General features: G+C 44.7%; 237 protein-coding genes, 2 pseudogenes, 1 riboswitch and 1 other annotated feature (2 of these 241 running past the window's edge). Of the genes and pseudogenes, 219 read left to right on the forward strand and 20 right to left on the reverse strand.

Features of this window, described 5'->3' with window-relative positions; genetic code table 11:
• The 35 genes from mraY to pyrE all read left to right on the forward strand — a co-directional run.
• Positions 1-135: the end of a phospho-N-acetylmuramoyl-pentapeptide-transferase gene (gene mraY, locus JOJ89_RS08915; protein ID WP_203290119.1), read on the forward strand. 840 nt of this gene lie to the left of the window's left edge; the window shows 135 of its 975 coding nt (coding positions 841-975); its start codon lies beyond the left edge, outside the window; it ends in the stop codon at positions 133-135.
• A gap of 1 nt (position 136) precedes the next feature.
• A complete protein-coding gene (gene murD / locus JOJ89_RS08920) occupies positions 137-1,486 on the forward strand; it encodes a UDP-N-acetylmuramoyl-L-alanine--D-glutamate ligase (protein WP_203290120.1) in 1,350 nt (449 codons plus the stop codon).
• 47 nt (positions 1,487-1,533) lie between these two features.
• Complete coding sequence (gene spoVE / locus JOJ89_RS08925) at positions 1,534-2,634, forward strand: stage V sporulation protein E (protein ID WP_029285012.1); 1,101 nt, start codon at positions 1,534-1,536, stop codon at positions 2,632-2,634.
• 234 nt (positions 2,635-2,868) lie between these two features.
• Entirely contained in the window at positions 2,869-3,777 is a 909-nt protein-coding gene (gene murB / locus JOJ89_RS08930) for a UDP-N-acetylmuramate dehydrogenase (protein ID WP_029285010.1), read from the forward strand.
• Positions 3,778-3,922: 145 nt separating this feature from the next.
• On the forward strand, positions 3,923-4,762 hold the full coding sequence (locus JOJ89_RS08935) for a cell division protein FtsQ/DivIB (RefSeq protein WP_203290121.1): 840 nt from the start codon (positions 3,923-3,925) through the stop codon (positions 4,760-4,762).
• Complete coding sequence (locus tag JOJ89_RS08940) at positions 4,752-5,450, forward strand: DUF881 domain-containing protein (RefSeq protein ID WP_029285006.1); 699 nt, start codon at positions 4,752-4,754, stop codon at positions 5,448-5,450. The genes JOJ89_RS08935 and JOJ89_RS08940 overlap by 11 nt, the downstream gene beginning before the upstream one ends.
• A gap of 12 nt (positions 5,451-5,462) precedes the next feature.
• Complete coding sequence (locus tag JOJ89_RS08945; protein ID WP_029285004.1) at positions 5,463-6,182, forward strand: DUF881 domain-containing protein; 720 nt, start codon at positions 5,463-5,465, stop codon at positions 6,180-6,182.
• Entirely contained in the window at positions 6,182-6,544 is a 363-nt protein-coding gene (locus JOJ89_RS08950; RefSeq protein WP_029285002.1) for a small basic family protein, read from the forward strand. The genes JOJ89_RS08945 and JOJ89_RS08950 overlap by 1 nt, the downstream gene beginning before the upstream one ends.
• 217 nt (positions 6,545-6,761) lie before the next feature.
• On the forward strand, positions 6,762-8,057 hold the full coding sequence (ftsA, locus tag JOJ89_RS08955; RefSeq protein WP_029285000.1) for a cell division protein FtsA: 1,296 nt from the start codon (positions 6,762-6,764) through the stop codon (positions 8,055-8,057).
• Positions 8,058-8,101: 44 nt separating this feature from the next.
• The gene (ftsZ, locus tag JOJ89_RS08960; protein WP_029284998.1) at positions 8,102-9,259 is read left to right on the forward strand and encodes a cell division protein FtsZ; all 1,158 of its coding nucleotides are present in this window, start codon (positions 8,102-8,104) and stop codon (positions 9,257-9,259) included.
• Positions 9,260-9,773: 514 nt separating this feature from the next.
• Positions 9,774-14,075 carry a S8 family peptidase gene (locus JOJ89_RS08965; RefSeq protein WP_203290122.1) on the forward strand — a complete coding sequence of 1,434 codons (4,302 nt, stop codon included), beginning with the start codon at positions 9,774-9,776 and terminating at the stop codon, positions 14,073-14,075.
• 259 nt (positions 14,076-14,334) lie between these two features.
• A complete protein-coding gene (gene spoIIGA / locus JOJ89_RS08970) occupies positions 14,335-15,264 on the forward strand; it encodes a sigma-E processing peptidase SpoIIGA (protein ID WP_203290123.1) in 930 nt (309 codons plus the stop codon).
• A 686-nt stretch (positions 15,265-15,950) separates the two neighbouring features.
• Positions 15,951-16,670: an RNA polymerase sporulation sigma factor SigE gene (gene sigE / locus JOJ89_RS08975; RefSeq protein WP_029284992.1), complete on the forward strand. Its 720-nt coding sequence runs from the start codon at positions 15,951-15,953 to the stop codon at positions 16,668-16,670.
• Between the two features lie 72 nt (positions 16,671-16,742).
• Positions 16,743-17,591, forward strand: a complete 849-nt coding sequence (sigG, locus tag JOJ89_RS08980; RefSeq protein ID WP_203290124.1) for an RNA polymerase sporulation sigma factor SigG — start codon at positions 16,743-16,745, stop codon at positions 17,589-17,591.
• Between the two features lie 90 nt (positions 17,592-17,681).
• Complete coding sequence (locus tag JOJ89_RS08985) at positions 17,682-17,945, forward strand: YlmC/YmxH family sporulation protein (RefSeq protein WP_029284990.1); 264 nt, start codon at positions 17,682-17,684, stop codon at positions 17,943-17,945.
• A gap of 87 nt (positions 17,946-18,032) precedes the next feature.
• The gene (pgeF, locus tag JOJ89_RS08990) at positions 18,033-18,872 is read left to right on the forward strand and encodes a peptidoglycan editing factor PgeF (RefSeq protein WP_203290125.1); all 840 of its coding nucleotides are present in this window, start codon (positions 18,033-18,035) and stop codon (positions 18,870-18,872) included.
• Positions 18,869-19,537, forward strand: a complete 669-nt coding sequence (locus tag JOJ89_RS08995) for a YggS family pyridoxal phosphate-dependent enzyme (RefSeq protein ID WP_203290126.1) — start codon at positions 18,869-18,871, stop codon at positions 19,535-19,537. Before pgeF ends, JOJ89_RS08995 begins: the two co-directional genes overlap by 4 nt.
• Before the next feature lie 21 nt (positions 19,538-19,558).
• A complete protein-coding gene (locus tag JOJ89_RS09000; protein ID WP_029284987.1) occupies positions 19,559-19,999 on the forward strand; it encodes a cell division protein SepF in 441 nt (146 codons plus the stop codon).
• A 6-nt stretch (positions 20,000-20,005) separates the two neighbouring features.
• Positions 20,006-20,269: a YggT family protein gene (locus JOJ89_RS09005; RefSeq protein ID WP_029284986.1), complete on the forward strand. Its 264-nt coding sequence runs from the start codon at positions 20,006-20,008 to the stop codon at positions 20,267-20,269.
• Between the two features lie 85 nt (positions 20,270-20,354).
• The gene (locus tag JOJ89_RS09010; protein WP_203290127.1) at positions 20,355-21,125 is read left to right on the forward strand and encodes a YlmH family RNA-binding protein; all 771 of its coding nucleotides are present in this window, start codon (positions 20,355-20,357) and stop codon (positions 21,123-21,125) included.
• 96 nt (positions 21,126-21,221) lie between these two features.
• Positions 21,222-21,734 carry a DivIVA domain-containing protein gene (locus JOJ89_RS09015; RefSeq protein ID WP_029284984.1) on the forward strand — a complete coding sequence of 171 codons (513 nt, stop codon included), beginning with the start codon at positions 21,222-21,224 and terminating at the stop codon, positions 21,732-21,734.
• A 52-nt stretch (positions 21,735-21,786) separates the two neighbouring features.
• Positions 21,787-22,018, forward strand: a binding site (T-box leader).
• Positions 22,019-22,078: 60 nt separating this feature from the next.
• Positions 22,079-24,850: an isoleucine--tRNA ligase gene (gene ileS, locus JOJ89_RS09020; protein ID WP_203290128.1), complete on the forward strand. Its 2,772-nt coding sequence runs from the start codon at positions 22,079-22,081 to the stop codon at positions 24,848-24,850.
• Between the two features lie 417 nt (positions 24,851-25,267).
• Positions 25,268-25,639: a TraR/DksA family transcriptional regulator gene (locus JOJ89_RS09025; protein WP_029281480.1), complete on the forward strand. Its 372-nt coding sequence runs from the start codon at positions 25,268-25,270 to the stop codon at positions 25,637-25,639.
• Between the two features lie 80 nt (positions 25,640-25,719).
• Complete coding sequence (gene lspA, locus JOJ89_RS09030; RefSeq protein WP_203290129.1) at positions 25,720-26,202, forward strand: signal peptidase II; 483 nt, start codon at positions 25,720-25,722, stop codon at positions 26,200-26,202.
• Entirely contained in the window at positions 26,183-27,097 is a 915-nt protein-coding gene (locus JOJ89_RS09035; protein WP_203290130.1) for an RluA family pseudouridine synthase, read from the forward strand. Before lspA ends, JOJ89_RS09035 begins: the two co-directional genes overlap by 20 nt.
• 188 nt (positions 27,098-27,285) lie before the next feature.
• Positions 27,286-27,831: a bifunctional pyr operon transcriptional regulator/uracil phosphoribosyltransferase PyrR gene (gene pyrR, locus JOJ89_RS09040; protein ID WP_029281474.1), complete on the forward strand. Its 546-nt coding sequence runs from the start codon at positions 27,286-27,288 to the stop codon at positions 27,829-27,831.
• Positions 27,832-27,970: 139 nt separating this feature from the next.
• Positions 27,971-29,278: a solute carrier family 23 protein gene (locus JOJ89_RS09045; RefSeq protein WP_242524681.1), complete on the forward strand. Its 1,308-nt coding sequence runs from the start codon at positions 27,971-27,973 to the stop codon at positions 29,276-29,278.
• A gap of 146 nt (positions 29,279-29,424) precedes the next feature.
• Positions 29,425-30,342 carry an aspartate carbamoyltransferase catalytic subunit gene (locus tag JOJ89_RS09050; RefSeq protein ID WP_203290298.1) on the forward strand — a complete coding sequence of 306 codons (918 nt, stop codon included), beginning with the start codon at positions 29,425-29,427 and terminating at the stop codon, positions 30,340-30,342.
• Positions 30,326-31,612 (forward strand): dihydroorotase, encoded by a 1,287-nt coding sequence (locus tag JOJ89_RS09055; protein ID WP_203290131.1) that lies wholly within the window; start codon positions 30,326-30,328, stop codon positions 31,610-31,612. The genes JOJ89_RS09050 and JOJ89_RS09055 overlap by 17 nt, the downstream gene beginning before the upstream one ends.
• Positions 31,609-32,709, forward strand: a complete 1,101-nt coding sequence (locus tag JOJ89_RS09060; protein WP_203290132.1) for a carbamoyl phosphate synthase small subunit — start codon at positions 31,609-31,611, stop codon at positions 32,707-32,709. Before JOJ89_RS09055 ends, JOJ89_RS09060 begins: the two co-directional genes overlap by 4 nt.
• Entirely contained in the window at positions 32,694-35,906 is a 3,213-nt protein-coding gene (gene carB, locus JOJ89_RS09065; protein WP_203290133.1) for a carbamoyl-phosphate synthase large subunit, read from the forward strand. Before JOJ89_RS09060 ends, carB begins: the two co-directional genes overlap by 16 nt.
• Entirely contained in the window at positions 35,903-36,688 is a 786-nt protein-coding gene (locus JOJ89_RS09070; RefSeq protein ID WP_203290134.1) for a dihydroorotate dehydrogenase electron transfer subunit, read from the forward strand. The genes carB and JOJ89_RS09070 overlap by 4 nt, the downstream gene beginning before the upstream one ends.
• Positions 36,682-37,617: a dihydroorotate dehydrogenase gene (locus tag JOJ89_RS09075; RefSeq protein WP_203290135.1), complete on the forward strand. Its 936-nt coding sequence runs from the start codon at positions 36,682-36,684 to the stop codon at positions 37,615-37,617. Before JOJ89_RS09070 ends, JOJ89_RS09075 begins: the two co-directional genes overlap by 7 nt.
• A complete protein-coding gene (gene pyrF / locus JOJ89_RS09080) occupies positions 37,586-38,305 on the forward strand; it encodes an orotidine-5'-phosphate decarboxylase (RefSeq protein WP_203290136.1) in 720 nt (239 codons plus the stop codon). The genes JOJ89_RS09075 and pyrF overlap by 32 nt, the downstream gene beginning before the upstream one ends.
• Entirely contained in the window at positions 38,302-38,934 is a 633-nt protein-coding gene (gene pyrE, locus JOJ89_RS09085) for an orotate phosphoribosyltransferase (protein ID WP_029281461.1), read from the forward strand. The genes pyrF and pyrE overlap by 4 nt, the downstream gene beginning before the upstream one ends.
• A gap of 34 nt (positions 38,935-38,968) precedes the next feature.
• Here pyrE and JOJ89_RS09090 read toward each other — a convergent pair whose 3' ends face one another.
• On the reverse strand, positions 38,969-39,247 hold the full coding sequence (locus JOJ89_RS09090) for a hypothetical protein (protein ID WP_203290137.1): 279 nt from the start codon (positions 39,245-39,247) through the stop codon (positions 38,969-38,971).
• A gap of 153 nt (positions 39,248-39,400) precedes the next feature.
• Positions 39,401-39,506: riboswitch (SAM riboswitch) on the forward strand.
• Positions 39,507-39,570: 64 nt separating this feature from the next.
• Between JOJ89_RS09090 and JOJ89_RS09095 the strand changes: the two genes are divergently transcribed.
• The 13 genes from JOJ89_RS09095 (at position 39,571) to JOJ89_RS09155 (ending at position 48,296) form a co-directional block, all read left to right on the forward strand.
• Positions 39,571-39,714, forward strand: a complete 144-nt coding sequence (locus tag JOJ89_RS09095) for a YezD family protein (protein WP_081414071.1) — start codon at positions 39,571-39,573, stop codon at positions 39,712-39,714.
• Positions 39,715-39,817: 103 nt separating this feature from the next.
• The gene (locus tag JOJ89_RS09100; RefSeq protein WP_203290138.1) at positions 39,818-40,519 is read left to right on the forward strand and encodes a phosphoadenylyl-sulfate reductase; all 702 of its coding nucleotides are present in this window, start codon (positions 39,818-39,820) and stop codon (positions 40,517-40,519) included.
• A 54-nt stretch (positions 40,520-40,573) separates the two neighbouring features.
• Positions 40,574-41,596, forward strand: coding sequence for a sulfate permease (locus JOJ89_RS09105; protein WP_051827179.1), 1,023 nt, complete (start codon positions 40,574-40,576; stop codon positions 41,594-41,596).
• 42 nt (positions 41,597-41,638) lie between these two features.
• Positions 41,639-42,778, forward strand: coding sequence for a sulfate adenylyltransferase (gene sat / locus JOJ89_RS09110; protein WP_203290139.1), 1,140 nt, complete (start codon positions 41,639-41,641; stop codon positions 42,776-42,778).
• A 16-nt stretch (positions 42,779-42,794) separates the two neighbouring features.
• Positions 42,795-43,388 (forward strand): adenylyl-sulfate kinase, encoded by a 594-nt coding sequence (cysC, locus tag JOJ89_RS09115; RefSeq protein ID WP_203290299.1) that lies wholly within the window; start codon positions 42,795-42,797, stop codon positions 43,386-43,388.
• A gap of 113 nt (positions 43,389-43,501) precedes the next feature.
• On the forward strand, positions 43,502-44,275 hold the full coding sequence (gene cobA / locus JOJ89_RS09120; protein ID WP_203290140.1) for a uroporphyrinogen-III C-methyltransferase: 774 nt from the start codon (positions 43,502-43,504) through the stop codon (positions 44,273-44,275).
• Position 44,276: 1 nt separating this feature from the next.
• On the forward strand, positions 44,277-45,062 hold the full coding sequence (locus JOJ89_RS09125) for a sirohydrochlorin chelatase (RefSeq protein WP_203290141.1): 786 nt from the start codon (positions 44,277-44,279) through the stop codon (positions 45,060-45,062).
• A complete protein-coding gene (locus JOJ89_RS09130; protein ID WP_203290142.1) occupies positions 45,043-45,606 on the forward strand; it encodes an NAD(P)-dependent oxidoreductase in 564 nt (187 codons plus the stop codon). The genes JOJ89_RS09125 and JOJ89_RS09130 overlap by 20 nt, the downstream gene beginning before the upstream one ends.
• A gap of 226 nt (positions 45,607-45,832) precedes the next feature.
• Complete coding sequence (locus tag JOJ89_RS09135) at positions 45,833-46,108, forward strand: hypothetical protein (RefSeq protein ID WP_203290143.1); 276 nt, start codon at positions 45,833-45,835, stop codon at positions 46,106-46,108.
• Positions 46,109-46,197: 89 nt separating this feature from the next.
• A complete protein-coding gene (locus JOJ89_RS09140; protein WP_203290144.1) occupies positions 46,198-46,488 on the forward strand; it encodes a hypothetical protein in 291 nt (96 codons plus the stop codon).
• 173 nt (positions 46,489-46,661) lie between these two features.
• Positions 46,662-46,859, forward strand: a complete 198-nt coding sequence (locus JOJ89_RS09145; RefSeq protein ID WP_203290145.1) for a hypothetical protein — start codon at positions 46,662-46,664, stop codon at positions 46,857-46,859.
• A gap of 56 nt (positions 46,860-46,915) precedes the next feature.
• Positions 46,916-47,218, forward strand: coding sequence for a hypothetical protein (locus JOJ89_RS09150; protein ID WP_203290146.1), 303 nt, complete (start codon positions 46,916-46,918; stop codon positions 47,216-47,218).
• Positions 47,219-47,942: 724 nt separating this feature from the next.
• Positions 47,943-48,296 carry a VOC family protein gene (locus JOJ89_RS09155; protein WP_203290147.1) on the forward strand — a complete coding sequence of 118 codons (354 nt, stop codon included), beginning with the start codon at positions 47,943-47,945 and terminating at the stop codon, positions 48,294-48,296.
• Positions 48,297-48,341: 45 nt separating this feature from the next.
• Here JOJ89_RS09155 and JOJ89_RS09160 read toward each other — a convergent pair whose 3' ends face one another.
• A complete protein-coding gene (locus tag JOJ89_RS09160; RefSeq protein WP_203290148.1) occupies positions 48,342-50,045 on the reverse strand; it encodes an Rqc2 family fibronectin-binding protein in 1,704 nt (567 codons plus the stop codon).
• A gap of 142 nt (positions 50,046-50,187) precedes the next feature.
• Here JOJ89_RS09160 and JOJ89_RS09165 point away from each other — a divergent pair, with 142 nt between their 5' ends.
• The 17 genes from JOJ89_RS09165 to spoVM all read left to right on the forward strand — a co-directional run bounded on the left by JOJ89_RS09165 (position 50,188) and on the right by spoVM (position 67,869).
• A complete protein-coding gene (locus JOJ89_RS09165) occupies positions 50,188-52,875 on the forward strand; it encodes a calcium-translocating P-type ATPase, SERCA-type (RefSeq protein ID WP_203290149.1) in 2,688 nt (895 codons plus the stop codon).
• 97 nt (positions 52,876-52,972) lie between these two features.
• Entirely contained in the window at positions 52,973-53,848 is an 876-nt protein-coding gene (locus JOJ89_RS09170; RefSeq protein WP_203290300.1) for a YicC/YloC family endoribonuclease, read from the forward strand.
• Positions 53,849-53,921: 73 nt separating this feature from the next.
• Positions 53,922-54,185, forward strand: coding sequence for an extracellular matrix/biofilm regulator RemA (remA, locus tag JOJ89_RS09175; RefSeq protein ID WP_029281439.1), 264 nt, complete (start codon positions 53,922-53,924; stop codon positions 54,183-54,185).
• A 14-nt stretch (positions 54,186-54,199) separates the two neighbouring features.
• Positions 54,200-54,811, forward strand: a complete 612-nt coding sequence (gene gmk / locus JOJ89_RS09180; RefSeq protein ID WP_029281437.1) for a guanylate kinase — start codon at positions 54,200-54,202, stop codon at positions 54,809-54,811.
• 5 nt (positions 54,812-54,816) lie between these two features.
• Complete coding sequence (gene rpoZ, locus JOJ89_RS09185) at positions 54,817-55,014, forward strand: DNA-directed RNA polymerase subunit omega (RefSeq protein ID WP_029281435.1); 198 nt, start codon at positions 54,817-54,819, stop codon at positions 55,012-55,014.
• A gap of 101 nt (positions 55,015-55,115) precedes the next feature.
• Positions 55,116-56,318, forward strand: a complete 1,203-nt coding sequence (gene coaBC / locus JOJ89_RS09190; RefSeq protein WP_203290150.1) for a bifunctional phosphopantothenoylcysteine decarboxylase/phosphopantothenate--cysteine ligase CoaBC — start codon at positions 55,116-55,118, stop codon at positions 56,316-56,318.
• Positions 56,319-56,321: 3 nt separating this feature from the next.
• On the forward strand, positions 56,322-58,739 hold the full coding sequence (gene priA, locus JOJ89_RS09195) for a primosomal protein N' (RefSeq protein WP_203290301.1): 2,418 nt from the start codon (positions 56,322-56,324) through the stop codon (positions 58,737-58,739).
• Between the two features lie 69 nt (positions 58,740-58,808).
• Positions 58,809-59,291, forward strand: a complete 483-nt coding sequence (gene def / locus JOJ89_RS09200; protein WP_029281429.1) for a peptide deformylase — start codon at positions 58,809-58,811, stop codon at positions 59,289-59,291.
• A gap of 5 nt (positions 59,292-59,296) precedes the next feature.
• Positions 59,297-60,253, forward strand: coding sequence for a methionyl-tRNA formyltransferase (fmt, locus tag JOJ89_RS09205; protein ID WP_029281427.1), 957 nt, complete (start codon positions 59,297-59,299; stop codon positions 60,251-60,253).
• Complete coding sequence (rsmB, locus tag JOJ89_RS09210) at positions 60,240-61,583, forward strand: 16S rRNA (cytosine(967)-C(5))-methyltransferase RsmB (protein WP_029565585.1); 1,344 nt, start codon at positions 60,240-60,242, stop codon at positions 61,581-61,583. The genes fmt and rsmB overlap by 14 nt, the downstream gene beginning before the upstream one ends.
• Positions 61,584-61,585: 2 nt before the next feature.
• Positions 61,586-62,677, forward strand: a complete 1,092-nt coding sequence (rlmN, locus tag JOJ89_RS09215) for a dual-specificity RNA methyltransferase RlmN (RefSeq protein WP_029281423.1) — start codon at positions 61,586-61,588, stop codon at positions 62,675-62,677.
• A gap of 4 nt (positions 62,678-62,681) precedes the next feature.
• Entirely contained in the window at positions 62,682-63,443 is a 762-nt protein-coding gene (locus JOJ89_RS09220; protein WP_029281421.1) for a Stp1/IreP family PP2C-type Ser/Thr phosphatase, read from the forward strand.
• Positions 63,437-65,413: a Stk1 family PASTA domain-containing Ser/Thr kinase gene (gene pknB, locus JOJ89_RS09225; protein WP_029565586.1), complete on the forward strand. Its 1,977-nt coding sequence runs from the start codon at positions 63,437-63,439 to the stop codon at positions 65,411-65,413. The genes JOJ89_RS09220 and pknB overlap by 7 nt, the downstream gene beginning before the upstream one ends.
• 26 nt (positions 65,414-65,439) lie before the next feature.
• Positions 65,440-66,324: a ribosome small subunit-dependent GTPase A gene (gene rsgA, locus JOJ89_RS09230; RefSeq protein ID WP_203290151.1), complete on the forward strand. Its 885-nt coding sequence runs from the start codon at positions 65,440-65,442 to the stop codon at positions 66,322-66,324.
• A gap of 2 nt (positions 66,325-66,326) precedes the next feature.
• Positions 66,327-66,974 carry a ribulose-phosphate 3-epimerase gene (gene rpe / locus JOJ89_RS09235; protein WP_029281415.1) on the forward strand — a complete coding sequence of 216 codons (648 nt, stop codon included), beginning with the start codon at positions 66,327-66,329 and terminating at the stop codon, positions 66,972-66,974.
• 72 nt (positions 66,975-67,046) lie between these two features.
• The gene (locus tag JOJ89_RS09240) at positions 67,047-67,685 is read left to right on the forward strand and encodes a thiamine diphosphokinase (RefSeq protein WP_029281413.1); all 639 of its coding nucleotides are present in this window, start codon (positions 67,047-67,049) and stop codon (positions 67,683-67,685) included.
• A gap of 103 nt (positions 67,686-67,788) precedes the next feature.
• The gene (gene spoVM / locus JOJ89_RS09245) at positions 67,789-67,869 is read left to right on the forward strand and encodes a stage V sporulation protein SpoVM (protein WP_035206513.1); all 81 of its coding nucleotides are present in this window, start codon (positions 67,789-67,791) and stop codon (positions 67,867-67,869) included.
• Between the two features lie 100 nt (positions 67,870-67,969).
• On the opposite strand, the gene rpmB is transcribed toward spoVM, so the two are convergent.
• Complete coding sequence (gene rpmB / locus JOJ89_RS09250) at positions 67,970-68,158, reverse strand: 50S ribosomal protein L28 (protein ID WP_029281412.1); 189 nt, start codon at positions 68,156-68,158, stop codon at positions 67,970-67,972.
• A gap of 279 nt (positions 68,159-68,437) precedes the next feature.
• Between rpmB and JOJ89_RS09255 the strand changes: the two genes are divergently transcribed.
• The 124 genes and pseudogenes from JOJ89_RS09255 to mutL all read left to right on the forward strand — a co-directional run bounded on the left by JOJ89_RS09255 (position 68,438) and on the right by mutL (position 197,945).
• On the forward strand, positions 68,438-68,800 hold the full coding sequence (locus JOJ89_RS09255) for an Asp23/Gls24 family envelope stress response protein (protein ID WP_029281411.1): 363 nt from the start codon (positions 68,438-68,440) through the stop codon (positions 68,798-68,800).
• A gap of 17 nt (positions 68,801-68,817) precedes the next feature.
• The gene (locus JOJ89_RS09260) at positions 68,818-70,485 is read left to right on the forward strand and encodes a DAK2 domain-containing protein (RefSeq protein WP_029281410.1); all 1,668 of its coding nucleotides are present in this window, start codon (positions 68,818-68,820) and stop codon (positions 70,483-70,485) included.
• A 165-nt stretch (positions 70,486-70,650) separates the two neighbouring features.
• Positions 70,651-71,313: an L-serine ammonia-lyase, iron-sulfur-dependent subunit beta gene (gene sdaAB, locus JOJ89_RS09265; RefSeq protein WP_029281409.1), complete on the forward strand. Its 663-nt coding sequence runs from the start codon at positions 70,651-70,653 to the stop codon at positions 71,311-71,313.
• A 25-nt stretch (positions 71,314-71,338) separates the two neighbouring features.
• Positions 71,339-72,226: an L-serine ammonia-lyase, iron-sulfur-dependent, subunit alpha gene (gene sdaAA / locus JOJ89_RS21135; protein WP_029281407.1), complete on the forward strand. Its 888-nt coding sequence runs from the start codon at positions 71,339-71,341 to the stop codon at positions 72,224-72,226.
• Positions 72,213-74,267, forward strand: a complete 2,055-nt coding sequence (gene recG / locus JOJ89_RS09270; RefSeq protein WP_029281405.1) for an ATP-dependent DNA helicase RecG — start codon at positions 72,213-72,215, stop codon at positions 74,265-74,267. The genes sdaAA and recG overlap by 14 nt, the downstream gene beginning before the upstream one ends.
• Before the next feature lie 107 nt (positions 74,268-74,374).
• Entirely contained in the window at positions 74,375-74,974 is a 600-nt protein-coding gene (gene fapR, locus JOJ89_RS09275; protein WP_029281403.1) for a transcription factor FapR, read from the forward strand.
• Positions 74,958-75,950, forward strand: a complete 993-nt coding sequence (gene plsX / locus JOJ89_RS09280; RefSeq protein WP_029281400.1) for a phosphate acyltransferase PlsX — start codon at positions 74,958-74,960, stop codon at positions 75,948-75,950. The genes fapR and plsX overlap by 17 nt, the downstream gene beginning before the upstream one ends.
• Positions 75,951-75,970: 20 nt before the next feature.
• Positions 75,971-76,918: an ACP S-malonyltransferase gene (fabD, locus tag JOJ89_RS09285; RefSeq protein WP_203290153.1), complete on the forward strand. Its 948-nt coding sequence runs from the start codon at positions 75,971-75,973 to the stop codon at positions 76,916-76,918.
• Entirely contained in the window at positions 76,915-77,652 is a 738-nt protein-coding gene (gene fabG / locus JOJ89_RS09290) for a 3-oxoacyl-[acyl-carrier-protein] reductase (RefSeq protein ID WP_203290154.1), read from the forward strand. Before fabD ends, fabG begins: the two co-directional genes overlap by 4 nt.
• A 93-nt stretch (positions 77,653-77,745) precedes the next feature.
• Positions 77,746-77,979 carry an acyl carrier protein gene (gene acpP / locus JOJ89_RS09295; protein ID WP_029281395.1) on the forward strand — a complete coding sequence of 78 codons (234 nt, stop codon included), beginning with the start codon at positions 77,746-77,748 and terminating at the stop codon, positions 77,977-77,979.
• 89 nt (positions 77,980-78,068) lie between these two features.
• Positions 78,069-78,800 (forward strand): ribonuclease III, encoded by a 732-nt coding sequence (gene rnc / locus JOJ89_RS09300; protein ID WP_029281393.1) that lies wholly within the window; start codon positions 78,069-78,071, stop codon positions 78,798-78,800.
• 146 nt (positions 78,801-78,946) lie between these two features.
• Entirely contained in the window at positions 78,947-82,513 is a 3,567-nt protein-coding gene (gene smc / locus JOJ89_RS09305; RefSeq protein WP_203290155.1) for a chromosome segregation protein SMC, read from the forward strand.
• Between the two features lie 15 nt (positions 82,514-82,528).
• Entirely contained in the window at positions 82,529-83,518 is a 990-nt protein-coding gene (gene ftsY, locus JOJ89_RS09310) for a signal recognition particle-docking protein FtsY (protein ID WP_203290156.1), read from the forward strand.
• Positions 83,519-83,842: 324 nt separating this feature from the next.
• Positions 83,843-84,175 carry a putative DNA-binding protein gene (locus JOJ89_RS09315; RefSeq protein WP_029281388.1) on the forward strand — a complete coding sequence of 111 codons (333 nt, stop codon included), beginning with the start codon at positions 83,843-83,845 and terminating at the stop codon, positions 84,173-84,175.
• Positions 84,176-84,187: 12 nt separating this feature from the next.
• Positions 84,188-85,531, forward strand: coding sequence for a signal recognition particle protein (gene ffh / locus JOJ89_RS09320; protein WP_029281386.1), 1,344 nt, complete (start codon positions 84,188-84,190; stop codon positions 85,529-85,531).
• Between the two features lie 94 nt (positions 85,532-85,625).
• Positions 85,626-85,898, forward strand: a complete 273-nt coding sequence (gene rpsP, locus JOJ89_RS09325; protein ID WP_029281384.1) for a 30S ribosomal protein S16 — start codon at positions 85,626-85,628, stop codon at positions 85,896-85,898.
• Positions 85,899-85,909: 11 nt separating this feature from the next.
• On the forward strand, positions 85,910-86,140 hold the full coding sequence (locus tag JOJ89_RS09330) for a KH domain-containing protein (protein WP_029281383.1): 231 nt from the start codon (positions 85,910-85,912) through the stop codon (positions 86,138-86,140).
• Positions 86,141-86,223: 83 nt separating this feature from the next.
• Positions 86,224-86,604, forward strand: a complete 381-nt coding sequence (locus tag JOJ89_RS09335; RefSeq protein ID WP_029565591.1) for a YlqD family protein — start codon at positions 86,224-86,226, stop codon at positions 86,602-86,604.
• 10 nt (positions 86,605-86,614) lie between these two features.
• On the forward strand, positions 86,615-87,139 hold the full coding sequence (gene rimM / locus JOJ89_RS09340; RefSeq protein ID WP_029281379.1) for a ribosome maturation factor RimM: 525 nt from the start codon (positions 86,615-86,617) through the stop codon (positions 87,137-87,139).
• Positions 87,136-87,864: a tRNA (guanosine(37)-N1)-methyltransferase TrmD gene (gene trmD, locus JOJ89_RS09345; protein WP_029281377.1), complete on the forward strand. Its 729-nt coding sequence runs from the start codon at positions 87,136-87,138 to the stop codon at positions 87,862-87,864. Before rimM ends, trmD begins: the two co-directional genes overlap by 4 nt.
• A 156-nt stretch (positions 87,865-88,020) precedes the next feature.
• Positions 88,021-88,365: a 50S ribosomal protein L19 gene (rplS, locus tag JOJ89_RS09350; RefSeq protein ID WP_029281375.1), complete on the forward strand. Its 345-nt coding sequence runs from the start codon at positions 88,021-88,023 to the stop codon at positions 88,363-88,365.
• Positions 88,366-88,509: 144 nt separating this feature from the next.
• On the forward strand, positions 88,510-89,043 hold the full coding sequence (gene lepB / locus JOJ89_RS09355) for a signal peptidase I (protein ID WP_029281373.1): 534 nt from the start codon (positions 88,510-88,512) through the stop codon (positions 89,041-89,043).
• A 22-nt stretch (positions 89,044-89,065) separates the two neighbouring features.
• Positions 89,066-89,938, forward strand: a complete 873-nt coding sequence (gene ylqF / locus JOJ89_RS09360) for a ribosome biogenesis GTPase YlqF (RefSeq protein WP_029281371.1) — start codon at positions 89,066-89,068, stop codon at positions 89,936-89,938.
• A 214-nt stretch (positions 89,939-90,152) separates the two neighbouring features.
• Positions 90,153-90,938: a ribonuclease HII gene (locus tag JOJ89_RS09365; protein WP_029281369.1), complete on the forward strand. Its 786-nt coding sequence runs from the start codon at positions 90,153-90,155 to the stop codon at positions 90,936-90,938.
• Between the two features lie 215 nt (positions 90,939-91,153).
• The gene (gene sucC, locus JOJ89_RS09370; protein ID WP_029565593.1) at positions 91,154-92,314 is read left to right on the forward strand and encodes an ADP-forming succinate--CoA ligase subunit beta; all 1,161 of its coding nucleotides are present in this window, start codon (positions 91,154-91,156) and stop codon (positions 92,312-92,314) included.
• Between the two features lie 18 nt (positions 92,315-92,332).
• Complete coding sequence (sucD, locus tag JOJ89_RS09375; RefSeq protein ID WP_029281365.1) at positions 92,333-93,235, forward strand: succinate--CoA ligase subunit alpha; 903 nt, start codon at positions 92,333-92,335, stop codon at positions 93,233-93,235.
• A gap of 139 nt (positions 93,236-93,374) precedes the next feature.
• The gene (gene dprA, locus JOJ89_RS09380; RefSeq protein ID WP_029565594.1) at positions 93,375-94,268 is read left to right on the forward strand and encodes a DNA-processing protein DprA; all 894 of its coding nucleotides are present in this window, start codon (positions 93,375-93,377) and stop codon (positions 94,266-94,268) included.
• 218 nt (positions 94,269-94,486) lie between these two features.
• Positions 94,487-96,562: a type I DNA topoisomerase gene (gene topA / locus JOJ89_RS09385; protein WP_029565595.1), complete on the forward strand. Its 2,076-nt coding sequence runs from the start codon at positions 94,487-94,489 to the stop codon at positions 96,560-96,562.
• Positions 96,563-96,615: 53 nt separating this feature from the next.
• Positions 96,616-97,920, forward strand: coding sequence for an FADH(2)-oxidizing methylenetetrahydrofolate--tRNA-(uracil(54)-C(5))-methyltransferase TrmFO (gene trmFO, locus JOJ89_RS09390; protein ID WP_029281359.1), 1,305 nt, complete (start codon positions 96,616-96,618; stop codon positions 97,918-97,920).
• Between the two features lie 66 nt (positions 97,921-97,986).
• Entirely contained in the window at positions 97,987-98,895 is a 909-nt protein-coding gene (gene xerC, locus JOJ89_RS09395; protein WP_029281357.1) for a tyrosine recombinase XerC, read from the forward strand.
• A gap of 51 nt (positions 98,896-98,946) precedes the next feature.
• Positions 98,947-99,489, forward strand: a complete 543-nt coding sequence (gene hslV / locus JOJ89_RS09400; protein ID WP_029281348.1) for an ATP-dependent protease subunit HslV — start codon at positions 98,947-98,949, stop codon at positions 99,487-99,489.
• Positions 99,490-99,507: 18 nt separating this feature from the next.
• Entirely contained in the window at positions 99,508-100,908 is a 1,401-nt protein-coding gene (gene hslU, locus JOJ89_RS09405) for an ATP-dependent protease ATPase subunit HslU (protein WP_029281346.1), read from the forward strand.
• A 27-nt stretch (positions 100,909-100,935) separates the two neighbouring features.
• Positions 100,936-101,715, forward strand: coding sequence for a GTP-sensing pleiotropic transcriptional regulator CodY (gene codY, locus JOJ89_RS09410; RefSeq protein WP_029281344.1), 780 nt, complete (start codon positions 100,936-100,938; stop codon positions 101,713-101,715).
• A 284-nt stretch (positions 101,716-101,999) separates the two neighbouring features.
• Positions 102,000-102,392, forward strand: a complete 393-nt coding sequence (gene flgB, locus JOJ89_RS09415) for a flagellar basal body rod protein FlgB (RefSeq protein ID WP_203290157.1) — start codon at positions 102,000-102,002, stop codon at positions 102,390-102,392.
• Complete coding sequence (gene flgC, locus JOJ89_RS09420) at positions 102,392-102,841, forward strand: flagellar basal body rod protein FlgC (protein ID WP_203290158.1); 450 nt, start codon at positions 102,392-102,394, stop codon at positions 102,839-102,841. The genes flgB and flgC overlap by 1 nt, the downstream gene beginning before the upstream one ends.
• Positions 102,842-102,849: 8 nt before the next feature.
• Positions 102,850-103,143, forward strand: a complete 294-nt coding sequence (gene fliE / locus JOJ89_RS09425) for a flagellar hook-basal body complex protein FliE (RefSeq protein ID WP_029281339.1) — start codon at positions 102,850-102,852, stop codon at positions 103,141-103,143.
• Positions 103,144-103,210: 67 nt separating this feature from the next.
• Entirely contained in the window at positions 103,211-104,803 is a 1,593-nt protein-coding gene (gene fliF, locus JOJ89_RS09430; protein WP_203290159.1) for a flagellar basal-body MS-ring/collar protein FliF, read from the forward strand.
• A 14-nt stretch (positions 104,804-104,817) separates the two neighbouring features.
• The gene (gene fliG, locus JOJ89_RS09435; protein ID WP_029281335.1) at positions 104,818-105,831 is read left to right on the forward strand and encodes a flagellar motor switch protein FliG; all 1,014 of its coding nucleotides are present in this window, start codon (positions 104,818-104,820) and stop codon (positions 105,829-105,831) included.
• Positions 105,824-106,552: a flagellar assembly protein FliH gene (gene fliH, locus JOJ89_RS09440; RefSeq protein WP_203290160.1), complete on the forward strand. Its 729-nt coding sequence runs from the start codon at positions 105,824-105,826 to the stop codon at positions 106,550-106,552. The genes fliG and fliH overlap by 8 nt, the downstream gene beginning before the upstream one ends.
• Before the next feature lie 5 nt (positions 106,553-106,557).
• Positions 106,558-107,880 (forward strand): flagellar protein export ATPase FliI, encoded by a 1,323-nt coding sequence (fliI, locus tag JOJ89_RS09445; protein WP_029565602.1) that lies wholly within the window; start codon positions 106,558-106,560, stop codon positions 107,878-107,880.
• On the forward strand, positions 107,877-108,320 hold the full coding sequence (gene fliJ, locus JOJ89_RS09450) for a flagellar export protein FliJ (protein WP_203290161.1): 444 nt from the start codon (positions 107,877-107,879) through the stop codon (positions 108,318-108,320). The genes fliI and fliJ overlap by 4 nt, the downstream gene beginning before the upstream one ends.
• 13 nt (positions 108,321-108,333) lie before the next feature.
• Complete coding sequence (locus tag JOJ89_RS09455) at positions 108,334-108,903, forward strand: MotE family protein (RefSeq protein WP_029565604.1); 570 nt, start codon at positions 108,334-108,336, stop codon at positions 108,901-108,903.
• Between the two features lie 27 nt (positions 108,904-108,930).
• Positions 108,931-111,036, forward strand: coding sequence for a flagellar hook-length control protein FliK (locus JOJ89_RS09460; RefSeq protein ID WP_203290162.1), 2,106 nt, complete (start codon positions 108,931-108,933; stop codon positions 111,034-111,036).
• 13 nt (positions 111,037-111,049) lie between these two features.
• Positions 111,050-111,484, forward strand: coding sequence for a flagellar hook assembly protein FlgD (flgD, locus tag JOJ89_RS09465; RefSeq protein WP_029565606.1), 435 nt, complete (start codon positions 111,050-111,052; stop codon positions 111,482-111,484).
• A 47-nt stretch (positions 111,485-111,531) separates the two neighbouring features.
• Positions 111,532-111,842, forward strand: a pseudogene (locus JOJ89_RS21375) (flagellar hook-basal body complex protein); the annotation flags it as partial.
• Between the two features lie 65 nt (positions 111,843-111,907).
• Positions 111,908-112,456: a flagellar hook-basal body complex protein gene (locus JOJ89_RS21380; protein ID WP_481825274.1), complete on the forward strand. Its 549-nt coding sequence runs from the start codon at positions 111,908-111,910 to the stop codon at positions 112,454-112,456.
• Positions 112,457-112,488: 32 nt separating this feature from the next.
• Positions 112,489-112,710 carry a flagellar FlbD family protein gene (locus JOJ89_RS09475; RefSeq protein WP_029281320.1) on the forward strand — a complete coding sequence of 74 codons (222 nt, stop codon included), beginning with the start codon at positions 112,489-112,491 and terminating at the stop codon, positions 112,708-112,710.
• Positions 112,703-113,134: a flagellar basal body-associated protein FliL gene (fliL, locus tag JOJ89_RS09480; RefSeq protein WP_029281318.1), complete on the forward strand. Its 432-nt coding sequence runs from the start codon at positions 112,703-112,705 to the stop codon at positions 113,132-113,134. Before JOJ89_RS09475 ends, fliL begins: the two co-directional genes overlap by 8 nt.
• A 35-nt stretch (positions 113,135-113,169) precedes the next feature.
• Positions 113,170-114,168 carry a flagellar motor switch protein FliM gene (fliM, locus tag JOJ89_RS09485; RefSeq protein ID WP_029281316.1) on the forward strand — a complete coding sequence of 333 codons (999 nt, stop codon included), beginning with the start codon at positions 113,170-113,172 and terminating at the stop codon, positions 114,166-114,168.
• Positions 114,169-114,172: 4 nt separating this feature from the next.
• Positions 114,173-115,261 carry a flagellar motor switch phosphatase FliY gene (fliY, locus tag JOJ89_RS09490; protein ID WP_035206634.1) on the forward strand — a complete coding sequence of 363 codons (1,089 nt, stop codon included), beginning with the start codon at positions 114,173-114,175 and terminating at the stop codon, positions 115,259-115,261.
• A 19-nt stretch (positions 115,262-115,280) separates the two neighbouring features.
• Positions 115,281-115,643, forward strand: coding sequence for a chemotaxis protein CheY (locus JOJ89_RS09495; protein WP_029281312.1), 363 nt, complete (start codon positions 115,281-115,283; stop codon positions 115,641-115,643).
• A gap of 17 nt (positions 115,644-115,660) precedes the next feature.
• Positions 115,661-116,284, forward strand: coding sequence for a flagellar biosynthetic protein FliO (locus JOJ89_RS09500; protein WP_242524682.1), 624 nt, complete (start codon positions 115,661-115,663; stop codon positions 116,282-116,284).
• The gene (gene fliP / locus JOJ89_RS09505) at positions 116,281-116,946 is read left to right on the forward strand and encodes a flagellar type III secretion system pore protein FliP (RefSeq protein ID WP_029281308.1); all 666 of its coding nucleotides are present in this window, start codon (positions 116,281-116,283) and stop codon (positions 116,944-116,946) included. The genes JOJ89_RS09500 and fliP overlap by 4 nt, the downstream gene beginning before the upstream one ends.
• Before the next feature lie 14 nt (positions 116,947-116,960).
• Positions 116,961-117,230: a flagellar biosynthesis protein FliQ gene (fliQ, locus tag JOJ89_RS09510; RefSeq protein ID WP_029281306.1), complete on the forward strand. Its 270-nt coding sequence runs from the start codon at positions 116,961-116,963 to the stop codon at positions 117,228-117,230.
• 4 nt (positions 117,231-117,234) lie between these two features.
• On the forward strand, positions 117,235-118,008 hold the full coding sequence (gene fliR / locus JOJ89_RS09515; RefSeq protein WP_029565609.1) for a flagellar biosynthetic protein FliR: 774 nt from the start codon (positions 117,235-117,237) through the stop codon (positions 118,006-118,008).
• Between the two features lies 1 nt (position 118,009).
• Complete coding sequence (gene flhB / locus JOJ89_RS09520; RefSeq protein WP_029281302.1) at positions 118,010-119,092, forward strand: flagellar biosynthesis protein FlhB; 1,083 nt, start codon at positions 118,010-118,012, stop codon at positions 119,090-119,092.
• Positions 119,093-119,134: 42 nt separating this feature from the next.
• Positions 119,135-121,165, forward strand: a complete 2,031-nt coding sequence (gene flhA / locus JOJ89_RS09525; RefSeq protein WP_203290163.1) for a flagellar biosynthesis protein FlhA — start codon at positions 119,135-119,137, stop codon at positions 121,163-121,165.
• Positions 121,162-122,232, forward strand: a complete 1,071-nt coding sequence (gene flhF, locus JOJ89_RS09530) for a flagellar biosynthesis GTPase FlhF (protein WP_203290164.1) — start codon at positions 121,162-121,164, stop codon at positions 122,230-122,232. The genes flhA and flhF overlap by 4 nt, the downstream gene beginning before the upstream one ends.
• A 2-nt stretch (positions 122,233-122,234) precedes the next feature.
• Positions 122,235-123,098, forward strand: coding sequence for a MinD/ParA family protein (locus tag JOJ89_RS09535; RefSeq protein WP_203290165.1), 864 nt, complete (start codon positions 122,235-122,237; stop codon positions 123,096-123,098).
• The gene (locus JOJ89_RS09540; RefSeq protein WP_203290166.1) at positions 123,099-124,145 is read left to right on the forward strand and encodes a protein-glutamate methylesterase/protein-glutamine glutaminase; all 1,047 of its coding nucleotides are present in this window, start codon (positions 123,099-123,101) and stop codon (positions 124,143-124,145) included.
• A 37-nt stretch (positions 124,146-124,182) separates the two neighbouring features.
• Positions 124,183-126,147 carry a chemotaxis protein CheA gene (locus tag JOJ89_RS09545; RefSeq protein WP_203290167.1) on the forward strand — a complete coding sequence of 655 codons (1,965 nt, stop codon included), beginning with the start codon at positions 124,183-124,185 and terminating at the stop codon, positions 126,145-126,147.
• Positions 126,148-126,188: 41 nt separating this feature from the next.
• Positions 126,189-126,641, forward strand: coding sequence for a chemotaxis protein CheW (locus tag JOJ89_RS09550; RefSeq protein ID WP_203290303.1), 453 nt, complete (start codon positions 126,189-126,191; stop codon positions 126,639-126,641).
• A gap of 21 nt (positions 126,642-126,662) precedes the next feature.
• Positions 126,663-127,157, forward strand: a complete 495-nt coding sequence (locus JOJ89_RS09555) for a chemotaxis protein CheD (RefSeq protein WP_203290168.1) — start codon at positions 126,663-126,665, stop codon at positions 127,155-127,157.
• Positions 127,158-127,193: 36 nt separating this feature from the next.
• Positions 127,194-127,961 (forward strand): FliA/WhiG family RNA polymerase sigma factor, encoded by a 768-nt coding sequence (locus tag JOJ89_RS09560; protein ID WP_203290169.1) that lies wholly within the window; start codon positions 127,194-127,196, stop codon positions 127,959-127,961.
• A gap of 51 nt (positions 127,962-128,012) precedes the next feature.
• Positions 128,013-128,456 carry a DUF6115 domain-containing protein gene (locus JOJ89_RS09565; protein ID WP_203290170.1) on the forward strand — a complete coding sequence of 148 codons (444 nt, stop codon included), beginning with the start codon at positions 128,013-128,015 and terminating at the stop codon, positions 128,454-128,456.
• Positions 128,457-128,607: 151 nt separating this feature from the next.
• On the forward strand, positions 128,608-129,306 hold the full coding sequence (gene rpsB / locus JOJ89_RS09570) for a 30S ribosomal protein S2 (RefSeq protein ID WP_029281282.1): 699 nt from the start codon (positions 128,608-128,610) through the stop codon (positions 129,304-129,306).
• A 161-nt stretch (positions 129,307-129,467) separates the two neighbouring features.
• Complete coding sequence (tsf, locus tag JOJ89_RS09575; protein WP_203290171.1) at positions 129,468-130,349, forward strand: translation elongation factor Ts; 882 nt, start codon at positions 129,468-129,470, stop codon at positions 130,347-130,349.
• Between the two features lie 173 nt (positions 130,350-130,522).
• Positions 130,523-131,245 (forward strand): UMP kinase, encoded by a 723-nt coding sequence (gene pyrH, locus JOJ89_RS09580; RefSeq protein WP_203290172.1) that lies wholly within the window; start codon positions 130,523-130,525, stop codon positions 131,243-131,245.
• A 2-nt stretch (positions 131,246-131,247) separates the two neighbouring features.
• Complete coding sequence (gene frr, locus JOJ89_RS09585; RefSeq protein ID WP_029281276.1) at positions 131,248-131,805, forward strand: ribosome recycling factor; 558 nt, start codon at positions 131,248-131,250, stop codon at positions 131,803-131,805.
• 130 nt (positions 131,806-131,935) lie between these two features.
• Complete coding sequence (locus JOJ89_RS09590; RefSeq protein WP_203290173.1) at positions 131,936-132,709, forward strand: undecaprenyl pyrophosphate synthase; 774 nt, start codon at positions 131,936-131,938, stop codon at positions 132,707-132,709.
• Between the two features lie 117 nt (positions 132,710-132,826).
• Positions 132,827-133,972, forward strand: coding sequence for a 1-deoxy-D-xylulose-5-phosphate reductoisomerase (dxr, locus tag JOJ89_RS09595; RefSeq protein ID WP_203290304.1), 1,146 nt, complete (start codon positions 132,827-132,829; stop codon positions 133,970-133,972).
• 15 nt (positions 133,973-133,987) lie between these two features.
• Positions 133,988-135,250 carry an RIP metalloprotease RseP gene (rseP, locus tag JOJ89_RS09600; protein ID WP_203290174.1) on the forward strand — a complete coding sequence of 421 codons (1,263 nt, stop codon included), beginning with the start codon at positions 133,988-133,990 and terminating at the stop codon, positions 135,248-135,250.
• 58 nt (positions 135,251-135,308) lie between these two features.
• Positions 135,309-137,012, forward strand: a complete 1,704-nt coding sequence (locus JOJ89_RS09605; RefSeq protein WP_203290175.1) for a proline--tRNA ligase — start codon at positions 135,309-135,311, stop codon at positions 137,010-137,012.
• Between the two features lie 129 nt (positions 137,013-137,141).
• Entirely contained in the window at positions 137,142-141,449 is a 4,308-nt protein-coding gene (locus JOJ89_RS09610) for a PolC-type DNA polymerase III (RefSeq protein ID WP_029565623.1), read from the forward strand.
• Positions 141,450-141,761: 312 nt separating this feature from the next.
• Positions 141,762-142,235, forward strand: coding sequence for a ribosome maturation factor RimP (gene rimP / locus JOJ89_RS09615; protein ID WP_029281263.1), 474 nt, complete (start codon positions 141,762-141,764; stop codon positions 142,233-142,235).
• 69 nt (positions 142,236-142,304) lie between these two features.
• Positions 142,305-143,438 (forward strand): transcription termination factor NusA, encoded by a 1,134-nt coding sequence (nusA, locus tag JOJ89_RS09620; RefSeq protein ID WP_029281261.1) that lies wholly within the window; start codon positions 142,305-142,307, stop codon positions 143,436-143,438.
• A 13-nt stretch (positions 143,439-143,451) separates the two neighbouring features.
• The gene (gene rnpM, locus JOJ89_RS09625; protein WP_029281259.1) at positions 143,452-143,727 is read left to right on the forward strand and encodes an RNase P modulator RnpM; all 276 of its coding nucleotides are present in this window, start codon (positions 143,452-143,454) and stop codon (positions 143,725-143,727) included.
• Positions 143,727-144,029: a YlxQ family RNA-binding protein gene (locus tag JOJ89_RS09630; RefSeq protein ID WP_029281257.1), complete on the forward strand. Its 303-nt coding sequence runs from the start codon at positions 143,727-143,729 to the stop codon at positions 144,027-144,029. Before rnpM ends, JOJ89_RS09630 begins: the two co-directional genes overlap by 1 nt.
• Positions 144,030-144,047: 18 nt before the next feature.
• On the forward strand, positions 144,048-146,201 hold the full coding sequence (gene infB, locus JOJ89_RS09635) for a translation initiation factor IF-2 (RefSeq protein ID WP_203290176.1): 2,154 nt from the start codon (positions 144,048-144,050) through the stop codon (positions 146,199-146,201).
• Positions 146,198-146,476, forward strand: coding sequence for a DUF503 domain-containing protein (locus JOJ89_RS09640; protein ID WP_029281253.1), 279 nt, complete (start codon positions 146,198-146,200; stop codon positions 146,474-146,476). Before infB ends, JOJ89_RS09640 begins: the two co-directional genes overlap by 4 nt.
• Before the next feature lie 19 nt (positions 146,477-146,495).
• A complete protein-coding gene (rbfA, locus tag JOJ89_RS09645) occupies positions 146,496-146,852 on the forward strand; it encodes a 30S ribosome-binding factor RbfA (RefSeq protein WP_029281251.1) in 357 nt (118 codons plus the stop codon).
• Positions 146,853-146,918: 66 nt separating this feature from the next.
• A complete protein-coding gene (gene truB, locus JOJ89_RS09650; protein ID WP_029565625.1) occupies positions 146,919-147,830 on the forward strand; it encodes a tRNA pseudouridine(55) synthase TruB in 912 nt (303 codons plus the stop codon).
• Positions 147,831-147,866: 36 nt separating this feature from the next.
• Positions 147,867-148,817: a bifunctional riboflavin kinase/FAD synthetase gene (gene ribF, locus JOJ89_RS09655; protein WP_029565626.1), complete on the forward strand. Its 951-nt coding sequence runs from the start codon at positions 147,867-147,869 to the stop codon at positions 148,815-148,817.
• 124 nt (positions 148,818-148,941) lie between these two features.
• Positions 148,942-149,211, forward strand: a complete 270-nt coding sequence (gene rpsO, locus JOJ89_RS09660; RefSeq protein WP_029281245.1) for a 30S ribosomal protein S15 — start codon at positions 148,942-148,944, stop codon at positions 149,209-149,211.
• A 174-nt stretch (positions 149,212-149,385) separates the two neighbouring features.
• A complete protein-coding gene (pnp, locus tag JOJ89_RS09665) occupies positions 149,386-151,503 on the forward strand; it encodes a polyribonucleotide nucleotidyltransferase (RefSeq protein WP_029565627.1) in 2,118 nt (705 codons plus the stop codon).
• A 500-nt stretch (positions 151,504-152,003) separates the two neighbouring features.
• Positions 152,004-152,963 carry a polysaccharide deacetylase family protein gene (locus JOJ89_RS09670; protein WP_029565628.1) on the forward strand — a complete coding sequence of 320 codons (960 nt, stop codon included), beginning with the start codon at positions 152,004-152,006 and terminating at the stop codon, positions 152,961-152,963.
• 54 nt (positions 152,964-153,017) lie between these two features.
• Positions 153,018-154,256 (forward strand): M16 family metallopeptidase, encoded by a 1,239-nt coding sequence (locus JOJ89_RS09675; RefSeq protein WP_029281240.1) that lies wholly within the window; start codon positions 153,018-153,020, stop codon positions 154,254-154,256.
• 77 nt (positions 154,257-154,333) lie between these two features.
• Complete coding sequence (locus tag JOJ89_RS09680; protein WP_029281238.1) at positions 154,334-154,591, forward strand: YlmC/YmxH family sporulation protein; 258 nt, start codon at positions 154,334-154,336, stop codon at positions 154,589-154,591.
• A gap of 156 nt (positions 154,592-154,747) precedes the next feature.
• On the forward strand, positions 154,748-155,650 hold the full coding sequence (gene dpaA / locus JOJ89_RS09685; RefSeq protein WP_029281236.1) for a dipicolinic acid synthetase subunit A: 903 nt from the start codon (positions 154,748-154,750) through the stop codon (positions 155,648-155,650).
• Entirely contained in the window at positions 155,647-156,246 is a 600-nt protein-coding gene (gene dpaB, locus JOJ89_RS09690) for a dipicolinate synthase subunit B (protein ID WP_029281234.1), read from the forward strand. Before dpaA ends, dpaB begins: the two co-directional genes overlap by 4 nt.
• 138 nt (positions 156,247-156,384) lie before the next feature.
• Positions 156,385-157,428: an aspartate-semialdehyde dehydrogenase gene (asd, locus tag JOJ89_RS09695; RefSeq protein WP_029281232.1), complete on the forward strand. Its 1,044-nt coding sequence runs from the start codon at positions 156,385-156,387 to the stop codon at positions 157,426-157,428.
• A gap of 71 nt (positions 157,429-157,499) precedes the next feature.
• Positions 157,500-158,714 (forward strand): aspartate kinase, encoded by a 1,215-nt coding sequence (gene dapG / locus JOJ89_RS09700; RefSeq protein WP_029281231.1) that lies wholly within the window; start codon positions 157,500-157,502, stop codon positions 158,712-158,714.
• A 40-nt stretch (positions 158,715-158,754) separates the two neighbouring features.
• Positions 158,755-159,627, forward strand: coding sequence for a 4-hydroxy-tetrahydrodipicolinate synthase (dapA, locus tag JOJ89_RS09705; protein ID WP_029281228.1), 873 nt, complete (start codon positions 158,755-158,757; stop codon positions 159,625-159,627).
• A gap of 155 nt (positions 159,628-159,782) precedes the next feature.
• Positions 159,783-161,447: a ribonuclease J gene (locus JOJ89_RS09710; protein WP_029281226.1), complete on the forward strand. Its 1,665-nt coding sequence runs from the start codon at positions 159,783-159,785 to the stop codon at positions 161,445-161,447.
• Between the two features lie 769 nt (positions 161,448-162,216).
• Positions 162,217-162,960: a ClpP family protease gene (locus tag JOJ89_RS09715; RefSeq protein ID WP_029281224.1), complete on the forward strand. Its 744-nt coding sequence runs from the start codon at positions 162,217-162,219 to the stop codon at positions 162,958-162,960.
• The gene (locus JOJ89_RS09720) at positions 162,957-163,184 is read left to right on the forward strand and encodes a YlzJ-like family protein (RefSeq protein WP_203290177.1); all 228 of its coding nucleotides are present in this window, start codon (positions 162,957-162,959) and stop codon (positions 163,182-163,184) included. The genes JOJ89_RS09715 and JOJ89_RS09720 overlap by 4 nt, the downstream gene beginning before the upstream one ends.
• A 110-nt stretch (positions 163,185-163,294) precedes the next feature.
• Entirely contained in the window at positions 163,295-165,649 is a 2,355-nt protein-coding gene (locus JOJ89_RS09725) for a DNA translocase FtsK (RefSeq protein ID WP_029281220.1), read from the forward strand.
• A 330-nt stretch (positions 165,650-165,979) separates the two neighbouring features.
• Positions 165,980-166,705, forward strand: coding sequence for a GntR family transcriptional regulator (locus tag JOJ89_RS09730; protein WP_029281218.1), 726 nt, complete (start codon positions 165,980-165,982; stop codon positions 166,703-166,705).
• A 96-nt stretch (positions 166,706-166,801) separates the two neighbouring features.
• Positions 166,802-167,848 (forward strand): BMP family lipoprotein, encoded by a 1,047-nt coding sequence (locus JOJ89_RS09735; RefSeq protein WP_051827088.1) that lies wholly within the window; start codon positions 166,802-166,804, stop codon positions 167,846-167,848.
• Between the two features lie 226 nt (positions 167,849-168,074).
• Positions 168,075-169,604, forward strand: a complete 1,530-nt coding sequence (locus JOJ89_RS09740) for an ABC transporter ATP-binding protein (protein ID WP_203290305.1) — start codon at positions 168,075-168,077, stop codon at positions 169,602-169,604.
• Positions 169,601-170,647 (forward strand): ABC transporter permease, encoded by a 1,047-nt coding sequence (locus JOJ89_RS09745; protein ID WP_029281213.1) that lies wholly within the window; start codon positions 169,601-169,603, stop codon positions 170,645-170,647. Before JOJ89_RS09740 ends, JOJ89_RS09745 begins: the two co-directional genes overlap by 4 nt.
• A 15-nt stretch (positions 170,648-170,662) precedes the next feature.
• Positions 170,663-171,607 carry an ABC transporter permease gene (locus tag JOJ89_RS09750; protein WP_406817977.1) on the forward strand — a complete coding sequence of 315 codons (945 nt, stop codon included), beginning with the start codon at positions 170,663-170,665 and terminating at the stop codon, positions 171,605-171,607.
• Positions 171,608-171,804: 197 nt separating this feature from the next.
• The gene (gene yfmF / locus JOJ89_RS09755) at positions 171,805-173,085 is read left to right on the forward strand and encodes an EF-P 5-aminopentanol modification-associated protein YfmF (protein WP_203290178.1); all 1,281 of its coding nucleotides are present in this window, start codon (positions 171,805-171,807) and stop codon (positions 173,083-173,085) included.
• Positions 173,086-174,372 (forward strand): EF-P 5-aminopentanol modification-associated protein YfmH, encoded by a 1,287-nt coding sequence (gene yfmH, locus JOJ89_RS09760; RefSeq protein ID WP_203290179.1) that lies wholly within the window; start codon positions 173,086-173,088, stop codon positions 174,370-174,372.
• Between the two features lie 55 nt (positions 174,373-174,427).
• The gene (ymfI, locus tag JOJ89_RS09765) at positions 174,428-175,141 is read left to right on the forward strand and encodes an elongation factor P 5-aminopentanone reductase (RefSeq protein WP_203290180.1); all 714 of its coding nucleotides are present in this window, start codon (positions 174,428-174,430) and stop codon (positions 175,139-175,141) included.
• A gap of 80 nt (positions 175,142-175,221) precedes the next feature.
• Positions 175,222-175,479: a DUF3243 domain-containing protein gene (locus JOJ89_RS09770; protein ID WP_029281204.1), complete on the forward strand. Its 258-nt coding sequence runs from the start codon at positions 175,222-175,224 to the stop codon at positions 175,477-175,479.
• 177 nt (positions 175,480-175,656) lie between these two features.
• Entirely contained in the window at positions 175,657-176,442 is a 786-nt protein-coding gene (locus JOJ89_RS09775; protein ID WP_029281202.1) for a YmfK family protein, read from the forward strand.
• A 21-nt stretch (positions 176,443-176,463) separates the two neighbouring features.
• The gene (locus JOJ89_RS09780; protein ID WP_411335006.1) at positions 176,464-177,342 is read left to right on the forward strand and encodes a helix-turn-helix domain-containing protein; all 879 of its coding nucleotides are present in this window, start codon (positions 176,464-176,466) and stop codon (positions 177,340-177,342) included.
• A 75-nt stretch (positions 177,343-177,417) separates the two neighbouring features.
• Complete coding sequence (pgsA, locus tag JOJ89_RS09785; protein ID WP_029281198.1) at positions 177,418-177,996, forward strand: CDP-diacylglycerol--glycerol-3-phosphate 3-phosphatidyltransferase; 579 nt, start codon at positions 177,418-177,420, stop codon at positions 177,994-177,996.
• A gap of 15 nt (positions 177,997-178,011) precedes the next feature.
• The gene (locus tag JOJ89_RS09790; protein ID WP_203290182.1) at positions 178,012-179,274 is read left to right on the forward strand and encodes a competence/damage-inducible protein A; all 1,263 of its coding nucleotides are present in this window, start codon (positions 178,012-178,014) and stop codon (positions 179,272-179,274) included.
• 254 nt (positions 179,275-179,528) lie between these two features.
• Entirely contained in the window at positions 179,529-180,566 is a 1,038-nt protein-coding gene (recA, locus tag JOJ89_RS09795) for a recombinase RecA (RefSeq protein WP_029281194.1), read from the forward strand.
• 379 nt (positions 180,567-180,945) lie between these two features.
• A complete protein-coding gene (gene rny, locus JOJ89_RS09800; RefSeq protein ID WP_029281192.1) occupies positions 180,946-182,508 on the forward strand; it encodes a ribonuclease Y in 1,563 nt (520 codons plus the stop codon).
• A 119-nt stretch (positions 182,509-182,627) separates the two neighbouring features.
• Positions 182,628-183,422, forward strand: coding sequence for a TIGR00282 family metallophosphoesterase (locus JOJ89_RS09805; protein ID WP_029281190.1), 795 nt, complete (start codon positions 182,628-182,630; stop codon positions 183,420-183,422).
• Between the two features lie 197 nt (positions 183,423-183,619).
• The gene (spoVS, locus tag JOJ89_RS09810; RefSeq protein WP_029281188.1) at positions 183,620-183,880 is read left to right on the forward strand and encodes a stage V sporulation protein SpoVS; all 261 of its coding nucleotides are present in this window, start codon (positions 183,620-183,622) and stop codon (positions 183,878-183,880) included.
• Between the two features lie 88 nt (positions 183,881-183,968).
• Positions 183,969-184,886 (forward strand): dipeptidase, encoded by a 918-nt coding sequence (locus JOJ89_RS09815; protein WP_029281186.1) that lies wholly within the window; start codon positions 183,969-183,971, stop codon positions 184,884-184,886.
• Between the two features lie 190 nt (positions 184,887-185,076).
• A complete protein-coding gene (locus JOJ89_RS09820; RefSeq protein ID WP_035319118.1) occupies positions 185,077-186,813 on the forward strand; it encodes a 2-oxoacid:acceptor oxidoreductase subunit alpha in 1,737 nt (578 codons plus the stop codon).
• Complete coding sequence (locus JOJ89_RS09825; protein ID WP_029281184.1) at positions 186,814-187,680, forward strand: 2-oxoacid:ferredoxin oxidoreductase subunit beta; 867 nt, start codon at positions 186,814-186,816, stop codon at positions 187,678-187,680.
• Positions 187,681-187,897: 217 nt separating this feature from the next.
• Entirely contained in the window at positions 187,898-188,938 is a 1,041-nt protein-coding gene (gene tdh, locus JOJ89_RS09830; RefSeq protein ID WP_029281182.1) for an L-threonine 3-dehydrogenase, read from the forward strand.
• Positions 188,939-188,959: 21 nt separating this feature from the next.
• A complete protein-coding gene (locus JOJ89_RS09835; protein ID WP_203290306.1) occupies positions 188,960-190,138 on the forward strand; it encodes a glycine C-acetyltransferase in 1,179 nt (392 codons plus the stop codon).
• Positions 190,139-190,340: 202 nt separating this feature from the next.
• Entirely contained in the window at positions 190,341-191,870 is a 1,530-nt protein-coding gene (miaB, locus tag JOJ89_RS09840; protein WP_203290183.1) for a tRNA (N6-isopentenyl adenosine(37)-C2)-methylthiotransferase MiaB, read from the forward strand.
• Between the two features lie 4 nt (positions 191,871-191,874).
• Positions 191,875-192,309, forward strand: coding sequence for a YlbF/YmcA family competence regulator (locus tag JOJ89_RS09845; protein WP_029565650.1), 435 nt, complete (start codon positions 191,875-191,877; stop codon positions 192,307-192,309).
• Positions 192,310-192,784: 475 nt separating this feature from the next.
• Positions 192,785-193,330, forward strand: a complete 546-nt coding sequence (cotE, locus tag JOJ89_RS09850) for an outer spore coat protein CotE (RefSeq protein ID WP_203290184.1) — start codon at positions 192,785-192,787, stop codon at positions 193,328-193,330.
• Between the two features lie 137 nt (positions 193,331-193,467).
• Positions 193,468-196,063, forward strand: a pseudogene (gene mutS / locus JOJ89_RS09855) (DNA mismatch repair protein MutS).
• A gap of 16 nt (positions 196,064-196,079) precedes the next feature.
• Positions 196,080-197,945 carry a DNA mismatch repair endonuclease MutL gene (gene mutL / locus JOJ89_RS09860; protein ID WP_029281166.1) on the forward strand — a complete coding sequence of 622 codons (1,866 nt, stop codon included), beginning with the start codon at positions 196,080-196,082 and terminating at the stop codon, positions 197,943-197,945.
• 210 nt (positions 197,946-198,155) lie between these two features.
• On the opposite strand, the gene JOJ89_RS09865 is transcribed toward mutL, so the two are convergent.
• Both JOJ89_RS09865 and JOJ89_RS09870 read right to left on the reverse strand, forming a co-directional pair.
• Positions 198,156-199,130 carry an alpha/beta fold hydrolase gene (locus tag JOJ89_RS09865; RefSeq protein ID WP_035206531.1) on the reverse strand — a complete coding sequence of 325 codons (975 nt, stop codon included), beginning with the start codon at positions 199,128-199,130 and terminating at the stop codon, positions 198,156-198,158.
• A gap of 18 nt (positions 199,131-199,148) precedes the next feature.
• The gene (locus JOJ89_RS09870) at positions 199,149-199,481 is read right to left on the reverse strand and encodes a hypothetical protein (RefSeq protein WP_029281163.1); all 333 of its coding nucleotides are present in this window, start codon (positions 199,479-199,481) and stop codon (positions 199,149-199,151) included.
• A gap of 292 nt (positions 199,482-199,773) precedes the next feature.
• Here JOJ89_RS09870 and JOJ89_RS09875 point away from each other — a divergent pair, with 292 nt between their 5' ends.
• From JOJ89_RS09875 to JOJ89_RS21385, 3 genes are read left to right on the forward strand one after another with little or no spacing between them, the layout of a single operon-like run.
• Positions 199,774-199,962 carry a hypothetical protein gene (locus JOJ89_RS09875; protein ID WP_029281161.1) on the forward strand — a complete coding sequence of 63 codons (189 nt, stop codon included), beginning with the start codon at positions 199,774-199,776 and terminating at the stop codon, positions 199,960-199,962.
• A 1-nt stretch (position 199,963) separates the two neighbouring features.
• Positions 199,964-200,431: a spore coat protein gene (locus tag JOJ89_RS09880; protein ID WP_051827089.1), complete on the forward strand. Its 468-nt coding sequence runs from the start codon at positions 199,964-199,966 to the stop codon at positions 200,429-200,431.
• Between the two features lie 56 nt (positions 200,432-200,487).
• Positions 200,488-200,706, forward strand: coding sequence for a helix-turn-helix domain-containing protein (locus JOJ89_RS21385; protein WP_139015475.1), 219 nt, complete (start codon positions 200,488-200,490; stop codon positions 200,704-200,706).
• Between the two features lie 37 nt (positions 200,707-200,743).
• On the opposite strand, the gene JOJ89_RS09890 is transcribed toward JOJ89_RS21385, so the two are convergent.
• Positions 200,744-201,223: a hypothetical protein gene (locus JOJ89_RS09890; protein WP_029565654.1), complete on the reverse strand. Its 480-nt coding sequence runs from the start codon at positions 201,221-201,223 to the stop codon at positions 200,744-200,746.
• 134 nt (positions 201,224-201,357) lie between these two features.
• On the opposite strand from JOJ89_RS09890, the gene JOJ89_RS09895 reads away from it, so the two are divergent.
• The 4 genes from JOJ89_RS09895 (at position 201,358) to spoVK (ending at position 204,235) form a co-directional block, all read left to right on the forward strand.
• On the forward strand, positions 201,358-201,741 hold the full coding sequence (locus JOJ89_RS09895) for a YmaF family protein (protein ID WP_051827090.1): 384 nt from the start codon (positions 201,358-201,360) through the stop codon (positions 201,739-201,741).
• A gap of 114 nt (positions 201,742-201,855) precedes the next feature.
• Positions 201,856-202,797 carry a tRNA (adenosine(37)-N6)-dimethylallyltransferase MiaA gene (miaA, locus tag JOJ89_RS09900; RefSeq protein ID WP_203290185.1) on the forward strand — a complete coding sequence of 314 codons (942 nt, stop codon included), beginning with the start codon at positions 201,856-201,858 and terminating at the stop codon, positions 202,795-202,797.
• 36 nt (positions 202,798-202,833) lie between these two features.
• Positions 202,834-203,058 carry an RNA chaperone Hfq gene (gene hfq, locus JOJ89_RS09905; RefSeq protein WP_029281151.1) on the forward strand — a complete coding sequence of 75 codons (225 nt, stop codon included), beginning with the start codon at positions 202,834-202,836 and terminating at the stop codon, positions 203,056-203,058.
• Between the two features lie 226 nt (positions 203,059-203,284).
• Positions 203,285-204,235 carry a stage V sporulation protein K gene (gene spoVK / locus JOJ89_RS09910; protein WP_029281149.1) on the forward strand — a complete coding sequence of 317 codons (951 nt, stop codon included), beginning with the start codon at positions 203,285-203,287 and terminating at the stop codon, positions 204,233-204,235.
• Between the two features lie 37 nt (positions 204,236-204,272).
• Here the strand turns inward: spoVK and JOJ89_RS09915 are convergent, their stop codons facing one another.
• Positions 204,273-204,875 (reverse strand): trimeric intracellular cation channel family protein, encoded by a 603-nt coding sequence (locus JOJ89_RS09915; protein ID WP_029565657.1) that lies wholly within the window; start codon positions 204,873-204,875, stop codon positions 204,273-204,275.
• A 236-nt stretch (positions 204,876-205,111) separates the two neighbouring features.
• Between JOJ89_RS09915 and hflX the strand changes: the two genes are divergently transcribed.
• The 4 genes from hflX to glnA all read left to right on the forward strand — a co-directional run bounded on the left by hflX (position 205,112) and on the right by glnA (position 209,549).
• On the forward strand, positions 205,112-206,383 hold the full coding sequence (gene hflX / locus JOJ89_RS09920; RefSeq protein WP_029565658.1) for a GTPase HflX: 1,272 nt from the start codon (positions 205,112-205,114) through the stop codon (positions 206,381-206,383).
• On the forward strand, positions 206,376-207,644 hold the full coding sequence (locus JOJ89_RS09925) for a methionine gamma-lyase family protein (protein WP_203290186.1): 1,269 nt from the start codon (positions 206,376-206,378) through the stop codon (positions 207,642-207,644). The genes hflX and JOJ89_RS09925 overlap by 8 nt, the downstream gene beginning before the upstream one ends.
• A gap of 98 nt (positions 207,645-207,742) precedes the next feature.
• Positions 207,743-208,147, forward strand: coding sequence for a MerR family transcriptional regulator (locus JOJ89_RS09930; RefSeq protein WP_029281141.1), 405 nt, complete (start codon positions 207,743-207,745; stop codon positions 208,145-208,147).
• A 67-nt stretch (positions 208,148-208,214) separates the two neighbouring features.
• Positions 208,215-209,549: a type I glutamate--ammonia ligase gene (glnA, locus tag JOJ89_RS09935; RefSeq protein ID WP_029281139.1), complete on the forward strand. Its 1,335-nt coding sequence runs from the start codon at positions 208,215-208,217 to the stop codon at positions 209,547-209,549.
• 57 nt (positions 209,550-209,606) lie between these two features.
• On the opposite strand, the gene JOJ89_RS09940 is transcribed toward glnA, so the two are convergent.
• The gene (locus JOJ89_RS09940; RefSeq protein ID WP_203290187.1) at positions 209,607-211,049 is read right to left on the reverse strand and encodes a magnesium transporter CorA family protein; all 1,443 of its coding nucleotides are present in this window, start codon (positions 211,047-211,049) and stop codon (positions 209,607-209,609) included.
• 95 nt (positions 211,050-211,144) lie between these two features.
• Positions 211,145-211,765: a transcriptional repressor LexA gene (gene lexA / locus JOJ89_RS09945; RefSeq protein WP_029281135.1), complete on the reverse strand. Its 621-nt coding sequence runs from the start codon at positions 211,763-211,765 to the stop codon at positions 211,145-211,147.
• Positions 211,766-211,924: 159 nt separating this feature from the next.
• On the opposite strand from lexA, the gene yneA reads away from it, so the two are divergent.
• From yneA to JOJ89_RS09975, 6 genes are all read left to right on the forward strand, one after another.
• Entirely contained in the window at positions 211,925-212,236 is a 312-nt protein-coding gene (yneA, locus tag JOJ89_RS09950; protein WP_029281133.1) for a cell division suppressor protein YneA, read from the forward strand.
• 13 nt (positions 212,237-212,249) lie between these two features.
• Entirely contained in the window at positions 212,250-212,897 is a 648-nt protein-coding gene (locus JOJ89_RS09955) for a YneB family resolvase-like protein (protein WP_203290307.1), read from the forward strand.
• Positions 212,898-212,968: 71 nt separating this feature from the next.
• Positions 212,969-213,199, forward strand: a complete 231-nt coding sequence (locus JOJ89_RS09960) for a DUF896 domain-containing protein (protein ID WP_029281129.1) — start codon at positions 212,969-212,971, stop codon at positions 213,197-213,199.
• A gap of 171 nt (positions 213,200-213,370) precedes the next feature.
• Positions 213,371-215,377 carry a transketolase gene (tkt, locus tag JOJ89_RS09965; protein WP_203290188.1) on the forward strand — a complete coding sequence of 669 codons (2,007 nt, stop codon included), beginning with the start codon at positions 213,371-213,373 and terminating at the stop codon, positions 215,375-215,377.
• A 137-nt stretch (positions 215,378-215,514) separates the two neighbouring features.
• Positions 215,515-215,961, forward strand: a complete 447-nt coding sequence (gene sirA / locus JOJ89_RS09970) for a sporulation inhibitor of replication protein SirA (protein WP_203290189.1) — start codon at positions 215,515-215,517, stop codon at positions 215,959-215,961.
• 85 nt (positions 215,962-216,046) lie between these two features.
• The gene (locus tag JOJ89_RS09975) at positions 216,047-216,265 is read left to right on the forward strand and encodes a YneF family protein (protein ID WP_029281123.1); all 219 of its coding nucleotides are present in this window, start codon (positions 216,047-216,049) and stop codon (positions 216,263-216,265) included.
• A 73-nt stretch (positions 216,266-216,338) separates the two neighbouring features.
• Here JOJ89_RS09975 and JOJ89_RS09980 read toward each other — a convergent pair whose 3' ends face one another.
• Positions 216,339-216,515, reverse strand: coding sequence for an aspartyl-phosphate phosphatase Spo0E family protein (locus tag JOJ89_RS09980; protein WP_081414077.1), 177 nt, complete (start codon positions 216,513-216,515; stop codon positions 216,339-216,341).
• A 266-nt stretch (positions 216,516-216,781) separates the two neighbouring features.
• Here JOJ89_RS09980 and JOJ89_RS09985 point away from each other — a divergent pair, with 266 nt between their 5' ends.
• The 3 genes from JOJ89_RS09985 (at position 216,782) to JOJ89_RS09995 (ending at position 218,541) form a co-directional block, all read left to right on the forward strand.
• On the forward strand, positions 216,782-217,489 hold the full coding sequence (locus JOJ89_RS09985; protein ID WP_203290190.1) for a cytochrome c biogenesis CcdA family protein: 708 nt from the start codon (positions 216,782-216,784) through the stop codon (positions 217,487-217,489).
• A gap of 115 nt (positions 217,490-217,604) precedes the next feature.
• Entirely contained in the window at positions 217,605-217,964 is a 360-nt protein-coding gene (locus JOJ89_RS09990) for a response regulator (protein ID WP_029281119.1), read from the forward strand.
• A gap of 97 nt (positions 217,965-218,061) precedes the next feature.
• Entirely contained in the window at positions 218,062-218,541 is a 480-nt protein-coding gene (locus JOJ89_RS09995; RefSeq protein WP_029281117.1) for a CcdC family protein, read from the forward strand.
• A gap of 39 nt (positions 218,542-218,580) precedes the next feature.
• On the opposite strand, the gene JOJ89_RS10000 is transcribed toward JOJ89_RS09995, so the two are convergent.
• The 6 genes from JOJ89_RS10000 to JOJ89_RS10025 form a co-directional block, all read right to left on the reverse strand.
• Positions 218,581-219,006, reverse strand: coding sequence for a DUF2621 domain-containing protein (locus tag JOJ89_RS10000; RefSeq protein WP_203290191.1), 426 nt, complete (start codon positions 219,004-219,006; stop codon positions 218,581-218,583).
• Between the two features lie 71 nt (positions 219,007-219,077).
• Positions 219,078-219,272, reverse strand: coding sequence for a hypothetical protein (locus JOJ89_RS10005; RefSeq protein WP_029565667.1), 195 nt, complete (start codon positions 219,270-219,272; stop codon positions 219,078-219,080).
• A gap of 175 nt (positions 219,273-219,447) precedes the next feature.
• Complete coding sequence (locus JOJ89_RS10010) at positions 219,448-219,591, reverse strand: DUF2639 domain-containing protein (protein WP_081414110.1); 144 nt, start codon at positions 219,589-219,591, stop codon at positions 219,448-219,450.
• A gap of 246 nt (positions 219,592-219,837) precedes the next feature.
• The gene (locus JOJ89_RS10015; RefSeq protein WP_029565668.1) at positions 219,838-220,032 is read right to left on the reverse strand and encodes a hypothetical protein; all 195 of its coding nucleotides are present in this window, start codon (positions 220,030-220,032) and stop codon (positions 219,838-219,840) included.
• 118 nt (positions 220,033-220,150) lie between these two features.
• Positions 220,151-220,552 (reverse strand): Hsp20/alpha crystallin family protein, encoded by a 402-nt coding sequence (locus JOJ89_RS10020; protein WP_051827097.1) that lies wholly within the window; start codon positions 220,550-220,552, stop codon positions 220,151-220,153.
• 902 nt (positions 220,553-221,454) lie between these two features.
• Positions 221,455-221,601 (reverse strand): small acid-soluble spore protein P, encoded by a 147-nt coding sequence (locus tag JOJ89_RS10025; protein WP_081414079.1) that lies wholly within the window; start codon positions 221,599-221,601, stop codon positions 221,455-221,457.
• A gap of 128 nt (positions 221,602-221,729) precedes the next feature.
• On the opposite strand from JOJ89_RS10025, the gene JOJ89_RS10030 reads away from it, so the two are divergent.
• A complete protein-coding gene (locus JOJ89_RS10030; protein ID WP_029281106.1) occupies positions 221,730-221,993 on the forward strand; it encodes a hypothetical protein in 264 nt (87 codons plus the stop codon).
• A 33-nt stretch (positions 221,994-222,026) separates the two neighbouring features.
• Here JOJ89_RS10030 and sspO read toward each other — a convergent pair whose 3' ends face one another.
• Positions 222,027-222,176 carry a small acid-soluble spore protein SspO gene (sspO, locus tag JOJ89_RS10035; protein WP_029281104.1) on the reverse strand — a complete coding sequence of 50 codons (150 nt, stop codon included), beginning with the start codon at positions 222,174-222,176 and terminating at the stop codon, positions 222,027-222,029.
• A 243-nt stretch (positions 222,177-222,419) separates the two neighbouring features.
• Between sspO and acnA the strand changes: the two genes are divergently transcribed.
• From acnA to JOJ89_RS10070, 7 genes are all read left to right on the forward strand, one after another.
• A complete protein-coding gene (gene acnA / locus JOJ89_RS10040) occupies positions 222,420-225,146 on the forward strand; it encodes an aconitate hydratase AcnA (RefSeq protein WP_203290192.1) in 2,727 nt (908 codons plus the stop codon).
• Between the two features lie 125 nt (positions 225,147-225,271).
• A complete protein-coding gene (locus JOJ89_RS10045) occupies positions 225,272-225,799 on the forward strand; it encodes a TlpA family protein disulfide reductase (RefSeq protein ID WP_203290308.1) in 528 nt (175 codons plus the stop codon).
• A 103-nt stretch (positions 225,800-225,902) separates the two neighbouring features.
• Complete coding sequence (locus JOJ89_RS10050; RefSeq protein ID WP_081870140.1) at positions 225,903-226,034, forward strand: FbpB family small basic protein; 132 nt, start codon at positions 225,903-225,905, stop codon at positions 226,032-226,034.
• Positions 226,035-226,100: 66 nt separating this feature from the next.
• Positions 226,101-226,244, forward strand: coding sequence for an acid-soluble spore protein N (locus JOJ89_RS10055; RefSeq protein ID WP_029281098.1), 144 nt, complete (start codon positions 226,101-226,103; stop codon positions 226,242-226,244).
• A gap of 72 nt (positions 226,245-226,316) precedes the next feature.
• Entirely contained in the window at positions 226,317-226,547 is a 231-nt protein-coding gene (gene tlp, locus JOJ89_RS10060) for a small acid-soluble spore protein Tlp (RefSeq protein WP_029281096.1), read from the forward strand.
• A 99-nt stretch (positions 226,548-226,646) separates the two neighbouring features.
• Positions 226,647-227,069 (forward strand): acyl-CoA thioesterase, encoded by a 423-nt coding sequence (locus JOJ89_RS10065; protein WP_029281094.1) that lies wholly within the window; start codon positions 226,647-226,649, stop codon positions 227,067-227,069.
• 2 nt (positions 227,070-227,071) lie between these two features.
• Entirely contained in the window at positions 227,072-227,392 is a 321-nt protein-coding gene (locus JOJ89_RS10070; RefSeq protein ID WP_029565670.1) for a hypothetical protein, read from the forward strand.
• On the opposite strand, the gene JOJ89_RS10075 is transcribed toward JOJ89_RS10070, so the two are convergent.
• The 3 genes from JOJ89_RS10075 to plsY all read right to left on the reverse strand — a co-directional run bounded on the left by JOJ89_RS10075 (position 227,386) and on the right by plsY (position 229,559).
• Positions 227,386-227,688 carry a HesB/YadR/YfhF family protein gene (locus tag JOJ89_RS10075; RefSeq protein WP_029281090.1) on the reverse strand — a complete coding sequence of 101 codons (303 nt, stop codon included), beginning with the start codon at positions 227,686-227,688 and terminating at the stop codon, positions 227,386-227,388. The two genes, JOJ89_RS10070 and JOJ89_RS10075, sit on opposite strands and share 7 nt — an antisense overlap.
• A 59-nt stretch (positions 227,689-227,747) precedes the next feature.
• Positions 227,748-228,875: a CapA family protein gene (locus JOJ89_RS10080; RefSeq protein WP_203290193.1), complete on the reverse strand. Its 1,128-nt coding sequence runs from the start codon at positions 228,873-228,875 to the stop codon at positions 227,748-227,750.
• A 99-nt stretch (positions 228,876-228,974) separates the two neighbouring features.
• Positions 228,975-229,559, reverse strand: coding sequence for a glycerol-3-phosphate 1-O-acyltransferase PlsY (plsY, locus tag JOJ89_RS10085; protein ID WP_029281086.1), 585 nt, complete (start codon positions 229,557-229,559; stop codon positions 228,975-228,977).
• Positions 229,560-229,665: 106 nt separating this feature from the next.
• Between plsY and JOJ89_RS10090 the strand changes: the two genes are divergently transcribed.
• Together JOJ89_RS10090 and parE are read left to right on the forward strand one after the other, a co-directional pair.
• Complete coding sequence (locus tag JOJ89_RS10090; RefSeq protein WP_203290194.1) at positions 229,666-230,079, forward strand: CoA-binding protein; 414 nt, start codon at positions 229,666-229,668, stop codon at positions 230,077-230,079.
• 482 nt (positions 230,080-230,561) lie between these two features.
• Positions 230,562-230,686, forward strand: the start of a protein-coding gene (gene parE, locus JOJ89_RS10095; RefSeq protein WP_029565675.1) for a DNA topoisomerase IV subunit B. Its footprint extends 1,840 nt past the window's final position; 125 of the gene's 1,965 nt are visible here — the first part of the coding sequence; it begins with the start codon at positions 230,562-230,564; its stop codon lies beyond the right edge, outside the window.

Consider the following 230,686-nt stretch of genomic DNA (forward strand, 5'->3'; position numbering starts at 1 on the left):
CGCGTCTTTAAGATGAGTCCCCTTCATCACCATTATGAACTGACAGGATGGTCGGAATGGAGAGTTGTCGTGACGTTCTGGTCAGTAGGGCTGATTTTCGCCGTTCTTGGAATTTACGTAGAGGTGTGGTTATAACATGAAACAAATTAACGATTTTAAAGACAAACATGTCCTTGTGCTCGGGCTCGCAAAAAGCGGCCTGGCTGCAGCAAGGCTCTTACATAAACTGGGTGCGCACGTGACAGTCAATGATAGGCTGCCGCTGGAAGAAAACGAATCAGCGCAGGAGCTTGAGGCAATGGGGCTGAGCGTCGTGTGCGGAAGCCATCCGCCTGAACTCCTCGACGGGGCAGAATACATTGTGAAAAATCCCGGTATTCCATATTCAAACACTCTGCTTGCAAAAGCGCTGGAAATGCAAATTCCAATCGTTACAGAAGTTGAACTAGCCTATTTAATCTCAGAAGCTGACATGATCGGCATTACCGGTTCCAACGGGAAAACGACGACGACGACCCTAATCCATGAAATGCTGCTGTCTGACAGGAAAAAGTCACTCATCGCCGGCAATATCGGAACAGTCGCCTGTGAAGTGGCAGAGAAAGCAGACAAAGACAGTATCATCGTTACAGAGCTTTCTTCTTTTCAGCTGATGGGAACGGAAACATTCCGGCCTAAAATTGCCCTGATGCTGAACTTGTTTGATGCCCATCTTGATTATCACGGCACGAGAGAAGAATATGCTTCTGCAAAATCAAGAATTTATGCCAACCAGCAGAATAGTGATTTTGCTGTTGTCAACGCGGATGATGCCGAGGTTGTAAAAGCAGCTGCCGCCGGTAATGGGGAAAAGATTTTCTTTTCCGTTAAAAAAGAGCTTGAATCAGGAGCGTACATCAAAGACGGTGCCGTTTGGTTCAACGATGAAAAAATCATTGATGTAAAAGAGATCGTTCTTCCAGGCAGACACAACCTTGAAAATATTCTCGCTGCTGTTTGTGCGGTGAAACTGAGCGGTGCAAAAACAGAAGCCATCCGCCGTGTTCTGACTTCTTTCAAAGGGGTCAAACACCGTCTGCAGTTTATCCGCACGATAAATGGCGTTAAATATTACAATGACTCAAAAGCTACGAATATCCTGGCTACTTCAAAAGCTCTCCAGGCATTTGATGCACCGACGGTACTACTTGCCGGCGGCCTTGACCGCGGCAATGAATTTGATGAACTGATTCCTTTCCTCGGGAATGTCAAAACTCTGATTACGTTTGGCCAGACTGCGCCAAAGCTTGAGAGAATAGCAGCAGATGCGGGAATAGAAGAGGTTAAACGTGTCGATAATGTTGAACAGGCGGCTTATGCGGCGTTCAGCTTATCTCAGGAAGGCGACATCGTACTCTTATCCCCGGCATGTGCAAGCTGGGATCAATATAAAACATTTGAACAAAGAGGAGACATGTTTGAGAACGCCGTGCATAAGCTAAAGTAAAGGGCTCGTACACGCGCCCTAATTCCATTATATTGGGGTGTTTGGCGTTGACGGCAAAAAGATCTGCACCGGACTTTATACTAGTCATTATCACGCTGCTCCTTCTGACAATTGGACTGATTATGGTTTACAGTGCAAGCGCAGTATGGGCAACGTATAAATTCGAAGATTCGTTTTTCTTTGCCAAGAGGCAGCTTTTGTTCGCAGGCGTCGGAGTCGTAGCCATGTTCTTCATTATGAATGTGGATTACTGGACGTGGAGAACATGGGCGAAAATGCTTGTCATCGTCTGTTTTATCCTGCTTCTCGCTGTCCTTGTTCCCGGTATCGGGATGGAGAGAAACGGATCAAGAAGCTGGATTGGAGTAGGGGCTTTTTCCATACAGCCTTCTGAATTTATGAAGCTTGCAATGATTGCCTTTTTAGCTAAATTTCTATCGGAAAATCAAAAGAAAATAACCTCCTTTAAAAGAGGGCTTTTGCCGTCGCTGGCATTTGTTTTTACCGCATTCGCGCTGATCATGCTGCAGCCGGATCTCGGAACGGGAACGGTTATGGTCGGGACGTGCATTGTCATGATTTTTGTGGCAGGTGCAAGAATCAGTCATTTCGGTTTACTGGGCCTTCTTGGTGTGGCAGGGTTTGCAGCTCTGGTGCTTTCCGCACCTTACCGGATCAAACGGATTACGTCTTTTTTAAATCCGTGGGAAGATCCTCTCGGAAGCGGCTTTCAAATTATCCAGTCATTATATGCAATCGGGCCGGGCGGTCTGTTTGGACTAGGTCTCGGGCAAAGCAGGCAGAAGTTTTTTTATCTGCCGGAGCCGCAGACAGATTTTATTTTCGCCATTCTTGCCGAGGAACTCGGGTTTATTGGCGGATCGCTGATCATTCTTCTGTTTGGCCTCCTGTTATGGCGCGGAGTGAGGATTGCGCTCGGGGCACCCGATCAGTATGGTTCTTACCTTGCAATCGGCATTATAACAATGGTTGCCATACAGGTAATGATCAATATTGGAGTTGTAACAGGTCTAATGCCGGTAACAGGGATCACTCTGCCGTTTTTAAGCTACGGGGGCTCTTCGCTTACGCTGATGCTCATGGCAGTAGGTGTGCTGCTGAACATAAGCAGATATGCCAGGTATTGACGCTATACGTAACGGGGCCCTGTTGAAAAACAGGGTTCCTCGCGTTTTGCGGGAAAGTGGCTGATTTTTAAGTCTATAAGAATCTAAAATTGATTGGGCATTGTGCTCATAGAATATAAAAACATACAAAAGGGTTTTAACTGCGGTTCAAGAGGGAAAGGAAGATATTGTGCTTTTACAGGCTCCTTCTGACACAGCAGGGAAAATGACAAACAATTTTTACAGGAGGCTGTCATGGAAAACATACTTAATAAGCTTCAAGAGGCACAGGTAGGAAAGGTTGTTCATAACGAACCTTTAGCGAAACACACAACCATTAAAATCGGGGGACCTGCAGAGATTTTCGTGGAACCAGGCTCCATCAGTGATTTGAAAAAGACAATGGACATTGTGAATGAGAGCGGACTGCCGTGGAGAGCAATCGGACGCGGCTCAAATTTGCTTGTCAGTGACGCAGGAATCAAAGGCGTTGTCATTAAACTCGGCAAGGGCCTCGACCATATGGAGATTGACGGAGAGACGGTGACAGCCGGAGGCGGATACTCTCTGATTAAGCTGACAACACTGCTCACCAAGCAGGGACTGTCAGGTCTTCAATTCGCAGGGGGAATTCCGGGCTCAGTCGGCGGCGCTGTCTATATGAACGCCGGAGCTCACGGATCAGATATGTCTAAAATTCTCATAAAAGCACACATTCTGTTTGAAGACGGAAAAATGGAGTGGCTGACTGCTGATGAACTCGAGTTTTCATACCGCACATCGCTGCTTCAGAAAAAGCGTCCGGGCATCTGCCTTGAAGCCGTCCTGAAGCTTCAAAAAGGGAACAGAGAAGAGATTACGGCACAGCTCCAAAAGAATAAGGATTACCGCAGAGAAACACAGCCGTGGGATTTGCCTAACTGCGGAAGTGTATTCCGCAATCCCCTTCCTTACTATGCAGGACAGCTCATTCAGGAATCAGGACTTAAAGGCCACCAGATCGGCGGCGCGAAAATTTCCGATCTCCACGGAAATTTCATCGTGAACACGGGCACTGCCACTGCAAAAGACGTTCTTGACCTGATTGATTATGTCAAAAAGACGATTTATGACAAGCACGGAGTGAAAATGGAGACGGAGGTTGAAATTGCCGGTCAAATGTGATGATTGCTTATCTCTTTTTCCTTATATTGTGGTATACTATCTTTATTAAAAGCACAGTTGCTAAACGGCATCCAGCATGCCGTTTGTTTCTCTTTTTAAGAAGATTTTACGGCCCCGAAAGTCATTCGGGATGAGGGGTGAATACATGGAAAAAGGCAAAGTCGTTTCGCTTGAAGACAGGGTGCCCAAGTTAAAAGAGCACCGGAGGCAAAAATCAAACCGCAGATTAATAGGTTTTCTATCCGTCTTTTTCATCCTCATACTGCTTGTCATCTACTTTCAGTCTCCGCTGAGCAAAGTGTCTTCCATAGAGGTAAAAGGCAACAGAACTGTTTCTGACGAAGAGATCATTTCTTTGAGCGGAATTACCAAAAAAACAGGTTTTTTCAGCATCGAGGTAAGTGAAGTTCGGGAGGCGCTGTCTGACTTTGACCAAATTCAGGATGTCCGGATTGAAAAAGAGCTGCCAAATAAGGTAACGATTGCAGTCAATGAGTTTCAGAAAGTGGCATACGTCGTAAATGGGGACAAGTTTTCGCCGATTCTTGAGAACGGAAGAACACTTGATCCTGTAACCGGTGCATTTCCAGATGACGCACCGCTTCTGATGAACTGGAAAAACGCTGAAGAAATAGAAGAAATGGCTCTTGAATTAATGAGCCTGCCTGACAGCATTTCAAATGCCATTTCGGAAATTTATCATACACCTGAAGAAATGGACCGGTGGCATATCACGCTGTACATGAATGACGGCTATGAAGTACAGGCATCTGTCAGAGGTTTTTCAGAAAAGATGAAAAATTATCCTTCCATTGTCAGTCAGCTTGAGCCTGGTGCAAAGGGCATTATCCATATGGAAGTCGGCACATACTTTGAATCATTTGACAAGAGCGGGGAAACTGACCTCACCACTCCTGCTGAAGGAGCTGCAGACGAAACAGAGGCGGAGGCGACGGAACAAAATGAAAATGAAAATGAGGGGTAGGTATGTCATCCTCTCCTTAATCATGCTTGTGCTTGGCTTTCTTGTAGCTTTTTCTTATCAGCTAACGAAAGAAAAACAGCCTGAAAGCGGCATTTCTTCTGAACAATGGGACAAAGAATATGAGACAAGGCAGCTTTTGATCAAGCAGGAGGAACGAAATGCCGAGCTTCAAAAGCAATTGTCTGATACACAGGAAAAGGTCAGGAAAATTGAAGAAGATCTGAAAAATGAAAAGCAGCTTTATTTTAACCTGGTTGAAGATGCCGAGAAATACCGGATGTATGTAGGAGAGCTCGGTGTAAAAGGAGAGGGCATTGAAGTCACTCTTGAAGATTCTTCCTACATACCTGAAGGTGAAAATGTCAATAATTACATTGTGCATGAAGGCCATATTTTTAAAGTGATCAACGAACTTCTCATATCCGGTGCAAGTGCAGTTGCGATCAATGGACAGAGATTATCGCATGATTCGTATATATATTGTAATGGACCTGTTGTAACTGTGGATGGAAATCAATTTCCCGCACCGTTTGTCATTTCAGCCATCGGCGATCCTGCTGTGCTCGACCAGGCTCTGAATATTGCAGGCGGAGTTGTGGAACAAGTAGCATATGACAACATTGTCATTACCCTTGAGAAAAAAGATGAGATTAAAATGAATCCATTGTTGCAAGAAAAGAAATCTTGACGGGTGGTTGCCTTGAAGAAAAATTTGAAGGGTGTCAGCTTTTCCATACTGACAATGATATTCGGCCTTATGCTTGCTGTTCAGTTTCAGTCCATTCAGGAACCTCAGGTCAGAGATACTAGAGACATGTGGCAGCTGCGGGAGGCACTCAAAACAGAGCAGATGATGCAGTCTGAGCTTCTGCTTGAGATCCGCAAGTATGAAGAGCTGATCGATACATATGAGAATGATGAGAGCCAAAGTGCTGAAAAAACCCTGAAGGAAACTGTAGAAGAGCTAAAGAAAGAAGCAGGGCTGACCGAAGTAACAGGGGAGGGGATTACGATTACGATTTCCCCGCTGTTTGAGGAGTCATTGACACAGACGGAAACAAACAGTGTTGCACCGGATTTGCTGAAGCGTCTTTTAAATGAACTTAATTCCTACGGTGCAGAAAGTATCTCAATAGATGGCCGGAGAGTCGTCAATACGACCGTCATCCGGGACATCAACGGCAAAACGAAGATAGACGGCTACAGCCTGCATTCTTTTCCTCTTGAGATTAAGGTGATTGGCGAGGATGCAGAAAAGCTTTTCAGCCGGTTAAATGGATCAACGGTTATGGATACGTTTGCTGTTGATAATCTCAGACTTTCCATCTCGGAGCCAAAAGGGAACATGACGATCCCCCCGTATGATGATGTGATCAGGGTTCAGAATATGAAACCGTTTGAAAAAGGAGAGAATTCATAATGTGGCTTCCCATTTTAGGGTTGATTCTTGGCATCTCATTGGGACTGCTGACTGATTTCCGGATTCCCGGCGAATATTCGAATTACCTTTCCATAGCCATCCTTGCGGCACTTGATACACTGCTTGGGGGGATTCGCGCGCACTTGCAGAATATGTACGATGAAATGGTGTTTGTATCAGGTTTTTTCTTTAACATCATTTTGGCAGCAAGTTTAGCTTTTCTGGGTGTTCATCTTGGTGTAGACTTGTATTTGGTAGCAATATTTGCTTTTGGAGTCAGACTGTTCCAGAATATTGCCGTCATCAGACGAATCATTATTGCCAATTGGACTGAATCGCGCCAAAAACTTAAAAAAAGTTGATTTTTTAAGAGGGAAAATCAAGGATTTGACGAATACTCACTTTAAGTATCTATTTCATGTTAGAACCTGCACGAAGCAGGCTGGAATTTGTGTGACATGCATGTTTCAAATGTCACAGCATTTTTCAGCATTGTTACAAATATGTAAAACTAGATTCATTGTATTGTTGTTCCTCTAATAATAGAATGGAAATGATAAGTTAAGGAGGTGCCATAGAATGAACAACAATGAAATCTTTGTAAGTCTAGACATCGGTACATCCAGTGTTAAGGTTATCATCGGCGAAATGGCAGATGATAATTTGAACATTATTGGTGTAGGCAATGTTAAATCAGAAGGACTCAGAAAAGGGTCGATCGTCGACATTGACGAGACCGTTCATTCTATTAGAAAAGCGGTAGAACAGGCAGAGAGAATGGTAGGCATCCCGCTTAGAAGAGTTGTAGTGGGAGTGACCGGCAATCATGTTCAGCTTCAGGACTGCCACGGTGTTGTGGCTGTCTCAAGCGAAAACCGCGAAATAGCAAACGAGGACATCAGACGCGTCATTGATGCTGCTCAAGTTATGTCAATACCTCCGGAACGGGAGATCATAGATGTGATTCCTCAGCAGTTTATTGTTGACGGACTGGATGAAATCAGCGATCCGCGCGGAATGATCGGTGTGCGTCTTGAAATGGAAGGCACGATTATTACCGGATCAAGAACGATTTTACATAATCTTCTTCGGTGCGTAGAGAAAGCAGGGCTCGAAATTACAGACATATGCCTGCAGCCGCTTGCATCAGGAGCTGTTGCCCTTTCTAAGGATGAGAAAAACCTTGGCGTAGCCCTAGTTGATATCGGGGGCGGTTCAACAACAATTGCCGTCTTTGACCAAGGTCATCTGCAGACGACAAGCGTCCTGCCGATCGGCGGAGAAAACATAACGAAGGATCTGTCCATCGGTCTTCGCACAACGACGGATGAGGCTGAGCGGATCAAAGTAAAGCATGGACATGCCTACTATGATTACGCCTCTGAAGAAGAAGTGTTTGAAGCGGCCATTATCGGCACAGATCAAAAACAGCAATTTAATCAGCTTGAAATTTCTGATATTATAGAAGCCAGACTGGAAGAAATGTTTGAGCTCGTCCAGCACGAGATTAAGAGACTCGGTGTCAGGGACCTGCCAGGAGGATTTGTTCTCACCGGAGGAACGGTAAGCATGCCAGGAGTGCTTGAAATTGCACAGGATGTGCTTCAGAGCAATGTCCGCATTGCAAGCCCGGATTATATCGGGGTCAGAGAACCGCAGTACATGACTGGAGTAGGCCTGATACAGTTTGCCTTTAAAAATGCGAAAATTCAGGGCCGGAGCATCAGTTCAAATGCTGTTCCGGACAAGGCTGAAATGACAGCGCAAAGAGAGCCTCAGCCGCAGCAGAATCAGCAGCAGCGCGCTAAGGCGAAAGAAAAAGAAGAGAAAAAAGAAAGCAAAGTGAAAAAATTCTTTGGTTACTTCTTTGAATAACATGCATCAAGAGGAAGTCATTCGATGGATTAGGAGGATTTTGTATGTTGGAGTTTGAAAGCAATATTGACGGCATGGCAACGATAAAAGTAATTGGGGTTGGCGGCGGTGGAAACAACGCTGTTAACCGTATGATAGAACATGGTGTTCAGGGTGTAGATTTTATCGCTGTAAACACTGATGCACAGGCTTTGAATCTTTCTAAAGCAGAAACTAGAATGCAGATCGGCTCAAAGCTTACAAGAGGCCTTGGCGCAGGCGCAAACCCTGAAGTCGGCAAAAAAGCAGCTGAAGAAAGCAAAGAGCAGATTGAAGAGGCTTTAAGAGGAGCAGACATGGTCTTCGTTACTGCTGGAATGGGCGGCGGTACAGGTACCGGTGCAGCTCCTGTCATCGCCCAGATCGCTAAAGACCTTGGCGCCCTGACTGTTGGGGTTGTAACACGTCCGTTTACGTTTGAAGGGCGCAAGCGTGCGATGCAGGCTGCCGGCGGTATCTCTTCAATGAAAGAATCAGTTGATACGCTGATTGTTATCCCGAACGACCGTCTTCTTGAAATCGTAGACAAAAACACACCGATGCTTGAAGCTTTCCGCGAAGCGGATAACGTTCTTCGCCAAGGTGTACAAGGTATCTCAGATCTGATTGCTGTCCCTGGACTAATCAACCTTGATTTTGCCGATGTTAAGACAATTATGTCAAATAAAGGTTCATCCCTTATGGGTATCGGGGTTGCAACTGGAGAAAGCAGAGCAGCAGAAGCAGCTAAAAAAGCTATTTCAAGTCCGCTTCTTGAGACATCAATTGACGGCGCACAAGGTGTTCTGATGAACATTACCGGCGGTTCAAACCTGAGTCTTTATGAAGTTCAGGAAGCAGCCGACATCGTTGCTACTGCTTCAGATCAGGACGTAAACATGATCTTCGGTTCTGTTATTAACGAAAACCTGAAGGATGAGATTGTGGTAACTGTTATTGCTACAGGCTTTAACGAAGTTGAAATCAATCACAGCAAACCGCAGTCAAGACCATTTGGAAACACGGCTCCTAAACCATCACCTAAACCTCGTGATGTAAGAGAAATGAAACGTGAACGCGAACGCGAGGAGCCTGCTCAGGACATGTCAAGCCGTTCTATGCAGCAAGGCGATGATACACTTGATATCCCGACATTCCTGCGAAACCGCAATAAACGCAGATAATAGCAAAAAAAGACATGGCCAGAAGCCATGTCTTTTTTTTTTGCATTTTTCTATTCATAAGACCTGTCTCCTCATATTGTCCTGTTCTTCATTGATAAAAGACGTAATTAGTCCCCCGAGAAATCTGCTGATAGTGAGTACCATTCCCTGTATTGTGACAATTAGCTCTGCCTGAGCAAACTTAAAATGGTTAAATCAGGTAAAAATGTTTATTTTTACATTTATTTTTTATTCATAGTCCGATTGTCCTTTTCAAATAAGCCGTTTGAATCCCCGTGTTCAACGCATCTTTAATAGAGTAAAAAAAGACAGGCGTTCCTTTGTCCTGATTTACATAACTTTCCTTCTCCGTCAAATCGATCATTTCTGCAAAAGGGATATTTTGGGTGCAAATAATGACAAAATTTTCAAAAAACTTTCTTTACATTTAGTGTAACAGCTCAGAACGTACATACATTTCAGAGGGAGGGAGGATGCAGAACTGCATACACCATTATAAGGGGGAATTGAAAGAATGCCGAAGAAATTTGTGAAATCGCTCAGTTTTTTGTCAATCATTATCCTGCTTTTAACCTTGCTTGCGCCAAGTGTGTCAATTGCAAGCACAAACGTCAGCACATCTGTTAAAAATCAAAAAAACATAACGGCTGATAAAGTTTCAAAGAAGGTTGCAGAATCTTTCAAGAAAGAAGAAAAGGTGACGTTTCTCATTAAGCTGAAAGAACAAGTTGATACAGCAAAAGCTGCAAAAAATGCTGCAAAAGCTGAATCCAAAGCAGTTCAGTCTAAATATGAGAAACGGTCGGCTGTCGTTTCTTCCCTTCGTGCAAAAGCCTTTGAAACTCAGCATAATCTGAAAACATACTTAACGAAAGAAGAAAAAGCCGGAAATGCGAAGGACATAAAGTCTTTCTATATCGTAAACGGAATGGCTGTTACGGCTACAAAGGAAGTGATGGAAAAGGTCGCATCTTTCCCGGAAGTGGACAAGGTGCTTCCAAATGAAGTCCGGCAGCTGCATAAAGTTAAAGAGAAAGCAGCAGGTAAACAGACAGAAGCAAACGCGTCTCCTGCAGCAACAGAGTGGAACATCAATCAAGTTGGTGCTCCTGCAGCATGGGAGATGGGCATCGACGGCAGCGGAACCGTTGTTGCTTCGATCGATACAGGTGTTCAATGGGACCACCCGGCATTAAAAGAAAAATACCGCGGCTACAATCCAGCTGCACCAAATGCACCTGATCACGAGTTCAGCTGGTTTGATGCTACAGCAAATCAGGAAGCGCCTTATGACGATGATGGGCATGGAACGCACGTAACAGGCACGATGGTAGGCGCAGAGCCGAACGGCAATAACCAAATCGGTGTTGCACCAGGTGCAAAGTGGATTGCTGTCAAAGCATTCACTGCAAACGGCGGAACAGATGCAGATTTGCTTGAGGCAGGAGAGTGGATTCTTGCTCCTAAAGATGCAGCCGGAAATCCGCACCCTGAAATGGCGCCGGATGTAGTCAACAACTCCTGGGGAGGCGGAGCAGGGCTTGATGAATGGTACAGGCCAATGGTCAATGCATGGCGCGCTGCAGAAATCTTTCCGGAATTCTCTGCAGGCAACACGACATTATTTAACCCGGGAGGTCCAGGATCGATTGCCAACCCGGCAAACTATCCTGAATCCTTTGCAACAGGTGCAACAGACATCAACAACCAATTAGGAAGCTTTTCGCTTCAGGGACCGTCACCTTATAATGAAACAAAGCCTGATATTTCAGCACCGGGCGTAAACATCCGGTCATCTGTTCCAGGCGGAGTTTATGAAGGCGGCTGGAATGGTACATCAATGGCAGGACCTCACGTTTCGGCTGTAGCTGCCCTGCTGAGGCAGGTTGATTCCTCCATTACGGTAGAGGAAATCGAAAACGTACTGACAACTACAGCAACACCACTTACGGATTCAACTTTTACAAACTCACCTAATAACGGATATGGCCATGGACTGGTAAATGCCTATGATGCGGTTTCCTCTCTGATGACAGGTCTTGGAAAAGTAAAAGGACAGGTTGCCAAAGAAGGAGAAGATGCAGAGGCTCCGGTTATGGAACATACAGGGCCTGCAGAGGCATTCGCGGGTATGAATCTTCCATTAACGGTGAATGTATCCGATAATATCAGCGTGACAAACGTCTCCCTTCATTACCAAAGCAATGGCGGACAATGGCAGACAGCTGAAGCTGCCAGAGTGTCGGGTGATTTCCTTGATGGAAATTACGAAGCAGTCATTCCTGGTGAGGCATTAGAAGAAGGAACACTTGTATATAAGTGGAAAGCTGTTGATTTTGGCGCAAATGAAGTGGTATCAGAAGAATATGAAATCGCCGTTCAGCCAGGCATTACGACTGGCTATGAGCAGGATTTTGAATCAGGCGCTGCAGGATGGACTTCTTACGGAGTGAAAAACAGCTGGGAGCATGGAGCACCTGTAAACGGCCCGGGGAATGCAGCTTCAGGTGAAAACGTTTTTGCGACCAACCTTGACGGCGATTACGAAAACGGGGCAAACATGAATTTGCTTATGCCTCCAATTGATTTGCCGGCAGAAGGAGCTGCGTTCCTTCAATTCAAGCAGTGGCATGAACTTGAAAACCGGTATGATTATGGACATGTTTTCGTTTCAACCGATCAGGAAACATGGACTCAGGCATTACGGGTAAACGGGGTCACTGAAAACTGGATGGATGGACAGGTAGACCTTAGCGGGTATGCAGGAGAGCGCATTTATGTTGCGTTCAACGTTACATCGGACGGCAGCGTCGTAAAAGACGGATGGTACATTGACGATGTAAAACTATCAGATACTCCGATTGAAATTCAGAACAAAGCGTCACTTGGAGTTGAAGGCAAATCTGCAACTGCAGATAAAGCTTCAAAAGAGAAAAAGGAAAAAGTGTATCCGAACAAAATCAAACCCGCACCGTTCACTGCTGCCAAAGGATCAACTGACCATGCACAGCCTGCTGCCCTTCCAATGAGAGCAGAAGTAAGCATTGTTGAAACAGGAAGATCGACATACTCTAGCCTTCAGGACGGCAGCTATGAAATCGTTCATGGTGCAGGAGAATTTACTCTCCAGGCAGAAGCATACGGATTTGCGACAGAAACCATGCCGATTACAATTGAAAACGACGGCATCACAGAAGCAAACTTTGTTCTAGAAGAACTTCCTCAAGGAACAGTGAGCGGAGTAGTGACAAACGAAGCAACAGGCGAGCCGGTTGCAAACGCGACACTTCTGCTTGTTGAAGATGCCGCCATTACTCCTGTTCAAACGAATGAACAAGGGGAATATTCAATTGAAGCCTACGAAGGAGACTATACGCTGAAAGCGATGGCACCTTCTTATTATGCCAAGGACACTAGCATCACGATCGATGCAGAACAGACAACTGTTCAAAATATTACGCTTAAGCCGTTCATCGGGTACCCGGGTGAGATCGGATATGACGACGGGACAGCTGAAAACGCCAGAGCATTTAATGCAGCAGGCAATGGCTGGGCTGTGAAAATGTCTCTTGCTGAAGGAAACGAGAGAGCGATGGTAACGGGCGGACTGTTCAGGTTCTGGGATACAGAATGGCCTGTACCTGGAGGCACTGAATTCCAGGTTGCCATTTACGATGCTTCAGGAACGGACGGTGCACCGGGCAAAAAGCTTGCCGGACCGATCAATGCAGAAGCGCTGCGCAACGGGGAATGGACAATGGTCAACTTGCTTGACCAGGGCGTAGTTGTGGATGGCGATTTCTATATGGTTTACATTCAAACGAAAGCAAACCCTAATTCGCCTGGACTTGCAACAGATGAAGATGGCGAAAATGCCGGACGCAGCTGGCAGATGGTCAGCGGAGCCTGGTCACCTTCACCTGCTGAAGAAGGAAACTACATGATCAGGGCGATTGTGGACTATGAAGTGACTGCTCCGGAAATTACCTCACCTAAAGACGGTTCGTTCACAAACAAAGAAACGGCTGTTGTAGAGGGGAAAGCATCACCGACAACCACTGTTCATATTTACAATGGAGAAACAGAGGCAGCTTCTGTGCAAGCTACAGAAACCGGCACATTCCGGGCAGAAGTCATGCTGAATACAGGCGAAAATGTTCTGACTGCCAAGTCCAGCACAGATGCAGGCATGACAGATGCATCTAATGCAGTAAAAGTGACACTGGACAAAACCAAACCCGCATTCACCGTTGAAAATCCTAAAGACGGACAAAAGCTGAACACGGAAGCATTAACGGTCAGCGGAACCGTTGCAGATGATAATCTGGACTGGATAAAAGTTAATGGACAAAAAGCTGCCGTCAAGGACGGCAAATTCTCTAAACGGATTCTGCTTGAAAACGGAGAGAATGTAATAACCGTTCTTGCAGCAGACAAAGCAGGAAACCGTTTGAAGAAAACCGTTAAAGTATATGTGAAATATGATGCACCGGTCATTGAAAATCTAAAACCTGCCGAGGATAAATACATCAAGTCAGGTGAAAGCGTGAAAATAAAATTTGACAGCGAAGAAGATCTGGATGCAACGTTCGTTCTTCATATGCCGCTTACAAATGCGCGCATCCAGAATGCAACAGAGCTTCCGCTGAGAGAAACATCACCAGGACATTACGAGGGCTATTACACGGCAACATCCAATATGAAAGCTGACGGTGCGAGAATCGAAGTCATTGCAAAAGATGACTTTGGCAACGAAACAAGAGCCGTCGCAGATGGCAAACTGTTTATAAACGGCAAAAAACCTGCAAACAAATAAGCTCACAAAGAACTCTCATTCCGGTTGCGGAATGAGAGTTTTTGTTTTTTATATACATAACTCATGTTCATACAGAATTCCATATGCTAATCCACTCTTTTCCATCGACAAATAGCAGCGATATCTATCAAAAATACTCTATATTATCGGCAGTAACTGACAGACTTCACCTGCTGGGCTCAGCTATACTATTACTATCCAATCGGACAGCGCCCTTATTTTTTCTTAGATGTGAAAACCTCAGGGGAAGGAGTTTAACGTGGCCATATATTTGGATGTCATCTGGTTTTTGAATTTTTCTTTTGATCTTTTCCTGCTGCTTTTGACGAATATTTTGCTGAAGCAGAAACTGATGAAGATCAGGATTTTGATTGGAGCCTTGATTGGATCTGGCATCGTTGTCCTTCTGTTCACTCCTTTTGCACCCATTGCAACGCATCCGTTAGGCAAGTTATCCGTTTCTGTCTTTATGATTCTTGCAGCCTTTGGATTTAAGAGGTTTAAGTACTTTGCCAAGTGTCTGCTTACTTTTTATTTTGTTACGTTTATGGTAGGCGGGGCCATGATGGGGGCCCATTATTTTATTCAGACGGAAATCGGATTTACAGACGGAATTTTAATGACAAACTCAGGAGGTTTCGGAGATCCTGTCAGCTGGCTGTTTGTCATCGCCGGCTTTCCTGCAGCCTGGTATTTTTCAAGAAAGAGGCTGGATGATCTTGAAATGAAAAAGATTCAATATGACATGATCGTCTCGGTTTACGTCAGGATTGGGGAAACATCGTTTACACTGAAGGGCCTGATTGACAGCGGAAATCAGCTTTATGATCCCATCTCAAAGTCCCCGGTCATGATTGCAGATGCCAATAAGCTGAAAGGGCATCTTCCGGATGCGCTGCTTGATATAGCGCTTCAGGAAGATGTGATGACGGCTCTAACCGCGTCAAGTGAATCTCATTCTATGGATAACAGAGTAAGAATTATTCCGTTTCGAGTCGTTGGAAAATCAAATCAGTTTTTAATCGGTTTAAAACCGGATGAGGTCATCGTGACAACAAAAGATGAAACGATTCTTGCTTCAAAAACGATTATCGGGCTGAACCGAACAAGCCTGTCGCCTGAAGGGGAATATGACTGCATTGTTCATCCGAAAATGCTTCAGAGCGGAGCCGTGCAGGACGTTTCATAAAGGGTTGTTCAGAACGCAGTGACAAGTTGCACCAAAACAGGATTTATAACCGAATGATGGTTTCAAATTTTGCGATCAGTGCCATTGTTTAAGGTCCCGAACACAGGGATAAGTGCCATCAAGACAGAATTTCAATCTTTTGAGGGTCCTTAAAGAAGTTTTAAGTGCCACCAAAACAAAATTCCAACCGCTTGATGGTACCGAACTCAGGTATAAGTGCCATCAAAACAGAATTTCAACCGCTTGATGGTCCCGAACGCACCGATAAGTGCCATCAAAACAGAATTTCAACCGCTTGGTGGTACCGAACGCACCGATAAGTGCCATCAAAACAGAATTCCAACCGCTTGGTGGTACCGAACGCACCGATAAGTGCCACCAAAACAGAACTTAAATCTTTTGAGGGTCCCAAACGCACCGATAAGTGCCATCAAAACAGAATTCCAACCGCTTGATGGTACCGAACGCACCGATAAGTGCCATCAAAACAGAATTTCAACACCTTGGTGGTACCGAACTCAGGTATAAGTGCCATCAAAACAGAATTTCAACCGCTTGATGGTCCCGAACGCACCGATAAGTGCCATCAAACCAAAATCTCACCCGTTTGATGGTTCTGAACACAGCGATATCTTTATCCTGTAGTAGTGTACTCAGCTGTAAAGGAAAATAGAAGGGAGAGAATCATGAAAAAACTAAAATTGCAGATTACGTATCTCTGGTATAAATTACTGATGAAGCTGGGCCTGAAAACAGATGAAATCCACTATATAGGAGGAAGCGAAGCACTGCCGCCCCCGCTTACAAAGGATGAAGAAGAAGTCCTTCTGAAAAAACTGCCGGGAGGCGATCAGGCGGCACGCTCCATTCTGATTGAAAGAAATTTGAGACTTGTCGTCTATATTGCCAGGAAGTTTGAGAATACAGGCATTAACATTGAAGATTTGATCAGCATCGGAACAATTGGACTGATCAAAGCTGTCAACACCTTCAATCCGGAAAAGAAAATCAAGCTTGCAACCTATGCATCACGATGCATCGAGAATGAAATCCTGATGTATCTGAGAAGAAACAACAAGATCCGGTCTGAAGTTTCATTTGATGAACCATTGAATATCGACTGGGACGGAAACGAGCTGCTGCTGTCGGATGTTCTCGGAACCGAGGAGGACATCATCACAAAAGATCTTGAAGCCAATGTGGACCGCAAACTTCTCCTTAAAGCTCTTCAGCAGCTGAATGACCGGGAAAAGCAGATCATGGAACTGCGTTTTGGCCTTCAGGGAGGAGAAGAAAAAACGCAGAAAGATGTCGCGGATATGCTGGGGATCTCCCAGTCTTACATATCCAGGCTTGAGAAGAGAATTATCAAAAGATTGCGCAAAGAATTCAATAAAATGGTCTAAAAAAATATTATCCGCCTAATTTCCAGTTCCTGTATGCTTCGGAGTCACTTTCGTGATTTTTGGCTTTTGGACATGTGCATATTTTTCCCACCTAAGGAGATACTTAACTCTGTACAGCAGCTCCTGTTAGGAGGGAAAGATGTGGCAAGAAATAAAGTTGAAATATGCGGAGTAGATACTTCCAAACTTCCAGTCCTGAAAAATGAGGAAATGAGAATCCTGTTCCGCGACATGCAAAGCGGCAATACGGATGCACGGGAAAAGCTCGTGAACGGGAATCTTCGCTTGGTTTTGAGCGTCATTCAGCGATTTAACAACCGCGGTGAGTTTGTCGATGACCTGTTTCAAGTTGGCTGTATTGGACTTATGAAATCCATTGATAATTTCGATCTTGGCCAGAATGTAAAATTTTCAACTTATGCTGTACCGATGATTATTGGAGAGATCAGGCGCTATCTGCGCGATAACAATCCGATCCGGGTTTCCAGATCTCTTCGTGATATTGCCTACAAAGCTTTGCAGGTCAGAGAACAATTGATGAGCAAAACCTCAAGAGAACCGACAGCGGAAGAAATATCCCGGGTACTGGAAGTCCCGCATGAAGAAATCGTCTTTGCACTGGATGCCATCCAGGACCCGGTGTCGCTTTTTGAACCGATCTACAACGATGGCGGAGATCCAATCTATGTCATGGATCAGCTCAGTGACGAAAAAAACCGCGATTCACACTGGATTGAAGAAATTGCTTTAAAAGAGGGAATGCGCAGGCTTAATGAGCGTGAAAAACTCATATTGAGAAAACGGTTCTTCCAGGGAAAAACCCAAATGGAAGTGGCGGAGGAAATCGGCATCTCACAAGCGCAGGTATCAAGGCTTGAAAAAGCTGCTATCAAACAAATGAATAAGAATATACAGAACTAGAGCCGTCTTCAGACGGCTCTTTTTCATGAACTTGAGGGAATAGAACGCTCACATTCATACATATAGTTAAGTAGACGGGGGGCGGATGCGATGATGAATATATCTGAATTTCAGACTAAAGATGTTGTCAATGTTTCAGATGGAAAGAAGCTCGGAATGGTATCGGATTTTGATATAAATGTAACGACGGGGAAGATTCAGGCAGTCTTTATCAGCGGGCCGGGCAAAGTTCTCGGTTTTTTCGGCAAGGAGGAAGAAGTCATCGTACCGTGGAGGAACATTGTCAAAATCGGGGAAGATGTGATTTTAGTCCGTGTAAATAGGGAAATAGACCAAAACAGCGAATTAATTTAACAATCTTTCTGTCGGAATGGGAAAGATGTGGTAAAATATAGTCGTATATAAAATGCTTAGAACAGCAAACAGAAGGAATGATCATTTATGACTCAGAATCCGCTTAACCTTCAGCATGAGACATACTTAAACAGCCCGGACTGGGAACAATTAAATGAAGATCTCATTATCGGATTTACAACAAAAAACGGTGGAGTCTCAAGCGGTCACTTTCAGTCTCTGAATCTTGGCCTTCATGTCCACGACGATCCCGGATGCGTAACAGAAAACAGAAAGATCCTTGCATCAGCCGTGAATATGCCTCTTGAACATTGGGTGTATGCAGACCAGGTTCATGACAGCAGCATTTATAAAGCACGCAGGGAAGACCGTTCAAAAGGGACAATGAATTATGCTTCGGCTGTTCCGGAAACAGACGGCCTTTACACAGATGAAGAAGACCTGATGCTTTCGCTCTGCTACGCAGACTGTGTGCCTCTTTTCTTCTATGAACCTGAAAAAAGGCTGGTCGGCACTGCTCATGCAGGCTGGAAAGGTTCAGTCCTTGATATCGGGGGCAAAATGGCCAGAACGTGGACTCAGAACGAAGGCGTCCCGGGAAAATCCATTTACGCCATCATCGGACCATCCATCGGACCTTGCTGCTATACAGTTGATGATTATGTCATTGATAGAGTAAACAACGCGCTGTCTAAAGATTTCCCTTCTCCATATGAAGAGGTGTCTGCCGGGCAGTATTCGCTTGACTTAAAGCTGCTCAACAAATATTTGCTTTTGAAAGCAGGACTGAGTGAGTCCCGCATATTGACAAGTCCGCTTTGTACAAGCTGCGAATCTTCCCTGTTTTTTTCACACAGGAGAGATCAGGGCAAAACCGGAAGAATGGCTGGATTTATCGGTTTAAAGGGGAGGCAAAAACAACTGTGAGCGTGAAACAGAATTTAGAGGAAATACGTGCCAGAATTAAACATACATGCAGTAAAACAGACCGCAATCCGGATGAGATCAGCCTGATTGCCGTCACGAAATATGTCAGCATCGAACGGGCGAAAGAAGCTGTTGAAGCAGGCATTGCCCATCTTGGCGAAAACAGAAACGAAGGTCTTGCCGAAAAATATGAAGCTATTGGCAACAGCGCTTCATGGCATTTTATCGGAACCCTTCAGACGAGAAAAGTAAAAGACATGATTGATAAAGCAGACTACATACATTCCCTGGACAGGCTTTCGCTTGCTAAAGAAATTGATAAACGGGCCGATGATAAAGTAAAGTGCTTCATTCAGGTGAATACGTCGGGAGAAGAATCCAAGCATGGCATGACACCTGAGGAAGTTCTCCCATTTGTTAAGGAGCTTGAGAATTATCCGAACATTCTTGTCGTCGGGTTAATGACTATGGCACCTAACACAGATGATGAACATGTATTGAGAGAATCCTTCAAAAGGCTCCGTACATTGCGCGGGGAAGTAACATCCCTTCATCTGCCGTATGCACCTTGCAGTGAGCTTTCTATGGGGATGTCGAATGACTTTGAAATAGCGGTTGAAGAAGGCGCTACTTTCATACGCATCGGCTCAGCCCTGGTTGGATAAGAAATCGGAGGTGTCACGTACATGAGTATTAAAAATAAGTTTAAAAGCTTTTTTGCCCTTGATGAGGAAGAATATGAATACGTTGAGCAGGAGAGGCATCAGGACTATGATTACGAGGAAGAACAGCCGTTTACTCCAAAGCCGCAGCAGACCAAACAGAATGTTGTCAGTTTGCAAAGTGTTCAGAAATCATCTAAAGTGGTTTTATGCGAGCCGAGGGTATACGCCGAAGCACAGGATGTTGCCGATCAGCTGAAGAACAGACGGGCAGTTGTTGTCAATCTGCAGCGCATTCAGCATGACCAGGCAAAGCGCATTGTAGACTTTTTAAGCGGAACTGTGTACGCTATAGGTGGAGACATTCAGAAAATAGGAGCGAATATTTTCCTGTGCACACCGGATAACGTTGATGTTGCAGGCTCGATTTCAGAAATTGTCTCGGAAGAAGATCAGAGGTGGTAAAAATAAATGGGCGTAGTAGCTGATGTTTTATTTACGTTGTTGCAGGTTTATTCTTATGCGATTATTATTTACATCTTGCTTTCATGGTTTCCGAATGCAAGAGAGAGCAGTTTCGGACAGCTGCTTGCTAAAATTGTAGAGCCGTACCTTGAACCTTTCCGCAGGTTTATTCCGCCGCTTGGCATGATTGACATCTCACCAATTGTTGCACTTCTTGCTTTAAGATTTGCAGGATACGGGCTTAACTCAATTTTCACAATGATTGGATAAGATACAGGTGGTGCCGTACATAACGGCACTGTTTTCATTTTGGCATCAATTTATAAGAGCTTAACGAAAAGGCTGGAAGATTAATATGGACCACATTTATCAGCACTTCAGACAGGAAGAACGGCATTTTATCGATCAGGCTTCAGAATGGAAAGAAAGTGTCATGAACAGCTATGCTCCAAAATTGACGGATTTTCTTGACCCGAGAGAGCAGGAAATGGTTAAAGCAGTCGTCGGATCAAGCACGGATGTGTGTCTTCAGTTTTCGGGAGAGAATATGGAACGAAAACGGGCTCTGCTTTATCCGGACTACTTTGTTCCTTCCCATGAGGATTTCCAGCTTTCCCTGCTTGAGATCGGGTATCCGTCTAAATTTGTTGCCATTGAACACCGGCAAGTACTGGGTGCTTTAATGTCACTCGGGCTCAAACGGTCAAAATTCGGCGATCTGCTGTTTTCCGGCGACCGGATTCAGCTGGTCGCTGCAAAAGAAACAGAATCTTTTCTTTTGATGAATCTGACTGAGATCGGCCGGGCAAAAGTTTCGCTGAGCGCACTTGACTGGAGTGAGCGCATCCTCCATGTGGAAGAAATGCTGGAAAAAACAGCGACCGTCAGTTCCTTAAGGCTTGATGCTGTTGCCGCATCTGTTTATAACATTTCCCGGCAAAAAATCGGCGCGCTTGTTCAGACGGGTTATGTGAAAGTAAACTTTCGGGTCATCGAGCAGCCGTCATTTGAATGCAGAGAGGGAGACACGCTTTCTGTCAGAGGCCACGGCAGATCCAAAATCTTGTCGATTGATGGCAGAACAAAGAAAGATAAGTGGAAAATCTCATACGGCATTCAAAAATAAATTTGGGAAAATAGAAGGATTTTTGCCTTTTCTGTCAAAATATGAATTATACTTGAAGAAAGATCGAATGATCAATACATACTGGAGGTGGCAGAAGTGCCGTTAACACCGCTTGATATCCATAACAAAGAATTTAACAAAGGGTTCCGGGGCTATGACGAGGACGAAGTCAATGAGTTCCTCGACCAGGTCATTAAAGATTATGAGCTTGCCATCCGCGAGAAAAAAGAACTCGAAAACAAAGTGACTGAACTGAACGAACGCATTGGTCATTTTTCAAATATCGAGGAAACACTCAATAAATCCATTCTTGTAGCGCAGGAGGCTGCTGAGGAAGTACGCCGCCACGCACAAAAGGAAGCTAAGCTGATTGTGAAGGAAGCAGAAAAAAACGCTGACCGGATCATTAATGAATCCCTTTCTAAATCAAGAAAAATAGCTGTGGAAATTGAAGAGCTGAAAAAGCAGTCGAAAGTTTTCAGAACACGCTTCCAGATGCTGATTGAAGCACAGCTTGACCTTCTTAAAAATGATGACTGGGATCACCTCCTTGAGTATGAACTTGAATCATTATACGAGGAACGCGAAGAATCAAAGGTGCAGTCTTGACTTTGAAGCACCATTTCACATATAATTTGATGACTACTATTAAATAAATGATTAAAAAACCATGACAGGGACAGTAGCAGTATGAAATCTTTTAAAGCGAGCCGGAGTTGGTGCGAGTCCGGCAAAGAAGCAAACTTGCGAAAATCACCCTCGAGTTTTTTTGCTGAACCTATAGAATCAGTAAGCAAAAACGCGTTATTCACGTTACGAATCTCAAAGAGGATAAGCAGTTTTTTTAGCTTATCTAAAAGGGTGGTACCGCGAGAAACCTTCTCGTCCCTTCTGGGATGAGAAGGTTTTTTGTGTTTTCTCTGCCCCATTACAAACTGTCTGGAGGAATACCGATGGAGTACAAAGATACCCTGCTGATGCCGAAAACCGAATTTCCAATGAGAGGAAACCTTCCTAACCGCGAACCGCAAATTCAGGAAAAATGGGAAGAAATGACGATTTACCAAAAAGTGCAGGAGCGCACAAAAGACCGCCCGATGTTTATTCTTCATGACGGACCGCCGTATGCAAATGGAGATATCCACATGGGGCATGCACTGAACAAAGTGCTGAAGGATTTTATCGTCCGCTATAAATCAATGAGCGGATACAACGCTCCGTATGTTCCGGGCTGGGACACACATGGTCTGCCGATTGAAACGGCTCTTACTAAAAACAAAAAAGTAAACCGCAAAGAATTAAGTGTAGCTGAATTCCGCAAGCTGTGCGCAGAGTATGCATGGGAGCAAATCAACAATCAGCGTGAGCAGTTTAAGCGTCTCGGTGTTCGCGGTGACTGGGAAAATCCTTATGTGACGCTGAATCCGGAGTATGAAGCCCAGCAGATCAAAGTGTTCGGGGAAATGGCGAAGAAAGGGTACATCTATAAAGGATTAAAGCCGGTTTACTGGTCACCTTCAAGTGAGTCTGCTCTTGCAGAAGCCGAAATCGAGTATTATGACAAACGCTCTGCTTCTATTTATGTAGCATTTACTGTTGCACAGGGAAATGATGTGCTGAGCGGCGGAGAAAAAATCATTATCTGGACGACTACTCCGTGGACGATTCCTGCAAACCTTGGCATTGCTGTTCATCCGGACCTTGAGTATACGGTGGCAGATGCAGGCGGGGAATCATTCGTTGTTGCATCAGCATTGCTTGAAACGGTAGCTAAAGAACTCGGATGGGAAGACTATAAGGCTGTCAAAACATTCAAAGGCGCAGAGATCGAAAGAGTGTCTGCAAAGCATCCGCTGTATGACCGCGAATCCCTCGTTGTTCTGGGCGAACATGTTACGACAGATGCCGGTACCGGCTGCGTTCATACTGCACCTGGCCATGGGGAAGATGACTTTATCGTCGGTCAGAAATACGGTCTTGGTGTTCTTTGTCCGGTTGATGAAAAGGGACATATGACAAGCGAAGCTCCAGGGTTTGAAGGCATGTTCTATGATGCGGCAAACAAGCCGATTACAGAAAAGCTTGAAGAAGCAGGCGCACTGCTTAAGCTTTCGTTCATCACACACTCATACCCTCATGACTGGAGAACAAAAAAACCGACCATTTTCCGTGCAACTGCCCAGTGGTTTGCATCCATCAAGGATTTCCGCGAGGATCTTCTTCAGGCGGTAAAAGATACGAAATGGGTACCTGCCTGGGGCGAGACAAGATTGTTCAACATGGTTCGCGACCGCGGGGACTGGTGTATTTCCAGACAGCGTGCATGGGGAGTTCCGATTCCTGTCTTTTATGCAGAAAATGGAGAGCCGATCATTACGGATGAAACAATCGATCATGTATCCGGCCTGTTCCGCGAGCACGGTTCAAACATCTGGTTTGAACGTGAAACAAAAGATCTTCTTCCTGAGGGATTCACGCATCCTGGCAGCCCGAATGGAAACTTCACGAAAGAACAGGACATCATGGATGTCTGGTTCGACTCTGGTTCATCGCATCAGGCAGTATTGCTTGAAAGAGATGATCTGCAGCGTCCGGCAGACCTTTATTTGGAAGGCTCTGACCAATACCGCGGCTGGTTTAACTCTTCCCTGTCCACAGGTGTTGCTGTAACAGGAAAAGCTCCATATAAAGGCGTTCTCAGCCATGGTTTTGCCCTGGACGGAGAAGGACGCAAAATGAGTAAATCTCTTGGGAACGTTGTGCTGCCTTCAAAAGTTATGAACCAGCTTGGGGGAGACATTCTTCGTCTTTGGGTTGCTTCTGTTGACTATCAGGCTGATGTAAGAGTTTCAGACAACATTCTGAAGCAAGTGGCTGAGGTGTACAGAAAAATCCGCAATACTTTCCGTTTCCTTCTTGGAAACCTTGCTGATTTTAATCCGGAAACAGATGCCCTCGCGTTTGACGAGCTTCGCGATGTTGACCGTTACATGATGGTGAAGCTGAACAAGCTGACAGACAAAGTGAAACAATCGTATGATGACTATGAGTTCGCGGCCATCTTCCATGCGGTTCATAATTTCTGCACAATCGAACTGAGTTCCTTCTATCTGGATTTCGCTAAAGATGTTCTCTACATCGAAGCTCCTGATAACAAAGAGCGCCGCGCCATTCAGACCGTTCTTTATGACACGCTGCTTTCACTTGTCAAGCTGGTTGCTCCAATTCTTCCTCACACGGCTGATGAAGTATGGGCACACATTGACTCTGTTTCAGAAGAAAGCGTTCAGCTGACAGATATGCCTGAAAGCAAAGAAATTGCCGGCGCTGACCTGCTTGAGAAGAAATGGGATGCTTTCATGGAGCTTCGCGATGATGTCTTAAAGGCACTTGAAGAAGCCCGCAATGAAAAAGTAATCGGCAAATCGCTGACTGCAAGCATCGAAGTATATGCGAACGGGGAAGCGAAACAATTGCTTGAATCAATTGACGAAAACTTAAAGCAGCTGTTCATTGTATCAGGCTTTAAGCTTGCAGGAAATTACGAGGACGCTCCAGAGGATGCACATACTTGCGAAAAAGTAAAAATCACAGTTAAGCCTGCTGAAGGCGAAACATGTGAAAGATGCTGGGTTGTCACAACCGATGTGGGCGAAAACGAAAATCATAAAACACTCTGCACGCGCTGTGCAGCGATTGTTGACGAACATTATACGACTGCTTAAACACATAGAAAAACCGCTGAAATGATCAGCGGTTTTTTTTGTGTGCACTCCTATTGACTAAACGGCTGATTCCGGTTTTCGCGGTGTCCAGCTTCATCGCCCAACTCCTCTGTCAGAACGGAACCGTCGGCAAAGGCAAAAAGCGCCTTTACCGCCGTTTCCTTATCTGACTCCCGGAGTTAAACGGGCGATTCCGCTTTTCTTGGTGTCCAGCTCCGCCTCCCAGTCCTTCTGTCAGAACAAAATCCCCAAAAAAGTCAAACCCGGACTTTTCCGGTGATTTCTTATCTGACTGCCAGGCCTAAACGGTCGGCTCCGCTTTTCTTATTCCCTCCACAGGAAAATTCTTATCAGCGTGAGGGCCTTCAATCCGGATAGACTATAGGTACAAAGCCAAGCCACAAGGAGATGTCCGCTATGAGTATAGATGCTATCTGGCATGAGCTTCAATTGATGCAGCGAGAGCTTAAGTCAAGGCTTTTTGATCATTGTCTGTTTGATATGGAGACAGAACAGCCTCATTTATTCTATCCATACAAAGAAAAAACAATTATGGGACATGTGAAAGAAGAGCTGAACGACGTTGAGAGAGCGCTCCTTAAAATAAAAAACGGAACGTACGGCATTTGTGAAGAAACCGGACTTGCAATTGAACTTGAAAAATTAGCGATTATCCCCACTGCAAGAAGCATACATGATTTTGCTTTTCAGGAACTGTATGAACGAAAATCCCTGCCTCATACTTATTATCATCCATCCCTTTATTTAGAAGCAGAAGAATATCAATAATACCTTCAGACAAGCTTTGCTCTTCTATTTTGCCTGTGATACAATTCATAAGTATATTATAGGAAAGTTGGGGAAAGCTTGTGCTTTACTATCTCATCGCACTTGTGATTATTGCACTGGATCAGCTGACGAAATGGCTGATTGTAAAAGAACTTGAAATCGGGGAAAGCATACCGGTTATTGAAAATGTCCTGTACATTACCTCACATCGGAATCAGGGAGCTGCCTGGGGAATTCTTCAGGGCCAGATGTGGTTTTTTTACGTGATTACGGTTATCGTTGTAGCCGGCCTGGTTGTTTATATCCAAAAATATACAAACGGCAGCCGTCTGATGGGGATTGCCCTTGGCTTAATGCTTGGCGGTGCAATCGGCAACTTTATTGACAGAGTGATTCATCAGGAAGTGGTTGATTTTGTCCAAACCTATATTGGTACATACCCGTTTCCAATTTTCAATGTAGCGGATTCTGCTCTTTGTGTGGGAGTAGCGCTGCTCTTTATTGTCATGCTTTTAGATGGGAAACAAGAGAAGGAGAAAGTGAATGAACAGCATAGAAATTAAGATTGATGACAGCAATAAATATGAACGCCTTGATAAGCTGCTTGCTGCAGAAAATGCAGACTGGTCAAGAAGCCAGGTCCAGATCTGGATTAAAGAAGGACATGTGAAAGTGAATGACGGGGAGTCAAGAAGCAATTATAAAGTTCAGCCCGGTGATACGGTCACTCTTCTCATTCCAGATCCTGAACCGCTTGATGTTCTGCCGGAAGAAATGAATCTTGATGTTTATTATGAGGATGCAGACGTTCTTGTTGTCAATAAACCTAAAGGGATGGTTGTCCATCCTGCACCTGGACATTTATCAGGAACACTTGTAAATGGACTGATGGCCCACTGCAAAGACCTTTCAGGTATAAACGGTGTTATGAGACCCGGCATTGTCCACCGGATCGATAAAGACACATCAGGACTTCTGATGGTTGCCAAAAACGACATGGCGCATGAGTCGCTGGTTAACCAGCTTGTAGAAAAATCGGTTACAAGACGGTATCAGGCAATTGTTCATGGGATTATTCAGCATGACAAGGGAACAGTTGATGCTCCGATCGGCCGCGATAAACAGGACCGCCAGAGCATGACGGTTACAAATGAGCACAGCAAGGACGCTGTCACTCATTTTCATGTTCTTGACCGCTTTGCGGGCTTCACGCTGATTGAGTGCCAGCTTGAGACAGGCAGAACGCATCAGATCAGAGTTCATATGAAATACATTGGTTTCCCTATTGTGGGCGATCCGAAATACGGCCCGAAAAAAACGCCGAATATCGGAGGCCAGGCGCTTCATGCAGGCGTTCTCGGCTTTAAGCATCCCCGCACGGGCGAGTACCTTGAATTTAATGCTCCTCTTCCTGCTGAATTTCAGCAGGTAATCGAAGATCTGAAAAAAAGTCATTGACACAAGCCATATGATTTGTCATAATAGCTGTAGTTGAAAAATGAACCTTTAAGACAGTCCCGTGAGGCTGAGAAGGAAACGGATCTTATGCGCATAGTCTGCGTATATTTAAGCACGCATCCAATCCCTCTTGCCAAACGGCAGGAGGGATTTTCTTGTTTTCAGGTTCAAAAGGAGAGGTGAACAGCATGCCCCAAAAAGCAGTTGTGCTTGACCAGCAGTCAATCAGAAGAGCATTGACAAGAATTGCCCACGAAATTATCGAACGAAACAAAGGCATTGATTCTGTCATTCTTGTCGGGATCAAGACAAGAGGCATCCATCTTGCCAAAAGGCTTGCAGAACGGATCGAACAGATTGAAGGCAAGCCTGTAGAGGTAGGAGAGCTTGACATTACACTCTACAGAGATGACCTTTCCAAAAAAACAGTGAATGAGGAGCCGCTCGTGAAAGGCTCGGATATTCCTGCAGATATCACAAACAAAACAGTCATCCTGATTGATGACGTTCTATATACAGGAAGAACAGTCCGCGCAGGGCTTGATGCGCTGATTGACATCGGAAGACCTTCACAGATCCAGCTCGCGGTCCTGGTAGACAGGGGACACAGAGAACTTCCGATCCGGGCGGACTATGTCGGCAAAAACATCCCGACCTCAAGCTCTGAAAAAATTGTTGTCGAACTGATGGAAGTGGATAAAAACGATCAGGTCGCCATACACGAAAAAGAATAGCCAACCCTTTTAATGAAGTCCAGAGAGGCTGCAAAAGGAACGTAAAATCACACCTGTGATTCTTTTTGACAGGATGATTATGCCTCTTTGCAGCCTCATGCAAAGAGGTTTTTTTATAAAAAGAAAGCGGGGAAAAGACATGAAACCAAGAAAAGAAGCTCTACAGCTTGATATAAAAGAAACACCAAAGCCGCTCACATGGATCACCCTGAGCTTTCAGCATCTGTTTGCCATGTTTGGAGCGACCATCCTCGTACCCTTCCTGGTAGGACTTGATCCTGCTGTCGCCCTGATTTCAAGCGGGCTTGGGACGCTTGCGTTTCTGCTGATCACAAAAGGCCAGGTGCCGGCCTATCTGGGTTCCTCATTCGCCTTCATCGCACCAATTATCGCAGCTAAGGCAGCTGAAGGACCCGAAGGCGCAATGGTCGGAAGCTTCCTGGCAGGAGTCGTTTACGGACTTGTAGCCCTGCTGATTAAAATCGTCGGATACAAGTGGATCATGAAGCTTCTGCCTCCGGTGGTCGTCGGTCCTGTCATCATCGTCATCGGACTGAGCCTTGCAGGAACTGCGGTGGATATGGCCATGAACAGCCCTGAAGGAGAATATAACCTGACCTACTTCTCGGTAGCTCTTGTGACGCTTGCGATAACGATTGTATGTTCGGTTGCATTTAAAGGCTTTGTCAGCCTGATTCCTGTTCTGATCGGAATCGCCGGCGGCTACCTGTACGCCCTCGCAATCGGATTGGTTGATTTCAGTAAAGTTGTTGGGGCAGAACTGTTTCAAAAACCGGACTTTATCATACCTTTTGTCACATATACTCCAGGGTTTTCCTATGAAATCGTTCTTCTAATGGTCCCTGTCGCAGTTGTGACCCTCTCAGAGCATATCGGACATCAGCTTGTTCTTGGTAAAGTGGTTGAGAGGGATTACTTGAAAGAACCTGGTCTGCACCGTTCCATCCTCGGAGATGGAGTAGCAACGATGATCGCATCACTTATCGGCGGACCGCCGAATACAACGTACGGTGAAAACATCGGCGTACTTGCCATTACAAGGGTCTACAGCGTCTACATCATCGCAGGTGCTGCGGTTATGGCCGTCGTGTTCGGCTTCATCGGAAAAATTTCAGCATTCATCAGCTCTATACCGACACCGGTTATGGGAGGCGTATCCATCCTGCTGTTTGGGATTATCGCCTCATCAGGATTAAGAATGCTGACTGATAACAAGATTGATTTCGGAAATAAACGAAACCTTGTGATTTCCTCAGTCATCCTGGTCATCGGGATTGGCGGAGCCATGATAAAAGTAAGCGAGCAGTTTGAACTTCACGGCATGGCACTTGCGGCAATCATCGGCATTGCCCTGAACCTGGTCCTACCGGGGCGCAAAGCTGCTGAACGTGAACAAACAGCTGCAAATGAACATACAGCTGCATAAGAACACCTTTTAACGAAAAGTCCAGAGAGGCTTACAAGGGTGGACGGGCACGGACAAAGCAACCTTTTGGTTTTGTCCTGCCTTCTCACACCCTGAAACCGGATTTCAGGGTGTTTTTTTGCAGAAAAACGACGGGAGAGATGATGATGAAGCATTTGCTTAGAATGAATGATCTGCCTGCAGATGAGATTTTAAACATATTAAAGGACGCAGAAAAATTCCGTTCAGGAAAGGCTGAAGTTCAAAAAACGGCATTGTTTGCTGCGAACCTGTTTTTTGAACCGAGCACAAGAACACGGTTCAGTTTTGAAGTAGCTGAGAAAAGGCTTGGCCTGAACGTTCTTAACTTTGATGCCTCACATTCAAGCGTGCAAAAAGGAGAAACCCTTTATGATACAGTGCGCACGCTTGAGGCAATAGGAGCAAACGCAGTCGTCATCAGACATCCTGAAGATGAGTACTTCGAAGAACTGAAAGAGAAAGTCGGAATTCCGATTTTAAATGCAGGAGACGGCTGCGGCCATCATCCTACACAATCGCTTCTTGATCTGCTGACCATCCGCCAGGAGTTTGGAAAGTTCGAAGGTCTGACCGTCTCCATTCATGGAGACATCAAGCACAGCCGCGTTGCAAGGTCTAATGCGGAGGTTCTGCGGAGGCTCGGGGCAAATGTCCTGCTCTGTGCGCCTGATGAGTGGAAGGATGAAACATACGGCACATATGCAGAGACAGATGAAGCCGTTCAAGCTTCCGATGTCGTCATGCTCCTGCGAATTCAGCATGAAAGACATGAAAATCAAACAACCGGCGGGGCGGATTACCACAGACAATACGGACTTACATTAGAAAGAGAAAAAGCGATGAAGCCGAAAGCCATTATCATGCATCCAGCCCCGGTGAACAGAGGCGTTGAAATTGCTGATGAACTGGTTGAATGCAGAAGATCGAGAATTTTTAAGCAAATGGAAAACGGTGTATATGTCAGAATGGCCGTTTTAAAACGCGCGCTTGAGGGCGCAGCATCACTTAACAAGGGGGAAGCAGCATATGCAATCTATCATTAAAAACGGCTTCATACTAACGGACAGCGGAGAGAAAGTGAAAGCCGACATCTTGATTTCAGACGGAATTATCTCAGAGATCAGCGAAAACATCGAAGCGGTTGCAGCTGAGGTCATCGATGCAGATGGCAAACTGGTTTCCCCGGGGTTTGTCGATTTACATATTCACCTGAGGGAACCCGGCGGTGAACATAAAGAAACGATTGAAACGGGCACGATGGCTGCTGCTGCAGGAGGATTTACAGCTGTTGCCGCCATGCCGAATACAAAGCCTGTTCCGGACCATTCGGAGCAAATGAACTGGCTTACGAACCGGATTAAAGAAAAAGCTTCTGTACGCGTTCTTCCTTATGCATCCATTACGGTAAGACAGGCGGGCAAAGAGCTGACGGATTTTGAAAAGCTGAAAGAAGCAGGCGCGTTTGCCTTTACAGATGACGGTGTGGGCGTTCAATCTGCCGGCATGATGTATGAGGCAATGAAAAAAGCGTCAGAAACGGGTGCAAGCATTGTAGCCCACTGTGAAGACAACTCACTGATTTATAAAGGAGCTCTGCATGACGGTGAATTTGCTAAAAGGCACGGGATCAATGGAATTCCTTCTATCTGTGAATCTGTGCAGATCGCAAGAGACGTACTGCTGGCTGAAGCCGCAGGCTGCCACTACCATGTGTGCCACATCAGCACGAAAGAGTCAGTCAGAGTGGTGCGCGATGCGAAAAAAGCAGGCATAAACGTAACAGCGGAAGTAACGCCGCATCACCTTCTGCTGTGCGACACAGATATTCCCGGACTGGATACAAATTACAAAATGAATCCGCCGCTCCGCGGGAAAGAAGACCGGGAAGCGCTGATTGAAGGGCTGCTTGACGGAACAATTGATTTTATCGCGACTGACCATGCTCCGCATACAGCGGAAGAAAAGGCTGAACCGCTGAGCCTTGCTCCTTTCGGCATAGTGGGACTTGAAACGGCATTTCCGCTTTTATACACCCGGTTTGTTGAGTCAGGAGAGTGGACGCTGAAACAGCTGATTGATTTTCTAACAGCTAAGCCGGCGGAAACGTTTGGCCTGCCATTTGGCAGAATTGAAGAAGGCCGCGCAGCGGATTTGACGATCCTTGATCTAAAAGAAGAAAAAACCATCAATCCGGAAACGTTCCTTTCAAAAGGAAAAAACACACCGTTTGCAGGCTATTCATGCAAAGGCTGGCCGGAAGCAACCATCGTTGAAGGCGAAATCGTATGGAAAAGGGAGAGAGTAAACGTATGATCAGACATCTGATTCTCGAAGACGGCACCATTTTTACAGGACAGGGATTTGGAAGCGAAGCGGACACAATGGGAGAGGTCGTGTTCCATACTGGAATGACAGGCTATCAGGAGATTCTCTCAGACCCGTCATACTGCGGGCAGATTGTGACGCTTACCTATCCGATGATTGGAAACTACGGCATTAACCGCGACGATTTTGAAACGATTTCTCCATTCATCAACGGGTTTATCGTAAAAGAATTATGTGAAGTGCCATCAAATTTCAGAAGCGAGTTTTCTCTTGATGAGTACTTCAAAATCAAGGGAATTCCCGGACTTGCAGGCATAGATACACGCAAGCTGACAAGAATTATCCGCACATATGGAACGCTGAAAGGCGCTTTTTGCTCAGAGCATGCAGATGTAGATGAGGTGCTTGCATCATTGAGATCTGCGGAGCTTCCAAGAAATCAGGTGGAAACTGTTTCGACGAAATCACCTTATCCAAGCCCGGGACGCGGATGCAGAGTGGTCCTTGTCGATTTCGGGATGAAACACGGCATCCTCCGCGAGCTGAACAAACGCAGCTGTGATGTGGTCGTTGTGCCCCATACGGCAACTGCTGAAGAGATCCTTCAGTTAAATCCAGACGGCATCATGCTGTCAAACGGGCCTGGGGACCCGAAAGATGTCCCTCATGCACTTGAGATGATCAATGGAGTGCTAGGGAAAATTCCTCTGTTCGGCATCTGCCTTGGCCATCAGCTTTTTGCCCTTGCAGGGGGAGCCGATACGGAAAAAATGAAATTCGGACACCGCGGGTCAAACCATCCGGTAAAAGACCTGTCAACAGGAAAGGTAGCTCTTACCTCCCAAAATCACGGATACACCGTTACCCTTGATTCAGTAAAAGCAACAGACCTTGAGGTTACACATCTTGCTTTAAACGACGGATCTGTAGAAGGACTGAAGCATAAAACGCTTCCTGCCTTCACCGTGCAGTACCATCCGGAAGCTTCACCGGGACCAGAAGATGCAAACGGACTATTTGATCAATTTATCGACATGATTGAAACATTCAAGAAAGAAGGGATCAACGTATGCCAAAACGCGTAGACATCAAAAAAATTCTAGTAATCGGATCAGGGCCTATTATCATCGGCCAGGCAGCAGAGTTTGACTATGCAGGAACACAGGCCTGCATCGCCCTTAAAGAAGAAGGATATGAAGTCATCCTTGTAAACTCGAACCCTGCAACGATCATGACAGATACAGAAATGGCAGACAAAGTGTACATTGAACCCCTGACACTTGAGTTTTTGACGAAAATCATCCGCAAAGAACGCCCGGATGCACTTCTCCCGACTCTTGGAGGCCAAACCGGCCTTAACATGGCGGTTCAGCTTGCGGAAGCAGGGGTTCTTGAAGAATGCAACGTTGAGATTCTTGGAACAAAATTAAGCGCTATTCAAAAAGCGGAGGACCGCGACCTTTTCCGACAGCTGATGAATGAGCTCCACGAGCCTGTCCCGGAGAGCGATATTGTGCACACCCTTGAAGAAGCATACGCTTTTATAGAAAAAGTCGGCTATCCTGTCATCGTAAGACCTGCCTATACACTTGGAGGCACAGGCGGAGGCATTTGCTCAAATGAAGAAGAGCTGATCGAGATCGTGACAAGCGGACTGAAATACAGCCCTGTCACACAATGTCTGCTTGAAAAAAGCATTGCAGGATTTAAAGAAATTGAATATGAAGTGATGCGTGATAAAAATGACAGCGCGATTGTTGTCTGCAATATGGAAAACATTGATCCTGTCGGCATTCATACAGGCGACTCCATCGTCGTTGCACCAAGCCAGACGCTCAGTGACAGAGAGTACCAGATGCTCAGGAACGTTTCTCTTAAAATTATCCGTGCACTCGGCATAGAAGGCGGATGCAATGTCCAGCTTGCTCTTGATCCGCACAGCTTCCAGTACTACATCATTGAAGTGAATCCGCGTGTAAGCCGCTCATCAGCTCTTGCATCTAAAGCAACAGGCTATCCGATCGCGAAGCTTGCCGCAAAGATTGCGGTCGGACTTACTCTTGATGAAATGATGAACCCGGTAACAGGCAAGACGTATGCGTGCTTTGAACCGGCACTCGACTACATCGTCACAAAAATCCCGAGATGGCCGTTTGATAAATTTGAGTCAGCCAACCGCAGACTCGGAACGCAGATGAAGGCTACCGGCGAGGTGATGGCGATCGGCAGAACGCTTGAAGAATCCCTTCTAAAAGCCGTCCGTTCACTTGAAGCGGATCAATACCATATCGATCTGAAACACGCAGCCGATTTCAGCGATGAAAAGATTGAAAAGCGAATCCGCAGAGCAGGAGACGAGAGGCTGTTCTATCTTTCTGAAGCAATCAGAAGAGGCGTATCAATTGAAACGATTCATGAGTGGAGCGGAATTGACCTTTTCTTCCTTGTGAAAATTGAAAATATCATCAAGTTTGAGCGTGTTATTGAAGAAGCGAAGTTTGATGCAATTGTCCTTGAAAAAGCGAAAAAGATGGGCTTTTCTGATATCGCTGTTGCTGAACTTTGGAAAACAACAGAGCGGGAGGTATACAAATTCAGAAAACAGCTGAACTTGTTCCCGGTCTATAAAACAGTTGATACATGCGCAGCAGAATTCGAATCTGAAACACCTTACTTCTACGGCACGTATGAGGATGAGAATGAATCAGCTGTTACAGATAAAGAAAGTGTGATTGTCCTTGGTTCAGGACCAATCCGAATCGGCCAGGGGGTAGAATTCGATTATGCAACCGTACACTCCGTATGGGCCATTAAAGAAGCCGGATATGAAGCGATTATCATCAACAACAATCCTGAAACCGTCTCAACCGATTTCAGCATCTCTGATAAGCTTTACTTTGAGCCGCTGACGGCGGAAGATGTGATGCACATCATCGAACTTGAAAAGCCTAAAGGGGTAGTCGTTCAGTTCGGGGGACAGACAGCGATAAACCTTGCGGATGAACTTGAAGCAAGAGGCGTCAAGATTCTCGGAACATCTCTTGAGGATTTGGACCGTGCGGAAAACAGAGATAAATTTGAGCACACATTAAACACTCTCGGCATTCCCCAGCCTCTTGGAAAAACGGCGACATCTGTAGAAGAGGCGGTTGCCATTGCTTCATCCATCCGCTATCCGGTTCTTGTCAGACCGTCATATGTTCTCGGCGGACGTGCGATGGAGATCGTGCATGAGGAAAATGATCTGCTGCATTACATGAAAAATGCTGTAAAAGTAAATCCGCAGCACCCGGTACTGATCGATAAATATTTAACTGGAAAAGAAATAGAAGTTGATGCGATCTCAGACGGCAAAAACGTCTTTATTCCTGGAATTATGGAGCATATCGAGCGTGCAGGGGTCCACTCCGGAGATTCTATCGCTGTATATCCTCCGCAAACACTGACGGAAGATATCAAAAAGACGATTACTGAACGGACAATCGCACTTGCAAGGGGATTAAACATTAAAGGGCTTCTGAACATTCAGTTTGTCATCTATAAAGATGAAGTATTTGTCATCGAAGTGAATCCAAGATCAAGCCGCACGGTTCCTTTCTTAAGCAAAATAACAGGCGTGCCGATGGCAAATCTTGCAACGAAGGTGATACTCGGCAAATCATTGCCGGAGCTTGGGTATGAAACGGGCATTCAGCCTGAAAGCGAGGGCGTCTATGTCAAAGTGCCGGTCTTCTCTTTTGAAAAGCTGCGCAGAGTGGATATTACGCTCGGCCCTGAAATGAAATCGACAGGCGAAGTGATGGGAAAAGATACAACTCTTGAAAAAGCTCTTTATAAAGGCCTAATCGCATCAGGAATGAAAGTGCAGAACTACGGACAGGTCCTTCTGACAATCGCGGACAAAGATAAAGAAGAAGGTCTGGAGGTAGCCCGCCGCTTCAGTGCAATCGGCTATCAGATCATGGCAACAAGCGGAACAGCCGGCTACCTGCATGAGAACGGGGTAGAAGCGAGAATCGTCGGCAAAATCGGCAGTGAGTCTCCTACTATGCTGGATATTATCCGCACGGGCGAAGCTCAGTTCGTCATCAATACACTGACAAAAGGGAAACAGCCGCAGCGCGATGGCTTCAGAATCAGACGCGAGTCGGTTGAAAACGGCATCCCGTGTCTCACATCCCTTGACACAGCAAAAGCGATTTTAAGAGTTTTAGAGTCAATGACCTTCTCAACAGAACAAATGCCAAAACGAGTTATCAGCAAAGAGGTGACGTACGCTTGATCCGAAAAGAATGGATGATCATTGCCGGACAGAGAGAAATTGCTGAGGGAATTTATGAACTTACATTAAAAGGGAGTCTGGTCGATGAGATGAACCAGCCCGGCCAGTTCGTTCATATCAAAGTTTCAAGTGCAGCATCTCCTCTTTTAAGAAGACCGATCAGCATTGCAAAAATAGAGAAAGAAAAGCGGGAATTCACGATGATCTACCGGGCAGAGGGAGCGGGCACGAAGCTCCTTTCTGCAAGGAAAGAAGGAGAACTGGTCGATGTGCTCGGCCCGCTTGGAAACGGATTTGATCCGGAAAGCCTGGATCAGGGAGATACAGCGCTTCTTGTCGGAGGCGGCATCGGAGTCCCTCCTTTATACGAGCTTTCAAGGCGTCTGCTTGCAAAGGGTGTTAACGTCCGCCACGTACTCGGTTTCCAGTCTGCGAATCAGGTTTTCTATGAAAGTGAGTTTAAGAAACTCGGAGAAACCTATATTGCGACGGCAGATGGTTCATACGGGACGAAAGGGTTCGTCACAGACTGCATCAAAGAGCGCAGCATCGATTTTGACGCTCTTTTCGCATGCGGTCCGACCCCCATGCTTGCAAACCTCCAAAATCTTTTTCCTGACAAGCCTGTTTTTCTCTCTCTTGAAGAAAGAATGGGCTGCGGAATCGGTGCATGCTTTGCATGTGTGTGCCATACAGCAGATGACCCGAATGGCACATCTTATAAAAAAGTGTGCACCGACGGGCCGGTATTTAAAGCAGGAGAGGTTGTGCTGTCATGCTGAATGTTGAACTTCCGGGACTTTCACTCAAAAATCCGATTATGCCGGCATCAGGCTGCTTTGGATTCGGTAAAGAATTCGCCGGCCTTTATGACCTGAACAAACTTGGAGCCATCATGATCAAAGCAGCAACAGCCGAACCGCGGTTTGGAAATCCTACGCCGAGGGTGGCTGAAACAGAAGCGGGCATGCTCAATGCAATTGGCCTGCAAAACCCGGGACAAAATGGAATCCTTGAAAATGAGCTTCCCTGGCTTGAGTCATTCGATGTGCCGGTTCTTGCAAATGTGGCGGGCTCAGCAGAGGAAGATTATGTCGAAGTTGCAAGAGAAATCAGCAAGGCGAAAAATGTCCACGCGCTTGAACTGAACATTTCCTGTCCGAATGTTAAAACCGGAGGAATTGCATTCGGTACAAACCCTGAGATGGCAGCTTCCCTTACGCGCGCAGTAAAAGCTGTGTCAGAGGTGCCTGTTTATGTCAAGCTGTCACCGAACGTCAGCAATATCACTGAAATTGCCAAAGCCATCGAAGCGGCTGGAGCAGATGGATTAACGATGATCAACACGCTAATCGGAATGAGGCTGGATTTGAAAACAGGAAAGCCGGTTCTTGCAAACCGCACAGGCGGCTTATCCGGCCCAGCGATCAAACCGGTAGCCATCCGCATGATTCATGAAGTCAGCCAGGCTGTATCTATTCCGATTATCGGCATGGGCGGTGTTCAGACAGCAGAGGACGTTCTTGAATTCATGTACGCTGGAGCAAGCGCCGTAGCCGTAGGAACAGCCAACTTTGTGAATCCGTTTGTCTGCCCTGAAATCATTGAAGAACTGCCTCATGTACTTAAAAAGTACGGGTTTGACCACATTACAGAATGCATCGGAAGGAGCTATAAGCATGAACGAGAGACCGCTGATTATCGCGCTTGATTTTAAGGATGCTTCGGAAACAGGAGAATTCCTAAAAAAGATGTCCGGACAGAAGCTGTATGTAAAAGTAGGCATGGAGCTCTTTTACCGGGAAGGTCCTGCAATCATAGATCAGCTGAAATCAGACGGACATGAGATTTTCCTTGATCTTAAGCTCCATGATATTCCGGAAACAGTGAAAAAAGCGATGAGGGGTCTTGCCGGACTCGGAGTCAATCTTGTCAATGTGCATGCTGCCGGCGGCAGTGCCATGATGGAATCTGCAATGGAAGGTCTTGAGGCCGGAACACCTGCAGGGTCCAAGCGTCCCGCCTGCATTGCTGTCACTCAGCTGACAAGCACATCGCAAGAGATGCTGAAGAACGAATTGCTGATCAGCAAAAGCCTTGATGATACGGTGCTAAGCTACGCTAAGCTTGCGGCGAAAAGCGGCCTTGACGGTATTGTCTGCTCTTCTCTGGAGGTGCCCCGCATCTACAGCGAGCTTCCAGCCTCGTTTATGACCGTAACACCCGGCATACGCATGAGCGGAGATGCAGTAAATGACCAGGTCAGGGTGGCAACTCCTGAAAAAGCGAGAGAGCTTGGGTCAACCGGAATTGTGGTCGGACGGAGCATCACCAAAGCACCGGATCCGCTTGCCGCCTATACTGAAATGAAAAACGCCTGGGAGGGACTGCCTGTATGAACCATCAAATTGCCGAACAACTGCTGACAATCGAAGCTGTATTCCTTAGCCCGAATGATCCGTTTACCTGGTCAAGCGGGCTCAAATCACCGATCTACTGTGATAACCGCCTCACGCTTTCTTATCCGGAAGTAAGAAAAAACATTGCAGAAGGTCTGTCCGCTCTGATCAGAGAGCATTATCCCCAAGCTGAAATGATAGCAGGCACGGCTACTGCAGGAATTCCTCATGCTGCATGGGTAAGTGATCTTCTGAATCTGCCGATGTCCTATGTGAGAAGCAAGCCAAAGGGTCACGGAAAGGGCAATCAGATTGAAGGAAAGATCCGGGAAGGACAGAAAGTGGTAGTAGTGGAGGATTTGATTTCAACCGGAGGAAGCGTCATCACGGCCGTTAAAGCTCTGAGAGAAGCCGGATGCGAAGTGATCGGCGCTGTATCCATTTTCACATATGAACTGCAAAAAGGGACAGAGATGCTTGAGGAAGAAGGCATTCATTCCGTATCACTGACGGACTATTCATCTCTGATTGAAACAGCTCTGAAAAAAGGCTCCATTCAAAAAGAAGACTTAGCCAAGCTGAAGAAATGGCGTGAAAATCCCTCTTCAGAAGAATGGCTGAACGTATAAAGAGAAAAGGCATCAGGAAGAGCTGATGCCTTTTTTATTTCCATATCAGCATGCTGCCGGAAAAAGCCAGTGTGCTGATCAGCAAAAAGCCAATTCTGAATCCTTTTTTCTGCCAGGGTGCAGGCAGCCATTTCCCGCTGAGTTTAAATCCCGCAAAACCGATCACCCCGAAACACTTCATCACTCCTCGTTCCTCTTTCATTTTTTCAAAAATGGCTGGGTCATCAATCTCCATTGCCGCATAAGCTAATGAAAATCCGCCTAAAGCATAAAAAAAGACAGCTGCACTTAATAAATGAAAAATAACTCCCACCTCCCGGACGAACTTTAGTACACCTTATTCAAACCCTGTTAATCTAGCACTTTTTTATAATTAGTTCTAAAAAAAGAGATGTTTTTTAATTCCGATAGAAAAACTATGATTGACATAGTCTTCAATTGTGATAAAATTTAGAAAAATATAATAAACTTATCCAGAGAGGCGGAGGGAACTGGCCCGGTGAAGCCCGGCAACCTGCATGCGTGCAAGGTGCTACATCCAGCAAAATGAAACCCATTTTGGAAGATAAGGTTGATGCCTGAACAGTCTTTCAAACCGGAAGGCTTTTTTTAATGGGTAAGAAACGGGGGACCACTGTGGGTACTGATCAACAACTTGACGCGGTCATCGACAGGCTTAAGGAAATGCTGAACACAATGAGCTATGGTTCTGTGACATTGATCGTTCAGGACGGAAAAGTGATTCAGCTTGAGAAAAATGAAAAAATCAGAATGAAATGAGGATGCTGACCGGACAAACCGGAGGCGTTTTGACAAAAGCGGGCTCCTGTCCTGATGGTAAAAGCTTTTTGTGCGGGACCTGAAAAGTGAGGAGAAGATCAGCATGCTGACATACAAAACATGGCATGAGCAAGAACAGACTTTTGAAACAGACGACGGGTACAGCGGCGCATTGAATGTGCTGAAGTGGGCTTACGGCCATTACGGCGAAGAGATTGTCTATGCCTGCAGCTTTGGCATTGAGGGCATGGTTCTCATTGACCTGATTTCAAAAGTAAAACCGGATGCGTCGATTGTGTTTCTTGATACAGATGTTCATTTCAAGGAAACATATGAAACCATTGAACGTGTAAAAGAAAAGTATCCCAAGCTCCGAATCACGATGAAAAAACCTGCCCTTACCCTTGCAGAACAAGCTGAACAGCATGGAGATAAGCTGTGGGAAACAAATCCGAATCAATGCTGTGCAATCAGAAAGCTTCAGCCGCTGAATGAAACACTCTCTCAGTCAGAAGCGTGGATTTCAGGGCTTCGGAGAGAGCAGTCTGAAACAAGGAAACATGTGCAATTTATCAATAAAGACGACAAGTTTCAGTCGGTAAAAGTCTGTCCTCTCATTCACTGGACGTGGAAAGATGTCTGGCGCTATGTTCATAAAAATGACCTCCCTTATAATCCGCTCCATGATCAGGGATATCCTAGCATCGGCTGTTTCCACTGCACGCAGCCTGCGTTCAGTGCAGATGATCTGCGCTCAGGCAGATGGAGCGGCCAGGGCAAAACAGAATGCGGCCTGCATGGATAAGGAGGGATTGCCGTGCTTGAACTGGGTGCGCTTGCCATCAGTCTCTTTTTCGCCATGAATATTGGAGCGAGCGGGGCCGCTGCTTCCATGGGAGTAGCTTACGGTTCCGGTGCAGTTCCGAAAGCCCGGCATGCCCTATTTATATGCGCCATCGGTGTTTTTGCAGGCGCGTATCTTGGCGGGGGAGAGGTTGTTAAGACAATAAGTGCCGGAATTATTCCGCAGGATATCATTGATGTGAAAGTTGTTCTGATCATTATTTTGTCTGCGACAAGCTCGCTGTTTCTTGCAAACCTGCTGGGAATCCCGCTTTCAACAAGCGAGGTGACGGTTGGAGCCGTTGTGGGAGTGGGAATTGCCTATCAGATCCTATTTATTAAATCACTGATGATTATCATGATGTTCTGGGTGATTGTTCCTGTCGCAGCTTTCGGAATTGCCTGGCTGTTCGGCAAAGGGCTTTATAAAGTGCAGCATAAACCGTTCTTTAAAGACCGTCCGCTCCTTACAGGCATCCTGATACTGGCCGGATTTTTCGAGGCTTTCTCAGCTGGAATGAACAATGTGGCAAACGCAGTGGGGCCGCTTGTCGGGGCCGGCCTGATTTCGGTGCCGGACGGGACCCTGCTCGGAGGAGCATTTGTTGCTCTTGGAGCGATTTTTCTCGGCAAAAAAGTGCTTGAAACAAACGGTAAGAAAATTACCCGGTATTCAAAGCCTGAAGGCATTCTGATTTCCGGTACAGGAGCAGGACTTGTGATTGCCAGTTCCATTTTCGGACTTCCCGTCCCTCTGACTCAGGTGACCTCATCAGCTATTATCGGACTTGGAATGGCGAAAAGCGGAAGCGAGATTCTTCAAAAGCACATTGTGAAGAAAATCATCCGAATCTGGATTGTTTCACCGCTGTTTTCACTTGCCATATCGTATATGCTTGTCAAACTGTTTTTGGAAAAGGATATGTACTCCCTTATCGTTCTTCTGAGTGTCATGCTGGCAACCCTAGGTGCACTGAGCCTGATGAAGGCGATAAAGGATGAAAAGCGTGCCGTGCATGAAGAAGGCGGAGGCATTTAACGTTAAAACCAATTAAAAAGGTCAGTTTAGGAGGAAAAATAAATGAGTTTACATCCGCATGGTGGAGTATTAGTTGATGTATACAATCCTGAAGTCACTGCACATGAAATCGATCAGGTGATCGAAATCGATGCAATGGCTCTCAGCGATCTGGAATTGATCGGAATCGGAGCCTACAGCCCGCTTACGGGTTTTTTAACACAAGAGGATTATGAAAGTGTAGTCAGCAGCATGAGACTTGCAGACGGCACGGTCTGGAGCATTCCGATCACGCTTCCGGTTTCAAGAGAAACAGCAGCGTCGCTGAAGACAGGAGAAAAAGCAAAGCTTCAGTATGGCGGCGAAGTGTATGGGCTGATTGAAATCGAAGATCTCTATGAGCCGGATAAAACGAATGAAGCGATCAATGTTTACGGAACAGCGGATCTCGCCCATCCCGGAGTGAAAAAACTGCATGAAAGAGAAGACATCTATGCAGGAGGCAAAATCACTCTGATCAAGCGTCCCGATAAGCCGTTTAAAGAATATACGTTTGATCCATCAGAAACAAGAGCGATTTTTAAAAGCAAAGATTGGAAAACCGTAGTCGGCTTCCAGACAAGAAATCCTGTGCACAGAGCACATGAATACATCCAGAAAGCTGCCCTTAAAACAGTTGACGGATTGTTTCTGAATCCTCTTGTCGGCGAAACGAAATCTGATGATATTTCAGCAGAAATCCGCATGGAGAGCTATGAAGTATTGCTTAAAAACTACTATCCGGAAGAACGAGTGGAGCTTGGCGTTTTCCCTGCTGCGATGAGATATGCAGGACCAAGAGAAGCGATTTTCCACGCGCTTGTCCGCAAAAATTATGGATGCACTCATTTTATTGTCGGAAGAGATCATGCAGGCGTCGGTGATTATTACGGCACATATGATGCTCAGAAGATATTTGACCAATTTGAAGAAGCGGAGCTTGGCATTAAGCCGATGAAATTCGACCACAGCTTCTACTGCAGCAAATGCGAAAGTATGGCTACAACGAAAACGTGCCCTCATGACAGCGCAGATCACGTCATTCTCTCAGGCACAAAGGTCAGACAGATGCTGAGAAACGGCGAAGTGCCGCCAAGCACATTCAGCAGGCCTGAAGTGATTGAAGTATTGATCAGCGGACTAAAAAAAGAAGTCGTTTCGTAAGAAGGGAGAAACAATGATGAGCAGCAATATCGTATGGCATCAAGCATCTATCGCAAAAGAAGAACGGCATAATAAAAATAAGCATCAAAGCTTTATCCTCTGGTTTACAGGGCTGTCTGCTTCAGGCAAGTCTTCTGTCGCAAACGCATTTGCACGGACATTGTTCGACCGCGGCGCCCAGTCATTTGTGCTGGATGGAGACAACGTGAGACATGGACTGAACAGTGATCTTGGCTTCGGTGAAGAAGACCGCAAAGAAAACATCCGCCGGATCGGCGAGGTTTCAAAGCTGTTTGTGGAAAGCGGGCAGATTGTCCTGACGGCGTTTATTTCACCCTACCGCGCTGACCGAGATCTTGTCAGATCGCTTGTCGGAGAGAATGAATTTCTTGAGGTCTATGTGAAATGTTCTGTTGAAGAATGCGAGAAGCGTGATCCTAAAGGTCTTTATAAAAAAGCGAGAAATGAAGAGATTAAGAACTTTACGGGAATCAGCGCCCCGTACGAGGAACCTCTTCATCCCGAAATCATTATGGACACCGAAAAGCACTCAGTAGAAGAGTGTGTCAAACAGCTGACAAAAGCTTTGATTGAAAGAGGCTTGATTTAACAAAAATATTCTAAAAAATGCTCCGTTTTCCTGATATAGTAGACTGTAAGAATCACTACATCACACGCCGAACGCAGCGAGGCAGTTTTCATATAAGTAAGGAGAGTCTATCAATGGGGAATGTTTATTTAGTAGGTGCAGGACCTGGTGATCCTGAACTGATCACGTTAAAGGCTGTTAAATGCATTCAAAAGGCCGATGTCATTTTATATGACCGACTTGTGAACAAAGAATTGCTTTCCTATGCAAAAGAAGGTGCAGACCTTATTTACTGCGGAAAGCTGCCAGATTATCACTTAATGAAGCAGGAAACAATCAATCATTTTCTTGTCCGCTACGCTAAAAGCGGAAAAACCGTCACCCGTCTGAAAGGCGGAGATCCGTTTGTGTTCGGCCGGGGTGCAGAAGAAGCGGAAGCCCTTGTCAAACACGGCATCCCGTTTGAAATTGTACCCGGCATCACATCGGGAATAGCTGCTGCTGCATATGCAGGGATTCCCGTCACACACCGTGATGTGAGCGCAAGCGTTGCCTTCGTTGCAGGGCACCATAAAAATGATGAAAAAGAAGAGCAAAAATGGGCAAGTCTTGCAAAAGGGATTGATACACTTGCAATTTATATGGGAGTGGGGAATCTGCCCTATATTCAGGAGCAGCTGCTGAAAAACGGAAAGTCCAAAGATACCCCTGCTGCGCTTGTTCACTGGGGAACGACTGACGTTCAGAAGACTGTAACCGGAACGCTTGAAACGATTGCAGAGATTGCCAGAACTGAAAAAATCACGAACCCCAGCATGATCATCATCGGAGAAGTTGTCCGCTACCGCGAAAAAATCAGCTGGTTTGAGGAAAAAGCCTCTAAAGCTGCCATCAGCGGGGTGCTTTAGGATGAAACAGGCTGTTCTATATGTCTGCCACGGCAGCCGGATCAGACAGGCCTGTGATGAGGCTGTCTCCTTTATCAGGCGGATCCAGCCGCACATCGAAGCGGATATTCAGGAAATTTGCTTTCTTGAACTGGCCGAGCCCTCGATTGAAGAAGGATTCGCTGCATGCGTCAGAAAAGGGGCTGAAAAAATCGCGGTAGTGCCCCTGCTTTTGCTGACGGCCGCTCATGCGAAAGAGGATATACCAAAAGAAGTGAAAGAAGCCGCATCGCTTTTCCCGCATGTTGAGGTAACGTACGGAAAACCAATCGGCGTTCATGAAAAACTGGCTGAGAGTGTGCTCAAGCGAGTAACGGAACAGGGAAATCCGGGTCCCGGATCGCTCATCGTCATTGTCGGCAGAGGAAGCTCAGATCCGGATGTGGCAAGAGATTTAAAGGAAATCAGCCTGCTTGTAAAAGACCGTGCAGGCGGGAGCGAAGTGGACATAGCCTTCGTGACAGCAGCAAAACCGAGTCTTGATGATATGCTTGAAAGGGTTGCAGGCATGAGTGACAAACGGATATTTCTTGTCCCTTATCTGCTGTTTACAGGTCTTGTCATGAGAGAGGTTATGAGAAAGGCTTTGTCTGTTCCCCATAAGGATTTAACGGTATGCAGATACCTTGGATACGACAGCGGGGTTGAGGAAGTCTTTACTGAGCGCGTGCAGGAAGCCGTTTCAAACCGGGACGGTGCATTTGACTTTATATATGAGGGAAAAACGCATGCTTCCATTAATGATTGATGTGAAAAACCGGCCAGTCGTCATCATAGGCGGGGGGAAAATCGCATGCCGAAGACTTGCCGTTTTTCTTGAGCAGGGAGCAGCTGTCACAGTTGTAAGCCCTGAGGCTGCTACGGAAATTCAGGAGCTTCACCATGCCGGCATCATTACGTGGAAGCAAAAAGAGGTTCAAAAAGAAGATCTCTCGGATGCGTTCTTAATCATAGCAGCTGCCGGAAGCAGGGAAGTAAATGCCTGGGCTGCAGAAGCGGCAGGAAAACACCAGCTTGTAAACATTGCGGGTGAAGCCGGCCTTGGAAATGTACAAGTTCCCTCTATCAAAAAAAGAGGCAGGCTTACCCTGTCGGTTTCAACAGACAGCGCAAGCCCAGCTATAGCCAAAGAAATAGCCAATCATTTTGCCGGACAGCTGAACGACCCATTCATCAGCAAACTGAACGAACTGCATGAACAGCGGAAACACATTCACGCATCTGATCTGAGCAATGAAGAAAAAAAGAAACTCCTAAAAAAGCTGGCAGATGACTGCATGGAACTTTTATAAAAAAGCATCCTATCTAAGATTAACGGTTTCGGTTCAGAAGGTGCTAAACAGGAAATTGCAAAGTCATTCGCACACCATTCAACAATTAGAATGGTGTGCTTTTTCATTTATATCAATTAAACAGAATATTGGACAATTATGGTAAAATGGGAATATCAGTTATTTCGTTTAAGGGCAGGATTGTTTGATAGGCACTTGAGATGAATTTGAATAAGGAGGATATAAAATGAACGCGATTAATCGTTGGATTGTTTTCACTTTTCTTGCTTTCATTACAGTTTTAATGGTCAACAAAGGAATAGATTTATGGTCTCTTGGATCAAATGTGGATGGCGATGGCATTGGAGTACACTTCTTAGGATTAGAAATAAATGACCGAGTACCAGAAGCGAATATCCCTACATATGCAATGGGTTTCTTTGTTGCAAGTTTTATTACTTTGTTAATTGCCTTTGCATTTGTTGGAAAAACTTTATTGAAAAGTAACACACCAGCACGTTAATTTTTGATAGATATTCAACTAAAGGGGCGAATGCAGCAGGCGATTGTGGACAGTTAGGTATGTAGAGAATGTTATTAACTGTGAAGGAGATGTCTCAGCTGACCAAATCAAGAGGGTTTGTTAGGAATTTATTATTTGGACTAGCAAAAAAACGTAATATAGGATTTACAACCTTTGCCCCTTTAAGACTGGCTCCTGAATATACAAGCATTGATTTAGCAAATAAACAAATAACTGGTGTAGTTAAATATAATAACAAGGTTTATCTAACAGTAAAGGTTGATGTTGAACTGGATGAAACAATCGTCAAAGGAAGCCTTAGAGGTATCTCGCATTTAACAAAACCTTTTAAAAAAAGTCATTACATAGAAATAATTTAATCTGACGCAGAAAATTTCATTAGAAATGAAAAAGATAACTCAAAAGAAGATTGAGATAACCTTTATATATTATTGTTTAGCAATCGGGGGCGATTATCCAAGAAGGGATAATCGCTTCTTTTATTGAACTCTTTAAGAAGTAAGCAAAGATTTAAAAGGTAGGAGGATGACCGTTGGATAAAACAGTTACCTTTTCTTTCGCTAGTTCAAATTATGTAGGTATAGAAGCGACAGAAACATTTAGTCTTAAAGAATTAGGAATTGACGCGGAATTAAATGGTGAAAATTTGAAAACAGAATTAGATAAATTATTTCAGGCTTGGGTTTGGGATAAGATTAATATTTCATTTAGTATTGTAATAAGTGACTAGGTAAAGGTTGTATGTGCTATTTTGAAGGCTGGACAAAAGGTGGCGGTTATCTATAAATGAATAAGAAGCTAGGATATGCAAGTATATTAGCAGGCTTAGTGCTTATGGGCGTGTCAGTAATAAACTTCACCACACCTATTGGTGGAAAGGAAATGTCAATTGGTCATACATATCTAGGTATTTCTGAACCAGTTCCCACTCTATTAGGATTATTTATTGGAGCAGTCTTAATTTGCTGGTCTTTTTACCTTATATGGAATATATCTGCGAAAAAGGCAATTAAATTAGCGGTATTAGCCATAATTGTCATTTCTCTATTTCCAATTGTCATACTATTCTTTTTTGCTGGCTCCATTTAATTTTCTGCTTGGCGATTTATTAAGCAATCGGGTGCTTTAATGAAACAAGAGAGAATCCGTATTAGATTGAGCTCCTTTTTTCGTATGCCGTTTGACGTGCATATCAATACCTATCCGGTCAGTATGCTAATTGTTTATATTAATTAGCATGTTATTTGGCAGTTTACACCTTTCATCCATACCTGTTACCTTTAACAGAGCCTTATCTAAAATGTAATCTGACTCACTGTTGAATTTAAAACATGAGTCTATTTCAAACCTTTTAAAGCTTATTAGAATGCTCCAAGCTCCAGTGGACTGAAGCGGAAGGCACTTGACTCCTGCGGGATGAAGAGGGCAAGGGAGATCCCGCAAGCGCAGCTGAGGAAGCTCCCGGTCCTCCCCGCGGAAAGCAAGTGACTGGAGCGCAAGGGAACGGGTACGATTTGGAATCGACAATGATTATTAAAAAGCCTGTCAATAGAAAAGAGAGGAGTAGTTCACGTCCTCTTTACCTTAAAATGTATCTCATCCTTTTGGCTAGACGTTCAAAAAACGGTGTACGGGAGGACCCTTGACAATTTCGTTCATATGATGAAGCTCCCAGCGCCCCCTGCTATAAACTTGTGACTGCTGCAGCACAAGAGAACGAGTAAATTACATAGTTTTCCTAAGCAAGCAGGAATTCAAAAAAAGAAATGGAATGGTATCAAAGGACTTCTAACAAAAATCTGGAGGAGAAAAAATGAAAAGCCCTGTACTCAACCAAATCGGAACCGTGTTCGTTCCTGTCAGCAATGTAGAAAAAGCACGAGACTGGTACTGCAGCATTCTTGGCGTGGAACCTCAAGGTGAAATTCAGTTCGGCCATCTATATGTTCTCCCGATGCAGGGAACAGGTGCCGTTCTCGACAGCAAAATTTACAGAGAAGGAGAAGCCACAAAAGCACCGTTGTTTCACTTTAATGCCGAAGATATTAAAACAGCTCATGCATTCATTAAAGAAAAAGGAGCTGCTCAGCAATCGGACATTCAGCATGATCATTATTTTACATTCCAGGACCCGGACGGAAACACGCTCATGGTATGCAAATGCTGATTCAGGTAAAAGACCCCGGAAATCGTCATTTCCGGGGTCTTTCTCTTACTTTTTAAGCTTGATTACAAGATCAGGATCCGGCGTGACATAAACCGTCTGCTGGTTGTCGTAGATGACAAAGCCGGGCTTTGAGCCGTTCGGCTTTTTGACGTGACGGACTTTTGTATAGTCTACAGGAACAGAGCTTGAGCCTTTCGCTTTACTGAAGTACGCTGCAAGATTCGCTGCTTCAAGGATTGTTTCATCGCTTGGCTCGGGGTGGCGGATCACGACGTGGGAGCCTGGAATGTCTTTCGTATGAAGCCAGATATCATCCCGGGCTGCCGTTTTGTTTGTCAGGTGATCATTTTGCTTATTGTTTTTTCCTACAAGAATTTCGGTGCCGTCACTGGATCGGTATGCTTCCAGCACGATTTTTGCCTGTTTGGCCTTTTTGTTTCCTTTTGTCTGTTTCTTTTTAAGGTAGCCGCCTTCCATGAGTTCCTCGCGAATTTCCTCAATATCCTTCGGTGAAGCGGATTCGATTTGCTGGAAAAGGTTTTCGAAGTAGGCAATTTCTTTTTCGGCAAGTGAAATCTGCTCATTTACGTAGGCGACAGATTTCTTGGCTTTGTTGTATTTCTGAAAATAGGCCTGTGCATTATCTGACGGCGTTTTTTGAGGATTCAGCGTGATGGTGACCGTATCCCCGTTATAGTAATTGATGACATCCGCCGATGCATCTCCCCGCTTAATAGCGTACATATTGGCTGTAATCAGCTCTCCCTGAAGCTTGTACTTTTCAGCTTTTTCAGCATCCTTTAACGTTCCTTCAAGTTTTTTGATTTTCGTTTTATTTTTTTTGATTTCATTCTGCACGAACCGTTCAAGATCATTTCCCTGCTGCTTCACTCTGTCCCTTGCTGCTTTTCCGTAATAGTACCGGTCAAGCATTTCCGATATGGTTGAAAACGGCTTTTGTCTGCCTTCCAGGTGGGTGAGGGGAAGAATGTAAAAATAATCTTTTTCCGGAAGTTCAATCATGGCAGGCGAAAGATGATGCTGCTTGATTTCGCCGACAAGAGAAAGAAAGGCCTGCGGCAGACTGCTTCTGTTGGCAAGGCCTGCGCGGAACAGGATCTCGCGTGCAAACAGCGGGGAGATCCCTGAGAACTGCTGCATGATCTGCTGGTCTAATTTTCCTGCGTTAAAATCGAGCTTCCGGAGCACGGTTTCTTCTGTTGCTTCAAATGGATCGGCTTTCATCTGCTCAGGGGGCAGCACATATTCCTGTCCTGGCATCACCGTCCGGTGGCGGTTTACAGCAGGTGAAAGATGCTTGATGCTGTCAAGAATCATATTCCTGCCGCGGTCTATCAAAATGATATTGCTGTGTCTTCCCATGACTTCAATGATCACCCTCTTGTAGGTGACATCTCCAATTTCGCTTCGTCCTTTCACATCGATATAGACAATCCGCTCCATACCAATCTGTCCGATTTCCTCAATGACTCCGCCTTCAAGATGCTTTCTCATCAGCATGCAAAACATTGGAGGCTCACTCGGATTTTCGTAGCTCTCTTCTGTTAAGTGAATTCTTGCATAGCTCGGGTGGGCAGAAAGCAAAAGCTTATGATTGGCTCCATTTGAGCGGATCACAAAAATGAGTTCGTTTTTATAAGGCTGATGAACCTTTGAGATTCTGCCGTTTTCAAGTGAGTTCTTAAGTTCTTCTGTTATCGCATATGTAAACATGCCATCAAATGACATCGCAAGCACCCTTTTCTATAGCTGTTTAGGAAACAATTGTTCATTCGAATTATTATAGCATTTTTTCGGACAGGTCTGAATAAATTGGCATTAGAAGAGATTGTCCTACTATTTAGAGCATTGAGAGGTGTAATAATCATTCATGAAATGGCATGAAGTGAAACCTGAGGAAGTACTAGAGTCCATTCATTCCAGCAGGGAAAACGGTTTGTCTGAAAAAGACGTACAGAAACGGGTCAGGCACCACGGATTTAATGAACTGAAGGAAGCGGAAAAACCTTCAGCCTTTTTAGTGTTTCTTGAGCAGTTCAAAGATTTTATGGTCCTTGTCTTGCTCGCAGCAACTCTCATATCCGGTTTGCTCGGCGAATACATTGATGCCATTGCGATTATTGCCATTGTGCTGGTAAACGGGATCCTTGGTTTTTTTCAGGAACAGAAAGCAGAGAAGTCTCTGCAGGCCCTGAAAGAAATGTCGGCGCCACAGGTCCAGGCCCTCAGAGAAGGTGAGTGGACAAGAATTCAGTCGAAGGACCTAGTTCCGGGTGATATCGTAAAGTTTTCGAGCGGTGACAGGATCGGGGCAGATCTAAGGCTGCTTGAAGCAAAAAGCCTTGAAATTGAAGAATCAGCCCTTACAGGTGAATCTCTTCCTGTTGCCAAATGCACAAACGCCCTTTCTGACAGTCACGCAGGAATTGGGGATCTCGTGAATATGGCGTTTATGGGAACGCTTGTGACGAGGGGGAATGGTGTCGGGGTTGTTGTCGCGACCGGAATGAACACCGCGATGGGACAGATTGCAGATCTTCTTCAATCTGCTGAAACGCTTGAAACCCCGCTGCAAAGACGGCTTGAACAGCTTGGCAAAATTCTCATCATTGTAGCCCTTGCCCTTACATGTTTAGTAGTAGCTGTCGGAGTCATACAGGGACATGCGCTTTACGATATGTTCCTTGCAGGAGTGTCGCTTGCCGTAGCGGCAATCCCGGAGGGGCTCCCTGCAATCGTGACCGTTGCGCTGTCTCTTGGGGTCCAGCGGATGATCAAACAGCGTTCAATTGTCAGAAAGCTTCCCGCTGTTGAAACGCTTGGCTGCGCATCTGTCATTTGTTCGGATAAAACAGGTACGATGACACAGAACAAAATGACGGTTACGCACATCTGGTCGGGCGGGACAACGTGGAAACTGAGCGGAACAGGCTATCAGCCAAAAGGCGAGTTTTTTATCAATGACCAGAAAGTGCTTGTGAAAGACAGCAGGCCGCTGCAGCAGATTCTGACGTTCGGCATGCTCTGCAACACAGCAGAAATAACCGAAAAAGATGACGACTATGTTCTCGACGGCGATCCGACTGAAGGGGCTATGGCTGTTGCCGCGATGAAAGCGGGACTGTCGAGAGAATCTCTTCTGAATCAGTTCAAACTGGTGGAAGAGTTTCCTTTCGATTCAACAAGAAAAATGATGAGTGTCATTATCGAGGATAAAAACGGTAAAAGATTTGCTGTTACAAAAGGCGCTCCTGATATTCTTCTGAAAAAACTTGATTTTGTTCTATGGGGAGAAAAACAGCATGCTGTATCTTCAAAATATGAAGCGGAAATCATGGGAGCGATCGACAGCCTTGCTTCCCAGGCACTGCGAACGATAGCAGTTGCATTTAAACCTGTAGCCGTACAAAGTGTGTACCATCAGCATGAAGTTGAGAGAAACCTCGTGTTTCTTGGGCTGCAGGGCATGATTGATCCTCCGCGTCCTGAGGTAAAACAGGCCGTGAAAGAATGCAGGCAGGCCGGGATTAAAACCGTCATGATCACAGGGGACCATGCGAATACAGCACGCGCTATCGCCTCTCAGCTTGATCTCCTTCCTCCAAATGGAAAAGTGCTGGACGGTGCGGCACTGTCTGCCATGTCGGATGAAGAGCTTGCGGCGGTTGTGGAAGATGTCTATGTCTTTGCAAGGGTTTCGCCCGAGCATAAGCTTAAAATTGTTAAAGCGCTGCAAAGCAGGGGACACGTCGTTGCCATGACGGGTGACGGGGTGAATGATGCTCCTGCAATCAAATCCGCCGACATCGGGATTTCAATGGGCATAACAGGAACAGATGTCGCAAAAGAAGCCTCTTCTCTTATTCTGGTTGATGACAATTTTGCAACCATAAAACTTGCTATTAAAGAAGGACGCAATATATATGAGAATATCAGAAAATTCATCAGGTATCTGCTTGCCTCAAATGTCGGCGAGATTCTCGTTATGCTGTTTGCGATGCTCCTGGCCCTGCCGCTGCCGCTCGTTCCGATTCAGATTCTGTGGGTGAACCTTGTCACAGACGGACTTCCGGCTATGGCCCTCGGTCTTGATCAGCCTGAAGGTGATCTGATGCAGAGAAAACCGAGGCACCATAAAGAAGGTGTGTTTGCACGCGGTCTCGGATGGAAAGTCATTTCAAGAGGGTTTTTAATCGGTGCTGTCACTCTGGCTGCCTTCATGATTGTCTATTACAGAGACCCGGAAAACTTGATCTATGCTCAGACCATCGCGTTTGCAACGCTCGTCATGGCCCAGCTGATTCACGTTTTTGACTGCAGAAGCGAGCGGTCCGTATTCTTAAGAAATCCATTCGAAAATCTTTACCTCGTCGGAGCAGTCATTTCATCCGTCCTGCTCATGCTTGGTGTCATCTACTACGCTCCGATGCAGCCGATCTTCCACACAGTTCCGATTCTGGCCAGAGACTGGCTCCTTGTTCTCGGCCTGTCCGCCATTCCAACTTTTTTGCTGGCGGGGTCACTTTTGACAAGTAAAAAAAGGGAGAATATGCTATAATTTTAAAGGTAATAGAGTTCTCTATTACCTTTTCTTTTGTTTAAAGACACAGAAAAGCATTTCTTATGATATGATCAGAGAATTGGATGTGATAAAAATGGTATGCAGCATGACAGGATACGGACGTTCAACTGAGAGAAATGATCAACACACCATAACAGCCGAAATGAAATCGGTTAATCACCGTTTTTTTGAAATTAACGTAAGAATGCCTAGACAATTGATGTCTGTTGAGGATAAAATCAAAAAAGTGATCTCATCCGAGGTTAAAAGAGGACGGGTTGAAGTATACATAACGATTGAAGGCGAAGCGCTGGCAGAACGGGTCATTGAAGTTGACTGGAAGCTGCTTGACCAGTATGCGGATGCTGCGTCTGAAATGGAAAACCGGTATCAGACCGGGAGCAGGCTGAAGCTTTCAGATCTGTTTAGCCTCGACAGTGTCTTTTCGGTGGCTGAAATGGCTAAAGGAAATGAAACACTTGAAGAATTAATTCTTTCGGCTGTCAGGGGTGCTGCCATGCAGCTTAAGGATATGAGGCGCGAAGAAGGATCCTATCTGAAAATTGATCTTCTGAAGCAGCTGTCTGAAATAGAGGGATATGCAGACGAGATTGAAAAGCATGCCCCGGACGTTGTGCTCCGTTATAAAAACAGGCTCGAAAAGAAGATGGCTGAGCTGTCAGGCGGCTCCATCGATGACAGCAGAATCTCAGCTGAAGCAGCCCTCTTTGCTGACCGGGCGGACATATCAGAGGAGATTATAAGAATAAGAAGCCACCTTCTTCAGTTCAGGCAGACAATGGAAAAGCCTGAGCCTGCCGGCAGAAAGCTTGATTTTCTTGTTCAGGAGCTGAACCGCGAAGCAAATACGATCGGTTCAAAAGCGAATGACAAGGAAATCTCGAGATGCTCAGTCGAACTGAAAAGCGTCATTGAAAGAATTAAAGAACAGGTTCAAAATATTGAATAATTAGAAGTTAATCGTTTATGCCGGGCCTTTTAGGGCAAAAATAGGGTTGTCGTTTATTAGGGGGAGCAAACAGATGAGTATTAAACTAATTAACATTGGCTTTGGGAATATTGTTTCTGCCAATCGGATTATCTCGATTGTCAGTCCTGAATCAGCTCCGATAAAAAGGATCATTCAGGATGCCCGCGACAGAGCGATGCTTATTGATGCGACTTACGGACGCAGAACAAGAGCGGTCGTGATTATGGACAGTGATCATATTATACTATCTGCGGTTCAGCCAGAAACGGTTGCCCACAGGCTTTCAAATAAAGACGAGTTAACAGACGAAGGGTAGGGAACGTTCTGGATATGAAAGAAAGAGGATTACTCATCGTGCTTTCGGGTCCTTCAGGAGTCGGCAAAGGTACAGTGCGGAAAGCCATCTTTTCGCAGAATACAGACTTTGAATATTCGATCAGCATGACAACGCGCAAGCCTCGCGAGGGAGAAGTGGACGGAGTCGACTACTTCTTTAAAACCAGAGAGGAATTTGAGCAGCTGATCAAAGAGGAAGGCCTGCTAGAATGGGCGGAGTTCGTAGGGAATTACTACGGCACGCCTGTTGAATACGTTGAAAAAACGCTCAGTGAAGGAAAAGATGTCTTCCTTGAGATTGAAGTGCAAGGTGCCCTGCAGGTCAGAAAGGCATTTCCGGAAGGGCTGTTCATCTTCCTGATGCCGCCGAGCTTAAGCGAGCTGAAAAACCGCATTGTTACGCGCGGCACTGAGACACAGGATATCATCAATAACCGAATGGCTGCTGCCAAAGAAGAAATCGAAATGATGGATGCATACGACTATGTAGTCGAAAATGACCAGGTGGACCTTGCCTGTGCACGCATTCGTGCGATCGTAACGGCTGAGCACTGCAGACGTGACCGCATCGCACTTCGCTATAAGAAAATGCTGGAGGTTGAATAAAACATATGCTATATCCATCTATTGACAAACTTATGAACAAACTGGATTCAAAATACACGCTTGTAACGGTTGCCGCAAGACGTGCACGCGAAATGCAGGAAAATCACGATCAGCAGATCGTGAAGCCTGTTTCTCATAAATACGTAGGAAAAGCACTTGAAGAAATTCATTCAGGCCTGCTTGATTATGAAAAACAAGACTAATTGAATCGCTTTTAAAAATAACAACCTGATTCATCATGGGTTGTTATTTTTTCATACTGCCGGCAATTACAGGATAAACAGCACTGATGGGGGGATGTAAAATGAAGGGTAAAAAGATACTCCTTTGTGTAAGCGGGGGAATTGCAGTCTATAAAGCGGCTGCGCTGACAAGCAAGCTGGTGCAGGCGGGAGCAGAAGTGAAAGTGATCATGACGGCCTCAGCCCGTGAATTTGTCCAGCCTCTTACGTTTCAGGCACTGTCAAGAAATGATGTCTACTATGACACGTTCGATGAAAAAAATTCTGCCGTCATCGCTCACATCGATCTTGCAGACTGGGCGGATCTGATCCTTGTGGCACCGGCTACAGCCAATACAATCGGAAAGCTTGCAAATGGAATAGCAGATGACATGCTTACGACAACTTTGCTTGCATCAACAGCCCCTGTATGGATTGCTCCGGCTATGAACGTCCATATGTATGATCACCCTGCCGTTAAGAAGAACATTTTGACCCTTTCTCAGTTCGGCTATCAGTATATTGAACCGAGCGAGGGATATCTTGCATGCGGGTATGTCGGAAAAGGCAGGCTTGAAGAACCGGAGAAAATCACCGCGCTGATTACTGCTTATTTTTCCGCTGAAGCTGAACAGCCTCTAAAAGGCAAAAAAATAATCATAACCGCCGGCCCTACACGTGAAAAAGCAGATCCGGTCCGATTCTTCTCGAATTCTTCGACTGGAAAAATGGGATATGCCCTTGCATCTGCGGCAAGAAACATGGGAGCCGATGTCACTCTGGTGTCCGGTCCGGTGAGTCTTGCACCGCCCCAGGGTGTGGAAACTGTGCAGGTGGAATCAGCAGAAGACATGTACAGGGAAACAGTCAACAGGTTCGCCGAGGCGGACATCGTGATCAAGTCGGCTGCTGTCGCCGATTACCGCCCGCGTCTTGTGTCAGATGAAAAAATGAAGAAGCAGGACGGCGATCTTGTGATTGAGTTTGAACGGACAAAGGATATTTTAAAAGAGCTGGGCGAACGGAAAGAACATCAGATTCTGGTCGGATTTGCTGCTGAAACTCATCATGTTGAGGAGTATGCATTAAAAAAACTTGAGAAGAAAAACCTTGATATGATTGTGGCCAACAATGTAAATCAGGACGGAGCCGGCTTTGGCACGGATACAAACATTGTCACGATCTATAAGCGGAGCGGAGAAAAAATGGAACTTCCCGTTATGTCCAAAGAAGAAGTTTCAAAGAATATACTCCGCGAGATTATCCGTCTTGATAAAGGAGTTTAAATGATGAAGTTTGCCAGTGTAATCGTAGATGTTAAAGCCATGCAGACAGACAGGGCGTTCGATTACCTGATTCCTGAAAAATGGATGGGTTTTATCAAACCCGGCATGCGTGTGATCGTGCCATTCGGACCGCGTGCGGTGCAGGGGTTTGTTATCGCTCTGAAAGACAGCAGCGATTTTGACAAAGTGAAGCCGATTACGGAAGTTATGGATATAACGCCTGCTTTGACGGCGGAGCTTCTTGACATCGGCCACTGGCTGACAGAGTCAACACTCTGCTTCAAAATTTCTGCGTTTCAGGCCATGCTGCCTGCTGCCATGAAAGCGAAGTATGAAAAAGAGATCCGCCTGACATCCTCTGAGGCGAAGGACAGGCTGCATCCAATGTCTGCCCGCTGGTTTGAGAACGCACCGGGCATCTTCTGGAAAGAGATAGAAAAAAGCGACAGCGTGAAAGAGCTTCAGGGGGATATTGAGCGCGGGCTGCTTGAGGTCATATACCGGGTTAAACAGAAAAACAAACAAAAAACACAGAAGGTCATCCGTGCTGCTGTCACATCAGACGTGCTGAAAGAGGAAGCCTCCGGATGCACGCAGCAGGCAGCAAAGCAAAAAAAAGTGCTGGATTATTTCTCAGAACATGGCGGAGCAGCTGTCCCTCTGCAGGAGCTTTTGCTTAAACTGAATATCACGGACTCTCCCGTCAAAACTCTGATCAAGAAAAACCTTCTGTCTGAATCCTACGAAGAAATCTACAGAGACCCTTATGCTGACCGCACATTCCAGAAAACAGAGTCTCTGCCGCTTACACCAGAACAGCAGACGGCGATTGCTCCTATTCTTGACGGCATCGAACGGAAGGCGCATGATGTCTTTTTGATGTATGGGGTCACCGGAAGCGGGAAAACAGAGGTTTATCTTCAATCCATTGAAGCTGTGCTGAATCAGGGGAGGGAAGCGATTGTTCTTGTCCCTGAGATCTCACTGACGCCGCAAATGGTCAACCGGTTTAAAGCAAGGTTCGGATCGCTTGTTGCGGTCCTCCACAGCGGACTTTCGATCGGTGAAAAATACGATGAGTGGAGAAAAATCCGCCGCGGTGAAGTTAAGCTTGTCGTAGGTGCAAGGTCTGCCGTTTTTGCTCCGTTTACAAACCTTGGCATGATCATCATTGATGAGGAGCATGAAGGCAGCTACAAGCAGGAAGAAAATCCCCGCTATCATGCAAGGGATGTAGCCATTTACAGGGCAAAGCGCCACAAGTGTCCTGTTGTCCTCGGCAGCGCAACTCCTTCTCTTGAATCGTTTGCACGAGCAGGCAAAGGGGTTTATCAGCTGCTTACCTTAAAAGAACGAGTGAACAGCCGCCCCCTTCCCGAAGTGGAAATTGTAGATATGCGGGATGAACTCAGGAGCGGGAACAGGACAATGTTTTCTAAAGTTCTGCTTGAGAAGCTGGAAGACAGGTTAGAAAAAGGGCAGCAGTCGGTCCTGTTCCTGAATAAAAGAGGCTATTCCTCCTTTATCATGTGCAGAGACTGCGGCTGTGTAAAGGGCTGTCCCCATTGTGACATTTCCCTTACGTATCACAAGCGCGGACATTTGTTGAAATGCCATTACTGCGGTCATGAGGAGCCGATGCCGAATGTCTGCCCTGAGTGTGGAAGCGAGCATATCCGCTTTTTTGGCACCGGCACACAGAGGGTTGAAGAGGAACTGGCAAAAGTTCTTCCGGAAGCCCGGATTATCCGCATGGATGTTGATACTACGGGGAAAAAAGGGGCGCATGAAAAACTTCTTACGGCGTTCGGCAACAAAGAGGCGGATATCCTTTTAGGCACACAGATGATTGCAAAAGGACTGGATTTTCCAGATGTGACGCTTGTTGGAGTTCTGACGGCAGATACGATGCTGCATTTGCCTGACTTCAGGGCTTCCGAAAAAACGTTTCAGCTCCTGACCCAGGTCTCCGGCAGGGCGGGAAGGCATTTGCTTCCGGGAGAAGTTGTGATCCAGTCTTATTCACCGGAGCATTACAGTATCCAGCTTGCAGGAAAGCATGATTATGATTCATTTTACATGCAGGAGATGACAGCAAGAAAGCAGCATGCATACCCTCCGTTTTACTTTCTTGCACTCGTCACGGTCAGTCACCCTGATCTGTTAAAGGCCGTCTCTGTGACGGAGAAAATTTCCCAGCACCTGAATCACAAATTGTCAAATCATGTTCAGATTCTCGGTCCGTCCGCTTCGCCAATTCCAAGGGTAAACGATAGATATCGCTATCAATGCATGATAAAATACAAGCGGGAAGAAAATCTTCATTCTGCGCTGAAGATGATCATTGAACGGTTTCAGCAGGATATGAACAAAAATCAGCTGTCCATTTCAATCGATATGAATCCTAACGCCATGATGTAGGTTTCAGAATTCGGATTAGCGTCAAAACTGGAGAAAAAATAAGCTTTTAAGTAGTTGGAGGACGTTTCATTGGCTATTAAACCGATTGTTCTGCATCCGGCAGATGTGCTGGAGCAGGAATGTGAAGATGTAACAGTATTTGACAGGAAACTGTCAAAGCTGCTGAAAGATATGTATGATACAATGATTGAACTTGACGGTGTGGGACTTGCCGCTCCCCAAATTGGAGTGCCTGTCCGTGCAGCTGTTGTTGATATAGATGATCATCACGGGACGATTGAACTCGTTAACCCGGTGATCATTGAAAAAAGAGGCTCTCAGACTGGTCCTGAGGGCTGCTTGAGTTTTCCCGGCCTTTTTGGAGAAGTAGAGCGGAGCGAGTATGTAAAAGTGCAAGCTCAAAACCGCAAAGGCAAACCATTTGTGATGGAGGCAAATGGTTTTTTAGCGAGAGCGATCCAGCACGAAATTGATCACCTTCATGGAATTCTTTTCACGTCCAAGGTGACAGCCTATTTAAATGAAGAAGAGCTAGAAGAATCGGAAGGATGATGGTCATGACACGAATTGTATTTATGGGAACTCCTGACTTTTCGGTTCCTGTTTTAAAAAGACTTATAAATGAGGGGTACAATGTGGTCGGGGTTGTGACCCAGCCAGACCGTCCAAAAGGCAGAAAAAAAACTCTTACGCCGCCGCCTGTAAAGGTGGAAGCAGAAAAGCAGAATATACCCGTTCTGCAGCCTGAAAAAATCAGGGATAAAAAAGAACTTGAAAAAGTGCTCGCTTTGCAGCCTGATCTCGTTGTAACCGCCGCATTCGGGCAAATTCTTCCGAATGAACTGCTGGAAGCGCCTAAGCACGGCTGCATTAATGTCCATGCTTCGCTGCTTCCTGAACTGAGAGGCGGGGCTCCGATTCATTATTCAATCCTTCAGGGGAAAAAGAAAACGGGCATAACCATTATGTATATGGCTGAAAAGCTTGATGCCGGCGATATTCTTACCCAGGCTGAAGTGGAAATTGATGAACGGGATCACGTAGGAACTCTGCACGATAAATTAAGTGCTTCAGGGGCGGATCTTCTGTCTGAAACGCTGCCTTCACTCCTGGAAGGCAAGCTTACACCGCAGAAGCAGGATCACGAAAAAGCGACATTCGCTTCAAATATTAAACGGGAACAGGAAATCATTGACTGGACGAAGTCCGGAGAGGACATTTATAACCATATCAGAGGATTAAACCCCTGGCCTGTTGCCTATACCTACCTTAATGGCCAGGTTGTGAAAATCTGGTGGGGAGAAAAAATGACTGGAAGCATTCATACCGCACAGCCGGGAACCGTCATCGGAATTGATTCAGATGGAATCGTCGTCTCCACAGGAAATACGACAGCCATCAAGATCACAGAACTTCAGCCGTCCGGAAAGAAGAAAATGAACGGCGAAGATTTCCTTCGCGGCGCACAAATCCAGGCTGGAGACAAGTTGGGAGAGAGCCATGAAGAAAAATAATGTCCGTGAAACGGCTCTTGAAACGCTGCTCATGATTGAAAAAAACCAGGCGTACAGCCATCTTCTGCTAAACTCCATGATAAAAAAGCACGGAGTAAAAGAGATTGATATCCCTCTGCTTACAGAAATCGTATACGGGACGCTGCAGCGCAGGGATACGCTGGATTTTTATCTTGCGCCTTTTATTAAAAATGCCAAAAAAACTGAGCAGTGGGTGCAAAATCTCTTAAGACTTTCCGTGTATCAGATGGTATACCTGGACAGAGTGCCGGAGCGCGCTGTTTTTCACGAGGCAGTTGAAATTGCAAAACACAGGGGCCATAAAGGCATTGCATCCTTTGTCAACGGCATCTTAAGATCGATTCAGCGGCAGGGGCTGCCCTCCACTGCTGAGATAAAAGATGAGGCAGAGCGCATCGCTGTTGAAACAAGCTTCCCGCTATGGCTTGTGAAGCGCTGGATCAGCCAGCTTGGGGCCGCTGATGCAAAAAAAATGTGCGAAGCCACTTTGACGCCGCCAAGTGTATCAGCACGTGTCAATTTTATGAAAAACACCCGCGGGGAGCTAATGGAGCAGCTTTTAGCAAAAGGCTTTCAAATTGAAGAAGGCGATCTGACTGCTGATGCTATTAAAAGCCTGAAAGGCAGCCTTGTGCAGACGGAAGAATTTAAAGAAGGCAGGTTTACGATTCAGGATGAAAGTTCGATGCTGGTTGCCAGAACTCTTGCACCTGAAAAAGGAGATGCTGTTTTAGATGCATGTGCAGCGCCGGGCGGAAAATCAACCCATATTGCGGAGATTCTCGAGAACACAGGGACCGTCTACTCCCTTGATCTCCACAAGCAGAAAGTCAGCCTGATCACAGAACAGGCGGAAAGACTCGGCCTTACGAACATTAAGACTGAGGCAATGGACAGCAGAAAAGTGCATGAGCGCTTTAAAAACGAACAGTTTGACAAAATACTGGTCGATGCCCCATGCTCAGGACTTGGGGTTGTCAGACGAAAGCCTGACATTAAATACACGAAATCAGCCGAAGACGTGAAAAGACTGTCGCAAATTCAGCTGGAAATTCTGTCATCTGCCGCGCCTTTACTTAAAAAAGGTGGTACACTAGTCTATAGTACATGTACAATTGACAGCGAAGAAAACGGGCAGGTTGTTGACAAATTTCTTGCAGAACACAGTGAATTTGAACTTGATTCAGCAATGGCTGACCGGCTGCCGGAGGCTGCAAAGCCATATGCAGACGGCGGGCAAGTGCAGATTCTGCCCCACTATTTCGGAACTGACGGATTTTATATAGCAAGCTTAAGAAAGAAGGTGTAAAAATGGAAGAGGTAAAACGCACAAAGAAAACAGTCATCGAAGAAAACAAAAAACCTTCCATTTATTCTCTCGAACTGGGAGAAATAAAAAACTGGCTGACAGAAAACGGAGAAAAGCCTTTCAGGGCTGCTCAGATTTTTGACTGGCTTTATATTAAACGGGCAACAGCATTTGAAGAGATGTCAAATCTTTCAAAGGCGCTCAGAACAAAACTTGAGGAGAACTTTACGCTTACCACGCTTAAAACGATCATTCAGCAGACATCAAGCGACGGCACGATGAAGTTCTTATTCGAGCTGCACGACGGCTATTCCATTGAAACGGTTCTCATGCGCCATGAATACGGCAATTCAGTATGCGTTACAACACAGGTCGGCTGCCGGATCGGCTGTACGTTCTGCGCTTCAACACTGGGCGGATTAAAACGCAACCTCGAAGCAGGAGAAATCGTTGCTCAAGTCGTAAAAGTACAAAAGGCTCTTGATGAACTTGGAGAAAGGGTAAGCCATGTCGTCATCATGGGAATCGGAGAACCGTTTGATAACTATGACGAAATGATGGGATTCCTTAAAATCATCAATCATGACGACGGTTTGAATATCGGTGCACGCCATATTACCGTATCTACAAGCGGAATCATTCCTAAAATCTACAAATTTGCGGACGAACAGCTGCAAATTAACTTCGCTGTATCGCTGCATGCACCGAATACAGAACTCAGAAGCCGCTTAATGCCGATCAACAGAGCATATAAACTGCCTGAGCTAATGGAAGCTATTGAGTATTATGTGAACAAAACAGGACGACGCGTCAGCTTCGAATACGGGCTGTTCGGCGGAGTAAATGATGGGGTAGAACACGCTGAAGAGCTCGCAGCGCTTATTAAGCATCTGAAATGCCATGTAAACCTGATTCCCGTTAACTATGTGCCTGAGCGCGATTATGTAAGAACTCCTAAAGAACAGATTGATCTTTTTGAGAAAACATTGAAAAAGCGCGGCATTAATGTAACGACAAGACGCGAGCAGGGTCATGATATCGATGCGGCATGCGGTCAGCTGAGAGCGAAGGAGCGCAAAGAGGAGACGAGGTGACTTCATGGAAACCGTTATCGCAACAGACAGGGGAAAAGTGAGACAGCACAATGAAGACAGCGTTGGTGTTTTTCAAAATAAAGACGGTGATGTTTTAGCCGTCGTGGCTGACGGAATGGGCGGCCATTTAGCAGGTGATGTAGCAAGCCAGATGACAATTGCAGCATTAAAAGAGATGTGGGAGGATGCCTCGGGCATTTCCTCCCCGGATCTCGCCTCAGGCTGGCTTTCGGACCATGTGGCAAAGGTGAATCTGACATTGCTGCACCATGCTAAAACACATCCTGACTGCAGCGGAATGGGAACGACTGTTGTGGCGGCTATTTGCACAGAAGCTTTTGCAACTGTCGGCCATATTGGCGACAGCCGCGGCTATCTCTGCAACAGCAGCGGATTCAAACAAATTACAGAAGACCACTCACTTGTCAATGAACTGGTGAGATCCGGACAAATATCAAGAGAAGATGCCGAGCATCACCCGCGCAAAAATGTTCTTGTAAGGGCTTTAGGGACAGAAGAACATGTTGAACTAGACATGACTTCTATTTGTCTTGAAGAATCTGACCTTCTTCTATTATGTTCCGACGGGCTGTCGAACAAAGTAGGTGAAGAGGAGCTTAAAGATTTGCTTTCATCCGGGGGGGCGCTTCAGACCATTGCTCAGGAACTGATCAGAAAGGCGAATGATAACGGGGGAGAGGATAACATTTCACTCGTCATCGTCAAACAGCCGTCTGAAATCAAAGAGGGTGATGGGGCGTGCTGATCGGCAAGCGGTTAAGCGGCAGATATAAAATACTCCGCGTGATTGGCGGCGGAGGAATGGCTAACGTATATTTGGCGCGGGACATGATTTTAGACCGCGATGTTGCAATGAAAGTTCTCAGGTTCGATTTTTCAAACGACGACGAATTCATTAAACGGTTCAGACGTGAGGCTCAGTCCGCAACAAGCCTTGCCCACCCGAATATTGTCAGCATTTTTGATGTTGGAGAAGAAGACGGCATCTACTATATTGTCATGGAGTATGTGGAAGGAAACACACTTAAGCAATACATACAGCAGTATGCTCCCCTGCACCCTAGAGAAGCACTCAATATTATGGAGCAAATCGTATCAGCCATTGCACACGCCCATGAAAACCACATTGTCCACCGGGATATCAAGCCTCATAACATCCTGATCGATCCCCATGGCAATGTGAAAGTAACGGATTTCGGAATTGCAATGGCACTGAGCTCGACCACGATTACCCAGACCAATTCTGTCCTTGGATCTGTCCATTACCTTTCGCCTGAACAGGCAAGGGGAGGAATGGCAAATAAAAAATCAGATATTTATTCACTTGGCATTGTCCTGTTTGAATTATTGACCGGAAGACTGCCGTTTGACGGAGAATCGGCCATCTCCATTGCGCTGAAGCACCTGCAGTCTGAAACGCCTTCTGCCAAGCGCTGGAATGCAACGGTTCCTCAAAGTGTTGAAAACATTATTTTAAAAGCAATGGCAAAGGACACGTTCCACCGCTATGAGTCTGCTGAAGAGATGGAAGCCGATCTTTCAACCGCTTTAAATCCGGAACGGCTTCATGAAGAAAAGTTTGTCATACCGGAAGATACAGAGGCAACAAAAGCCATTCCGATTATCACGGATTCAGATATGTTTGAAAAAACCGGTGATACGCTAGTTCGTGCGCCTGAACCGGCTGCAGAAGAAACGTCTGCAAAAAATGCCCCGGTAAAGAAAGAAAAAAAGAAAAAAGAAGAGAAAAAGAAAAAAAGCAAAGCAGGAGTCATCCTGATCAGCCTCTTTTTGATCCTTCTTGCAGCAGGAGTTGCCGCTGTCACCGTTGTGCCGGCCCTGATGATGCCAAAGGATGTGGAAGTTCCTGATCTGACAGGGATGAAATATCAGGATGCGGTAGAGAAGCTTGTCTCGGAAAAATTTGAAGTGGATGATCCCATCCTGATTGCCGATGACGAAATTCCGGAAGGGGATGTCGTCAGAACGAAACCTGAAGCAGGCAGAATGGCAAAGGAAGGGGACAGCATTATCATCTACCAGAGCTCAGGCAAAGAGAAAGTCGAGCTTGATGATTATGTTGACAGAGACATTACAAGAGTCCGGGAGCTCCTTGAACGTAAAGGATTTGAAAAAATCACGGTCGAAGAAGAATTTAATGAAGCAGCAGCGGGAACGATTTTAGAGCAGGATCCTGAACCGGGCGACATGGTCATTCCAAGCGAAGATGAAATCGTGCTGACTGTAAGCGCCGGGCCGGAGGAATTTGAACTTCAGGACTTAAGAGGCTATTCAGAAGAAGCTCTGAATGCCTATATCGAAGACAAACAGCTTGTGCTTGTAACGAAGGAAGACTTTTCTGACACTGTGACTAAGGGGGAAGTGATCTCACATACTCCCGAGCCGTCAGCAAAAGTACTTCCGGGCGACACCGTTGAGGCCACTGTTTCCCTCGGGCCGAAAGAAAAGCCTGCCAAAAAAGTCAAACGGGTAATTGAAATTCCTTATCCGGAAGAGCTAGCAGGACAGCCGGCAGAAGTGAAAATCAGCATCGATGATGCCGAGCGGTCTGTAGCCGATGATTCTCAAATCTTTACTATTACAGAGAGCATAACTAAAGAAATCGAATTCACAATCGAGCCCGGTGGAAGAGCCTATTACATGGTAATGGTTGACAACCGCGTTGAGAAAACCGAAACCATCCCATATGAGTAATACGTGAATCACCAAGGAGGAAATGTATGCCTAAAGGCAAAATTATCAAAGCGTTAAGCGGGTTTTACTATTGTCTTGACGGTGATAAGACCATCCAGTGCCGCGGCCGCGGGGTTTTCAGAAAAAACAAAATCACCCCGCTTGTCGGCGATGAAGTCGTGTATGATTACGAAAATGAACGGGAAGGCACAATCCAGGAAGTGCTCGAGAGAAAAAACGAGCTTGTCCGTCCCCCGATTGCAAACGTTGATCAGGCTATTTTAGTGTTTTCAGCAGTCGAGCCTGATTTCAGCCCTGTTCTGCTTGACCGTTTTCTCGTTCTGATTGAATCTAATGACATTGAACCTGTCATCTGCATCAGCAAAATGGATTTGATCAAGGATGAAAAACAGCGTCAGGAAATCGAAGAATATGCAGCGGATTACAGAAAAATCGGGTATGAGGTGATGCTCACTTCTACTCTCGAGGAAGACGGAATTACTGAACTGCGTCCGCTGCTGAACGGCAGAATCTCTGTTTTTGCGGGACAGTCAGGTGTCGGAAAATCTTCGCTGCTGAATGTTCTGCGCCCTGAACTTTCACTGAAGACGAGCGGCATATCGTCTCATTTGGGCAGGGGAAAACATACGACACGCCACGTGGAGCTTATCCAGGTCGGAACCGGCCTTGTCGCTGATACCCCCGGTTTCAGTTCACTTGAATTTATGAACATAGAAACAGAAGACCTTTCCTACTGTTTCCCTGAGATGCGGGGTGTGAGCGGAAACTGCAAATTCAGGGCATGCACGCACATTTCAGAGCCGAAATGCGCCGTGAAGGAAGCTGTTGAGAATGGCAGTATTCCTGCTTACAGATATGAACATTATTTAAGCTTTATAGAAGAAATTAAAGACAGAAAGCCGAGGTACTGATCATGATTAAAATTGCACCTTCCATCCTTTCAGCAGACTTTTCAAAGCTTGGAGCGGAAATAGAGGATGTTGAAAGAGGCGGAGCTGATTATATTCATGTTGATGTGATGGATGGACATTTTGTCCCGAATATCACGATCGGTCCGCTGATTGTGGACGCGATCAGACCTGTGACAAAGCTTCCGCTGGATGTGCATTTGATGATTGAAAATCCGGATGCATACATCCCGGCATTTGCAAAAGCGGGTGCTGACATTATTTCTGTTCACGCTGAAGCATGCCCTCACCTGCACCGTACGATCCAGCTGATTAAATCAGAAGGCGTAAAAGCAGGTGTTGTGCTGAATCCTCATACCCCTGCTGATATAATCAGGCATGTGATTGATGAAGTGGATCTTGTCCTGCTGATGACGGTGAATCCGGGCTTCGGCGGGCAGTCTTTTATCCATGCTGTTCTTCCGAAAATAAGAGAAGTGGCTGACATGGTTAAAGAACGGGGCCTTCAAACAGAAATCGAAGTAGACGGAGGAGTAAACGCCGAAACAGCAAGATTGTGCATTGAAGCAGGAGCAAACGTCCTGGTTGCCGGCTCTGCTGTTTATAACAAGAGTGACCGCAAACAGGCTATTGATCAAATAAGAAACGCATAAGAACCGCCAAGAGCGGTTCTCTTTTTTTAGATTTAAACCATAACATTATTATGTAAACAGGAGTGGTTAGCAGTGAAGATTCACATCGTCGCAGGAGGTCCTGAAACGTATATTCCATCATTGAAAGATTATCAAACGGAAGATGCCGTCTGGATTGGCGTTGACAGGGGAGTGATTTATCTGCAGCAGGCGGGCATTATACCTGACAGGGCGTTTGGAGACTTTGATTCTGTGACAGAAAAAGAGCTTAACACGCTGAACAGTTCAGCTGTGCATCTTGATCTTTTTCCTGCGGAAAAGGACCAGACAGACACGGAGATTGCCCTGGAATGGGCGGTGAAAATGAACCCTGAAGCCATCATCCTCTTCGGTTCAACAGGCGGCAGGCTTGATCACTTCCTTGCAAACACACAGCTTCTGGCACGTTATCCGGAAACGAAAATTGAAATCATTGACCGGAAAAATCAGCTTTCTGTTTTCCTCCCCGGCACCCGCAGCGTGCATTCTGACAGCAGATTTCCGTATATCTCGTTTCTGCCCGTGAGCCCGGAAGTAAGGGATATTACACTTGAGGGATTTAAATATCCGCTTTCAGGCTGTCATATAAAGCTTGGATCGACACTTTGTATTAGTAATGAACTTATTCGTCCATCCGGTACTTTTTCATTCAGCAGCGGCATATTAATGATGGTAAGAAGTACTGATGAATAACTTCAAACATGAAGGTTAACCACATAACCTGGGCATAACCGGTTTCTTACATGATGGGCTTCGCCCCAGCAGCAAACTGAACGAATGGCTGAGGAGGGAAAGTATGAAATTTTATACAATCAAGTTACCGAAGTTTTTAGGTGGCATTATCAGGGCAATGCTTGGGTCGATGAAGAAGGATTAATGAAAAGCGGATATGAGGTTTTGAAACTATAAAAAAAGCACCGCCATAGCGGTGCTTTTTTTATATGTTCCCTTATGGGAATCAAAAGCAGAACTTTTGATTATACACGCTCAACTTTACCGGATTTCAAAGCGCGAGCAGATACATATACGCGTTTTGGTTTGCCGTCTACTAAGATGCGTACTTTTTGAAGGTTAGCACCCCAAGTACGTTTTGAAGCGTTCATTGCGTGAGAACGTGAGTTTCCAGAACGTGTTTTTCTACCAGTGATTACGCATTTACGTGCCATCGTATTCCCTCCTAACTGCAAAAAACCTTACCAATTCAAACATTAATAGTCTTGTTTGTCATGAGATACTTTAATAATTTATCACAACTCCTTTCTGAATGCAATAGTTCTTGCTTTTGCTTTCAAGAATTTTTCCTTGACATACATGAATATTTCATGCTGAATAATACTATAGGGTAAGAGGTCCTTAAAGCTGTGCCGCAGAATAACTTTTAAAAATCGCCTGTATATAGTAAAATAGCTTTAGCCTATGCGAACAATTCCAAAGGGGGAACCATCATGTCCATCGAGATGAAAACAAAGTACGGACACATTGACATATCCAATGAAGTCATTGCAACGGTTGCTGGCGGTGCAGCCATTGACTGTTATGGCATTGTCGGAATGGCATCCAAAAACCAGATCAAAGACGGCATCACTGAAATTCTTAGAAAAGAAAACTTCAGCCGGGGCGTTATTGTCCGCCAGGAAGAAGATCACATCAACATTGATATGTACATTATCGTCAGCTACGGAACGAAAATCTCTGAAGTGGCACATAATGTTCAAACGAAAGTGAAGTACACACTGGATAAAACAGTCGGACTAGCTGTTGATTCAGTCAATATTTTTGTTCAGAGTGTTCGTGTAACGAACCCGTAGTAAGGAGGAAAAAGTCCGTGTCAATTACAACTTTAGATGGAAAACGTTTTGCGGAAATGATCTTGCAGGGGGCAGGCCACCTGTCAAACAATGCAGATTATGTAGATGCGCTGAACGTTTTTCCGGTTCCGGACGGAGATACCGGGACGAATATGAACCTTTCCATGACATCTGGAGCGAAAGAGGTTCAAAATCATGTATCTGAGCATATCGGCAAAGTCGGTCAGGCACTGTCAAAAGGCCTGCTTATGGGAGCCCGCGGAAATTCCGGGGTTATTCTTTCCCAGCTGTTCAGAGGATTCTCAAAAGCAATTGAATCAAAAAGCACGATTTCTGCAGCTGAATTTGCAGCTGCTCTTCAAGCTGGCGTCAACACAGCTTATAAAGCGGTCATGAAGCCCGTTGAAGGAACAATTTTAACTGTAGCAAAAGATTCAGCCAAAAAAGCTGTTGATACAATAGAGGCAAAGCCGGAGATCAGCATCGATCAATTGATGGAAGCTGTATTTGCGGAATCTAAGGCATCACTGAAAAGAACCCCTGACCTGCTTCCTGTCCTAAAAGAGGTAGGAGTTGTCGACAGTGGCGGACAAGGTCTTGTGTTTGTTTATGAAGGCTTTCTTGCCGTATTAAAAGGTGAGAAAGTGTCTTCTGCCAAAGTTGCAGCGTCCATGACGGACCTTGTGAGCGCAGAGCACCACAAAAGCGTTGCATCCCACATCAATACAGAAGATATTGAATTTGGATACTGCACGGAATTTATGGTGCGCTTTGAGGATGATAAAGAGCCATTCAAAGAAGATGCGTTCAGACAGGATCTGAGTGAACATGGTGATTCCCTTCTGGTCATTGCAGATGATGAAATTGTAAAAGTACATATTCACGCAGAGTATCCTGGAAAAGTTCTGACATATGCACAGACCTACGGCAGCCTGATCAATATGAAGATTGAGAATATGCGCCAGCAGCATACTAGTCTGCTTGACAGCGGGGATGCACCATCAAAGCCTGCTGAAAAGAAAGAAAAACAGCCTTACGGTATTGTGACTGTCACAATGGGCAAAGGAATTGCCGAGCTGTTCCGCAGCATCGGATCACACTCTGTCATTGAAGGCGGACAGACGATGAACCCGAGCACAGAGGACATTGTCCAGGCCATTAAAGATGTGAATGCTGAAACAGTGATCATTCTGCCGAATAACTCCAATATCGTGATGGCTGCACAGCAGGCTGCGTCTGTTGTGGATGATAACGTCATCGTGATTCCGTCTAAAACCGTTCCTCAGGGAATGGCAGCACTGCTTGCCTTTAACCCGTCAGCAGCAGCTGAGGAGAATGAAGAAGTCATGAAAGAAGCGCTTGGAACGGTTAAGACAGGTCAGATCACGTACGCAGTCCGCGATACGAATATTGACGGCCTTGATATTGAAAAGGGCGATTTCATGGGTATTGCAAACGGCAAGATTGTGACAAAAGACCGCAATCAGCTGGCATCTGCCAAAAAACTTCTTGATTCCATGATGACAGAAGACGACGAAATATTGACTGTCCTTCAGGGCGTTGATGCAGCCGATGATGAAATGCAGGAACTTGTTTCCTATATCGAAAGTAAATTTGAAGATGTGGAAGTAGAAGTCCATAAAGGGGAGCAGCCTCTTTATTCCTACATTTTTTCAATCGAATAAGCAGGAAAGAATAGAAGGGCGATCCCCTTCTATTTCTTATGTCCAAATTCAGGTTGCAATTTTGGTGATGATTCCGTTTTCTTAAGCTGTGTTTATCTGATAAACTATGAAGGAAACACACAGCAAGCATGAGACAACAGGCTATGCATGTTCAGGGGGGAGCATATGAAATACAGAAGTGTTTTTGATATAATCGGACCGATTATGATTGGTCCTTCAAGTTCACATACAGCAGGGGCTGCAAGAATCGGGAGAGTAGCAAGAAGCTTATTTGGAAGAGAACCTAAATGGGCAGCCATTTCATTCTATGGGTCATTTGCAAAAACCTATAAGGGCCATGGAACGGATGTAGCCATCATCGGCGGCCTGCTTGATTTTGACACATTTGATGAGCGGATTAAAACGTCGCTTGACATTGCATCTGATAAAGGGATGAAAGTGACATTTACCGAAGAAGAAGCGATTACAGATCATCCAAATACAGCCCGTGTGATTATTGGAGATGACCACGGCCAGCTTGAGCTTGTCGGCATTTCCATCGGCGGAGGGAAGATTGAAATTACAGAGCTGAACGGTTTTGAGCTGAAGCTCTCAGGCAACCATCCTGCCATTCTTGTGGTTCATAATGACCGTTTTGGTGCGATTGCAGCTGTAGCGAATGTGCTTGCAAAATACGCGATTAATATCGGACATATGAATGTTGCCCGCAAGGAAAAAGGGAAGCTTGCGCTAATGACCATTGAAGTTGACCAGAATATTGACAAATCAGTGCTTGATGAGCTGAAAACACTGCCGAATATTCTTCAGGTGACAAAAATAGCAGATTAACCGTGATGCGATTGGGGGTAAAAAAATGTTTCGCAATGTAGCAGAACTAGTCGAACTTGCAGAAAGCAAAGGCGTTAAAATAGCGGAAATTATGATTCAGCAGGAAATGGAGATGACCGGAAGATCCCGGGAGCAGATCCTTCAAATGATGGACCAGAACTTGACGGTCATGGAACAGGCGGTTGAAAAGGGGCTCGCAGGAGTCAAATCCCATTCAGGACTTACGGGCGGCGATGCTGTTCTAATGAAGGCATACATCGAGAAAGGAAATTTTCTCTCAGGGGAATACATTCTTGATGCTGTCAGCAAGGCGGTCGCAACGAACGAGGTCAATGCAGCAATGGGAACGATATGCGCCACGCCTACAGCAGGATCTGCCGGTGTTGTTCCGGGGACTCTTTTTGCTGTAAAAAATAAATTAAACCCGAGCAGGCAGGAAATGATTGAATTCCTGTTTACATCAGGTGCTTTTGGATTCGTTGTGGCAAACAATGCATCCATTTCAGGTGCAGCAGGAGGATGCCAGGCAGAGGTTGGCTCAGCTTCAGGCATGGCCGCTGCTGCGATAACTGAGCTCGCCGGAGGGACTCCAAGCCAGGCTGCAGAAGCAATGGCTATTACCCTCAAAAATATGCTCGGGCTTGTGTGTGATCCTGTTGCGGGACTGGTTGAAGTCCCTTGCGTAAAACGAAATGCAATGGGTGCTGCCAATGCCATGATTGCCGCCGATATGGCGCTTGCAGGCATTACAAGCCGCATACCTTGCGATGAAGTCATCGACGCGATGTTCAGAATCGGACAATCCATGCCGACAGCTCTTAAAGAAACTGCACAGGGAGGTCTTGCCGCTACGCCAACAGGACGGGAGCTTGAAGCAAAAATCTTTGGGATATCACTTGATGAACGCAGTTAATCCGCTGCTGCAGCCTGTCAGTGCAGTCAAAGGAGTAGGTCCTGAATCTGCAGAGGTTCTGGGCAGCATGGGCATTCTGACGGTCATGGATCTAATTGAATATTTGCCATATCGTTATGAAGATTATCGCCTGAAAGACTTAGCGGACGTACAGCATGATGAGCGGGTGACAGTCGAAGGGAAGGTTCACAGCGAACCTTCTCTTGCCTTTTTCAGCAAAAAGAAATCACGGCTTACTGTAAGAATTCTAGTCGGAAATTACCTGATCAGCGCTGTCTTTTTTAACCAGCCTTATTATAAAAAGAAGCTTGAACTCGGTTCTGTCGTCACGGTTACAGGAAAATGGGACAAACACCGCCAGACGATTACGGCCAACCAAATCGTCTTTGGCCCTCATGCAAAAGAACATGAGATCGAGCCGGTTTACTCCGTGAAAGAAAATATAACGGTAAAAACCATGAGGAAACTGATTAATCACGCCCTCACCCAATACGGCCCGGAGATTCGCAATGTCATTCCTGAACAGCTGATGGAGGCATACAGGCTTCCCGCAAAAAAAGAAGCCATCCTGACCATGCATCACCCTCTTAAACATGAAGATCTGAAACATGCAAGGCGGTATTTTGTGTATGAAGAGTTTCTCTTGTTTCAGCTGAAAATGCAGGCTCTGAGAAAATTTCAGCGTGAACAGTCAAAGGGAGTTTCCCACGAAATTCACAGGGAAAGACTGGAAGAATTTATCGGGTCTCTTCCGTTTCCTTTGACGAATGCACAGGAGCGGGTAATCGGCGAAATTCTGACGGATATGAAATCTGCTTACAGAATGAACCGTCTTCTCCAGGGAGATGTAGGTTCAGGCAAAACCGTCGTTGCGGCGATTGCGATGTATGCTGCCTATTTATCCGGCTATCAGGCAGCCCTCATGGTTCCGACCGAGATTCTTGCCGAACAGCATGCCGAATCATTAACCGCGATTTTTGCAGGCTTCCCCGTTACGGCAGCCCTTCTTACAAGCTCTGTAAAAGGTAAAAAAAGACGGGAATTGCTTGCACGGGTGGAGTCAGGAGAAATACAGTTTCTTGTAGGTACGCACGCTCTGATCCAGGAGGATGTTCACTTTTCAAAGCTTGGTCTTGTGATAACAGATGAACAGCACCGGTTTGGGGTCGGCCAGCGGAAGGTGCTCCGCGAAAAAGGCGAAAATCCGGACGTGCTCTTTATGACGGCCACACCGATTCCAAGGACGCTGGCGATTACGGCCTTTGGCGAAATGGATGTATCTGTCATTGATGAACTTCCTGCAGGACGTAAAAAAATTGAAACTTACTGGGTCAAGCATGAGATGCTTGACCGTATCCTTAAGTTTATTGATAAAGAGCTCATGGAAGGCAGGCAAGCTTATGTAATCTGTCCGCTTATTGAAGAATCGGATAAGCTTGATGTGCAGAATGCCATAGATGTCCATAGCACACTTGTACACTATTACGGAGACAGGTGGAAGCTAGGGCTTATGCACGGAAGACTTTCAAGTGCAGAAAAAGATGAAGTGATGAGAGAATTCAGTGAGAATGCGGTTCAAATTCTCGTCTCCACAACAGTAGTTGAAGTTGGCGTAAACGTGCCAAATGCAACCGTGATGGTCATTTATGATGCAGAACGTTTTGGCCTGTCCCAGCTTCACCAGCTGAGAGGCCGGGTTGGCCGCGGAAGCGCCCAGTCCTATTGCATCCTGCTAGCAGATCCGAAATCTGAAACCGGCAAAGAAAGAATGCGGGTCATGACAGAAACAGCGGACGGCTTTGAACTGTCTGAAAAGGACCTTGAACTGAGAGGCCCCGGCGACTTTTTCGGAAGAAAACAAAGCGGAATGCCGGAATTTAAAGTGGCGGACATGGTCCATGATTACAGGGCTTTAGAAACGGCGAGAAACGATGCGGCTAAGCTTGTGCAGTCAGAAGCCTTCTGGAAATCTGATGACTACAGGGAGCTTCGTGACTATGTATACGCATCAGGCATCATAAGCGGCGGAAAATTAGATTAAGAGATTTTGAGACAGAAGCAGATTGCAATCAGTCCTTGCAATCTGCTTTATTTGCTTATATACTACTATTAGTACCTAGTCTTAAGAGTGCGGACGGTGTTAGTGCAATGAGAAAATCCAAAAAAGAACGGCAGTCTCTGCTGAAGCAGACAATAAATGACACACCCTTTATTACCGACGAGGAACTGGCTGATAAATTCCAGGTCAGTATCCAGACGGTCAGGCTTGACCGCCTTGAACTCTCCATTCCTGAGCTAAGAGAACGGATAAAGCATGTGGCAGTAAAGCAGCTCGATGATGAAGTGAAATCTCTGCCCTTAGAAGAAGTGATCGGGGAGATTATTGATCTAGAGCTTGATTCTTCTGCGATATCGATTTTCGAAGTGAAAAAAGAGCATGTTTTCAGCCGCAATCAGATTGCCCGCGGGCATCACTTATTCGCCCAGGCCAATTCGCTTGCAGTGGCGGTCATTGATGACGAGCTTGCTCTTACAGCAAAGGCAAATATCCGTTTCACAAGGCAAGTAAAGGAAAAAGAAAGAGTTGTCGCAAAGGCAAAAGTCATCCATACAGATGAAGAAAAAGGCAGAACGACGGTAGAAGTCACAAGCTATGTAGGCAGTGAGCTTGTCTTTTCAGGAGAATTTGACATGTACCGTTCAAAAACAACAAAAAAGGCAGGTTTCAGCAATGAAGATCGCAATTGATGCAATGGGAGGAGACAACGCTCCTAAAGCAATCGTAGAAGGCGCAATGAAAGCTGTCACACTTTTCAGCGATATTGAAATAACACTTTACGGCAAAGAGCCTTTAATAAAAGAATATCTGACAAATCAAGAACGAATTTCGATCGTACATACAGATACGGTAATCGAAGCAACGGATGAGCCTGTAAGAGCCGTCCGCAGAAAGAAAGATGCCTCAATGGTGCTGATGGCGAACGCGGTCAAAGAAGGGGAGGCGGATGCATGCATTTCCGCCGGAAACACCGGCGCTCTAATGACTGCCGGGCTCTTCGTTGTAGGACGGATTGAGGGGATTGAAAGGCCTGCACTTGCTCCGACGCTGCCAACCATTGAAGGAAACGGGTTTTTAATGCTTGATGTCGGTGCCAACGCTGATGCCAAACCTGAGCAGCTTTTGCAATATGCCATGATGGGTTCCATTTATGCAAACAAAGTAAGAGGAATTGAAAAGCCGCGTGTCGGCCTGCTGAATGTCGGCACGGAAGAAAAGAAAGGAAATGAGTTAACTAAAGCAGCATACCAGCTGCTGAAAGGCTCAGATCTGCATTTCATCGGCAATGTGGAGGCAAGGGATTTGCTTGACGGCATCGCGGATGTTGTAGTCACAGACGGTTTCACCGGAAATGTTGCCCTTAAAACCATTGAGGGGACGGCACTTTCTGTGTTCAAAATGCTGAAAACAGCTCTGACAAGCAATCTTCAGTCAAAGCTTGCCGCAGCTGTTCTGAAACCAAAGCTTAAAGTCATTAAAGGGAAATTGGATTATTCCGAATATGGCGGTGCGGGGCTGTTCGGTTTAAAAGCGCCGGTCATCAAAGCACACGGCTCATCAGATCCGAACGCCGTCTATAACGCCATCCGCCAGGCGCGGGAAATGGTCAGCAATGAAGTAACAGGCACGATTAGACGTTCAGTTGAGAAATCGGCCGATAACTAAATGCATGAGGGGAGATTATCATGAGTAAATTGGCGTTTATTTTTCCCGGTCAGGGTTCGCAGTCAGTCGGTATGGGGAAAGATGTGCATGATCAGTCAGAAACGGCACGGTCCATTTTTGAAGCGGCAGATGAAAAACTCGGCATGAAACTTTCAGAGATTATGTTTGAAGGGCCGCAGGAAACACTGACACTCACTTACAATGCTCAGCCGGCACTTCTGACGGCAAGTACAGCGATTCTCTCGAAATTCAGAGAAAACGGTATTTCGCCTGATTATGCAGCCGGGCACAGTCTCGGAGAGTATTCAGCTTTGGTTGCAAGCGGCGTGCTGTCCTTTGAGGATGCCGTTTACGCTGTAAGAAAGCGCGGAGAGTATATGAATGAAGCCGTGCCTGCAGGCATAGGAGCTATGGCTGCAATCATGGGCATGGATGCGGATGCATTGAAAAGCGTAACAGAAGAGGTAACAGCATCAGGATTTTCTGTCCAGCTTGCGAATTTAAACTGCCCGGGCCAGATTGTGATCTCCGGGACAGCAGAAGGCGTTGAAAAGGCATCGGCACTTGCAAAAGAAAAAGGTGCCAAACGCGCTATTGCGCTTGATGTAAGCGGTCCGTTTCATTCGGAACTGATGAAGCCTGCTGCTGAAAAATTTGCAGCGGTCCTTGCGGAACTTGAGGTAAACGATGCGGCCATTCCTGCTGTTGCCAATGTAACCGCCAAGCCTGTTGCAGATAAAAATGAGATTAAGCGTTTATTAGTTGAACAATTATATTCACCTGTAAGATGGGAAGAATCAGTGAGAGAAATGATTGATCAGGGTGTAACAGTATTTGTTGAAATCGGCCCTGGAAAGGTTCTTTCCGGACTTGTGAAAAAAATTGACCGGAGTGCAGAAGTGATAGCTGTTTCAGATATGGCATCATTTGAAGCAGCTGTTCAAAAACTGAAGGAGGTTCAGTTATGACAGAGAGTAAAACAGCGCTCGTTACCGGTGCATCAAGAGGCATCGGCCGGGCCATCGCACTTGAACTTGCACGGAATGGGATAAATGTAGCGGTCAACTATGCCGGAAGCGAAGCTAAGGCAAATGAGGTCGTTGACGAAATTAAAGCTCTTGGAAGAGAAGCGTTTGCTGTACAGGCAGATGTCAGTGACAGTGAATCAGTATCAGCGATGGTAAAAGAAACGGTTGAGCGTTTCGGCAGACTGGATATTTTAATCAATAATGCCGGCATCACAAAAGATAACCTTCTGATGAGAATGAAAGACTCCGAGTGGGATGATGTCATCAACATTAATCTAAAAGGGGTTTTCCTCACAACAAAAGCCGTTACCCGTCAAATGATGAAACAGCGTTACGGCAGAATCATCAACATCGCTTCAATTGTCGGCGTCAGCGGAAATCCGGGTCAGGCAAACTACGTAGCAGCAAAAGCTGGTGTAATCGGTCTTACAACGGCTGCTAAAGAGCTGTCATCACGAAATATTACTGTGAATGCGATTGCTCCCGGGTTTATTACGACTGATATGACGGATAAACTGACAGAAGATGTGAAAAATGAAATGCTGAAACAGATCCCTCTTGCAAGATTCGGCGAAGCTTCAGACATCGCGCACACTGCCGTGTTTCTTGCTTCTGAAAAAAGCAGCTACATTACGGGGCAGACCATTCATGTAGACGGCGGCATGGTCATGTAAAAAAACATGTTCCACATGCTCTGCAATCATTGATTTCGGCTAGTTTTTTAAAAGGATAATACACTATAATACTTTGAGGGGAGGTGAAATGTTATGGCAGAAGTACTTGAACGCGTAACGAAAATTATCGTTGACCGTCTTGGTGTTGATGAAGCAGAAGTGAAAATGGAAGCTTCTTTCAAGGACGATCTTGGCGCTGATTCCCTTGATGTTGTAGAACTTGTTATGGAACTTGAAGATGAGTTCGACATGGAAATTTCTGATGAAGATGCAGAAAAGATTGCAACGGTGGGCGACGCTGTGAACTACATACAAAGTCAACAGTAATGTTGCAAATAAAGCCCCGTTATAAGGCGGGGCTTTATCCCTTTTGAAAGATTACGTTAGATGCTGTTGTTTAAGTGATGGAGGTTATTATGCCGAAGATGAATTACAGAGAGAGAAGATCGTTTGTCAAAAAAGCAGAATTCAAACAATTTCAGGAGCAAATTGGCCATACGTTTCAAAATGAAAAATTATTGTACCAAGCCTTCACACATTCATCCTATGTGAATGAGCATCGCAAAAAGCCGTATGAAGACAATGAACGGCTGGAGTTTTTAGGAGACGCTGTACTTGAACTGACGATTTCCCAGTTCCTATTCAAGAAATATCCGACAATGAGCGAAGGAGACCTCACAAAGGTCAGAGCTGCAATCGTCTGTGAACCGTCCCTTGTCGCGTTTGCAAACGAGCTTTCATTCGGTAAGCTGGTGCTTCTTGGAAAAGGGGAAGAAATGACAGGCGGAAGAGCAAGACCTGCACTTCTTGCAGATGTTTTTGAAGCCTTTATCGGTGCACTGTATCTGGATTCAGGCCTTGAACCTGTGGTCCATTTCCTCGAAAAATGCGTTTTCCCTAAAATAAATGATGGTGCTTTTTCTCATGTGATGGATTTTAAAAGCCAGCTGCAGGAATTTGTCCAGCGGGACAGCAAAGGATCCCTTGAGTACAAAATTCTTCAGGAAAAAGGACCTGCCCACAACAGAGAGTTCGTTGCAACGGTTTCGTTAAACGGCGAGATCCTCGGAACAGGCAGCGGAAAATCAAAAAAAGCGGCCGAGCAGCACGCGGCACAGGAAGCCTTAACAAAACTGAAGCCGCTTTAATGGATAAACCCCCGAATACAAGGGGGTTCTCTTTATGTACAGCGATTTTCTGCCGGGCAAGTCCTTTTGCATATGTTTTTAAACCTGCGGGGCAGAAATTATGATAGAATATGGATGATTTTATAGAATAGTAGGGAGGATCCATAATGTTCCTCAAACGTTTGGATATTGTAGGATTTAAGTCATTCGCTGAACGTGTGAATGTCGATTTTGTAAAAGGTGTTACAGCTGTTGTCGGACCAAACGGCAGCGGGAAAAGCAATATCACGGATGCCATCAGATGGGTGCTTGGAGAACAGTCGGCCAAATCTCTCCGCGGAACGAAAATGGAAGATATCATTTTTGCCGGAAGCGACTCAAGAAAAGGCGTCAACATGGCGGAAGTCACACTGACTCTTGATAACGGGGATCAGTTTTTGCCGATCGACTATCACGAGGTTTCTGTTACGAGAAGAGTGTACAGATCCGGTGAAAGTGAGTTTTCGATAAACAATCAGACTTGCCGTCTGAAGGATATTGTCGACCTTTTTATGGATTCCGGGCTCGGAAAAGAAGCTTTTTCAATCATAAGCCAGGGAAAAGTAGAAGAAATTTTAAGCAGCAAAGCAGAAGAGCGCCGCAGCATCTTTGAAGAAGCAGCAGGCGTACTTAAATATAAAACGAGAAAGAAAAAAGCCGAATACAAATTGGCTGAAACGCAGGAAAACCTGAACCGCGTCCAGGATATTCTCCATGAGCTTGAAGGACAGGTAGAGCCTCTTAAAATCCAGGCTTCTATCGCGAAAGACTATTTGGAGAAAAAAGAGGAACTCGAGCAGTTTGAAGTAGCTTTGACCGTCTATGAAATTGAGGAACTTCATCAAAAATGGGAAGCTCTTTCAAAAGCAGTAGAAGACGGGAAATTGAAAGAAAGCAGTCTCTATGCCGCTGTTCAGAAAAAAGAAGCGGATATTGAACAGGTGAGAGACCGGACTCACGCGCTTGATGAATCCATCAATGATCTTCAGCAGGTGCTCCTTCTTGCAAGTGAAGACCTTGAAAAGCTGGAAGGCAGAAAAGAAGTTCTCAAAGAACGGAAAAAAAATGCAAGCCAGAACAAATCCCAGCTCCAGCATGCGGTAAAAGAAGCATCAGAACGCATCCATGCGCTCGAAAAGGAAAAAGAAGAACAGTCGCGAACACTTAAAGCTCTGCAGTCTGAAGTGGCAGACCTTAAAGAACAGCTTCAGCAGAAACAGTCTCTTCTGTCCTCCTTTGATCAGAACATGGAAGAAAAGATTGAATCGCTTAAAAGCGAATACTTTGATCTATTAAATGCAGAAGCCCAGGCGAAAAATGAAATCACATACATAAATGAGCAGATTGAGCAGCAGGCAAGAAAGACCGGCCGCCTGAAAGAAGCCAATCAAAAGTATTTGAGCGAGAGAAGCGAAACGGAAGAGAAAAAACGAAAGCTTGAGGCGAGACTTTCCCTTCTTGAAGCAGACCTGGATGAGCAAATTAAGACGTTCAGAACCGCCCAGACAAGCCTTGAGCATAAAAAAGCAGCCTACCAAAAGAGGGAAACAGCTCTTTACCAGGCCTATCAATATCTGCAGCAGACGAAATCGCGCAAGGAAATGCTCGAATCGATGCAGGAAGATTATGCAGGGTTCTTCCAGGGAGTAAAGGAGATCCTGAAACGCAGGAATGACCTTGAAGGAATTCACGGGGCCATTGCGGAGCTTATCTCAACGGATAAACTCTATGAAACGGCCATTGAAATTGCTCTCGGCGGGGCAGCCCAGCATGTTGTCGTAGAGAACGAACAGGCGGCAAGAACCGCTATCGCGTACTTAAAGAAGCATGCATTTGGACGGGCAACATTTCTTCCGCTCACTGTTATGAAGGAAAGGACCGTATCTGCTCAGGATCTGCAGACACTGCGCAGCCATCCGGCATTTAAAGGGATTGCCTCTGATTTGACTGAGTATGACCCTGTTTACCGGAAAGCTGTTTTAAATCTCCTTGGAACGGTCATTGTGACAGAAGATCTCAAGGGGGCAAATGAACTGGCGCGTCTTTTAAACTACCGTTTCAGGTTTGTGACCCTCGGCGGAGATGTTGTTAATCCTGGCGGATCGATGACAGGCGGCGCAGTAAAGCAAAAGAACAATTCTCTTCTCAGCAGAAGCCGCGAACTGGAAACGATCGACAAACAGTTCAGCGAAATGTCCGATAAGACAAATCAGCTTGAACAAGAGGTCAAATCACTGAAATTGTCGATCTCAGAGGGTGAAAAGAGCCTTGAATCTCTCAGGGAAAAAGGAGAACAGCTCCGTATGGATACAGGGGCTGTCAGGTCAGACCTGAAAGAACTTGAAATGATGGAGAAGAATGTGAACAGCCATCTTTCTCTTTATGATGCCGAAAAAGAATCATATCAGGAAGAAAAGGCCAGAATGGTAAAGCGCAAAGAAGAACTGACCGAGAGACTTGAAAAGGATGACAGCAAAAAAAGAGAGCTCGATCAGCTTATTGCTGAATTGAGCGCTAAAAAATCCAGTCAGCAAATGTCCAAGGAAGAAGTTCAGTCAGACATAACAGACGTAAAGGTCGTACTTGCCGGCAAAAAACAGGCGCTTGAAAATCAGCGCGGCCTTGCTGAACGGACAGAGCATGAATGGCTCGCGCAGCAGAAAAAATACCGCGAAGCTAAGGAAGACCTGGAATTTCTTCAGGATGAAATGAATTCTGATTTCTCCGGGGAAGAAAAACTCGAGCAAACAGCACAAGAGAAGCGGGAAGATAAAAATAAAACGATTGAACTTATTTCTGTTAGAAGAAGTCAGCGCCTGAAGCTTCAGGATCAGCTTGAAACAGCAGAAAAAGAAGTCAAAGAACTGAACAGGCAGTATAAACAGCTTTCAGAGCTGCTGAAGGATGAGGAAGTTAAGCTGAACCGTTACGATGTGGAGCTTGATAACAGGCTCAATCATCTTCGCGAAGAGTATCTTCTTTCGTTTGAAGCGGCAAAAGAAAAGTATGAGCTTCAGACAGATGCTGCAGAAGCGAGAAAACGGGTCAAGCTGATCAAGCTTGCGATTGAAGAACTGGGCACTGTCAACCTTGGCGCCATCGATGAATACGAGAGAGTGTCCGAACGCTATCATTTCCTGACAGACCAGCGCAACGATCTTCAGGAGGCCAAAGATACACTCCATCAGGTAATCGGTGAGATGGATGAAGAAATGAAGAAGAGATTCCACACGACCTTTACTGAAATCAGGTCACACTTTGAAAGTGTTTTTCAGGCTCTTTTCGGAGGGGGCCGGGCGGAGCTCAGGCTTACAAATCCGGACGATCTGCTGAACACCGGTGTGGATATCGTCGCTCAGCCACCTGGCAAAAAACTGCAGAACTTGGGCCTCTTGTCTGGCGGAGAGCGGGCTCTTACAGCCATCGCCCTTCTGTTCTCCATTTTAAAAGTGAGGCCGGTTCCATTCTGTGTGCTCGATGAAGTCGAAGCAGCCCTTGATGAGGCCAATGTACACAGATTTTCGCAGTACCTTAAAAAATTCAGCCAGGATACACAGTTTATTGTGATTACACACAGAAAAGGCACAATGGAAGATGCAGATGTACTCTACGGCGTAACGATGCAGGAATCAGGCGTATCCAAGATGGTTTCAGTCCGCCTGGAGGAAACGAAAGAATTTGCCGAATCAAGATGAGAGGATGAAGCTTAAGTGAGTTTCTTTAAAAAGTTAAAAGATAAATTTACACAGCAGCAGGAGCCTGATGCTTCACCGGAAAAGTATAAAGAGGGGCTTGCGAAAACGAGAGTATCATTTTCTGAACGCGTCAATAATCTCGTTGCCCGGTACCGCAAAGTAGATGAAGAGTTTTTTGAAGAGCTTGAAGAAGTACTGATTGGCGCGGATGTAGGCGTTGCAACAGTGATGGACCTGATAGATGAGCTGAAGATGGAAGTAAAGCGGCGGAATATTCAGGACTCAAAAGATGTAAGGTCAGTGATTTCCGAGAAGCTTGTTGAGATTTATGAAGGAGAAGATGAAGAGTCTCCAAAGCTTAACATTCAGGAAGGACGCCTAAATGTGATTCTGTTTGTCGGCGTAAACGGAGTCGGCAAAACAACATCCATCGGCAAGCTTGCCCACAGGCTGAAGCAGGAAGGCAAATCAGTCCTCCTTGCAGCGGGAGATACTTTCCGTGCAGGCGCAATTGAGCAGCTGGAAGTATGGGGAGAGCGTGCGGGAGTGGATGTAATTAAGCAATCCGCAGGCTCAGATCCGGCAGCCGTCATGTTCGATGCTGTTCAGGCGGCAAAAGCGAGAAAAACGGACGTGCTGATCTGCGATACAGCAGGACGCCTGCAAAACAAGGTCAATCTCATGAACGAACTCGAAAAGGTAAAACGGGTCATCGAGCGCGAAATTCCGGGTGCTCCGCATGAGGTCCTTCTGGCTCTCGACGCGACCACGGGCCAGAACGCCATGGTACAGGCAAAGCAGTTTTCCCAGGCGACAAATGTCACAGGCATTGTCCTCACAAAGCTTGACGGAACGGCAAAAGGCGGCATCGTCCTTGCCATCCGCAATGAGCTGAGCATCCCTGTAAAGCTTGTCGGCTTAGGCGAAAAAATGGACGATCTCCAGGAATTTGACGCAGAACAGTACGTCTACGGCCTGTTTGCGGATCTTGTAGAAGAAGCATAGGATAAATGAAAGCCGTTCCCTTTTGCTGAAGGGAGCGGTTTTATTAAGGAAGAATGAAGACGATTGTTTTGGAAGACAGCCGGGAAATTTCAAGTAAACACGGGATTTAAGCAAGTAATGGATCTGGATTTTCAAGTAAAGTAAGAAGAAATTCAAGTGTTTCTTCTAAAATGGCAAGTAAAATAAAATTCCGGTGCTCAGTTTAGAGAAATGCTGGGGCGATTCCGCTTTTCTGGCAGTCAAGAAAAAAACTTGACATACATGTGACGAAAATGTAAACTAATGCTTGTAAAGGCAATTCCCTTAACAAAGGAGAGAAGCTTAGTGATGCTTGAAAAGACAACGAGAGTGAATTACTTGTTTGATTTTTATCAATCGTTGTTAACACCAAAGCAAAAGAGCTATATGTCGCTTTATTATCTGGATGATTACTCCTTGGGTGAAATTGCTGAAGAGTATGACATCAGCCGCCAGGCCGTCTATGATAATATTAAACGGACTGAGGCGATGCTCGAACAATATGAAGAAAAATTATTGCTTTTTGAAAAATTTCAAAAGCGGCAGCAGCTGATACAACAGCTGAAAACAGCAGTGGCGGATCTGGACGGGAACGGACAGGTTTTATCGCTTGTTGAATCGCTTGAGAAATTAGATTAGGAGGCGGCATGTATGGCATTTGAAGGATTAGCCGACCGACTGCAGAATACAATCGCAAAAATCCGCGGCAAAGGCAAAGTGTCGGAGTCTGATGTTAAAGAAATGATGCGCGAAGTGCGTCTTGCATTGCTTGAAGCGGACGTTAACTTCAAAGTCGTAAAAGATTTTGTTAAAAAAGTAAGCGAACGGTCTGTCGGGCAGGAAGTCATGACAAGCCTTACGCCCGGCCAGCAGGTCATTAAAGTTGTTAAAGAAGAACTGACTGCATTAATGGGCGGGGAGCAGAGCAAGATTGCTGTTGCTAACCGGCCGCCGACTGTCATTATGATGGTAGGTCTGCAGGGGGCAGGTAAAACGACGACAACCGGAAAGCTTGCCAACCTTCTGCGCAAAAAGCATAACCGCAAGCCATTGCTTGTTGCAGCGGATATTTACCGTCCTGCAGCAATCAAGCAGCTTGAAACGCTTGGGAAACAGCTGAGTATGCCTGTTTTCTCACTTGGGGATCAGGTAAGTCCTGTTGAGATTGCCAAACAGGCAATTGAACACGCCAAAAAAGAGCATCATGATTATGTTCTGATTGATACGGCGGGACGCCTGCACATTGACGAGACCTTAATGGACGAGCTTAAGCAGGTAAAAGAATTATCAAAACCTGATGAGATCTTCCTTGTGGTAGATGCCATGACAGGTCAGGATGCTGTCAATGTTGCCCAAAGCTTCAACGAGCAGCTTGGACTTACGGGTGTTGTTCTGACGAAGCTTGACGGCGATACGCGGGGCGGAGCGGCGCTTTCCATCCGTTCTGTCACTCAGACGCCAATCAAGTTTGTCGGTCTTGGAGAGAAGCTGGATGCGATCGAGGCATTTCATCCGGAGCGCATGGCTTCCCGTATTCTCGGTATGGGTGATGTGCTGACTCTTATTGAAAAGGCTCAGGCAAACGTAGATGAAACGAAAGCGAAAGAACTCGAGCAGAAAATGAGAACCGCTTCGTTTACATTTGACGATTTCCTTGAACAGCTTGGCCAGGTCCGCAGCATGGGACCGCTTGATGAGCTCCTCGGCATGCTTCCGGGAGCAAATAAAATCAAAGGCCTGAAAAATGCCCAAGTCGATGAAAAGCAGATCGGCTCTGTTGAGGCCATCATCCGTTCGATGACGAAGGAAGAAAAGCAGCATCCTGAAATCATCAACTCAGGCAGACGCAAGCGTATTGCCAAAGGAAGCGGGACAACCGTGCCTGAAGTAAACCGCCTGCTTAAGCAGTTTGAGGACATGAAAAAGATGATGAAGCAGATGACAAGCATGTCAAAAGGCAAGAAAAAAGGCGGAATGAAGTTTCCGTTCATGTAACAATTTTTAGGTGTTAAGAAAAAACACTTTACAAAGTGGTTTTTCACTGATATCATACTATCTTGTTGAAATATTTTCGGAGGTGCTATTTAAAATGGCAGTAAAAATTCGTTTAAAACGCATGGGAGCTAATAAATCTCCTTTCTATCGTATCGTAGTTGCAGACTCTCGTTCTCCTCGTGACGGACGTTTCATCGAAACAGTTGGAACGTACAACCCGGTTGCAAACCCTGCAATCGTTGAGATCAACGAAGAGCTTGCTCTTAAGTGGATGCAAAATGGTGCAAAACCATCTGACACAGTCCGCAACTTGTTCTCAAACCAAGGCATTATGGAAAAATTCCATAACGCTAAGCACAGCAAATAAGGGCTGCTACAATGATAGAGTTAATCGAGTCGATCGTTAAGCCGCTTGTTGACCATCCTGAAGATGTGTCTGTTGTAGAAAATGAACGTGAACATCAAATTGTCTACGAATTAACCTTACATCAAGATGATATCGGCAAGGTAATCGGAAAGCACGGACGGATAGCGAAAGCGATTCGGACTGTTGTTTATGCAGCAGGATCCAGCTCTAAAAAGAGAGTTCAGCTTGAAATTAATGATTAAGAAAAAAAGGGAGGATCAGCCTTCCTTTTTTTTGTACAATAAAAGAGAAGAATGGCTCAACAAAAGCTGACGGAGGAATGAAGATGGAGATCTTCCAGACGGTAACGGTCAAACAGATCCTGACAGCAGCAAGCAAAGAGCAGCTCATGAAAACATTCAAACAAACGAAACAGCAGCTTGAAAGGGAGATTGATCAGCTTTCCTTTCAATTAAAGAAAAAAGAAAAAACCATTCAGACTGAAGAGATGAGAAAACAGTATCAGCGCGAGATCTCAAAAAGGATGGACAAAATAAAAATAGCTGATTTTCAGCTGCAGCAGCTTGAAACTCTCCCGCTCGGAAGCGAAATGAAAGAAAAAGAAATGAATGCACTTGTCGATATTAACGTCGGCGACCGCTGGGATGAGCTTATGAAAGAAAGAACCATCGTGATAAAAGACGGCATTGTCGTCGAAATACGCTAGAGGTGAACATATGGCAGAGAAATGGTTTAATGTAGGAAAAATCGTCAATACTCATGGAGTAAAGGGAGAGGTCAGGGTACTCTCGACAACTGATTTCCCGGAAGAACGCTATAAGGCGGGAAATGTTCTCTACTTATTTAAAGAAGGTCAAACAGCACCTGATGAGGTAACAGTCAAATCTCACCGGTTCCATAAAACGTTCAATTTGCTTACGTTTGAAGATCATCCCTCCATTAATGATGTCGAGAAATATAAAAATTCCGTCATCAAAGTGCCGGAAAGCCAGCTTGCAGATCTAGAAGAAGGCGAATATTATTTCCACGAGATTATCGGCTGCACCGTTTTAACGGATGAAGGTGCGGAAATAGGGACCGTTAAAGAAATTCTTGAAACAGGTGCAAATGATGTTTGGATCATCAAGCGGAAAGGAAAGAAGGATGCGCTGATCCCGTTTATTGATGATGTGGTTAAAGAAATTAATCCTGAAGAAAAGCGCATTGTGATTTCATTGATGGAAGGACTTATTGAAGAATGAAAATAGACTTTTTAACGCTTTTTCCTGAAATGTTCCACGGAGTCATAGGAAACTCCATTTTAAAAAAAGCGGAAGAAAAAGGCGCCGTCCAGTTTAATGTGACAAATTTCAGAGAGTACTCAGATCACAAGCATGCAACCGTTGATGATTATCCGTATGGCGGAGGTGCGGGCATGGTTTTAAAGCCGCAGCCGATTTTTGATGCGGTTGAAGCGATTAAACAGGAAAGCTCCGCCCCTAAAGTAATCCTTGTATGTCCGCAGGGTGAAACCTACTCCCAGAAGAAAGCAGAAGAGCTTGCAAAGGAAGATCATCTTGTCTTCATCTGCGGACATTATGAAGGCTATGACGAGCGGATAAGAGAACACCTTGTAACAGATGAAATCTCAATTGGAGATTTTATTCTGACGGGCGGGGAACTTGCTTCCATGGTGATCGCTGACAGTGTCGTCAGGCTTCTTCCTGACGTGCTTGGGAATGAAGACTCTCCAGTCCTTGATTCGTTCAGCACAGGCCTGCTTGAGCATCCTCACTACACGAGGCCTTCTGACTTCAGGGGACTGAAGGTGCCAGATGTGCTGATATCAGGCAATCATGCCAAAATTGAAGATTGGCGGGAAAAAGAATCCCTCCGAAGAACGTATGAGAGAAGACCGGATCTTCTTGAAACATACACTTTGTCAGATAAGCAGAAAAAGTGGATAGATGAATTTAAAAAACAATAATTGAAGTATTGCATGCGTCCGGGCAATATGATATGATGTTTCTTGTGATTTGGTTGCCTATAAAGGTTTTTTCCTTGATAGGTGCCGCGCACTAAAACGGTGTTCCGCTGCATGAAATGGTTTGTAATGAACATCTGTTGGAAGGAGTTGAAAACGATGCAAAAACTAATTGAAGATATCACTAAAGAACAATTAAGATCTGATCTTCCTGCGTTCCGTCCTGGAGACACTGTCCGTGTACACGTGAAAGTTGTTGAGGGAACTCGCGAGCGTATTCAGATTTTTGAAGGTGTTGTCATTAAGCGTCGTGGTGGCGGAATCAGCGAAACTTTCACAGTTCGCAAGATTTCTTACGGAGTAGGCGTTGAGCGTACATTCCCTGTTCACACACCGAAAATCGCACAGTTAGAAGTAATCCGTCGCGGTAAAGTACGCCGTGCGAAACTTTACTACCTGCGCGAACTACGCGGTAAAGCGGCTCGTATTAAAGAAATTCGATAATTGCACCAGAAAGGGCTTGTTTACTATGAACAAGCCCTTTTTTCATCATTAAAAAAATAATATGACTGCAAATAAAGCTGTCATCCTATACTATAAACAAACAAGCAGCCTACAATAAAGTGTATGAGAAGGTGAATTCAAAGCATGACTCGAAAAAAAAGCGAGTTGTTTGAATGGATTAAAGCACTTGCTATCGCCGTAATACTCGCAGCCGTTATCCGTTATTTCCTGTTTGCCCCGATTGTCGTTGACGGACTTTCCATGATGCCTACTCTTCATGATCAGGACCGGATGATCGTCAACAAAATCGGCTACAAAATTGGTGATCCAGAGCGGTTTGACATCGTTGTCTTTCACGCAACAGAAGAGAAGGATTACATCAAGAGAGTCATAGGACTTCCCGGTGACCGGATTGAATACAAAGATGATACACTTTATATTAATGGAAGGGCCTACGAAGAGCCTTACCTTGAAGAATACAAGAACACACTGATAGACGGACCGCTTACAGAGCCATTTACAGTGGAAAAGGTCCCTGAAGGACAGCTTTTTGTTATGGGCGATAACCGCCGCTACAGCAAAGACAGCCGACATATCGGACCGGTTTCAAAAGACGAGGTAATGGGTCAGACAAGCCTGATTTACTGGCCTCTGAACGATATCCGTTTTGTCAAGTAAGGAATAAGAGCAGGTGGTAAGAATGAACATACAATGGTTTCCCGGCCATATGGCCAAAGCAAGAAGACAGGTTACCGAAAAATTAAAATTAATCGATATTGTGTTTGAGCTTGTCGATGCAAGAATTCCGGTTTCATCAAGAAATCCGATGATTGATGAAATCATCTCGGCCAAACCGCGGATTGTTCTGCTGAATAAAGCAGATATGGCAGATCCAAAAGCAACGCAGGAATGGCTTGCCTATTTTAAAGAGCAGGGCATTCACGCCCTCCCGATTGATGCCAAAACAGGGACAGGCATCAAGCAGATTGTCACGATGTCAAAAGAAGTGCTGAAAGAGAAGTTTGATAAACTCGCGGCAAAAGGCGTGAGGCCAAGAGCCATAAGAGCACTGATTATCGGAATTCCGAATGTCGGAAAATCGACCCTCATCAACCGGCTGGCAAAAAAGAATATGGCTAAAACCGGAGACAGACCCGGTGTTACAACTGCACAGCAGTGGGTAAAAGTCGGAAAAGAACTGGAGCTGCTTGATACTCCGGGAATTCTCTGGCCTAAGTTTGAAGATCAGCTGGTGGGATTAAAGCTTGCAACGACCGGTGCGATTAAAGATGCCATTCTTAACTTGCAGGAAGTAGCTCTTTTTGCCCTTGAGTTTTTAAGCGCCCATTACCCGCACCGTCTTAAGGAAAGATTCGCCCTAGATGTGATCCCTGAAGACCGTATCGAGCTGTTTGATGCCGTCGCAAAGAAACGCGGATGCATGATGTCCGGAGGCTTTGTGGATTACGATAAAGCTGCAGAACTCATCGTCAGGGAAATACGTCAGGAAAAGCTTGGCAGGCTGAGCTTCGAAACAACTGAAGACATACACCAGGAAGACACGCTGCAATAGCGCGTCTTTATTTTGTTTGCCTGTTTAATGCTGCTTCAGAATGTATGATCATAAGACACCAGTGGACTGAAGCGGAAGGCACTTGACTCCTGCGGGATGAAGAGAACACGGGAGACCCCGCAAGCGACTGGAGCGCAAGGGAACGGGTATCAGAGAAAAACTTGCAACAACAATCATTCAATTTAAGAATACATAGAGAAATGGCAGTGAAACTATGAAAAAGCTGACAACGGAAGAAATCCGCTTAAAGCTTGCTGCGATAAGCAGCCCTGATGATCCGTTTTTAAACCAGTGCAGAAACGATGAGCGAAAAAGCGTGATAAAGCTTGCTGACAAGTGGGCGAGAGACTATGAACAGCAGCTTAAGAAAAAGCAGCAATTTGAAGAAATGATGATTTTCGAGAAGAAAGCAAGAGGAGAAGGCTATCACCTTCTTTGCGGGATCGATGAAGTTGGCCGAGGACCACTGGCAGGCCCGGTTGTCGCAGCTGCCGTTATCCTGCCGGAATCCTTTTACCTTCCCGGCCTGACAGATTCAAAAAAACTGACGGCCGCCAAAAGAGAATCCTTTTACGAATTTATCGTCAAGGAAGCGATTGCTTTCGGAATCGGAATCGTATCACCTGCTGACATCGACAGGCTGAATATCTACCAGGCAACAAAGGCGGCAATGGTGCAGGCCGTGAAAGAGCTCCCAGCGGCCCCTGAGTACCTTCTCATTGATGCGATGGAGCTTTCCCTTCCCATTCCCCAGGAATCGCTCATTAAGGGAGACGCACGCAGTGTGAGCATTGCAGCGGCATCTGTCCTGGCGAAAGTAACCAGGGACAGGATGATGATGCAGCTTGCCTCCGAGTATCCGCAATACGGGTTTGAGCAGAATATGGGGTATGGAACAAAGCAGCACCTTGAAGCTCTGAATTTGTACGGCGTGACAGAATGCCACAGAAGAAGTTTCTCTCCTGTGAAAGAGATGGCTGCAGAAGAAACGGTCAGCTGAAAGGACAAAGTCCGGCCTGCTCTCAAGGAATGAGTGGACGGACTTTTCAGGTTGATCACAAAATTTTATATTACTAGAAAAATAATTTTAGAGAAAAAATCAGAAAAAAATGAAGGATTCGACGAATTTCTGCAGAATAGTAGACAAGGAATCAACTATTTTATAAAATGAAAGCGCAGTCTATTTTTTTCGTACATAAGTTAGGAGGATGGGAAATGAATATCCATGAGTATCAAGGAAAAGAAATCCTTAGAAAATATGGAGTAGCAGTACCAAACGGCAAAGTGGCGTTTACAGTTGAAGAAGCTGTGGAAGCAGCAAAAGAACTGGGTACTGAAGTAACAGTAGTTAAAGCACAGATTCATGCAGGCGGCCGCGGCAAAGCAGGCGGGGTAAAAGTTGCAAAGAATATTGGCGAAGTAGAAACTTATGCGAAAGAAATTCTCGGAAAGACACTGGTGACACACCAGACAGGTCCTGAAGGAAAAGAAGTAAAACGCTTACTTATTGAAGAGGGCTGCGATATTAAGAAAGAATATTATATCGGCCTTGTTCTTGACCGCGCTACATCTCGCGTTGTCCTTATGGCATCTGAAGAAGGCGGCACAGAAATCGAGGAAGTGGCAGAAGCGACTCCTGAGAAAATTTTCAAAGAAGTGATTGATCCTGCTGTAGGACTGCAGGCATACCAGGCCCGCAGAATTGCTTTTAATATTAATATTCAAAAAGAATTAGTCGGACAGGCTGTTAAATTTATGATGAGCCTGTACAACGCATTTGTTGAGAAAGACTGCTCTATTGCTGAAATCAATCCGCTTGTAGTGACAGGGGACGGCAAAGTAATGGCGCTTGATGCAAAATTGAACTTTGATTCAAATGCTCTTTACCGCAGAAAAGATATCCTTGAATACCGCGATCTTGACGAAGAAGATGCAAAAGAAATCGAAGCATCCAAATATGACTTGAGCTATATTTCCCTTGATGGAAATATCGGCTGTATGGTAAACGGCGCCGGCCTTGCTATGGCAACTATGGATATTATTAAATATTACGGCGGCGAACCGGCGAACTTCCTGGATGTTGGGGGCGGCGCGACAGCTGAAAAAGTAACAGAAGCATTTAAAATTATCCTTTCCGATCAAAATGTAAAAGGAATTTTCGTCAACATTTTCGGCGGAATTATGAAATGCGACATCATTGCACAGGGTGTAGTTGAAGCGACGAAACAGGTCGGCCTGCAAATTCCATTGGTTGTCCGTTTGGAAGGAACAAATGTAGAGATCGGCAAGCAAATCTTGAATGAATCCGGTTTGAATATCACTTCTGCTGAATCTATGGCAGACGGCGCACAAAAAATCGTATCTTTAGTAGGGTAAGAAAGGCGGGGGACTGAAATGAGCGTATTTATTAACAAAGATACTAAGGTAATTGTACAGGGGATTACAGGATCTACGGCATTATTTCATACAAAGCAAATGCTTGAATACGGTACGAATATTGTAGGCGGGGTTACACCTGGCAAAGGAAACACTGAAGCTGAAGGAGTTCCTGTTTTTAACACCGTGGAAGATGCGGTAAAAGCAACAGGCGCAACGGCTTCTGTTATCTACGTGCCGGCACCGTTTGCTGCAGATGCCATCATGGAGGCGGTTGATGCTGAACTTGATCTTGCTATCTGCATCACTGAACATATTCCAGTTCTTGACATGGTGAAAGTTAAACGGTACATGGAAGGCAAGAAAACCCGTCTTGTCGGACCAAACTGCCCTGGTGTAATTACGCCTGATGAGTGTAAAATCGGCATTATGCCAGGCTACATTCATACAAAAGGCCACGTTGGCGTTGTATCCCGTTCAGGAACATTAACGTATGAAGCAGTACATCAGCTTACACAGGCAGGAATCGGCCAGTCTACAGCGGTCGGCATCGGCGGAGACCCGGTAAACGGCACAAACTTCATCGATGTTTTGAAAGCATTCAATGAAGATGAAGACACATATGCTGTGATTATGATCGGCGAAATCGGAGGAACAGCAGAAGAAGAAGCTGCCCTCTGGATCAAAGAAAACATGACAAAGCCTGTAGTGGGCTTTATCGGCGGACAAACTGCACCTCCTGGCAAACGCATGGGACATGCCGGTGCCATCATTTCAGGCGGAAAAGGCACAGCCGCTGAAAAAATCAAAACAATGAATGAGTGCGGCATCAAAGTTGCTGATACACCTTCTGTTATGGGTGAAACACTTATTGAAGCTCTTAAAGAAAACAACTTGCTTGAAAAGTGCAAAACACATTAATAAATCTGTTGGGAACGGCGTTCATGCTGTTCCCTTCTTTACCATGTACCCCCGTTGCTTCTCCCACTCCTCCATTCGTCAAATCATGACAAAAACATTCATCATTAAAACTATATATAATAGTAGAAAGGGAACTAAAATGCACAAAAAAGAGAAAGAACTTCTCCATTTATCCCACTGCAGAGGCATCACCCATATGGCGCTCTTGAAGTGGCTGAAACTTGACCCTCCTCTATCTGTCTACTCTCTTAACAGCACCGACCTGCAGCGGGTTTTCAGGCTGTCAGATGCTCTTATGCCGCATTTTCTCACTGACTTCTATTCTTTTGATCCGGATGCCGCCTTTTCGCGCTTGAAAGCAAGAAATATTAAAGCCATATCACTTTGCAATGAAAACTACCCGCACCTTCTGAAGGAAATCCATGATCCCCCTCCCATTCTCTTCTGCAAAGGAAACACAGCCCTGCTTTCTTCCGGAAAAATGATCAGCATTGTCGGAACAAGAAACCCCACAAATTACGGCACCCATTCTATAAAACGAGTGACAGATCCCCTTATATCTGCAGGCTGGACTGTCGTCAGCGGCCTGGCAAAAGGAATAGATGCCCTGGCCCACCAGAGAGCGATCGAGAGGCAGGCTCCAACGATAGGTGTAATTGGAGGAGGACTTCATCATTTCTATCCGAAAGAAAATCTGCCTCTTTTTAAAGAGATGACCGAAAATCAATTAGTTCTCTCAGAGCATCCTCCGGACACCAAACCGCAAAAATGGCACTTTCCCATGCGCAACCGCATTATCAGCGGGCTGAGTCTTGGAACGGTTGTGATACAGGCGAAATCCAAAAGCGGATCACTCATAACAGCGGGCACCGCACTCGATCAGGGCAGGCAGGTGTTTGCTGTGCCGGGATCCATTTTTGATGCAGCATCTGCTGGCGCGAATCAGCTTATTAAGCAGGGAGCGTACCTGGCAGAAGACGGACTGGATGTCCTGAATGACCTCTCCGTCCAGGTTGCATGCGCTGAAAATTAAGCCATCAATCCAAATACTGTTTGACAAACCGCATCACTATATTTAATAATAGTGGAGATTTAACCTGTTTAAGCAAGATTTTGATTATGGCCGGTATAAGCGCAGGCTCTTTTGGGCAGAATCGTCCCTTGAACATATAAAATGACAATAGCGAAAAAAACCTTGATGATGAAACATGAAAATAAAGAGAGAGAATACCTCTTTTAGGAGGATGATGTATGTCGGATTTTTTAGTGATTGTTGAATCGCCTGCAAAAGCGAAGACAATCGAACGATATCTAGGGAAAAAATATAAGGTGAAGGCTTCAATGGGGCATGTCCGCGATCTGCCGAGAAGTCAGATCGGCGTTGACACTGAAGGGAATTTCGAACCGAAGTACATTACAATAAGGGGTAAAGGCCCGGTTTTGAAAGAACTTAAAACAGCAGCGAAAAAAGCAAAAAAAGTTTATCTCGCAGCTGACCCCGACCGTGAAGGGGAAGCCATTGCGTGGCACCTCGCACACAGTCTGGACGTGGATGTTCTTTCAGACTGCAGGGTTGTCTTTAATGAAATTACAAAAGATGCCATCAAGGAATCTTTTAAGCATCCCCGCCCGATTAACATGGATCTCGTAGATGCACAGCAGGCAAGAAGGATACTTGACCGCCTTGTCGGCTATAAAATCAGCCCTATTCTTTGGAAGAAAGTGAAAAAAGGACTGAGCGCAGGAAGAGTTCAATCTGTTGCAGTCCGTCTGATCATAGACCGCGAAAAAGAAATCAAAGCATTTATTCCGGAAGAGTACTGGACGATCGGCAGTCATTTCCTCAAAGGAAAAGACGAGTTCGAGGGAGCTTTTTACGGAATAAACGGCAAAAAGACAGAGCTGAATACTGAAGATGATGTAAAAGAAATTCAGAAAAAATTAAAGGGGAACGAATTCTCTGTCACAAATGTGACTAAGAAGGAGAGAAAGCGCAATCCAGCGGTACCGTTTACAACGTCCACTCTTCAGCAGGAAGCAGCACGCAAACTGAATTTCAGAGCTAAGAAGACGATGATGATCGCCCAGCAGCTTTATGAAGGAATGGACCTTGGAAAAGAAGGAACAGTCGGTCTGATTACATATATGCGTACCGATTCAACCCGCATATCTGAAACAGCCCAGCAGGAAGCCATGTCATACATTGAGCAAAAGTACGGCCCCGAGTACAACAATCCTGCAAAAAAAGCCGCTAAGAAAAAGGCAAACACGCAGGATGCACATGAAGCCATCCGTCCGACTTCAACGCTTAAAGATCCCGCATCCCTTAAAGAATTTTTAAGCCGCGATCAGCTCCGGTTATACAAACTCATCTGGGAGCGCTTTGTTTCAAGCCAGATGGCACCGGCTGTTCTTGATACGATGAGCGTGGATCTTACAAACAATGACGTCACGTTCAGAGCAAACGGAAGCAAAGTAAAGTTTCCCGGATTCATGAAGGTGTATGTGGAAGGAAATGATGACGGAGTCGAGGAGAAAGACCGCATGCTTCCTGATCTTCAAACAGGAGATACGGTTTATTCAAAAGATATCGAACCGGCTCAGCATTTCACTCAGCCGCCTCCAAGGTACACAGAAGCCCGGCTTGTTAAAACGCTTGAAGAACTGGGAATAGGTCGACCGTCGACCTATGCGCCGACGCTAGATACCATTCAAAAACGCGGATATGTAGCGCTGGATAACAAACGGTTTATACCGACTGAGCTCGGTGAAATCGTGCTTGAACTGATCATGGAGTTTTTCCCTGAAATCATTAATGTCGAGTTTACGGCCAAGATGGAGAACAGCCTGGATGAAATAGAAGACGGCCAGGTGCAATGGGTTAACATCATCGACGATTTTTATAAAGACTTTGCCAAACGGATCGAAGTCGCAGAAAACGAAATGGAAGAAATCGAAATTAAGGATGAGCCTGCAGGAATTGACTGTGAGGAATGCGGCAGTCCAATGGTCTTCAAAATGGGACGGTACGGTAAATTCATGGCATGTTCGAATTTCCCGGATTGCCGGAACACAAAGCCGATTGTGAAAGAGATTGGTGTTCCTTGTCCGAAATGCGAGAAAGGAAACATTGTGGAAAGAAAGTCAAAGAAACGCCGCATTTTCTACGGCTGCGACCAGTTTCCTGAATGTGATTTCCTTTCATGGGATAAACCGATTGCAAGATCGTGTCCAAAGTGTGATAATATGCTAGTTGAGAAAAAACTCAAAAAAGGCATACAGGTACAATGTGTGCACTGTGATTATAAAGAAGAGCAGCAAAAGTAAAGGTGAGTGATCCTGCTCACCTTCTTTATTTGCTTAAAGCTGGAGGGTTCAAAATGAATGAAAAAACAGTAAACGTCATTGGAGCAGGCCTTGCCGGAAGTGAAGCGGCCTGGCAGCTTGCGAGCCGCGGAATTTCCGTCAATCTTTATGAAATGAGACCTGTGAAGCAGACGCCTGCCCATCATACAGATAAATTCGCCGAGCTTGTCTGCAGCAATTCACTGCGGGCAAACGGGCTGACAAATGCAGTTGGTGTACTGAAAGAAGAAATGAGAATGTTTGATTCTGTGATTATTAAATCTGCAGACGACTGCGCAGTGCCTGCAGGGGGCGCTCTTGCTGTAGACAGACATGAATTTGCCGGTCTTGTAACAGAGAGGGTAAAAGGACACCCGAACGTAACAGTCATTACGGATGAAATGACGGAAATTCCTGAAGGTCCTACAATCATTGCAACAGGGCCGCTGACATCAAAAGCACTTTCTGAGCAGCTGAAGCAGCTGACAGGCGAAGAATATCTGTATTTCTACGATGCAGCAGCTCCAATCCTTGAAAAAGACAGCATCGATATGGACAAAGTCTACCTGAAATCACGGTATGACAAAGGAGAGGCAGCCTACCTCAATTGTCCGATGACAGAAGAGGAGTTTGACCGTTTCTACGATGCACTAGTCGAGGCGGAAACAGTTCCGCTGAAAGAATTCGAGAAAGAGATTTTCTTTGAAGGCTGCATGCCGATTGAGGTCATGGCAAAGCGCGGCAAAAAAACGATGCTATTCGGACCAATGAAGCCGGTGGGCCTTGAAGATCCGAAAACAGGCAAGCGTCCATATGCCGTTGTTCAGCTGAGACAGGATGATGCTGCGGGCACTCTTTACAATATTGTTGGTTTTCAGACACATTTAAAATGGGGTCCTCAAAAAGAAGTGCTTAAATTGATCCCTGGACTTGAAAATGCAGAGATTGTCAGATACGGCGTTATGCACCGCAACACATTCATCAACTCTCCAAAAATGCTGAAGCCGACGTATCAGTATAAAGAGCGCGAGGATCTGTTTTTTGCAGGGCAGATGACAGGTGTAGAGGGATATGTTGAATCCGCTGCATCAGGACTTTTAGCAGGCATCAATGCCGCTAAATACGTACTTGGAGAAGAACTGCTCGTGCTTCCTCATGAAACAGCAATGGGAAGCATGGCGCGCTATATTACAACGGCAAATCCGGATAATTTCCAGCCTATGAATGCAAACTTCGGCATATTTGCAGAGCTTCCGGAACGCATCCGCAACAAGAAAGAGCGCTACGAAAAGTATGCAAATAGAGCGCTTGAAACAATTCAAAAAATTTCGAAAAAATAAGAGAAATAATTTGCAAGGGCTGCTGAATGTGTGATACCATTTAGTAGCCCTTGTGAGGTGTTATGGATGGAAAATGTTAAGAATTCTTTAAAGTTGTTCGTAGAATATTTACAGATTGAGAAAAACTATTCACAATATACAATTGTGAATTATGTTTCCGATATAGAAGATTTTTTTGTCTTTATGCAGGAGCAGTCACTAACTGATCTCCGTCTTATTACATATTCCGATACACGATTGTACTTAACTCAGCTTCATCAAAAAAATTTTGCCAGAAAAACGATTTCACGTAAGATTTCATCTCTCAGAAGCTTTTACAGATTTTTAAACCGCGAAAAGCTCACTGATGAAAATCCTTTTTCAAGCGTTTCTCTGCCTAAAAAAGAGCACAGGCTGCCGCAATATCTCTTCGAGGAAGAGCTTCAGCTTCTCTTTGAACATTCAGACCTTTCAGCTCCTGCAGGCCAAAGAAACCAGGCGCTTCTCGAAATGCTCTACGGAACGGGCATAAGGGTAAGCGAGCTCTGCATGATAAAATTGTCTGACCTTGATCTCCATATCGGCACCGTGCTTGTAAATGGAAAAGGCGGCAAGCAGAGGTATGTTCCATTTGGAAGCTTTGCACAGGATGCCGTAGAATTGTACATAAGTTCAGGCAGGAAAACACTGATGGAAAAAAGAAAACAGTCAGAGAACCACGAGCTTCTGTTTGTCAACCAGCGGGGAGGTCCGCTTACGGCGACCGGCGTGAGGCATATTTTGAACGAGCTGATTCATAAAACCTCTCTGACGATGAAAATCACTCCTCATATGTTCAGGCACACGTTTGCCACTCATCTGTTAAATCAGGGAGCCGATATGCGGAGTGTTCAGGAGCTTTTGGGTCATGCGCATCTGTCCTCAACACAAGTTTATACGCATGTGTCGAAAGATCATCTGCGCAAGATCTACATGAATCATCATCCGCGCGCTTAAAGCTTGATGCCGGAAAGTGCAGTACATAAAATTGATGTTGGAGGTGGCAGGATGTCTCAATTTCACGCAACAACGATCTTTGCTGTTCAGCATAACGGCAAGTGTGCAATGGCAGGCGACGGCCAGGTGACGTTTGGAAATGCGGTCGTTATGAAGCATACAGCCAAAAAAGTAAGAAAGCTTTTCAACGGCAAGGTCATTGCCGGCTTTGCAGGATCTGTAGCAGATGCCTTTACCTTGTTTGAAATGTTTGAAGGCAAGCTTGAGGAATACAACGGAAATCTGCAGCGTGCAGCTGTTGAACTTGCGAAAGAATGGAGAAGCGATAAAGTCCTCAGAAAACTTGAAGCTATGCTGATTGTCATGAATGAGGAAGATTTGCTTCTCATTTCCGGAACAGGTGAGGTTATTGAGCCTGATGACGGCATTCTTGCCATCGGTTCCGGAGGGAATTATGCCCTCTCGGCAGGAAGAGCGCTCAAACGCTACTCCGGGGAAACACTCACAGCAAAAGAAATCGCCCAGGCTGCCCTGCAAATGGCAGGCGAAATCTGTGTTTATACAAACCTGAATATCATAGTCGAAGAACTATAAAGAGGGGAGTCCTGATCAATGAAAGAATTAACGCCAAGACAAACGGTTGAAAAACTGGATCAGTATATCGTTGGACAAAAGGACGCTAAAAAAGCTGTAGCAGTCGCACTGAGAAACCGCTACCGCAGAAGCAGACTGTCTGAAAATCTCCGCGATGAAGTTGTTCCGAAAAATATTCTGATGATTGGGCCGACGGGTGTCGGAAAAACCGAGATCGCAAGAAGAATTGCCAAACTTACTGGTGCTCCGTTCATTAAAGTGGAAGCGACGAAATTCACTGAAGTCGGATACGTAGGGCGTGATGTCGAATCAATGGTCCGTGACCTCGCCGAAACATCTGTGAGACTCGTAAAAGAAGAGAAAATGAATGAAGTTAAAGCACTTGCAGAAGAAAATGCCAACAAACGGCTTGTCGAGCTTCTTGTTCCGGGAAAAAAGAAGCAGACTTCATATAAGAACCCTCTTGAAATGCTTTTCGGCGGCGCTCAAGGACAGACCCAGGAGCAGGATGACTATTCATCTGAAGAGCAGTCAACAGAAGAGAAAAGACGTAAAATGGCTCACCAGCTTGCACTTGGGGAGCTTGAAGATCATCACGTGACGGTTGAAGTTGAAGAGCAGCATGCGTCCATGTTTGATATGCTTCAGGGTTCGGGTATGGAACAAATGGGTATGAACATGCAGGATGCATTAAGCAGCTTTATGCCTAAAAAGAAGAAAAAGCGCAGGCTGACTGTCCGGGAAGCAAGAAAAGTGCTGACGGCTGAAGAAGCACAGAAACTGATTGACATGGATGACGTTACGCAGGAAGCTGTGATGCGTGCCGAGCAGATGGGCATTATTTTCATTGATGAAATCGACAAAATTGCCAAAAAGAATCAGGGCGGAGGATCGGCAGATGTCTCACGTGAAGGTGTACAGCGCGACATCCTTCCAATCGTCGAAGGTTCTACTGTTGTGACGAAGTACGGCTCTGTGAAAACAGATCATGTCCTATTCATTGCAGCAGGTGCATTCCATATAGCAAAACCGTCTGACCTTATACCTGAGCTTCAGGGCAGATTTCCAATCCGCGTCGAGCTGACAAAGCTGACTGTTGAAGATTTCGTCCGTATTCTGACAGAACCGGATAACGCACTTCTTAAGCAATACACAGCATTATTGGAAACGGAAGGTATACAACTTGAATTTTCTGACGATGCTATTCGTAAGATTGCAGAAGTGGCATTTCAGGTTAACCAGGACACAGATAACATTGGTGCCAGAAGACTTCACACAATTCTTGAGAGGCTCCTTGAAGATCTTTCATTTGAAGCGCCTGATATTACAATGGACAAAATTACAATTACCCCTCAATACGTTGAGGATAAACTGAGCAAAATCGCTAAAAACAAAGATTTAAGTCAATTCATCTTATAATTACATATTTCCAGGAGGAACAAACAAATGGCTTTATTGCAAAAAACAAGAAAAATTAACGCGATGCTTCAAAAGGCAGCCGGAAAACCGGTTAACTTTAAAGAAATGTCGGAAACACTGAGCGACGTTATTGAAGCAAACATTTTCGTGGTCAGCCGCCGCGGTAAACTTTTAGGGTTTGCCATCAATCAGCAGATTGAAAATGAGCGTATGATTCAAATGCTTGAGGACCGTCAATTCCCTGAAGAATACACAAAAAATCTTTTCAACATCAGCGAAACATCATCAAACCTTGATGTTTTCAGTGAATACACTGCTTTCCCTGTTGAAAACCGTGAATTGTTCAAGAATGGCTTAACGACTATTGTTCCGATTATCGGCGGAGGAGAGCGTCTTGGCACGCTTATTCTTGCAAGACTTCAGGAACAGTTTGAAGATGATGACCTGATCCTTGCCGAATACGGCGCAACCGTTGTTGGTATGGAAATTCTTCGCGAGAAAGCGGAGGAAATTGAGGACGAAGCAAGAAGCAAAGCGGTTGTACAAATGGCGATCAGCTCATTGTCATACAGTGAGCTTGAAGCAATCGAACATATCTTTGAAGAACTGAACGGTAACGAAGGACTGCTGGTTGCAAGTAAAATTGCTGACAGAGTCGGAATCACAAGATCTGTTATTGTAAATGCACTGCGCAAACTTGAAAGTGCAGGGGTTATTGAATCCCGTTCCCTTGGAATGAAGGGAACTTACATTAAAGTTCTTAATGACAAGTTCCTGCTTGAACTTGAAAAACTAAAAACGAATTAACAAATTCTTTACAAAAAAGCACTTCTCAGCGAAGTGCTTTTTTGTTTTGGAAAAAAATATAAATTTGCGTGTGAACATAATCCTAATACGAAGAGCCTTCTCTGTTAAATAGTGTTAATTAACTAGGTATAATTACCCTATTTTAAAATAGATACAAAATCCGACCTTTTTTTACATAACCTTCATAGACTTTAAGCCTATTATTTCTTACAATTGCAGTATGCATTTAACATAATTCGACAATATACCATTCGAAAGGTATGAGTCTTTTGTGAGGGGACAAAATGAATTTTTTTTCTGGAACGATTCATTCTCTGGAACAGGCAGTCAATCGGACAGCTCTCCAGCAAAAAATGATCAGTCACAATATAGCCAATACCGATACTCCTGGTTATAAAGCGAAGGGAATCAGCTTTAAGGAGGCATTAGATTCAGAACAGACAAAGTTTGAGGCGATCAGGACAGATGCACGCCACCTTTCTTTTGGCAGGGGTCATGAAGCCTATAATGTGATACAAAAAAACGGATCTGCTTATCAGGCGAACGGAAACAATGTCGACATAGATAAAGAAATGTCAGAACTTGCTGAAAATCAAATCTATTACAATGCGGTTATTGAACGTCTTGGAAGCAAGTTCAACTCTCTTAAAACCGTCATTAAAGGAGGCAACGGATAATGAGTATATTCAGTCAGCTCAATACAACAGCATCTGCCTTGACGGCTCAGAGACTCAGAATGGATGTGATTTCATCCAATATGGCTAATATAGATACTGCCAGGGCAGAGCTGGTGGATGGAAAATGGCAGCCGTACCGCAGAAAAACAGTTGCTTTGCAGCAGGACGGAAGTTCTTTTCTCGCTCACCTTCATCAGGCGCAGGGGAAAACCCATTCACTGAACGGAGTTAAAGTTTCCGGAATCAGAGAAGATCAAAGTCCGTTTAAACTGGTTTTTGATCCGGAACATCCAGATGCAAACGATCAGGGCTATGTACAGATGCCAAATGTGGACCCGCTTAAGGAAATGGTCGATCTGATCAGCAGCACCCGGTCATATGAAGCAAACGTCACAGTCTTTAATGCATCTAAAGAGATGCTGATGAAAACACTCCAGCTAGGAAAGTAGGATAACGAATGATACAGGCCATTACGTCACTTCAGCCGCTTCAAACAGCTTCACCTGCAGCTCAGCTGCAGCAGTCGCAGGGAACCGGCTTTTCTGAAATGCTTAAGCAGTCAATCAATCAGGTGAATGAGATGCAGGTGAAATCAGACGGAATGACAGCAGCACTTGCAGAGGGCAAAAATGTGCAGCTGCAGGATGTCATGATAACAGCCGAAAAAGCAAGCGTCGCCATGCTGACAGCCATTGAAATCAGAAACAAAGCTGTTGAAGCCTATCAGGAAGCAATGAGAATGCAAATCTAATCATACATAACCAGCAATGTAGCCGGTCTGCTGCACGCAAGCTGTCTTTATCGGGGGATTTCAACGAATGAATCAAAAAGTAACAGAATTCAGAATGAAAACCAGACAATTTTGGAATGAAAGGTCAAAAGCGCAAAAAGGATTTATGATTGGCGGTGCGGCAGCTTTGCTGCTTTTTGCTGTGATTGCAGGCTATATGGCAGCAAATCCGCGGCTGGTGCCGCTTTACAGGGACTTATCACCCAATGAGACAGGCCAGATCAAAGAAACGCTTGACTCGCAGGGCATACAATCAAAAATTACGGATAATGGCTCAACGATCATGGTGCCTGCCGAAATGACCGACACGCTGAAAGTGGAGCTCGCAGCAGAAGGCATACCAAACAGCGGGGTCATTGATTATTCCTTTTTCGGACAGAACATTGGATTTGGGATGACCGATAATGAATTTGATGTTTTAAAATTGAAGGCAACTCAGACAGAGCTTTCGAATCTGATGAAGGGGATTGAGGGGGTTGATGATGCAAAGGTCATGATCAACCTTCCGAAAGAATCAGTTTTTGTCAGTGAGGACAACGGTACAGCTACTGCATCTATTGTGCTTAACACTAAACCTGGTGTTCAGCTCGATCAGGCTAACGTGAATGCTTTGTACCATTTAGTATCAAAGAGTGTTCCGGGATTATCCACTGATAATATCGTCATCATGGACCAGAACTTTGAGTATTTTGATTTGAAAAGTGATGAAAATATGCCGCTTGCCGAAAACATCAGTTCTCAGCACGATCTGAAGTCGAAGATTGAAAAAGACATACAGCGGCAAGTTCAAAAAATGCTCGGAACGATGATGGGCCAGGATAAAGTTGTCGTTTCGGTCACTGCAGATCTTGATTTCACTCAGGAAAAACGGGAAGAAAATCTTGTCGAAGCTGCTGATGAAGAGAACAATGAAGGTTTGGCCGTGAGCGTTGAACGGATTACAGAAACCTACAGCGGAGAGGGTGCCGGTGCAGGCGGAGTAACCGGAACAGGAGAAGATGATGTTCCCGGATATGAAGCCGTTCAGGGCGAAGGTTCAGGAGATTATGAAAAAGTAGAAGAACGAATAAACAATGAAGTCAATCGTGTAAAAAGAGAAATTACAGAAAGTCCATACAGAGTCAGGGATCTGGGCATACAGGTCATGGTTGAACCGCCTGCTGCAGATGACCCAGCCTCTCTATCTGCACAAAGCATCGCAGATATACAGCAGCTTCTCGGCTCCATCGTCCGGACTTCCATCGATAAGGATCCTCAGGCAGAGCCGTTAACTGCTGAACAAGTAGAGGAAAAGATTTCTGTATCTGTTCAGCCGTTTGCCGGAAAACAGGCAATGGATGCTGAAACGGTCCGTTCTATCCCGTTATGGCTATACATTGCAGGAGGCGCAATGCTCCTCGTCATTGCGATTCTTCTGATTTTGCTGTTTAGAAGAAATAAAAAAGAACAAGCTAAACCGGAAGAAGAGGAAATATTCTATCAGGAGAAGATTATCCTTCCAGATGTAAATGATGCACCCGAAAGCGAAGGGGATGTCCGCAGAAAGCAGCTCGAAAAAATGGCGCGGGATAAACCGGAGGACTTTGCCAAATTGCTCAGATCATGGCTGACGGAAGAATAGGAGGTTACTCATAAATGGTTAAACGAGCAAACAAACTGACAGGCAAGCAAAAAGCCGCCCTCCTTCTGATTTCTTTAGGTCCTGACGCAGCCGCATCGGTTTACAAGCATCTTTCTGAAGAAGAAATAGAAAAGCTTACATTAGAGATTTCGAGTGTAAGAAATGTAGATTCCCAGAATAAAGAAGGAATAATCGAAGAGTTTCATCAAATCGCGATGGCGCAGGAATTCATTTCCCAGGGCGGTATCTCATATGCGAAACAAATTCTTGAAAAAGCGCTTGGAGAAGAGCGGGCTTCTAGCATTATCCACCGGCTCACATCTTCCTTGCAGGTAAAGCCGTTTGATTTTGCGAGAAAAGCTGATCCGGCTCAAATCTTTAATTTTATTCAGGGAGAGCACCCGCAAACGATTGCGCTCATTCTCTCCTACCTTGATCCGGTTCAGTCAGGACAGATCCTGTCTGGTCTGCCGCATCAGCAGCAGGCAGATATTGCCATAAGGATTGCCAAAATGGACAGGACGTCACCGGAAATTATCAATGAAGTTGAACAGGTTCTTGAGAGAAAGCTGTCTTCCGCTGTCACACAGGATTATACGCAGACAGGCGGAGTGGAAGCGGTTGTAGAGGTGCTGAACGGTGTAGACCGCAGTACAGAAAAGACCATCCTTGATTCTCTTGAAATTCAGGATCCTGAGCTTGCAGAAGAAATCAAAAAACGGATGTTTGTTTTTGAGGATATTGTCACACTCGACAGCAGGGCCATTCAGCGCGTCATCAGAGATGTTGAAAACGAAGACCTGATGCTGTCACTTAAAGTGGCAAGCGAAGAAGTGAAGGAAATTGTGTTTCAGAACATGTCCAAGAGAATGGCAGACACATTTAAAGAAGAAATGGAGTTTATGGGTCCAGTCAGACTTCGGGATGTAGAAGAAGCACAATCACGAATTGTCTCTGTTATCCGCAGACTTGAGGATGCAGGAGAAATCGTCATTGCCCGCGGCGGGGGGGATGATATCATTGTCTAACTTGATTAAATCAGTCCGTGCAGCAGAACAGGGCAAGAAAGCAATTATCTTAAGAACGATTTTGTCCGCACCAGCTGAGACAATGAATCCCGAGATGGTCATGCATCAGGCAAAAGCAGACGCCGATCAGCTGCTGGAACATGCCAGAGTTCAGGCAGACAGAATCCTAATGCAGGCAAAAGACGAGCAGGAAAAATGGATCAGTGAAAAAAAACAGCAAGAACTAAAGGCGAGAGAAGAGGGGTTTCAAGCCGGTTTTGAGACAGGCAGACAGGAAGCCATGCAGCAATACAGTTCTTTTCTCTCAGAGGCGAAAACCATTGTGGAGCAGGCAAAAGAGGATTACATAGAAAAAGTGTCCCAATCAGAAGAAACCATTATTAATCTGGCTGTGAAGCTTTCTGAAAAAATCATGTTCATCAAGCTTGAAGAGCATCCTGCCTGCTTTGCCGATCTAGTTAAAAAAGCTTTGCATGAAGTCAGAGAACATCCGGAAATAAAAGTGTTCGTAAACCCGCTTTATTACAGCAGGCTCCTCAAGCAAAAAAGCGAGCTTGAAGATGTGCTGCTTTCTAAGGCTGATCTGTTCATTTATCCTGACGAAAGTCTTCAGGAAGGAAGCTGCATGATTGAATCTCCTTCCGGCACAATAGATGCCGGAGTGGATGCCCAGCTGAATCAGCTGAAAAAAAGCATGCTTCAGCTGATTGGGGAGGGTTGACGGTTATGAATGCAGCAGACTTGCTTCAAAAAATAGATTCATTGGATTCATTTAAAAGATATGGAAAAGTAAGCAAGGTAATCGGTCTGATGATTGAATCCAAAGGTCCGGAAAGCTCAATTGGCGACCTTTGCTACATTCATGCGGGTTCTTCTAAAGAATTGAAAATTGCTGCAGAAGTAGTGGGTTTCAGAGATGAATATGTCTTGTTGATGCCTTTTGAGCATGTGAACCAGATCTCACCGGGAAGCCTGGTTGAAGCAACTAATGAGCCTTTGAAGATTAAAGCGGGAATGGGGCTGATCGGCCAGACAATTGATGCATTCGGCCTTCCCTTTAATCAATCGCCGCTTCCAAAAGGCCTGACGCCAATATCAGCTGAACAAAATCCTCCAAACCCTATGAGCCGCCCGCCAATCAATGAAACGATGGAAGTTGGGGTCAGAGTCATTGACAGTCTTTTGACAGTTGGAAAAGGACAGCGTGTCGGCATTTTTGCAGGAAGCGGTGTAGGAAAAAGTACGCTTCTCGGTATGATTGCAAGAAACACAAAAGCAGACCTGAATGTCATTGCCCTCATTGGAGAGCGCGGACGGGAAGTTCGTGAATTCATTGAAAAAGATCTTGGTGAGGAAGGGCTGAAAAGGTCCATTATTGTGGCGGCTACATCTGATCAGCCTGCCCTGATGAGACTGAAGGCTTCTTACACAGCTACTGCAATCGCAGAATATTTCAGGGATAAAGGGTTAAATGTGATGCTGATGATGGATTCTGTCACCCGTGTTGCCATGGCGCAAAGGGAAATTGGTCTTGCAGCAGGAGAGCCTCCGACCACAAAAGGCTACACTCCGAGTGTGTTTGCCGTCCTTCCGAAGCTGCTTGAACGGACCGGAACAAATGAACATGGTTCCATTACTGCTTTTTATACAGTACTGGTTGATGGGGATGATCTGAATGAGCCGATTTCAGATACGGTGAGAGGAATTCTTGACGGCCACATCGTCCTCGACAGAAATCTTGCAAATAAAGGGCAATTTCCTGCAGTCAATGTGCTGAAAAGCATCAGCCGTGTGATGAGCCAGATTGTCCCTGCTGAACAAAAGAAAAGCGCATCAAAGCTAAGGGATCTGCTTGCTGTCTATTTAAACTCTGAGGACTTAATTAATATAGGCGCGTACAAGCGCGGAACCAGCAGAGAAATTGACGAAGCGATCAGGTATTATCCGAAGATCCTTTCTTTTCTAAAGCAGGATGTGCACGAAAAAATCTCATTTGAACAAAGTGCTGAGTACCTGCAATCACTGATTGAAATAGGAGATAACACGTGAAATATGCTTACAGGTTTCAAAAAATTCTTGAACTTAAAGAAATGGAAAAAGATCAGTCTCTTGAAGCTTATCAGTTATCGGTAGCAGACTTTGAGCAGGCTGCCGAAAAGCTGTACACATGCCTGAAGAAAAAAGAAATGCTTGAAGAAAAAACGCTCTTTCAGCTGAATTCGGGCATGCCGGTTCAGGAAATCCGGCACTTTCAGCAGTTTGTATCAAATCTTGAAAAAACAATTTCACACTATCAACATCTCACAGCATCAGCAAGAGAGAGAATGAATGAAAAGCAGCAAGTTCTCACAGAAAAAAATATAGAAGTAAAAAAGTATGAAAAAATGAGAGAAAAACACCGCGAAGTCTATGTGCGCTGGGTGAAAGACACTGAAATCAAGAGTATGGACGATCTTTCTGTCCAGTCTTATGCCATGCGGGGGAATTAGGTGAAAAGCGAAAGTGAAAAACGATGAAAAAGAAACTGGAAAATTCCAATGGCTGCTCTTTGTTGTCATCATCCCTTTCTTTTTTACGGTAACCTTCATTGCGGTCATTTTAACTGTTGCAGGAATTGACGTAACCGGAAAACTTAAAGAAACTGCCGCGCTGCTGCCGGGGATTTCGGCAGAACAGAAAGCATCCGGTCACGCAAAGTCTTCTGCAGAAAAAGAACTCAAAGATGAAAATGAGCTTCAAAAGTCAGAAATAAAACGACAGCAGCAGGATATAGCTGCCCTTGAAAATGACAGGGACTTAAAAGAGAAAGAGATTCAGCGTCTGAGCCAGGAATTAAGATCTATGGAAGAACAGCTGAAAACGGCAGCAGCCGAAGGGGAAAACGGACGGGATGTCGCCAAACTTTACGATAAAATGACAAGCAAAAAAGCCGCAGCAATCATTCCGCTGCTTTCTAATGAAGAAGCATTAAAGATTCTGAAAGCTATTGGTGATGATCAAGTTATTTCTGTTCTGGAGAAAATGAGTCCGGAAGACGCCGCTAAATACACAAATATGCTTTCAGATTCCTAGTTTGCAAGAGACAAAGGGGGATGCAGGTTGAAAATTACGTTTCCGGCTGGCCCGGTTTCGCTCATGAACAATGACGGAAAGGCGGGTTCAGGGGTACAGGTTTCCTTTTTATCCTTACTTCTTGGCAGTGCCGATGCGGCAGGCAGTACTGAGACAGAAGGGCAAAGTGACATTTTTGATGAGAAAACGGAAAACGCTGATCCTGAATTAGAAGCTGCATTCAAAGAGCTGATCAAGGAGCTGGGGATAAATGAAGCCGTGATGACTGAAGCAACTCCATATGGCATGCAGCCGCCTGCGGACAAGATGATTCCTGCTCAGATAGTAACACGGTTAGGCAGGTTTTTGAAAAATGAAACAGAACCTGCTGATGAGCATAGGGATCCAATTGGAGCAAATGAAATCACCGGTCCTGAAATCAAGGCAGGTTTTGCAGGAGGAGATGCTCCAAAACGTCAAGCTGAAACCGGCGGAATATCACATATGACCAATGCTCATGACGTTCCAGAAGCTCCCGAAGCAGAATTCCAGCGGGCGAAAAAAACAGCGAACGACGACACCGGGATGACTGAAACGGTGGGGATGAGTCAGTATTCAGAAGATATCCCCGTTTTACCAAAGGGGAGTTTTGATCCGATTCGGGCTGAAGCAAAAGCAATAACAGAAGAAATCGAGCAGCAGATGGAAAAAACGGTTGAAGTAAACATGCCGCAAAAGGCAGAAGAAAATAAAGCGGCCGAAGAAAAGGCTTTTCTATTCACAGGCAGACATGCCGCTCCTAAAGCTTCCGGATATGCCAGACAAATTTCAGGACAGGAAACATCCATTGTCCAGGATCAGCCATCTGAAAAGGAACTTTTCGCTGTACAAACAATAGGTGAAAACAGTGAGCCTCTGGCTGACTTGCTGAAAGATTCACAGCATGCAGGGAGCATTACCCGTCATGACGGTATAGTGAACTCGTTTAGGGGACATGCACAGCAAACATTGTTTGCAGGAAGTCCATTATTCAGTACACCTTCTAATGATGAAACCATTGGGGGACATATTTTAACTGCCATTAAGCAAGCGGTAAGTAATGTTTTGGAATTGGGGCATTCAGATAGAACGAGTCAGATTAAAGAGGACATGGAACTTAACAACCAGCCGGAGAAAACCGTTGTAAGCATGAATGCGATTGATAAACTTGCGGCCATTTTAAAGCCGCTTCACCGTATTTTTTCTGCAGGCGGAGAACAGGGTCTTGCCCGTCTTATTGAAGAGATAAGCGCTGCAGTCAGTACAGACTTAAATAGAACGATTTCTTCACTGAAAAATCTGCAGTCACAACTAGAAGGGAATCAGATCCTTCAGATCCTTCAAAAAGGCAGTTATACAGAAAAGCCTGACATCGGCCGCCTTCCGCTGAAAAAAGAAATAGAACCAGGCGGGGGAAAACAGGAGGCTGTCCATCAGCTTCTGAGTAAAGGCTATTTCAGACCGGCTGCAGCTGAATCCAGCAATGGAAACAGGCCGCAGGTTCCTGAATCCATAGGTAATTTTCAGGCAGACCTCAAACAATTGGAGGTAAATGTGACGGAGAATCACATGCGCAGTCCAGGCTTGCCGGAAATGAAGAATGAATGGCAGCAATTGTTCAACAAGGACGGGAACAGTACTGTGCATCAGCCTTCACCGGGACTTACAGAGGTAAAGCTAAATGCTTCCCCTGAATTAAAGGAGAATCAGGATGAGCCGGTTAAACGGGAATTTTCAGCCCAGATTACAGAGGTGTTTAAAAGAGCAAAACCTGCTTTTGCTTTAAACGGATTTTCCCAAATGACAATCCGACTTGCGCCTGAGCATCTTGGCCTCCTGACAGTAAAGCTTCAGAGGCTGAACGGGGAAACGACTGCAAAAATTATTACCTCAACCTCGTCTGCAAAAGAGCTTGTGGAACAAAGTATTCAGCATCTCAAAGCAGCCCTTCCGGCGTTTCAAATTGCTGTAGACAGATTTGACGTATACGGGGAACAGCCGGACTCTTTCCGCGAACGCCATCAGGACGAAAGGCAGCCGGAAAAAGAACAGAGTGAGGAAGACCGCGCTGAAGAGCCGGATTCATTCAAGGATCATCTGAACATGCTGACATAAAAGGAGTTAAATAATGGCTCAAAATACGATTGACTCGGGACTTTTCCTTTCTTCAACTGCAGCTGTCAGAACTGGAGGGAAATCAAGTCTCGGAAAAGATGATTTCCTGAAAATACTTATTGCACAGCTGCAAAACCAGGATCCTCTTAATCCTATGGAAGATAAAGAATTCATTTCACAGATGGCAAGCTTTTCATCACTGGAGCAGATGACCAACTTGAATACACAAATGAGCAGCTTCATACAGGTTCAGGTGAATGACGGCATCTTGAAATACTCTGAGATGATAGGGAAGCAAATTGACTGGAAAACAGAAGACGGTGAAGCAAAAACTGGAATTGTAAAATCCATCAAACAATCCGGTCCGGATATCATACTCGAAATGCAAAACGGAGACGAAGTGCCAAGTGCTTTTGTCACAAAAGTAACGGAAGCATCCGCTTCCTAAAGCGTGCAAATAGGTCAAAATGATAAAAAAACAGGGAGAGATTTTATATGTTGCGTTCATTGTACTCAGGAGTAAGCGGAATGAAAAACTTTCAAACAAAGCTTGATGTCATCGGAAATAACATCGCAAACGTCAATACGTACGGATTCAAAAAAGGCCGTGTGACTTACAAAGATCTTATGAGCCAGCAAATGGCAGGCGCTAGTGCTGCTACTGCCAACACAAGCGGCATGAACGCCAAGCAGGTTGGTCTTGGATCGGCACTTAGTTCTATCGATACGATTCACACCGGGGGGGGCTAACCAATCAACGGGACGGACTCTTGACCTTGCGCTTGCAGGAGACGGATTTTTTGCGGTTGGGACAATTAAAGGAAGTGTTGATTTTACTACAAATAAGATTAACGGACCTATAGAAGATGCTGTGGATTTAAGTTACACACGAGCAGGCAACTTCTATCTTGATGATCAGGGTTACCTTGTTACTGCAGACGGCTACTACTTAATTGGTGAAGCTGGTCAAAAAACAAATGCCGGCTTTGGAACGGGTACTAGTAATTCTGCAGGACTTTTACAAATTCCTCTGGATGCAAAGAGCTTTAATATTGGCCCTGATGGAACTGTTTCTTTTGTCGATTCAGGCGGTCAATTACGAGTCAGCGGCCAAATACGCGTAGCGAATTTTGCGAACGACGGAGGGCTTGAAAAAGTTGGAGGAAATCTTTATAAAGAGTCAAGCAACTCAGGAACTATCGATAAAAACAACAATAATACATGGGAACTAGCAGAACTTGATATCCCTGGCCAAAACGGTTCTGCAACAATCATGACCGGATTCCTCGAAATGTCCAACGTAGATCTCGCAGAGGAATTCACAGACATGATTGTTGCACAGCGCGGTTTCCAGTCCAACACAAAAGTGATCACCACTTCAGATGAAATCCTTCAGGAACTGATGAACTTAAAACGATAGGTTAGGGGGCAGGGGGCTGTACCCCGAATAAATTGATTTTACTGACAAGATTAAACGGCAAACCGTTTAGACTGAATGCCATTTATATGGAACAGATAGAGTCCTTTCCCGATACAACCATCACACTGACAAATGGAAAGAAATTTGTAGTGAAGGAATCTGAAGCAGAGGTTGCTGAGAGAATCAAGAAGTTTTACCAGGAGATTCATATCATGCATGCAGCTGCTTCTGCGGAGGTGAAGGAAGATGAATAAAAAACTAATGACGATCATGCTTGTCATTATTACGTCGATCACGCTTGTAGGGGTGACAGCACTTGTTATCGTAACAAATTTCATGGGTACTGCTGAAGCAAAAGAAAAAGGACCATCCATTGATGATGTTATTGCTCAATCCTATGATCTTCCCGAAATCACGACAAATCTCTCAAGCGATAATATTGTCCGGCTTTCCTTCAAGCTTGAAACGGACAGCAAAAAAGCGAAGGAAGAGCTTGAAAAAAGAGAATTTCAAGTAAGAGATATCATTATTTCTGAGCTTTCAAGCATAACGGCCGAAGAACTTGACGGAAAAGAAGGCATGAATGCATTTAAAAAGACCGTGCAAAAACAAGTGAATGAATTACTGCAAAAGGGCGAAATCAAGAAGGTATACACAACCTCCTATATTATCCAGTAATCTTGCAAAAATTCTGTGCGCAGGAGGTGTGAATGATGTCAAGCGAGATACTGTCCCAGAGTGAAATAGATGCCCTGCTGTCTGCAATCTCTTCAGGAGAGATGGATGCAGATGAACTGAAAAAGGAAGAAACGGAAAAGAAAGTAAAGGTTTACGATTTTAAGAGAGCGCTGCGCTTTTCAAAAGACCAAATCAGAAGCTTAACTAGAATTCATGAAAATTTTGCAAGGCTATTGACGACGTATTTTTCCGCTCAGCTCCGCACGTACGTTCAAATTACAGCCGGAGCTGTTGACCAGCTTCCATATGAGGAATTTATCCGTTCAATTCCAAAGATGACCGTATTAAACGTATTTGAAGCAAGACCGCTGAATGGCAGAGTCCTTATGGAAGTAAACCGTAACATCGCCTATGCCATGATGGACAGGCTGATGGGAGGTCATGGTACAGGAATTAGCCACTCGACTTCATTGACTGAGATTGAGACGAAAATTATGACAAACCTGTTTGAAAAATCTCTCGATAATTACAGAGAGGCCTGGGGATCTGTGTATGATATTGAACCTGCGGATATGAAGCTTGAGGTGAATCCGCAGTTTCTCCAACTGGTATCGCCAAATGAAACCGTCGTTGTCATTTCATTAAACACGCAGATCGGCGATACCAGCGGGATGATAAACATATGCATACCGCATGTCGTTCTTGAGCCGATCATGCCTAGGCTGAGCGTTCATTTTTGGATGCAGTCCGAGCGAAAAGAGCCAAAAGAAGCTGAAGTGAACGCTCTTGAAAAGAAAATTCATGGTGCAGAACTTGAGGTAACAGCGGAGCTTGGATATTCAGAAATTACCGTACAGGAGTTTTTGGATATTTCAGCAGGAGATGTCATCCAGCTTGAAACGTCAATAGATCAGCCTTTGATCATTAAAATTGGAGACCAGCCAAAATTCACCGGGCAGCCCGGAAAAATCAGGCGGAAATCGGCTGTGCAAGTGTTGGGACAATACCAAGGGGGGCAAAAAGAAAGTGAGTAACGGGATGTTATCTCAGGATGAAATCGATGCCCTGCTGAATGGCAGCGGGAGCAGCGACTATGATTCTGATAATTTAATAGAAGATTACCTTACATTAATGGAGCAGGACACAATCGGTGAAATCGGAAATATTTCATTTGGAAGTTCTGCAACAGCGCTGTCGACTCTTCTTCAGCAAAAAGTGGACATCACAACTCCGACAGTGTCAGTCATTCAAAGGCAAAAGCTTGCAGATGAATTTCCGCATCCATATGTCGCGATCGAAGTGAATTATACTGAAGGGTTTACAGGAAGCAACCTGCTTGTGATTAAACAGAGTGATGCAGCGATCATCGCGGACTTAATGATCGGCGGCAACGGTGAAATAACAGATACAGAGCTGAATGACATTATGATCAGCGCCGTGCAGGAAGCTATGAATCAAATGATGGGTTCTGCTGCTACATCTATGTCGACGATCTTCAATAAAAAAGTCGATATTTCTCCTCCATCTATAGAACTTCTTGATTTAAAAGGCGGAGAAGGGACAGAGGCGCTACCGCAGGATGATCCTTTTTTGAAGGTTGCATTCAGAATCAAAGTAGGAACTCTGATCGATTCAGAAATCATGCAGCTGCTTCCCCTCCATTTTGCAAAGGGTCTTGTTGATGAACTGATGAATCCGCCGGAACCGGCAGCTGCAATTGAGACAATGCCTAATAAAGCCTATCAGCAGCAGGCGCCGCCTCAAATACCGGTTCAGGAGGAAGAAGTCCACTACAAACCTAGTCCGGTTGAAGTGAAACCGGCAGAATTTTCTTCATTTGACCAGGTGACAGTACCTAAAAGCGACATGAAAAATCTTGATATGCTGCTTGATATTCCGCTTAAAGTAACGGTTGAACTTGGCAGAACGAAGCGTTCAGTGAAAGAGATTCTTGAACTGTCCGCGGGATCCATTATTGAACTTGATAAACTTGCAGGAGAGCCTGTTGATATACTGATCAACAATAAAATTGTTGCTCAGGGAGAAGTCGTAGTCATCGAGGAAAACTTCGGTGTGCGGGTGACAGATATCCTGAGCCAGTCCGAACGCTTAAACAGAATTAAGTAATTTTTAGGGAGAGACGAACATGGCACATAAAATTATGATTGTGGATGACGCAGCTTTTATGAGAATGATGATCAAAGATATTTTGACAAAGAACGGGTTTGATGTGGTTGCAGAGGCTGCTGACGGGGCGCAGGCAGTAGAAAAATACAAAGAACACCATCCTGATCTTGTCACAATGGATATCACGATGCCTGAGATGGACGGAATAACGGCTTTAAAGGAAATTAAAAAAATGAATCCTCATGCACGGGTTATCATGTGTTCTGCCATGGGTCAGCAGGCAATGGTCATTGATGCGATTCAGGCTGGCGCGAAGGATTTTATCGTGAAGCCGTTTCAGGCAGACCGGGTGCTTGAAGCAATCAATAAAACATTAAGCTAAAGGGAGAATATCAGCACGTGAATACAAAATGGCTATGGTTTTTGCTGTCCTTCTGTTTCTGTCTGCTTGTTAATGAGCCCGTTCAAGTTTTTGCCGGACAGGAATCAGGCACCGTTTCTGACTGGGTGAAAAACGACCGGCCTTCAAGTCCTGAAGGCCAGAAGGAAGTCGCGGCTGCTCCCGGGGTATCAGCATGGGATTTTATTAAAATGATTCTTGCTACTGGTTTTGTCCTTTTCTTAATTTATATGCTTATTAAGTTTACAGCGGGAAGAAACAGGCTGAACGCTTCATCCAAATACATAGAGAATCTTGGCGGAACAAATGTGGGGCAGAACAGGAGTGTACAGCTGGTGAAGGTCGGCGGCAGTATTCTTGTCGTCGGGGTTTCAGACAGTGTCCAGCTGCTGAAGGAAATAGATGACGAAGAAGAATGCAAAGAAATTGTCAGGCTTCATGAGGAAAAGTTTATGCAGCACAAGGTTCAGCCGGATTGGGTTAAAAATCTGTCCGGACTAACCGGGGCATCCGGTTCCCGGGAAGAAAAACCTTTGGCTTCATTTAAAGACCAGCTTCTTCGCTTGAGAAATGACCGGCATTCCGCATTTGAAGAAATAAAGAGAAAGGACAGCAAAGAATGAACGAATTTATAGAAATATTCAGCTCAAGCGATGCTGCGAATGTAAGCACATCTGTCAAGCTGCTGCTTTTGCTGACTGTCCTTTCTCTCGCTCCAAGCATTCTGATTTTGATGACATGCTTCACGAGAATCATCATCGTGCTTTCATTTGTCAGGACGTCTCTTGCCACTCAGCAGATGCCGCCTAATCAGATCCTGATCGGAATTGCTTTGTTTTTAACTTTTTTTATCATGGCCCCGGTTTTTTCTGATATCAATCAGCAGGCGCTGACACCTCTATTCAATGAAGAAATCGGTCTTGAGGAGGCATATGATAAGGCATCGCTTCCGCTCAAGGAATTTATGAGCAAACATACAAGGCAGAAAGACCTTGCGCTGTTTCTTCAATATGCCAATCTTGAAAAGCCCAAGTCAGTTGAAGATATCCCTTTGACTGCACTTGTTCCTGCGTTTGCAATAAGTGAGATCAAGACAGCCTTTCAAATTGGATTTATGATTTTCATTCCTTTTTTGGTCATTGATATGGTTGTAGCGAGTATTTTGATGTCTATGGGGATGATGATGCTCCCTCCCGTGATGATTTCTCTGCCATTTAAAATCCTTCTGTTCGTTCTTGTGGATGGGTGGTACCTGGTTGTGAAATCATTGCTTCAAAGCTTTTGAACAGGAGATAAAAGATGAGTTCTGAATTTGTAATTTCTATAGCAGAAAAAGCGATTTATACTACGCTGATTATTTGCGGGCCGCTGCTTGCCATTGCACTGATCATTGGACTTGCAGTAAGTATCTTTCAGGCCACAACTCAAATACAGGAACAAACGCTTGCGTTTGTTCCGAAAATTGTCGGGGTTCTTGTCGGGCTGATTTTTTTCGGTCCATGGATGCTGTCTACGATCATTTCGTACGCACAGGACATTTTGGGCAACCTTGACCGGTTTGTAGGATAAGAGAATGAATGTCATTGAGTATATTCCGGCATTTTTGCTTATTTTTGCAAGAATGAGCGCTTTTTTTGTTACAATGCCGCTGTTTTCATACAGAACGATTCCACAGCAGCACAAAATTGGTTTTTCATTCTTTTTATCAGTCATTGTTTTTTCATCTGTTCAGCCGGAACCTGTAGAAATAGGCGGAGAATTTGTTCTTCTGGTGCTGAAAGAAGTGATAATTGGCCTCATGATCGGGTTTTCTGCTTACTTGATGCTCGCTGCTGTCCAAATCGCCGGAAGTTTAATTGATTTTCAGACGGGCTTTGCTATTGCAAATATTATCGATCCCCAGACAGGCTCTCAAAGTCCGCTGATCGGGCAGTTTCTGAATGTCTTGGCGCTTTTGTTCATGCTGAGCATAAATGCGCATCATCTGCTTTTGGACGGTGTGTTTTACAGCTATCAATTTATTCCTCTTAGAGGAGAATTGTTTCCTCTTGGTGATGGAAGTGCAGCACTATTAATCACGAAAGCATTCAGCGCAATGTTTCTGATCGCGTTCCAAATGTCCTTTCCTGTCGCTGCTTCTCTCTTTTTGGTGGACCTTGCCCTTGGAATCACCGCGCGGACTGTTCCGCAGCTGAATATTTTCGTCGTAGGTCTGCCTCTTAAGATCGGAGTCAGCTTTGTGATGCTTATTCTTGTTATGGGCTCTATTTTTATGCTCATTCAGCATGTGATGGAAATGATGATTGAAACGATGAGAAATTTGATGCAACTTTTTGCCGGAGGCTGACATGGAATTTATAAAACTGGACCTGCAGTTCTTTTCAGGAGAAAAAACAGAAAAAGCCACCCCGAGAAAACGCGAAGACGTCAGAAAAAAGGGGCAGGTTGCAAAGAGTGCAGATGTAAATACAGCCATCGGCCTTCTCACGGTATTCCTTGCCTTTCTGTTTATTGGACCATTTATGATGAAGCAGCTTCTTGCATTGATGAAATCTTCGCTGCAGGAGACCTTGCTGCTTCAATTGTCGGAGAAAAATGTCCATGAATTAATGATGCAGATTGCTGTTCAGTCTGCGTATATGGTCGGACCGATCATGGGTGTTGCCCTGATTGCAGGGATCGCGGGGAATTACTTGCAGGTCGGGTTTTTATTTTCGACTGAAGCAGTGCAGATGAAACTGGAAAAAATCAATCCAATTCAGGGATTTAAGCGGATTTATTCGCTCAGAGCTGTTGTTGAACTGCTGAAATCCATTCTGAAAATTTCGTTTGTCGGGGCTGTCACATTTTCCGTTATCTGGTTTCAGATGGACGGGATTCTGTCGCTTTCAAAGCTGTCGGTTGAAAAAGCGTTTCTATTTGTTTCAAAGCTTGCCTTTCAAATGGGGCTGTTCGCATCCATTGCCCTGCTTTTCCTCTCGCTTCTCGATTATTTTTATCAAAAATATGATTTCGAGAAAAATATCCGGATGTCAAAACAGGATTTAAAAGACGAGTTTAAAAAGTCCGAGGGAGATCCGCTGATCAAGTCGAGAATTAAGCAAAAGCAACGGGAAATGGCAACACGCAGAATGATGCAGGATGTACCGGGGGCTGATGTAGTGATTACAAATCCGACTCATTACGCAATTGCCCTTAAATATGACGAAGATAAAATGGATGCACCGTTCGTTGTTGCTAAAGGAGTCGATTTTGTCGCTCAGAAAATCAAAGAAACGGCGAAAACAAACAATGTGACGATGATTGAAAATCGTCCTTTAGCCAGAGCGTTATACGATCAGGTTGATATCGGCAGGGCTGTGCCGGAAGAGTTTTTTAAAGCGATAGCTGAAATTCTGGCTTACGTGTATCAGCTGAAAAATAAGGGATAAGAACCTGCCATGCCTGCGTTTTCACAGAAAGAGAGGTACCTGATGCAAGCAAAAGATCTAACTGTATTGCTTAGTGTTATTTTAATTGTTGCGATGCTCATTATCCCGTTTCCTACATGGCTGTTGAGCCTGATGATCATGCTTAATATTACGCTTGCTCTTCTAGTGCTGCTTACATCCATGAACATGAAGGAGCCGCTGGATTTTGCCATCTTCCCATCCCTGCTTTTGCTGCTGACCCTTTTCAGGCTGGGGCTGAATGTTTCCACTACCCGTTCCATTCTCTCTAAAGGGGAAGCGGGAGGAGTTGTTGAAACGTTCGGAACCTTCGTTGTCGGAGGAAATGTCCTGGTCGGGTTTGTCGTGTTTTTAATCCTGATCATCATCCAGTTTGTTGTGATCACAAAGGGCTCTGAGCGTGTCTCAGAGGTAGCTGCCCGCTTTACGCTAGATGCGATGCCGGGAAAGCAGATGAGTATAGATGCAGATCTCAACGCCGGTGTCATCTCTGAACAGCAGGCAAGATCACGCCGCGAGAAAGTATCCAGAGAAGCTGATTTCTACGGGGCGATGGACGGTGCGAGCAAGTTCGTAAAGGGAGATGCGATTGCAGGCATCATCATTGTCATCATCAATATGATTTTCGGAATCATTATCGGCATGATGCAGCTAGGCATGGGATTTGGCGACGCTGCATCCCACTTTACAATGCTCACAGTCGGAGACGGGATTGTCAGCCAGATTCCTGCGCTGCTTATCTCCACTGCAACGGGTATTGTCGTAACAAGAGCAGCTTCAGACGGAAATCTGGGATCGGATATTACAAGTCAGCTTTTCGCCTATCCGAAAATGATGTATGTAGCTGCAGGAACGATTTTGCTTCTTGGATTGTTTACGCCAATCGGATTGTTTGTCACAGTGCCGATCGCTGCCGCTTTTGGAGCAGGAGGTTACTTGATTTCCAAAAAAGAGAAACTCCCTGAAACAGAAGAAGCCGCTGAGGAAGAGATTGAACTGGATGAAATGAAATCACCGGAAAGTGTCGTGCAGCTGCTGAATGTGGATCCGATTGAGTTTGAATTCGGCTATGGCCTTATACCGCTTGCAGATGCAAATCAAGGCGGAGACCTGCTTGACCGGATTGTCATGATCAGAAGACAGCTTGCCATTGAACTGGGCCTTGTTATTCCTGTTGTCCGCATCCGTGACAACATTCAGCTTCAGCCGAATGAATACAGACTTAAGCTGAAAGGGACCGAGGTCGCGAAAGGCGAAATTCTTCTCGACCATTTCCTCGCAATGGCTCCAGGTATTGAAGATGATTCAATTGAAGGAATCGGTACGATTGAACCTTCCTTCGGGCTGCCTGCAAAATGGATAACGGAAGAAAATAAAGATGCGGCGGAAATGTTCGGTTATACAGTTGTTGATCCTCCGTCCGTTGTATCGACTCATATGACAGAAACGATTAAAAGACATGCGCACGAGCTGCTTGGAAGACAGGAAACGAAACAGCTGCTTGATCATCTTAGGGAAACGTATCCTATTCTTGCTGAAGAGGTTACGCCTTCCCCGCTTGCCATCGGAGACATTCAGAAGGTGCTTTCCAAGCTTTTAAAAGAAAAAGTATCCATCCGCAATCTGCCGGTTATCTTTGAAGCACTTGCTGACTACGGGAAATTGACATCAGATCCTGATCTGCTCTGCGAGTATACGAGACAGGCACTTGCAAAGCAAATTACGGGACAGTATACAGCCGGAGATACTTTAAAAGTAGTCACTCTGTCAGGGAAAGTCGAAAAAGCAGTAGCTGACGGTGTTCAGCAGACTGAGCACGGGAATTATCTTGCGATGGATCCGGATCTTTCTCAGGCCATTATTGAATCCATTGCTAAAGAAGTAGAACAGCTTTCCCTGCAGGAGCAAACACCGATTCTGCTCTGTTCTCCTGCAGTAAGGATGTATGTAAGGCAGCTGATTGACCGTTACTTTCCTCAGCTTCCTGTGCTTTCCTACAATGAGCTTGAGGCAAATGTTGAAGTTCAGAGCGTTGGGTTGGTGAATATTGCATGAAGGTAAAAAAATTTCTTGCAGCAAATATGCAGGAAGCCATGCAGCAAATTAAAAATGATCTTGGCAAGGATGCTGTTATCTTAAGCTCCAAGCATGTTTATAAAGGAGGAATACTCGGTTTCTTTGCCCAAAAAAAGGTAGAAGTCATCGCAGGGCATGATCCGGACCCTGTCTTCAGGACAATGCCGGCTCCTAAAAAGGAGCCGGCGCAGGAAATCCTTTCAGAAACCTCTCTGCTGACCGAAATGAGAGAAGTGAAGAGCCTTGTAAAATCGCTCCGTGAACAAGAAGAAGCGGACAATCTGCCTCAAGAGCTGAAAGAGCTTGAACGGTTTCTGGCTGAAAAGGAAGTGCAGGGAAGAGCAGACATTCTCTCTGAATTAAGAGAATTGGAGGGGGAACGTACCCTGCAGGACTTGGTGCTGAAAGCATCTGAAGTCATGGCCGAGAAACTGGCGGCTTTCCCCTTTAATGGGATCTCTCATGAGAAAAAATATATTTTGGCCGCGGGTCCTACCGGAGTTGGGAAAACAACCACTCTTGCAAAGCTTGCAGCTGAAAGCATGTTAAAAGAAAAGAAAAAAATTGCCTTTATCACAACTGATACATACAGAATTGCAGCGATTGACCAGATCAGAACGTATGCAGGTATTTTAAATGCTCCGCTCAAAGTCTGCTATACCGCTGAAGATGTGAAGGAAGCAAAAGAAAGCCTTGCTGAAATGGATGCCGTATTTATTGATACAGCCGGAAGAAACTACAGGAACAAAGAGTTCGTTCAGGAATTAAAGGATCTGTTTGGAGCAAATGATGACACAGAAACCTTTCTTGTGCTCTCGGCTGCTTCCAAGTACAGCGACATGCAGGAGATCTACCTGAATTTCAGTGCAATGAATCCGGAAAAGCTGATCTTTACAAAAATAGATGAAACAGCCGCTAAAGGTTCCCTGTATGATTTCGTTCAGTTTGCCGGGCTTGGCGTTTCATACATTTCTAATGGCCAGAACGTTCCTGATGACATTATGCCGGCTTCCCCAAAAATGATGGCAGAGGAGATTATGAGGTAAAAATGGATCAGGCAGAGCAGTTAAGAAGACAGATCTTTAAGACAGAAAACAAAACCGCCAAGGCGATTGCCGTGCTGAGCGGAAAAGGAGGAGTCGGAAAATCGGGCTTCACCGTAAATCTTGCAGCACAGCTTTCCGTACGGGGAAAACGGGCGCTTATTTTAGATCTTGATATTGGCTACGGAAATATCGATCTCTTAATCGGGGAATCCAGCAGACATTCCATGATTGATTTTTTTCAGGGAGAAAAGAGGCTGAGTGAGATCATCTGCAGAAGCAGTGCCGGTTTTGACTACATTTCAGGAGGTACAGGACTTTCGCATGTAGTTTCCCTAAATGAAAACCAGCTTTCGGCCTTCTCGCAAGAACTTGACCAGGCATTTTGCACATACGATTATCTGCTGCTTGATCTTGGTGCAGGAATGACATCTGACAGCTTAAAGTTTGCCATGAGTGCTGATGAGCTGGCAGTTGTGACGACACCTGAGCCGACTGCGATAACAGATGCTTACTCAGCGATTAAGGTCATAAGCTTCCATGAAAAATCCATACCTGTTTCCATTGTTGTCAATAAAGCCAATGACGAAAAAACAGCCCGATTAACATTTGCCAGAATGCAGTCGGCTGTCACCCGTTTTATTGAAAGAGAGGTATCTTTTGCAGGCTGGATGCCAGAGGATCCACTCGTATCAGAAGCCGTAAAAAGGCAGGTGCCATTCAGCATATTGTTTCCTAAATGCCCGGCTTCGCGCGGAATTTGCAGGATTGCTGAAAGCATGGTTTCTGCACCCTCTTCAGAGGCACCGAAGCAAAAACCATCATTTTTTTCCAGAGTGTCACAGCTCTTCAGGGGAGGCGGAGAATAAATGAATAAAACGTCTGTTCTAGTTGTGGATGATTCTGCATTTATGCGGAAACTGATTGCCGGTTTCCTGAATGAAAGCGGTACGTGCTATGCTGCCGGCACAGCAAGAAACGGAGAGGATGCACTCGAAAAAGTGAAGGCGCTGAATCCGGATGTAGTGACGCTGGATATAGAAATGCCTGGTATGGACGGACTTCAGACACTGAAGAGAATCATGGAGGGAACGCCAAAGCCGGTTATCATGTTTTCAGGCATGACGCAGCGGGGAGCGGATCTCACGATTCAATCTCTTCAAATGGGAGCGGTTGATTTTATTCCTAAACCTTCCGGGGCAATCTCGCTTGATCTGCATAAAGTGAAGGACGACCTGATCAGAAAGGTTGAAATGGCTGGCCAGCTGAAAATGAAGTCCATCACTGTTAACGAAAGAAACAGGCCTTTTAACGAAAGGAAAACGTCCAGACTGAACAGCAGCATGAAAGTCATCTGCATTGGCACATCAACAGGAGGACCAAGAGCGCTGCAGCAGGTACTGCCAAAGCTTCCGGCCGATTTGAACGCACCGGTCTTTGTTGTGCAGCATATGCCGGAAGGCTTTACCGCCTCGCTTGCAGCGCGGCTTGACACGTTATCGCGTCTTACTGTTAAAGAGGCAGAAGACGGGGAACTTGTTAAAAAGGCTACAGCCTATATTGCACCTGGCGGAACTCACATGAAAGTGGAAGAATCAAAGTCCGGGCTTGTGATCAGACTCAGCAGGGAAAGCCTCAACACGGCTCACAGACCTTCTGTTGATGTATTGTTTGAATCGCTCAGCCTGATCAAAAATGTGCACAAAATTGCTGTGATCATGACAGGAATGGGTTCAGACGGATCGGAAGGACTGAAAAAATTAAAGAAGTCCGGATCTCTTCATGCCATCTCAGAATCCGAAAAGACATCCGTTGTATTCGGAATGCCCAAAATGGCAGTTGAGACAAATGCAGTTGATGCAGTTGAACATCTGGAGGATATTGCTGATGCGATTCTTAAATCAGTTCAATCATAAACCGGAAATATTCGCAGTCTAAGGGGAGTAATTCAAAATGGATATGAATCAATATTTAGATGTCTTTATTGAAGAAAGCAAAGAGCATCTGCAGTCCTGCAGCCAAAAGCTCCTGGAACTTGAGAAAAATCCTGAAGATTCAGCTATTGTAAATGAAATCTTCAGGTCGGCTCACACGTTAAAAGGCATGAGTGCAACGATGGGATATACGGACCTTGCAAATCTGACTCACCATATGGAAAACGTGCTTGATGCCATTCGTCACGGAAAGCTGTCTGTTAAGCCTGCTGTCCTTGATGCCGCATTTGAAGCTGTTGATCTTCTCGAAGAGATGGTTCTTTCCATTGCAGGCGGAGGAAACGGAAAAAAAGACGTGCTCCAAATTATTGAAAAGTTTAAAAAGCTAGATGGCACTGAAGAACAGCCTGTGCTGCCTGTTCAGACCGAACCGATGATCCTTGATGATTTTGAACGCACAGTCATCCAGCAGGGGGCAGAGCAGGGGTATCAGCCTTACGAGATTACTGTTTTTCTGAGAGAGGACTGTCTTTTAAAAGCAGCAAGGGTTTTCATGATTTTTGAGCTTGGTGAAAAACTTGGCGAGATCATTAAATCTGTTCCGGCAGCGGACATGCTTGAGGAGGAAAAGTTCGATTCAGCCTTCAGTTTGATTTTCGTTTCAAAAGAGCAGCCGGAAGCCATTCAGTCGCAGATGATGAAAGTTTCAGAGGTTGAGAGAGTCGAAATCAGCCCGCTTGCACTTGATCAGTCCGTCTTTATTGAAAAGGACGCAGATAAGCTTGCAGCAGAGTCTGAGGCTGAAGCTGAGACGGCAGCTGCAAAGGTTTCAGGAAGTTCAAAGACAATCCGTGTGAACATTGAGAGACTCGACAGCCTGATGAACCTGTTTGAAGAGCTTGTCATTGACAGGGGACGCCTTGAACAAATTTCAAAAGATCTGAAAAACAGCGAACTCAATGAAACAGTAGAACATATGAGCCGCATATCCGGAGATCTGCAGACCATTATTTTAAACATGAGAATGGTGCCTGTTGAAACAGTATTTAATCGTTTTCCGAGGATGGTCCGCCAGCTGGCGAAGGATCTGAACAAAAAAATTCATCTGTCTGTTACTGGAGCTGAAACAGAACTTGACAGAACAGTCATTGATGAAATTGGCGATCCTCTCGTCCATTTATTAAGAAATGCGCTTGATCACGGAATTGAAACACCTGAGCAGCGGAGGATGAATGGTAAACCTGAAGAAGGAAACGTCGCCTTAAAAGCCTACCACAGCGGTAATTATGTCTTTATTGATATAGAAGATGACGGGGCCGGCATAAGCAGGCAGAGGATCTTGAAAAAGGCATTAGAGCGCGGGCTTGTCACTGAAAGAGATGCCCTAGACTTGTCTGATGAACAGGTTTATGACTTCATGTTTGCATCAGGATTTTCTACGGCGAGCACCATTTCAGATGTTTCAGGCAGAGGCGTGGGTCTTGATGTTGTCAAAAATACGATTGAATCACTTGGAGGCAGCATAACCATTCAGTCAAGGGAAGGATTTGGCTCACTGTTTTCCATCCAGCTTCCGCTGACTTTATCCATTATCTCAGTGCTGCTTGTGAAGCTTGCAAATGAGACATTTGCGATTCCGATTTCTTCTATTATTGAAACAGCGGTAATCAGAAGAGATGAAATTTTGAGTGCTCACAACCAGAAAGTCATCGATTACAGAGGGAAAATTGTTCCTCTTGTTTCACTGAAGGAAATTTTAGAGGTCCCTTGCGACCCGTATGATGACTCGCACCTTGCGATCGTCATCGTCAAAAAAGGCGACCGGCTTGCGGCCCTGATGGTGGATTCTTTTATTGGCCAGCAGGAGATTGTGCTCAAACCCCTCGGAAACTACTTGAATTCTGTTTTTGCTGTTTCAGGAGCTACGATTTTAGGAGACGGACAAGTAGCCCTTATTATCGACTGCAACGCCCTGATTAAATAGCCGGAAGGGAGAGAAGAAACGTGAATGATACGCTTGAGAAAATGATTGTTTTTCAGCTTAATAACAAAGAATACGGCATTGCTGTCGGAAAAGTGCGATCAATAGAAAAAATGCAGACTATCACGCGTGTGCCAGGAACTGATTCTTTTGTAAGAGGGGTCATGAACTTGAGGGGGATTGTTACTCCTGTGATCGATCTGAGAACGCGATTTGGGCTTGCGCAGGAAGAATTGTCTGAAAGCAGCCGGATTATTGTCGCTGCTCTTGATTCATATGAAGTCGGTTTTATCGTTGATTCAGCAAATGATGTCATTGATCTGTCGCCTGAAGAGCGTGAGCCTGCACCTGAAGTTGCAGGAGCAGAAGAGGCGGAATACATTGTCGGCGTTGCAAAATCAGGCAAACGCCTGATCATTCTTCTGGATCTGAATAAGGTTTTAGCAGATACATCACATTTTCCTGCAAGCAGCAAACGGAATGTTCAGCATGCATAATCCGCGATGGAAGCCTTTGGAATGGACAGACAGGAGCGAATGATCAAGGTTGGAATTGCTGAAAAAAACATCGTTTCACAGCCATATTTAATAAGAACTTCCGGACTTGGCTCATGTGTAGGACTTGTTCTGTACGATGAGGAAAAAAAAACAGCCGGCCTCGTACACATCATGCTGCCTGATTCCTCCTTGTCCCGCACAGGAGAATACAGTCCTTCCAAATATGCGGATACAGCTGTAAAGGACCTGGCTGAAAAATTAGCAGAAAGAGGGTGCAGAAAGGGTGCTTTGAAAGCAAAGCTTGCAGGCGGAGCGCAAATGTTCCCTTTTCAGCCTTCGGGGATGCTCAACATCGGGGCAAGGAATGTGGCCGCCGTTTTAGAGCAGCTGGATATATTGAAAATTCCTGTAATCAGCATGGATACTGGGGGAAGCAGCGGGAGAACAATCGAGTTTAATCCCGCAACAGGAAAGCTTTCTATTTTCACAGTCAATCAATCTGCAAAAACGATCTGACAGACACCGAAAATATCACAGCAGAAGGGGAGAAAAATGGAACAAGCTGCAAAACTCGAAGAACAAGAATATTGGAATAAATGGATTCACTGCCGTGACCATGAAGCTTGCAATGCGCTGATTCACCGCTATTTGCCCCTTGTCAGCTATCATGTACAGCGTATTTCAGTCAGTCTGCCCAAATCTGTCAACAAAGAAGATTTAAAAAGCATAGGCATGGTCGGTCTCTACGATGCTCTTGAAAAGTTTGACTACACACGCGACCTGAAATTTGAAACGTATGCTTCTTTCAGGATCAGAGGAGCGATCCTTGATGGACTGAGAAAAGAAGACTGGCTGCCCCGCAGCTCAAGAGAAAAAGCAAAAAAAGTGGATGCCGCCATTGAACGGCTGGAACAAAAATATTTGAGGAATGTTCAACCAAAAGAAGTGGCCGCAGACCTTGAAATGTCGGAAAATGAAGTTATCTCGATCATGAATGAAGGCTTCTTTGCCAATGTTCTTTCCATTGATGATCAAAATCATGAGCATGATGAACAGGACCATCAGAAATTTGTTATCAGGGATGAAAAAGCTGAAATGCCTGAAGAGAAAATGATAAAGGATGAACTGATCGGACAGCTTGCAGAAGTCATTGTCAATCTGACAGAAAAAGAGCAGCAGGTCATCAGTCTATTTTATAAAGAGGAACTGACGCTGACTGAAATCGGGCAGGTCTTAAGTCTTTCTACATCACGCATTTCGCAGATTCATTCAAAAGCTCTGTTTAAGCTGAAGCATCTTCTTGAAAAAATTAATTCTTGACGGGAAAGCTTTTGTAAACAGGCGATATAAAAAGGTCAGGTGAAACGGTATATGACAGCAGCACTCCTGGCATTAAGCCTTATTCTGCACGCTGCATCACTTTATTTGATTGCACTTTTATTTTTACGTTATAAAAATGTGCTGCAGGCTGAAAAAAGACAGGCTGCCATGCTCCATGAAACAGAACAGGCGCTTGCTGCCTGCATGCTTGAGATGAGAGAAGAGAATGAAAAGCTTCTGGCTGCGCTTGACCGTTCGTTTATAACGGACGAAAGTTCCGCAGAAGCTGATGAAGGGAAAGAGGTTCAGCAAAAGGAGCTTTCTCATGGGGAAGCTCCTGCAGATGAAACCCCTCAGAAAAAAGACCAGGCGGATCAATTTCGTCTAGATGTATTAAACCTTTATCAAAATGGCTATACAATAGAAGAAATAGCAAAAAAGCTTGATAAAGGAAAAACAGAAATCTCCCTTATGCTGAAATTCCGCCAATTCTAGTCGAATTTTGCTTGCGAATGATTTTTCATTGTGATATATTAATTTTTGGTGTTAATACACACGCCATAGATTCAGGCATTGGTGCTGTTTTAGACAGTTTTGCCTGAAGATGATATGTGCGGAGGAGAAAAAACCATTAGGAGGAAATACCATGTCAGTCATTTCAATGAAACAACTACTTGAAGCAGGTGTTCATTTCGGTCATCAAACACGCCGCTGGAACCCTAAGATGAAGCGTTACATCTTCACTGAGCGTAACGGCATCTACATCATCGACCTTCAAAAAACAGTTAAGAAGGTTGAAGAAGCTTACCAGTTCACGAAAGAACTAGCTGCAAACGGCGGCACAATTCTTTTCGTAGGAACTAAAAAGCAAGCTCAGGATTCAGTTAAAGAAGAAGCTGAGCGTTCAGGAATGTACTTCGTTAACCAACGCTGGTTGGGCGGAACGCTTACAAACTTTGAAACAATTCAAAAGCGCATCAAACGTCTGAAAGACATCGAAAAAATGCAAGAAGACGGCACTTTCGAAGTTCTTCCAAAGAAAGAAGTTGTTCAGCTTAACAAAGAGCTTGAGCGTCTTGAAAAATTCTTGGGCGGAATCAAAGACATGAAAGGTCTTCCTGATGCACTATTCATCATTGACCCTCGCAAAGAGCGCATTGCCGTTGCTGAAGCACGCAAATTGAACATTCCAATCGTTGGTATCGTTGATACAAACTGCGATCCGGATGAAATTGATTACGTAATTCCTGCAAATGATGATGCAATCCGTGCAGTTAAGCTTTTAACTTCTAAAATTGCTGATGCAATTCTTGAAACAAAACAAGGTGAAGAAACAACTGCTTAATCAAGTTAAGGTGATAAGAGGGGAATGCCTTTTATCACCTTTTTTAAAGAGGCTTTTTCCTGATGGGAAAAGCCCCCTTTAACAAAACGAAAAACATTCTGATTCAGAATGAAACCAATACATAATGGCGGAACCGCCGAAAATTAAGGAGGAAAACTCTCATGGCAATTACAGCTCAAATGGTAAAAGAATTACGCGAAAAAACTGGTGCAGGCATGATGGACTGCAAAAAAGCACTAACTGCAACAGAAGGCGATATGGAAAAAGCGATTGATTTCCTTCGCGAAAAAGGAATTGCATCTGCATCTAAGAAAGCAGACCGCGTCGCTGCTGAAGGTCTTGCTCTTGTTAAAGCGGAAGGCAACGAAGCAGTTATCCTTGAAGTAAACTCTGAAACGGACTTTGTTGCTAAAAACGAAGGATTCAAAGAGCTTCTTGACACACTTGCTTCACATCTTCTTGCTAAAAAGCCTGCTGATCTTGAAGCGGCTCTTGCTTCAGAAATGGACAACGGCACAACTGTAAATGACTACATCAACTCTGCAATCGCTAAAATCGGCGAAAAGATCACTCTTCGCCGCTTTGATATTGTATCAAAAACTGACAGCGATGCATTCGGTTCTTACCTTCACATGGGCGGCCGCATTGCCGTTCTTACTGTTCTTGAAGGAACAACTGACGAAGAGACTGCAAAAGACGTTGCTATGCACGTAGCGGCAGTTAACCCTAAATACATCGGCCGTGACGCTGTAAGCGAAGAAGAAGTAACACGCGAGCGTGAAGTTCTTTCTCAGCAGGCTCTAAACGAAGGCAAGCCAGCTAATATCGTTGAAAAAATGGTTGAAGGCCGCCTTGGCAAATTCTTCGAAGAAATCTGCCTTCTTGAGCAGAATTTCGTTAAAAACCCAGATCTTAAAGTAAAACAATTTGTTGAGTCTAAAGGCGCAACAGTAAGAAGCTTTACTCGCTTTGAAGTAGGCGAAGGCATTGAAAAACGCCAGGATAACTTTGCTGAAGAAGTTATGAACCAAGTCAAAAAATAATTTAGTCCGACATAAGAGAAAACAGCTGTTTTCCTTAATGAAGACGAGTAAATGAAAGACAGGGAACACACTTCTGTGTTCCCTCTTTTTGAAAAAGCCTGTTTCCCCGCGGGGTGAATACAGCTTGAATCATTTACATGCAGCGATTTACCCGAAAAGACTTGGAGGTCATTATGAGTAAACCTAAATATAATCGTATCGTACTTAAATTGAGCGGAGAAGCGTTAGCTGGAACCGACAGCTTTGGGATTAAGCCTGCTGTCATTCAGTCCATTGCCAAACAAGTGAAAGAAATTGCAGAGCTTGGTGTTGAGGTGGCTGTAGTTGTAGGCGGCGGCAACATCTGGCGCGGCAAAATCGGCAGTGAAATGGGCATGGACCGTGCAACTGCTGACTATATGGGAATGCTTGCAACGGTGATGAATTCACTTGCTCTGCAGGACAGCCTTGAAACGTTCGGCATTCAGACACGCGTTCAGACTTCCATTGAAATGAGACAGGTTGCAGAACCTTATATCAGAAGAAAAGCAATCAGACACCTTGAGAAAAAACGAGTTGTCATTTTTGCTGCAGGTACGGGAAACCCATACTTCTCCACTGATACAACAGCGGCGCTCCGGGCAGCAGAAATCGAAGCAGATGTCATTCTGATGGCTAAAAACAACGTTGACGGCGTCTACACAGCTGATCCAAAGAAAGACGCAGCCGCTGTAAAATACGAAACACTGTCTTACCTTGATGTATTGAAAGAAGGTCTGGAAGTGATGGATTCTACTGCTTCATCACTTTGCATGGATAATGATATCCCGCTGATTGTCTTCTCTGTTATGGAAGAAGGCAACATTAAACGTGCAGTACTCGGCGAAAATATCGGAACAATTGTAAGGGGGAAATAATGATGGCAAAACAAGTTCTTGCACAAGCAAAAGATAAAATGGAAAAAGCGGTATCTGCCTATAACAGAGAGCTTTCAACCGTTCGCGCAGGCCGTGCAAATGCATCTCTTCTTGATAAAATTGTCGTAGATTACTACGGTGCGCCTACACCGGTCAACCAGCTTGCTTCTATTAACACACCTGAAGCAAGACTGCTTGTGATCCAGCCTTATGACAAAACAGTACTTGGCGAAATCGAAAAAGCTATCCTTAAATCTGATCTTGGATTAAATCCTACAAACGACGGCTCTTTAATCCGGCTTGCTATTCCGGCCCTTACTGAAGAGCGCCGCAAAGAGCTTGCTAAACTTGTAAAGAAGTATGCTGAAGAAGCGAAAGTTGCCGTCCGCAATGTGCGCCGTGATGCAAACGACGATTTGAAAAAGCTTGAGAAAAATGGCGAAATCACAGAAGATGAGCTTCGCACAAACAATGATCAAGTTCAAAAAACGACGGATGAGTTCATCAGCAAAATTGACGCTATTGCAAAAGATAAAGAAAAAGAAATCATGGAAGTTTAAGTTAAAAATCTGTACAATGGAATTGTGCTCAAAAGACCCTCTTATGTTTACAGGGGGTTTTTTTGTTAATACTGTTAACACCGCTGCAGTATATGAGACCGCAGAATGTTACGGGTGATGGAGGAATCACATGCTGGGCAAACTGAAAAATTGGAGAAATCCTAACCGGGAACTGTCTGTTACCTCAAAAGATGACTTGATCAAACGGGGAATACCTGAACATATTGCCATTATTATGGACGGAAATGGGAGATGGGCCAAAAAACGCGCACTTCCAAGGATTGCCGGACACCATGAAGGCATGAAGACAGTAAGAAAAATCACAAAGCTTTCCAATGAGCTCGGTGTAAAGGCTCTTACTCTATATGCTTTTTCAACGGAAAACTGGAAACGCCCAAAGTCTGAAGTCGATTACCTGATGAAGCTGCCTGAAGAGTTTCTCGGAACTTTTTTGCCGGAGCTTATTGAAGAAAATGTACAGGTCAGAATTATTGGCGACGAATCCAAAATACCAGCGCATACGCTGCGAGCTGTGCAAAAAGCAAAAGAGGAAACAGGATCCAATAACGGACTTATTTTAAATTTTGCCTTGAATTACGGAAGCCGGGCGGAGATGATTCATGCTGTCCGCGGCATTGTTGAAGATGCAGAAAACGGCGAATTAAAGATTGAAGACATAAGTGAAGAGCTGTTTTCAAGTTATTTAATGACAAGCGGAATGAAAGATCCTGATTTGCTGATCCGGACAAGCGGGGAAATCAGGCTGAGCAACTTCATGCTTTGGCAGCTTGCCTACTCGGAATTCGTCTTTACGGATGTTCTCTGGCCGGATTTCAGCGAAGATCACCTTCTTTCAGCCATCGATGAGTATCAGCACAGAGGCAGAAGGTTTGGAGGATTGTAAAGGCAATTTCCCTGGTTTATCATCCAGGGATTATACATAATTGATAGGTGCAGGCGCACGTTATTTGCACAATCCAGATATACAGAGATCTGCAGCAGACGAATGGGGAGTGACATGGTGAAGAAAATCAGTTTATTGGGGGCAACAGGCTCAATCGGACAGCAGACACTTGATGTCATTAAAGCTCATCCGGAACAATTTCAGCTAGTTTCCATGTCTTTTGGAAGCAACCTTGCTTTAGGCAGAAAAGCAATTATTGAGTTTTCGCCCCGTTTAGTAGCTGTAAATGACTTTGATGCATATTCACAACTGAAAAGTGAATTTCCGGACGTGTCCTTTGCTTTTGGCGAAGAAGGGCTGATTGAAGCTGCCGTTTTGCCTGAAGCTGACATCCTGGTCAATGCTGTTATGGGGAGTGTCGGTCTTCTGCCGACATTAAAAGCAATTGAATGCCAAAAAACAATCGCCATTGCCAATAAAGAAACACTTGTAACGGCGGGCCATCTTGTAACAGCTCATGCAAAAACATACAATGTGGAGCTCTTGCCTGTAGACAGCGAGCATTCAGCTATTTTTCAGTGTCTTCAGGGAGAGAATCCAAAATCTTTGGAGCGGCTTATTGTTACTGCTTCTGGAGGGAGCTTCCGCGACAGGAAGCGGGAGGACCTTGAAAATGTCACTGTAGAAGAAGCCCTTAAGCATCCGAACTGGTCGATGGGAGCTAAAATCACGATTGACTCTGCGACAATGATGAACAAAGGTCTTGAAGTCATTGAAGCGCACTGGCTGTTTGACCTGCCATATGAAAAGATCGATGTGCTGCTGCACAAAGAAAGCATTATCCATTCCATGGCTGAATTCCATGACCGGAGCGTCATTGCCCAGCTTGGAACACCTGATATGAGAGTGCCGATTCAATATGCCCTGTCTTATCCTGAACGATTGCCGATGCCGGATACGAAACAGCTGAATTTATGGGAAGCGGGCAAGCTTCACTTTGAAAAAGCTGATTTTGAACGGTACCGCTGCTTACAATTCGCTTATGATTCAGGTAAAATTGGAGGAACAATGCCGACTGTCCTGAACGCTGCAAATGAAGAAGCTGTGGCCGCTTTTCTGAAAGGGAAAATTAAGTTTCTTCAAATTGAAGACCTGATTGAGAGGGCACTTTCAAAACATTGTGTGATAACAGACCCGAATCTGCATATCATTCAAGAAGTGGACAAAGAGACAAGAGAATTTGTTCAATCATTCTATTCATAAAGGTGGTCATGAAACGTGAATACCGTTTTGGCGTTTGTTGTTATTTTTGGGGCGCTCGTTTTCTTTCACGAGCTGGGACATCTCGTTTTAGCTAAACGTGCGGGTATTCTTTGCCGTGAGTTTGCAATCGGATTCGGCCCGAAAATCTTTTCTTTTACAAAAAATGAGACGGTCTATACGATCAGACTTCTTCCTTTAGGCGGATTTGTCCGGATGGCCGGCGAAGACCCTGAAATGATAGAGGTTAAGCCCGGCTATAACGTCGGACTGCTCTTTAACAAACAGGATCAAGTTGAAAAAATCATTCTCAATAATAAAGAAAAATATCCCCGTGCAAGAGTCATAGAAGTCGAACAGGCAGACCTTGAGCACAAAATGTTCATCTCAGGGTATGAACAGGGCGAAGAAGATGAAGTTCTCAAGCATTTTGATGTCAGTGAGCGTTCATTTTTTATCGTAGATGGATCAGAAGTTCAAATTGCACCGTATAACCGCCAGTTCGGTTCAAAAACACTCGGTCAGAGAACGGCTGCGATTATTGCAGGCCCGCTGATGAACTTTATCCTTGCATTTGTCCTGCTTTTCTCTCTGGGTTTTATTCAGGGGGCTCCAATAGACGAGCCTATCCTTGGGAAATTGACAGAAGACGGCTCTGCCGCTGAATCAGGTTTAAAAGAGGGCGATGAGATCACGGCCATTGAGGGCAAAGTGATGTCTTCCTGGAAGCAGGTAGTATCTGTTATTCAGTCAAATCCTGAACAGGAGCTTACTTTCAGCGTGAACCGCGGCGGGCAGGATCTTGAAATTGAGGTCATCCCTGAAGCGAGCAAAATCGGTGAGGAAACCATCGGCAGAATCGGAGCCTACAATCCGGTTGAAAAATCGTTTATCGGTTCTCTGACTTACGGTATAACAGAAACATTTAACTGGACAAAAGAAATTGTCCTCGGTCTTGGCAAGCTGATCACAGGCCAGTTTTCCATTGATATGCTTTCAGGCCCAGTCGGCATTTATGACATGACAGATCAAGTAGCAAAAACGGGCGTCATTAATTTGATGAGCTGGGCTGCGATCCTGAGCATTAATCTTGGTATCGTCAACCTTCTTCCAATTCCGGCTCTTGACGGCGGAAGACTGCTCTTTTTCCTTGTTGAAGCGCTTAGAGGGAAACCGATTGACCGCCAGAAAGAGGGCGTTGTCCACTTTATCGGGTTTGCTCTGCTGATGCTCCTGATGCTTGTCGTAACGTGGAATGACATTCAGCGATTCTTTTTATAAAACGGCTGCAGCCAGCTGAAAAAAGCGAGTTTTAATTACTTAAATAGAGGTGCTTTAGATGAAACAGAGTATGACGTTTATTCCTACTTTAAGAGAAGTGCCTGCAGATGCGGATATTAAAAGCCACCAGCTTTTGCTCCGGGCAGGCTACATGCGGCAAAATGCGAGCGGAATCTACAGTTATTTGCCGCTTGCCTCTATTGTTCTTAAAAAAATTGAGCAGATTGTACGCGAAGAGATGAATCGTGCAGGCTCAGCCGAACTGCTTATGCCTGCACTGCAGCAGTCAGAACTTTGGCAGGAATCCGGCAGATGGTACACATACGGCCCTGAGCTTATGAGAATGAAAGACAGACACAGCCGTGAATTTGCGCTTGGCGCCACACATGAAGAGGTTATTACATCTCTTGTGCGCGACGAAGTTAAGTCCTATAAAAGACTTCCTTTAAATCTGTATCAGATTCAGTCAAAATTCAGGGATGAAAAGCGTCCACGGTTCGGACTTCTGCGCGGACGCGAGTTCATTATGAAAGATGCCTATTCTTTCCATGCTTCATTTGAAAGTCTTGATGAAGTGTATGAAAAGATGTTTCAAGCATACAGCAATGTGTTTTCACGCTGCGGCTTAAATTACCGGGCAGTTATTGCTGATTCAGGCGCCATGGGCGGAAAAGACACCCATGAGTTTATGGTTTTGTCTGACGTCGGCGAAGATACAATTGCCTATTCAGACACATCGACCTATGCTGCCAATGTAGAGATGGCTCCTGTTATTACTCAATACGAGAAAAGCAGTGAAAAACAGCAGGACCTTGTCAAAACAGAAACACCGGATCAAAGAACGATTGATGAGGTAGCAGAGTACCTGAACGTTGAAAAAGAGAAGCTGATTAAATCTCTTGTGTTTAAAGTGGACGAGAAATTTGTGATGGTGCTTGCACGCGGCGATCACGAAATCAATGATATTAAAATCAAAAACCTTTACGGGGCATCAGTTGTTGAACTTGCGACACCTGAAGAAACGAAGCAGGCGGCAGGAGTTCTGCCAGGCTTTGTCGGCCCGGTGGGAGCAGATTCGAAAATTGAGATTATTGCCGATCATGCGGTGCAGTCCGTTGTAAACGGCGTTTGCGGCGCAGGTGAAGAGAATTATCACTATACAGGCGTTAATCTCGACCGTGATGCAACTGTCAGTCAGTATGCTGACCTTCGCTTCATTGAAGAGGGAGACGCTTCACCGGACGGAGAAGGAACGATCCAGTTTGCCAAAGGAATTGAAGTGGGACATGTATTCAAACTTGGAACCCGCTACAGTGAAGCAATGAATGCGACGTTCCTTGATGAAAACGGCAGAGCGCAGCCGATGATTATGGGCTGTTACGGCATCGGAGTTTCAAGAACGCTCGCTGCCATTGTTGAGCAGTATAATGACGATAAGGGAATTGTCTGGCCGGCTGCTGTTGCGCCGTTCCAAGTCCACCTGATCACAGCAAATGCAAAACAGGATGCGCAGTCTTCACTCGGCGAAAAACTGTATGCGGAGCTTTTGGAGGCTGGATTTGAAGTTCTTTATGATGACAGAATCGAACGCGCAGGGGTTAAATTTGCCGACTCTGACCTGATAGGCATTCCTGTCAGAATCGTAGTTGGAAAACAGGCAGAAGACGGCATCGTGGAAGTAAAAGAGCGGAAAACAGGAGAGGGTATGGACGTATCTCTCACTGATCTGCATGAAACGATTTCACGGCTGCTTCAGAAGTAAAACCTGTGATGCCAATTGTTCATCTATGGTATGATAGAGTAAGTGAATAACAAATTGACAAGGTACCCCGCTTCGTGCGAGGTACCTTCAATTATGATGGAAAAAGTTTCAAGGAGGGAAAAATCAGACATGCAAGAAGAGCGTCTCAAGGCTCAAAAAGAACGATTTCACCTTCTGCTTCAGCAAATCGGGCTGACAGAAGATACGGTTTACCCGTTTTTCTCTGAAGGTGCCATTACAAAACTGACTGTTTTAAAGCAGCAGAAAAAATGGGAGTTTCAGTTTTCCTTTCAAAAAATCCTCCCATTTGATGCATACCGCCTTTTTCAGGCAAAGCTGACAAAAGCATTTTCTCATATTGCAGATGTAACCTTTCATCTGACGGTAAAGGATCAGTCGTTCAACGAAAAACTCGTTGCAGACTACTGGTCGGTTTGTGTTCAGGAGCTTGAGGGAATCTCTCCTCCCATGCTGTCTCTTTTAAATGAACAGACTCCTGAAGTGCAGGGGGTCAAACTGATCATTAAAACGAAAAATGAAACAGAAGCAATGGCCATTAAGAAAAAATATACACCGCTGCTTCAGGACAGCTTTTCGCAGTACGGGTTTCCGTCCCTGCAATTCGATACGAAAACGACTATTTCAAAAGAAGAAATAGCTCAATTCCAGGAAAAGAAAAAACTCGAGGATCAGGAAAAAGTCATGCTCGCCATCACCGAAATGGAGAAGAAAGACAAAGAGCAGGATGAAGCTCCGCAAGGTCCGCTGATGATCGGATATGCGATAAAAAATGACGAAGAAATTAAGCAGATTGATACAATCGAAGATGAAGAGCGCCGCATCACCGTACAAGGCTATGTGTTTGATGCAGAAACAAGAGAATTGAGGAGCGGCAGAACGCTCAGCACCTTTAAAATAACAGACTACACAAACTCCATCCTCGTGAAAATGTTTGCCCGTGATAAAGAAGATGCAGCACTTCTTCAAACATTGAAAAAGGGCATGTGGGTGAAAGTGCGCGGAAGCATCCAAAACGATACGTTTGTAAGAGATCTTGTCATGATTGCAAATGATATCAACGAGATTAAACCGGAAGTCAGACAGGATACTTCGGAAGAAAAGCGGATTGAACTTCATCTTCACAGTCCGATGAGCCAGATGGATGCTGTATCATCAGTAGGCTCGCTTGTCGGACAGGCTAAAAAGTGGGGCCATCCCGCAATTGCGATTACAGATCATGCAGTGGCGCAGTCTTTCCCTGAAGCCTATTCGGCAGGTAAGAAAAACGGCATCAAGATTCTGTACGGCGTGGAAATCAATCTGGTGGATGACGGAGTTCCGATTGCCTACAACCCGCAGGACCGCTTTTTGCCTGAAGCAACCTATGTTGTTTTTGACGTTGAGACGACAGGTCTTTCCGCTGTTTATGACACAATTATTGAACTCGCTGCGGTCAAAATCAAAAACGGCGAGATCATTGACCGGTTTGAGTCATTCGCCAATCCCCATCACCGGCTGTCGGCTACTACGATTGATTTGACGGGGATCACTGATGATATGGTGGCAAACGCCCCGAATGTGGATGAAGTGCTTCGCCGGTTTAAAGAGTGGACCGGGGACGACATCCTCGTTGCGCACAATGCAAGCTTTGATATGGGCTTTTTGAATGTAGGCTATAAAAAGCTGCTTGGCACCGGGAAGGCTGCAAATCCGGTCATAGATACGCTTGAGCTTGGACGCTTTCTTTATCCCGAGATGAAAAGCCACAGGCTGAACACACTTGCCAAGAAATTTGACATTGAACTTACTCAGCATCACCGTGCCATTTATGATGCTGAAGCAACTGGATATCTGCTATTGCGCATGCTCAAGGATGCAGCTGAAAAGGGAATTGAGAATCACCTTCAGCTTAATGACAATATGGGCCAGGGCAATGCTTACCAGCGGGCGCGTCCGTATCATGCCATCCTTCTTGCCCAGAATGAAACGGGACTGAAAAACCTGTTTAAACTCGTTTCCATGTCGCATATAGATTACTTCTACAGAGTTGCGCGCATCCCGAGATCTCAGCTTGTCAAACACCGGGAAGGGATTATTGTCGGATCGGCGTGCGACCGCGGTGAAGTATTTGAAGGCATGATGCAAAAATCGCCTGAAGAAGTGGAAGACATTGCAGCATTTTATGACTACATTGAAGTTCAGCCGCCAGAGGTATACCGTCATTTAATCCAAATGGAATATATAAGGGATGAAATGGCGCTGAAAGAGATCATCTCAAACCTTGTCAGCCTTGGCGAAAAGCTTGAAAAGCCTGTTGTTGCAACAGGAAACGTACATTATCTTCAGCCGGAGGACAAGATTTACCGTAAAATCCTCGTAAGTTCGCAGGGCGGGGCAAATCCGCTTAACCGTCATGAGCTTCCGAATGTGCATTTCCGTTCAACGAACGAGATGCTTGACTGCTTTGATTTTCTCGGAAAAGAAAAAGCGCGTGAAATTGTCATTGACAACACTCATAAAGTATCAGCTATGGTCGATGACATTAAACCGATCAAGGACGACCTGTATACGCCGAAAATTGAAGGTGCAGACCAGGAAATCCGCGATATGAGCTACGGCATGGCGAGAAGCATCTATGGAGACGATCTCCCGGAAATTGTGGAAGCAAGACTTGAAAAAGAATTAAAGAGCATCATCGGCCATGGATTCGCGGTTATTTACCTCATTTCCCATAAGCTTGTTAAAAAATCGCTTGATGACGGCTATCTAGTAGGATCCAGGGGTTCCGTCGGATCGTCGCTCGTTGCAACGATGACGGAAATAACCGAAGTGAATCCTCTGCCGCCGCATTATGTCTGCCCTGACTGCAAGCACTCGGAATTTTTCAACGACGGATCTGTCGGATCGGGTTTTGACCTTCCGAACAAGGATTGTCCGGAATGCGGGGCAAAATATCATAAAGACGGCCATGACATCCCGTTTGAAACGTTCCTTGGATTTAAAGGAGATAAAGTTCCTGATATCGATTTGAACTTTTCAGGAGAATACCAGCCAAGAGCCCACAACTACACAAAAGAGCTGTTTGGCGAAGATAATGTATACCGTGCAGGAACAATCGGCACCGTGGCCGAGAAAACGGCTTACGGCTATGTCAAGGGATATGCGGGTGATAACAACCTCATGCTCCGGAATGCAGAAGTTGACCGTCTCGTGCAGGGCTGCACAGGCGTAAAACGGAGCACAGGGCAGCATCCGGGCGGTATTATCGTCGTTCCTGACTATATGGACATTTACGATTTTTCGCCGATTCAGTTTCCGGCAGATGCCACCGGGGCGGAATGGAAAACAACTCACTTTGACTTCCATTCCATTCACGACAATCTTCTGAAGCTCGATATCCTCGGACACGATGATCCGACGGTCATCAGGATGCTTCAGGACCTGAGCGGGATAGATCCAAAAACCATTCCGACAGACGACAAAGAAGTCATGAAGATCTTCAGCGGGACAGAATCACTCGGCGTAACGGAAGAGCAGATCATGTGTAAAACCGGCACCCTTGGCATTCCCGAGTTCGGAACAAGGTTTGTCCGCCAGATGCTTGAAGATACGAAACCGACAACCTTTTCAGAGCTTGTCCAAATATCGGGCCTTTCTCATGGAACAGATGTATGGCTTGGCAATGCGCAGGAGCTTATTCATGACAACACATGCACCCTGAGCGAAGTAATCGGTTGCCGTGATGACATTATGGTTTACTTGATTTATCAGGGGCTTGATCCATCGTTTGCTTTTAAAATCATGGAATCTGTCCGAAAAGGAAAAGGACTGACGCCTGAGATGGTTGAAGAGATGAAAAAAAACAATGTGCCTGACTGGTATATTGGCTCCTGCCTGAAAATCAAATATATGTTCCCTAAGGCCCACGCAGCTGCCTATGTATTAATGGCAGTCCGAATCGCCTATTTTAAAGTCCATCATGCGCTTCTTTATTATTCGGCTTATTTTACCGTCCGTGCAGATGATTTTGACGTAGAAAGCATGGCAAAGGGCTCTGCTGCAATCAGAGCGAGAATTGAGGAGATCAACCAGAAAGGGCTTGAAGCATCTCCTAAGGAAAAAAGTTTGCTGACTGTCCTTGAACTGGCTCTTGAAATGTGCGAACGGGGGTACTCCTTCCAGAAGGTCGATCTTTACCGCTCAAGTGCAACAGATTTCCTGATCGACGGCAATTCGCTCATCCCGCCTTTTAATTCCATTCCGGGACTTGGGACAAATGCCGCCATCAACATTGTAAAAGCAAGAGAAGAAGGGGAGTTTCTTTCAAAAGAAGACCTTCAGCAGCGGGGAAAAGTATCCAAGACGATCATCGAGTACCTGACCAACCAGGGATGTCTTGAGTCGCTCCCTGACCAGAATCAGCTTTCGCTGTTTTAATGACGAGCCTGAAACAGGAGAAAATTACCGGTGACGTACCAGCGTTTTTTTCTTGCAATTTGGCTCAGAACCTTGAACGGTCTATGATTTTAATTTGCAATAAATGGCCGGTTATGTTATATTCTTTATGGAAATGCTAACGATAGTTAGAGGCAGAGAGTGGGGAAACCCACTCTTTCGTATTGAGTAGAGATATTTTGTGTCTCTTCATTCGGATCGCGTGTTTAGTACATACATTCCCTGCTCAATATGAAGCAGGGTTTTTCAGCAGCTAAAAGCTATATTTGCTTCTATTTCACAAGGAGGAACGGGATGAGCAAAAAAGTTACTGAAATCGTTGCCGAACTAGTGACGCCGATTTTAGATGAATTAACATTGGAATTAGTGGATATTGAATTTGTTAAAGAAGGAAAAGAATGGTTTCTTCGCGTATTCATAGACTCAAGCGATGGAATTGATATTGAGCATTGTGCGATTGTCAGCGAAAAGCTCAGCGAAAAGCTGGATGAAACAGATCCGATCGAACAAAATTATTTCCTCGAAGTTTCATCTCCCGGTGCTGAACGCCCGCTAAAAAAAGAAGCTGACTTCGAAAAATCGATTGGGAAAAATGTGTACATCAAAACATATGAACCTTTCGAAGGCTCAAAAGTTTTTGAAGGCGAGCTGACTGGATTTGACGGAGAACACGTCGTTGTAACAGTCACAATTAAGACCCGGAAAAAACAAATTCAGATTCCATACGAAAAAGTTGCCAGCGCAAGACTCGCTGTCACCTTCAATTAACTTGTTTTTATGAAATGAAAAGCAGGATGCAAGTATTTCTGCTATATGGATAAGGGGGAAACCGTTAAAATGAGTAATGAATTACTGGATGCCTTAACCATCCTTGAAAAAGAAAAGGGCATCAGCAAAGAAGTGATCATTGAAGCAATTGAAGCTGCTTTGATCTCTGCTTATAAACGAAATTTCAATCAGGCGCAGAATGTGCGCGTGGATCTTAACCGCGACACAGGAACAATGAGAGTCTTTGCAAGAAAAGATGTCGTGGATGAAGTGTATGATCCAAGACTTGAAGTTTCTGTTGAAGAAGCCCAAAGCGTCAATCCGAGCTTTCAGGTAAATGATGTGATGGAAATGGAAGTAACACCGAAGGATTTCGGCCGCATAGCAGCCCAAACAGCGAAGCAGGTCGTCACTCAGCGCGTGCGCGAAGCAGAACGCGGAGTCATTTACTCTGAATTCGTTGACCGCGAAGAAGATATTATGACAGGAATCGTGCAGCGCATCGATTCTAAGTTCATCTACGTCAGCCTGGGCAAAATCGAAGCGCTCCTTCCTGTCAGCGAACAGATGCCGAACGAAAAATACAAGCCTCATGACCGCATTAAAGTTTTTATCACGAAAGTGGAAAAAACAACGAAGGGTCCCCAAATTTTCGTTTCGCGCACTCATCCGGGCCTGCTGAAGCGCTTATTTGAAATTGAAGTTCCGGAGATCTATGACGGAACCGTTGAAATTAAATCTGTAGCCCGTGAAGCAGGCGACCGTTCGAAAATCTCTGTTTACTCCGAGAATTCCGAAGTTGATCCAGTCGGCTCATGTGTCGGACCTAAAGGCCAGCGTGTTCAGGCGATTGTAAACGAGCTGAAGGGTGAAAAAATCGACATCGTCAACTGGTCGAATGATCCGGTCGAATTTGTTGCCAATGCCCTAAGCCCTTCCAAAGTTCTTGACGTCAATGTAAACGAGGAAGAAAAGGCGACAACAGTTGTTGTGCCTGATTATCAGCTTTCCCTTGCAATTGGCAAAAGAGGCCAGAATGCCCGTCTTGCAGCCAAACTGACAAACTGGAAAATTGATATTAAGAGTGAATCAGATGCTGTTCAAATGGGTATCTACCCTCGTGCCGGAGCAAATGTTCCGCTTGAAGACAGCGAAGATGACGAGCCGCTTTTTTCCTTCAGTGATGACGAACTAGACAAGTAAGAGGTGAGGCAATGTGAACAATCAAAGAAAAGTTCCGCTCCGCAAATGCGTGGCAACTGGAGAAATGAAACCTAAAAAAGAACTTGTTCGTATTGTCCGTTCAAAAGAAGGCGAAGTCTCCGTCGATCCCACAGGGAAGAAAAACGGGCGGGGAGCATACCTCTCTCTTGATAAAGACGCTATTTTGCAGGCGAAGAAGAAAAATGTCCTCGCAAACCATCTGCAAGTGAAAATCGAAGACAGCATCTATGAAGAATTGCTTCAGCTGGCTGAAAAGGAGAACCATTAATGTCAAAACAGCAATGGATGTCCTTACTGGGCCTTGCAAATCGGGCAAGAAAAATTGTTTCGGGGGAAGAGCTTGTCATTAAAGAAGTGCGGCAGTCCCGCGCGAAACTCGTTCTTCTCTCTCTGGATGCATCAGATAATACGGCCAAAAAGGTACATGACAAATGCAGCTATTATCGTATTCCTGTTGTTTCGGTCCCGGACCGGCATATGCTGGGCCAGGCGATTGGCAAAGATGCCCGGGTCGTTGTGGCAATCGTCGATTCAGGCTTTGCCTCTAAAATGAAAACCTTGCTCGATTAATTTCCTGGGGGTGACCATATGACGAAAATGAGAGTATACGAATATGCAAAAAAACAGAACATCTCTAGCAAGGATGTCATAACAGCCCTGCAGAGCATGAATGTAGAAGTCAGCAACCACATGTCAACGATTGACGATCATGTAATTGTTAAACTGGACGGAAAATACAAGGCAGATAAAAAAGAACCATCTAAATCAATTTCTGTCAAACAAAGGGAAGATCACAAAACGCCTATGCAAAAACAAGAGAATACTAACAACAAACCAGCCAATACAAATAAACCAGCAAACAAAGGCGGCAACAAGCCTTTCAATAAAGGAAAAACAAACAATCAAGCAAAAAAACCCGGCGGCAACAAGCGGGGAGGCAATCAGCGCAGACCTCAGGGAGCAGCTCCGGTTCAGCCTAAAAAAGAACTGCCGAGCAAAATTACGTTTACAGGCAGCCTGACAGTAGGCGAACTTGCTTCAAAGCTTCATAAAGAGCCTTCAGAAATCATCAAAAAGCTCTTTATGCTTGGAGTAATGGCCACAATCAACCAGGATCTTGACAAAGATTCAATTGAGCTGATTGCGGGTGAATACGGTGTAGAAGTCGAAGAGATCATTGTATTCGACGTAACAGAATTTGAAGGATATGAAACGGAAGATCAGGAAGAACAGCTTCAAATCCGTCCTCCTGTTGTAACGATCATGGGTCACGTTGACCACGGTAAAACAACGCTTCTTGACTCGATCCGCAACACAAAGGTAACAGCAGGCGAGGCTGGCGGAATCACGCAGCATATCGGTGCATACCAGGTTGTTGTCAACGATAAGAAGATTACCTTCCTTGATACACCGGGACATGCGGCGTTTACAACGATGCGTGCACGCGGAGCTCAAGTAACGGACATTACTATTCTTGTTGTTGCAGCTGATGACGGTGTTATGCCTCAGACAGTTGAAGCAATCAGCCATGCAAAAGCAGCTGAAGTGCCGATCATCGTAGCAGTAAATAAAATGGATAAAGAAGCAGCAAATCCTGACCGCGTGATGCAGGAGCTGACTGAATACGGTCTGGTTTCTGAAGCATGGGGCGGAGATACGATTTTTGTTCCGCTTTCAGCACTGTCCGGTGACGGTATCGAAGAACTGCTTGAGATGATTCTTCTTGTAAGTGAAGTAGAAGAATGGAAAGCAAATCCAAACCGTTCTGCAACGGGTACAGTTATTGAAGCGCAGCTTGATAAAGGCCGCGGTTCTGTTGCCACTCTGCTTGTACAGAACGGCACACTCCGCGTTGGGGACTCCATTGTAGTCGGCAACACATACGGACGCGTCCGTGCGATGGTCAATGATCTTGGAAGACGCGTGAAGGAAGTCGGACCATCGACTCCTGTTGAAATTACCGGCTTGAACGATGTGCCTCAGGCTGGCGACCAGTTCATGGTATTTGCAGATGAGAAAAAAGCGCGCCAGGTCGGTGAAGCCCGTGCCAGCAAACAAATTGACGAGCAGCGCAGAGAAGGCGCAAAACTAAGCCTTGACGACTTGTTTGAGCAAATCAAGCAGGGAGATATTAAAGATATCAACCTGATTGTTAAAGCTGACGTACAAGGTTCTGCCGAAGCACTTGCAGCATCTCTTAATAAAATTGATGTTGAAGGCGTAAAAGTGAAAATCATCATGACCGGAGTAGGTGCGATCACAGAATCCGATGTGATCCTTGCATCGGCATCAAATGCTATCGTCATCGGATTTAATGTCCGCCCTGATGGAAATGCTAAGAGAACGGCCGATGCCGAAAATGTTGACATTCGCCTTCACCGCATTATTTATAAAGTAATCGAAGAAATTGAAGCTGCCATGAAGGGTATGCTTGATCCGGAATTTGAAGAAAAAGTAATCGGCCAGGTTGAAGTCCGCCAGACGATTAAAGTTTCTAAAATCGGCACCATCGCCGGTTCATATGTAACGGACGGCAAAATCACACGTGACAGCAGCATCCGCGTAATCCGCGATGGCATCGTCGTATTTGAAGGCGAAGTGGATGTTCTGAAACGCTTCAAAGATGATGTGAAAGAAGTAGCACAGAACTACGAGTGCGGTATTACCATCAAAAACTTCAATGACATTAAAGAAGGAGACATCATTGAAGCTTACGTAATGGAAGAGATCGAACGCAAGTGATTGGATATGCGGAGTGCGAATGCATCATTTATGACGCACGGTCGCTGAAAGACAAACGGGCCGTTTTACAGCGTGTTTTAATGAGACTGAAGCAGAGGCTGAATGTCTCTGTTTCAGAAATTGATTTTCAGGATACATGGCAGAGGACAAAGATTGGCATAGCTGCCGTGACATCAAGTAAAGTTCAGACGGAAAAAGAAATTCAGAAGGCTCTTGCCATGATTGATTCTTTTCCGGAAATTGAGCGCACTGTAACCTCGTTTGATTGGTTTTAACGGTGAGGTGAAAGAAAGCATGAGTTTAAGAGCAAACAGAGTCGGCGAGCAAATGAAAAAAGAGCTTGGTGAGATCATCAGCCGCAAAATCAAGGACCCGCGCATCGGTTTCGTCACTGTAACAGATGTAAGAGTTTCGGGAGACCTTCAAATTGCAAAAGTCTATATTTCAGTTCTTGGGGACGCGGAAAAGAGAGAAAACACTCTTAAAGGCCTCGCAAAAGCCAAAGGATTTATCCGCTCTGAAATCGGACAGCGCATCAGGCTCAGAAAGACACCTGAGATTCTTTTTGAATTTGATGAATCGGTTGACTACGGCAACCGGATCGAAACGCTGATACACGAAATCAACCAGGAAAACAAGCAGGAAGACTAAAAGAAAGGATAGACATCTGTCTATCCTTTTCGTTTAGCCTGCAGACAGAAAGGCGGAACATGTTTCATGGAAGGTGTTTTATTAATACATAAGCCTGCAGGAATGACATCCCACGACTGTGTCGCGAAAATGAGAAGAATTGCAAAAACGAAAAAGGTGGGGCACACCGGCACGCTTGACCCGGATGTAACAGGCGTTTTGCCTGTGTGTCTTGGCCGCGCAACAAAGATCGTCGAGTATTTGACGGCAGAGTCAAAAACATATGAGGCAGAAGTGACCATCGGCATATCAACCGAAACAGAGGATGCGTCCGGTGAAATAGTCGAGAGAAAAGCCGTCAATGAAACGATTACAGATGAAATGGCCCTTGAGGCCCTCCGCAGTCTGACGGGTGAAATTGATCAAGTGCCCCCCATGTATTCTGCTGTCAAAATCGGAGGCAAAAAGCTGTATGAATACGCACGCGCAGGACAGACAATTGAGCGCCCTTCAAGAAAGATCACCGTTCATGAGATGACATTGCTGTCCAGTGTGCAGTCAGGCGGGGAAACAGCCTCTTTCCGCTTCAAAGTTTCATGCTCTAAAGGAACGTATGTGAGGACCCTTGCTGTCATGATCGGCGAACACCTCGGCTATCCGGCCCACATGTCCCGTCTCGTGCGGACAGGCTCAGGCTCATTTACCATTGACGAGTGCCATACCTTTGAAGAAATTGAAAAGGCGGCAGAAGAAAACCGTCTGCAGGAGCTTTTGATCCCGATTGGAACAGCTTTAAATCATTTGCCGAAACTTTCAATAAATGATACATTAGCAAAGAAAGTGAAAAACGGCACACTGCTTGAGGTTCCGGCAGGTTTAAACCCCGGTGCGGAATCCATTGCTGTGTACGGAGAAGACGGGACATGTCTTGCTATATACAGGCAGCATCCTGAAAAGCCTCACTTCCTAAAACCTTCCAAAGTCCTTGCAATTGACTGATGTGAAGAATGCTGATACAGAAAAGGTGAACCAGGCGTGAAGACGATTAAACTGACACATCCGCACTCTTTAAACAGTACTGAACTTCCTCCGCTTGCGATGGCCCTTGGCTATTTCGACGGGGTGCACCGCGGGCATCAGGAAGTCATCACCGCTGCCAGAAAACTGGCTGAAGAAAAAGGATTGAAAAGTGCGGTCATGACGTTTGATCCCCATCCTTCGGTGGTGCTTAGAAAAAATACGCAGCATGTAGAAGCCATTACGGCAGTTTCGGACAAAATCGAACTGATCGAGGATCTGCAGATCGACTATCTTTTTATCGTGAATTTTTCAGAAGCTTTTGCCGCTCTGCAGCCGCAGGAGTTTATTGACCAGTATATTATCAATCTGAATGTGAAACATGTGGTAGCCGGCTTTGATTACTCTTACGGGAGACTCGGAAAAGGCACAATGGAAACAATGCCGTTCCACTCGCGCAGCGCTTTTGACCAGACAGTGATCAGCAAGCAGACAGACCGCGACCGAAAAATCAGTTCCACCCTCATCAGGGAGGTTCTGAGAAACGGAGACGTTGAATATGCCTGCGCGCTTCTGAACAGGCCGCACAGGGTAAAAGGAACGGTTATTCACGGGGATAAGCGAGGTAGAACAATCGGCTTCCCGACAGCCAATATCGAGCTTGACAATGCCTATATCATTCCCCCGACAGGTGTATACGCTGTTCAATTCGAACTCGACGGGGAACGCTTTAACGGAGTCTGCAACATTGGCTACAAGCCAACATTTTATGATGATAAAAAACTCAAGCCCAGCATAGAAGTTCATATTTTCGAGTTTAATAATTCGATATATGGGAAGAATGTAGCTATATTCTGGTATAAACGGATCAGGAGCGAGCAGAAATTCGGTTCAATTGACGAACTGATTACGCAGATCGGAAAAGATAAAGCTTCCGCTGAGCAATTTTTTCAGAAACTGCAAGATTAATGCTTGCCTTCTGGCCCGAATAATAGTATTCTAATACTTGTAACTTTTATAACCATTGCTTGGCAAAACGATTCACCAACGTTTGCTCGGTAATTGGGGTTTTTAAATGAAGGAGGTGAATAGGATGGCAATCACTCAAGAACGTAAGAATGAAATTATCGCTGAGTACAGAACGCATGATACGGACACTGGTTCTCCAGAGGTTCAAATCGCTATCCTAACTGAGGATATTAACAATCTTAACGGACATTTGCGTGTTCACAAGAAAGACCACCACTCACGTCGCGGTCTTTTGAAAATGGTAGGTAAACGCCGTAATCTTTTGACGTACCTGCGCAATAATGACGTAACTCGTTATCGTGACCTGATCAACAAGCTTGGTCTACGCCGATAATCTTTTGAAAAAGCGGGAGAAATTCCCGCTTTTTTAGTGTACGAAAATAAAAATACCAGGATTTGCACGTGACCTATTTACATACCGGAATAACATTGATATGTTGAATTTAAATCGTTCATAATAATACATACCAGTATGTTGTGACATATGATGAGAGGAGTTCATTTTTATATGGGACAAGATAAACAAGTGTTCTCCATTGACTGGGCAGGCAGAGAACTGACTGTTGAAGTCGGCCAGCTTGCAAAGCAGGCAAATGGAGCGGCCATGATCCGCTACGGAGATACTGCCGTACTGAGCACGGCAACTGCATCAAAAGAACCAAAGACTGTCGACTTTTTCCCGCTGACTGTCAACTACGAGGAGCGTCTTTACGCTGTCGGTAAAATTCCGGGGGGCTTTATTAAAAGAGAAGGACGTCCGAGCGAGAAAGCAATTCTTGCAAGCCGCCTGATTGACCGTCCCCTTCGTCCTCTGTTTGCAGATGGATTCCGCAATGAAGTTCAGGTTGTCAGCATCGTCATGAGTGTGGACCAGGACTGCTCATCTGAAATGGCAGCCATGTTCGGATCTTCTCTGGCACTGACGGTTTCAGACATTCCGTTTGAAGGCCCGATTGCCGGCGTCGTTGTCGGCCGTGTAGACAGCCAGTTTGTAATCAATCCAACGGTTGAGCAAATGGATAAAAGTGATATCCACCTTGTTGTTGCCGGAACGAAGGATGCAATCAACATGGTTGAAGCAGGTGCGGATGAAGTACCTGAAGAAATCATGCTTGAAGCGATCATGTTCGGCCATAATGAGATTAAGCGCCTTATTGCTTTCCAGGAAGAAATCGCTGCAGCTGTAGGAAAAGAAAAATCGGAAGTAAAGCTTTACACACTTGATGCAGAGCTTGAAAAAGGCATTCGCGAAATGGCTGAGAAAGATCTGCTTTCAGCTATTCAGGTGCAGGAGAAGCATGCCCGCGAAGAAGCAATCAATGAAGTCAAAAAAACAGTGGTTGCACACTTCGAAGAGCAGGAAGCTGAAGCTGACACTTTAAAACAGGTAAAAGAAATTCTTTCTAAATTAGTGAAGCAGGAAGTCCGCCGCCTGATCACAGAAGACAAAGTGCGCCCGGATGGCCGTAAGGTTGATGAAATCCGTCCTCTTTCTTCTGAAGTCGGCATGCTATCCCGGACACACGGTTCCGGCCTGTTTACACGCGGACAGACGCAGGCTCTCAGCATTTGTACTTTAGGTGCACTTGGAGACGTTCAAATTCTTGACGGTCTTGGCCTTGAAGAGACGAAGCGTTTTATGCATCATTACAACTTCCCTCTGTTCAGCGTAGGGGAAACCGGATTTATGCGCGGTCCCGGACGCAGGGAAATCGGACATGGAGCACTTGGCGAAAGAGCCCTTGAACCTGTTATTCCGTCAGAAAAAGACTTCCCTTATACAGTCCGTCTCGTATCAGAGGTTTTGGAATCAAACGGTTCTACTTCACAGGCAAGCATCTGTGCAAGCACGCTTGCCATGATGGATGCCGGTGTTCCTTTGAAAGCCCCTGTAGCAGGTATTGCGATGGGTCTTGTTAAATCAGGAGATCATTATTCTGTTCTGACTGATATTCAGGGCATGGAAGATCATTTAGGCGACATGGACTTTAAAGTGGCCGGAACTGCAAAAGGCGTTACCGCTCTTCAAATGGATATTAAAATCGACGGACTTTCCCGCGAAATTCTTGAAGAAGCGCTTCTGCAGGCGAAAAAAGGACGCATGGAGATTCTTGAGTCAATGCTTGCAACAATAAAAGAGCCGCGTACAGAGCTTTCACCATATGCACCAAAAATTCTGATGATGGCCATTAATCCTGATAAAATCCGTGATGTCATTGGACCAAGCGGAAAACAAATCAATAAAATCATCGAAGAAACTGGCGTGAAAATTGACATTGAACAAGACGGAACAGTCTTCATCTCTTCAACAAACGAAGAAATGAACCAAAAAGCGAAACAGATTATTGAAGACATTGTCCGCGAAGTAGTCGTAGGACAGCTGTACTTGGGTAAAGTAAAACGCGTTGAAAAATTTGGTGCGTTCGTTGAAATTTTCAATGGCAAAGACGGTTTAGTACACATTTCTGAACTTGCAGAAGAGCGCGTCGGAAAAGTTGAAGATGTTGTTAAAATCGGTGATGAGTTGCTTGTCAAAGTAACTGAAATTGATAAACAGGGTCGCGTCAACCTTTCAAGAAAAGCCGTTCTCCGTGAACAGAAAGAAAAAGAAAAGCAAAATTCTTAACGTGTAGAAGCCAGAATATCCAGTCTGGCTTCTTTTTGCTTTTTGGCTTTAATGAACGAAAAAGGCGATTCCGCTTTTCGTGGTGTCCAGCTTCATCGCCTAGCTCCTCGGCCAGAACGGCTCCGATGTAAAAAGCAAAACCGGCTTTTTTCATCGGATCCTTTTCTGTCCTTCGGAGCTGAGCAAGGCGATTCCGCTTTTCGTGGTGTCCAGCTCCGCCTCCCAGTCCTTCCGTCAGAACAAAATCCCCCAAAAAGTCAAACCCGGACTTTTCGGGTGATTTCTTTTCTGCCTGTCAGGACTAAACGGTCGGCTACGCATTTCTGGTGTCCAGCTCCATCGCTCAGCTCTTCTGTCAGAACAAATCCGGCTAAAAAGTCAAACCCGGACTTTTTAGCCGGATTCTTATCTGACTCCCGGAGCTAAACGAGCGATTCCGCTTTTCTGGTCTACCTCGTCCCCCCGATACATATTTTCTAGTAAAAAGGGGGAAGACATACATGAAGAGGTTCCGATTGCTTGGCATAATCATGCTGATGCTGCTGACAGCAGCTGTCATACAGAATCCGTTTACGTCTGCCTATGTGACGACGATGAAACAGGAAAACGTCGCTGCTGTAAAGCAGCAGGATGAATTGTATGAAACGATTGCAGCCAAAATGAAAGACTATGAAAAGCCTGCCCAGGATGCCGTCATACATACCGTCTGGAAAGCTACACCGGGCTATAACGGGCTGTCTGTAGATGCAGAAGCCTCGTACAAAAAAATGAAAAAAAATGGCGTCTTTGATGAAAAGCTTCTTGTTTTTAAACAAGTCAGCCCCCGGGTTCACTTGAACGATCTGCCTCCTGCGCCTATTTACAGAGGCCATCCTGAAAAGCCCATGGTTGCTTTTCTGATTAACGTCGCATGGGGAAATGAATACTTGCCGGACATGCTGCGCGTTTTAAAAAAGCATGGGGTAAAAGCTTCTTTTTTCCTCGAAGGAAGATGGGCTGAACAGAATCCTGACCTCGTCGCGCAACTTTCAGACGGAGGCCATGATATCGGCAACCATTCCTATTCCCATCCTGATATGGCCAGACTGACTTCAGACGAAACGAAGAGGCAGATAACTAGGACTAATGAAATCATCAAAGGACAGACAGGAAAACAGCCTGTCTGGTTTGCGCCCCCAAGCGGAAGCTTCAGGCAGGAAACCATTGCAGCTGCCGCAGAATATAACATGAAAACCGTCCTTTGGACCGTAGATACGATTGACTGGCAAAAGCCTGCGCCAAATGTTTTAGTTGAACGTGTCATGAAAAAAGTCCATAATGGGGCTATGATTCTCATGCACCCGACAGAATCTTCTTCGAAAAGCCTGGAAACGCTGATTACATCCATTAAGCAAAAGGGCTACAGCTTTGGAAATGTAACGATGCTGATGGACGAAAAGCGGATTCGGGCACCTGAATGATGACAGAGGAGTGCATAATGCGGATCCTTGGAAGCATTGATAGGAGGAACAAGCTTGATAAAAAAATATACATGCCAAAACGGCGTAAGAGTTGTGCTCGAAAATATTCCCCATGTGAGATCAGTTGCAATCGGGGTATGGATCGGCACAGGATCAAGAAATGAAAATGAAAAAAACAACGGCATTTCACACTTTTTGGAGCACATGTTCTTTAAAGGGACAAAAACAAGATCAGCACGTGAAATTGCTGAATCTTTCGACAGCATCGGCGGTCAAGTAAACGCTTTTACTTCTAAAGAGTACACTTGCTATTACGCCAAAGTGCTTGATGAGCATTCTGATTTCGCGCTAGAAGTGCTTTCTGACATGTTTTTCAACTCCACTTTTGATGAGATTGAACTTAAGAAAGAGAAAAACGTCGTTTATGAAGAAATTAAAATGTATGAAGATACGCCTGATGATATCGTTCACGACCTTCTCAGCAGAGCAACCTACGGCAATCATCCCCTGGGATATCCGATTCTCGGAACGGAAGAAACCCTTGCTAAGTTTGAGAGCGACACATTAAGAGACTATATGGAACAATACTACACTCCTGAAAATGTGGTCATTTCTGTTGCCGGAAATATTTCTGAGAGCTTCATTAAAGAAGTTGAAAAACAGTTCGGGTCATTTGAAACATCCAAAAAAGGAACCGAAATTTCAGCTCCTGCTTTTATGACCGAGAAACTCGCACGGAAAAAAGATACAGAGCAGGCTCACCTTTGCATTGGTTTTGACGGCCTTCAGGTCGGACATGAAAAGATTTATGACCTGATCGTACTGAACAACGTTCTTGGAGGCAGCATGAGCTCAAGACTTTTCCAGGATGTAAGAGAGCAAAAAGGCCTCGCATACTCCGTGTTCTCATACCATTCATCCTATCAGGATAATGGTATGCTGACGATTTATGGAGGAACGGGCCGGGCGCAGCTTGATGTCCTGTTTGAAACCATTCAGGAAACACTTGAGGTCCTTAAAAGAGACGGCATTACGCAAAAAGAGCTGACAAACAGCGTTGAGCAAATGAAGGGCAACCTCATGCTCAGTCTTGAAAGCACAAACAGCCGCATGAGCCGAAACGGCAAAAATGAGCTCCTTCTTGGACGCCACAGAAGCTTGGATGAAATGATTGAAAAAATTAATGAAGTAACAGCTGATAACGTAAATGCTCTTGCAAAACAGCTGTTTACAGATGAGTATTCCGTTGCGCTTATAAGCCCTGATGGAAAGCTTCCTTCTTCTCTTCGTTAACTTCCCGGACCTGCCTTCAAAGCAGGTCTTTTTTTTGTGTGCGGGGATATATATGTTAAAAAGGAGGCTTCCTGAACATGAGACTGAGCGAGCTTAGCGGAAAAGAAATCGTCGATGTTAAGAGAGCGGAAAGACTCGGCATTCTGGGGCAGACCGATCTTGAAATCAATGAAAAAACCGGCCAAATAACCGCCCTAGTGATTCCGTCCGTTAAATGGTTTGGATTCAGAAAGCAAGGTGACGAAATTAGGGTTCCGTGGACCCACATTAAAAAGATTGGCTCAGATATGATCATTCTGGACATAGAAGATCATCAGATCAAGCTTCTTGAGTAAAAGCGATTGGCGTGCCAATCGCTTTTTTTTTATGCGTTTTAATGCTTCAAAGACTATCACCCTGCATGGCGTTTTGACATAAGATGCTTAAGTAAGTTCACTATGAGTTTATTTATTTGAATATAGACATCGCGAAAAAGTAGGTGAAAGGGTCGTATGTTAACAGGACTTAATATAGCAGTCATTGGGGGAGATGCCCGGCAGCTTGAGGTGATCAGAAAGCTTACAGAACTGGATGCAAAACTGTTTTTAATCGGTTTTGATCAGCTGGACCATGGCTTTACCGGTGCCGCAAAGCTTAAGCTTGCCGAACTGCGGTTTGAAGAAATAGATGTGATCATTTTGCCTGTTCCCGGAACAAACCTTGAAGGCCATGTCGATACCATTTTCTCTAATGAAGAAGTCGTGCTGACGGAGGAGCTTATTGCAAGGACGCCTCCTCACTGCGTCATTTATTCCGGCATCAGCAATTCATACTTAAACGGAATAATCCAGGAAACGAAAAGAGAGCTGGTTCAGCTGTTCGAACGTGATGATGTGGCCATTTATAATTCCATTCCCACCGTAGAAGGAACCATCATGATGGCCATTCAGCACACGGATTTTACCATTCACGGTTCGAAAATTGCGGTCCTCGGACTCGGACGCGTAGGCATGAGTGTAGCACGGACATTTTCAGCTTTGGGGGCTAAAGTAAAGGTCGGGGCAAGAAAATCGTCGCATATTGCACGGATTATTGAAATGGGGCTGCAGTCCTTTAAACTTGAGGATTTGGAGAAGGAAGTAACAGATGCCGATATTTGCATCAATACGATTCCCCATCAGATTGTTACGGCAAAAGTAATTTCAAAGATGCCTCCACACACGCTGATTATCGACCTTGCTTCAAAGCCGGGCGGAACGGATTTTAAATATGCTGAGAAAAGAGGCATTAAAGCACTGCTTGCACCGGGACTTCCGGGGATTGTTGCCCCAAAAACAGCCGGTCAGATTGTTGCCAACGTCCTCTCATCATTGCTTTTGGAGGAGTTTTCTAAACGAAAGGGGCCATCATCATGAAAGTACAAGGCAAACGGATCGGATTCGGCCTGACTGGTTCACACTGCACCTATGACGCTGTTTTCCCGCAGATAAAACGGCTGATTGACGAGGGAGCGGATGTGATGCCGGTCGTCACAAACACAGTGAAAATGACAAATACGAGATTCGGCGAAGGAGCCGAGTGGATCAAAAAAATCGAGGAGCTTACTGGCCACAAAGCCATTGATTCTATTGTAGGGGCTGAGCCGCTTGGCCCGAAGATTCCTCTGGACTGTATGGTTGTCGCACCGCTTACAGGCAATTCCATGAGCAAACTCGCAAACGCAATGACAGAATCTCCTGTCCTTATGGCAGCAAAAGCAACTCTCAGAAACCATAAACCGGTTGTTCTCGGCATTTCAACAAATGACGGTCTTGGACTGAACGGTGCGAATTTAATGCAGCTGATGGCTGCCAAAAATATTTATTTTATACCGTTCGGCCAGGATGCGCCATTTCAAAAGCCGAATTCGCTTGTTGCTAAAATGGATCTGCTTTTGGAAACAGTAGAGGCAGCACTTGAGCATACACAGTTTCAGCCGGTCATTATTGAAAAATTCCGGGATGACGAATAAGCCTCTTCCTGCTAGAATAGAAGGCAAGAAAAATCATGGTTGTATAATGTATACACCTGGTCTATGATAAACTAATACACAATATGACATGAAGTTATTCCGGAAACCGCCGGATATTCGCGGAAGGGGCTATGATTGATGAGTACAAATGGTTATCACGTTGCTGTCCTCGGTGCAACAGGGGCTGTAGGCCAGCAAATGCTAAAAACGCTTGAAGAACGGAACTTTCCGGTATCAAAGCTGACGCTGCTGTCGTCAGAACGGTCTGCAGGCAAAAAAGTCCTCTTTAGAGGAGAAGAACATATTGTTCAGGCTGCATCTCCCGAAAAATTTGAAGGAGTTCAAATTGCTCTTTTCAGCGCTGGCGGAAGCATTTCCAAAATCTTTGCTCCAGAGGCTGTGAAGCATGGTGCGATCGTTGTGGACAATACGAGTGCATTCCGCATGGCTCAAGATGTTCCTCTTGTTGTGCCTGAAGTAAACGAAGAAGACCTTAAATTACACAAAGGCATTATTGCTAATCCGAACTGCTCAACGATTCAAATGGTTGCTGCGCTTGAGCCGCTGAGAAAAGCCCACGGATTAAACAAAGTAATCGTATCAACTTACCAGGCTGTTTCAGGATCAGGCGCTGCTGCGATTGAAGAGCTGAAAACACAGTCAGAGGCGATTCTTTCCGGAAAGGATTTCACACCGGAAATCCTTCCTGTTAAAGGCGATAAAAAACATTTTCAGATTGCGTTTAATGCGATTCCGCAAATCGATAAATTTGAAGACAACGGATTTACGTTTGAAGAAATGAAAATGATGAACGAAACAAAGAAGATCATGCATATGCCGGAGCTTGAAATTGCTGCAACTTGTGTGAGAATTCCGGTTGAAACAGGACACTCTGAATCTGTCTATATTGAACTTGATTCAGATACTGTTGGAGTGTCTGACATCCGTGAGCTTTTAAAAGAAGCTCCGGGAGTAACGCTTCAGGATGACCCAAGTGCACAGCTGTATCCGATGCCAGCTGATTGTGTCGGCAAAAATGATGTGTTTGTAGGGCGCATCCGCAAAGATCCGGACCGTGCAAACGGCTTCCATTTATGGATTGTGTCTGATAATCTTTTAAAAGGCGCTGCATGGAATTCTGTGCAAATTGCAGAAAGCCTTGTTCAGCTGAAGTTAGTATAAGAAGGTTCAGGAGAGAGCAAGGGTACATAATGCCTGCTCTCTTCTCTTACGTATAGAGTCGGGGTGTTAGGATGAAATTGATCGTACAAAAATTCGGCGGGACGTCAGTAAAAGACGATCACGGCCGAAAAATGGCTTTGAATCATATAAGAGAAGCGTTAAAAGAGCAGTATAAAGTGGTCGTTGTCGTCTCGGCAATGGGCAGAAACGGTGATCCGTATGCAACGGATTCCCTTTTAAATCTGCTTTACGGAGGCAGTGCATCGATTTCAAAGCGCGAACAGGATATGCTCCTATCATGCGGGGAAACGATTTCTTCCGTGGTATTTACGAGCATGCTGAAATCAGAAGGCATTGCAGCTGCCGCTTTAAGCGGGGCACAGGCAGGCTTTTTAACAAATGAAGACTTTACGAATGCAAAAATTCTCGACATGAAGTGCGAACGTCTGAGAAGAGAGCTTGACCGTCACGATGTGGTTGTCGTTGCAGGTTTTCAGGGAGCGGCAAAATCCGGTGACATCACAACCATCGGCAGAGGCGGAAGCGACACATCTGCAGCAGCACTTGGAGCAGCCTTGGATGCGGATTTCATCGATATTTTTACAGATGTAGAAGGGGTTATGACGGCTGATCCTAGAATTGTTGAATCAGCAAAGCCGCTGACCACAGTCACATATACGGAAATCTGCAATCTTGCTTATCAGGGTGCTAAGGTCATCCATCCAAGAGCGGTGGAGATTGCCATGCAGGCGAAAGTACCAATCAGAATCCGTTCCACGTACTCATCCGGTCAGGGAACACTCGTGACCTCCCATCATTCTGAAAAGCTCGGCAGTGATCTTCAAGAGAGGTTGATTACCGGCATTGCCCACGTTCCGAATGTGACGCAGCTGAACGTTACGGCAAAAGATGGACAGTATGAGGTGCAGACAGAAGTATTCAAAGCAATGGCACGCGCAGGCATCAGCGTTGACTTCTTCAACATCACACCAAGTGCAGTCATCTATACGGTTTCTGAGGACGTAACGGATGACGCAGTAAGAATACTGAAAAGCATGGGATATGACCCTGCTGTTAAACGCCACTGTGCGAAAGTTTCCACAGTTGGAGCAGGCATCGCAGGAGTACCGGGAGTAACAGCGAAAATTGTGACGGCCCTGTCGGAAGAAGGTATTCAAATTCTCCAGTCGGCAGATAGTCATACTACAATTTGGGTATTAGTAAAAGAGGAAGATATGATCAGCGCTGTCAATGCTCTGCATAGCGCATTTGATCTCTCTGAATAAAAGACAGAAACTTAGAAAGAAGAAGAGGAGTGGCACAATGATTGACTTTGGCAGTATTTCAACAGCCATGGCAACACCATTTGACAAAAACGGCAACATTGATTTTCAAAAGACTACCCAGCTAGTTGATTACCTGATCAATAATGGGTCAGATTCACTTGTTGTGGCAGGAACGACAGGAGAATCTCCTACTCTGACATCTGAGGAAAAAATGGCACTGCTTAAGCATGTCGTTCAGGCTGCCGGCGGAAGAGTTCCTGTTATAGCGGGAACAGGAAGCAATAACACCAAGGATTCCATTGATCTGACCAAAAAAGCGGAAGCAGCAGGCGCCGACGCCATTATGCTTGTCGCACCATATTATAATAAACCAAGCCAGGAAGGGATGTATCAGCATTTCAAAACGATTGCAGCATCCACAAAACTTCCTGTCATGATCTATAACGTCCCCGGCAGAACAGTTGTCAGCATTTCACCTGCAGTGATCGCAAGACTTGCTGAACTTCCAAATGTCGTTGCAGTAAAAGAAGCAAGCGGGGATCTTGAAGCAATGGCAGAAATCATTTCATCAACGCCTGAAGATTTTGCTGTATATTCAGGAGATGACGGTTTAACGCTTCCGGCACTTGCAATTGGAGGCAGAGGGGTCGTATCTGTTGCGTCCCACATTATCGGAAATGAAATGCAGGAGATGATCTCTGCATTCAGAAGCGGTGAAACAGTACGTTCAGGAGCTATTCACAGAAAACTGCTGCCGGTTATGCAGCAGCTGTTCAAAGCGCCTAGCCCTGCTCCTGTAAAAACGGCTCTTCAGCTAAGAGGCCTTGACGTCGGCCCCGTCAGACTTCCGCTTTTGGCGCTGACTGAAAGTGAAAGAAACGAACTTATTGCCGTGCTGTCTAAATTAAAGTAAGCATGAGAAGATCGAGTCTATAACAAGGACTCGGTCTTTTTTTGGTTCTTTTCGCAGTTTTCGTCAGCGCGTCAGATTATTTCCTTGTATTCCAATTCTTTCTTCAGTTATAATAGGCATTAGTTGTATTGGACGGGTTCAGGGAGGATTACCAATTGAATATACAGACAGAAAACATCAAGATCATTGCCCTAGGCGGAGTTGGAGAAATAGGCAAGAACTTGTATGTCATTGAAATCGATCATAACATCTTCATTGTCGACGCTGGATTGATGTATCCAGAAGCCGGGATGCTGGGGATTGATATGGTCATTCCTGACATTACATACTTGCGGGAAAATGCAGATCGGGTAAAGGGCATCTTTTTAACCCACGGTCACGACGAGAATATTGGCGGAGTTTTCTATGTTCTCAGACATTTGTCCATACCGGTCTACGGAACGAAACTGACTCTTGCACTGGTTTCCCAGAAAGTAAAAGAACTTAACCCTAAGCAAAAAGCAGAATATGTCGAAGTTGATTCATCAACTGTTCTGGATTTTGAAGGAGTAAAGGTTTCTTTCTTCAGAACCATACACAGCATTCCTGACTCTGTCGGTGTTTGCTTCCATACTTCACTTGGAGCGATCGTGCACACAGGTGACTTTAAATTTGATACAACTCCTGTTTTGAATGCACGCACTGATTTAGGGAAAATGGCCATGATCGGCGAAGAAGGCGTACTTTGTCTTCTTTCAGACAGCACAAATGCAGAAAGACCCGGATTCACAGCCTCTGAAACAGGTGTCGGACAAGAGATATCTGATGCGATGTACAGTGCAAAAGGCAGAACGATTGTTGCCATCTACGCATCGAACATCAACCGGATTGTTCAAGTCATTCATGCAGCCGCTGAAAATAACAGAAAGCTTGTCCTGCTTGGAAACTCAATTAAAAATGTTTATGAAATGGCAGAAAAATTAGGATACATCACCGAAAGTGAGAATATCATCATACCCGTCCAAGAGATCGATACCTATCCTAAGCATGAGGTTGCCGTCCTTACAACAGGTCATCAGGGAGAGCCGTTAACGGTTCTTAACCGCATGGCAAAAGGCGCCCATAAACAAATAAAGATTGAAGCAGATGATACAGTTATTATTTCTGCTACACCAGTACCAGGTAATGAGCTTCATTTTTCAAAAACAGTCGACCTGCTTTACCGGGCAGGCGCAAGCGTAGTATTCGGCCAAAAACAGATTCATGTATCAGGACATGGAAGCCAGGAAGAGCTGAAACTTATGCTGAACATCATGAAGCCGAAGTATTTCATGCCTGTTAATGGCGAGTTTAAAATGCAGAAAGCTCATGCAAAGCTTGCCGTATCTGCAGGGATTGATGAAGAAAACATCTTTCTTGTTGAAAAAGGCGATGTAGTTGAATTCAGTGAACATAAAGCGAAATCTGTTTCGAAGGTTCCTGCAGGGAACGTTCTGATTGACGGCTTAGGTGTCGGAGACATTGGAAACATCGTTCTCAGAGACCGGAGACTTCTTTCACAGGACGGCATCCTGATTGTCGTCGTTACGCTGGACAGAAGCAAAAAAACGATGATATCAGGACCTGAGATCATCTCAAGAGGCTTCGTCTACGTAAGAGAATCAGAAGAGCTGATCCAAAAAGCATCAGGCATGGTAACGGAAATCGTTGAAAAAAGCATGCAGGGCACAGGCATCGAATGGTCAGCCCTCAAGCTCAACATCCGCGAATCACTGAACCGCTTCCTCTTCGAACAAACGAAGCGCAGACCGATGATTTTGCCGATTATTATGGAAGTTTAATAAAGAAGAGGCTGAAATTTAAGTGTTTCAGCACTTTAAAGATCCGAACTGGGGATTAACTAGTTCGGATTTTTTCTGTGTTAAAGACTTTTCACCTGAAATATTCGGTTATTTAATGCTTTTATTAGTAATGTCATGGACCTATGTGTGATGCAGCTTCCTAGAAAGCAACCACTTCTATTTAAAATGGTTCATCATTTGTTGGTCTTTCCCCATAGAACCGAGTTTTCTGGATAAGTGCCTTCAACTTGATAATTCTTCTGTTTGATGGTTTAAATCATTCGGATAAGTGCCCTCAACCTGAGAATCCTTCAGTTTGATGGTTCTAGACTTCCTGATAAGTGCCCTCAACCTGAGAATCCTTCAGTTTGATGGTTCTAGACTTCCTGATAAGTGCCCTCAACCTGAGGATCCTTCAGTTTGATGGTTCTAAACTTCCTGATAAGTGCCCTCAACGAAGAAAACTCCAGTGGACTGAAGCGGAAGGCACTTGACTCCTGCGGGATGAAGAGCGCACGGAAGATCCCGCAAGCGCAGCGAGGAAGCTTCCGGCGCTCCCCGCGGAAAGCAAGTGACTGGAGCGCAAGGGAACGGGTACGATTTGAAATTTCTTTCACCCTGGTGCCGAAAGAAACGGGTATTAACGATAAATCACCTTTCACAAGATAAAACTATAAACATTCAAAACACCGCTTCCGCTTTACCGAAGAATGTTTTTCCCTCTTCCTGCTCATAATAAAAGCATTCATAACAGGAAGGAAGAATGCAGATGAACCGCTACATACAGGAAAATTCCGAACAAAATCCGGATAAACAGGACGGAAAAGAACCAAGCCTTGTCGAAAAAATCCAGCAGCTCGGATCAACAAATGTTCCTCAGCTCTCACAGGACTCAAGAATACACTGCCTCACCATTATCGGACAGATTGAAGGCCACATTCAGCTGCCGCCGCAAAACAAAACAACAAAATATGAGCACGTTATTCCGCAAATCGTTGCAATCGAGCAAAACCCTAAAATCGAAGGCCTCCTGATTGTGCTGAATACGGTTGGAGGGGATGTTGAAGCCGGCCTTGCAATCGCTGAGATGCTTGCTTCCCTGTCAAAACCTACTGTATCCATCGTCCTTGGCGGAGGCCATTCCATCGGCGTACCAATTGCCGTTTCCTGCGATTATTCGTTTATAGCAGAAACCGCAACGATGACCATTCATCCCGTTAGGCTCACAGGCCTTGTCATCGGTGTGCCGCAGACGTTTGAGTACCTTGATAAAATGCAGGACAGGGTCGTGAATTTTGTAACAAAGCATTCAAATATCACTGAAGAGAAATTTAAAGAGCTCATGTTTTCTAAAGGCAATTTAACCCGTGACATCGGAACGAATGTAGTCGGCAACGACGCGGTTCAGTACGGGCTGATCGACGGAGTGGGCGGAGTCGGCCAGGCGATCATGAAGCTGAATGAACTGATTGGTAAGGATAAAGGCAAGGAAGAGGAGAAGATGCTGCAATGATCCTATATACTTCTATGCCGGAGGAGCTGATTTTCCCGGCAGAGGCAAAAGAGTACAGAGCATTTTCCTTTGTTGAGTGCAACGGCGTGCAAATGCAGGTGAGACAGACAGAAGGAAATGAATATGAAGTAGTCCGTATCCTCAGCACCAATCCGGAAGACTATTTAAATGAACAGTACTCTCCCGGACAAAAAATTACGATGTCATTCTCGTTTTCTCCATAATATGCTATACTTAAGCTACACAAACATGTCCGCAGCCCTCAGTTGGCTGCTTTCTTTGTTTGCAAGAGGGCGAATGCCTTCGGCAAATTTTCTGCACAGGTGATAATGAAATGGCCAAACAAAAAAGAAGACAAAAGAAAAAAAATGACAACTGGCGCGAAACACTGAAATTTGAGCTGATTGGCCTTGGTATCCTTGCGATAGCGCTGATTGCCATATCAAGCCTGGGATTTGTAGGCAAGACAGTGGTCTATGTGTTCAGGTTTTTCATCGGAGAATGGTTTATGGCAGCTTTAATCGGCATGCTGATCCTGGCGGGCTTTATCATGTGGAACAGAAGATGGCCGCATTTGGTTTCAAGGCAGATGGTCGGACTTTACTGTCTGCTTGCAGCCATCCTGCTTCTCAGCCATGTCACGCTGTTTCAAATGCTCACCAAAAAGGGAGCACTTACTTCTCCCAGTGTCATAACAAACACATGGGAACTGTTTTTCATGGAAGTAAACGGACAGATCCGAACGCCGGACCTTGGAGGGGGCATGATTGGAGCCATCCTTTTTGCAGCTTCCTTTTACTTATTTGCAGCAGCAGGTTCAAAGATCATTTCGTTCATACTGATTCTTGTCGGAATTGTCCTGATTACAGGAAGATCGCTTGGAACTACGCTCGGAAAAATAGCCGTGCCATTTTTCCGCTTTATGAAAAATCAGGCCATTGCTTTTATGGAGGACATGAAGAACCTTCCGCAATCAATAAAAAATGCAAGACAGCAAGAAGAAGCAAAACCGAAGAAAGCCAAAAAGCAGCGCAGGCATGAGGAAGAAGACGATGCTGAGGAAGAAGAAGCAGAAATCGTGCATGTAGAACCCATCATCTCAAGTTTCGCAGACAAAGATGAACGCGAGCCTGAGCCGGCAGTACATTTTCAGGAGGAAGCAAAGCCTGAACAGACGAGAACACCTAAAAAGAAGCCGGATGCAGAGTCTGCAGAAGAATTGTCAGGACCTCCAATTACCTTCACGGAGGTAGAAAACAAATCGTACGCACTTCCTTCCCTTGACCTGCTTTCGCAGCCGAAGGTGAACAGCCAGCAAACCGATAAGAAAAACATCTATGAAAATGCGCGTAAGCTGGAAAAAACCTTTCAAAGCTTCGGGGTAAAAGCCAAAGTAACGCAGGTTCATCTCGGACCGGCAGTAACGAAGTACGAAGTCTATCCTGATGTTGGCGTAAAGGTAAGCAAAATTGTGAACCTGAGTGATGACCTTGCTCTTGCGCTTGCAGCGAAAGATATCCGCATAGAGGCGCCGATTCCAGGCAAATCCGCCATCGGGATAGAGGTCCCCAATTCAGAAATTGCGATGGTATCCCTGCGCGAGGTGCTTGAATCAAAAGCGAACGACCGCCCGGATGCCAAGCTTCTCATGGGTCTTGGCCGCGATATTTCAGGAGATGCTGTACTTGCTGAAATGAACAAAATGCCTCATCTGCTCGTTGCCGGATCAACCGGAAGCGGAAAGAGTGTCTGTATAAACGGCATTATTACAAGCATTCTGATGAGAGCGAAACCGCATGAAGTAAAAATGATGATGATTGATCCGAAAATGGTCGAGCTTAACGTTTACAATGGTATTCCTCACCTGCTCGCACCAGTGGTGACAGACCCGAAAAAGGCATCACAGGCACTCAAAAAGGTCGTAAACGAAATGGAAAGAAGATATGAGCTGTTCTCTCATACAGGCACGAGAAACATTGAAGGATATAACGAATATATCCGCCGGTCAAACCTTGAAGAAGGGACGAAAAATCCGGAATTCCCTTATATTGTTGTCATCGTTGACGAGCTTGCGGATTTGATGATGGTTGCCTCATCTGATGTGGAGGACAGCATTACCCGCCTGTCGCAAATGGCGCGTGCTGCAGGCATTCACCTGATTATCGCCACGCAGCGGCCGTCAGTGGATGTCATCACCGGTGTCATTAAAGCAAATATTCCTTCAAGGATTGCCTTCAGCGTATCTTCTCAGACCGATTCACGCACAATACTCGACATGGGAGGCGCTGAAAAGCTTCTTGGCCGGGGGGACATGCTCTTCCTTCCGGTTGGTGCATCCAAGCCTGTAAGGGTACAGGGTGCTTTTCTGTCCGATGAAGAAGTGGAGAAAGTCGTTTCGTACGTGATTTCCCAGCAGAGAGCACAATACCAGGAAGAAATGATGCCGTCTGAGACACCGGAAGTAAAAGAAGAAGTGAACGATGATCTGTATGACGATGCTGTTCAGCTCGTTCTTGAAATGCAGACGGCTTCTGTATCCATGCTGCAAAGACGGTTCCGTGTCGGCTATACCAGAGCGGCAAGACTGATTGATGCAATGGAAGACAGAGGCGTTGTCGGACCATACGAGGGCAGCAAGCCGAGAGAGGTCCTGATCTCTAAAGATCACTATGATGAAGTAAGCTCGTAAAGAAAGGCAGCCAGTGCCTTTCTTTTTTTGTGCTCTCATCATCGTAATGTAACTGCCGTTAATGGAAACGGAAAAGCGCGTTTTGAAAGCCGGAAAACAGCATTCTCTTCATAAATAGGAAATAACGAACAGAAAATAACGAATCTTATTTGTGAGCATTTCTCTATAAATGTTATACAGCTAGTGAGAAAGTGCTATCTCTTTTTCGACAAATTTATCAATTTTCTATTTATTTATTTTAAAATACATGGTATATTATTTTCGATTAGAGAAAGGGTATAACATCAGATGTCTGATCTCTTAATTGGAACGATTGGACGGAGGCTAAGTATGACTATTAAAACAGATAACCGTCATTTATATTTGCAGGTCATAGATCGCATTAAAGAAGATATTGAAAATGGAACATACGTAGAAAAAGAAAAGCTTCCTTCTGAATTTGAGCTTTCCAAAAAGCTTGGAGTAAGCCGCGCGACCCTCAGAGAAGCGCTCCGCATACTCGAAGAAGAAAACGTCATTATCCGCCGCCATGGTGTAGGGACCTTCATAAACTCCAAACCTCTCTTTACTTCAGGCATAGAACAATTAAACAGTGTGACTCAAATGATTGAACAGGCCAATATGCAGCCTGGCACCATTTTTCTTTCATCACAAGTCAACAGTCCGTCAGAGGACGATGTTAAGCGGTTTAAATGCCGTGCAAGCGATGACATTTTTCTTCTCGAGCGGGTTAGAACGGCAAATGGAAAACCGGTCGTTTATTGCCTGGATAAAATTCCGAGGCATATCCTTCCGGCGTCTTTTGTACATGAACAGGAATCATTGTTTGAACTGCTTGATGAAGAAGCAGGACGCTACATTTCTTATGCGGTCACACACATTGAACCGATCGGTTACCACGAAAAGATTTCCCCAATCCTTGAATGTGATCCTGAAACCGCACTGCTTTGCCTGAAACAAATGCATTTCGATGAAAACGATCAGCCCGTGCTGTATTCACTTAATTATTTCCGCGCAGACCAATTCAGCTTTCATGTTGTAAGAAAGCGCTTGTAAAAACGTTTGCAGCTATAAGGAGGTGGTTCCAAGGTCGAAGGTGTTTCAAAGTTCTTATAGCAAATGATTTTAAATGAATAATAGGGGGAAGAAAACGTGAAAAAACGCTTTGGTTTAACAATGTCACTTGTCCTTGCTGCCGGTACTCTTCTAAGTGCATGCGGATCATCTGGAGAAAAAGACAATGCAGGTGAAGACAAAAAAGAAGGCTTCTCGGTTGCGATGGTAACGGATACAGGCGGTGTTGATGATAAGTCATTCAACCAGTCGGCATGGGAAGGCATTCAGTCATACGGCGAGGACAACGGGCTTAAAAAGGGACAAGGCGGCTTTGACTATGCACAGTCTCAGAGTGACGCAGATTATGAAACGAACTTAAATAAGCTTGTCAGACAAAAATTTGATCTTGTTTATGGAATCGGATATTTGATGACTGACGCGGTTACAAAAATTGCGGATCAGCAAAAAGACGCTAAATTTGCAATCGTTGACAGTGTAGTGGACAAGCCGAACGTGGCAAGCATCACATTCAAAGAACATGAAGGCTCATACCTTGTAGGTGTAGCTGCCGGACTTTCAACAAAATCAAACAAAGTCGGATTTGTCGGCGGTATGGAAGGCTCACTGATCAAGAAGTTTGAAGTTGGTTTTGTTGAAGGCGTAAAAGCAGCTAATCCTGATGCAGAAGTAATTGTACAGTATGCAGGTACATTCAGCGATGCGGCAAAAGGACAGCAGGTTGCTGAAATTATGTACGGCCAGGGCGCTGACGTAATCTACCATGCAGCGGGCGGAGCAGGAAACGGCGTCTTCACTGCAGCTGTTGACTTGAAAACGAAAAGCCCTGATAAAGATGTATGGGTAATCGGTGTTGACCGCGACCAGCATGAGCTTGGAGAAGGCGACGGCTTCAACGTAACACTTACATCAATGGTTAAAGGCGTAGATGTTGCTGTTAAAGACCTTGCTGAAAAAGCTAAAGGCGGAGACTTCCCAGGCGGAGAAATCATTGAATACGGCCTGAAAGAAAATGGCGTAGGAATTGCTCCGACACAGGACAACCTTTCTGAAGATGTCATTGCTAAAGTAGATGAGTACAAGCAAAAAATCATCGACGGTGAAATTACTGTACCATTCGAATAAACTGTAACCAATAACTCTGATAAAAAGGCTAGGCATATTCTAGCCTTTTTATTAGCCTGTAAAGTCGCCTGACTAAAAGTCTATAAGCTGAATGAGAGATTTATAGATTTTTAGTTGGTGATTTTCTAAAGCAATAAAAGGAGTCAATGAATAGAGAGAAAACATAAATTCCTGACATCAATCATCACAATCATCAATGAGCTTCATGGGAAAAGGAGTGATCATGTTGGAATATGTCATTGAAATGCTCGGAATCCGCAAAGAATTTCCGGGAATCGTTGCGAACGATAACATTAATCTTCAAGTGAAAAAGGGCGAAATCCATGCGCTGCTCGGCGAAAACGGCGCTGGTAAATCTACACTGATGAACGTACTGTTCGGTTTGTATCAGCCTGAAAAAGGCGAAATTCGCGTAAAAGGCAAACCAGTCAGCATTACTAACCCAAATATCGCGAATGATCTGGGAATAGGTATGGTACACCAACATTTTATGCTTGTCAATAATTTTTCTGTTACAGAAAATATTATTCTTGGAAACGAGCCGACTCAATCTGGAAAAATAAATTTAAAAGATGCTGAGAAGCAAGTGAAAGACATTTCCGAGAAATACGGGCTCGCTGTTAACCCTTCTGCTAAAATCAGCGATATCTCTGTCGGCATGCAGCAGCGTGTCGAAATTCTGAAAACGCTTTACAGGGGTGCGGAAATCCTTATTTTTGATGAACCGACGGCCGTTTTGACGCCTCAGGAAATCAAAGAACTGATCAGCATTATGAAAACGCTGATAAAAGAAGGCAAATCCATCATCTTGATTACACACAAGCTGAAAGAGATTATGGAAGTGTGTGACCGTGTGACTGTCATAAGAAAAGGCGAAGGAATCGGCACTGTCAATGTAAGTGAGACAAATCCGAACGAGCTTGCATCTCTAATGGTCGGACGCGAAGTTCTTTTTACGACTGAAAAGACGGAACCGAAACCTGCCGCTGAAGTTCTGAAAATAGAAAATCTGACAGTGAAAGACAGCCGGAATGTCACGGTTATTGATTCTCTTAATCTGTCTGTAAGAGCAGGGGAAATTGTCGGCATTGCTGGAGTCGACGGAAACGGCCAGTCTGAATTGATCGAATCCATCACCGGGCTTATGAGTTCTGAATCAGGCTCCATTCTGCTGAACGGAAAAGATATCCGAAATCAGCGGCCGAGAAAAATTACAGAAGCCGGGGTTGGACATATTCCGCAGGACAGGCACAAACACGGGCTGGTTCTTGATTTCCCTGTCGGTGAGAACATGGTGCTGCAAACGTATTATCAAAAGCCTTTTTCAAAAAGAGGTGTTCTGAATTTCAAGGCCATTTACGAAAAAGCCGAGAAGCTGATTAAGGAATTTGATGTGCGAACACCCGGCAGTTCAACACTTGCCCGCTCACTTTCTGGCGGTAATCAGCAAAAGGCGATTATCGGACGCGAAATTGACAGAGATCCGGATCTCCTGATCGCTGCACAGCCGACTCGGGGACTTGATGTCGGAGCCATTGAATTTATCCACAGACGCTTGATTGAGCAGCGGGATAAAGGAAAAGCGGTCCTCCTCCTATCATTTGAGCTTGAAGAAATCATGAACGTCAGTGACAAAATTGCCGTTATTTATGAAGGGAAAATCGTTGCGATTGTGAATCCGAAAGAGACAATTGAACAGGAACTTGGATTGCTCATGGCAGGAAGCAGCCGCAGGGAAGCAGGTGCCACAACATGAATTTAACTCGCTATTTCAACATCATTGTCCCCGCCATTGCGGTTTTGCTTGGTCTAATTTGCGGTGCAGTCATTATGCTTATTACCGGATATGATCCGGTTGCAGGGTACGCAGCTTTATGGAACGGTATTTTCGGCGAAACGTATTACATCGGCGAAACAATCCGCCAGCTGACCCCTTATATTCTGGCAGGTCTTGCTGTTGCTTTTGCTTTCCGTACAGGTCTTTTCAATATCGGAGTAGAAGGACAGCTGATTGTAGGCTGGTTTGCAGCTGTATGGGTCGGGGTGGCATTTGAGCTGCCGAAGATCATCCACCTGCCGCTTGCGATACTCGCTGCGGCTCTTGCAGGGGCGCTTTGGGGATTCATTCCGGGTCTGTTAAAAGCCCGGTTCAAAGTGCATGAGGTTATCGTAACGATTATGATGAACTACATTGCGCTTTATTTAACGAATCATTTGATTCAGTATGTTCTATCAGATAAAGGGGATAAGTCGGAGACCATCTTCGCGTCTGCTTCACTCAGCTCGCCTTTATTCCAGGAACTAACGGATTACTCAAGAATGCATTACGGGATATTCCTTGCATTAATTGGTGCTCTTGTTATGTGGTTCCTGCTTGAGAAAACGACGAAGGGCTATGAGCTTAGATCTGTGGGCTTTAACCAGGATGCTGCACAGTATGCAGGAATGAACGTCAGCAGAAACATTATTCTTTCCATGGTTATTTCCGGTGCATTTGCAGGGATAGCCGGAGCAATGGAAGGACTTGGAACGTTCCAGTATGTATCTGTGAAAAATGGATTTACCGGAGTAGGATTTGACGGAATCGCTGTTGCGCTTCTTGGAGGAAATACAGCGATCGGCATCATTTTCGCTGCAGCCCTTTTCGGCGGACTGAAAGTCGGGGCGCTGAATATGCCATCTGAAGCAGGAGTTCCATATGAACTTGTTGAGATCGTCATTGCATTGATCATCCTGTTCGTTGCATCAAGCTACTTTATCCGCTGGATATTGCTGCGTTTCAAAAAGGAGGGGAAATAAGTGAGCATACTTCACATGTTAGAACTCATCATCCCAACGGCTTTATTTGTTGCCGCTCCGCTTATTTTCACTGCACTTGGAGGCATGTTCAGTGAACGTTCAGGCGTTGTTAACATTGGTCTTGAAGGATTAATGGTCATCGGCGCATTTGTCGCCATCGTATTCAATTTGACATTTGCCGATCAGTTCGGGGATGCAACACCGTGGCTTTCTATTCTTGCAGCGCTTGCAGCGGGTGCTTTGCTGTCTGTGCTTCATGCAGTAGCATCCATCACATTCCGGGCAGACCAGGTAGTAAGCGGAGTTGCCATTAACTTCCTTGCAATCGGACTATCTCTTTTCTTAGTTAAGCTTTTTTACGATAAAGGCCAGACAGACCGGATTACGGAAAGCTTCAGTAAAATCGACATCCCTGTTTTAAGTGATATCCCGGTTATCGGACCTCTTTTCTTCTCAAACGGTTATATTACAACGTATATTGCCATCCTGACGGCATTTGCTGTTTGGTTTGTTATGTACAAAACGCCGTTTGGACTGCGGCTGCGTGCTGTCGGGGAGCATCCGATGGCGGCAGACACAATGGGAATTAACGTGACGAAAATGCGCTATATCGGAGTTATTCTGAGCGGTGCGTTCGCAGGTGTTGGCGGAGCCGTTTATGCAACGATTATTGCCCGCGACTTCAGTCACGCGACAATCAGCGGCCAGGGCTTCATGGCGCTTGCTGCCCTGATCTTCGGAAAGTGGCATCCGCTTGGCGCCATGGGAGCGGCCATCTTCTTCGGACTGGCACAGGGTTTGAGCGTTATAGGCGGACAGCTGCCTCTTCTTGAGGACATTCCGACCATGTATCTTCTGATTACACCTTATGTGCTCACCATTCTTGCGCTCACAGGATTTATCGGACGCGCAGATGCACCGAAGGCACTTGGAACACCTTATGAAAAGGGAAAAAGATAGGAACAAAAGCGGCCCCGCCATATGGCGGGGCCGCTTTTGCATGAATGCATATCGTGGACAGCGGCAAACTAATGGTATATGGCGGGTTATCATTTCCTTAATTATCCTAAAGTTGATATAATTACTAGAATGGTTCCATACGCTAATGTAGAAAACAGGTAAAAATAAAAGAGAATCTGCTTGTTAGGAGGGTCATAATGAGTTATTTAAAAGAAGAAATTGAAACAATCAACGGCTTGACGCTTCATACCGTTCAAACGGATAAATTTAAGACAAATTCACTTGTATTCAAAATGCTTGCACCGCTCAATGAAGAAGACGTGACATTCCGAGCGCTCCTGCCTTACGTACTTCAAAGGGGGACAAAAACGTTTCCGACAAGCACAGAACTCAGAAAGCACCTGGATGAACTTTACGGTGCAACACTTTTTGTGGACCTGTCGAAAAAAGGCGACCATCATATTATTTCCATCCGCATCGAGGTTGCCAACGAACGCTTTTTGTCAGATCAGACTCCGCTTCTTGAAAAAGCGATGAAGCTTCTGTCTGAGATTGTTCTTTCTCCTGTTGTAAAAAATTCCTCTTTTCCTGATGAGATCATTAATCAGGAAAAACGGACGCTTAAGCAGAGAATCCAAGCGGTTTATGACGATAAAATGAGATATTCCAATCTGAGGCTTGTGCAGGAAATGTGCAAAGATGAGCCATACCGCCTGCATGTGAACGGAGAGATTGACCATCTTGACCGCATTACATCAGAGAGCCTTTATGAGTACTATAAAAAAGCATTAAAAGAAGACAAAATGGACCTCTACGTAACAGGTGACGTCTCGAAGGAAGAGGTAAGCAAATATACAAAGCAGTTTTTTGTGTTTGGTGAAAACGCACACAAATCAGCTGAGAAATCCATCATCGAAAAAAGACAGTCTGAGCCAAATGAAGTAATTGAAAAGCAGGACGTGAAGCAGGGCAAGCTGAATATCGGCTACCGCACCCATTGTACTTACGGGGATAAAGAGTATTATGCGCTTCAAGTTTTCAACGGAATTTTTGGAGGGTTTTCCCATTCAAAGCTGTTTATCAATGTCCGCGAAAAAGAAAGTCTCGCTTATTATGCCGCTTCAAGAGTCGAAAGCCACAAAGGACTTCTGATGGTCATGTCCGGCATTGAATTTGCAAACTTTGAACGGGCTGTAACCATCATAAAAGAACAAATGGAAGCGATGAAAAACGGTGATTTTGAAGAAAAGGAAATTGATCAGACGAAAGCGGTCATTAAAAATCAGCTTCTTGAAACCATTGATACGTCATACGGAGCTGTAGAAGTGCTGTATCACAACGTCATTTCGAACATTGACGAGCCTTTTGACAAGTACCTGGATGGAATTGAGCATGTAACAAAAGAAGAAATTGTTGCAGCTGCGGGAAAAATTGAACTTGATACGGTGTACTTTTTAACGGGAAAGGAGGAGGCTTAAATGGCAAAATCCATAAAGTTTGATCAGCTGCAGGAAGAGCTGTTCTATGAAAAGATGGAGAATGGCCTGAACGTGTATGTTCTCCCTAAAAAAGGATTCAATAAAACCTATGCGACGTTCACTACGAAATACGGTTCGATTGACAATGAATTTGTGCCCCTTGATCAAAAGGACATGATTTCTGTTCCGGACGGAATTGCTCATTTTCTTGAGCATAAGCTTTTTGAAAAAGAAGATGGAGATGTGTTTCAGGATTTCAGCAAGCAGGGAGCCTCTTCAAATGCTTTTACATCGTTTACAAGGACAGCTTATTTATTTTCAAGTACTTCGAATGTCGAGAAAAACCTTGAAACTCTTGTAGATTTTGTTCAGGATCCCTACTTCACGGAAAAATCTGTCGAGAAGGAAAAAGGCATTATCGGCCAGGAAATCAACATGTATGACGATAATCCCGACTGGCGTCTTTATTTCGGGCTCATTCAGAACATGTTCCACAAGCATCCGGTTGGCATTGACATTGCCGGGACAGTGGAGTCCATTTCCAAAATAACGAAAGACCTTCTGTATGAGTGCTATCACACGTTTTATCATCCAAGCAATATGCTGTTGTTTGTCACAGGTCCTGTTGATCCGGAGAGCATTCTGACTCAGATCCGGGATAATCAGAACAAAAAAGAATTTAAGCCTCAGGCTGAGATTAAACGGGCAGAAGTAAAAGAGCCGGATACTGTCGCCAAAGCTTCGGAAAAGCTGAAAATGAATGTGCAGTCTTCAAAATGCCTTGTCGGACTGAAAGCAAAGCAGGCTGACCGCTCAGGGCAAGAGCTGATGAAGCACGAGCTGTCAATGAACCTCATTTTGGATATGGTGTTTGGAAAAAGCTCTGAGAAGTATACGGAACTGTATGAAAATGGACTGATTGATGATACATTCAGCTATGATTATACAGAAGAAAGCGGGTTTGGTTTTGCCATGATCGGCGGCGATACAGACCGTCCGGATGAGCTTGCAGACGAAATTAAGCAGACGCTGCTCAAGGCTAAAAGCGAAGGTATACCCGCAGAGCGCCTTGAAAATGCCAAAAAGAAAAAAATCGGTTCTTTTCTTAGAGCGATTAACTCACCGGAGTACATCGCAAACCAGTTTACGCGCTATTCATTCAACGAAATGAATCTGTTTGATGTTGTGCCTGTTCTTGAGCAATTGACAAACGATGATATTCATTCTACGCTGAATGAAGTGGTTGAAGAAGAACTGTTTTCAGTCTGCCAGGTTGTACCGAAATAAACATCCTTTTTGAGGGTGTTTTTTTCTCGTCAAGATCATAGGAAAGAGGAGAAAGATGAAAAAAACGGCATTCATTACGGGAGCAAGCGGAGGAATCGGTCTCGCAACTGCACGAAAGCTTGCTTCTGAAGGATATGATTTAATCCTGCATTATCACCGGAACAAAGAACCGCTTGAGAGGTTTAAACAGGAACTTCCTGTACAATGCAGGATTGTACAGGCCGATCTCTCAATCCCCTCAGGTCCGGACACGCTTATGGAGCAGGGAATCGCTGCTGACCTTCTTATATTGAACAGCGGAAAGAGCAAGTTTGGTCTTATGACTGATTTAAATGATGATGAAATTGGAGAACTCGTTCAGCTTCATATCACAAGCCCCTATAAAATTGCACAGAAGGCAATTCCTTCTATGGTGCGGAAAAAGAGCGGAAATATAGTAGTGATCACGTCAATTTGGGGAGAGGTCGGCGCCTCATGCGAAGTGCTCTACAGTATGGTGAAGGGCGGGCAAAACTCGTTTGTAAAAGCCCTGGCAAAAGAGCTTGCACCTTCAGGAATCAGAGTGAATGCAGTATCTCCCGGTGCAGTTAAAACGAAAATGCTTGACGGATTTACAGAAGAAGAGCTGGATTATTTAAAAGAAGAAATACCGCTTGGACGGCTTGGGATGCCGGAAGAAATTGCAGATGCTGTATCTTTCGCTGCGTCAGAACGGGCAAGCTACATAACCGGTCAGATTCTTTCGGTTAATGGGGGCTGGCACGTGTAAATTTTTCGTTCCGTTTCCGCATAAATTCATGAAGCAAAGACAAACTAACACTGTATTCCATTTAATTAGGAGGGGTTAGAATGTCTGTTTTAGATAACTGGGATCAGTGGAAAAACTTCCTCGGCGACCGTCTGCACCACGCTGAGGGCGACGGAATGAAACAAGAAGCTGTAGGCGACCTTGCTTATGAAATCGGCGATTACCTCGCAAAACAGGTAGACCCGAAAAATGATCAGGAAAAAGTTCTTGCAGATCTTTGGAGCGTTGCTTCTAAAGACGAGCAGCATGCCATTGCGAACATGATGGTAAAACTTGTCCAAAATAACGGCACAAGATAAGAGGGGACGCAGGTCCTCTCTTTTTTTCTGCTTTCCTTTCTAAATTCTGACGCTTTTGTAGGTCTCTGTACCCTTTTTTTATTGTCAAGGAATTATTCTTTCCTCTTTTGGCAAAATGCTTTATGATATGGATATAGGTGAGACAGACCTTGTTTTGAAGGGGGTCCATAATTGGATATGCAGGAATGGTATTTAGAATATGAAATTCAGAAAAACCGTCCCGGTCTCCTCGGTGACATATCATCGCTTCTCGGGATGCTTTCCATTAATATCGTGACGATAAACGGCGTGGACGACAGCCGGAGGGGACTGCTGCTTAAATGCACAAATAACGAGCAGATCCAGCGGCTTGAATCCATTTTAAATACGATGGACCATATTAGAGTGACTAAATTAAGAAAACCTAAACTGAGGGATACACTTGCAGTCCGTCACGGAAGATACATACAAAGAGATGCGGATGACAAAAAGACGTTCAGGTTTGTCAGAGATGAACTTGGGCTCCTTGTTGATTTCCTTGCAGAGCTGTACAAGCAGGAAGGGCATAAGCTGATTGGAATCAGGGGCATGCCGAGAGTAGGGAAAACCGAATCCATTGTGGCATCAAGCGTGTGTGCGAATAAGAGATGGCTTTTTGTGTCGTCTACATTGCTCAAGCAAACGATCCGCAGCCAGCTGATTGCGGATGAATACAGTGTAGATAATGTGTTTATCATCGACGGGATTGTATCGACCCGCAGAGGTTCGGAGAAGCATTTGCAGCTTGTCAGGGAAATTATGCGGCTTTCAGCAACAAAAGTAGTGGAACACCCTGATATGTTTGTGCAAAATACAGAGTATACACTAGATGATTTTGACTATATAATTGAACTTCGGAATGACCCGGATGAAAAGATTACATATGAGGAAGCAACAGGGCCTCAAATGTTCGATGAATCGAGTTTTTCCGGGTTTGATTTTTAGAAGATATGGAAGGTGTTATGGTTGAGTGAATTAGGAAATCGACTGAAACAGGCGAGAGAAGAGCGGAAACTAAGTCTTGACGATCTCCAGGCAATAACAAAAATTCAGAAGCGCTATCTGCTCGGCATAGAAGAGGGAAACTACGGCATGATGCCGGGAAACTTTTATGTGCGTGCCTTTATTAAGCAGTATGCAGAAGCAGTCGGTCTTGATCCGGAGAAACTTTTTGATGAATACAAAAATGAAATTCCAATTGTTCACACAGAGGAGACGATTGAGCTCTCCCGCGTGAAAACACATAAAGAGCTGCCGAAATCAGCATCAAAAGTTCTTGAATTCCTGCCGCGCATTCTTATTATAGCGGTCGTCATTCTTGCAGCGGTCATCATCTGGATTACTGTTCAAAACAAGCCGGATTCATCAGGACAGGCAGATCAGCCAAAACAGACATCAAGCGGCGAAAATGAATACGATGCCATTGAAAGCCCTGAAGAGCCCGAGCCGAAAGAAACAGATACAGGCAGCGCTCCTCCTGCTGAGGAAGATAAGCCTGCTGAAGAAAAACCCGCCGAACCGGCTTCAGAAGTCGTATTTAAGGAAACAGCCGGCCGGAAAGCTGTTTACGAGTTAACAAAAGCCGAGCAGTTCAAGCTTGATGTAACCTCATCCGGGACAACCTGGATTGAGATTCGCAACGCATCCGGCAAAAAGTTTTTCAGCGGCATGCTGAATAAAGGCAAGACCGAGTCCCATGACTTTACAAATGAAACGGAAGCGTTCATTGTCATCGGAAATGCATCCGCTGCACAGATCAAAGTAAACGGCAAACCCGTTGAATACAAGATTGATCCGAAAAAAACTGTGAGACAAGATATGCAAATCGTATATACTAAGGAATAAAGTCATCTTTAAGATGGCTTTCTTTCATTCTTTTTTGTCTTGCTGTACATACATTAACGTTTTGGAGGAAAACACATGAACTTGCCAAATAAGATAACCATTTCAAGAATTCTTTTAATCCCGGTATTTATGGTGATTATGCTTGCGCCTTTTGACTGGGGAACATTGTACGCTGGAGAGACTTCAATCCCTGTCACTCATTTAGCGGGGGCGATCCTGTTTATTATTGCTTCAACAACAGACTGGATTGACGGCTACTATGCCCGGAAGCTTAACATGGTCACAAACCTCGGCAAATTCCTTGATCCGCTCGCTGATAAGCTTCTTGTATCAGCCGCACTGATTATTTTAGTGGAACTTGGCCTTGCGCCTTCATGGATTGTCATTATAATCATCAGCCGTGAATTTGCCGTGACCGGTCTTCGTCTTGTGCTTGCAGGAGAAGGGGAAGTCGTTGCTGCGAATATGCTCGGTAAAATAAAAACATGGGCACAGATTATTGCCATCTCTGCTTTGCTGCTGCACAATATCCCGTTTTCCTATCTGTCTTTTCCTTTTGCAGATCTTGCATTATGGGTTGCATTATTTTTCACTGTTTATTCCGGTTGGGACTATTTTGCCAAAAACAAGGCTGCCCTTCTTTCTTCAAAGTAAAACACGCAGAGGAGAATGCACATGGCTACAAAAACAGAGATCATTGCGGTTGGATCTGAATTGCTGCTCGGGCAAATCGTCAATTCAAATGCCCAGTTCATCTCTCAGCAGCTTGCAGAGAACGGGATTAACGTCTATTACCATACAGTGGTTGGAGATAACCCGGGCAGGCTTAAGCAGGCAGTAAAAACAGCACAGGAACGTTCAAACATCATCGTGTTTACTGGCGGGCTCGGTCCGACGAAGGACGACCTCACAAAAGAAACCATCGCAAGCATGCTCGGGCGAAAACTCGCAACGGACGAGGAAGCGCTGCGCAGCATCGAAGATTATTTTGTGAAAGTAAACCGCCCCATGTCAGAAAACAATAAAAAGCAGGCTCTTGTCATTGAGGGCTCTGATATTCTTAAAAATGAACATGGCATGGCGCCGGGGATGGCCATTCAGGAAAACGGCATCATCTATATGCTTCTTCCCGGGCCTCCAAGTGAAATGAAGCCGATGTTTCTTAAATTCGGACTTCCTTTTTTCAGAAAAGCACTTGGCAGAAACGATAAGATCATCTCAAGAGTTCTCCGTTATTTCGGTATAGGGGAATCCCAGCTTGAAACGGATATTCAGGATCTGATTGACGGACAATCCAACCCTACAATTGCTCCTCTTGCGGGTGACGGGGAAGTGACCTTACGACTGACAGCAAGGCATCAGTTTGAAACTGAAGCTGTCAAACTGATCAACGATGCTGAAAAGGCGATAAATGAAAGAGTCGGCGCGTTTTTCTACGGATATGATCAGACGACACTTGCAGAAGAGCTATTAAGGCACCTGAGGCAGCGGGGAATGACCATTTCTGCAGCTGAAAGCCTGACAGGAGGGCTGTTCTCAGATCAGCTTACAGCCGTTAAAGGCACGTCGGACGTTTTTAAAGGAACGATTGTGTGCTATACAAATGAAGTGAAGGAAGCCATGCTCGGAGTATCGAAAGAAACGCTTGATGTTCATGGTGCCGTCAGCGAACAATGTGCACAAGAGATGGCAGAGCAGATCAGAAAGCTGACAGGGAGCGATATCGGAATAAGCTTCACAGGCATAGCAGGCGAAGAGCCTGTTGAAGGAAAGAAACCCGGCACTGTTTATATAGGTCTTGCCGTAAAGGGCAGGCAGACAGTAACGCATCAGCTCCTGCTTGCAGGAAGCAGGAACGGCATACGCAAGCGAACAGTTAAATACGGCTGCCATCTTGCGGTAAAAGCTTTAACAGAAAATACAGCGGAATAAGCTGTATTTTTCTTTTTGTCCATTTTCTAATTCGCATCGAGTGCATGGGAGGCTGCGCAAATCCCCTTCAGAAATGTAAAATAGAATTTTAGGTGATTAAAAGAATTCAAATTTCTCATTTCAATAAGGAGAAAAATGAATTTTTCCATCCATTTCAATGTGCAAAAAAACGAATAAATGTTCGCTTTTTGCTTGTCAAACAGATAAAATAAAGGTATATTATTAATAGGTTAATAACTAAAGGAGGAAACTCAGTGAGCGATCGTCAGGCTGCCTTAGATATGGCACTTAAACAAATAGAAAAACAATTTGGTAAAGGTTCAATTATGAAACTCGGTGAACAGACCGACCGTAAAATCTCTACATCCCCAAGCGGTTCGCTTGCGCTGGATGCGGCTCTTGGAGTCGGCGGCTATCCGCGCGGAAGAATTGTTGAAATTTACGGACCTGAAAGTTCAGGTAAAACAACTGTTGCCCTTCATGCAATCGCTGAAGTACAGGCTGCAGGTGGACAGGCTGCATTTATTGATGCTGAGCATGCCCTTGATCCTGTATATGCCCAGAAGCTTGGCGTCAACATTGATGAGCTTCTTCTTTCCCAGCCGGATACAGGCGAGCAGGCCCTTGAAATTGCCGAAGCTCTTGTCCGAAGCGGAGCTGTAGACATTCTGGTTGTCGATTCAGTGGCTGCCCTTGTTCCTAAAGCAGAAATAGAAGGAGAAATGGGAGATGCACACGTAGGTCTGCAGGCGCGTCTTATGTCGCAGGCGCTCCGCAAACTCTCCGGCGCGATCAGCAAGTCGAAGACTATTGCCATTTTCATCAACCAGATCCGTGAAAAAGTCGGTGTCATGTTCGGAAACCCTGAAACGACGCCAGGCGGACGCGCTCTTAAATTCTACTCTTCTGTCCGTCTTGAAGTGCGCCGTGCAGAAACACTAAAACAGGGAAATGAAATGGTCGGAAACAAAACGAAAGTAAAAGTCGTCAAGAACAAGGTTGCTCCTCCATTCCGTGTTGCAGAAGTTGACATCATGTACGGAGAAGGCATTTCCAAAGAGGGAGAGATCATCGACCTTGGAACGGAAAGCGATATTGTTCAAAAGAGCGGCTCATGGTATTCATATAATGATGAGCGCCTGGGACAGGGAAGAGAAAACGCAAAGATCTTCCTTAAGGAAAACCCGGCCATTCGCCTTGAGCTTCAGGAGAAAATCCGCAGCCACTACGGATTAGACGGTGACGCTGCTGTACCTGAAGAACAAGATGAACTGAATTTGCTCGAAGACTAAAAAAAGAGGCGTCCGCGCCTCTTTTTTGTATATTTTTGAATAAATGTTGGCAGAATGGTTGAAGTAAATGGGCGGAACTCCTGACTTTTCCTGTTTAAGAAATGTCAGGCAATGCCTGAAAATTCATAATTGCACTGAAAACCCCTGAATGACAGGCTTGACAAGAAAAATTCACACATTTACAATTGAGAAGTAATACTATTTTGTTAGAACTTTTTGCGAGGCACTATGAAAGCAGATGTTGACCTGCAGAACGGATTGCTGCAAGGTCTCCATGAAACCCTTAAGCTTTGTGCTGTATATTGAAGAATGTATGCAATGTACATGCCGACACTTAAATCTAGCAAGAAACAAGTTCATAGCAAGAGGAGGTGAAATGATGGATCCCATTACAATGATCATCTCCATTTTGCTTGGCCTAATCGTCGGTGCAGTTGTTGGCTATTTTGTTCGTAAATCCATTGCAGAAGCGAAGATTGCAGGTGCTAAAGGCACAGCTGAGCAGATTCTTGAAGATGCAAGGCGTGATGCAGAAGCAACGAAAAAAGAAGCGCTTCTTGAAGCAAAGGATGATATTCACAAGCTTCGCACAGAAGCCGAGCAGGAAATTCGTGAGCGACGAAATGAGCTGCAAAAACAAGAAAATCGCCTGTTACAAAAAGAAGAGAATCTTGACCGCAAGGATGAATCTTTAGACAAGCGCGAAAACATGCTTGAGAAAAAGGAAGATTCTCTGAATGAAAGACAACAGCATATTGAAGAGATGGAAAGCAAAGTGGACGAGATGGTGCGGAAACAGCAAGCTGAGCTTGAGCGCATTTCCAGCTTAACCCGTGAAGAGGCTAAGCAGATCATTCTTGAAAAGGTTGAAAATGAGCTTTCTCATGATATCGCCGTAACCGTTAAAGAAAGCGAAAATCGTGCGAAAGAAGAAGCGGATAAACGAGCGAAAGAAATCCTTTCCCTTGCTATCCAGCGTTGTGCAGCCGATCATGTGGCTGAAACAACGGTATCCGTCGTTAACCTGCCAAATGATGAAATGAAGGGACGCATCATTGGCCGTGAAGGACGAAATATTCGAACACTTGAAACCCTGACAGGTATCGACCTGATTATTGATGATACTCCGGAAGCCGTTATTCTTTCCGGATTTGACCCAATTCGCAGGGAAACAGCAAGAATCGCATTGGACAAACTTGTGCAGGATGGACGCATTCATCCGGCACGAATTGAAGAAATGGTTGAAAAATCCCGCCGCGAAGTGGATGAGTACATCCGCGAAGTAGGTGAACAGACAACCTTTGAAGTTGGCGTTCACGGACTTCACCCTGACTTGATCAAGATTATGGGCCGTCTGAAGTTCAGAACGAGCTACGGTCAGAATGTCCTGAAGCACTCAATGGAAGTTGCCTACCTTTCCGGCCTTATGGCTGCAGAGCTTGGCGAAGATGTAACATTGGCAAAACGTGCAGGCTTGCTGCATGACATCGGTAAAGCAATTGACCATGAGGTTGAAGGAAGCCATGTTGAAATCGGTGTGGAACTTGCTACTAAGTACAAGGAACATCCGGTTGTCATCAACAGTATTGCTTCTCACCATGGCGATCAGGAACCGACTTCCGTTATTGCGGTTCTGGTTGCGGCAGCAGATGCTTTATCTGCGGCTCGTCCGGGCGCAAGAAGCGAAACGCTTGAAAATTATATCCGCCGACTTGAAAAACTTGAAGAGATTTCTGAATCGTACGAAGGTGTTGAAAAATCCTTCGCCATTCAGGCAGGCCGTGAAGTTCGCATCATGGTTAAGCCGGATACGATCGATGATCTTCAGGCTCACCGTCTGGCACGTGATATCCGCAAGCGTATTGAAGAAGAGCTGGATTACCCAGGTCACATTAAAGTAACAGTCATTCGTGAAACAAGGGCTGTTGAATATGCAAAATAAAGCGATGCCTCCCGCATCGCTTTATTTTTTGCCCGCAACTGAAAGACAGGGGCCTATTTTCAGCAGATCTAAGCCAAACTAAAGAAAAAGACATATTTGCAGAGAGAAGGTTTTACAGCATGAAACTATTATTTGTCGGAGATGTCGTCGGCTCACCGGGCCGGGACATGATTAAAGAATACTTGCCAAAGCTTAAAAAGAAGTTCAGACCATCCTTGACGATCGTAAATGGAGAGAACGCTGCTCATGGAAAAGGGCTCACGCAGAAAATCTATCATGAGCTGATTCAGGCGGGAGCACAAGTCATTACGATGGGGAATCACACGTGGGATAAACGGGAGATTTTTGAATTCATCGAGGAGGTTCCTCATTTGATCCGTCCTGCCAATTTTCCTGAAGGGACACCAGGAGAAGGCATTACCTATATTAAAGCGGACGGCAAAGAAGTGGCTGTGATTAATCTTCAAGGCCGGACCTTTCTTGCTCCGATTGACTGTCCGTTTAAAAAAGCAGATGAGCTGATTGAGGAAGCGCGAAAACGCACACCTATTATCTTTGTGGATTTCCATGCGGAAGCTACAAGTGAAAAGCAGGCAATGGGCTGGTATCTGGACGGAAAGGCATCAGCTGTTGTCGGAACCCATACACATGTTCAGACGGCAGATGAACGGATTCTTGATCACGGGACTGCTTTTATTACAGATGTCGGCATGACAGGACCGTATGACGGCATACTCGGAGTTGAGCGGGAAGCTGTCATCAAACGCTTTTTAACAAGTCTGCCGGTCCGGTTTGAAGTAACAGAAGGAAAGGCGCAGCTGAGTGCAGTTGTGGTCGATATCAATGATAAAACAGGTAACGCATCAAAGATTGAACGGATTTTAATTAATAATGATCACATGTTTTTTGAATAGATCATTTATTTTGAAATTTTAGAAAAAATAAATGAACAAGCAGGAATACTCGTTCCCTCTAGTGAATATAGTATCAATGGAATGACTGTATAAGAGGTTCAGAAGGCTCATAAAGGGGATGAGCCCTCCGAACAGATCCGGTAATACACGATCCAATGTACATTCACGATCTATTGAAAACAAGGGGGATTCTAGAAATGGAAATATTAAAAGTTTCAGCAAAGTCCAATCCTAACTCCGTAGCGGGGGCTCTTGCAGGCGTTCTGCGGGAAAGAGGAGCAGCCGAGATACAGGCCATTGGCGCAGGCGCCCTTAATCAGGCCGTAAAAGCTGTCGCCATTGCCAGGGGATTTGTTGCTCCAAGCGGCGTAGACCTGATCTGCATACCCGCCTTTACGGATATTCTCATTGATGGTGAAGAGCGTACTGCGATAAAATTAATTATTGAGCCTCGTTAAATAGAGAAGAGTACAGCCTGTTTGCGGGATACGCAAGCAGGCTTGTTTTTTCATAAATAAGGCATTGCCGGAGAAGAGTTGATTTCTTGTGCGTATCTTTGATGCTCATTGTGATCTGCTGTACCAGCTTTGGAAAGATCCTGAGAAGAGCGAATGGAACGATTTGAATCTTCACGTAACCATTGAAAAGCTCTTCAGATTTGGAGCGAGGATTCAGTGCTTCGCTATTTTTGTGCCAGTAGAGGCAGTTAATAAAAAAGAATGCGCGATTGCACAGGCTGCCATTTTTCACGAGCGCATTCTTGAACGCTATGAAAAAATCAGGCTGATCAAAACGAAGCAGGATGCAGCCTGTCTGAAAGAAGATGAAATCGGGGCCATCCTGACGCTTGAAGGATTGGAGCCGATCGGCCATGATCTTCAAATGCTGTCTGTTTTTTATCATTTGGGTGTAAGGGCAGCCGGGCTGACCTGGAATTTTGCCAACCTGCTTGCAGACGGTGCGCTCGAAACAAGGAATGCGGGACTTACCTTTTTTGGCAGGCATGCTGTTTCAAAACTGAATGCGTATAACATGTGGACGGACGTTTCCCATTTGTCCGAGAGAAGTTTCTGGGATGTCATTGAACTGGCAGACTATCCGGTGGCAAGCCATTCCAATTCCTACGCTCTCTGTCCGCACCCGAGGAATTTAAAAGAAGATCAGCTGAAGGCGGTCGCTGATAAAAAGGGAATCATCGGGATTACCTTTGTTCCGCAGTTTACGGCGTCCCATGCACAAGCCGGCATGAAGCACATCTTGAATCATCTTGATTATATTCTTGGTATTGTCGGGGAAGATGCGGTAGGATTCGGTTCGGATTTTGACGGCATTGACGAAACCGTAGAGGGACTTGAAGGGTATGAGCAATATCCTTATCTCGTAAACACGCTTCTCAGGCACTATTCGGAAAGACAGGCGGAAAAATTTCTATGCCTCAATTTTATCAATGCCATTCCATTCTGACGCAATAGATGAAAGATTTGAAAAAATCAAATAAATTCAGGGCGAAAACAGGTTTATTTGCCTGAAACGCTTGTTTTTTTCTCTTTATCGTTCTACAATTGTAACGTTTAGTACATAATCTGACGCAGTGTATCAGCTCTAATTAGAGCAAAAAATATATGAGTGTTTCTTAAGAAGGGGTGTAAGGCACATGATCAGTCAACTTTCATGGAAAGTTGGAGGACAGCAGGGCGAAGGTATTGAAAGTACAGGTGAAGTCTTTTCAATTGCTTTAAATAGAATGGGATATTATTTGTATGGGTACCGCCATTTTTCATCCCGAATTAAGGGCGGCCACACGAACAATAAAATTCGCGTAAGCACAACCCAAGTCCGAGCTATATCCGATGACCTTGATATATTAGTAGCTTTTGATCAGGAAACGATTGATGTGAACGTGTATGAGCTTCGCAAAGGCGGGCTTGTGATTGCAGATTCAAAATTTAATCCGTCTATTCCGGATGACTGCAGCGCTGTACTTTATTCTGTTCCTTTTACAGAGATCGCAACAGAGCTTGGAACGTCTCTGATGAAAAACATGGTAGCCATCGGAGCAACAAGTGCAGTTCTTGACCTTGGAACAGAACAGTTTCAGAATGTGGTTCAGGAGATCTACGGAAGAAAAGGCCAGCAGATTGTCGAGAAGAACCTTGAGGCCATTTCAAAAGGCTCAAGCTACATGAAACAGGAGCTCCAGTTTGACCGCGATGATCTGTTCCTTGAAAAAGCAGACGGAAACAAGCGCATGTTCATGATTGGAAATGATGCCATCGCACTTGGTGCTGTAGCAGGCGGAGCCCGGTTTATGGCTGCCTATCCGATTACTCCGGCTTCTGAAATTATGGAGTATTTAATTAAAAAGCTGCCTGATTTTGGCGGTACGGTCATTCAGACTGAGGATGAAATTGCCGCATGTACAATGGCAATCGGCGCAAACTACGCCGGAACGCGGACACTGACTGCTTCAGCAGGGCCCGGCCTTTCATTAATGATGGAGGCAATCGGATTATCCGGAATCACGGAACAGCCGCTTGTCATCGTGGATACGCAGCGCGGAGGCCCAAGTACAGGTCTTCCGACTAAACAGGAACAGTCAGATCTGATGGCCATGATTTACGGAACACACGGGGAGATCCCTAAGATCGTGATGGCGCCAAGTACGGTTCAGGAAGCTTTTTACGATACCATTGAAGCGTTCAACCTTGCAGAGGAATACCAGTGTCCGGTCATCCTTCTCACTGACCTTCAGCTCTCCCTTGGCAAACAGACAGTTGAACCATTAGACTATGATAAAATTCAAATCCGACGCGGCAAGCTCGTTCAGGAAGAACTTCCGGAAATCGAAAACAAAGGCTATTTCAAACGCTTTGAAGTGACAGATGACGGAGTTTCTCCGCGTGTTCTGCCAGGTATGAAGAACGGCATTCACCATGTGACAGGTGTTGAGCATGACGAGACAGGAAAGCCTTCAGAAGTGGCAACAAACCGCAAAGCCCAGATGGACAAACGTCTAAGAAAGCTTTCAGCCATGAGGTTTGATACGCCTGTTCATCAGAATCTGATTCACCCTGAACCGGATGTTTTATTTGTCGGCTTTAACTCAACAAGAGGAACGATTGAAGAGGCAATGGTCCGCCTTGAAAAGGACGGCGTGAAAGCAAATCACGCACATGTCCGCCTTCTTCATCCATTCCCGGCAGATGAAATGCTTCCGCTTGTAAAGGCAGCAAAAAAAGTCGTAGTAGTCGAAAACAACGCGACTGGCCAGCTTGCCAGCCTGATCAAAATGAATGTCGGCCATGCAGAGAAAATTTCCTCGATTTTAAAATACGATGGAAATCCGCTCTTGCCGCATGAAGTTCATTCAAAATGCAAGGAGTTGTTCTAAATGGCGACATTTAAAGAATTTCGGAATAATGTAAAACCAAACTGGTGTCCGGGATGCGGAGACTTCTCCGTGCAGGCTGCCATTCAGCGCGCCGCCGCAAATGCAGGCCTTGAGCCGGATCAGCTTGCCGTTGTATCAGGCATCGGATGTTCCGGACGTATTTCAGGATATATCAATGCCTATGGATTCCACGGCATTCACGGCCGTTCCCTCCCGATCGCCCAGGGCGTCAAAATGGCGAACAAAGATTTGACGGTTATCGCCTCCGGCGGTGACGGCGACGGGTTTGCCATCGGCATGGGACATACCATTCATGCCATCAGAAGAAACATTGATGTCACATATATCGTTATGGACAATCAGATTTACGGCCTGACAAAAGGCCAGACATCTCCGCGAAGCGATGTCGGATTCAAAACGAAGAGTACGCCTAAAGGGTCCATTGAATCTTCTCTTTCTGTTATGGAAATGGCTCTTACAGCAGGCGCAACGTTTGTGGCCCAGAGCTTTTCAACGGACTTAAAAGACTTGACAGCCATTATTGAAGCGGGAATTAAACATAAAGGCTTCTCACTGATCAATGTGTTCAGCCCTTGCGTAACGTACAACAAAATCAATACGTATGACTGGTTCAAGGAAAATCTCACAAAGCTTGCAGATATCGAAGGGTATGATCCTTCTAACCGGATGCAGGCCATGCAGACGCTGATGGAGAAAAACGGACTGGTAACAGGACTGATTTATCAGAATGCCAATCAGCCATCCTATCAGGAGCTCGTTCACAATTACAGCGAAGAACCGCTGTCTCATGCAGACCTTAAAATCAGCGAAGAGAAGTTTAACGAACTTCTTTCAGAATTTATGTAAGTCAGAAAACGTCTATCTCCGGATAGGCGTTTTTCTGTTGAAAAATAAATGATTCTGGTCAGATTTATCGCGCTTATGAAACTTTTTCAGAGATTTTTTCCGGGTGTGTTCAAGTGTCTTTTTGGAGAGGACACCTATCTTTACACTGCTGTTCAAGGATGATAAACTTCAACTATGATAACGTATTAAGCAGTTTTTTAAGCAGGGAGTGTTCATTGTGAATGGAAAAATGAAAGCGGTTGTCAAGCATCACAGAGGATTTGGAGCCGAGCTTAAAATGGTGGATATTCCTCAAATTAACGATCACGAAGTATTGATTAAAGTAAAAGCTACATCCATCTGCGGGACAGATGTTCATATTTATACGTGGGATGCCTGGTCGGAAAGCAGAGTGAATCCACCATATGTTTTTGGGCATGAATTTTCCGGAGAGGTTGCCCAGGTTGGAAGCAAAGTTACAAACGTTGCGGTTGGAGATTTTGTTTCTGCTGAAACTCACCTTGTATGCTACGAATGTCCGCAATGTCTGACAGGAAACTATCATATTTGTAAAAATACGAAGATTATCGGTGTCGACACAGATGGCTGTTTTGCAGAATACGTGGCGCTTCCGGCTGTCAACCTCTGGAAAAATCCGAAGGGAATGCCGTTTGATACAGCGTCTATACAGGAGCCTATGGGCAATGCGGTGCATACTGTTCTTGCTGGTGATGTAGCAGGAAAAAGCGTGGCTGTTATTGGCTGCGGTCCAATCGGCATTATGGCTGCCGGCGTTGCAAAAGCTGCCGGGGCATCGCAGGTCATTGCGCTCGATTTAAATGACTACAGACTGAACCTTGCAAAAGAAATGGGAGCAACAGCCGTCATCAATTCTAAAAATGAAGATCCGCTTGAAAGAATCAGCGAACTTACGGATGGAAACGGCGTCGATGTCGTGTGCGAAATGTCCGGCCACCCGGCTGCGATGAATCAGGGGTTCAAGATGGTGACAAACGGAGGACGAGTGTCCATTTTGAGTCTCCCGGTTCGGCCTGTAGAAATTGATGTTACGAATGATATTGTTTTTAAAGGCATAACCGTACAGGGAATTACAGGCAGAAAAATGTATGAAACATGGCAGCAGGTTTCGCGCCTTTTGAAATCAGGGCAGGTTGATGTCACGCCGCTGATCACCCATCACTTCCCGCTTGAAGACTTTGAAAAAGGCTTCAATTTAATGATCGAAGGAAAATGTGGTAAAGTCGTATTACATCCTTAAACATGAACTGGAGGGGCTATGATGAAAGGGTTTGAATACTTACAGGCAGAACTTGATGAAATGAAACAAAACGGGACGTTCCGTAAATTGATTCCGCTGGAATCCGATCAAAAGTCAAAAGTCGTGATCGGAGGAAAAGAATTAATTCAGCTTTCTTCAAACAACTATCTTGGGCTCACCACACATCCAAGACTTGTAAAAGCATCCATAGAAGCAGCACGGAAGTACGGGGCCGGTACGGGTTCAGTCAGGACGATCGCCGGAACATTCTCCATGCATGAAGAGCTTGAGCAAAAGCTTGCCGAGTTTAAGCATACGGAAGCAGCACTTGTCTTTCAGTCCGGTTTTACAACAAACCAGGGCGTGCTGTCTTCTATTCTGACAAAAGAAGATGTGGTCATTTCTGATGCTTTAAACCATGCATCCATCATTGATGGCATCAGACTGACAAAAGCAGCCCGCAAAGTGTATAATCACGTGGATATGGCTGACCTTGAACGCGCACTGAAAGAATCAGCAGACTTCCGTGTCCGCATTATTGTGACAGACGGTGTATTTTCAATGGACGGCAATATCGCGCCACTTCCCGAGATTGTCGAGCTTGCTGAAAAATATGACGCCCTCGTTATGGTTGACGATGCGCATGCTTCAGGTGTGCTTGGGAAAAACGGCCGCGGGACGGTTAATCATTTTGGTCTTGACGGACGTGTACATATTCAGGTGGGAACATTGAGCAAAGCGGTAGGTGTGCTTGGCGGATACGTTGCGAGTACACGAACGCTGATTGACTATCTTATTCAAAAAGGACGTCCGTTCTTATTCAGCACATCTCATCCTCCTGCTGTCACGGCAGCGTGTATGGAAGCGATCAATGTATTGCTTGAAGAACCTGAATTGATTGATAAGCTTTGGGAGAATGCGAAGTTCTTCAAAAAGGGTCTTGAAGATCTTGGCTTTGACACCGGGAAAAGCGAAACTCCGGTTACGCCTGTCATTGTAGGTGATGAGGCGCTGTCTCATCAATTCTCTGATAAACTGAGAGAATACGGCGTCTTTGCTCAGGGAATCGCGTTCCCTACAGTAGCAAAAGGGCAGGCCCGCGTAAGAACAATTGTTACGGCCGAACACTCAACTGAAGAGCTTCAGCAGGCACTGGACATTTTTGAAAAAGCTGCAAAAGAGCTGAACATCCTGAAATAATCGAAAAGAGAGGCTCGCTGCCTCTCTTTTTTTGCCGCAGCCGGAAGCCCTGCTTTTCTTTTTTTTCTCAATCATTTACTATAGATGTATGTCCTTTCTTAATATTTTATTGTTTTGTTCTTTAAGAACATATATACTATAAAATTGGTATACTCTCACATAAGTGAGGCGGTTTGAAAGGCCTGAAAGGAGACTGTTTTACATGAACGAAAAGCAGCGTCTGGAAAGCTCACAGGTAACGCCTTCGGACAAAAAATCCGAGAAGGATTACAGCAAGTATTTCCAGGCCGTGTACATGCCTCCTTCTTTAAAGGATGCTAAAAAACGCGGTAAAGAAGAAGTGAAATATCAAAATGACTTTAAAATCTCAGAAGAATTCAGAGGCCTCGGCAACGGGAAGAAATTCCTGATCAGAACGTACGGCTGTCAAATGAACGAGCACGATACGGAAGTAATGGCCGGGATTTTTACTGCACTTGGATATGTTGCAACAGCCGAAGCAGAAGATGCTGATGTGATTCTTTTAAATACATGTGCCATCCGTGAAAATGCAGAAAATAAAGTGTTTGGCGAAATCGGCCACTTAAAAGCGCTGAAACGCGAAAAACCGGGTCTCTTAATCGGCGTCTGCGGATGCATGTCCCAGGAAGAATCGGTTGTTAACCGGATTATGAAAAAGCATCAGCATGTGGACATGATCTTCGGCACACATAACATTCACCGCCTGCCAAATATTCTTAGCGATGCCTATATGTCCAAAGAAATGGTCATTGAGGTCTGGTCTAAAGAAGGCGATGTTATTGAAAATCTGCCGCGCGAACGCAAAGGCAAAATTAAAGCATGGGTCAACATTATGTTCGGCTGCGACAAGTTCTGCACATACTGCATCGTTCCGTACACCCGCGGAAAAGAACGAAGCAGACGCCCGGAAGAAATTATTCATGAAGTAAGACAGCTTGCAGCAAGCGGCTATAAAGAAATTACCCTGCTTGGACAAAACGTAAATGCATACGGCAAAGACTTTGAAGACATGGAATACGGACTTGGAGATCTGATGGATGAAATCCGCAAAATCGACGTAGCCCGTGTCCGGTTTACAACAAGCCATCCGCGCGATTTTGATGATCATTTGATTGAGGTCCTTGCAAAAGGCGGAAACCTTCTTGATCATATCCATCTTCCAGTACAGTCTGGAAGCTCGGAAGTGCTGAAGCTGATGGCGCGCAAATACGACCGTGAAAAGTATATGACACTCGTCAAAAAAATTAAGGAAGCGATTCCAACAGCTTCTTTAACAACAGATATCATCGTCGGATTCCCGAACGAAACAGATGAGCAGTTTGAAGAAACGCTCTCTATGTACCGCGAAGTGGAATTTGACAGTGCATACACGTTCATTTACTCTCCGCGCGAAGGGACGCCTGCTGCGAAAATGCAGGATAATGTTCCGATGGAAGTGAAAAAGGCACGCCTGCAAAAACTGAACAAGCTGGTCAATGAGATCTCAGCAAAAAAAATGATGGAATATGAAGGTCAGGTTGTGGAAGTCCTTGTTGAGGGCGAAAGCAAAAACAACCCTGAAGTGCTTGCCGGGTATACATCAAAAAGCAAGCTTGTAAACTTCAGAGGTCCAAAATCAGCAATCGGCGAGATTGTGAAAGTGAAAATTACGAAAGCAAAAACATGGTCTTTAGATGGGGAAATGGCAGAAGAAGCACTAGAGGTGAAATAGGGGGATGACAATGTATACGAAAGAAGAAATCGTAGCCAGAGCACGTGAGCTGGCGCAAATGGTAGCTGATACAAAAGAAGTTGAGTTCTTCAAAAAAGCAGAATCTCAAATTAACGAAAATCAGAAAATCCGCGAAAAAGTAGCAAGCATTAAAAGCCTTCAAAAACAAGCAGTCAATTTTCAGCACTACAGCAAGCAGGAAGCGCTTAAACAAGTAGAAGATAAAATTGACAAACTTCAGGAAGAGCTCGATGAACTTCCGATCATTCAGGAGTTCAAGGAATCTCAAATTGAAGTAAATGATCTGCTCCAGCTGATCGCCGTTACCATATCAAATCATGTAACAGACGAGATTATCCGCACGACAGGCGGAGATCTTCTGAGCGGGGAAACAGGTTCAAAAGTGAACAACTCTAAAGGATCAGCCTGCAGCAGCTGAAAAAAAGTCCTTTCTGTGAAAACAGAAAGGACTTTTTTTGTGTTTAATTATCAAGTTAAATCATGTTCTAAATAATCATACTATCTATCTAATAACTGAATTCCAACAAAAAGCATCTGGAACAGCCGGATATCAAAAAAACGAAAAAATATCTAACTAAACTATGTTCCAAATAATCATATATACAACCCCATCCAGCAAAGGCCAAACCCGCCTTTGCTGAAAACCTCTACTAAAATGAACAGCTATATCATATTTATAGGACGAACAAGATTTTATCCTATATGCCTGCAGTTAAGCCTGAATTGGGTTTTCTTTTAAACTTTTAGGCACATTTCTGGGCGTACACGCATAGAATGAAGTATACCGATTCATGTATTGGCGGTACCTATTATTTATTCCTTTTAAGCAGTAGCACAAACCATACTAGCCCAGCATAGGATTAAATTAAGATGATTGAGGAGGGTATGTACGAATGGCTGAATACAGAGAAATAATCACGAAAGCGGTAGTTGCGAAAGGCAAAAAGTTTACTCAATCCACCCACAGCATTGCTCCTTCGCAAAAGCCGACAAGCATTCTGGGCGGCTGGCTGATCAACCATAAATATGATGCGAAAAAGGTTGGGAAAACAGTCGAGGTAGAAGGTACTTATGACATCAATGTCTGGTATTCGTATGCAGACAATACGAAAACAGAAGTTGTCACAGAAAAAGTTTCATATGTTGACGTCATTAAGCTGAAATATAAAGATAACAACTTTCTTGACGATGAACATGAAGTGATTGCAAAAGTGATGCAGCAGCCTAACTGCATGGAGGTTAACATTTCTCCTAACGGCAACAAAGTTGTCGTTTCAGCTGAGCGTGAGTTTTTAGCAGAGGTTGTCGGAGAAACAAAAGTGGTTGTTGCAATCAACAACGAAGGCTTTGTTGAATCAGAAGAGGACTGGGAAGAGGATCTTGACGATGAGTTTGAAGACCTGAATCCTGAATTTCTTGTAGGCGGAGACGAAGAGTAAGAGGAAACTGGGGAGAATTATCTTCCTGGTTTTTTCTTTGGCAAAATCTCGAGCTTCTAGTATTCCCCAAACCAAAAAAACAGGTTTGTATGCTATAATTAAGGTTGTTTTGAAACGCAAGGTAATGGGGGATTACAATGGCAGCATATACGCCGATGATACAGCAATATTTAAAGATAAAGGCAGAGTATCAGGATGCCTTTTTATTTTTTCGCCTTGGCGACTTTTATGAAATGTTTTTTGAAGATGCAAAGAGAGCATCTGCTGAACTTGAAATCACACTGACGAGCAGAGACGGAGGCAGTGCCGACAGAATTCCAATGTGCGGCGTTCCATATCACTCTGCACCAGGTTATATTGAAACTTTGATCGAGAAAGGCTACAAAGTGGCCATTTGTGAACAGACAGAAGATCCAAAACAGGCTAAAGGCGTTGTGCGCAGAGAAGTAGTGCAGCTGATCACACCGGGAACAGTCATGAACGGCAAAGGCCTTCAGGAAAGAGAAAACAATTACATAGCATCTGTATCCGAATTCTCATCCTGCTACGGATTTGCTGTTACGGATCTGTCTACCGGAGAAAATCAGGTCACTCTTTTAAACGGATTTGATGAAGTGATCAGCGAGATGTATTCTCTGAATGTAAGAGAGCTTGTCGCAGATCCTGATTTTCCTCAGGTGGCACTGAAAAAGGTGACAGAGAGATCGAAAGTGACGATTTCTTTTCAGTCTGCAGAAAAATGGGATGCTTTTGACCCCATAATGGACCACCTGACAGATGACCGGCTGAAAGAGACATTTGGCAGACTGTGCACTTATCTGCAGAAAACGCAGAAAAGAAGCCTCGATCACCTGCAAAAAGTAAAAGTGTACAAGCTTCAGGATTTTATGAAGATCGATATCTATTCAAAAAGAAATCTTGAATTGACAGAAACAATCCGTTCCAAAGGCAAAAAAGGATCGCTCCTATGGCTGCTTGATGAGACGAAAACGGCCATGGGCGGACGGATGCTGAAACAATGGATTGACAGACCGCTGCTGTCTAAAACGGAAATAGAAAGCCGACTCGATACGGTTCAATCGCTCCTAAAATCACTATTTTGAACGCGAGGATCTCAGAGAGAAACTGAAAGAAGTGTACGATCTTGAACGTCTTGCAGGCAGAGTCGCTTTCGGCAGCGTCAATGCAAGGGATTTAATTCAGCTGAAGAAATCACTTCAGCAGGTTCCTGCCATTAAAGAAGTGCTTTCTGGAATTCATCACGAAGCGCTTCGTGAAATAGAGCACAAAATTGATCCTTGCACAGAGCTGTGTGAATTGCTTGACGCGGCACTTGTTGAAAACCCGCCTCTTTCGATAAAAGACGGAAACATTATGAAGGACGGGTTTCATGAACAGCTCGATCAATTCAGGGATGCAAGCAGAAACGGGAAGTCATGGATAGCGGAGCTTGAACAGCAGGAGAGAGTCCGCACAGGCATCAAATCACTGAAAATCGGATACAATCGAGTGTTCGGATACTACATTGAGGTAACCCGGGCTAATGCTCATTTACTTGAAGAGGGAAGATATACACGCAAACAGACACTTACGAATGCTGAACGGTATATTACTCCTGAACTCAAGGAGAAGGAAACACTCATTCTTGAAGCAGAAGAAAAAATGGTTGATATCGAATACCAGCTGTTTACTGAACTGAGAGAACAGGTCAAACACTTTATTCCTAACCTCCAGTCTCTTGCCAAGTGCATAAGCGAACTGGACGTCCTGCAGTGTTTTGCGGTCATCAGTGAAAAGCGCCATTATACAAAACCTGTGTTCTCAGATGGCGAACTGTTCATCAAAGACGGAAGACATCCGGTTGTTGAGAAAGTGATGAATTCACAGGAGTATGTTCCAAATGACTGCTATTTCTCGAACGATCGCGGCATGCTTTTAATTACGGGTCCTAATATGTCCGGTAAAAGCACATATATGAGACAGGTGGCTCTGACGAGTATTCTTGCTCAAATCGGCTGCTTTGTTCCGGCTTCAGAGGCGGTGCTTCCGGTCTTTGACCAGATCTTCACAAGAATTGGGGCTGCCGATGATTTAATATCAGGACAAAGTACATTTATGGTCGAAATGCTTGAAGCCAAAAATGCGATTGTTCATGCGACAGGCAAAAGCCTGATTCTGTTCGATGAGATCGGCAGGGGAACATCCACATATGACGGCATGGCATTGGCCCAGGCAATTATTGAGCATATTCATCACCATATTGGAGCAAAAACACTCTTTTCCACGCACTATCATGAGCTTACAAGTCTTGCAGAAGAACTGCCTATGCTTCAAAACGTTCATGTATCAGCGGTTGAAGAGAATGGGAAAGTTGTGTTTCTTCATAAGATTAAAGAAGGTCCTGCAGATAAAAGCTACGGAATTCATGTGGCAGAACTGGCAGAACTCCCCCAGAACCTGATCAAAAGGGCAAAAGAAATTCTTGAAGGGCTGGAAGGAGAACAAACGAGCAAAGTTCCTGCAGCCGTACAGGAAAATAGGGAAACCTTTGAAAAAACGGATGATGCCCAGCTCTCTTTCTTCAATGAGCAGCCAGCCAGAAAAGAAGGCGGCAGGCAGGCTCCAAAAAAAGATCTTCTTGTGCTTGAGCAAATCCGGGCCATCAATCTGCTTGAAATGACGCCGCTTGATGCAATGAATGAACTGTATCAGCTGCAAAAAAAATTAAAATAGCTGGAAGGTGAATAGGATGGGGAAAATAGTCCGCCTAGACGATTCACTATCAAATAAAATCGCTGCCGGTGAAGTAGTAGAGCGTCCGGCTTCTGTCGTGAAAGAACTGGCAGAAAACAGCATAGATGCCGGAAGCACCGTGATTGAAATTCACGTGGAAGAAGCCGGCCTTGCAAAAATCCGCATTATCGACAATGGGGAAGGCATTCAGCCTGAAGATTGTCTTAATGCTTTTCACAGACATGCGACAAGCAAAATAAAAGATGAGAATGACCTGTTTCGAATCAGAACACTTGGTTTCCGGGGAGAAGCCCTGCCGAGTATCGCTTCCGTATCGCATATTGAGCTCAAAACAAGCACAGGCGACGGAGCAGGAACACGAATGGTTCTCAAAGGCGGAAAAGTGGAAGTTCACGAAGCAGCCTCAAGCAGGAAAGGCAGCGACCTCACTGTCTCTAATCTGTTTTTCAATACACCTGCACGGCTGAAATATGTAAAAACAGTTCATACAGAGCTCGGGAATATAACAGATGTTGTGAACCGTCTGGCTCTGTCCAATCCAAATGTATCATTCAAGCTGACTCATAACGGAAAACAGCTGCTTCATACGAGCGGCAACGGGGACGTGCGTCAGGTCATTGCCGGCATATACGGCCTTCCGATTGCTAAAAAAATGATCCCAATCCACCTTCAGTCCCTTGATTTTGAAGTGACAGGCTTTATATCCCTGCCTGAAATCACAAGGGCCTCGAGGAACTATATTTCTACTATCGTAAACGGAAGGTTCATCAAGAACTACCCGCTTGCAAAAGCGATTCAGCAGGGATACCACACGCTGCTTCCAATCGGCAGGTTTCCCGTTGTTTTCCTGGAGATCAGCATGGATCCGATTCTTGTGGATGTCAATGTGCACCCCGCTAAAATGGAAGTGCGCCTGAGCAAGGAAGCGGAACTGAATGAGCTTATTATAAATGGAATAAAAGAGTCTTTTTCAAAGAAACAGCTGATACCTGATGCTGCCCTGCCGAAACGAAAAGAAAAAGCGGCTGAAGAGCAGCAGTCCTTTATGTTCAGTCATGCTGAAAAGAAGACAGGCATCGGCTCCGATCAGCCGGTCCGAACAGAATCATTTTCCGTACAGGCCTCAAATCCGGTACGGGAAGAGAAGCCTGCTGCCCCTTTTGTGGTAGAAGCGGAGGAAGACTATGCTGCTGATCATGAACCTGAAAGGGATATAGAGCAGCCGGCAGTTGAGGAAGTGCGTTCAGAACAGCTCATCGATCAATCCGGGGAAGAAACCCGCGTGCCGGTTCTTTATCCAATCGGTCAAATGCACGGCACCTACATTCTCGCTCAAAACGATAATGGACTCTATATTATTGATCAGCATGCCGCACAGGAACGAATTAACTATGAATATTTCAAAGAAAAAGTTGGACAGGTAGCTTCAGAAGTTCAGGAACTGTTAGTTCCTATCACGCTGCACTATTCAGCAGATGAAGCAGTCATTCTGGCTGAGAAGATGCCTGAGCTTGCCCAAGTGGGGATCTTCCTTGAGCCTTTCGGCGGGAACAGCTTTATTGTCAGGTCCCACCCTCAGTGGTTTCCAAAAGGCGAAGAGGGAAGCATTATTGAAGAAATCATTCAGGAAGTGCTCGATCACAGGCAGGCGGATATTAAAAAAATCAGAGAAGAAGCAGCCATTATGATGAGCTGCAAAGCAGCGATTAAAGCAAATCATCACCTGCGCCACGATGAAATCTTCGCGCTGCTTGAAACGCTCAGAAAAACAGCCGATCCCTTTACATGTCCTCACGGCAGGCCGATTATTATTCATTACTCAACGTATGAGATGGAAAAGATGTTTAAGCGTATTATGTAAAAGTGAAAAGACAATCATGCCCTGCACAGTTATCTGTGCAGGGCAAACTTTTATACCTATCCCAGAAAAAACGGCACGTCTGCTATCGATTATTTCTCTCAAAAAGAAGTTCGAAAAAGAAACCAGCATAAATAATCACTGAGAATCCGCAGTATTCAATCACTGGATCTGTATTAGGCGTCTGGTTTACCATCATAGTCAGCTCCCTTATCATCTTGACCTAGGGGGCAGCCATTTATCAAGGAATTCAGGCAACTGGCCCTCTGAAATGGTGACTCCTGTATGCCCCTTCTTACTCAATAAAAAAGTCTTGTCTTTACTTGAAGCATGTTCAATAATGGGTCTGCTCTGATTTTCCGAAACGAGCTGATCATCTTCTCCGCAAATAACAAGAAGATTGCAGGAGATGTTTTTAAGTTTAACCTTCCTGTTCATGATGGAGAGTTTACCTTTAATCAGACTGTTCTTCTTTGCTAATTCTAAGACTAAGTCTCTGATAAAAGCACCTGGCATAGGCAAGTATGAGTTTGCCCATTTGTTGAAGCGAATCCATTTTTGTATATAAGCTGGATCATCTGTTCTTCCTAAAAGAGCCAGGTATGGTGAAAAATATACTGGAGAAGTCAGCAGCCGCATTCCTGCTTTGACCTCTGAAGCAGAAATTAATCTGCTCCATTCGGTCATCTGATTAATATCAGTTTCATCCGCTGTTCTTAGTTCAGATAACCATTTGCTATAAACATTTGTTTCTTCAAAATCTATGGGTGCAGCATATAAAATGAGATTTTTTATCTTTTCCTCCGCAATGGAAGCATATATGGCCGCAAGTGTTCCTCCCAAACAATAGCCGATGACTGTTAAGTTCTCAGCTTTTGAATGCAATAGAGTTCTGTTTGCCGCTTTTTGAACGTATTTTGCGACATAATCCTCTAATGAGTCATCTTTATCCTCATAGCCGGGCTCTCCGAATTCAAGTAGATATACATCAAATCCCGCATTCACAAACGACCCAATGACGCTTTTGCCGGGAATGAGATCTAAAATATCCGGTTTATTTACAGGAGAATATATAAGGAATAGAGGTGTGTTAAATTTTCTTGAATGCGTTGGGTAATACCACAGCGTTGTTTTATTTAACTGCCATACAGGATTTCTACTTAAGCCTGTTGGGCTGATCTGTGTCAATTCAGCAGAGCTCCTTTCTTATTTTTTCTTGTTTTGTTGCACAAGACTTTTCATCTCATTAAGCTTTGCATCAATCTCCAGAAGTTTTTCCTCGATAGAATCAATCTTTTCTTCCGTTTTAATCACCAATTTAGCTGTATTTGCTACATCATCTTTGCTTGGAAGGTTATGCGCCGAAGAGAAATTGCCTAATAGTTTCTGCAGTTCTGTTTTTTTCTGGGTGTTGAATACCAATCGACTAAAATCTTTGTCATTAAGTTTTTCCTTAATAGCATGATTGAGATTTGACTCTAACTGAAACCCGGCTTTTTTAACCAAGTCTTTCAATTGCGGATTTTTCTTTTTCCCCATCTTATATCCTCCTTTATAAGTGAAGTAATGAGAAAATACAGGTGAAATCACCTGTATTTTCGAGAGTGAAGTGAAAGGCAGATTCTCTTTGTTCCTGAATCTTATTAATAGATTATGTTCGACAAAAAAATTAGATTGGGTCAATTTATCATGGCAATTGCTCATTTTTTTTAAAAAAATTGGAAGTTCTATTTGCAGAAAAGTCGAAAAATGTGTTTTTGCAGGAGGTTATATCCCCATACGTAAAAATTTGTCGTGAATATGATGGAGTAAACAGGAAGGAGAGATGGTCATGATCAACCGCAAAACAACTGATTTATTTGTCAAAATGCTTCTCGATAAGTATGGATTAGAAACAAAGCTGAAAGCTATTCCGGAGGATAAGAAAAAACCTCTCAGAGACATGGTCACTGAACTGAATAGCCAAGTTGAGGATTTTCTAAGCAATTTAAAATCAAAAACTGAGAAAGGGGGGAAATAACATGGGAAGAAACAGAGTCATTTTTTCTGACTGCGCAGGTACTGAAGAAGTTGCAGGCGAAATGGATATGGGCGGCAGCGGCATTGGAAATGCGAATGGAGTATCTCAAAGAGCAAGACAATCTGTTCAAGCAGGTCAGCGTTCAACTGAGAAAATCAGTATTGTTGATTCTACAGATGTAAATGTACTGACAATTGATGTTCAGGCTGCACTTGCGCTTCAGGCTGCTATTCAAGCTGCAATTGTTCTCATTATCAGACTTTCGTTTGCTGATGATATTGAACAGGCTGACCGCTTCAGTGAAGAATTATTCCAATTCACAAGTATTGATCAAGTAAATGAGCAAGAAATTCTTATCAAAGATTCTCATAACGTTAACGTAGGAGCATTAGATCTGGATCTAGTTATTACAATTCAATTACTAATTCAAGTATTGGCAGCTCTTGCACTAAGCTTAGATATCCTATAAAGCTCGTTTAAAAGGGGTGTTCCTGTTTCTGGGGACACCTTAATACTGTAAAGGGATTGATAATTATAAAAATAGGTAAAAGAATTAGAGAACTAAGAGAAACGAGAGGTATACCATTAGGATGTATGGCTGAAAGTTTAAATCTCTCTGTTTCTCACTTATTATCTATTGAAAGAAATACAAGAAGAGCAACCTCAAATGAGATTGCAGACATTTGTCGCGTGCTTGGTGTAAAAAGATATGAACTATATGCCGATACTATAGATTATTTGTAGCAAAAAGAAGAATGCCGGTTAGGCTTCTTCTTTTACATCAGTCAAACTGACTGCAGCTGCTTCCATACTTAACGACGTCATAAATGGATCTGCCGTCAGACGAATGTGTCTCTGAATACTTAAATGGCAGAAGCGAGAAGAAAACAAAGTAAACAGAAAAATAGACAAACTGATAAAAGAAGATGTGCGGATTCAGCAGCCCTGCATGAATCATAGAATTAACGATAATGATGGAGGCCAGGTTGAAGATGGATCCACCTGCATATACAAGGACGTGTGTCCATTTGCTATCCCATTTCAATCGTTCATACTGACAAAAAGAGTCCAGAAAGTAATATTGATTAATTTGAAGCTTTCCGACTCTGAGCAGAAGTTTTCCTCTCCCTAATGTAAAAAAAGCCTTTCCTCCAAACAACCAGACAAAGACAAAATGCCCAAGCTGATGAATGAAGGCAACGATGGGCAAAACAAAAAAGAAAGCCCAGAAAAAAGTAATCATATCCTCAAGCTGAAACAACGGGCATGCCCCTCTCATTAGAATTACCTTTTAGTTTCCCTGTTTTTCTTTGTTAAAACGGCATATTGAGATATTTATGACCCTCGCTTGCTTTCTTTCATACTTTGATAAAAAGCTTGAAAGGAAGCTGCCTTATGAAGGAAATGAATGTTCGGGAGCCTCTGCCTGTTCCCCATGCTCACTTTTATCAGGGAGTGACAGAGGAACAGGAAGGTCACACGCATGCCCTGCTTGGATTTTCTAAACCTCTCAACGGCACGTCATTTGACAGGCATTACCACTATGTAGAAGGGGTTACCACGTTTGACAACAATCATTATCATCGCTTTTATGTAAAGACCGGACCGCCCATTCCAATGCTTGACGGCACACACTATCATCTGTTTGAGGGGAAAAGTTACAGAAACTACACAGAAGCAGAGCCGACTCAGTTTGGAGGGGTTGTATACTCTCCGCAGCAGAAAAAGGTTCATCAGCATTTGTTCAGCGGAAGAACGAGCGGTCCGATCGGATATTAATCCATTCAGGCCGTTTGAGGGTGCTGATATCTGGAAATAATAAACTGGTATTCAATGATTTAAAGTGATAAGATGTTGAAAAGCGGATATAAAGCAAGAAAGTGTGATTACAGATTGAAGAAAGAAAAACTGCTCGTGATAATTGGACCGACCGCGGTCGGGAAAACAAAGTTGAGCATTGAACTTGCCAAAAGGCTGAACGGTGAAATTATAAGCGGGGACAGCATGCAGATCTACCGCGGGATGGATATTGGGACGGCAAAAGCTGCACCGGATGAAATGGATGGTGTGCGCCATCACCTGATCGATATTAAAGATCCTGATGAGTCGTTTTCCGCCGCTGAATTTCAGGAATTAGCACGTCCACTTATCACCGATATTCACTCAAGAGGCAAGTTTCCAATCATTGCCGGCGGGACAGGCATGTATATTCAGTCTGTTATCTATGATTATCAGTTTACAGAACAGGCATCGGATCCTGAGTACAGGCAGATGCTTGAAGAAGAAGCTGAAGCCAGAGGCAATGAATTCATACACAAGAAACTGTCTGATGCAGATCCGGAATCAGCTCAAAGAATTCATCCGAATAATGTGAGGAGAGTCATCAGGGCTCTTGAAATCTTCCGCTGCACCGGCAAAACGATGACAGAGTTTTTAAACGAACAGGAGAAAGTGCTGCTTTACGACCTTGTCATTGTCGGGTTAACGATGGAGCGAAGCGAGCTCTATGAACGGATTGATCACCGAGTTGATCTTATGATGGAGCAGGGGCTGCTGGCTGAGGCAAAACAACTGCATGAGAATGGAATCCGTGACTGTCAGTCTGTACAGGCCATCGGTTATAAAGAGCTTTTCGCTTATTTTGACGGGAAGTCTTCTCTCGAAGATGCAGTGGATCAGCTGAAACAGAACTCCCGCCGCTATGCGAAGCGCCAGCTTACATGGTTCCGCAACAAAATGGACGTGGAATGGTTTGATGTAAGCAGCCCGCATGATGCAAATGACAGATTCAATGAAATTTTCACTTATATAGCAGGAAAGCTTCAATTAAGCTAGAATACATAAAACATAGAGAAAAGAGGAGGACGAAACATGAAACAAACAGTCAATATCCAAGACCAATTTTTAAACTCAATGCGCAAAGAAAGTACATTTGTAACGGTGTACCTTCTGAACGGATTTCAGCTCAGAGGCCTTGTTAAAGGATTTGACAACTTTACAGTCCTGCTGGAAACAGAAGGCAAGCAGCAGCTGATTTTCAAACATGCGATTTCAACGTTTGCGCCTCAGAAACATGTTTCCCTTGAAATAGAATAGTCAGTTAAAATCAGCCTTCATATGCGGAGGCTGATTTTTTATTTGTCTTGTTTCAAAGAGTCTCCTGATGATCAGGAAATGGATTTATTTCTCGGGAAAGCGCAGAATCCATCAATATTCAGCAATATTCTCTCCGCGGAAAAATAATTTCATCTTTTAGATAGGCATTTGTCACGATTTTGCCCCAAGCAACGTATAGTAATAAAAGAATGTGAGGTGAACATCTTTGGATCAAGCAGTCACATTTAAAAACAACGGGCAAATTAATGTGATTCTTAGCGGCCAGAAAAAGGTCTATCATGAGCGAATCAGCGAAACAGCCACATATGAACTGAAAATCCCCAAAACAGAACCGCAGCATGCCATATTAAATGAAATTGAAGCAGAGCTGAATACGCTTGTAGGCATGGATGAACTGAAGCGGATGATTAAAGAAATTTATGCATGGATTTTTATTAATAAAAAGCGGGAAGAACAGGGGCTGAAAGCAGGAAAACAGTCTCTTCATATGATGTTCAAAGGAAATCCCGGCACAGGGAAAACAACAGTAGCCAGATTGATCGGGAAATTATTTTTCCAGATGAATGTGCTCTCAAAAGGCCATTTAATTGAAGCGGAACGGGCAGATCTTGTGGGAGAATACATTGGACATACCGCACAGAAAACACGGGACCTGATTAAAAAGTCCCTTGGAGGCATTCTTTTTATAGATGAAGCCTATTCCCTTGCCCGCGGGGGAGAAAAGGACTTTGGGAAAGAAGCCATTGACACTCTCGTTAAGCATATGGAAGATAAACAGCATGAATTTGTTCTCATATTGGCGGGCTATTCCAAGGAGATGGATCATTTTCTTTCATTAAATCCCGGCCTGCATTCCAGATTTCCGCTCGTGGTAGATTTTCCGGATTATTCTGTTGAACAGCTGATGGAAATCTCAAAGCGCATGATGAAGGAAAGAGAATATTCATTCAGCAAAGAGGCTGAATGGAAATTCCGCGAGCATCTGAATGACATGAAAACAAACCTTGCCCCGTCAAAATTCTCAAATGGCAGGTATGTCAGAAATATCATTGAAAAATCCATCCGCTCCCAGGCGATGAGACTTCTAACAGCGAATCAATTGGGACGGGACGAACTTGTCACGATCTTGAGTCAGGATCTGGTGATTAAAGAATAAACATAAAGGACAAAAAAAGCCGCGGCTGCGGCTTTTTTCAATGGTGGATGGAGCGGTTTGGAAGCTGCCATTTGTTTGTATAGGAGAGAACTCTGCAAACAACGAGCAGAATAAATAGAGTATAAAGCTGAAAAGGTGACTGGGCCAGATCAAATCCGATAATTAGGCCTGCAAGGACAGCCCACACAGCATAAATTTCTGATCTCAGTACGAGCGGTTTTCTTCCAGCCAGCAAATCCCTGACAATACCGCCGCCGCTTCCTGTCAGTACTGCAGCCACAACAACTGCACTGATCGGATGATTCATCTCAGCAGCATACAGCGCTCCTTGAATAGCGAATGCCGAAAGTCCGATCGCATCGGTGAAATTTCCCCACTTCTGCCAGTGTTTAAGCAGGTTGTTGGGGAATAAAAACACGGTCGTCATGGCAACAAGAGCGATCTGAAAGAGTGTCCCCTGCTCCCATAAAGCCGAAACCGGCACGCCGATGAGAAGATTTCTGATGGCTCCTCCTCCAAATGCGGTGACAATGCCAAGAATATACACCCCGAGAATATCATATTCCTCTTCCATCGCAACAATGGCGCCGCTCACTGCAAAAGCAATTGTGCCGATGATGCTTAATACTTCCCACGTCATATATGTATCCCCTTTTTCATAAATGTCAGATATCTTTAATTAGAAGCGGCTGCATGAAAGCAGCCGTCTTGATTTTATATGCGTATCCGCTTTAATGCAATCCTTTTCTTTTAAAATAGTCTTCGAATCGTTCCTATGTGCGTAAAAACGTAAAGCATTAGTGGATTCTTTGTTTTTTTGGTATGATAAAGAAGCAAAATTATGAGTAAAAGGATGGTACCCGTTTGAAAGAGACAATGAATACCGGGAGTGAAAAAGTCATTCTGGTCGGCTGCCAGCTTCCAAAGACAGAAGATGAAGCGTTCAGTTATACAATGAGCGAGCTTGCCTCCCTTACTAAAACAGCGAACGGAGAAGTGCTCGTCCAGCTGTCGCAGAAGAGAGAGCGCATTCACCCGGCAACATACATAGGCAAAGGCAAAGTTGATGAACTGCTTGCTCTTTCAGAAGAGCTTGAGCCGGACTTAATTATATTTAATGATGAGCTTTCTCCAAGTCAGCAGCGCAATCTGTCGGCTGCCCTTGATGTGAAAATTATTGACCGCACACAGCTGATACTTGATATATTTGCGACGCGGGCAAAATCAAAAGAAGGCAAGCTTCAGGTGGAGCTTGCGCAGCTTCAGTATCTTTTGCCGAGGCTGAGCGGACAGGGAATCAATCTTTCAAGACAGGGCGGCGGAATCGGCACGAGGGGGCCGGGCGAAACGCAGCTTGAAACAGATAGAAGACATATTAGAACCCGCATACATGAAATTAAGATGCAGCTTGCTGCAATTGTCAGCCACCGGAACCGCTATCGTGAAAGAAGAAAGAAAAATCAGGCTTTCCAAGTAGCTCTGGTCGGCTACACAAATGCCGGGAAATCGACATTGTTTAACCGAATTACAGACGCGGGCACATTTGAAGAAGACCTTCTTTTTGCCACACTTGATCCGATGACAAGGAAGATGACACTTCCATCGGGCTATCAGGCTCTTTTAACAGATACGGTAGGATTCATTCAGGATCTGCCGACAACGCTTGTTGCAGCGTTCCGCTCTACACTTGAAGAAGTGAAAGAGGCGGATTTAATTCTGCATGTTGTCGACAGTTCAAATGAAGATTACGTCAATCATGAAAAAACGGTCTATAAACTGCTGGAAGAACTCAAGGTCACGACGATTCCGGTTTTAACGGTATATAACAAGCAAGATAAGCAGTCGGCTGGCTTTGTTCCTTCACCGAAAGGCGAGCATGTGCTGATCAGCGCTTTTTCGGATGCGGACATTGCAAAACTGAAACAGAAGATCCAGTCGTTTTCAATGGAGCTGATGGAAGAATACAGCATTGATGTGCCTGCTTCAGAAGGCAAGCTTCTGGCTTCATTGAAAACAGAAACCATGGTAGGGCACTTTGCCTTTAATGAAGAAGAAAATCATTATGAAATACAGGGACACTTCCTGCCGGGACATGCAGCTTCCGGCCAGATAGAGATGTATAAGAGAAAGGGAAACAAACATGTTTAACCAATTGAAATACGGTGATAAGCTTGCGCAGCTTGCTGCAGAGGCAGAAGAAAAAATCAGAGATACCCACAAAAAAATTGATGAACGAATGGAAATGAACCAGTTCCGGGTTCTTCAAAGCTACAGAGACCATAGAGTGAGCGACTCACATTTTATCCCGACTACAGGATATGGGTATGATGACCATGGAAGGGATACGCTGGAACAGATTTATGCGGATGTTTTCGGCGGGGAGTCAGGGCTTGTAAGGCCGCAGATCATTTCAGGCACCCATGCCATCTCCATTGCCCTGTTTGGAGTGCTCCGTCCATTTGATGAACTTCTATATATAACGGGAAAGCCTTATGATACCCTTGAAGAGATTGTGGGCATCAGAGGAAGCGGCACCGGTTCTCTAAGTGAATTTAAAATCGGCTACCGGGCTGTTGAACTGAAAGAAGACGGCGGCATAGATTATGATGCCGTCGGTGCTGCCATTACAGAAAAGACAAAGATGATCGGCATTCAGCGCTCAAAAGGATATGCCACAAGGCCATCTTATACTCTTGCAGAAATTAAGCAGATGATTGACTTTGTCAAATCCATTAAGCCTGATGTTGTTGTCTTTGTCGACAATTGCTACGGTGAATTTGTTGAAGAGCTTGAACCTTGTCACGTCGGTGCCGATCTTATGGCTGGTTCGCTTATTAAAAATCCGGGCGGCGGACTTGCGAAAACAGGCGGTTATATCGTTGGGCGCAAGGATCTGGTGGAAGCATGCTCCTACCGGATGACATCACCTGGTATTGGGGCTGAGGCAGGCGCGTCCCTCTACAGTCTTCAGGAAATGTATCAGGGATTCTTCCTTGCTCCTCACGTTGTTGCCCAATCTTTAAAAGGTGCAGTGTTTACGGCAGCGATGCTTGAACTTGCAGGGCTTAAAACAAACCCGTCCTGGGATGCAGTCCGCACAGACCTTATTCAATCTGTCCAGTTTGAGCAGTCTGATTTAATGGTTGCGTTTTGCCAGGCCATACAATATGCATCACCGGTCAATTCGCACGTGACGCCATATCCGAGCTATATGCCGGGTTATGAGAACGATGTCATAATGGCTGCAGGAACTTTTGTACAGGGAGCAAGCATAGAACTCTCTGCAGACGGGCCGCTGCGTCCCCCGTATACAGCTTATGTGCAGGGCGGATTAACGTATTCTCATGTGAAAATTGCCATCTGTTCTGCTCTTGATCATCTTTTGGACAAGAATTTAATTCGTCTGTAATCGGATATAAATCCAAATGTCATTTTTCCTAACATAGTGTTGACGCATTATATGACATGGAATATAATAAGATTAAGTTAAGAAAAGGAGGGAATACAATGGGTGATACGATTCGACGCTCGATGCCCTTATTCCCGATCGGAATTGTCATGCAGCTGACAGAACTCTCTGCCAGGCAAATTCGATATTATGAAGAAAACGGCTTGATTTTCCCTGCAAGAACAGAAGGGAACAGACGCCTATTTTCATTTAATGATGTAGATACGCTTCTTGAAATAAGAAGCCTTATCGAACAAGGCATTAACATGGCCGGCATCAAGCAGATTTTTTCTTCTAAGGATAAAAGTATGGAACGCGAAGAAGAAGGCCAGCCTAAAAAAGTGGAAAAACCGGATCTGACCGACGCTGAACTCAGAAAGCTGCTGAAAGCTGAACTGATGCAGGCCGGAAGGTTCCAGAGATCATCGCTCAGACAGGGTGACATGTCTAGATTTTTCCATTAATTAACGCAGCTTCACTTTATTTTTCACAATAAATATTACTTAGTATTGTTAGGAGAGGATTTTCACAATGGCAAAGTATTCGAGAGAAGATATTGTACGCTTAGTACAAGAAGAAAACGTAAAATACATCAGACTGCAGTTCACGGACATCCTTGGAACAATCAAAAACGTAGAAATTCCTGCAAGCCAGCTTGAAAAAGCACTTGACAACAAATGCATGTTTGACGGATCTTCAATTGAAGGATTTGTCCGCATTGAAGAATCTGACATGTATCTGTATCCTGATCTTGATACGTTTGTTATTTTCCCTTGGACATCTGAAAAAGGCAAAGTTGCACGTTTCATCTGCGACATCTACAGCCCGGACGGCACACCATTTGATGGAGATCCGCGCAACAACTTAAGACGTATGCTGAAAGAAATGGAAGACCTTGGATTCACTGACTTCAACCTTGGGCCTGAGCCGGAATTCTTCCTTTTCAAGCTTGACGAAAAAGGAGAACCAACTCTTGAGCTGAACGATCACGGCGGCTACTTCGACCTTGCTCCGACTGACCTTGGAGAAAACTGCAGACGTGACATCGTGCTTGAGCTTGAAGAAATGGGCTTTGAAATTGAAGCATCTCACCATGAGGTAGCTCCTGGCCAGCATGAAATCGACTTCAAATATGCCGGTGCAGTAAAAGCTTGTGATGATATCCAAACATTCAAACTTGTTGTTAAAACAATTGCGCGCAAACACGGATTGCATGCTACATTCATGCCGAAGCCGCTGTTTGGAGTAAATGGATCTGGAATGCACATGAACCTCTCTCTTTTCAAAGACGGAGTGAACTCATTCTATGACAAAAACAGTGAACTTGAGCTGAGCGAAACAGCGAGACATTTCATTGCCGGCGTAATCAAGCATGCACCAAACTTTACAGCTGTTACGAATCCGACAGTTAACTCATATAAACGTCTAGTACCTGGCTACGAGGCACCATGCTATGTTGCCTGGTCTGCACAAAACAGAAGCCCGCTTATCCGTATCCCTGCTTCACGCGGACTAAGCACACGCGTAGAAGTGCGCAGTGTTGACCCTTCTGCAAACCCGTACCTTGCAATGAGCGTATTGCTTGCTGCTGGTCTTGACGGCATTAAAAACAAACTTGCTGCTCCAAAACCGATTGACCGCAACATCTATGTCATGACGAAAGAAGAGCGTGTTGAGAATGGAATCGTAGATCTTCCTGCAACATTAGCACAGGCTCTTGATCTTCTGAAAACAGACGAAGTAATCATCAACGCACTTGGCGAGCATTTGTTTGAGCATTTTGTAGAAGCGAAAGAAATCGAATGGGATATGTTCCGCACTCAAGTTCACCCATGGGAACGCGAGCAGTACATGTCTCAATACTAAGAATCACACTCAAAAACCTCAGCTGTCTGCTGAGGTTTTTTTGCACAATCAAGCTTTTTAGTCAATTCCATCTGATTTTCTTTTTTGAAGATAGTCCTTCAGCAGCCTCATTATGGCTATTACGGCAAGTATGGAACCAACTGCAATCCCGGATAAAGCGACCACGAGTGAAATGTATTCAAAAATAGAGTAATTTGCAAGCTTGTTCCAGCTTATGCTGCCTTTCCAGTCCTCAATGACAAGGTTCATGCCATAGATTCCGGAAATAACCGTATAAGTAGTAAGGATCAGCAGCAGGGAATTGTGGCGTTTGCTGGCCAGCTTCTCCTGGTTTTGATAAAGACTGTCCATCGTATTCTTCACTTCTTTATAGAGGGTCTCAATTTTGAACCTGTCTTTCATCATAACAGAAAGCTCCTGGCCTTCCGTTCTGCTGCTGATTTCTGAAAAGATATACTTAGCGGTGAAATTAGCAATCGAGCGGATCAGACCTTCCATTTTATCCTGTTTCTGATCAATGTAGAGCTGTGAATAGCTGTATGAAAGCTTTAGAAGAACAATTTTATAGAAAAGATGCAGGATGAGATTGTAGTAGAGCTGTCCAACCATTTCTTCCGCGGTCACGTTCTCCTGACCCACATCATTCGTAATTTTAGTGAATGTATGATCACTCACAACGTGAAAGCTGCCGGGTGACCACCTGTCGTAAATGTGATCCTTAAGATAGTGGTCTATATATGCGGAATTGCTTGCGGACATATACGGCCTGCCGTTTTGATCATAGCCATTTATGTGGCCTATTCGAAAAAGAGTATCCGAAGAAATCTCTGCGTCCTTTTCTGTCAAAAGATAACTGCTGACAAACATTCTCTCGTCAATAAAGTAGGGAAGGCTTCCAAGGTAAGTTGACTGGCTGTTTTCACTTTTTTCTATATACGGGACAACAGAGGGGCACAGCTCTTCAAAAATAAAATCCTGAATCTTTTCGTAAGTGCCCTGTCCTGAATGAAGAACAGTTCCTTTTTCTTCTGTAATAAATGGTTCAAGAACCCTGAAGTGATCCATAAAATCGAGTGCATCGCTCAGTGACCATGTATTGCTGTTTGATGTCAGCTCTGTCCTTATGGTGATCATTCCGACAGAAAAAGGGCATATATACAGATCGATTGAGTGGACATTGAAAGAATATTCATTTACAGCTGTACGAAGCGTGCATTTTCTGTCAAAGGATTTTGAGTATCGATTTATAGCCTTATCCTGATGCTGATCCGGAAAGAGAATCTGTTCTATGTACGGCATAAAATAATGTTTCAGGCGTTTATGGGGAAGACTTGTTTTCTCTCCGTAAAATTTTGTCTGCTGGGCGCTGCTGTTAATGCTGAAAAATTCAAATCCGTTCGCCTTAAGTTCATCAGTCAGCTGGGAGATGCAGTCGCTGTCCCATGAAAAAGGAAAAATAAATTGGGCATTCGCCCGCAGAATGGCCGGTTCTTTTGTCATAGGCACCCTCTCATCTTTTTTTCATTATTATGTTCCCCTGAGAGAAGGCTGCAAAACAGGCAAATAAAAAAACTTTGCCTGTAAAAGCAAAGTTTTTAGTGTATGTTTCTATAAACTCCAACAACTTTTCCCAGGATGACAACATGTCTGAGAATAATCGGTTCAAGTGTAGAGTTTTCCGGCTGAAGGCGCACGTAATCTTTCTCTTTGAAAAAACGTTTGACAGTTGCCTCATCATCCTCTGTCATGGCAACAACGATATCCCCGTTGTTTGCAGTGTTCTGCTGTTTGACAATAACCATGTCCCCGTCAAGAATACCGGCTTCAATCATACTGTCTCCCATAATCTCGAGCATGAAGATCTGATCATCGGATGCGGCGAACGTATCTGGAAGAGGAAAATATTCCTCGACGTTTTCAATGGCTGTGATCGGGGAACCGGCTGTTACTTTCCCGATTACAGGAACGTTAATCACGCTTGAACGCGGAATCATCGCTGTCTCATCTTCTAATATTTCGATCGCTCTCGGCTTTGTCGGATCCCGTCTGATCAGCCCTTTGCTTTCAAGCCTGGCAAGATGGCCGTGCACAGTTGAGCTCGAAGCAAGGCCCACTGCTTCGCCGATCTCACGGACTGATGGCGGATATCCTTTCTTTTGTACTTCAAGCTTAATAAAAGTGAGGATATCCTGCTGCCTCTTTGAAAGTTTTGTCATTTTATCCACCTCGCGTCCTGTAATTTATGTTGATTATAGCATGTTTTTCCTGCATATACAAACATAAGTTCGAAAAACGGCGTTGACAGAAACGTTTGTTCGCATTATACTGAAAGTATCAAATATACGAACAAACATTCTATTAAGGTGGGGATTGAGTTGAAAGGTTCATTATCTTACGTTATTTCTTTCTTTGCAGTTGTCATTGTAGCTGTCTTTGCATTATCATACACAGGAGAAAAAGAAAGCCTTGATCATTATGTATCCATTGAAATAGCAGAAGGTGACAGTATATGGAGCCTTGCAGATCAATATGAAGAGCATCACCGCATGTCCAAAACCGATTTCGTTGAATGGGTTCAGGATAAAAACGGACTGCCGACAGCTGTGATCAAGTCAGGAGATTCTGTGGTTCTTCCTATTGATAAACAAACCTACCATGACGGGACACAGCTTGCATCAAGAAAATAGGGAAGTGAGAACACTGAACGCAATCATCTACTGCAGAGTCAGCACTAGAAAAGAAGAACAAGAGACATCACTCGCCCGGCAAAAAGAAGAACTTTTGGCCCTTTCAGCAGCACATGGCATGAATGTGGAAAAGATTATTGAGGAACAGGCGAGCGGATATGAGGTTGAAAGAGAAGGTATTTTTGAAATATTTGACTGTATAAAGGAACAGAAAATTGAGGCCATTGTTATTCAGGATGAGACAAGACTGGGGAGAGGGAACGCCCGGATCGCCCTTATTCATTTTTTCGCAAAAGAAGGCATTACGATCTATACGGCCACGCAGAATGGAAAGCTTTTTTTGTCTGAAGCCGATTCCATGGTTCTGGAAATTGTAAGCATTGTTGAAGAATATCAGCGGAAAATCCATAATCTGAAAATCAAAAGAGGTATGCAGAGAGCGGTTGAAAAAGGGTATAAACCTCAGAGGAATCTTACTAACAGAGATAAAGGGAGCGGCAGAGAGAAAAAGGAAGTGCCTGTCAGCGAGATTATCAGGCTTAAACAGAATAAACTGACATTCTCAGAGATTGCGGCTACCTTAAGAGGTTTTGGATACGAGGTTTCTAAAGCGACAGTACATAGAAGATATCAGGAGCACATGAAAGAGGAACAGGTCTAATCTGTTGTTTTTTGCCCCCATATCTAGTACGATATGATAGTAAATCTGTATTAGGTAAAGGAGCTGCAGTCATGCTGCCAAAAGAAAAGATGGCAAGAATCAACACCTTGTCCAGAAAATCAAAAACGTCCGGTCTTTCTCCGGAAGAAAAACAGGAACAGCAATCACTCAGACAGGAATATCTTAAGGCATTCCGGGGTTCTATGAAAAATACATTAAAAGGCGTTACAGTCCTGGATCCAAACGGGAACGATGTAACACCTGAAAAATTAAAAGAAGAACGCAGACGCGATCTGCATTAATCGCTGGAATACGTCAATTTTTGATGTATTCCTTTTCATTTTGCACATAATACATTAGAATAGGTTCTTACACTTCTCATTTTTGCATTTCCATGCGAAATGGTTGTATGAATAGGGCAGTAAAGCTATGATAAAAAAGTAGAATGTTATTTCTGAAAGGATGATCAATTAATGTCACATTCAATTCAAGACTTATCAATTGCTACCATTCGAACGCTGTCGATTGATGCGATTGAAAAAGCAAAATCAGGACATCCTGGAATGCCTATGGGGGCAGCTCCAATGGCGTATTCGCTTTGGACGCAATTTATGAATCACAATCCTAAAAATCCTGAATGGTTTAACCGCGACCGTTTTGTATTATCTGCAGGTCACGGGTCTATGCTGCTGTACAGCCTTCTTCATTTATCAGGCTATGATTTAACGATGGATGATCTTAAAGAATTCAGACAATGGGGAAGCAAAACACCGGGACACCCTGAATTCCGCCACACAGCAGGTGTAGATGCAACAACAGGTCCGCTTGGCCAGGGAATTGGGATGGCTGTCGGAATGGCTATGGCAGAACGTCATCTTGCACATACATATAACCAAGAGTCTTACCCGGTTGTCGACCACTTCACATATGCAATCTGCGGAGATGGTGACCTGATGGAAGGAATCTCTTCTGAGGCAGCTTCCCTTGCAGGGCATTTAAAGCTTGGCAAATTAGTTGTTCTTTATGATTCTAACGACATTTCTCTCGATGGAGACCTTGACCGCTCATTCTCTGAAAACGTGGAAGACCGTTTCAAAGCAATCGGCTGGCAGGTCATTCGGGTAGAAGACGGCAACAACCTTAAAGAAATTGCTAAAGCGATTGAAGCTGCTAAGCAAGATGAAACTCACCCTACTCTGATTGAAGTGAAAACGACAATCGGCTACGGATCACCGAATATGTCAGGGAAATCAGATGTTCACGGCAAGCCGCTTGGATCAGATGAAATCAAACTGACAAAAGAAGCATATGCATGGACATTCGATCAGGACTTCCACGTTCCTGACGAAGTGTATGCTCATTTCAAAGAGTCGGCAGAACAGTTCGGTTCGAAAAAAGAACAAGAATGGAACGCTCTTTTTGACAGCTATAAAAAAGAATTCCCTGATCTTGCAAAAGCTCTTGAGGCAGGAATTAAGGGCGAGCTTCCTGAAAACTGGGATTCCGAAGTGCCTGTATATGAAGACGGCAAAGCACTTGCTTCACGTGCTTCTTCCGGTGAAGTGTTAAATGGCCTTGCGAAAAATGTTCCATACATTTTCGGAGGATCAGCTGACCTTGCAGGTTCAAACAATACTTCTATTAAGGGAGCAGCAGATTTCACAGCTGAGGACTACAGCGGACGCAACATCTGGTTCGGTGTCCGTGAATTCGCAATGGGTGCTGCACTAAACGGCATGGCGCTGCATGGCGGTCTTCGCGTTTACGGCGGAACGTTCTTTGTATTCTCTGACTACCTGCGTCCGGCAATTCGTCTTGCTGCTTTAATGGGTCTGCCGGTAACATATGTATTCACTCATGACAGTATTGCTGTAGGAGAAGACGGCCCTACTCATGAGCCGATTGAACAGCTTCCTGCCTTGCGTGCAATGCCGAACCTGTCTGTTATCCGTCCGGCAGACGGCAATGAGACTGCTGCTGCATGGAGACTTGCGCTTCAATCTGAAACGGCACCGACAGCACTTGTTCTTACCCGTCAGAATCTAAAAACGATCAAAGGTACGTCTGAAACGGCATATGAAGGAGTTTCCAAAGGAGCTTATACAATTTCTCCTAGCAAAAAGGAAACAGCTGACGCACTTCTTTTAGCATCAGGTTCTGAAGTGGGACTTGCTATCGAAGCGCAGGATGCTCTTCAAAAAGAAGGCATTGATGTTGCGGTTGTAAGCATGCCGTCATGGAACCGTTTCGAAAGCCAGTCAAAAGAGTACCGCGCTTCCGTTCTTCCAAAAACAGTGAAGAAGCGTCTGGCTATTGAGATGGCAGCACCTCTTGGCTGGGAGCGATATACTGGAGATGAGGGTGACATTCTTGGCATCAGCCAGTTTGGAGCCTCAGCACCAGGTGAAAGAATTATGAAAGAGTTTGGCTTTACAGTCGAGAATGTAACAGCACGAGTAAAGGCACTATTAGAAAAATAAGCCTTACTGGAGAGAACGAATTACTTCGTTCTCTCTTTTTCGACAAAAAAAGTGAAGTTTTGCCTTTCATTTAGACAAATTTCTTCCTCAACTTTCCAGTATAATAATGGGTAACCGTCATACGGAAGGGTGAAAGCATGAGACACTACACTGTCTATTTAATAGAGGAAGAGTTTGCGAATCACTTTTTTGGCCGTGAAGTAAAGCTTTTTCAGCTTTTTCAGGAATTTATGCGGACAAGCCCTAAACAGCCTGAGTTTATTCACCTGAAAAAACAAATTACTTATATTACGAGACAAATTCCGAAAGACTATATAGATGACATGATCAGCAGCAGCTTGAACGGAAGATACAACTATGCATATTCACAAAACCGCCATCATATTGAAAGTGAATCCATGCAGGGAGGAGCCATCCTTGAAACGGGTGACAGATCGGTTACAGTCACTTCAGAAGGAAGCTTTGATATGGAAGCGATTTTCTTTGAAGTTCTCAGAAAGGCGGATTCATGCTTTTTAGCGATGGATTTTGAAGAAAAGCGGCACGGATGGCTAAAACCGATAAAAGAAAGAAAATTTGTCTAAAAAGGCAGAAATTATAGAGTATATGTTGTATAATATCCTATGGTTTAGTACACTGTAAAATAGACAACATGAAGGAGGAAATACGATGGATCTGTGGGTAGTCATTCTAGTAGGCGTTCTGGCTTTACTTGCCGGAGTAGCACTAGGATTTTTCATTGCTCGCCAGTATATGATGAGTTATTTAAAGAAAAATCCGCCAATTAACGAGCAAATGTTAAAAATGATGATGATGCAAATGGGCATGAAACCGTCCCAGAAGAAAATCAACCAAATGATGAAAATGATGAACAATCAGGCAAAATAAAAACCCGGTTACGGGATTTTAAATAAAAAAGCACGCTTTCGGAGCGTGCTTTTTTTGCGGGGATTTTTAAGTTTTAAGAATAAACACGTTTCATGGCAGAGTAGCTGTACCGGTTGTATTCATTCAGCAAGTGATCCAGTTCCTGGCTGTATTGAATGGACACGTTCGAATTGATTCCATTTTTAGTGGCTATTTCGATCATTTCCGCTCGTTTTTTTTCAATTAGTTTTAATAGTTCTTGTTTAGACACGAAAACTTGTCCTTTCTGTATGTAAGTTCTGCACGAACCTTGCTGGTAATTTCTATTATATCCTAAAATGGAAAATAATTCGAAGGGAAAATAAGGATTTTTTACTTTGATATATGACTATTATAAAGGGAAGTCCTGACCGAATAAATCCTTTTAAGCAGATGTTAAGGAATTGACATAAAACTGTCACACAGTGAAACATATGTTTTTCAGGCAGTATTTGCTAAAATATAGTGTGACTTTAAAGTTGAAAGGAGGGTTCATGGATGACCGATGTTAATGTATTCTTAGCATTTGGAGCAGGATTTCTTTCCTTTATCTCTCCTTGCTGTCTGCCTTTATATCCTGCGTTTCTGTCATACATAACAGGTGTTTCAGTCGGGGAGCTGAAGACTGAAAATGCCATGCTTCAAAAACGGAGTATGCTGCACACACTGTGCTTCCTGATTGGATTTTCCATTATCTTTATTGCTCTTGGATTTGGAAGTTCCTTTATTGCCGATTTCTTCTTTGGCTATAATGATCTGATCAGGCAGATTGGCGCCATTTTAATCATACTCTTCGGGCTTGTCATTGTTGGTGTTCTGCAGCCTGAATTTTTGATGAAAGAACGCCGGTTTGAATTGAAAAACAGACCCTCCGGGTATATCGGTTCCGTGCTTATAGGTCTTGCTTTTGCAGCAGGATGGACACCATGCACCGGACCTATTCTTACAGCTGTCTTCGGGCTTACACTGAGCAATCCAGGTTCTGCTATGCTCTATATGTTTGCCTACGTACTTGGTTTTTCCATTCCTTTCTTTATCATGGCCTTCTTTATCGGAAAGCTGGGATGGATCCGCAAGCACAGCCTGGTTATTATGAAAACGGGCGGCTGGATCATGATTATCATTGGGATCATGCTGTTTTTTAACTGGATGACAAAGATTATTATTGTGATGAGCAGGCTGTTTGGTGGGTTTACGGGATTTTAGACCTATTTTTTAGAAATTTTTGAGTCTTTTTTACTACATTTTCTTCTGAAATTTGATATAATATCTCATAGAATAGTAGATCTTGCGTTCGTCGATTTAAAAAGGAGGCGCTTGCATGGCCAGAGTGCTAATTGTTGATGATGCCAAATTCATGAGATTAACCTTATCAAAGATTCTCGCATCCAAAGGACACGAGATTGCAGGAGAAGCGGAGAATGGCGCCGAAGCAGTCAAACTTTATGAAAAGCTGAAACCGGACCTCGTTACGATGGATATTACGATGCCGGAAATGAACGGGATTGAAGCTTTGAAAGCGATAAGAGAGATGGATCCCGCTGCCAAAGTCGTTATCTGCTCTGCAATGGGCCAGCAGAAAATGGTGGTAGAGGCCATCGAAGCAGGAGCAAAGGATTTTATTACGAAGCCTTTTGATGAAACAAGAGTAAACGACGCGGTTTACCGCGTTCTGGGGTAAATTGCATGGAACGGCCATCTTTTGTGTAAAGAGATGGTTTTTTATTTGCTTCAGTAGTATATTATAGTAGTAACCATTTTAAAAAGGATTGATCACATTGGTCATTTTCTCAACAATTGCTGCTGTTATCATGGCTCTAGGCGTCATGATGATCCGCATGAGAGCTTCTAAGAAACCCGCAAGTGCCAGAAAGATTATCCTGCCGCCGATTTTTATGAGCACGGGAGCGTTAATGTTTCTTCACCCGATGTTCAGAGTGACGCCGCTTGAATTCCTGGAAGCGATCACACTGGGGTTCTTTTTCTCCATCTTTCTTATTAAAACATCAAATTTTGAAGTCAAGGAAGATAAAATCTACCTGAAGCGTTCAAAAGCCTTTGCATTCATTTTAATTGGGCTTCTCCTTATCAGGATTGCACTTAAATTTTATTTGAGCAACAGCATTGATGTCGGAGAATTGAGCGGCATGTTCTGGATTCTTGCATTCGGAATGATTGTTCCGTGGCGAATCGCCATGTATCTGTCTTTCAGAAAGCTTGAAAATCAGCTGCCTCCATCGAATATTCAGGCCACATAAAAACCCGCCGGGCTCAAGAGATTTGAGCCAGCGGGTTTTTTAAAATAGTGCCCGGTAAGGGGTATGATCAATATCTTTCTCTTTAAGACGCTTTAAAAGAAACTTATGGTCGCGCTTTGGAGTAGCTGTTATATATCCGCGAATCACAAGATCCTGTGTAATAGATCCCGCTTTTTCCTGAAGTGCCAGCTGGCCGATTTTGCCGGCAATTTTTGCCCGGGCAACATCCCTGAAAAGCTCAGGAACCGGTTCGACCAGATCCTCAAGCAGCTGTTTTTGGCTTGTATTCCATAAGTGCCTCGTCTGTTCAATATAATACGCTTCCCAATCAAGATCTGATTTTCCGTCTTCTTTAGGCAAGCGCTTTAAAAATTTCCGGAACATGAAAAACCCGCCTATTGCGAGCATGCCTGAAAGAAAAACGACCCAAAACAGTATGAACCATAGAAACCAGCCGTCAAGCATAGTTGTAACCCCCGTCCGTCAATGAATCTGCTATTATTATACACCAGGGGAAATTAGTTGAAAAGGCTGTCTCAGCTGGAATGGACCTGCTTTGAAAGCTCAAGCAGGGATTTTTTGACGGCTGTCAGTTTATTGCGGTCTTTGCCGGTTGACTGGTGGCCCAGCAGTTCGGCATGAGCGATGTAAACAGAGCGTTTATAAGACAAATCGACCCTGATCGTTCCACAATTTGTCGGCAAATACAGAATTTCATACAATAATGTCATAAACGCTCCTCCTAGAAATGGCGTTTTCTTTTTATTATATGATTAAATCAGCCTATAAAAAAGAATTATTTTCATATTTTTGTAAAAATTTGTAGCTTAATTCGGGTATTTTGACATAAAAGAAAAGACTTCCTGTCAGCAGGATGTCTTTTTTTGAGAGAAAACGGATGTAAATTTATTTCTCGAGTGCCTGATTATATAAATTCCGGAGTACAAACGTTTTGTACATTTTCAGTTTTCTTCTTTCAATCGGGTGCCTGGTCATTCCCATTTCCCTGAGTGCTTTCACATACCATCCTTTGGAGCCATAATAGGCCATAAGCATACCCCTTTAGTCTTTTAGAAAAAAATATGTTTTGCCATCGATTTTCAGAACGGCAGTGACATAAAAAGAAACATTTAAGCCCTGTCAACATACGCTGAAAAATAGGGGGTTTCTAATATGGAAAAGTACTATTGCACAAACTGCATGCTGCTCCTGGAACAAAACAAAATGTGTCCTAGGTGCGGAAATCAGCTGATCAAGAAAATAGAAATCAATGTCCAGGCTCAAAGCACCAAACCTTCAAAAAAACAATCTGAATTGTAAACGCGGCATCTGTTCGGATGCCGTTTCATTTTCCTCTGACGGCTGTTCGGAATCCTGAACGGTTTTGCTCGCTTCATTTGAAGACATGCGGATACAATTGCCGAAATTGACTGTGCCGCCTGTAATTTCATTGATCACAAGGTTTTTAATATAGACTCCCACTGCATACACGCTCCTTCTTCCTTATACATATGCCTGACAAGAAGGACTTGTCTGAGCAGAAACCTATAAAATGACACTTTCTGCGCAGATTTTGGCGGAAAAAATAAAAAAGCAAGCTGTGCTTGCTTTAAAGAGCAAATTGAACCGGAATATATGAGCTTTTCCGTGAGCAGCTTCCTTCTTTAAAAATTTTCACTTCAAGAATATCATTTGAGAACACAGCCTCAATCTTTTTTTTCTCAAGTGAAAAAGGAAGAAGGATGGATCTCTCCAGCTGATCTGATTCTGTCGTCTGCCGGGCAGTCTGTGCGGTGATAATGAGCGTTTCACGGTTTGCTCTAATCTGTATATCTTCCGGTTTTACATCTGCGAACTCTGCCTCAACAATGTATTCCTCGCTTGTTTCAAACAAATCCACCCGGAAGGATCTGCAATCAAGGAGGGCAGAGAACGGGTCTGTGAAAAACTGGTTCATCCAGTCTTCAATACAGCTCAGATCAGATGGTTTTGAACGCTTTTTTTTGTCCATCTCATGTTGACCTCCAAAAACCATGCTACTTTCATTTTATTCAGCTCATTATCAGGACGTGAATAGAAGACAGATTGTGCAGAAATGCTGTGAAGCTGACATGCGGAAGGCTGTGCAACAGTTGATTGCGGGGCTCTTTCTATAGTTCAGTTTATTTCCTGCTGATTGTGTTCATGCCTGGCATAAAAAGAAAAATTGCACAAATGGAAAGGGCATTTGTGCAAGTTAAAAGTGGCTGTATTTGGTGGCAGGGGGAGGGGATGATTGTGTTTTGCATCCAGCTTCAGGGGTACCATCGGCTATAGCAAAAGCGCCTATACCGCTTTATTAGTGCCCTGTATTTTGGACCAGCGGATTTATAGGGCAGCATTCCACTTTTTTGGTGCTCTGTATTTTGGAACGTTGAATTTATAGGGTAGCATTCCACTTTTTTGTTGCTCTGTATTTTGGAACGCCGAATTTGTAGGGTAGCATTTTACCTTTTTGTTGCCCTGTATTTTGGACCGGCTGATTTATAGGGCAGCATTTCGCCTTTTTGATGCCCTGTATTTTGGACAAGCAGATTTATAGGGCAGCATTTCACCGTTTTGGTGCCCTGTATTTTGGACAAGCGGGTTTATAGGGCAGCATTTCACCGTTTTGGTGCCCTGTATTTTGGACAAGCGGGTTTATAGGACAACATTTCACCGTTTTAGTGCCCTGTATTTTAAACCAGCTGATTTATAGGTCAGCATTTTCCTTATTGAATCCCTGAGCTATAAACGCTTCCGCTTTTCGGTATTGTCCAGCTCCGCCTCCTAGTCCTTCCGTCAGAACAAAATCCCCGAAAAAGTCAAACCCGGACTTTTTCGGGGATTTCTTTTCTGCCTGTCAGGCCTGAACAGTCGGCTCCGCTTTTCTAGTTACATATCATGATGCGAATGATTTTTCTGTCTTGTATGGTTACGGTTTTTTACTTTTTTTGATCCGTCGAGCGGTTCGGGCTGGCCGGGGTTGTTTCCTTTTGGTGCGTTTTTGTGCATGTCTTTGCTGTTGTTTTTGTTTGTCATAGGTGTCACCTTCCTTTACCTTTATCTTGGTGCAAAGGGTGCTCGTTCATGCAAAAGAGAGGCTGTATAATATGACCATTGAAAAACCAAAATAAAGACAGATTCAGCCACTTTAAGGAGGAAAGATCATGCCTTATCATAAAAATAAACAGCAGGCATTTCAGGCCGCACAGCAGGGGACTGCTCAGGCAGAAAATATGTACCAGCAGCTTTCAGCAGAAACACCGGATTACGGGATTCAGCTCAGTCATCTGAAAGAAGAGATCAACGAAGCTTATGAACAGATCAACAATGCGCTTGAAGTTGCATCAGAAACGCAAAGGGAAACACTGGAGCAATACAGAAGAGATTTGTCAAAGATTGTTGCTGAAGTAAATATTGAAGAACAATAAACAAAAACGACGGGAGATCCGTCGTTTTTTGTTTTATTGATTTGTCTTGCGCTTCTTATTATTCTGCTTCTGGGCTGCTGATAGAGGCTCATTTGAAAATTCTTCGTTGTATCCTGCGCCTTTTCCCTGAGCAGAAGCTGCATTCATGCCTTCATTCGCATGGTTTGCCTTGCGTTTGGCCATAACTGTCACCCCCATGCTGATAGTGTTTGTTTTCTGTCGAAATTGATGTGCGCGGTTACAATTCTTTCTATTGAAAAAGGTCTGAAGTTTACAACTATAAGAACTACTTATGTACTTTGATAACAGCATTGTTATTTACTTATGTTAAAACATGTATTAAGATGAACATGTGCGAAGTAATTGGTGGGAGAGACCGAGGTTTCGACACAAACGTCGATTTTGATTTAAAAGGGGAGAAAACATATGACGAAACAAGAGCAATTAGCACATCACGATGTTTTCCAAGCGCGTAAAAGCTTTACAGTAGGCGGAAAAACATACAACTATTATTCATTAAAAGCATTAGAAGATGCAGGGATCGGCAATGTTTCCAAACTGCCGTATTCCATTAAAGTTCTGCTTGAATCTGTTTTGAGACAGGTAGATGGAAGAGTTATTACAAAAGAGCACGTTGAAAACCTTGCAAAATGGGGCACAGCTGAGCAAAAAGAACTTGATGTGCCATTTAAGCCATCACGCGTCATCCTTCAGGATTTTACGGGCGTTCCTGCCGTTGTTGACTTGGCATCCCTTAGAAAAGCAATGGCTGACATTGGGGGAAATCCTGATGTAATCAATCCAGAGATTCCGGTTGATCTTGTCATTGACCACTCTGTTCAGGTTGATAAAGCCGGTACAATGGACTCTCTGCAATTTAACATGGAGCTTGAGTTCGAGCGCAACGCAGAACGCTACAAATTTTTAAGCTGGGCTAAGAAAGCGTTTAACAACTACCGTGCGGTTCCTCCTGCAACAGGGATCGTTCATCAGGTAAACCTTGAGTACCTTGCAAATGTCGTTCACGCAGTAGAAGGTGCAGACGGCACATTTGAAACATATCCGGATTCACTTGTAGGAACAGACTCCCATACAACAATGATCAACGGCATCGGTGTTCTTGGATGGGGTGTCGGCGGAATTGAAGCTGAGGCAGGCATGCTTGGCCAGCCTTCATATTTCCCGGTTCCTGAAGTCATTGGCGTTAAACTTACAGGTAAAATGCCAAACGGAACAACAGCTACAGACCTTGCACTGAAAGTGACTCAGGTCCTTCGCCAAAAAGGCGTAGTAGGCAAATTTGTGGAATTCTTCGGACCTGGCGTACCGCAGCTTCCGCTTGCAGACCGTGCGACAATTGCCAACATGGCACCAGAGTATGGCGCAACATGCGGATTCTTCCCGGTTGACGGCGAATCCCTTGAATATATGAAGCTTACTGGCCGCGACAGCGAGCTTGTTGATATGGTTGAGGCATACTGCAAAGAGAACGAACTTTTCTTCTCGCCTGATGTGGAGCCTACGTACACTTCTGTTGTAGAAATTGACCTTGCAGAAATCGAGCCGAATCTTTCAGGACCTAAACGTCCTCAAGATTTAATTCCTCTTTCTGCTATGCAAAAATCGTTCCAGACAGCTCTTGCTGCACCTGCTGGAAATCAGGGCTTCGGTCTTGAAGCTGCAGAAGCAGGAAAAGAGATCTCTGTTACGCTTGCAAACGGCGAAGTAACAAATATGAAGACCGGCGCGATTGCGATTGCGGCCATTACAAGCTGTACAAACACATCGAATCCTTATGTTCTTGTAGGTGCAGGTCTTGTAGCGAAAAAAGCGATTGAAAAAGGAATGAAGGTGCCGGCTTACGTAAAAACTTCTTTAGCTCCAGGCTCTAAAGTAGTTACAGGCTACCTTGAAAATTCCGGCCTTCTTCCATATATGAATCAATTAGGCTTCAACGTTGTAGGATACGGCTGTACGACTTGTATCGGAAACTCAGGTCCGCTTGCTGATGAAATTGAAAAAGCGGTTGCTGAAAACGATCTTCTTGTTACATCCGTTCTTTCCGGAAACCGTAACTTTGAAGGACGCATCCATCCACTGGTAAAAGGAAACTATCTTGCTTCTCCGCCGCTTGTTGTGGCATATGCACTTGCAGGCACGGTGAACATTGACCTTAAAAATGATTCACTTGGAAAAGACAAAGACGGAAATGATGTCTTCTTCGATGACATCTGGCCTTCTATGGATGAAATTAATGAAATCGTTAAGCAAACAGTTACTCCTGAGCTGTTCAGACAGGAATATGGCCGTGTGTTTGACGACAATGAGCGCTGGAATGCGATTCAGACGACAGATGAGGCTCTTTACAAGTGGGATCAGGATTCTACTTACATTCAGAACCCTCCATTTTTCGAGAACCTGAATCCGGAGCCGGGTCTTGTTGAACCGCTCAGAAATCTCCGAGTTGTAGCTAAGTTTGGAGACTCTGTGACAACAGACCACATTTCACCAGCCGGTTCAATCGGAAAAGACACGCCGGCAGGCCGTTACCTGCAGGAAAAAGGCGTAAGCCCTAGAGAGTTTAACTCATACGGTTCACGCCGCGGTAATCATGAAGTGATGATGCGCGGTACGTTTGCCAATATCCGCATTAAAAACCAAGTAGCACCTGGAACAGAAGGCGGATACACAACGTACTGGCCAACTGGTGAAGTAACTTCCATTTTCGATGCATGCATGAAGTACAAACAAGACGGTACAGGGCTTGTAGTTCTTGCAGGCAAAGATTACGGAATGGGAAGCTCACGCGACTGGGCTGCTAAAGGAACGAACCTTCTTGGCATTAAAACAGTTATTGCTGAAAGCTTCGAGCGCATTCACAGAAGCAACCTTGTATTCATGGGCGTTCTGCCGCTTCAGTTTAAACAAGGCGAAAATGCTGAAGTGCTTGGTTTGACTGGAACTGAATCAATCGAAGTGCTGATTGACGAAACGGTTAAGCCGCGCGACCATGTGAAAGTGAGAGCGACTGATTCAGAAGGCAATGTAAAAGAATTTGAAGTGCTTGTCCGCTTCGACAGCGATGTTGAAGTTGACTACTACCGCCATGGCGGAATTCTTCAAATGGTTCTTCGCGAGAAGATCAAAGGCTGATTATAAAAGGGCGGACTTCCGCCCTTTTTTATTTTGTTCAATTCTGTTGTTCTTTTCAAAAAGAGATGATTTAATGAAAAAGAGACTTGTCCATTTGGGGACAGCATATACATAAACAGACAAGCATGCATCAAGGGGGAAAAACGGTGAAGAGAATACTTGCCATAGGACTGCTCGTGTTTTTGGCAGGCTATGCCGTCTGGTTTGCCATCCTTCCGAAAGAACCTGAAGAAGGACTTGAAATAGGCAACAAACCGCCGGAATTTGAAATGGAAACACTTAGTGGAGAGACCGTCACGCTCGATGATGTGAAAGGGAAAAAAGTGATGGTGAATTTCTGGGCGACTTGGTGTCCGCCATGCGAAGCAGAAATGCCCGAAATGCAAAAGCTTCAGGATGAATATCAGGACGATCTGGTTGTACTTGCAGTAAATATGACGAATGCTGAGAAAAGCCGTAAAGATGTGGAAGAATTTATCGCAGAACGAAATTTAACGTTTCCTGTAACTCTTGATAAAGATGGCCGTGTAAGTATTCAATATGAGGTCTATTCGTATCCGACCACTTATTTTCTAGATGAGGAAGGCAGCATTCTGAATATATCAAGAGGAGCGATGACAAAGGAAACGATGGAAAAGCTTTTGGAACTGTAGGGACTGTTCATAATGAACAGTCTTTTTTTATTTTTTAAAATATTCAGGATTAATTTACAGATTATTGGAAATAATGGGTGTAATACATATGGAGGTGTACTGCATGAGAAAAATGAAAAAAATGACGTTTGAAGAGTTAGTGCTCGAAAATAAAAAAGAGCTCATGAAAGATCAGGAAGCTCTTGATAAGCTTGAGGAAAGAGTCGAGCAGCGTCTGCTTGACAAGCTCAGCTAAATCCAACACTTGGCTGTCATGTTCGCTTTCTCTCTGGAGAAGATAATGGAGAGGAGGCGAGTGACCATGACAAATTCAAATGACAAACAAAGCCACTTTACCCCAAACCATATCGGAACAAAATCAAGAGGCTTTGGCGGGAATAAGGGAAAACAAATGCAGAATAAATCGAATGAACATGCTCAGGTTATGCAGACTAAAGGAGAATAATTTAGTTATCATAATTTTATTATGTTAACTAATTGCTCCATATTCCATCATCTTAGAAAAGGAAGTGTTCATATGGCCTATAAAGCAAATCCGGATGATCGTTCTGATAACGTAGAAAAATTGCAGGACATGATTCAAAATACAATGGAAAACATCGATAAATCGCAGGACAGCCTTCAATTTTCAAATGAAGAGGAACGTGCGCGCATTGAAGCGAAAAATGAGCGCAGAGAAGAGAGCATACAGGCTTTCCGTTCTGAAATTAAAGATGAAGCTTCTGCGCGCGAAAACGGTTATAAGTAAACCTGCATGAGACGGCTCTGTGCCGTCTCTATTTTTGTGCGGAAAAAAGGCTTATGGTATGATAATGGGTATTCATGGTGTGATTAGGAGAGGAACTAGATGCTTGTTTCAAAAAAAGAAATAGAAGTCAGATATGCAGAAACAGATCAGATGGGCGTTGTGTATCATGCCAATTATCTGATCTGGATGGAAGTAGGAAGAACAAAATTGATTCAGGACCTTGGCTTTTCCTATGCTGAAATGGAAAAAGAGGGCGTTATTTCACCTGTTGTCGACCTGCAGGTCCGCTATAAAAAGCCGCTAACATATGGAGATACCGTAACGGTCCATACTTGGATTGAAGAGTATAACGGATTTAAAGTAGCCTATGGCTACGAAATGTACACTCCCCAGGGGGAGCTTGCTCTTCAGGCTGTATCCAATCATGTATGTGTAAAAAAGGATACATTTAAACCCATTCAGATCAGAAAAGCTTATCCTGAATGGCATAAAGCATATGAAAAAGCGAAAAAGCAGGCATAACCGTGGCATTCGGGATAAATCGGCGCGAACTCAACGAGTGGAAATCGCAAGTGGAAAAAGGTGAAGTCGCCTTTCTTACTCATTTCTGGATAGATCCTCGCTTCAGGAACTCACATGCTGTCACAAAAGCAGGATGTTCTGATGTGGGCAAACTGATCAGGTGGGGAGAAAGTTACGGTTTGAAAAAAGAGTGGATTCATGACTACAAAAACCTGCCGCATTATGACCTGATGGGTGAACTGCAGATTAGAGTCCTGAAGGATCATGGGTTAAGCAGCCATATAAAAAAGTTCAATCTTGAGAAAAAACCCGCGGATCATTGATCTGCGGGTTTTTTGTAGTCAAATACAGGTTCATCTTTATCATGGTCATAATCGACAATCAGATCATTCTGATCAAAGTACCAGACATCGCTCTCCTCGATGAAAAACGTGATGCCGTTCTTCTCCGTTTTGGCTCCGGCTTCTTTCGGCGAGTCTTTGACGACACCCAGCGAAAAACCTTTTTGAATGGTGCTGCTTCCGCCATATCTCACAAAGAAGCGAAAAGAGTCCCCGCTTTCGATGTTCATTTCTTCCTGATACCATTTTACAGCTTCGTCACTCATATGTATTTTCATGAAAGCTTCACTCCTTCTCTCATACTTTACCACGAAAAAGCAAAACAAAACGCATTTTTTTACTCGCCAGGATTTAAGTATTGAAACATGTGCTCCTGTATTTCTTTATTTTTGGCAGAATTGACGGTTTCCAGTTCTTTTACGCGGTATGTGCGATTGTTCTGGTTCACAACAATCGTCGGTACAAAGGATGGTTCAGCGAGCTGAATTTGTTTGTTTCCGTTTTCCGTTTTTTTGCTGATTTTAATGGAGAAAATACCGCCGATATCCTTATAATCGCTGACTTGTCCTGAAAGGAAGTTACCGAGAGAGTAGACGACGAAGGTCCTGTTTCCGTCCTGCCCCTCTACCCATTCCATTGGCTGCAGAACGTGGGGATGGTGGCCGATGACAAGATGAACTCCTTCATCAGCCAAGAAACGGGCAAGCTCCTGCTGATCAACGTTTGGCAGCCTGATGTATTCAACACCCCAGTGCATGCTGACGATGACCGCATCTGCCTGCTTTTTCATTTCCTGTATTTCTCTTTTCATCTTAGGCTTATCAATCAGATTGACAAGGTGGGGCTTTCCTTCTGGAACAGGAATGCCGTTTGTACCGTATGTGTAGGCGAGAAATCCAAGTTTAATGCCATTGACATTCAAGATTCTCGGCTCTGCGGCATCTTCCGGACTGCGGTAGGAGCCAACATAAGGCATCTGAATCTCGTCGTAGCGCGCCGTCGCATTTAATATCGCTTTTTCACCTCTGTCAAGCGTGTGGTTGTTCGCTATTCCCGCAATATCCACACCTGCATCCTGAAAAGCGTCAATCACTTCAAAGGGACTGTTAAAAGAAGGGTAGGTAGACAGTCCGATTTCTGTCCCGCCGATCATCGTTTCCTGATTGGCAAATGTGATGTCAGCCTGTCCGATCAGAGGTTTTACATCTTTAATCATGGGTTTGAAATCATATGTTCCGGAAGGCTGTTTTGCATCATTGTAAACTCTGCCGTGTATGAGAATGTCTCCGATTGCAGACAGTGTCAGCTCAGACTGAAACGATTTTGGCTGATGCTCTGTCTTGGTGGTTTGATGAAGCTCCACTTTCTTTTGAGGGGCTTCAGCAGGTTCTGCTGCAAGGAAAAAGGCAGCCGTGCCCATTGCAGCAATGGCTGCAGCTGCTGATATCATCCATTTTTTCTTCATGATGTAATCTCCTATTAAGTTTCTTTTCCTTCATCATATACGAAGTGCTTAAAAAAGAAAACGCTTTCCGCAAAACAGAAAAAGCCGCCAAAGGCAGCTTTAAATCCATTTTACTTTAGGTTCTGTTTTTTCTTTAATGCGTTTAATGTTTGCGCGGTGGCGGTATATAACAAACAGGGCCAGCACACTGACAATGGACGTCAGAATGACATCACCGTAGAAGATGCTGAAGACGACCGCATAAATGCCCGTCAGCATGGACGACAGAGATACATACTTCGTCAGGTAAAGGAACAGAAAAAAGACAGCAAGCATCGTGACAAACATCAGAGGTGCCGAGAAAAGCAGAATGCCTCCTGAAGTAGCAACGGCTTTTCCTCCTTTAAATCCTGCAAAAACCGGGTATGTATGGCCGATGACAGCGAATACGCCGATCAGAAGCGGGTGAACGCCTTCTAATCCGAAAAGAACGGGCAGCGATGCTGCAAGAGTCCCTTTCAGGATATCTGCGGCTGTAACAAGCAAACCGGCTTTAACCCCAAGCGTTCTGAACGTATTCGTGCCTCCAAGGTTGCCGCTTCCATGTTCGCGGATGTCAATTCCATAGCCCGCTTTGCCTACAATGAGGCCTGAAGGAATGGAACCCAGCAAATAAGCTAAAATAATAATGGCAGCAATGTACAAAGGATCCGCTCCTAACACTTTAAAAATAGATAATCTTATTTTATCATGTAACTAGCACTTAAGACTACGTCATAAAAAGAAAAAACCAAAAAAGGAGTGTCCAAAGATGAATATAGAAATCCCATCAAGAGAAGAAATCGGCAAGATTTTAAAGAAAAGCAGGCGCATTGCTGTTGTAGGATTGTCCGATCAGCCCGACAGAACGTCTTACATGGTCAGCAAAGCTATGCAGGATGCAGGGTATGAAATTATTCCGGTAAATCCTATGATCAAAGAAGCGCTGGGAGTAAAAGCAGTCAGTTCTTTAAAAGAAATCGACGGACACATTGATATCGTGAACGTATTCAGAAGATCCGAACACCTCCTGCCGGTCGCAGAGGAATTTCTTGAGGCAGACGCTGATGTGTTCTGGGCGCAGCTTGGACTACTGAATGAGGATGCTTATAAACTGCTTAAGGATAAAGGATACACTGTCATTATGGACCGCTGCATTAAAGTTGAACATGCTTTGACTAAATAAAAAAATCACATGGGATTTGTCCCATGTGATTTTTTTTAGTTTCAAGCGAGGTCAACACATCACCATTGGTACCGATAAATAGGAATGGAAGGCGCTTTTACCTCGACGGCTGAAGAATCCTGCGGTCATTCATCTTTTTTGCATATCGGATGGCATTCAGAACAATACTGGATAAAAATGATTGTTGTCGGATGCGTCAGTTAAGGTAAGAGTCAATTCAACATTTTTCCAAAATATTTTCAATTTTGCCGTACATCTGCTAAGATTTAGTTTGCGAATCTTACGGCAGCAGATAAAATATAGCTTAGGCATTTATTTTTATACGCTGTCATTTCTAATCAATGGTAAACTTAAAAAGAGTAATAGGCAAAGGCTTGTCACACTGTCCGGATGTAAGATACAATAGATGCAAACGTACGTTCTTGTTTGCGGGACGGTTTCTTATCAGCGGCACTTGTTTTTTTGAAAGGAGCTTAAATCGTTTGAGTAAGCAGCAATTTGAGTACAATGATGATGCGATCCAAGTATTAGAGGGGCTTGAGGCAGTGCGCAAAAGACCGGGGATGTATATCGGCAGCACGGATGCAAGAGGACTGCATCACCTCGT

Origin of the sequence: Metabacillus sp. cB07 (assembly GCF_016839225.1) — a bacterium.
Classification (GTDB): Bacteria; Bacillota; Bacilli; order Bacillales; family Bacillaceae; genus Bacillus_P; species Bacillus_P indicus.

Bases quoted from the DNA above. Each gene is read 5' to 3' on its own strand.
- rbfA (WP_029281251.1), top strand. From the start codon at position 146,496: ATGAGTTTAAGAGCAAACAGAGTCGGCGAGCAAATGAAAAAAGAGCTT.
- ftsZ (WP_029284998.1), top strand. From the start codon at position 8,102: ATGTTGGAGTTTGAAAGCAATATTGACGGCATGGCAACGATAAAAGTA.
- JOJ89_RS10020 (WP_051827097.1), bottom strand. From the start codon at position 220,552: ATGGACAAAAAAAAGCGTTCAAAACCATCTGATCTGAGCTGTATTGAA.
- JOJ89_RS09925 (WP_203290186.1), top strand. From the start codon at position 206,376: ATGTTTAACCAATTGAAATACGGTGATAAGCTTGCGCAGCTTGCTGCA.
- JOJ89_RS09770 (WP_029281204.1), top strand. From the start codon at position 175,222: ATGTCTGTTTTAGATAACTGGGATCAGTGGAAAAACTTCCTCGGCGAC.
- rpe (WP_029281415.1), top strand. From the start codon at position 66,327: ATGATTAAAATTGCACCTTCCATCCTTTCAGCAGACTTTTCAAAGCTT.
- tkt (WP_203290188.1), top strand. From the start codon at position 213,371: ATGTCACATTCAATTCAAGACTTATCAATTGCTACCATTCGAACGCTG.
- rpsO (WP_029281245.1), top strand. From the start codon at position 148,942: ATGGCAATCACTCAAGAACGTAAGAATGAAATTATCGCTGAGTACAGA.
- fliG (WP_029281335.1), top strand. From the start codon at position 104,818: ATGGTTAAACGAGCAAACAAACTGACAGGCAAGCAAAAAGCCGCCCTC.
- ymfI (WP_203290180.1), top strand. From the start codon at position 174,428: ATGAAAAAAACGGCATTCATTACGGGAGCAAGCGGAGGAATCGGTCTC.
- ftsA (WP_029285000.1), top strand. From the start codon at position 6,762: ATGAACAACAATGAAATCTTTGTAAGTCTAGACATCGGTACATCCAGT.
- JOJ89_RS09730 (WP_029281218.1), top strand. From the start codon at position 165,980: ATGACTATTAAAACAGATAACCGTCATTTATATTTGCAGGTCATAGAT.
- JOJ89_RS09930 (WP_029281141.1), top strand. From the start codon at position 207,743: ATGGGTGATACGATTCGACGCTCGATGCCCTTATTCCCGATCGGAATT.
- fliR (WP_029565609.1), top strand. From the start codon at position 117,235: ATGAATGTCATTGAGTATATTCCGGCATTTTTGCTTATTTTTGCAAGA.
- pnp (WP_029565627.1), top strand. From the start codon at position 149,386: ATGGGACAAGATAAACAAGTGTTCTCCATTGACTGGGCAGGCAGAGAA.
- miaB (WP_203290183.1), top strand. From the start codon at position 190,341: ATGAACGAAAAGCAGCGTCTGGAAAGCTCACAGGTAACGCCTTCGGAC.
- JOJ89_RS09775 (WP_029281202.1), top strand. From the start codon at position 175,657: ATGCAGGAATGGTATTTAGAATATGAAATTCAGAAAAACCGTCCCGGT.
- topA (WP_029565595.1), top strand. From the start codon at position 94,487: ATGTCGGATTTTTTAGTGATTGTTGAATCGCCTGCAAAAGCGAAGACA.
- JOJ89_RS10065 (WP_029281094.1), top strand. From the start codon at position 226,647: ATGCTTGTTTCAAAAAAAGAAATAGAAGTCAGATATGCAGAAACAGAT.
- acnA (WP_203290192.1), top strand. From the start codon at position 222,420: ATGACGAAACAAGAGCAATTAGCACATCACGATGTTTTCCAAGCGCGT.
- coaBC (WP_203290150.1), top strand. From the start codon at position 55,116: ATGAAGGGTAAAAAGATACTCCTTTGTGTAAGCGGGGGAATTGCAGTC.
- JOJ89_RS09035 (WP_203290130.1), top strand. From the start codon at position 26,183: ATGAACAGCATAGAAATTAAGATTGATGACAGCAATAAATATGAACGC.
- JOJ89_RS09220 (WP_029281421.1), top strand. From the start codon at position 62,682: ATGGAAACCGTTATCGCAACAGACAGGGGAAAAGTGAGACAGCACAAT.
- JOJ89_RS09025 (WP_029281480.1), top strand. From the start codon at position 25,268: ATGAGTATAGATGCTATCTGGCATGAGCTTCAATTGATGCAGCGAGAG.
- nusA (WP_029281261.1), top strand. From the start codon at position 142,305: ATGAGTAATGAATTACTGGATGCCTTAACCATCCTTGAAAAAGAAAAG.
- JOJ89_RS09610 (WP_029565623.1), top strand. From the start codon at position 137,142: ATGCAAGAAGAGCGTCTCAAGGCTCAAAAAGAACGATTTCACCTTCTG.
- ylqF (WP_029281371.1), top strand. From the start codon at position 89,066: ATGAACATACAATGGTTTCCCGGCCATATGGCCAAAGCAAGAAGACAG.
- pyrR (WP_029281474.1), top strand. From the start codon at position 27,286: ATGCCCCAAAAAGCAGTTGTGCTTGACCAGCAGTCAATCAGAAGAGCA.
- fliL (WP_029281318.1), top strand. From the start codon at position 112,703: ATGAATAAAAAACTAATGACGATCATGCTTGTCATTATTACGTCGATC.
- spoVS (WP_029281188.1), top strand. From the start codon at position 183,620: ATGGAAATATTAAAAGTTTCAGCAAAGTCCAATCCTAACTCCGTAGCG.
- fliE (WP_029281339.1), top strand. From the start codon at position 102,850: ATGATACAGGCCATTACGTCACTTCAGCCGCTTCAAACAGCTTCACCT.
- JOJ89_RS10080 (WP_203290193.1), bottom strand. From the start codon at position 228,875: ATGAAGAAAAAATGGATGATATCAGCAGCTGCAGCCATTGCTGCAATG.
- JOJ89_RS09335 (WP_029565591.1), top strand. From the start codon at position 86,224: ATGGAGATCTTCCAGACGGTAACGGTCAAACAGATCCTGACAGCAGCA.
- xerC (WP_029281357.1), top strand. From the start codon at position 97,987: ATGGAAAATGTTAAGAATTCTTTAAAGTTGTTCGTAGAATATTTACAG.
- dpaB (WP_029281234.1), top strand. From the start codon at position 155,647: ATGAAAGTACAAGGCAAACGGATCGGATTCGGCCTGACTGGTTCACAC.
- trmD (WP_029281377.1), top strand. From the start codon at position 87,136: ATGAAAATAGACTTTTTAACGCTTTTTCCTGAAATGTTCCACGGAGTC.
- JOJ89_RS09975 (WP_029281123.1), top strand. From the start codon at position 216,047: ATGGATCTGTGGGTAGTCATTCTAGTAGGCGTTCTGGCTTTACTTGCC.
- JOJ89_RS09545 (WP_203290167.1), top strand. From the start codon at position 124,183: ATGGATATGAATCAATATTTAGATGTCTTTATTGAAGAAAGCAAAGAG.
- yfmF (WP_203290178.1), top strand. From the start codon at position 171,805: ATGAGTTATTTAAAAGAAGAAATTGAAACAATCAACGGCTTGACGCTT.
- fliF (WP_203290159.1), top strand. From the start codon at position 103,211: ATGAATCAAAAAGTAACAGAATTCAGAATGAAAACCAGACAATTTTGG.
- flgD (WP_029565606.1), top strand. From the start codon at position 111,050: ATGGCTCAAAATACGATTGACTCGGGACTTTTCCTTTCTTCAACTGCA.
- carB (WP_203290133.1), top strand. From the start codon at position 32,694: ATGCCAAAACGCGTAGACATCAAAAAAATTCTAGTAATCGGATCAGGG.
- JOJ89_RS09725 (WP_029281220.1), top strand. From the start codon at position 163,295: ATGGCCAAACAAAAAAGAAGACAAAAGAAAAAAAATGACAACTGGCGC.
- JOJ89_RS09680 (WP_029281238.1), top strand. From the start codon at position 154,334: ATGAGACTGAGCGAGCTTAGCGGAAAAGAAATCGTCGATGTTAAGAGA.
- flhF (WP_203290164.1), top strand. From the start codon at position 121,162: ATGAAGGTAAAAAAATTTCTTGCAGCAAATATGCAGGAAGCCATGCAG.
- JOJ89_RS09555 (WP_203290168.1), top strand. From the start codon at position 126,663: ATGGACAGACAGGAGCGAATGATCAAGGTTGGAATTGCTGAAAAAAAC.
- dapG (WP_029281231.1), top strand. From the start codon at position 157,500: ATGAAATTGATCGTACAAAAATTCGGCGGGACGTCAGTAAAAGACGAT.
- recG (WP_029281405.1), top strand. From the start codon at position 72,213: ATGAACGCAGTTAATCCGCTGCTGCAGCCTGTCAGTGCAGTCAAAGGA.
- dpaA (WP_029281236.1), top strand. From the start codon at position 154,748: ATGTTAACAGGACTTAATATAGCAGTCATTGGGGGAGATGCCCGGCAG.
- truB (WP_029565625.1), top strand. From the start codon at position 146,919: ATGGAAGGTGTTTTATTAATACATAAGCCTGCAGGAATGACATCCCAC.
- JOJ89_RS08965 (WP_203290122.1), top strand. From the start codon at position 9,774: ATGCCGAAGAAATTTGTGAAATCGCTCAGTTTTTTGTCAATCATTATC.
- JOJ89_RS09895 (WP_051827090.1), top strand. From the start codon at position 201,358: ATGAAGGAAATGAATGTTCGGGAGCCTCTGCCTGTTCCCCATGCTCAC.
- acpP (WP_029281395.1), top strand. From the start codon at position 77,746: ATGGCAGAAGTACTTGAACGCGTAACGAAAATTATCGTTGACCGTCTT.
- rnc (WP_029281393.1), top strand. From the start codon at position 78,069: ATGCCGAAGATGAATTACAGAGAGAGAAGATCGTTTGTCAAAAAAGCA.
- JOJ89_RS09590 (WP_203290173.1), top strand. From the start codon at position 131,936: ATGCTGGGCAAACTGAAAAATTGGAGAAATCCTAACCGGGAACTGTCT.
- rpoZ (WP_029281435.1), top strand. From the start codon at position 54,817: ATGCTATATCCATCTATTGACAAACTTATGAACAAACTGGATTCAAAA.
- JOJ89_RS09990 (WP_029281119.1), top strand. From the start codon at position 217,605: ATGGCCAGAGTGCTAATTGTTGATGATGCCAAATTCATGAGATTAACC.
- rny (WP_029281192.1), top strand. From the start codon at position 180,946: ATGGATCCCATTACAATGATCATCTCCATTTTGCTTGGCCTAATCGTC.
- pgsA (WP_029281198.1), top strand. From the start codon at position 177,418: ATGAACTTGCCAAATAAGATAACCATTTCAAGAATTCTTTTAATCCCG.
- sat (WP_203290139.1), top strand. From the start codon at position 41,639: ATGAGTTTACATCCGCATGGTGGAGTATTAGTTGATGTATACAATCCT.
- hslU (WP_029281346.1), top strand. From the start codon at position 99,508: ATGAAAGAATTAACGCCAAGACAAACGGTTGAAAAACTGGATCAGTAT.
- JOJ89_RS10010 (WP_081414110.1), bottom strand. From the start codon at position 219,591: ATGGCCTATTATGGCTCCAAAGGATGGTATGTGAAAGCACTCAGGGAA.
- fliI (WP_029565602.1), top strand. From the start codon at position 106,558: ATGAATGCAGCAGACTTGCTTCAAAAAATAGATTCATTGGATTCATTT.
- JOJ89_RS09540 (WP_203290166.1), top strand. From the start codon at position 123,099: ATGAATAAAACGTCTGTTCTAGTTGTGGATGATTCTGCATTTATGCGG.
- pyrH (WP_203290172.1), top strand. From the start codon at position 130,523: ATGAGTAAACCTAAATATAATCGTATCGTACTTAAATTGAGCGGAGAA.
- sigG (WP_203290124.1), top strand. From the start codon at position 16,743: ATGTGCATATTTTTCCCACCTAAGGAGATACTTAACTCTGTACAGCAG.
- JOJ89_RS08985 (WP_029284990.1), top strand. From the start codon at position 17,682: ATGATGAATATATCTGAATTTCAGACTAAAGATGTTGTCAATGTTTCA.
- JOJ89_RS09055 (WP_203290131.1), top strand. From the start codon at position 30,326: ATGCAATCTATCATTAAAAACGGCTTCATACTAACGGACAGCGGAGAG.
- JOJ89_RS09845 (WP_029565650.1), top strand. From the start codon at position 191,875: ATGACAATGTATACGAAAGAAGAAATCGTAGCCAGAGCACGTGAGCTG.
- sdaAB (WP_029281409.1), top strand. From the start codon at position 70,651: ATGAAATACAGAAGTGTTTTTGATATAATCGGACCGATTATGATTGGT.
- JOJ89_RS09535 (WP_203290165.1), top strand. From the start codon at position 122,235: ATGGATCAGGCAGAGCAGTTAAGAAGACAGATCTTTAAGACAGAAAAC.
- JOJ89_RS09165 (WP_203290149.1), top strand. From the start codon at position 50,188: ATGAAATGGCATGAAGTGAAACCTGAGGAAGTACTAGAGTCCATTCAT.
- spoVM (WP_035206513.1), top strand. From the start codon at position 67,789: ATGAAATTTTATACAATCAAGTTACCGAAGTTTTTAGGTGGCATTATC.
- sucD (WP_029281365.1), top strand. From the start codon at position 92,333: ATGAGCGTATTTATTAACAAAGATACTAAGGTAATTGTACAGGGGATT.
- rimP (WP_029281263.1), top strand. From the start codon at position 141,762: ATGAGCAAAAAAGTTACTGAAATCGTTGCCGAACTAGTGACGCCGATT.
- JOJ89_RS10090 (WP_203290194.1), top strand. From the start codon at position 229,666: ATGAATATAGAAATCCCATCAAGAGAAGAAATCGGCAAGATTTTAAAG.
- JOJ89_RS10055 (WP_029281098.1), top strand. From the start codon at position 226,101: ATGACAAATTCAAATGACAAACAAAGCCACTTTACCCCAAACCATATC.
- JOJ89_RS09170 (WP_203290300.1), top strand. From the start codon at position 52,973: ATGGTATGCAGCATGACAGGATACGGACGTTCAACTGAGAGAAATGAT.
- JOJ89_RS10000 (WP_203290191.1), bottom strand. From the start codon at position 219,006: ATGCTTGACGGCTGGTTTCTATGGTTCATACTGTTTTGGGTCGTTTTT.
- hslV (WP_029281348.1), top strand. From the start codon at position 98,947: ATGTCTCAATTTCACGCAACAACGATCTTTGCTGTTCAGCATAACGGC.
- pyrF (WP_203290136.1), top strand. From the start codon at position 37,586: ATGAACGAGAGACCGCTGATTATCGCGCTTGATTTTAAGGATGCTTCG.
- JOJ89_RS09550 (WP_203290303.1), top strand. From the start codon at position 126,189: ATGATTGTTTTTCAGCTTAATAACAAAGAATACGGCATTGCTGTCGGA.
- JOJ89_RS09875 (WP_029281161.1), top strand. From the start codon at position 199,774: ATGATCAACCGCAAAACAACTGATTTATTTGTCAAAATGCTTCTCGAT.
- codY (WP_029281344.1), top strand. From the start codon at position 100,936: ATGGCTTTATTGCAAAAAACAAGAAAAATTAACGCGATGCTTCAAAAG.
- JOJ89_RS08935 (WP_203290121.1), top strand. From the start codon at position 3,923: ATGGAAAAAGGCAAAGTCGTTTCGCTTGAAGACAGGGTGCCCAAGTTA.
- trmFO (WP_029281359.1), top strand. From the start codon at position 96,616: ATGAATGAAAAAACAGTAAACGTCATTGGAGCAGGCCTTGCCGGAAGT.
- gmk (WP_029281437.1), top strand. From the start codon at position 54,200: ATGAAAGAAAGAGGATTACTCATCGTGCTTTCGGGTCCTTCAGGAGTC.
- JOJ89_RS09155 (WP_203290147.1), top strand. From the start codon at position 47,943: ATGAAAAGCCCTGTACTCAACCAAATCGGAACCGTGTTCGTTCCTGTC.
- JOJ89_RS09605 (WP_203290175.1), top strand. From the start codon at position 135,309: ATGAAACAGAGTATGACGTTTATTCCTACTTTAAGAGAAGTGCCTGCA.
- priA (WP_203290301.1), top strand. From the start codon at position 56,322: ATGAAGTTTGCCAGTGTAATCGTAGATGTTAAAGCCATGCAGACAGAC.
- remA (WP_029281439.1), top strand. From the start codon at position 53,922: ATGAGTATTAAACTAATTAACATTGGCTTTGGGAATATTGTTTCTGCC.
- JOJ89_RS09940 (WP_203290187.1), bottom strand. From the start codon at position 211,049: ATGACAAAAGAACCGGCCATTCTGCGGGCGAATGCCCAATTTATTTTT.
- JOJ89_RS09565 (WP_203290170.1), top strand. From the start codon at position 128,013: ATGACAGCAGCACTCCTGGCATTAAGCCTTATTCTGCACGCTGCATCA.
- JOJ89_RS09820 (WP_035319118.1), top strand. From the start codon at position 185,077: ATGATCAGTCAACTTTCATGGAAAGTTGGAGGACAGCAGGGCGAAGGT.
- ffh (WP_029281386.1), top strand. From the start codon at position 84,188: ATGGCATTTGAAGGATTAGCCGACCGACTGCAGAATACAATCGCAAAA.
- fmt (WP_029281427.1), top strand. From the start codon at position 59,297: ATGACACGAATTGTATTTATGGGAACTCCTGACTTTTCGGTTCCTGTT.
- murB (WP_029285010.1), top strand. From the start codon at position 2,869: ATGGAAAACATACTTAATAAGCTTCAAGAGGCACAGGTAGGAAAGGTT.
- flhA (WP_203290163.1), top strand. From the start codon at position 119,135: ATGCAAGCAAAAGATCTAACTGTATTGCTTAGTGTTATTTTAATTGTT.
- sdaAA (WP_029281407.1), top strand. From the start codon at position 71,339: ATGTTTCGCAATGTAGCAGAACTAGTCGAACTTGCAGAAAGCAAAGGC.
- fliQ (WP_029281306.1), top strand. From the start codon at position 116,961: ATGAGTTCTGAATTTGTAATTTCTATAGCAGAAAAAGCGATTTATACT.
- JOJ89_RS10025 (WP_081414079.1), bottom strand. From the start codon at position 221,601: ATGACAAACAAAAACAACAGCAAAGACATGCACAAAAACGCACCAAAA.
- JOJ89_RS09100 (WP_203290138.1), top strand. From the start codon at position 39,818: ATGCTGACATACAAAACATGGCATGAGCAAGAACAGACTTTTGAAACA.
- pyrE (WP_029281461.1), top strand. From the start codon at position 38,302: ATGAACCATCAAATTGCCGAACAACTGCTGACAATCGAAGCTGTATTC.
- rsgA (WP_203290151.1), top strand. From the start codon at position 65,440: ATGCCTAAAGGCAAAATTATCAAAGCGTTAAGCGGGTTTTACTATTGT.
- fabG (WP_203290154.1), top strand. From the start codon at position 76,915: ATGACAGAGAGTAAAACAGCGCTCGTTACCGGTGCATCAAGAGGCATC.
- rlmN (WP_029281423.1), top strand. From the start codon at position 61,586: ATGGAAGAGGTAAAACGCACAAAGAAAACAGTCATCGAAGAAAACAAA.
- asd (WP_029281232.1), top strand. From the start codon at position 156,385: ATGAGTACAAATGGTTATCACGTTGCTGTCCTCGGTGCAACAGGGGCT.
- infB (WP_203290176.1), top strand. From the start codon at position 144,048: ATGACGAAAATGAGAGTATACGAATATGCAAAAAAACAGAACATCTCT.
- dprA (WP_029565594.1), top strand. From the start codon at position 93,375: ATGCACAAAAAAGAGAAAGAACTTCTCCATTTATCCCACTGCAGAGGC.
- JOJ89_RS09790 (WP_203290182.1), top strand. From the start codon at position 178,012: ATGCACATGGCTACAAAAACAGAGATCATTGCGGTTGGATCTGAATTG.
- JOJ89_RS09135 (WP_203290143.1), top strand. From the start codon at position 45,833: ATGAACGCGATTAATCGTTGGATTGTTTTCACTTTTCTTGCTTTCATT.
- cysC (WP_203290299.1), top strand. From the start codon at position 42,795: ATGAGCAGCAATATCGTATGGCATCAAGCATCTATCGCAAAAGAAGAA.
- hfq (WP_029281151.1), top strand. From the start codon at position 202,834: ATGAAACAAACAGTCAATATCCAAGACCAATTTTTAAACTCAATGCGC.
- sspO (WP_029281104.1), bottom strand. From the start codon at position 222,176: ATGGCCAAACGCAAGGCAAACCATGCGAATGAAGGCATGAATGCAGCT.
- JOJ89_RS09060 (WP_203290132.1), top strand. From the start codon at position 31,609: ATGATCAGACATCTGATTCTCGAAGACGGCACCATTTTTACAGGACAG.
- rpsB (WP_029281282.1), top strand. From the start codon at position 128,608: ATGTCAGTCATTTCAATGAAACAACTACTTGAAGCAGGTGTTCATTTC.
- rimM (WP_029281379.1), top strand. From the start codon at position 86,615: ATGGCAGAGAAATGGTTTAATGTAGGAAAAATCGTCAATACTCATGGA.
- JOJ89_RS09255 (WP_029281411.1), top strand. From the start codon at position 68,438: ATGTCCATCGAGATGAAAACAAAGTACGGACACATTGACATATCCAAT.
- sucC (WP_029565593.1), top strand. From the start codon at position 91,154: ATGAATATCCATGAGTATCAAGGAAAAGAAATCCTTAGAAAATATGGA.
- JOJ89_RS09960 (WP_029281129.1), top strand. From the start codon at position 212,969: ATGCTGCCAAAAGAAAAGATGGCAAGAATCAACACCTTGTCCAGAAAA.
- JOJ89_RS09745 (WP_029281213.1), top strand. From the start codon at position 169,601: ATGAATTTAACTCGCTATTTCAACATCATTGTCCCCGCCATTGCGGTT.
- JOJ89_RS09880 (WP_051827089.1), top strand. From the start codon at position 199,964: ATGGGAAGAAACAGAGTCATTTTTTCTGACTGCGCAGGTACTGAAGAA.
- fliM (WP_029281316.1), top strand. From the start codon at position 113,170: ATGTCAAGCGAGATACTGTCCCAGAGTGAAATAGATGCCCTGCTGTCT.
- JOJ89_RS09010 (WP_203290127.1), top strand. From the start codon at position 20,355: ATGGACCACATTTATCAGCACTTCAGACAGGAAGAACGGCATTTTATC.
- yfmH (WP_203290179.1), top strand. From the start codon at position 173,086: ATGGCAAAATCCATAAAGTTTGATCAGCTGCAGGAAGAGCTGTTCTAT.
- JOJ89_RS09750 (WP_406817977.1), top strand. From the start codon at position 170,663: ATGTTAGAACTCATCATCCCAACGGCTTTATTTGTTGCCGCTCCGCTT.
- rpmB (WP_029281412.1), bottom strand. From the start codon at position 68,158: ATGGCACGTAAATGCGTAATCACTGGTAGAAAAACACGTTCTGGAAAC.
- JOJ89_RS09870 (WP_029281163.1), bottom strand. From the start codon at position 199,481: ATGGGGAAAAAGAAAAATCCGCAATTGAAAGACTTGGTTAAAAAAGCC.
- JOJ89_RS09720 (WP_203290177.1), top strand. From the start codon at position 162,957: ATGATCCTATATACTTCTATGCCGGAGGAGCTGATTTTCCCGGCAGAG.
- JOJ89_RS09670 (WP_029565628.1), top strand. From the start codon at position 152,004: ATGAAGAGGTTCCGATTGCTTGGCATAATCATGCTGATGCTGCTGACA.
- JOJ89_RS09125 (WP_203290141.1), top strand. From the start codon at position 44,277: ATGAAACAGGCTGTTCTATATGTCTGCCACGGCAGCCGGATCAGACAG.
- mutL (WP_029281166.1), top strand. From the start codon at position 196,080: ATGGGGAAAATAGTCCGCCTAGACGATTCACTATCAAATAAAATCGCT.
- JOJ89_RS10050 (WP_081870140.1), top strand. From the start codon at position 225,903: ATGAGAAAAATGAAAAAAATGACGTTTGAAGAGTTAGTGCTCGAAAAT.
- hflX (WP_029565658.1), top strand. From the start codon at position 205,112: ATGAATACCGGGAGTGAAAAAGTCATTCTGGTCGGCTGCCAGCTTCCA.
- JOJ89_RS10075 (WP_029281090.1), bottom strand. From the start codon at position 227,688: ATGAAAATACATATGAGTGACGAAGCTGTAAAATGGTATCAGGAAGAA.
- glnA (WP_029281139.1), top strand. From the start codon at position 208,215: ATGGCAAAGTATTCGAGAGAAGATATTGTACGCTTAGTACAAGAAGAA.
- JOJ89_RS08940 (WP_029285006.1), top strand. From the start codon at position 4,752: ATGAGGGGTAGGTATGTCATCCTCTCCTTAATCATGCTTGTGCTTGGC.
- rplS (WP_029281375.1), top strand. From the start codon at position 88,021: ATGCAAAAACTAATTGAAGATATCACTAAAGAACAATTAAGATCTGAT.
- JOJ89_RS09330 (WP_029281383.1), top strand. From the start codon at position 85,910: ATGATAGAGTTAATCGAGTCGATCGTTAAGCCGCTTGTTGACCATCCT.
- JOJ89_RS09560 (WP_203290169.1), top strand. From the start codon at position 127,194: ATGGAACAAGCTGCAAAACTCGAAGAACAAGAATATTGGAATAAATGG.
- JOJ89_RS09000 (WP_029284987.1), top strand. From the start codon at position 19,559: ATGAGTATTAAAAATAAGTTTAAAAGCTTTTTTGCCCTTGATGAGGAA.
- fabD (WP_203290153.1), top strand. From the start codon at position 75,971: ATGAGTAAATTGGCGTTTATTTTTCCCGGTCAGGGTTCGCAGTCAGTC.
- JOJ89_RS09495 (WP_029281312.1), top strand. From the start codon at position 115,281: ATGGCACATAAAATTATGATTGTGGATGACGCAGCTTTTATGAGAATG.
- sirA (WP_203290189.1), top strand. From the start codon at position 215,515: ATGAGACACTACACTGTCTATTTAATAGAGGAAGAGTTTGCGAATCAC.
- tsf (WP_203290171.1), top strand. From the start codon at position 129,468: ATGGCAATTACAGCTCAAATGGTAAAAGAATTACGCGAAAAAACTGGT.
- JOJ89_RS09985 (WP_203290190.1), top strand. From the start codon at position 216,782: ATGACCGATGTTAATGTATTCTTAGCATTTGGAGCAGGATTTCTTTCC.
- flhB (WP_029281302.1), top strand. From the start codon at position 118,010: ATGGAATTTATAAAACTGGACCTGCAGTTCTTTTCAGGAGAAAAAACA.
- pgeF (WP_203290125.1), top strand. From the start codon at position 18,033: ATGACTCAGAATCCGCTTAACCTTCAGCATGAGACATACTTAAACAGC.
- JOJ89_RS09365 (WP_029281369.1), top strand. From the start codon at position 90,153: ATGAAAAAGCTGACAACGGAAGAAATCCGCTTAAAGCTTGCTGCGATA.
- JOJ89_RS10030 (WP_029281106.1), top strand. From the start codon at position 221,730: ATGCCTTATCATAAAAATAAACAGCAGGCATTTCAGGCCGCACAGCAG.
- plsX (WP_029281400.1), top strand. From the start codon at position 74,958: ATGAAGATCGCAATTGATGCAATGGGAGGAGACAACGCTCCTAAAGCA.
- JOJ89_RS09630 (WP_029281257.1), top strand. From the start codon at position 143,727: ATGTCAAAACAGCAATGGATGTCCTTACTGGGCCTTGCAAATCGGGCA.
- frr (WP_029281276.1), top strand. From the start codon at position 131,248: ATGGCAAAACAAGTTCTTGCACAAGCAAAAGATAAAATGGAAAAAGCG.
- JOJ89_RS09130 (WP_203290142.1), top strand. From the start codon at position 45,043: ATGCTTCCATTAATGATTGATGTGAAAAACCGGCCAGTCGTCATCATA.
- rpsP (WP_029281384.1), top strand. From the start codon at position 85,626: ATGGCAGTAAAAATTCGTTTAAAACGCATGGGAGCTAATAAATCTCCT.
- JOJ89_RS09715 (WP_029281224.1), top strand. From the start codon at position 162,217: ATGAACCGCTACATACAGGAAAATTCCGAACAAAATCCGGATAAACAG.
- ileS (WP_203290128.1), top strand. From the start codon at position 22,079: ATGGAGTACAAAGATACCCTGCTGATGCCGAAAACCGAATTTCCAATG.
- JOJ89_RS10045 (WP_203290308.1), top strand. From the start codon at position 225,272: ATGCATCAAGGGGGAAAAACGGTGAAGAGAATACTTGCCATAGGACTG.
- JOJ89_RS09075 (WP_203290135.1), top strand. From the start codon at position 36,682: ATGCTGAATGTTGAACTTCCGGGACTTTCACTCAAAAATCCGATTATG.
- JOJ89_RS09915 (WP_029565657.1), bottom strand. From the start codon at position 204,875: ATGACGTGGGAAGTATTAAGCATCATCGGCACAATTGCTTTTGCAGTG.
- sigE (WP_029284992.1), top strand. From the start codon at position 15,951: ATGAAAAAACTAAAATTGCAGATTACGTATCTCTGGTATAAATTACTG.
- lepB (WP_029281373.1), top strand. From the start codon at position 88,510: ATGACTCGAAAAAAAAGCGAGTTGTTTGAATGGATTAAAGCACTTGCT.
- flgC (WP_203290158.1), top strand. From the start codon at position 102,392: ATGAGTATATTCAGTCAGCTCAATACAACAGCATCTGCCTTGACGGCT.
- JOJ89_RS09050 (WP_203290298.1), top strand. From the start codon at position 29,425: ATGAAGCATTTGCTTAGAATGAATGATCTGCCTGCAGATGAGATTTTA.
- JOJ89_RS10005 (WP_029565667.1), bottom strand. From the start codon at position 219,272: ATGACATTATTGTATGAAATTCTGTATTTGCCGACAAATTGTGGAACG.
- rsmB (WP_029565585.1), top strand. From the start codon at position 60,240: ATGAAGAAAAATAATGTCCGTGAAACGGCTCTTGAAACGCTGCTCATG.
- JOJ89_RS09805 (WP_029281190.1), top strand. From the start codon at position 182,628: ATGAAACTATTATTTGTCGGAGATGTCGTCGGCTCACCGGGCCGGGAC.
- JOJ89_RS09045 (WP_242524681.1), top strand. From the start codon at position 27,971: ATGAAACCAAGAAAAGAAGCTCTACAGCTTGATATAAAAGAAACACCA.
- lexA (WP_029281135.1), bottom strand. From the start codon at position 211,765: ATGACAAAACTTTCAAAGAGGCAGCAGGATATCCTCACTTTTATTAAG.
- JOJ89_RS09825 (WP_029281184.1), top strand. From the start codon at position 186,814: ATGGCGACATTTAAAGAATTTCGGAATAATGTAAAACCAAACTGGTGT.
- fliY (WP_035206634.1), top strand. From the start codon at position 114,173: ATGTTATCTCAGGATGAAATCGATGCCCTGCTGAATGGCAGCGGGAGC.
- JOJ89_RS09160 (WP_203290148.1), bottom strand. From the start codon at position 50,045: ATGTCATTTGATGGCATGTTTACATATGCGATAACAGAAGAACTTAAG.
- tlp (WP_029281096.1), top strand. From the start codon at position 226,317: ATGGCCTATAAAGCAAATCCGGATGATCGTTCTGATAACGTAGAAAAA.
- smc (WP_203290155.1), top strand. From the start codon at position 78,947: ATGTTCCTCAAACGTTTGGATATTGTAGGATTTAAGTCATTCGCTGAA.
- cotE (WP_203290184.1), top strand. From the start codon at position 192,785: ATGGCTGAATACAGAGAAATAATCACGAAAGCGGTAGTTGCGAAAGGC.
- JOJ89_RS09105 (WP_051827179.1), top strand. From the start codon at position 40,574: ATGAATATTGGAGCGAGCGGGGCCGCTGCTTCCATGGGAGTAGCTTAC.
- JOJ89_RS08950 (WP_029285002.1), top strand. From the start codon at position 6,182: ATGTGGCTTCCCATTTTAGGGTTGATTCTTGGCATCTCATTGGGACTG.
- fliP (WP_029281308.1), top strand. From the start codon at position 116,281: ATGAACGAATTTATAGAAATATTCAGCTCAAGCGATGCTGCGAATGTA.
- fapR (WP_029281403.1), top strand. From the start codon at position 74,375: ATGAGAAAATCCAAAAAAGAACGGCAGTCTCTGCTGAAGCAGACAATA.
- JOJ89_RS09005 (WP_029284986.1), top strand. From the start codon at position 20,006: ATGGGCGTAGTAGCTGATGTTTTATTTACGTTGTTGCAGGTTTATTCT.
- flgB (WP_203290157.1), top strand. From the start codon at position 102,000: ATGAATTTTTTTTCTGGAACGATTCATTCTCTGGAACAGGCAGTCAAT.
- murD (WP_203290120.1), top strand. From the start codon at position 137: ATGAAACAAATTAACGATTTTAAAGACAAACATGTCCTTGTGCTCGGG.
- cobA (WP_203290140.1), top strand. From the start codon at position 43,502: ATGGGGAATGTTTATTTAGTAGGTGCAGGACCTGGTGATCCTGAACTG.
- JOJ89_RS09150 (WP_203290146.1), top strand. From the start codon at position 46,916: ATGAATAAGAAGCTAGGATATGCAAGTATATTAGCAGGCTTAGTGCTT.
- JOJ89_RS09140 (WP_203290144.1), top strand. From the start codon at position 46,198: ATGTCTCAGCTGACCAAATCAAGAGGGTTTGTTAGGAATTTATTATTT.
- JOJ89_RS09835 (WP_203290306.1), top strand. From the start codon at position 188,960: ATGAAAGGGTTTGAATACTTACAGGCAGAACTTGATGAAATGAAACAA.